203 protein-coding genes and 4 pseudogenes (1 of these 207 cut by a window edge) are annotated in these 230686 nt (G+C 69.4%); 81 read left to right on the forward strand and 126 right to left on the reverse strand.

The window, feature by feature from the left end; translation table 11 throughout:
* Positions 1–140: 140 nt before the first annotated feature.
* The 3 genes from ACH413_RS33555 to ACH413_RS33565 form a co-directional block, all read right to left on the reverse strand.
* Positions 141–497 carry a YciI family protein gene (locus tag ACH413_RS33555; protein WP_360044612.1) on the reverse strand — a complete coding sequence of 119 codons (357 nt, stop codon included), beginning with the start codon at positions 495–497 and terminating at the stop codon, positions 141–143.
* A gap of 109 nt (positions 498–606) precedes the next feature.
* The gene (locus ACH413_RS33560; protein WP_360044615.1) at positions 607–1563 is read right to left on the reverse strand and encodes an NmrA family NAD(P)-binding protein; all 957 of its coding nucleotides are present in this window, start codon (positions 1561–1563) and stop codon (positions 607–609) included.
* Between the two features lie 596 nt (positions 1564–2159).
* Positions 2160–2903: a class I SAM-dependent methyltransferase gene (locus ACH413_RS33565; RefSeq protein ID WP_360044618.1), complete on the reverse strand. Its 744-nt coding sequence runs from the start codon at positions 2901–2903 to the stop codon at positions 2160–2162.
* Between the two features lie 774 nt (positions 2904–3677).
* Between ACH413_RS33565 and ACH413_RS33570 the strand changes: the two genes are divergently transcribed.
* Entirely contained in the window at positions 3678–3896 is a 219-nt protein-coding gene (locus ACH413_RS33570) for a hypothetical protein (protein ID WP_396425399.1), read from the forward strand.
* A gap of 316 nt (positions 3897–4212) precedes the next feature.
* The gene (locus ACH413_RS33575) at positions 4213–4974 is read left to right on the forward strand and encodes an endonuclease/exonuclease/phosphatase family protein (protein WP_360044625.1); all 762 of its coding nucleotides are present in this window, start codon (positions 4213–4215) and stop codon (positions 4972–4974) included.
* Positions 4975–5388: 414 nt separating this feature from the next.
* Here ACH413_RS33575 and ACH413_RS33580 read toward each other — a convergent pair whose 3' ends face one another.
* Positions 5389–7002 carry a peptide chain release factor 3 gene (locus ACH413_RS33580; RefSeq protein ID WP_360044628.1) on the reverse strand — a complete coding sequence of 538 codons (1614 nt, stop codon included), beginning with the start codon at positions 7000–7002 and terminating at the stop codon, positions 5389–5391.
* 152 nt (positions 7003–7154) lie between these two features.
* Between ACH413_RS33580 and ACH413_RS33585 the strand changes: the two genes are divergently transcribed.
* Together ACH413_RS33585 and ACH413_RS33590 are read left to right on the forward strand one after the other, a co-directional pair.
* On the forward strand, positions 7155–7526 hold the full coding sequence (locus tag ACH413_RS33585) for a MerR family transcriptional regulator (protein WP_360045095.1): 372 nt from the start codon (positions 7155–7157) through the stop codon (positions 7524–7526).
* A 72-nt stretch (positions 7527–7598) separates the two neighbouring features.
* A complete protein-coding gene (locus ACH413_RS33590; RefSeq protein WP_360044631.1) occupies positions 7599–9275 on the forward strand; it encodes a ribonuclease J in 1677 nt (558 codons plus the stop codon).
* A gap of 207 nt (positions 9276–9482) precedes the next feature.
* On the opposite strand, the gene ACH413_RS33595 is transcribed toward ACH413_RS33590, so the two are convergent.
* Complete coding sequence (locus ACH413_RS33595; RefSeq protein ID WP_360044634.1) at positions 9483–10016, reverse strand: zinc ribbon domain-containing protein; 534 nt, start codon at positions 10014–10016, stop codon at positions 9483–9485.
* A 3-nt stretch (positions 10017–10019) separates the two neighbouring features.
* Complete coding sequence (locus ACH413_RS33600) at positions 10020–10427, reverse strand: recombinase family protein (protein WP_360044637.1); 408 nt, start codon at positions 10425–10427, stop codon at positions 10020–10022.
* 1096 nt (positions 10428–11523) lie between these two features.
* On the opposite strand from ACH413_RS33600, the gene ACH413_RS33605 reads away from it, so the two are divergent.
* Both ACH413_RS33605 and ACH413_RS33610 read left to right on the forward strand, forming a co-directional pair.
* A complete protein-coding gene (locus ACH413_RS33605) occupies positions 11524–12255 on the forward strand; it encodes a class I SAM-dependent methyltransferase (RefSeq protein ID WP_360044640.1) in 732 nt (243 codons plus the stop codon).
* Between the two features lie 45 nt (positions 12256–12300).
* Positions 12301–14373 (forward strand): PhoX family phosphatase, encoded by a 2073-nt coding sequence (locus ACH413_RS33610; protein WP_360044643.1) that lies wholly within the window; start codon positions 12301–12303, stop codon positions 14371–14373.
* Positions 14374–14415: 42 nt separating this feature from the next.
* Here the strand turns inward: ACH413_RS33610 and ACH413_RS33615 are convergent, their stop codons facing one another.
* From ACH413_RS33615 to ACH413_RS33645, 7 genes are all read right to left on the reverse strand, one after another.
* Positions 14416–14952: a GrpB family protein gene (locus ACH413_RS33615; RefSeq protein WP_360044646.1), complete on the reverse strand. Its 537-nt coding sequence runs from the start codon at positions 14950–14952 to the stop codon at positions 14416–14418.
* A gap of 71 nt (positions 14953–15023) precedes the next feature.
* Complete coding sequence (locus ACH413_RS33620) at positions 15024–15827, reverse strand: ABC transporter permease (RefSeq protein ID WP_360044649.1); 804 nt, start codon at positions 15825–15827, stop codon at positions 15024–15026.
* Between the two features lie 10 nt (positions 15828–15837).
* On the reverse strand, positions 15838–16605 hold the full coding sequence (locus tag ACH413_RS33625; protein WP_360044652.1) for an ABC transporter permease: 768 nt from the start codon (positions 16603–16605) through the stop codon (positions 15838–15840).
* Positions 16602–17552, reverse strand: coding sequence for an ABC transporter ATP-binding protein (locus ACH413_RS33630; protein WP_360044655.1), 951 nt, complete (start codon positions 17550–17552; stop codon positions 16602–16604). The genes ACH413_RS33625 and ACH413_RS33630 overlap by 4 nt, the downstream gene beginning before the upstream one ends.
* The gene (locus ACH413_RS33635; RefSeq protein WP_360044658.1) at positions 17549–18625 is read right to left on the reverse strand and encodes a hypothetical protein; all 1077 of its coding nucleotides are present in this window, start codon (positions 18623–18625) and stop codon (positions 17549–17551) included. Before ACH413_RS33635 ends, ACH413_RS33630 begins: the two co-directional genes overlap by 4 nt.
* On the reverse strand, positions 18622–19410 hold the full coding sequence (locus ACH413_RS33640) for a hypothetical protein (protein ID WP_360044660.1): 789 nt from the start codon (positions 19408–19410) through the stop codon (positions 18622–18624). Before ACH413_RS33640 ends, ACH413_RS33635 begins: the two co-directional genes overlap by 4 nt.
* Positions 19407–20597, reverse strand: a complete 1191-nt coding sequence (locus ACH413_RS33645; protein WP_360044663.1) for a pitrilysin family protein — start codon at positions 20595–20597, stop codon at positions 19407–19409. The genes ACH413_RS33640 and ACH413_RS33645 overlap by 4 nt, the downstream gene beginning before the upstream one ends.
* A 354-nt stretch (positions 20598–20951) precedes the next feature.
* Between ACH413_RS33645 and ACH413_RS33650 the strand changes: the two genes are divergently transcribed.
* Positions 20952–21407, forward strand: a complete 456-nt coding sequence (locus ACH413_RS33650; protein WP_360044666.1) for a nucleoside-diphosphate kinase — start codon at positions 20952–20954, stop codon at positions 21405–21407.
* A 13-nt stretch (positions 21408–21420) separates the two neighbouring features.
* On the opposite strand, the gene ACH413_RS33655 is transcribed toward ACH413_RS33650, so the two are convergent.
* Genes ACH413_RS33655 through ACH413_RS33690 form a run of 8 tightly spaced genes read right to left on the reverse strand, consistent with a single transcriptional unit; the run spans position 21421 to position 28450 of the window.
* On the reverse strand, positions 21421–22029 hold the full coding sequence (locus ACH413_RS33655; protein WP_360044669.1) for a 2OG-Fe(II) oxygenase: 609 nt from the start codon (positions 22027–22029) through the stop codon (positions 21421–21423).
* A complete protein-coding gene (locus ACH413_RS33660) occupies positions 22026–22520 on the reverse strand; it encodes a hypothetical protein (protein ID WP_360044672.1) in 495 nt (164 codons plus the stop codon). Before ACH413_RS33660 ends, ACH413_RS33655 begins: the two co-directional genes overlap by 4 nt.
* The gene (locus ACH413_RS33665; RefSeq protein WP_360044675.1) at positions 22517–23521 is read right to left on the reverse strand and encodes a GNAT family N-acetyltransferase; all 1005 of its coding nucleotides are present in this window, start codon (positions 23519–23521) and stop codon (positions 22517–22519) included. The genes ACH413_RS33660 and ACH413_RS33665 overlap by 4 nt, the downstream gene beginning before the upstream one ends.
* Positions 23518–24225: a tyrosine-protein phosphatase gene (locus ACH413_RS33670; protein ID WP_360044678.1), complete on the reverse strand. Its 708-nt coding sequence runs from the start codon at positions 24223–24225 to the stop codon at positions 23518–23520. Before ACH413_RS33670 ends, ACH413_RS33665 begins: the two co-directional genes overlap by 4 nt.
* A 5-nt stretch (positions 24226–24230) precedes the next feature.
* On the reverse strand, positions 24231–25382 hold the full coding sequence (locus ACH413_RS33675; RefSeq protein ID WP_360044681.1) for a hypothetical protein: 1152 nt from the start codon (positions 25380–25382) through the stop codon (positions 24231–24233).
* 11 nt (positions 25383–25393) lie between these two features.
* Positions 25394–26026, reverse strand: a complete 633-nt coding sequence (locus tag ACH413_RS33680; RefSeq protein WP_360044684.1) for a hypothetical protein — start codon at positions 26024–26026, stop codon at positions 25394–25396.
* Positions 26010–27122 carry an aminotransferase class I/II-fold pyridoxal phosphate-dependent enzyme gene (locus ACH413_RS33685; RefSeq protein WP_360044687.1) on the reverse strand — a complete coding sequence of 371 codons (1113 nt, stop codon included), beginning with the start codon at positions 27120–27122 and terminating at the stop codon, positions 26010–26012. Before ACH413_RS33685 ends, ACH413_RS33680 begins: the two co-directional genes overlap by 17 nt.
* The gene (locus ACH413_RS33690; protein WP_360044690.1) at positions 27119–28450 is read right to left on the reverse strand and encodes a radical SAM protein; all 1332 of its coding nucleotides are present in this window, start codon (positions 28448–28450) and stop codon (positions 27119–27121) included. Before ACH413_RS33690 ends, ACH413_RS33685 begins: the two co-directional genes overlap by 4 nt.
* Positions 28451–28755: 305 nt before the next feature.
* Between ACH413_RS33690 and truD the strand changes: the two genes are divergently transcribed.
* The 3 genes from truD to ACH413_RS33705 are packed head-to-tail and all read left to right on the forward strand — an operon-like array spanning position 28756 to position 31816.
* Entirely contained in the window at positions 28756–29781 is a 1026-nt protein-coding gene (gene truD, locus ACH413_RS33695; protein WP_360044693.1) for a tRNA pseudouridine(13) synthase TruD, read from the forward strand.
* Complete coding sequence (locus tag ACH413_RS33700) at positions 29781–31106, forward strand: hypothetical protein (protein WP_360044696.1); 1326 nt, start codon at positions 29781–29783, stop codon at positions 31104–31106. The genes truD and ACH413_RS33700 overlap by 1 nt, the downstream gene beginning before the upstream one ends.
* A 29-nt stretch (positions 31107–31135) precedes the next feature.
* Positions 31136–31816, forward strand: coding sequence for a 2OG-Fe(II) oxygenase (locus ACH413_RS33705; RefSeq protein WP_360044699.1), 681 nt, complete (start codon positions 31136–31138; stop codon positions 31814–31816).
* Here ACH413_RS33705 and ACH413_RS33710 read toward each other — a convergent pair.
* The 5 genes from ACH413_RS33710 to ACH413_RS33730 all read right to left on the reverse strand — a co-directional run bounded on the left by ACH413_RS33710 (position 31782) and on the right by ACH413_RS33730 (position 38673).
* Positions 31782–32363 carry a hypothetical protein gene (locus tag ACH413_RS33710; protein WP_360044702.1) on the reverse strand — a complete coding sequence of 194 codons (582 nt, stop codon included), beginning with the start codon at positions 32361–32363 and terminating at the stop codon, positions 31782–31784. The two genes, ACH413_RS33705 and ACH413_RS33710, sit on opposite strands and share 35 nt — an antisense overlap.
* On the reverse strand, positions 32351–33430 hold the full coding sequence (locus tag ACH413_RS33715) for a hypothetical protein (protein ID WP_360044705.1): 1080 nt from the start codon (positions 33428–33430) through the stop codon (positions 32351–32353). Before ACH413_RS33715 ends, ACH413_RS33710 begins: the two co-directional genes overlap by 13 nt.
* Positions 33427–34416 (reverse strand): hypothetical protein, encoded by a 990-nt coding sequence (locus tag ACH413_RS33720; protein WP_396425402.1) that lies wholly within the window; start codon positions 34414–34416, stop codon positions 33427–33429. The genes ACH413_RS33715 and ACH413_RS33720 overlap by 4 nt, the downstream gene beginning before the upstream one ends.
* Positions 34416–35201: a helix-turn-helix domain-containing protein gene (locus ACH413_RS33725; RefSeq protein ID WP_360044711.1), complete on the reverse strand. Its 786-nt coding sequence runs from the start codon at positions 35199–35201 to the stop codon at positions 34416–34418. The genes ACH413_RS33720 and ACH413_RS33725 overlap by 1 nt, the downstream gene beginning before the upstream one ends.
* Positions 35202–37929: 2728 nt before the next feature.
* The gene (locus ACH413_RS33730) at positions 37930–38673 is read right to left on the reverse strand and encodes an SGNH/GDSL hydrolase family protein (protein WP_360044714.1); all 744 of its coding nucleotides are present in this window, start codon (positions 38671–38673) and stop codon (positions 37930–37932) included.
* A gap of 113 nt (positions 38674–38786) precedes the next feature.
* On the opposite strand from ACH413_RS33730, the gene ACH413_RS33735 reads away from it, so the two are divergent.
* The 3 genes from ACH413_RS33735 to ACH413_RS33745 are packed head-to-tail and all read left to right on the forward strand — an operon-like array spanning position 38787 to position 41337.
* The gene (locus ACH413_RS33735; protein WP_360044717.1) at positions 38787–39461 is read left to right on the forward strand and encodes a response regulator transcription factor; all 675 of its coding nucleotides are present in this window, start codon (positions 38787–38789) and stop codon (positions 39459–39461) included.
* A gap of 2 nt (positions 39462–39463) precedes the next feature.
* Positions 39464–40861, forward strand: a complete 1398-nt coding sequence (locus ACH413_RS33740; protein WP_360044719.1) for a HAMP domain-containing sensor histidine kinase — start codon at positions 39464–39466, stop codon at positions 40859–40861.
* Positions 40858–41337, forward strand: coding sequence for a hypothetical protein (locus ACH413_RS33745; RefSeq protein ID WP_360044722.1), 480 nt, complete (start codon positions 40858–40860; stop codon positions 41335–41337). Before ACH413_RS33740 ends, ACH413_RS33745 begins: the two co-directional genes overlap by 4 nt.
* Here ACH413_RS33745 and ACH413_RS33750 read toward each other — a convergent pair.
* From ACH413_RS33750 to ACH413_RS33775, 6 genes are all read right to left on the reverse strand, one after another.
* On the reverse strand, positions 41321–42520 hold the full coding sequence (locus tag ACH413_RS33750; protein ID WP_360044725.1) for an acyltransferase: 1200 nt from the start codon (positions 42518–42520) through the stop codon (positions 41321–41323). The genes ACH413_RS33745 and ACH413_RS33750 overlap by 17 nt on opposite strands.
* A gap of 52 nt (positions 42521–42572) precedes the next feature.
* Positions 42573–42965, reverse strand: coding sequence for a helix-turn-helix domain-containing protein (locus tag ACH413_RS33755; RefSeq protein ID WP_360044728.1), 393 nt, complete (start codon positions 42963–42965; stop codon positions 42573–42575).
* Positions 42962–43807, reverse strand: coding sequence for an NmrA family NAD(P)-binding protein (locus tag ACH413_RS33760; RefSeq protein ID WP_360044731.1), 846 nt, complete (start codon positions 43805–43807; stop codon positions 42962–42964). The genes ACH413_RS33755 and ACH413_RS33760 overlap by 4 nt, the downstream gene beginning before the upstream one ends.
* Before the next feature lie 35 nt (positions 43808–43842).
* A complete protein-coding gene (locus ACH413_RS33765) occupies positions 43843–44304 on the reverse strand; it encodes a cupin domain-containing protein (protein WP_360044734.1) in 462 nt (153 codons plus the stop codon).
* 10 nt (positions 44305–44314) lie between these two features.
* Positions 44315–45205: an alpha/beta hydrolase gene (locus ACH413_RS33770; RefSeq protein ID WP_360044737.1), complete on the reverse strand. Its 891-nt coding sequence runs from the start codon at positions 45203–45205 to the stop codon at positions 44315–44317.
* 549 nt (positions 45206–45754) lie between these two features.
* Positions 45755–46093 carry a hypothetical protein gene (locus tag ACH413_RS33775; protein ID WP_360044740.1) on the reverse strand — a complete coding sequence of 113 codons (339 nt, stop codon included), beginning with the start codon at positions 46091–46093 and terminating at the stop codon, positions 45755–45757.
* A 100-nt stretch (positions 46094–46193) separates the two neighbouring features.
* Between ACH413_RS33775 and ACH413_RS33780 the strand changes: the two genes are divergently transcribed.
* The 4 genes from ACH413_RS33780 to ACH413_RS33795 all read left to right on the forward strand — a co-directional run bounded on the left by ACH413_RS33780 (position 46194) and on the right by ACH413_RS33795 (position 47846).
* Entirely contained in the window at positions 46194–46787 is a 594-nt protein-coding gene (locus tag ACH413_RS33780) for a helix-turn-helix domain-containing protein (protein ID WP_360044742.1), read from the forward strand.
* A 401-nt stretch (positions 46788–47188) separates the two neighbouring features.
* Entirely contained in the window at positions 47189–47377 is a 189-nt protein-coding gene (locus tag ACH413_RS33785) for a hypothetical protein (RefSeq protein WP_360044745.1), read from the forward strand.
* A complete protein-coding gene (locus ACH413_RS33790; protein WP_360044748.1) occupies positions 47378–47623 on the forward strand; it encodes a hypothetical protein in 246 nt (81 codons plus the stop codon).
* Positions 47624–47636: 13 nt separating this feature from the next.
* Positions 47637–47846 carry a GNAT family N-acetyltransferase gene (locus ACH413_RS33795; protein ID WP_360044751.1) on the forward strand — a complete coding sequence of 70 codons (210 nt, stop codon included), beginning with the start codon at positions 47637–47639 and terminating at the stop codon, positions 47844–47846.
* On the opposite strand, the gene ACH413_RS33800 is transcribed toward ACH413_RS33795, so the two are convergent.
* Together ACH413_RS33800 and ACH413_RS33805 are read right to left on the reverse strand one after the other, a co-directional pair.
* On the reverse strand, positions 47833–48045 hold the full coding sequence (locus tag ACH413_RS33800; RefSeq protein WP_360045098.1) for a TauD/TfdA family dioxygenase: 213 nt from the start codon (positions 48043–48045) through the stop codon (positions 47833–47835). The two genes, ACH413_RS33795 and ACH413_RS33800, sit on opposite strands and share 14 nt — an antisense overlap.
* Positions 48038–48400, reverse strand: a complete 363-nt coding sequence (locus tag ACH413_RS33805) for an AMP-binding protein (RefSeq protein WP_360045101.1) — start codon at positions 48398–48400, stop codon at positions 48038–48040. The genes ACH413_RS33800 and ACH413_RS33805 overlap by 8 nt, the downstream gene beginning before the upstream one ends.
* 162 nt (positions 48401–48562) lie before the next feature.
* Between ACH413_RS33805 and ACH413_RS33810 the strand changes: the two genes are divergently transcribed.
* Entirely contained in the window at positions 48563–48754 is a 192-nt protein-coding gene (locus ACH413_RS33810; protein ID WP_360044754.1) for a hypothetical protein, read from the forward strand.
* A 100-nt stretch (positions 48755–48854) separates the two neighbouring features.
* Here ACH413_RS33810 and ACH413_RS33815 read toward each other — a convergent pair whose 3' ends face one another.
* Positions 48855–49454 (reverse strand): hypothetical protein, encoded by a 600-nt coding sequence (locus tag ACH413_RS33815; protein WP_360044757.1) that lies wholly within the window; start codon positions 49452–49454, stop codon positions 48855–48857.
* Between the two features lie 123 nt (positions 49455–49577).
* Here ACH413_RS33815 and ACH413_RS33820 point away from each other — a divergent pair, with 123 nt between their 5' ends.
* Together ACH413_RS33820 and ACH413_RS33825 are read left to right on the forward strand one after the other, a co-directional pair.
* Positions 49578–52403 carry a BTAD domain-containing putative transcriptional regulator gene (locus tag ACH413_RS33820; RefSeq protein WP_360044759.1) on the forward strand — a complete coding sequence of 942 codons (2826 nt, stop codon included), beginning with the start codon at positions 49578–49580 and terminating at the stop codon, positions 52401–52403.
* A 750-nt stretch (positions 52404–53153) separates the two neighbouring features.
* Positions 53154–53486 (forward strand): 3-hydroxyacyl-CoA dehydrogenase family protein, encoded by a 333-nt coding sequence (locus ACH413_RS33825; RefSeq protein WP_360044761.1) that lies wholly within the window; start codon positions 53154–53156, stop codon positions 53484–53486.
* 404 nt (positions 53487–53890) lie between these two features.
* Here the strand turns inward: ACH413_RS33825 and ACH413_RS33830 are convergent, their stop codons facing one another.
* The 6 genes from ACH413_RS33830 to ACH413_RS33855 are packed head-to-tail and all read right to left on the reverse strand — an operon-like array spanning position 53891 to position 60040.
* Complete coding sequence (locus tag ACH413_RS33830) at positions 53891–55087, reverse strand: MFS transporter (RefSeq protein WP_360044764.1); 1197 nt, start codon at positions 55085–55087, stop codon at positions 53891–53893.
* 7 nt (positions 55088–55094) lie between these two features.
* Positions 55095–56045 (reverse strand): fumarylacetoacetate hydrolase family protein, encoded by a 951-nt coding sequence (locus tag ACH413_RS33835; RefSeq protein ID WP_360044767.1) that lies wholly within the window; start codon positions 56043–56045, stop codon positions 55095–55097.
* Positions 56045–56983, reverse strand: coding sequence for a VOC family protein (locus tag ACH413_RS33840; RefSeq protein ID WP_360044770.1), 939 nt, complete (start codon positions 56981–56983; stop codon positions 56045–56047). The genes ACH413_RS33835 and ACH413_RS33840 overlap by 1 nt, the downstream gene beginning before the upstream one ends.
* Positions 56983–57987, reverse strand: a complete 1005-nt coding sequence (locus tag ACH413_RS33845; protein WP_360044773.1) for an amidohydrolase family protein — start codon at positions 57985–57987, stop codon at positions 56983–56985. The genes ACH413_RS33840 and ACH413_RS33845 overlap by 1 nt, the downstream gene beginning before the upstream one ends.
* On the reverse strand, positions 57984–59099 hold the full coding sequence (locus ACH413_RS33850; protein ID WP_360044776.1) for an FAD-dependent monooxygenase: 1116 nt from the start codon (positions 59097–59099) through the stop codon (positions 57984–57986). The genes ACH413_RS33845 and ACH413_RS33850 overlap by 4 nt, the downstream gene beginning before the upstream one ends.
* The gene (locus ACH413_RS33855) at positions 59096–60040 is read right to left on the reverse strand and encodes a fumarylacetoacetate hydrolase family protein (RefSeq protein ID WP_360044779.1); all 945 of its coding nucleotides are present in this window, start codon (positions 60038–60040) and stop codon (positions 59096–59098) included. The genes ACH413_RS33850 and ACH413_RS33855 overlap by 4 nt, the downstream gene beginning before the upstream one ends.
* 111 nt (positions 60041–60151) lie before the next feature.
* Between ACH413_RS33855 and ACH413_RS33860 the strand changes: the two genes are divergently transcribed.
* Positions 60152–61069, forward strand: a complete 918-nt coding sequence (locus ACH413_RS33860; protein WP_360044782.1) for a LysR family transcriptional regulator — start codon at positions 60152–60154, stop codon at positions 61067–61069.
* Positions 61070–61071: 2 nt separating this feature from the next.
* On the opposite strand, the gene ACH413_RS33865 is transcribed toward ACH413_RS33860, so the two are convergent.
* A complete protein-coding gene (locus ACH413_RS33865) occupies positions 61072–63456 on the reverse strand; it encodes an alpha/beta fold hydrolase (protein WP_360044785.1) in 2385 nt (794 codons plus the stop codon).
* A 52-nt stretch (positions 63457–63508) separates the two neighbouring features.
* Here ACH413_RS33865 and ACH413_RS33870 point away from each other — a divergent pair, with 52 nt between their 5' ends.
* Both ACH413_RS33870 and ACH413_RS33875 read left to right on the forward strand, forming a co-directional pair.
* Entirely contained in the window at positions 63509–63766 is a 258-nt protein-coding gene (locus ACH413_RS33870) for a hypothetical protein (protein ID WP_360044788.1), read from the forward strand.
* A 166-nt stretch (positions 63767–63932) separates the two neighbouring features.
* Positions 63933–64880 carry a cyclase family protein gene (locus tag ACH413_RS33875; RefSeq protein WP_360044790.1) on the forward strand — a complete coding sequence of 316 codons (948 nt, stop codon included), beginning with the start codon at positions 63933–63935 and terminating at the stop codon, positions 64878–64880.
* 422 nt (positions 64881–65302) lie between these two features.
* Here the strand turns inward: ACH413_RS33875 and ACH413_RS33880 are convergent, their stop codons facing one another.
* Genes ACH413_RS33880 through ACH413_RS33895 form a run of 4 tightly spaced genes read right to left on the reverse strand, consistent with a single transcriptional unit; the run spans position 65303 to position 69698 of the window.
* Positions 65303–66670: an adenylosuccinate lyase family protein gene (locus tag ACH413_RS33880; RefSeq protein WP_360044793.1), complete on the reverse strand. Its 1368-nt coding sequence runs from the start codon at positions 66668–66670 to the stop codon at positions 65303–65305.
* Complete coding sequence (locus ACH413_RS33885) at positions 66667–68118, reverse strand: NAD-dependent succinate-semialdehyde dehydrogenase (protein ID WP_360044796.1); 1452 nt, start codon at positions 68116–68118, stop codon at positions 66667–66669. Before ACH413_RS33885 ends, ACH413_RS33880 begins: the two co-directional genes overlap by 4 nt.
* A 1-nt stretch (position 68119) precedes the next feature.
* Positions 68120–68821, reverse strand: coding sequence for a type 1 glutamine amidotransferase domain-containing protein (locus tag ACH413_RS33890; protein WP_360044799.1), 702 nt, complete (start codon positions 68819–68821; stop codon positions 68120–68122).
* Between the two features lie 25 nt (positions 68822–68846).
* The gene (locus ACH413_RS33895; RefSeq protein WP_360044802.1) at positions 68847–69698 is read right to left on the reverse strand and encodes an SDR family oxidoreductase; all 852 of its coding nucleotides are present in this window, start codon (positions 69696–69698) and stop codon (positions 68847–68849) included.
* A 127-nt stretch (positions 69699–69825) separates the two neighbouring features.
* Here ACH413_RS33895 and ACH413_RS33900 point away from each other — a divergent pair, with 127 nt between their 5' ends.
* Together ACH413_RS33900 and ACH413_RS33905 are read left to right on the forward strand one after the other, a co-directional pair.
* Positions 69826–70707: a helix-turn-helix transcriptional regulator gene (locus ACH413_RS33900; protein ID WP_360044805.1), complete on the forward strand. Its 882-nt coding sequence runs from the start codon at positions 69826–69828 to the stop codon at positions 70705–70707.
* Between the two features lie 307 nt (positions 70708–71014).
* The gene (locus ACH413_RS33905) at positions 71015–71365 is read left to right on the forward strand and encodes a hypothetical protein (protein ID WP_360044808.1); all 351 of its coding nucleotides are present in this window, start codon (positions 71015–71017) and stop codon (positions 71363–71365) included.
* Here the strand turns inward: ACH413_RS33905 and ACH413_RS33910 are convergent.
* The 11 genes and pseudogenes from ACH413_RS33910 to ACH413_RS33960 form a co-directional block, all read right to left on the reverse strand.
* Complete coding sequence (locus ACH413_RS33910) at positions 71337–71756, reverse strand: hypothetical protein (protein WP_396425405.1); 420 nt, start codon at positions 71754–71756, stop codon at positions 71337–71339. The genes ACH413_RS33905 and ACH413_RS33910 overlap by 29 nt on opposite strands.
* A 119-nt stretch (positions 71757–71875) precedes the next feature.
* Entirely contained in the window at positions 71876–73591 is a 1716-nt protein-coding gene (gene ctaD / locus ACH413_RS33915) for a cytochrome c oxidase subunit I (RefSeq protein WP_360044814.1), read from the reverse strand.
* Between the two features lie 100 nt (positions 73592–73691).
* Positions 73692–74438: a sigma 54 modulation/S30EA ribosomal C-terminal domain-containing protein gene (locus tag ACH413_RS33920; RefSeq protein ID WP_396425407.1), complete on the reverse strand. Its 747-nt coding sequence runs from the start codon at positions 74436–74438 to the stop codon at positions 73692–73694.
* A gap of 297 nt (positions 74439–74735) precedes the next feature.
* Positions 74736–74870, reverse strand: a complete 135-nt coding sequence (locus tag ACH413_RS33925) for a hypothetical protein (protein ID WP_360044820.1) — start codon at positions 74868–74870, stop codon at positions 74736–74738.
* Between the two features lie 233 nt (positions 74871–75103).
* Complete coding sequence (locus ACH413_RS33930) at positions 75104–76036, reverse strand: hypothetical protein (RefSeq protein WP_360044823.1); 933 nt, start codon at positions 76034–76036, stop codon at positions 75104–75106.
* A gap of 252 nt (positions 76037–76288) precedes the next feature.
* A complete protein-coding gene (locus ACH413_RS33935; protein ID WP_360044826.1) occupies positions 76289–76516 on the reverse strand; it encodes a hypothetical protein in 228 nt (75 codons plus the stop codon).
* A 160-nt stretch (positions 76517–76676) separates the two neighbouring features.
* A complete protein-coding gene (locus ACH413_RS33940) occupies positions 76677–76799 on the reverse strand; it encodes a hypothetical protein (RefSeq protein WP_360045115.1) in 123 nt (40 codons plus the stop codon).
* A 298-nt stretch (positions 76800–77097) separates the two neighbouring features.
* A pseudogene (locus tag ACH413_RS33945) lies at positions 77098–77241 on the reverse strand (transcriptional regulator); the annotation flags it as partial.
* A 352-nt stretch (positions 77242–77593) separates the two neighbouring features.
* On the reverse strand, positions 77594–79324 hold the full coding sequence (locus ACH413_RS33950; RefSeq protein ID WP_360044829.1) for a GAF domain-containing protein: 1731 nt from the start codon (positions 79322–79324) through the stop codon (positions 77594–77596).
* Positions 79325–79726: 402 nt separating this feature from the next.
* Positions 79727–79852 (reverse strand): annotated as a pseudogene (locus tag ACH413_RS33955) (AAA family ATPase); the annotation flags it as partial.
* A gap of 67 nt (positions 79853–79919) precedes the next feature.
* The gene (locus ACH413_RS33960; RefSeq protein ID WP_360044832.1) at positions 79920–80105 is read right to left on the reverse strand and encodes an ATP-binding protein; all 186 of its coding nucleotides are present in this window, start codon (positions 80103–80105) and stop codon (positions 79920–79922) included.
* A gap of 9 nt (positions 80106–80114) precedes the next feature.
* Between ACH413_RS33960 and ACH413_RS33965 the strand changes: the two genes are divergently transcribed.
* Positions 80115–80258, forward strand: a complete 144-nt coding sequence (locus ACH413_RS33965) for a hypothetical protein (RefSeq protein ID WP_360044835.1) — start codon at positions 80115–80117, stop codon at positions 80256–80258.
* A 200-nt stretch (positions 80259–80458) separates the two neighbouring features.
* Here ACH413_RS33965 and ACH413_RS33970 read toward each other — a convergent pair whose 3' ends face one another.
* The 3 genes from ACH413_RS33970 to ACH413_RS33980 are packed head-to-tail and all read right to left on the reverse strand — an operon-like array spanning position 80459 to position 85296.
* Entirely contained in the window at positions 80459–82894 is a 2436-nt protein-coding gene (locus ACH413_RS33970) for an NB-ARC domain-containing protein (RefSeq protein WP_360044838.1), read from the reverse strand.
* Positions 82895–82914: 20 nt separating this feature from the next.
* Positions 82915–83823 (reverse strand): hypothetical protein, encoded by a 909-nt coding sequence (locus ACH413_RS33975; RefSeq protein WP_360044840.1) that lies wholly within the window; start codon positions 83821–83823, stop codon positions 82915–82917.
* Positions 83824–83835: 12 nt separating this feature from the next.
* The gene (locus ACH413_RS33980) at positions 83836–85296 is read right to left on the reverse strand and encodes a M48 family metallopeptidase (RefSeq protein ID WP_360044843.1); all 1461 of its coding nucleotides are present in this window, start codon (positions 85294–85296) and stop codon (positions 83836–83838) included.
* Between the two features lie 517 nt (positions 85297–85813).
* Between ACH413_RS33980 and ACH413_RS33985 the strand changes: the two genes are divergently transcribed.
* Positions 85814–86731 (forward strand): alcohol dehydrogenase catalytic domain-containing protein, encoded by a 918-nt coding sequence (locus ACH413_RS33985; RefSeq protein ID WP_396425422.1) that lies wholly within the window; start codon positions 85814–85816, stop codon positions 86729–86731.
* 55 nt (positions 86732–86786) lie between these two features.
* On the opposite strand, the gene ACH413_RS33990 is transcribed toward ACH413_RS33985, so the two are convergent.
* The 4 genes from ACH413_RS33990 to ACH413_RS34005 form a co-directional block, all read right to left on the reverse strand.
* Positions 86787–87077, reverse strand: coding sequence for an STAS domain-containing protein (locus ACH413_RS33990; protein ID WP_360044849.1), 291 nt, complete (start codon positions 87075–87077; stop codon positions 86787–86789).
* Positions 87078–87183: 106 nt separating this feature from the next.
* Positions 87184–88224: a hypothetical protein gene (locus ACH413_RS33995; protein WP_360044852.1), complete on the reverse strand. Its 1041-nt coding sequence runs from the start codon at positions 88222–88224 to the stop codon at positions 87184–87186.
* A 64-nt stretch (positions 88225–88288) separates the two neighbouring features.
* Positions 88289–88831, reverse strand: coding sequence for an MEDS domain-containing protein (locus ACH413_RS34000; protein WP_360044855.1), 543 nt, complete (start codon positions 88829–88831; stop codon positions 88289–88291).
* Complete coding sequence (locus tag ACH413_RS34005) at positions 88828–90528, reverse strand: helix-turn-helix domain-containing protein (protein ID WP_360044858.1); 1701 nt, start codon at positions 90526–90528, stop codon at positions 88828–88830. Before ACH413_RS34005 ends, ACH413_RS34000 begins: the two co-directional genes overlap by 4 nt.
* A 179-nt stretch (positions 90529–90707) precedes the next feature.
* Here ACH413_RS34005 and ACH413_RS34010 point away from each other — a divergent pair, with 179 nt between their 5' ends.
* The 12 genes from ACH413_RS34010 to ACH413_RS34065 are packed head-to-tail and all read left to right on the forward strand — an operon-like array spanning position 90708 to position 101612.
* Positions 90708–91115, forward strand: a complete 408-nt coding sequence (locus ACH413_RS34010; protein WP_360044861.1) for an Hsp20/alpha crystallin family protein — start codon at positions 90708–90710, stop codon at positions 91113–91115.
* A 9-nt stretch (positions 91116–91124) separates the two neighbouring features.
* On the forward strand, positions 91125–91655 hold the full coding sequence (locus tag ACH413_RS34015) for a general stress protein (protein ID WP_360044864.1): 531 nt from the start codon (positions 91125–91127) through the stop codon (positions 91653–91655).
* Complete coding sequence (gene dnaK, locus ACH413_RS34020; RefSeq protein WP_360044867.1) at positions 91655–93532, forward strand: molecular chaperone DnaK; 1878 nt, start codon at positions 91655–91657, stop codon at positions 93530–93532. The genes ACH413_RS34015 and dnaK overlap by 1 nt, the downstream gene beginning before the upstream one ends.
* Positions 93533–93534: 2 nt before the next feature.
* Positions 93535–94026, forward strand: a complete 492-nt coding sequence (locus ACH413_RS34025; protein WP_360044870.1) for a nucleotide exchange factor GrpE — start codon at positions 93535–93537, stop codon at positions 94024–94026.
* A 6-nt stretch (positions 94027–94032) separates the two neighbouring features.
* The gene (locus ACH413_RS34030) at positions 94033–94914 is read left to right on the forward strand and encodes a DnaJ C-terminal domain-containing protein (protein WP_360044873.1); all 882 of its coding nucleotides are present in this window, start codon (positions 94033–94035) and stop codon (positions 94912–94914) included.
* Entirely contained in the window at positions 94914–95207 is a 294-nt protein-coding gene (locus tag ACH413_RS34035) for a chaperone modulator CbpM (protein ID WP_360044876.1), read from the forward strand. Before ACH413_RS34030 ends, ACH413_RS34035 begins: the two co-directional genes overlap by 1 nt.
* A gap of 7 nt (positions 95208–95214) precedes the next feature.
* A complete protein-coding gene (gene clpB, locus ACH413_RS34040) occupies positions 95215–97842 on the forward strand; it encodes an ATP-dependent chaperone ClpB (RefSeq protein ID WP_360044879.1) in 2628 nt (875 codons plus the stop codon).
* On the forward strand, positions 97839–98279 hold the full coding sequence (gene trxA, locus ACH413_RS34045; protein WP_360044882.1) for a thioredoxin: 441 nt from the start codon (positions 97839–97841) through the stop codon (positions 98277–98279). Before clpB ends, trxA begins: the two co-directional genes overlap by 4 nt.
* A complete protein-coding gene (locus ACH413_RS34050; protein WP_360044885.1) occupies positions 98276–98701 on the forward strand; it encodes a hypothetical protein in 426 nt (141 codons plus the stop codon). Before trxA ends, ACH413_RS34050 begins: the two co-directional genes overlap by 4 nt.
* A complete protein-coding gene (locus ACH413_RS34055) occupies positions 98698–98961 on the forward strand; it encodes a UBP-type zinc finger domain-containing protein (RefSeq protein ID WP_360044888.1) in 264 nt (87 codons plus the stop codon). The genes ACH413_RS34050 and ACH413_RS34055 overlap by 4 nt, the downstream gene beginning before the upstream one ends.
* Positions 98939–100618, forward strand: coding sequence for an FAD-dependent oxidoreductase (locus tag ACH413_RS34060; protein ID WP_360044891.1), 1680 nt, complete (start codon positions 98939–98941; stop codon positions 100616–100618). The genes ACH413_RS34055 and ACH413_RS34060 overlap by 23 nt, the downstream gene beginning before the upstream one ends.
* Positions 100619–100658: 40 nt before the next feature.
* The gene (locus ACH413_RS34065) at positions 100659–101612 is read left to right on the forward strand and encodes an AraC family transcriptional regulator (protein ID WP_360044893.1); all 954 of its coding nucleotides are present in this window, start codon (positions 100659–100661) and stop codon (positions 101610–101612) included.
* On the opposite strand, the gene ACH413_RS34070 is transcribed toward ACH413_RS34065, so the two are convergent.
* From ACH413_RS34070 to ACH413_RS34090, 5 genes are all read right to left on the reverse strand, one after another.
* Positions 101587–101880 (reverse strand): STAS domain-containing protein, encoded by a 294-nt coding sequence (locus ACH413_RS34070; RefSeq protein ID WP_360044896.1) that lies wholly within the window; start codon positions 101878–101880, stop codon positions 101587–101589. The two genes, ACH413_RS34065 and ACH413_RS34070, sit on opposite strands and share 26 nt — an antisense overlap.
* 46 nt (positions 101881–101926) lie before the next feature.
* Complete coding sequence (locus ACH413_RS34075; protein ID WP_396425423.1) at positions 101927–103054, reverse strand: glycosyltransferase; 1128 nt, start codon at positions 103052–103054, stop codon at positions 101927–101929.
* A 112-nt stretch (positions 103055–103166) separates the two neighbouring features.
* Positions 103167–104303, reverse strand: coding sequence for a glutathione-independent formaldehyde dehydrogenase (locus tag ACH413_RS34080; RefSeq protein WP_360044902.1), 1137 nt, complete (start codon positions 104301–104303; stop codon positions 103167–103169).
* Between the two features lie 22 nt (positions 104304–104325).
* Positions 104326–104586, reverse strand: coding sequence for an iron-sulfur cluster biosynthesis protein (locus ACH413_RS34085; protein ID WP_360044905.1), 261 nt, complete (start codon positions 104584–104586; stop codon positions 104326–104328).
* A gap of 25 nt (positions 104587–104611) precedes the next feature.
* Positions 104612–105463: a trypsin-like peptidase domain-containing protein gene (locus tag ACH413_RS34090; protein ID WP_360044908.1), complete on the reverse strand. Its 852-nt coding sequence runs from the start codon at positions 105461–105463 to the stop codon at positions 104612–104614.
* A 302-nt stretch (positions 105464–105765) separates the two neighbouring features.
* Between ACH413_RS34090 and ACH413_RS34095 the strand changes: the two genes are divergently transcribed.
* The 3 genes from ACH413_RS34095 to ACH413_RS34105 are packed head-to-tail and all read left to right on the forward strand — an operon-like array spanning position 105766 to position 109477.
* Positions 105766–107907, forward strand: coding sequence for a glycogen debranching N-terminal domain-containing protein (locus ACH413_RS34095; protein ID WP_360044911.1), 2142 nt, complete (start codon positions 105766–105768; stop codon positions 107905–107907).
* Complete coding sequence (locus ACH413_RS34100) at positions 107895–109049, forward strand: glycosyltransferase family 4 protein (protein WP_360044913.1); 1155 nt, start codon at positions 107895–107897, stop codon at positions 109047–109049. The genes ACH413_RS34095 and ACH413_RS34100 overlap by 13 nt, the downstream gene beginning before the upstream one ends.
* Complete coding sequence (locus ACH413_RS34105) at positions 109046–109477, forward strand: DUF1931 family protein (protein ID WP_360044916.1); 432 nt, start codon at positions 109046–109048, stop codon at positions 109475–109477. The genes ACH413_RS34100 and ACH413_RS34105 overlap by 4 nt, the downstream gene beginning before the upstream one ends.
* 27 nt (positions 109478–109504) lie before the next feature.
* Here the strand turns inward: ACH413_RS34105 and ACH413_RS34110 are convergent, their stop codons facing one another.
* The gene (locus ACH413_RS34110) at positions 109505–109900 is read right to left on the reverse strand and encodes a pyridoxamine 5'-phosphate oxidase family protein (RefSeq protein WP_360044919.1); all 396 of its coding nucleotides are present in this window, start codon (positions 109898–109900) and stop codon (positions 109505–109507) included.
* Between the two features lie 268 nt (positions 109901–110168).
* On the opposite strand from ACH413_RS34110, the gene ACH413_RS34115 reads away from it, so the two are divergent.
* The 3 genes from ACH413_RS34115 to ACH413_RS34125 are packed head-to-tail and all read left to right on the forward strand — an operon-like array spanning position 110169 to position 113236.
* Positions 110169–111299, forward strand: a complete 1131-nt coding sequence (locus tag ACH413_RS34115) for an acyltransferase family protein (protein ID WP_360044922.1) — start codon at positions 110169–110171, stop codon at positions 111297–111299.
* A gap of 36 nt (positions 111300–111335) precedes the next feature.
* Positions 111336–112610: a sensor histidine kinase gene (locus tag ACH413_RS34120; RefSeq protein WP_360044925.1), complete on the forward strand. Its 1275-nt coding sequence runs from the start codon at positions 111336–111338 to the stop codon at positions 112608–112610.
* Entirely contained in the window at positions 112607–113236 is a 630-nt protein-coding gene (locus tag ACH413_RS34125) for a response regulator transcription factor (protein ID WP_360044928.1), read from the forward strand. Before ACH413_RS34120 ends, ACH413_RS34125 begins: the two co-directional genes overlap by 4 nt.
* A gap of 470 nt (positions 113237–113706) precedes the next feature.
* Here ACH413_RS34125 and ACH413_RS34130 read toward each other — a convergent pair whose 3' ends face one another.
* Complete coding sequence (locus ACH413_RS34130; RefSeq protein WP_360044931.1) at positions 113707–114336, reverse strand: TetR/AcrR family transcriptional regulator; 630 nt, start codon at positions 114334–114336, stop codon at positions 113707–113709.
* 121 nt (positions 114337–114457) lie between these two features.
* On the opposite strand from ACH413_RS34130, the gene ACH413_RS34135 reads away from it, so the two are divergent.
* The 5 genes from ACH413_RS34135 to ACH413_RS34155 all read left to right on the forward strand — a co-directional run bounded on the left by ACH413_RS34135 (position 114458) and on the right by ACH413_RS34155 (position 120644).
* Positions 114458–115405, forward strand: a complete 948-nt coding sequence (locus tag ACH413_RS34135; protein WP_360044934.1) for an NADP-dependent oxidoreductase — start codon at positions 114458–114460, stop codon at positions 115403–115405.
* A 112-nt stretch (positions 115406–115517) separates the two neighbouring features.
* Positions 115518–116444: an NmrA family NAD(P)-binding protein gene (locus tag ACH413_RS34140; protein ID WP_360044937.1), complete on the forward strand. Its 927-nt coding sequence runs from the start codon at positions 115518–115520 to the stop codon at positions 116442–116444.
* Positions 116445–117230: 786 nt separating this feature from the next.
* Entirely contained in the window at positions 117231–118262 is a 1032-nt protein-coding gene (locus ACH413_RS34145) for a putative adhesin (protein WP_360044940.1), read from the forward strand.
* Between the two features lie 354 nt (positions 118263–118616).
* On the forward strand, positions 118617–120098 hold the full coding sequence (gene mycP, locus ACH413_RS34150) for a type VII secretion-associated serine protease mycosin (protein WP_360044943.1): 1482 nt from the start codon (positions 118617–118619) through the stop codon (positions 120096–120098).
* Between the two features lie 81 nt (positions 120099–120179).
* Positions 120180–120644 (forward strand): RDD family protein, encoded by a 465-nt coding sequence (locus ACH413_RS34155; RefSeq protein WP_360044946.1) that lies wholly within the window; start codon positions 120180–120182, stop codon positions 120642–120644.
* On the opposite strand, the gene ACH413_RS34160 is transcribed toward ACH413_RS34155, so the two are convergent.
* From ACH413_RS34160 to ACH413_RS34190, 7 genes are all read right to left on the reverse strand, one after another.
* Complete coding sequence (locus tag ACH413_RS34160; protein WP_360044949.1) at positions 120637–121281, reverse strand: response regulator transcription factor; 645 nt, start codon at positions 121279–121281, stop codon at positions 120637–120639. The two genes, ACH413_RS34155 and ACH413_RS34160, sit on opposite strands and share 8 nt — an antisense overlap.
* Entirely contained in the window at positions 121281–122456 is a 1176-nt protein-coding gene (locus ACH413_RS34165; protein WP_360044952.1) for a histidine kinase, read from the reverse strand. The genes ACH413_RS34160 and ACH413_RS34165 overlap by 1 nt, the downstream gene beginning before the upstream one ends.
* A 14-nt stretch (positions 122457–122470) precedes the next feature.
* A complete protein-coding gene (locus tag ACH413_RS34170; RefSeq protein ID WP_360044955.1) occupies positions 122471–122923 on the reverse strand; it encodes a hypothetical protein in 453 nt (150 codons plus the stop codon).
* A gap of 121 nt (positions 122924–123044) precedes the next feature.
* Positions 123045–123710 carry a GNAT family N-acetyltransferase gene (locus tag ACH413_RS34175; RefSeq protein ID WP_360044958.1) on the reverse strand — a complete coding sequence of 222 codons (666 nt, stop codon included), beginning with the start codon at positions 123708–123710 and terminating at the stop codon, positions 123045–123047.
* A 66-nt stretch (positions 123711–123776) separates the two neighbouring features.
* Complete coding sequence (gene trpB, locus ACH413_RS34180) at positions 123777–125018, reverse strand: tryptophan synthase subunit beta (RefSeq protein ID WP_360044961.1); 1242 nt, start codon at positions 125016–125018, stop codon at positions 123777–123779.
* A gap of 72 nt (positions 125019–125090) precedes the next feature.
* Positions 125091–125222 carry an AraC family transcriptional regulator gene (locus ACH413_RS34185; RefSeq protein WP_360045104.1) on the reverse strand — a complete coding sequence of 44 codons (132 nt, stop codon included), beginning with the start codon at positions 125220–125222 and terminating at the stop codon, positions 125091–125093.
* Positions 125201–125863 (reverse strand): AraC family ligand binding domain-containing protein, encoded by a 663-nt coding sequence (locus ACH413_RS34190; RefSeq protein ID WP_360044964.1) that lies wholly within the window; start codon positions 125861–125863, stop codon positions 125201–125203. The genes ACH413_RS34185 and ACH413_RS34190 overlap by 22 nt, the downstream gene beginning before the upstream one ends.
* Positions 125864–125906: 43 nt before the next feature.
* On the opposite strand from ACH413_RS34190, the gene ACH413_RS34195 reads away from it, so the two are divergent.
* Positions 125907–127232, forward strand: a complete 1326-nt coding sequence (locus ACH413_RS34195; protein WP_360044967.1) for a hypothetical protein — start codon at positions 125907–125909, stop codon at positions 127230–127232.
* 32 nt (positions 127233–127264) lie between these two features.
* On the opposite strand, the gene ACH413_RS34200 is transcribed toward ACH413_RS34195, so the two are convergent.
* The 8 genes and pseudogenes from ACH413_RS34200 to ACH413_RS34235 form a co-directional block, all read right to left on the reverse strand.
* Positions 127265–128572, reverse strand: a complete 1308-nt coding sequence (locus ACH413_RS34200) for a protein kinase (RefSeq protein WP_360044970.1) — start codon at positions 128570–128572, stop codon at positions 127265–127267.
* Between the two features lie 75 nt (positions 128573–128647).
* Positions 128648–129352 carry a cold-shock protein gene (locus ACH413_RS34205; protein ID WP_396425424.1) on the reverse strand — a complete coding sequence of 235 codons (705 nt, stop codon included), beginning with the start codon at positions 129350–129352 and terminating at the stop codon, positions 128648–128650.
* A 30-nt stretch (positions 129353–129382) separates the two neighbouring features.
* Positions 129383–129586: pseudogene (locus ACH413_RS34210) on the reverse strand (cold-shock protein); the annotation flags it as partial.
* Positions 129587–129808: 222 nt separating this feature from the next.
* A complete protein-coding gene (locus ACH413_RS34215; protein WP_360044972.1) occupies positions 129809–131050 on the reverse strand; it encodes a sigma-70 family RNA polymerase sigma factor in 1242 nt (413 codons plus the stop codon).
* Positions 131047–131403 (reverse strand): YciI family protein, encoded by a 357-nt coding sequence (locus ACH413_RS34220; RefSeq protein ID WP_360044975.1) that lies wholly within the window; start codon positions 131401–131403, stop codon positions 131047–131049. Before ACH413_RS34220 ends, ACH413_RS34215 begins: the two co-directional genes overlap by 4 nt.
* Positions 131404–131543: 140 nt before the next feature.
* Positions 131544–133301 (reverse strand): choline/carnitine O-acyltransferase, encoded by a 1758-nt coding sequence (locus tag ACH413_RS34225; RefSeq protein WP_396425410.1) that lies wholly within the window; start codon positions 133299–133301, stop codon positions 131544–131546.
* Between the two features lies 1 nt (position 133302).
* Positions 133303–134106 carry a class I SAM-dependent methyltransferase gene (locus ACH413_RS34230; RefSeq protein ID WP_360044980.1) on the reverse strand — a complete coding sequence of 268 codons (804 nt, stop codon included), beginning with the start codon at positions 134104–134106 and terminating at the stop codon, positions 133303–133305.
* Positions 134107–134115: 9 nt separating this feature from the next.
* On the reverse strand, positions 134116–134973 hold the full coding sequence (locus ACH413_RS34235; protein ID WP_360044983.1) for an arpA protein: 858 nt from the start codon (positions 134971–134973) through the stop codon (positions 134116–134118).
* A gap of 142 nt (positions 134974–135115) precedes the next feature.
* On the opposite strand from ACH413_RS34235, the gene ACH413_RS34240 reads away from it, so the two are divergent.
* The 3 genes from ACH413_RS34240 (at position 135116) to ACH413_RS34250 (ending at position 138473) form a co-directional block, all read left to right on the forward strand.
* Positions 135116–135241 (forward strand): hypothetical protein, encoded by a 126-nt coding sequence (locus ACH413_RS34240; RefSeq protein ID WP_360044986.1) that lies wholly within the window; start codon positions 135116–135118, stop codon positions 135239–135241.
* 86 nt (positions 135242–135327) lie between these two features.
* Positions 135328–138036: a GH92 family glycosyl hydrolase gene (locus tag ACH413_RS34245; protein ID WP_360044989.1), complete on the forward strand. Its 2709-nt coding sequence runs from the start codon at positions 135328–135330 to the stop codon at positions 138034–138036.
* Positions 138037–138137: 101 nt separating this feature from the next.
* Entirely contained in the window at positions 138138–138473 is a 336-nt protein-coding gene (locus ACH413_RS34250; protein ID WP_360044992.1) for a hypothetical protein, read from the forward strand.
* A 50-nt stretch (positions 138474–138523) separates the two neighbouring features.
* Here the strand turns inward: ACH413_RS34250 and ACH413_RS34255 are convergent, their stop codons facing one another.
* Positions 138524–138892: a hypothetical protein gene (locus ACH413_RS34255; protein ID WP_360044995.1), complete on the reverse strand. Its 369-nt coding sequence runs from the start codon at positions 138890–138892 to the stop codon at positions 138524–138526.
* Between the two features lie 3 nt (positions 138893–138895).
* On the opposite strand from ACH413_RS34255, the gene ACH413_RS34260 reads away from it, so the two are divergent.
* Both ACH413_RS34260 and ACH413_RS34265 read left to right on the forward strand, forming a co-directional pair.
* Positions 138896–144364, forward strand: a complete 5469-nt coding sequence (locus ACH413_RS34260; protein ID WP_360044998.1) for a hypothetical protein — start codon at positions 138896–138898, stop codon at positions 144362–144364.
* Between the two features lie 554 nt (positions 144365–144918).
* Entirely contained in the window at positions 144919–146559 is a 1641-nt protein-coding gene (locus ACH413_RS34265) for a CocE/NonD family hydrolase (protein WP_360045001.1), read from the forward strand.
* Between the two features lie 2 nt (positions 146560–146561).
* Here ACH413_RS34265 and ACH413_RS34270 read toward each other — a convergent pair whose 3' ends face one another.
* Positions 146562–146987, reverse strand: coding sequence for a hypothetical protein (locus ACH413_RS34270; RefSeq protein WP_360045004.1), 426 nt, complete (start codon positions 146985–146987; stop codon positions 146562–146564).
* 202 nt (positions 146988–147189) lie between these two features.
* On the opposite strand from ACH413_RS34270, the gene ACH413_RS34275 reads away from it, so the two are divergent.
* Complete coding sequence (locus tag ACH413_RS34275; protein ID WP_360045007.1) at positions 147190–147645, forward strand: hypothetical protein; 456 nt, start codon at positions 147190–147192, stop codon at positions 147643–147645.
* Positions 147646–147898: 253 nt separating this feature from the next.
* Here the strand turns inward: ACH413_RS34275 and ACH413_RS34280 are convergent.
* Positions 147899–148027, reverse strand: a pseudogene (locus ACH413_RS34280) (NAD(P)-binding domain-containing protein); the annotation flags it as partial.
* 894 nt (positions 148028–148921) lie between these two features.
* Here ACH413_RS34280 and ACH413_RS34285 point away from each other — a divergent pair.
* Complete coding sequence (locus ACH413_RS34285; RefSeq protein ID WP_360045010.1) at positions 148922–151771, forward strand: hypothetical protein; 2850 nt, start codon at positions 148922–148924, stop codon at positions 151769–151771.
* Here the strand turns inward: ACH413_RS34285 and ACH413_RS34290 are convergent.
* A complete protein-coding gene (locus tag ACH413_RS34290) occupies positions 151701–152063 on the reverse strand; it encodes a SulP family inorganic anion transporter (protein WP_360045110.1) in 363 nt (120 codons plus the stop codon). The genes ACH413_RS34285 and ACH413_RS34290 overlap by 71 nt on opposite strands.
* A gap of 9 nt (positions 152064–152072) precedes the next feature.
* On the opposite strand from ACH413_RS34290, the gene ACH413_RS34295 reads away from it, so the two are divergent.
* Together ACH413_RS34295 and ACH413_RS34300 are read left to right on the forward strand one after the other, a co-directional pair.
* Positions 152073–153059, forward strand: a complete 987-nt coding sequence (locus ACH413_RS34295; protein WP_360045013.1) for a hypothetical protein — start codon at positions 152073–152075, stop codon at positions 153057–153059.
* Between the two features lie 411 nt (positions 153060–153470).
* On the forward strand, positions 153471–154388 hold the full coding sequence (locus ACH413_RS34300; protein WP_360045016.1) for a hypothetical protein: 918 nt from the start codon (positions 153471–153473) through the stop codon (positions 154386–154388).
* A gap of 295 nt (positions 154389–154683) precedes the next feature.
* Here ACH413_RS34300 and ACH413_RS34305 read toward each other — a convergent pair whose 3' ends face one another.
* The 4 genes from ACH413_RS34305 to ACH413_RS34320 form a co-directional block, all read right to left on the reverse strand.
* Positions 154684–155289: a TetR/AcrR family transcriptional regulator gene (locus tag ACH413_RS34305; RefSeq protein WP_360045019.1), complete on the reverse strand. Its 606-nt coding sequence runs from the start codon at positions 155287–155289 to the stop codon at positions 154684–154686.
* A 9-nt stretch (positions 155290–155298) separates the two neighbouring features.
* Positions 155299–156042 (reverse strand): alpha/beta hydrolase, encoded by a 744-nt coding sequence (locus ACH413_RS34310; protein ID WP_360045022.1) that lies wholly within the window; start codon positions 156040–156042, stop codon positions 155299–155301.
* A 209-nt stretch (positions 156043–156251) separates the two neighbouring features.
* Positions 156252–156527, reverse strand: a complete 276-nt coding sequence (locus ACH413_RS34315; RefSeq protein WP_360045025.1) for an FAD-dependent monooxygenase — start codon at positions 156525–156527, stop codon at positions 156252–156254.
* A 17-nt stretch (positions 156528–156544) separates the two neighbouring features.
* Positions 156545–157621 carry a BtrH N-terminal domain-containing protein gene (locus ACH413_RS34320; RefSeq protein WP_360045028.1) on the reverse strand — a complete coding sequence of 359 codons (1077 nt, stop codon included), beginning with the start codon at positions 157619–157621 and terminating at the stop codon, positions 156545–156547.
* 456 nt (positions 157622–158077) lie between these two features.
* On the opposite strand from ACH413_RS34320, the gene ACH413_RS34325 reads away from it, so the two are divergent.
* Positions 158078–160681 carry a SpoIIE family protein phosphatase gene (locus ACH413_RS34325; protein WP_360045031.1) on the forward strand — a complete coding sequence of 868 codons (2604 nt, stop codon included), beginning with the start codon at positions 158078–158080 and terminating at the stop codon, positions 160679–160681.
* A gap of 1 nt (position 160682) precedes the next feature.
* Here the strand turns inward: ACH413_RS34325 and ACH413_RS34330 are convergent, their stop codons facing one another.
* The 13 genes from ACH413_RS34330 to ACH413_RS34390 form a co-directional block, all read right to left on the reverse strand.
* Positions 160683–161069 (reverse strand): ATP-binding protein, encoded by a 387-nt coding sequence (locus tag ACH413_RS34330; protein ID WP_360045034.1) that lies wholly within the window; start codon positions 161067–161069, stop codon positions 160683–160685.
* A complete protein-coding gene (locus ACH413_RS34335; RefSeq protein ID WP_360045037.1) occupies positions 161066–162634 on the reverse strand; it encodes a fused response regulator/phosphatase in 1569 nt (522 codons plus the stop codon). The genes ACH413_RS34330 and ACH413_RS34335 overlap by 4 nt, the downstream gene beginning before the upstream one ends.
* Positions 162631–164364 carry an ATP-binding protein gene (locus ACH413_RS34340; protein WP_360045039.1) on the reverse strand — a complete coding sequence of 578 codons (1734 nt, stop codon included), beginning with the start codon at positions 164362–164364 and terminating at the stop codon, positions 162631–162633. Before ACH413_RS34340 ends, ACH413_RS34335 begins: the two co-directional genes overlap by 4 nt.
* Positions 164361–165398, reverse strand: a complete 1038-nt coding sequence (locus tag ACH413_RS34345) for an ATP-binding SpoIIE family protein phosphatase (protein WP_360045042.1) — start codon at positions 165396–165398, stop codon at positions 164361–164363. The genes ACH413_RS34340 and ACH413_RS34345 overlap by 4 nt, the downstream gene beginning before the upstream one ends.
* Positions 165386–165799, reverse strand: coding sequence for an ATP-binding protein (locus ACH413_RS34350; RefSeq protein ID WP_360045045.1), 414 nt, complete (start codon positions 165797–165799; stop codon positions 165386–165388). The genes ACH413_RS34345 and ACH413_RS34350 overlap by 13 nt, the downstream gene beginning before the upstream one ends.
* The gene (locus ACH413_RS34355) at positions 165799–166203 is read right to left on the reverse strand and encodes an STAS domain-containing protein (RefSeq protein ID WP_360045048.1); all 405 of its coding nucleotides are present in this window, start codon (positions 166201–166203) and stop codon (positions 165799–165801) included. The genes ACH413_RS34350 and ACH413_RS34355 overlap by 1 nt, the downstream gene beginning before the upstream one ends.
* Positions 166203–167066 (reverse strand): STAS domain-containing protein, encoded by an 864-nt coding sequence (locus ACH413_RS34360; RefSeq protein WP_360045051.1) that lies wholly within the window; start codon positions 167064–167066, stop codon positions 166203–166205. The genes ACH413_RS34355 and ACH413_RS34360 overlap by 1 nt, the downstream gene beginning before the upstream one ends.
* Positions 167067–167245: 179 nt before the next feature.
* A complete protein-coding gene (locus ACH413_RS34365) occupies positions 167246–167647 on the reverse strand; it encodes an STAS domain-containing protein (protein ID WP_360045053.1) in 402 nt (133 codons plus the stop codon).
* A 434-nt stretch (positions 167648–168081) separates the two neighbouring features.
* Positions 168082–169185: a winged helix DNA-binding domain-containing protein gene (locus ACH413_RS34370; RefSeq protein WP_360045056.1), complete on the reverse strand. Its 1104-nt coding sequence runs from the start codon at positions 169183–169185 to the stop codon at positions 168082–168084.
* Positions 169186–169190: 5 nt separating this feature from the next.
* The gene (locus tag ACH413_RS34375; RefSeq protein WP_360045059.1) at positions 169191–170225 is read right to left on the reverse strand and encodes an aldo/keto reductase; all 1035 of its coding nucleotides are present in this window, start codon (positions 170223–170225) and stop codon (positions 169191–169193) included.
* Positions 170225–170644, reverse strand: coding sequence for a DUF1761 domain-containing protein (locus tag ACH413_RS34380; RefSeq protein ID WP_360045062.1), 420 nt, complete (start codon positions 170642–170644; stop codon positions 170225–170227). Before ACH413_RS34380 ends, ACH413_RS34375 begins: the two co-directional genes overlap by 1 nt.
* A 110-nt stretch (positions 170645–170754) precedes the next feature.
* A complete protein-coding gene (locus ACH413_RS34385; protein ID WP_360045065.1) occupies positions 170755–171396 on the reverse strand; it encodes a response regulator transcription factor in 642 nt (213 codons plus the stop codon).
* On the reverse strand, positions 171393–172550 hold the full coding sequence (locus tag ACH413_RS34390) for a histidine kinase (protein ID WP_360045068.1): 1158 nt from the start codon (positions 172548–172550) through the stop codon (positions 171393–171395). Before ACH413_RS34390 ends, ACH413_RS34385 begins: the two co-directional genes overlap by 4 nt.
* Before the next feature lie 164 nt (positions 172551–172714).
* Between ACH413_RS34390 and ACH413_RS34395 the strand changes: the two genes are divergently transcribed.
* The 3 genes from ACH413_RS34395 (at position 172715) to ACH413_RS34405 (ending at position 176010) form a co-directional block, all read left to right on the forward strand.
* Positions 172715–173161 (forward strand): hypothetical protein, encoded by a 447-nt coding sequence (locus tag ACH413_RS34395; RefSeq protein ID WP_360045071.1) that lies wholly within the window; start codon positions 172715–172717, stop codon positions 173159–173161.
* Positions 173146–174591, forward strand: a complete 1446-nt coding sequence (locus ACH413_RS34400) for an NAD(P)/FAD-dependent oxidoreductase (protein WP_360045074.1) — start codon at positions 173146–173148, stop codon at positions 174589–174591. Before ACH413_RS34395 ends, ACH413_RS34400 begins: the two co-directional genes overlap by 16 nt.
* Positions 174592–174681: 90 nt before the next feature.
* Positions 174682–176010 carry a TIGR01777 family oxidoreductase gene (locus ACH413_RS34405; protein WP_360045077.1) on the forward strand — a complete coding sequence of 443 codons (1329 nt, stop codon included), beginning with the start codon at positions 174682–174684 and terminating at the stop codon, positions 176008–176010.
* A 15-nt stretch (positions 176011–176025) separates the two neighbouring features.
* Here ACH413_RS34405 and ACH413_RS34410 read toward each other — a convergent pair whose 3' ends face one another.
* Complete coding sequence (locus tag ACH413_RS34410; protein ID WP_360045080.1) at positions 176026–177171, reverse strand: glycosyltransferase; 1146 nt, start codon at positions 177169–177171, stop codon at positions 176026–176028.
* 451 nt (positions 177172–177622) lie between these two features.
* On the opposite strand from ACH413_RS34410, the gene ACH413_RS34415 reads away from it, so the two are divergent.
* A complete protein-coding gene (locus ACH413_RS34415) occupies positions 177623–179146 on the forward strand; it encodes a glycosyltransferase family 4 protein (protein WP_360045083.1) in 1524 nt (507 codons plus the stop codon).
* Between the two features lie 26 nt (positions 179147–179172).
* On the opposite strand, the gene ACH413_RS34420 is transcribed toward ACH413_RS34415, so the two are convergent.
* A complete protein-coding gene (locus ACH413_RS34420) occupies positions 179173–179484 on the reverse strand; it encodes a DUF3099 domain-containing protein (RefSeq protein WP_360045086.1) in 312 nt (103 codons plus the stop codon).
* 156 nt (positions 179485–179640) lie between these two features.
* Between ACH413_RS34420 and ACH413_RS34425 the strand changes: the two genes are divergently transcribed.
* The 4 genes from ACH413_RS34425 (at position 179641) to ACH413_RS34440 (ending at position 183372) form a co-directional block, all read left to right on the forward strand.
* Complete coding sequence (locus ACH413_RS34425; RefSeq protein WP_360045089.1) at positions 179641–180183, forward strand: hypothetical protein; 543 nt, start codon at positions 179641–179643, stop codon at positions 180181–180183.
* Positions 180184–180295: 112 nt separating this feature from the next.
* Positions 180296–180871, forward strand: coding sequence for a sigma-70 family RNA polymerase sigma factor (locus tag ACH413_RS34430; RefSeq protein WP_360045112.1), 576 nt, complete (start codon positions 180296–180298; stop codon positions 180869–180871).
* Positions 180858–181547, forward strand: a complete 690-nt coding sequence (locus tag ACH413_RS34435) for an anti-sigma factor (protein ID WP_360045092.1) — start codon at positions 180858–180860, stop codon at positions 181545–181547. Before ACH413_RS34430 ends, ACH413_RS34435 begins: the two co-directional genes overlap by 14 nt.
* Before the next feature lie 166 nt (positions 181548–181713).
* The gene (locus ACH413_RS34440; RefSeq protein ID WP_396425417.1) at positions 181714–183372 is read left to right on the forward strand and encodes a cytochrome bc complex cytochrome b subunit; all 1659 of its coding nucleotides are present in this window, start codon (positions 181714–181716) and stop codon (positions 183370–183372) included.
* A 32-nt stretch (positions 183373–183404) separates the two neighbouring features.
* Here the strand turns inward: ACH413_RS34440 and ACH413_RS34445 are convergent, their stop codons facing one another.
* From ACH413_RS34445 to ACH413_RS34455, 3 genes are all read right to left on the reverse strand, one after another.
* The gene (locus ACH413_RS34445) at positions 183405–184049 is read right to left on the reverse strand and encodes a class F sortase (protein WP_360045699.1); all 645 of its coding nucleotides are present in this window, start codon (positions 184047–184049) and stop codon (positions 183405–183407) included.
* On the reverse strand, positions 184046–184858 hold the full coding sequence (locus ACH413_RS34450) for a DUF4397 domain-containing protein (protein ID WP_360045697.1): 813 nt from the start codon (positions 184856–184858) through the stop codon (positions 184046–184048). Before ACH413_RS34450 ends, ACH413_RS34445 begins: the two co-directional genes overlap by 4 nt.
* Before the next feature lie 125 nt (positions 184859–184983).
* On the reverse strand, positions 184984–186831 hold the full coding sequence (locus ACH413_RS34455) for a PASTA domain-containing protein (RefSeq protein WP_360045695.1): 1848 nt from the start codon (positions 186829–186831) through the stop codon (positions 184984–184986).
* A gap of 406 nt (positions 186832–187237) precedes the next feature.
* Here ACH413_RS34455 and ACH413_RS34460 point away from each other — a divergent pair, with 406 nt between their 5' ends.
* Complete coding sequence (locus ACH413_RS34460; protein WP_360045693.1) at positions 187238–189304, forward strand: EAL domain-containing protein; 2067 nt, start codon at positions 187238–187240, stop codon at positions 189302–189304.
* Between the two features lie 18 nt (positions 189305–189322).
* On the opposite strand, the gene ACH413_RS34465 is transcribed toward ACH413_RS34460, so the two are convergent.
* Entirely contained in the window at positions 189323–189883 is a 561-nt protein-coding gene (locus tag ACH413_RS34465) for an HSP18 transcriptional regulator (protein ID WP_360045691.1), read from the reverse strand.
* A 101-nt stretch (positions 189884–189984) separates the two neighbouring features.
* Here ACH413_RS34465 and ACH413_RS34470 point away from each other — a divergent pair, with 101 nt between their 5' ends.
* Positions 189985–190422 carry an Hsp20/alpha crystallin family protein gene (locus tag ACH413_RS34470; protein ID WP_360045689.1) on the forward strand — a complete coding sequence of 146 codons (438 nt, stop codon included), beginning with the start codon at positions 189985–189987 and terminating at the stop codon, positions 190420–190422.
* A 386-nt stretch (positions 190423–190808) separates the two neighbouring features.
* The gene (locus tag ACH413_RS34475) at positions 190809–191666 is read left to right on the forward strand and encodes an aldo/keto reductase (protein ID WP_360045688.1); all 858 of its coding nucleotides are present in this window, start codon (positions 190809–190811) and stop codon (positions 191664–191666) included.
* Positions 191667–191697: 31 nt separating this feature from the next.
* On the opposite strand, the gene ACH413_RS34480 is transcribed toward ACH413_RS34475, so the two are convergent.
* Positions 191698–193182: a family 43 glycosylhydrolase gene (locus ACH413_RS34480; protein ID WP_360045686.1), complete on the reverse strand. Its 1485-nt coding sequence runs from the start codon at positions 193180–193182 to the stop codon at positions 191698–191700.
* A gap of 142 nt (positions 193183–193324) precedes the next feature.
* On the reverse strand, positions 193325–193807 hold the full coding sequence (locus ACH413_RS34485; RefSeq protein WP_360045684.1) for a DUF6326 family protein: 483 nt from the start codon (positions 193805–193807) through the stop codon (positions 193325–193327).
* A gap of 162 nt (positions 193808–193969) precedes the next feature.
* Here ACH413_RS34485 and ACH413_RS34490 point away from each other — a divergent pair, with 162 nt between their 5' ends.
* Positions 193970–195112 (forward strand): sensor histidine kinase, encoded by a 1143-nt coding sequence (locus ACH413_RS34490; RefSeq protein ID WP_360045682.1) that lies wholly within the window; start codon positions 193970–193972, stop codon positions 195110–195112.
* Positions 195109–195765 carry a response regulator transcription factor gene (locus ACH413_RS34495; RefSeq protein WP_360045680.1) on the forward strand — a complete coding sequence of 219 codons (657 nt, stop codon included), beginning with the start codon at positions 195109–195111 and terminating at the stop codon, positions 195763–195765. The genes ACH413_RS34490 and ACH413_RS34495 overlap by 4 nt, the downstream gene beginning before the upstream one ends.
* 20 nt (positions 195766–195785) lie before the next feature.
* Here ACH413_RS34495 and ACH413_RS34500 read toward each other — a convergent pair whose 3' ends face one another.
* Positions 195786–196508, reverse strand: a complete 723-nt coding sequence (locus ACH413_RS34500) for a helix-turn-helix transcriptional regulator (protein ID WP_360045678.1) — start codon at positions 196506–196508, stop codon at positions 195786–195788.
* A 54-nt stretch (positions 196509–196562) separates the two neighbouring features.
* Between ACH413_RS34500 and ACH413_RS34505 the strand changes: the two genes are divergently transcribed.
* A complete protein-coding gene (locus ACH413_RS34505; protein WP_360045676.1) occupies positions 196563–197855 on the forward strand; it encodes an MFS transporter in 1293 nt (430 codons plus the stop codon).
* Here ACH413_RS34505 and ACH413_RS34510 read toward each other — a convergent pair.
* A complete protein-coding gene (locus ACH413_RS34510) occupies positions 197822–198232 on the reverse strand; it encodes a helix-turn-helix domain-containing protein (protein WP_360045674.1) in 411 nt (136 codons plus the stop codon). The genes ACH413_RS34505 and ACH413_RS34510 overlap by 34 nt on opposite strands.
* A 106-nt stretch (positions 198233–198338) precedes the next feature.
* On the opposite strand from ACH413_RS34510, the gene ACH413_RS34515 reads away from it, so the two are divergent.
* Together ACH413_RS34515 and ACH413_RS34520 are read left to right on the forward strand one after the other, a co-directional pair.
* Positions 198339–199172 carry an enoyl-CoA hydratase/isomerase family protein gene (locus ACH413_RS34515; RefSeq protein WP_360045672.1) on the forward strand — a complete coding sequence of 278 codons (834 nt, stop codon included), beginning with the start codon at positions 198339–198341 and terminating at the stop codon, positions 199170–199172.
* A 96-nt stretch (positions 199173–199268) separates the two neighbouring features.
* Positions 199269–199994 (forward strand): sugar isomerase domain-containing protein, encoded by a 726-nt coding sequence (locus ACH413_RS34520; RefSeq protein WP_360045670.1) that lies wholly within the window; start codon positions 199269–199271, stop codon positions 199992–199994.
* On the opposite strand, the gene ACH413_RS34525 is transcribed toward ACH413_RS34520, so the two are convergent.
* Positions 199960–200859 (reverse strand): DMT family transporter, encoded by a 900-nt coding sequence (locus tag ACH413_RS34525; protein WP_360045668.1) that lies wholly within the window; start codon positions 200857–200859, stop codon positions 199960–199962. The two genes, ACH413_RS34520 and ACH413_RS34525, sit on opposite strands and share 35 nt — an antisense overlap.
* 70 nt (positions 200860–200929) lie before the next feature.
* On the opposite strand from ACH413_RS34525, the gene ACH413_RS34530 reads away from it, so the two are divergent.
* Together ACH413_RS34530 and ACH413_RS34535 are read left to right on the forward strand one after the other, a co-directional pair.
* On the forward strand, positions 200930–201784 hold the full coding sequence (locus ACH413_RS34530) for a LysR family transcriptional regulator (protein WP_360045666.1): 855 nt from the start codon (positions 200930–200932) through the stop codon (positions 201782–201784).
* 96 nt (positions 201785–201880) lie between these two features.
* Positions 201881–202270, forward strand: coding sequence for an HPF/RaiA family ribosome-associated protein (locus ACH413_RS34535; RefSeq protein WP_360045664.1), 390 nt, complete (start codon positions 201881–201883; stop codon positions 202268–202270).
* A 136-nt stretch (positions 202271–202406) separates the two neighbouring features.
* Here the strand turns inward: ACH413_RS34535 and ACH413_RS34540 are convergent, their stop codons facing one another.
* Positions 202407–204338, reverse strand: coding sequence for a glycoside hydrolase family 44 protein (locus tag ACH413_RS34540; protein WP_360045662.1), 1932 nt, complete (start codon positions 204336–204338; stop codon positions 202407–202409).
* A gap of 125 nt (positions 204339–204463) precedes the next feature.
* On the reverse strand, positions 204464–204946 hold the full coding sequence (locus tag ACH413_RS34545; protein ID WP_360045660.1) for a nuclear transport factor 2 family protein: 483 nt from the start codon (positions 204944–204946) through the stop codon (positions 204464–204466).
* Between the two features lie 101 nt (positions 204947–205047).
* Between ACH413_RS34545 and ACH413_RS34550 the strand changes: the two genes are divergently transcribed.
* Entirely contained in the window at positions 205048–205710 is a 663-nt protein-coding gene (locus tag ACH413_RS34550; protein WP_360045658.1) for a TetR/AcrR family transcriptional regulator, read from the forward strand.
* A gap of 62 nt (positions 205711–205772) precedes the next feature.
* Here ACH413_RS34550 and ACH413_RS34555 read toward each other — a convergent pair whose 3' ends face one another.
* Positions 205773–206471 (reverse strand): glycoside hydrolase family 11 protein, encoded by a 699-nt coding sequence (locus ACH413_RS34555; RefSeq protein WP_396425421.1) that lies wholly within the window; start codon positions 206469–206471, stop codon positions 205773–205775.
* Between the two features lie 308 nt (positions 206472–206779).
* Here ACH413_RS34555 and ACH413_RS34560 point away from each other — a divergent pair, with 308 nt between their 5' ends.
* Positions 206780–207127, forward strand: coding sequence for a hypothetical protein (locus ACH413_RS34560; RefSeq protein WP_360045656.1), 348 nt, complete (start codon positions 206780–206782; stop codon positions 207125–207127).
* A 61-nt stretch (positions 207128–207188) separates the two neighbouring features.
* Here the strand turns inward: ACH413_RS34560 and ACH413_RS34565 are convergent, their stop codons facing one another.
* The 5 genes from ACH413_RS34565 to ACH413_RS34585 form a co-directional block, all read right to left on the reverse strand.
* On the reverse strand, positions 207189–207479 hold the full coding sequence (locus tag ACH413_RS34565) for a DUF4342 domain-containing protein (RefSeq protein WP_360045654.1): 291 nt from the start codon (positions 207477–207479) through the stop codon (positions 207189–207191).
* A gap of 112 nt (positions 207480–207591) precedes the next feature.
* On the reverse strand, positions 207592–207798 hold the full coding sequence (locus tag ACH413_RS34570; protein WP_360045652.1) for an MbtH family NRPS accessory protein: 207 nt from the start codon (positions 207796–207798) through the stop codon (positions 207592–207594).
* A gap of 4 nt (positions 207799–207802) precedes the next feature.
* The gene (locus ACH413_RS34575) at positions 207803–209053 is read right to left on the reverse strand and encodes an MFS transporter (RefSeq protein WP_360045650.1); all 1251 of its coding nucleotides are present in this window, start codon (positions 209051–209053) and stop codon (positions 207803–207805) included.
* Between the two features lie 3 nt (positions 209054–209056).
* Positions 209057–228484: a non-ribosomal peptide synthase/polyketide synthase gene (locus ACH413_RS34580; RefSeq protein WP_360045648.1), complete on the reverse strand. Its 19428-nt coding sequence runs from the start codon at positions 228482–228484 to the stop codon at positions 209057–209059.
* A protein-coding gene (locus ACH413_RS34585; protein ID WP_360045646.1) for a non-ribosomal peptide synthase/polyketide synthase crosses the window boundary here: on the reverse strand, positions 228481–230686 show its 3' end. The gene runs 16046 nt beyond the window's last position; 2206 of the gene's 18252 nt are visible here — the last part of the coding sequence; the start codon falls outside the window, past its right edge — the gene reads right to left on this strand; the stop codon is at positions 228481–228483. The genes ACH413_RS34580 and ACH413_RS34585 overlap by 4 nt, the downstream gene beginning before the upstream one ends.

Below are 230686 nucleotides of genomic sequence, written 5' to 3' on the forward strand. Positions count from 1 at the left end.
GGCCACACCTGAGGAGGGGTGGGGGCAACGCCGAAAAAGTGTGGGGGTTTGAACCCCCCCGGCCGGGGGCCCCCCCCCCGCGGCGGGGGGGGGGGGGGGCCCCCCCCCCCCCCCCCCCACGACCACGTCGTCCGCACCGCTCATCCGCGCTCGACCACGGGACGGATCTCCAGGCCGCTGTGCGCGTAGTTCAGCTCGGGCAACAGCTTCGCAAGCTCCAGCACCTCGTCCAGGTCGGCCGCCTCGACCAGGTAGTACCCGCCGAGCCCTTCCTTGGTCTCCAGGAACGGCCCGTCGGTGGTGTGGATCTGGCCGCGCGCGTCCGCGCGCAGCGAAGTGGCCGTCGGAGCCGTCTCGAGCTGCCGGCCGTCAAGGACGCGGGTACCGGCCTTCGCCGCGAACGCCGCGTGGCCGGCGTTGTGCGCCTCCCACTGCTCACCGGTCATCGAGTCCCACTGCTCGGCGTCGCCGTAGATGAGAATCATGTACTTCGCCACGTCGTCAACCCCTCGGGTACGGGCCCCCTCGGCGGGTGGGCCTCCTACCGTACGACGAAGAAGGCGAACGCCAGATCGACAACGGGGCTCTCCGGTGCGGTGACAAGTGTCAGGAACGAACCCGCTCCGCGGGTGCGGTCCAGCCGGTGAAGCGGATCCACTCGGCCAGGCTCCAGATGTCCGGCTCGACGGCCTTCGCCGCTGCGAGGTCCGACGGGTGCTCCGACGCCTCGGCGAACTGGCGGAACATAGCCTTGTCGAGGTCGCTCAGCGGCAGGGCCTCGTAGCGTGACGGCAGCCCGGCGCGCGCCGAACGCGGCGGCGATCTCGGGGCTCGTCGGCTCGTCGCCGACGACCTCGACGACACCGCCAGGCACTCCGCGACGCCGAGCAGAATCGCGGCGGCGACCCGGCCGATGTCCTTGATCGAGACCATCTTCAGAGCGATGTCGTCCGGCAGCGGCAGCCTCAGCACGATCGTGCCGTCCTCCATGCTCGGCGCCATCACGGTCACGAAGTTCTCCATGAAGGCAGCCGCGCGAACCATCGTGGCTTTCAGGCCGGACAGCTTCAGGTACTCCTCGATCCGGTGCTTCGAGTCGTGATGCGGCACGCCCGTTTCGCGATCCGCCCCGAAGACCGAGTTGAACACGACGTGCGGCACGCGCGCAGCGGCAGCCGCATCGACGAGGGCGGTGCCCACTCGGACCTCCTCCTCGGCCTCCCCGAGGCTGTTCACCTCCGGGGTCATGAAGTAGAACGCGTCGACCCCCTCCAGCGCGGCGGCCAGTGACGCCCGATCGCCGATCCGGACGGTCGCCAACTCGACGCCTCGAGCGGCCAGCGCCCGCGCTCGATCGGACTCAGGGGGTGCGGACGAGGGCCCGCACCCGCGCTCCTCGGCCCAGGAGCACGCCGCGCCTACTGGGCACAGATCATCGCCGCGTTCGAAGGCCGACGACTTGATCAGTGCGACGCCACCGACATCGAGATCCTGATGCGCCAAACTATGGAGACGCGCATTGTCAGGCGAACCGACCGCGGCGGCCACAGCACCGGCGAGCATCTCCTCGCCGCGATGCGCACCATCTTCACACACGCGATTCGCGACGAAATCCTTCCGGCGCAGAGCAACCCAGCCGCAGCCATACCGAAACCCAGCCGGCAACGCTCACTACGCAGAGCACTCACCAATCCGGAACTGACCGCGATCAACGACACTGTCGCCACGACAGGTAGCGACACTCCACTCGACACACTCATCCTGCGACTGCACACCGAGACCGCCTGCCGCCGCGGCGGAGCACTCGCGCTCCGCGAGGACGACGTCGATCCTCACTGGTGTCTGCTTCGCCTGCGGGAAAAGAACTACACAATCCGCTGGCAACCCGCCAGCCCCACCCTGATCACGGCCCTGCTCCGCCACCGCGATCAACGTGGTGACGGCAGACCCTCACCCGACCAACCGCTCCGCCATCGCGACGGAACACCGATCACCAGCCGCCGCTGGAACGGACTATGGCGCAGAGTCGGCGACCATCTGCCATGGGCAGCCGTGCAAGGCGTGTCCACCCACTGGCTCCGGCACACCACCCTCACCTGGGTGGAACGCCACTTCGGACACGCCATAGCCCGCGCCTACACCCGTGCGCCACGCCGTGGTCAGGCGGCCTCCAGGACGAAGAAGATGAAGCTCAGGAAGGCCCCGGAGGGGAACATCGCCATCTCGTCGGGAAAGAGTTCGTGGGCTTCCGGCGCCGGAGGCGGCTCGCTGATGACGGCGGTGCGGAAGCCTGCTGCGGTGAAGGCATCGGTCATCGCGTGCAGCGGCCGGTGCCAGTAGGTGAGCACGGCCTTCTGGCCGTTGAAGTCGTACCCGTCGGACCACTTGGTGGTCGCGAAGTAGTCAGTCTCGCGATGCACCATCTTGAGGAGGACGGGGTGGTTGACGACCACGATCAGCCGGCCACCGGGCTTCAGCACCCGCCGCAGCTCGGCCAGAGGTGCGGTCCAGTCCTCCAGGTAGTGCAGCACCAAAGCGGCGACGGCGTCGTCGAACGCGCCGTCGGGGTACGGCAGCGGGCCTGTTATGTCGGCGACCCGCAGGTCCGCGTCGTCGCCGAGCCGCTGCCGGGCCAGCTCCACCATCTTGGCGCTGCGGTCGAAGCCGCTCACGACGGCTCCCCGATCACGTAGCGCTGCGGACACAGGACCAGCACCGCAGCCGGCGTCGAGAATTCGTCGACCGGCCACGTCGCCGGCCAGGTCCACGATCGCGGGCCGGACGTAGTAGGCGTTGAGGAGGCTGGTCTCGTTCTCGGCCGTGTACGCCTCGGCGAAGCCGTCGTAGTCGTTCTCCACGGCCACATCGGCGATGACGGCGGAGCTCTCGGGAATGGCAGGCATGTTTCCCATACTGCCCAGTGATCAATCAGGGCGCCAGGAGATCATCTCCCTCGCCAATCGCCCGCTTGGGCAGCGCGCTCCCATCAGCCCAGGTCAACGCCGATTCGACTTGATACTCTGTGGATTGTCCAGGAGCCGTGTTGGTGTGCTGGAAACCTGCCGCGACAATGCCACGGTGCCGAACTTCGATCTTGTCCCCGGAGGCGCAGGCGAGGACAAAAGTCAGAGCCGCAGTCGGCGGCGGTAGAGGGCGATCAGGTGCTGCGCGGTCTCGCTGTCGGTGTGTTCAGCGCCTAGTACAACTCGACGTCCTTCGCCGCCGAAGACCGGCAGAGCAGGACCAGCCAGCCACCCAGCTGGTCAAAGACGAGGTACAGCAGTCGCAGCGCCACGCCCACGATCATGCCGACCGAACGACAGCGCCCGACCACCGCGGCTCAACGCATGTGTGCAGAGTTCTGGCACCCCACACCGAGGCCACGCCGCACGATCACCACTGCTCAGCCGGCGAGTGCAGGGTTCTGCCAGCTCACAGACGAAACCTCGAGCAGGTGGGTGAAGCAGTCGCGCGGCTGTCACGTGTCCCGGATGCACTCGCTCCCGCACACCCCTGTGGAACGCGGTTGACCACTTGGCCGCGACGGGCCACGCGAACGGGTCTACCCCAGCAGGCCGCGTAAAGGAGCACGTGGCGGGCGGCTGCCCTTTCCCAGCTGTAGCCGGCGGCGAGGGCCCGTCCTGTCGCCTGACGAGAACCGGGTCTGGAACACCTACGTGGAGGAAGTGGACGAGATCGTGGTCGTCCTCAACGGCGTCACCCTGGGCGGCACGAGGGGGCAGCTGCAGGAGGCGTTCGGCCCCCGTCCGATCGACCCGGACCCCGACGAGGAAACCGACCTGGGCGAGATCCTGCTGTGGGCGGCCGGCGTCATCTCGACCATCGTCCTCGTGGTCAAGGTGCTGGGCTTGCTCGGACGCCGCCGCGGGTCGTGACCGGATCCCGGGCCTCGCAACATCCACGGTGGCGTGAAGCGTATCGAGACGAGGTGCGACCGTTCGGACTGAACAGCTACTACACGCTTGAACTGCAAAGACGCATTTTCAGGCACGGAAGGCCAACACAACCCCACGCAACGCGGGCAGCAGGTGCGCGTCACTGTGAGAAAGACGTCCCTGCCGTCGGAGGTAGTTAGCCGTGCGAGTCTTGGTCTGCGTCATCCTGTTGGCAGCAAACCTGATGAACGCAGGGAATGCGGGGGCCTCCGAACGGCCGTTGATCGGACCCGCACGCGGCGATTCGTTGCACATCATGTCGTTCAACCTGAGATACGCCTCGCTCCACGAACCGAACTCGTGGACAACCAGACGGCCGATCATGGCCGAGCTGCTGCGGCGCGAGCAGCCGACCGTGATCGGCACGCAGGAGGGCCTTTTCGCTCAGCTCAAGGACATCGAGCGCGACCTGCCCGCGCAGTACGACTGGATCGGTGTCGGCAGGGCCGGGGGCAGCAGGGACGAGTTCACGGCCGTTTTCTTCGACAGCTCGCGGGTCGATCCCCTTGAGTTCGACCACTTCTGGCTGTCCGCGACGCCGACCGTGATGGGCTCGAAGTCGTGGGGGAACAAGGTGATCCGCATGGTCACGTGGGTGCGGTTCACCGATCGCGTGACAGGCAAGCAGTTCGTCGTCGTGAACACTCATTTCGACCACGAGTCGGAGACCTCCCGCCTGCGCAGCGCGGAGCTGGTGCGTGACCGGGTCGGTGCCATCGCGCCGGGACTGCCAGTTGTGCTCACCGGTGACTTCAACGCCGCACCCGCCGCGCCCACACACGACATCCTGACGAGCGGGACGGGCCTGACCGACTCCTGGCTCGCCACCGTGGAACGCCGTACCCCGCTTTACGCGACGTTCCACGGCTACCGGCCGCTCGTGCCGAACGGGTCGCGCATCGACTGGATTCTCATCCGAGGCGTCCGGGTGCTCCTGGCCGCGGCGATCAACACCTTCCAGCGAGGTGGCCGGCTCCCGTCCGACCACCTCCCGGTCCAGGCGTTGATCAGACTCTGACAGCGCCTCGTTTCTCAGCGGCGGACCCGCACGACGGTGAACCGTGCAGCTGATGCTTTGGCCCTGTTCAGGTGGCTTGTGTGATCACCAGGTGCCTATCTGCTCCAGGTCGTGCTGGCCTGAGTGGCGAATCTGGTCATGGCGATCCACGACGCGGCCGCTACGCCGGGAAGGTCATGGTGCGGTCAGTACGGCATTGTTCTTCTGTGAGCCCGTTGCGCCAGCTCGGGTCGTAGGCTGGCACCGCTTCCGGTTCCACCAGCACGTCCGTGAAGCGCTGGAGGTTGTCCGGTTCCGCCGACGGCACAATCTCGCAGACGCACCCGCGGACGGTCTCGTGGCTCAAACACAGAGCTGCAGTAGCGATCCGCTTCCTCCAGGTGCAGCGCAGACTTCTCCCCCAGCGAAGGACGGTCAGTCGTCGGTTCCTGCGACGAGGGACTCCAGTCGCACCTCGGGATGCAGGCGCCGCATGACGCCCAGCGCGGTGGAGTCGACGAACAGGGCGAGGTCCACGCCGTCGGTGCGGGTGAGCACCTCGGTGCGGTTGCCGTCCACCAGGGACCGTTGCTTGGGGTCGGCCAGGCGGCGCACGACGGTGTAGGGCAACGGTTCCAGCCGCACGGGCGACTTGAACTCCGCTTCGAGGCGATGTGCCGCGACCTCGAACTGCATGGGACCGACCGCGGCGAACACCGGTGCCCCGTCACCGCGACGCAACGAACGCAGGATCTGCACGACGCCTTCGGACTCCAATTGCTCGATGCCTCTGCGGAACTGCTTGGAGCGGCTGAGGTCCGCCGGTCGCGCGACGGCGAAGTGCGCCGGCGCGAAGCTGGGCAAACCAGGGAAACGCACCACGGGTTTGCCCGCGTGCAGGGTGTCGCCCACGCCCAGCGCGGTGGCGTTGACCAACCCGATCACATCACCGGGAAAGGCCGTGTCCAAGGTGGAGCGCTGTTGGCCGAAGACCTGTTGCACGTACTTGGTGGCGAACGGCTTGCCCGTGGCGGCGTTGGTCACGACCATGCCTCGCTCGAACACACCGGAGCACACACGCGCGAACGCGATCTGGTCGCGGTGCGCGCGATCCATGCCCGTCTGCACCTTGAACACGAACGCCGAGAACGGCGCGTCCAGCTTGCGCGGATCACCGGCGGCATCCGGCCGCGCGGTGGGGCGGGGCGCGATCTCGACGAGCAGGTCGAGCAGCTGCCGCACACCGAAGTTGAGCACCGCCGACCCGAAGAGCACCGGTGTCGCCGTGGCGGCGAGGAACCGCTCGAGCTCGAACTCACCGCCGGACGCGCCGAGCAGTTCCGCTTCCTCGCAGGCACGCGTCCAGCCCGCGCCCTCCTCGGCTTCGGCCTGACTCGGCAGCAGGTGCTCCTCGCCCGCGGCGGTGGCTCCGCCCGCGGTGCGCTGGTAGCGCACGAAGTGCCCGCTGCGGCGGTCGAGCACGCCGCGGAAGTGGCCGGCGTCGCCGACCGGCCAGGTCAGCGGCATCGCCTGCAGCCCGATCCGCTCGCCCAGCTCGTCGCACAGGTCCAGCGCGTCCCGGCCGGGACGGTCCCACTTGTTGATGAACGTGATCACGGGGATGCCGCGGTAGCGGCAGACGTCGAACAGCTTGAGGGTCTGCGGCTCCAGGCCTTTGGCCGCGTCGAGCAGCATGACCGCACAGTCCACCGCCGACAGCACCCGGTAGGTGTCCTCGGAGAAGTCGGCGTGGCCGGGAGTGTCCAGCAGGTTGATCACGCAGTCGCGGTAGGAGAACTGCAACGCGGCGGACGTGATGGAGATCCCGCGCGCCTTCTCCATCTCCATCCAGTCCGACACCACACCGCGCCGACCGGCCTTGCCGTGCACCGCGCCGGCCTCGGAGATCACCTTCGCGTGCAGGGCCAGCGCCTCAGTCATGGTCGACTTGCCCGCGTCCGGGTGGCTGATCACCGCAAAGGTGCGCCTGCGTTCCGCTTCCACGAGCACGGTTGCGGACGAGGCGGTCACCGGGGTGGCGGTGGTCATTCGCGATCCTTCGGGGTAGACGACATCTCGCCAAACTCTACCCTCACGTGACGGTAATCTGGACCTGCCCCCGGAGTCACGAGTGGGGGTACGAGCACCAGAATGGCTGGTGATCGTGACGCAGTTCGGGAAGGGATGTTGTGGGCGAGCACATGCAGATCGGCGAGGTGGCTGAGAGGACCGGTCTGTCGTTGCGCACGATCCGGTACTACGAGGAGGTCGACCTGGTGGTGCCGAGCGCGCGCAGCCAGGGCGGTTTCCGTCTCTACACCGAGCCTGACGTGCAACGCCTCGACGTGATCAAGCGGATGAAACCGCTCGGCTTCCACCTCGAGGAGATGCGCGAGCTGCTCGGCATCCTCGACGCACTGTCCACCGGAGACGATCCCGATCGCGACATGCACCTCGACCGCCTCTCTGGGTTCTGGACCGCCGCCGACGAACGCTGCCAGCAGCTGCGCGCGCAGCTGCGCATCGCCGAGGACTTCGCCACGACACTGCGGTCCCACCTGCCCTCGAACTGACGAACATCACGCCTGGCCCGCGTCGCCGATTTCCTCTCACAGATAACTCTCACGTAACGTGAGGGTGTGACCATGGCTCGAACGTCCACCCCTCCGCCCGCACTCGCCCCGGATGCCCTGCGGGTCATCGCCCTCGGCGGCCTCGGTGAGATCGGCCGGAACATGACCGTGTTCGAGCACGAGGGCAAGCTGCTCATCGTCGACTGCGGGGTCCTGTTCCCCGAGGAGCACCAGCCCGGCGTCGACGTGATCCTCCCGGACTGGAGTTGCATCCGGGACCGGCTGGCAGACGTGGTCGCCATCGTGCTGACCCACGGCCACGAGGACCACATCGGGGGCGTCCCGTACCTGCTGCGGGAACGACGGGACATCCCGGTCATCGGCTCCCGGCTCACGCTGAAGTTCCTGGCCGCCAAGCTGGCCGAGCACCGGATCAAGCCCGTCCTGGTCGAGGTCCGGGAAGGCGAACAGCTCACTCGAGGGCCGTTCGACCTGGAGTTCCTCGCCGTCAACCACTCCATCCCCGACGGTCTGGCCATCGCCATCCGCACCGACGCCGGTCTCGTGCTGCACACCGGCGACTTCAAGATGGACCAGTTCCCGCTCGACAAGCGGATCACCGACCTCCGCGGTTTCGCCCGCCTCGGCGAGGAGGGCGTCGACCTGTTCCTCGTCGACTCCACCAACGCCGACGTGCCCGGCTTCACCACCTCGGAACGCGATCTCGCGCCCGCGATCGACGAGGTGTTCCGCACCACGCCGCGCCGGGTGATCGTTTCCAGCTTCGCCAGCCACGTGCACCGCATCCAGCAGGTGCTCGACGCCGCGGCCGCGCACGGCCGCAAGGTCGCCTTCGTCGGCCGTTCCATGGTCCGCAACATGGGTCTGGCCGCCGAGCTGGAGTACCTGAAGGTGCCCGACGGGCTCGTCGTCGACATCAGGGACGCCAACCGGCTTCCCGCCCACCAGGTGACGCTGGTGTGCACCGGGTCGCAGGGAGAGCCGATGGCCGCTCTGTCCCGCATGGCGGCCGGCGAGCACGAGATCGTCATCGTCGAGGGCGACACCGTCCTGCTGGCCAGTTCTCTGATCCCCGGCAACGAGAACGCCATCTACCGCGTGATCAACGGCCTGACCGACCTCGGTGCCAACGTGGTGCACAAGGGCAACGCCAAGGTCCACGTCTCCGGGCACGCCAGCGCCGGTGAACTGGTCTACTGCTACAACCTCGTCCAACCCACCAGCGTCCTGCCCGTGCACGGCGAGGCGCGCCACCTGCGGGCCAACGCCGAGCTGGCCGTCAAGACCGGGGTCGACCGCGACCAGGTGCTCGTCGCCGCGAACGGCCACGTCATCGACCTGCACGAGGGCCGGGCCTCGGTCACCGGCCAGGTCGAGATCCACAACATCTACGTCGACGGCCAGACCGTCGGCGGCGTCACCGAGGACTCCCTGGCGCAGCGCCGCACGCTGGGCGAAGAAGGCATGATCACCGTAGTCGCCATCATCGACACCGACACCGGGCGGCTCGACGACACACCCGACTTCATCGCCCACGGCTTCGAACACGACGCCTCGACGTTCCTGCCGGTGATCCCCGCCATCGAGAAGGCCCTCGCGGGCGCGGCGAAGAGGAGCACCACCGACGTGACGGAGTTCGAACGTCTCATCGGCCAGCAGGTGCAAATGTGGGCACAACGCACATACCGCCGCCGACCGGTGGTCATCCCGGTCGTCATCGAAGCCTGAATCGCACGTGGTGATGACCATGAGCAACCCGCGCCGATTCGAAGCGACGAGCATCTTGCAGATGTCCTGGTCTGATTCCAGATCAGCGTGCGGTCCGGCAGTTCGCCGCGAAATTTCTTGACCCCGGTCGAAATAACTTGGCGACGAAAGATTGAATCGAGTTGACTGGCACTCCATGCGGGATTCACCAGAATCCCGTGGGGTAATTCATATTTCGGCGACTTTCATGTCATCACACCAATCCAAAGCGAGCGTCGACTGAACTGGGCGACGGGCAGTTTCCACAGCCTTGAGCGTTAGCGGTGCGGGTCGAATTTCAAGACGCTGGTCGCTGTGGTGAATCTGCAAGTGTTGCTCGCGGACTTGATCGACCAGGTCTTCGCCCACACCTACTTGCACAGCTCCCGCGGCCCGCCCGAGCAGGTGTGGCAGTGCCTCAAGAAGGTGGTCTTCTCGGACGTAGATGTTCCGCGGTTCGCCGTCGGACCGTCGCTTGACGCTGGTGAAGCCGTGCCGGCATCGATAGCCGGCTCGCCCATGAACCCAGTTCCCGTCCATCCGACTGCCACACAGCCCGCACACGACGAGCCCCGCCAGCAGGTAGCGCCGTACCTCGCCGTCCTTTGCAGGCTTCGCCACCCGCATCCCCTGAACGGCGACGAAGGTCTCGTCATCGACGAGTGTCTCGTGCGCGATCCGCTCGGAGATCTCCCACTCGCTGACCGGATTCCACCGCAGCACACCTCAACCGCGGCCGCCTGGACGCCATCGAGGCCCGTAACCCGTTGTGCTGCTTCGGTTCCACACCTGCCGGCCGGTGTAGCGCGGGTTCTCCAGGATCATCGCCACCGTCCGGACGATCCACCGCTCCCCCGACCTATGCGCATTCCGCTCCGGATCCGCGCCCGACGGGCACACCACGCCTTGCTCGTTGAGCTCGCGCGCCAACGACGCCACCGTCCGACCGCGAGCACGCTCGGTGAACATCCACCGCACCCACGGCGCCGTCACCGGATCCGGCGCCAACACCTGCACCCGCCGACCCCACCGCCCATGCACCGGATTCGGATGCCGACCACCATCAACAAGCCGATACCCATACGGCGGACGACCACCCAGAAACCGGCCCTGCACACGCGTCTGCGCACGCATCGCCGCCAACACCCGCTGCCGCGCCCTCGCCACCTCACGCTGCGCCTGCGCACCCCAACAACACCATCAACGCCTCATGCACAGCACTGCCCAGCTTCACCGGACCACCGGCCTCCGGCAGCCACACCGCAACGCCAAACGCGTTGAGCCCGGTCACGACCTCACGGAACTGACCTGAGGTGACGCTCATTGATTATGAGCAGCCGGTCTGTGAGCTCGCGTCTGACGGTGCCGACAACCCGACCGGATCCTTGTGCCGAACGTCAGCCGACCACTTCACCTGGTAGACGAGCCACTCCGCGGGTGCGCTCCCCTCCGGAGGGTTCCTCACCAGACCGTCCCTGCCACCGTCGGACTGCTGCAGCGCCAGCGGGACGAACCCTCGAACCAAGCAGTCAACAGCGCGCCGACCAACAACTGGAAGTCGTGGTCCCCCAGACGCTCGTACAGTTACTTGTGGCGGCTCTCTGCCAAATCGACTCCTTCAACGAGTCAGCAATCATCCCATCCAAGTGCCACGTATCGACGCAACACACGGACACCCTGACCATCGGCGGCTTAGGTCCCGCGAACGGTCAATCGCTCGATCGGGTCAGCCGGAAAACCTCGCATGCGAGGTAGAGCGCGGACTAGGCACCAGGGCCTGCAGGTCGAGCGCGTATCTCCCGCCGAGCCGCACGACGTTAATAAAGGCGCCGGGCAGCAGCTCACAAAGCGATCAGGTCGTGCGCGAGCTCGCGGCGTCACCCAGGGCTGCCGGTTCGACCGGATGGCCACGGTCTGCTTCCGTCCTCGGGCCGCATGACGCGCAACGGCGTGGTGGAGAAGGCGCGCCACTTCGCGACGCGGCGCTGGTGGCGCGGCTCCCGGAGTTCCGCAACCACGTCGGCAGCGCGTGCTGCCGACGTCAAGGCCGGTTCCGCCGCACGGAAATCCGTCGCCGTCCGCCGCGGTCCTCGCTTCCGCCGGTCTACAAAGACGGTGTCAGGAGAACACACCCACCTGTCGCCGTTCGTGCTGACGGGATCCGGCGCGCACAGCGGGCATCGACACCGCAGTCGTCATTCAACTTCAGCGATCACCGGGAGGCACGACAATGGTTCGCAATCGCGGGCTCGACAAGGGACAGCTGTACCTCGGTGATCTCCGCAGGCTCGTCTCCGGGGTGATCGAGCGCAGGGGCCGGGCGCGCGTGCTGGAGGCGGGGTGCGGGCACGGGGTCGCGATGCTCGACCTCGCGGAGGAGTTCGGCTCGGCGCTCGAGATCACGGGCTTCAACCTGACCGGCGTGGACGGCGACGAGGAACGGCTGCGCGCGCTCGCCTCCGGGCGGGGAGTGGACCACCTGCCGCGGATCGTGTACTGCGACGCGTCGAAGCCACTGCCGTTCGACGACGGGTCGTTCGACGTGGTCTACAGCATGGCCTCGCTGTACCTCTATGACGACAAGCTGGCGTTTCTCGCTGAGTGCAACAGGATCCTCGCGGAGGGCGGCGTGGCGAGGGTCAACCCGTCCCTGCACTTCCTCAACACCGAACTGCCGGAGCACCGGTACAACCACAGCTGGGAGATCTGGCAGGACGGCGAGCTCCTGCCTCTGCCCGACTACCTCGACGGAGTCGACGGCGTCGAGTTCCACGGACCACGGCACGGGGAAGGCGTCGACCGGTCGTACATCGAGCTGCGCAAGCGTGACTCGCTCGACTTCGGGGCGCGGCTGATCTCGTCGATCGACACGAACTTCCTCTGGCACGACTGGGGCGGGGTGCTCAGCATCTACTCCACCCAGCAGAGCTTCGTGCCCAGGTACAAGCGCGCCACCGGGTGATCGGGCCCGGTCTTCCCTTACGCCACGCGACTTCGGAGGTTTCGCATGTCCTCACCCATCGGCCGGGGCCGCCGGATGCTGCCCCTGGTCGCGGTCGGCCATCCGCTCGGACGGCAGGCAGTCACCTGCAAGTTCCGTTGCGGGGACGCCTGCTCGCACGAAGCGCCGAACACGTCGGACAACCCGTACTTCGGCGACGTCGTGCACCAGGTCGCGAGCCGCCGAGGCGTGCTGAAGGCCGGTGCGGTCGTCGCGGCCGCCGGAGCGTTCGCGTTCTCCGGCACGGCCGCCGCCGCACCGCGCGGAACCCGGCCCGGCGCGGACCCGGCCGGCCTGCGCTTCGAACCGGTGGGGCCCAACACCCTCGACGAGATCGTCGTGCCGCAGGGGTTCCGCCAGGACATCGTGATCCGGTGGGGCGACCCGGTGCTCGACGGCGCGCCGGAGTTCGACTTCGCCGCCCAGACGCCTCAGGCGCAGGCCATGCAGTTCGGCTACAACAACGACTACTGCGGCCTGGTCCCGGTGCCGGGCGCCTGGGACCGCTGGCTGATGGTGAGCAACCACGAGTACACGACCGAGCCCTCGATGTTCCTGGACTGGTCGGAGAAGAACGGCGCCACGAGACTCCAGGCGGAGATCGGCTGGGCCGCGCACGGGCTGTCGGTCGTGCAGGTCGAACTCGACCGCACCACAGGCGGACTCGTCGTGTCGCGGGACCGGAAGCGCTACAACCGCCGCATCACGCTCACCACGCCGTTCGAGGTGCGCGGACCGGCCGCGGGCTCGAAGTACCTGAGGACCAACGCCGACCCGTCGGGCAGGAGGGTGCTCGGCACGCAGAACAACTGCTCGGGCGGTATGACGCCGTGGGGCACGATCCTGTCCGGCGAGGAGGCCCTGCAGCTGTGCTTCGCGAACGCCGACCAGATCACCGACGAGACGACCAGGACTCGGCTCGCGCGCTACGGCTTCGCCCCCGGCCCCACGACCCGCAGGTGGGAGGACCACGACGACCGATTCGACCTCGGCAAGGAACCCAACGAGGCCAACAGGTTCGGCTGGATCGTCGAGATCGACCCGCTCGACCCGTCATCGACGCCGGTCAAGCACACCGGGCTCGGCCGCATCAAGCACGAGGGCGCGAACGTCATCGTCGCCAAGGACGGCCGGGTGGCCGCGTACATGGGTGACGACGAGCGTTTCGAGTACATCTACAAGTTCGTCACCGACGGGCACTACCTCCCCGGCGACTCGAAGCGGGCACGTGAGCACAACAAGCGGCTGCTCGACTCCGGCACCCTCTACGTCGGCAGGTTCACCGGCAACAGCCCCGCGGCCGAGATCGACGGCACGGGAAAGCTGCCGAGCGACGGCGAGTTCGACGGCACCGGCGAGTGGCTCCCCCTCGCACACAACGACAGGTCGTTCGTCCCTGGCTTCACGGCGGAGGAGGTCTACGTCTTCACCCGGCTGGCCGCCGACGCGGCGGGCGCCACGAAGATGGACCGCCCCGAGGACGTCGAGCCCTCCCTTCACAACCGCCGCGTGTACGCCGCGCTCGCCAACAACAACCGCCGGGGCGTGACTCCCGGCAAGGAAGGCGCCACGGAAGTGGCGCCACGGCACAACAACCGGCACGGCCACGTCCTGGAGATCGAGGAATGCCGATCCGACAACACCGCGACGACGTTCACCTGGCGGCTCATGCTGGTCTGCGGTGATCCGAACGCACCGGACACCTACTTCGCCGGGTACGACAAGTCGCAGGTCAGCCCGATCTCCTGCCCGGACAACGTCACGTTCGACTCACTCGGCAATCTGTGGATCACCAGTGACGGCAACGGCTTCCGGTCCAACGACGGGCTGTTCGCGGTGCCGGTCGAGGGCGAGCACCGCGGCCACGTGAAACAGTTCCTCACCGTGCCGGCGGGCGGGGAACCGTGCGGGCCGGTCGTCACCGACGACTTCGTCCTCGTGTCCGTCCAGCACCCCGGCGAGATCGACGGGTCGACGGCGGCCAACCCGTTCTCACACTGGCCGGACGGCGGCTCGTCGCAGCCTCGACCGGCCGTCGCCGTGGTGTGGCGCGAGGACCGCGGCCGGATCTGCGGCTGAGCGGACGACGAGGTGACAGGCCCGGCCACGCTGGCCGGGCCTTCACGCGTCACTGGGGCCGGGTTCCCAGCCGATCCGTTGCGCCCAGGCATCCGCACGGGCAACGAGCGTCCAGACGAACGGCTGTTTCTCCTCGGCGTACAGCTGCGGCGCGTCGGCGCACCGATCGGCGATTTCGCGTTTCACAGCCTCGTACTCACGCACGGACGCGTCGTCCTCGCGCAGGAAGTCCCGCATCAGCAACGGAAGCTGCTCGGAGAAGCTGCCGGCCCTGCGCACGTGCACGTGGACCCGCGGCGTGCCCTCCTGTTCGCGGAAGTAGCGCTTCGTCAGCTCAGGGTTGTCCGCACGGAACCGCAGTCCCAGCCGTTCCAGCGGATCTCGGTAGAGCGCGAGCGGGTGGAACGAGGCCACCGACACCTGCACGTCCAGGTAGGGCTTCGCGGCCAGGCCGGGCACGGCGGTGGAGCCGATGTGGTCGATGCGCACCGCCACCGGGCCGAGCGCTGTGCGCAACGCGCCACCCTGCCGGGTGAACCACTCCCGCCAGCCGGGGTCGTGGTCAACGATCTCGATCATCAGGTCACCCTGCCAGGACGTCGTCCCGCGACCGGTTCGGCGCGCGGGACGACATCGTGACCCGCCGGGGATCAGACCGTGAAGTCGAAGGAGTCGTTGCGTCGCGCACGCTCTTCGAGCACCGCGAACGCGACCAGCGCGGCGACGAGCCATCCCGCGCCGCACAGGACGCCGAGACCGGCCTGACCGAGCACCGTCGTGGCGGGAGCACCGGCGTCGACCGCGCGAACGGCCGCGAGCGTGTGCGTCAGCGGCAGCGCCTGGGCCACCGCGCGCACCCAGCCCGGCCAGTACCCGACCGGCACCACCACCCCGCAGATCGCCATCATCAGCAGGTACGCCGAGTTCGACACGATGTTGCGCGCCCCGGCGGCGGTCAGCACGAACGGCGACAGGAACAGTCCCACCGCATAGCTCGACACCGCCGTGAGCAGAACGAGCCCGGCCAGTGCCGGAACCTGCGCCACCGTCCAGTGCACACCGAAGAAGGGCGACAGCACGAACAACGACACCAGCGCGGTGAGCGACCCGCTGATCGGCCACTGGAGGCTGCGGCCCAAGAACACCCAGCCCATGCGCGCGGGCGCCGCGCTCAGCAACGGCAGAGTGCCCTCCGCGCGTTCCCATGAGCTCGACGCGACAACGCTCATGGTCTCGACGACGCAGACCATGAGCGCGTTGCCGATCACCAGGTAGCGGATCCTCGCCGGGTCGTCGAGCAGCACGCCGATGAAGGCGCAGAACGTCACCTGGGCGAGCATGCGGCCGAGCCAGCCGAACCCCCAGGTCCACCAGGTGTACGTGGCGCGGAAATCGGCCCAGGCGTTGGCCGCGCTGTACCGGACCACGCCGAGCGTGTGGGCGACAGAGGTCATCCGGGCCTCCTCAGGACCGAGCCAGCGTTCCGGTGAACCGGACCCTGCGCAGGATCCGGCCGATCATCACGACACCGACGGCGCACCCGGCCGCCCCCAGCCCGGCGATGGCGCCGAGCCGCGGCACCAGGTCGGTCACGGGCTGGGGCGCCAGCGCCGCGCGCAGCAGGTCGGCGCTCCACGACAGGAACACGAGCCGGCTGAGCGGTTGCAGCCACTCCGGCAGGTAGCTGACCGGCACGAGGACTCCGCCGAGGAGGTAGATGGGATACGTCAGCGTGTTCTGCAGCGTGCGCGCGGTCGGCACCAGGACGTGCAGACCCGCCATGGCACTCGCCGTGCCCGCCATCGCCAGTGCCGACACCAGCAGGCAGGACACCAGCGCCACCGGGTGTTCGATCACGATCACGGTGTCGAACAACAGCAACGCGACCACCCACGACTCGGCGAAGCTGACCAGGCTGATCATCGTGACCGCGGTGATCCTCGCGATCACGACCACGGCGAACGAGGCCGGCGTGGCGACCATCGCCTCCAGCGTTCCGCGCGAGCGTTCCCGTCTGATCAGGTCGCCCGCGGTCAGCAGCGCGAGCGACCACAGCGACATCAGCACCGGGGCCAGCACCGCGTACGGCGCGAGGTCGGAGCGGTCCGCGTGGTCGCTGATCGCGAGGAACACCACGGTGTAGAGCGGCGCGACGACGAGCACGTGCACGGTGTCCGGCGCCCGGCTCGCGAGCACGGCCTGGAACCGGGCGACACTCCAGAACAGTCTCATTTGGACACCAGCATCCCGCGGTCGCCGATCACGTGGAGGTAGACCTCCTCCAGGCTGGGCCGCACGGTGCGCACGCTCGTCACCCCGGCACCGACCAGGCAGGTCAGCACCTCCCGGGTGCCTTCGGCGGACGTGGTGTCGACCTCGACCCGCTCGGGGGCGAAGGAGCGGACCGAGGCCACGCCCGGCATGGGGCGGATGCGCGCGACCACGTCCGGCGGCACCCCGTCCGCCTCGATCCGTTCCACTGTGGACAGACTGGCGGCCAGGCGTTGTGGCGTGTCGGTCGCGAGCAGCGTGCCGTTGTCGATGAGCGTGACCTGGTCGCAGACCGCCTCGGCCTCCGCCATGTCGTGCGTCGTCAGCAGGATGGTCCTGCCCTCCGTCCGCAGTTCCCCGATCAGCACGCGGAAGTCGCGAGCCGCCACCGGATCCATGCCGGAGGTCGGCTCGTCGAGGATCAGCACGCCGGGATCGCTCACGAGGCCGCGGGCGAGGTGCAGGCGCTGCTTCATCCCGCGCGAGAAGTCGTCGACGCGATCGTTCGCCCGGTCGGTGAGACCGACGCGGTCGAGCAGTTCGTCCACCCGGCGGGCGAGCGCGCGGCCGTGCAACCCGTAGAGCGCGCCCCACAACCGGAGGTTCTGCTTCGGGTCGAGCCGCCCGTACAGGCCGCGGTCGCCGCCGAAGACGACGCCGATCAGCCGTTTGACGGCGAGCGTCTCCCGTGCCACGTCGTGGCCGAGCACGCGCACCTCACCGGCACTCGGCAGCAGCACGGTGGAGAGGATCTTGCACAGCGTGGTCTTCCCGGCCCCGTTGGGACCGAGCAGGCCACGCACCTCACCCGTGCCGATGGCCAGGTCGACCGAGCCGAGTGCGACGACCTCTCCGCCACGCCCCTCGAACACCCTGCGCAGCGCCTGAGTCTCGACGGCGACGTTCACCGCTCCTCCTCGTCCAGCGAGTCCAGTTCCCGCAACGCCGCCTCGTGGTCCTCCGGGGACACGACCTCGGTCGCCACCATCAGGAAGTCGCCCACGGGCGTGCGGAGCAGGTGCAGGCCGTTCGCGCGGTGCAGGTGGCTCACCGGCCAGTCCCGCCGCGCCTCACGCAGGGGCAGGCCGTACACCGGCAGTCCGGCCGCGAGCCGGGCTTCGACGACCGGGAGCACGTCGGGCGTCGCCGCGGACCGCCGCCGTTCCTCGGCCGCGGCGGGCTCGCGCAGCGCCTCGACGCCCTGGGCGAGCCCAGGCGAGTCGTGGACGGCGAGCGCGGCCGTCAACAGCTCCAGCAGTTCCGGGGCGCGCTGGTACTCGGCGGCGGTGGCCGCGATCTCGGCAGGCCCCGGCGGGTGGTGGTCGAACATCAACAGCGTGTCCAGAACGTCCCTGACGCCGAACTCGCGCTGGAACCGCTCCTCCGCCAGGCACACCAGTGCCGCCAGTGGGCCGTCGTCCGGCAACGTCGTCCTGGGCTTCACCCGGCGGTAGTCGCCGACGAGCGCGAGCGTGCTGATCTCGGCACGGAAGTCCCGGTCCAGCAGCGGGTCCTCCGACTCCCACGACAGGGCGAGCACCAGGTGCGCCCGGCCGTCGAGGCAGAGCACCGAGACGTCGGCCGACGTGATCTCGGCACGGTCGCACACCACGCGCGCGGCCTTCCACAGCGAGACTTCGTCCGGCACGAGCAGGTCGACGTCGTTGCCGGCGCGGACCAGACCGGGCGGATAGAAGCGGGCGATGGAGGATCCCTTGAGCATCCGCGCCGGCGTGACGGCGCTGATCGCCTCGTGCAGCGACGCGTACCGGGCGGCGCGGGAACGGGCACGACGCAGTTCGTCGGCGCTCCCGCTGCCGATCGGCGTCTCGCCGCGCGCGGCGACCGAGATCACGGTCTGCGGGAGCGGTGGCGCCGCGGAACGGGCCGCGCGCAACACGGCGCGATCGGACTCGTACTCGCCGACACCGAGCAGGTCGCGCATCAACCCCAGGTCGAGGCGGTCCACGAACGGTGTCATGACGACTCCCCCAGCGGTGCGTGCCAGAACCGGTGGGACGGCCTCCAGCCGAGCCTCGCCAGCGAGGCGAGGACGCGGTCGGCCTTGCCGGTCGAGACGTCGTGCACCACGTTGCCGTACAACGGCAGTCCCAGCGCCGTCGCGTGGTCGGCCGCCGCACGGCTCAGGGCGGTCGTGGCCTGACGGACGTCCACGACGGATTCGACGAGGCTGTCGACCAGCTCGACGAAGTCCTCGCCGGTCACCTCGTCCCGCGCCTCGCACAGCAGCGTCACGTGACCGGCGGGCACGTCCCCGTTCCAGACCAGCAGCGACACCCGATCCGGCTGGGACAGCAGGTTCTCGGCGACCGCGAGGGCGTCCGCGACGGGTTGACCGGTCTCCCGGCACGCCGCCTCGAAGGCCGTCACCAGCCAGTCGCGGATCAGCCCGTCGTGGCCGGCGTCAGCCCTCGTCACGTCGAGGGCACCGGCGGGGTGGGCGTCGACGTCCAGCCGGATGTAGGTGATCTGCCTGCGCCACGGCTCGGGCAGCACGACCTCGGGGGCCAGGCGCAGCAGCGCGGCCGTCGCGCCGGGGTGGCGGCGGGCGAGCTCGGAGGTGAAGGCCGCCAGGAGATCCGCGTCCTCGGTCAGTGCCTGCTCGGAGTGCTCGACCAGCACCTGCCTGCGGCCCGTCAGCGGGTCGGTGTAGGAATCGGCCACATAGGACAGTCCGCGGAAGTCGCCCAGCAGGCCGGACTCCCTGGCCCAGGCGAGGTAGCCGGAGACGACGGGGGCGCTCATGACGCCTCCGGGCGCACGCTGACGTGCAGACCGTCCGCCACCTGTGCGGCGGCGGCGCGGACGTCGTCCGTGGTGACCGCGGCCAGGCGCGCGAGCTCGTCCGGCACCGACCAGGCGACGGTGCCCGCGTACCCGCGCGCGCCGATGAGGTTCGCGTACTCCAGCGGCACCTCGGCGTCGCACACCAGACTCATCGTGGCCTGCCTGCGTGCCGCGTCGAGGTCGTCCGGCGACGGCCCCGCGCCCGCGAGGCCGTCGAGCAGCTCGTGCACGACCTCGAGGAGCCTGCCCGCGTTGCCGGGGTCGACGCCCGCGAGCAGGCGCCAGAGACCGGTGTCGCTGTAGCCGCGGTTCCAGGCCTGGAACGAGTACGCCAGCCCCTCCTCGCCGCGCAGCGCCCGGTAGAGCAGGGACGACGGGCTGGACCCCAGCAGCTTCGCGAGCACCGTGAAGGCGGGCTGGTCCGGATGACCCGCCGGAGGTGACGGCGCGCCCACGCAGACCCAGCACAGGCTTGCGCCGGCGGGCCAGACCGGAGGGGCCGTCTGACGGACGGGGACCGGTGCCGCACGGGCGGTCAGACGGGTGCCCGGCGGCTCGCCGGGTGCCCCGGTGAGCGGCTTGGGCACGCGTGGTCCCACGACGACGAGCGTCATCGGGGCGGAGAGGAAGGACTCCGCGTGTTCACGGCGCACGTCCTCAACGGTCACGGCGCCGAGCTCCGCGGGAACGCCGCCCACGGGGCGGCCGAGTTCGTGGCCCGCGAACAGCTCCGCGGCGAAGCCGTCCTGCACGGCGTCGGCAGGGTCGGCCGCACCGGTCGCGAGCTCCTGGAGGACGACGGCCCGTTCCGCGTCGAGGTGGCCGGCGCCGATGTCCGGGGTCAGCACGGCCGTCAGCAGCAGTTCGGCGATCTCGTCGGCGTCGTCGGCGTGCACCTGCGCGTAGAACTGCATGAGCTCCGGGCCGGTCAGGGCGTTGGCGTGGCCGCCGAGCCGTTCGACGTGCTCGCACAACGAGGGCACGCCGCCCGCCGGCACCGACATCAACAGGTGTTCGAGCAAATGGGCGACACCGCCGAGACCGGGCGGGTCGTTGCGGGCCCCGTAACCGACCGTCAGGCTCAGACTGGTGGTCTGAAGCCTTTCGTCGACCACGGCGACCACCGGCACGCGGGGAGCCTCCACCGGGCTCCGTCCGGATACAACCATGGAAATCCCGCCTTCGTCGGAAGTGTGCTCGATCGGCGGCGCCGCGGAAAGGGAGTTCCCTTTCCGCGGCGGCGCGGTCAATCAGTTACCGCAGTTCAGACCTTGCGGGGCTGGATCTTGTCCAGGCGGGGGCGGAGCAGGGAGGCGTGGTTGCGAGTCATCTCGATACCTCTTTCTCGTGAGTGACCTTCCCGCTCTCCGCGGGGTGGCCGGTTTTCGTACAGGACATTTCTATCAATCGGTTCCGCGATCTCCGAGAAAACCGGAGCGATATTCCGCACCTCGAAACCGGACTTGACACGGCGAGGTTTCCGGTTGATCAATGGGCGGATGTCCTATTCGGCTTTCTTCCGCGGGCCCGCAGGTCTCGCCGGCTCCGGCCACGCCCTGGTGAAGCCCGATGGCGTGCGCCGTGGGCTGTCGTGCACCGTGCACTCGCGACTGCTCGACGACGGTCTGGAGGTCCAGCGGGTCGGCACGCTCTGGCTGACCACGGACACCGCCGCGCGGTGGTACCCGGACAAGCTCGACGAAGCAGACGGCCCGCTCACCCTCGAGTACCTGGTGAGCGGGCCGATGCTGTTGCTCGCGGTGCTGGGCGAGGACGCGCTGCGCCGCACCGGCGCGGTCAAGCGCGCCATCCGGACGGAGTTCGCGACCGACGAACGCCACAACGTCATGCACTGCCCCGAAACGGTGGGGGAACGCGACCACGAGCGCGCGGTCTTCGTGACCGCCCTGGGACGACGAACGGGGTGGACGCCGTGGAAGGCGTCCACCCCGTGACTGTCGTGACGGATCAGTCGTGGTGAAAGACGACCTGTGCGGAGAGGCGTTCACCGCCTCCCGCGCGGCCACCCTTCGCCACCGCGTGCCACGAGTTCTCCCCGCGCACCAGGATCACGCTGCTGCCGAGCTCGGGCGCCACGCGCTCGCGCACGTCACCGACCGAGGAGGAGCCGAGCAGCAACAGGTCGCCGCCTCCGTCCGACGGCCAGTCCCGGTTGAAGTAGAACACCTGCGTGACGACCTTGTTCTGCTTGTCCACGTGGGGGTCGAGCCAGCTTTCCCGGTCGTAGCGCCACAGGTTGACCTCGATCCGCAGCCCTTCCAGCGACAGGCCGGTGAGCCGCTCGACGTTCTCCCGGTAGGCGGTCCCGACGACGTGGCCGAGGAACTCGTCCCACGGCTGCGGCAGGTCGCCGGCCGCGGCGGGATGCAGCCCGCGCACCCGCATCGTGTACGACTTCTCGCCCCCGGCGCGGCCCACTTTGGTGAAACCGTCCTCGGGGAAGGTCTTCAGCAGCAGCTCCGCCCACTCCGGCGCCAGCGTCTCCGTGACGTGGTACCAGGGGAACGGGTCCTCGCGCCGGGCGGCGGAGGTGAAACGGACCAGGTCGGCGGTCATGACACTCCTTCGATCACATCGGACGTGGACTGCGGCCCCCTGGCCGCCAGCAGTGCGGGAACGCGGTGGACGAACTCCTCCAGCTCCTCGGTGCCGATCGCCCGCCCGCAGTACTGCTCGCGAACGCGCGCGACGGCGGCTGCCGGTTCGGCGCCCAGCGCGATGTCGAGTGACGCGAGCACGCTCCCGGTCCGGCCGTGCCCGGCGAAGCACGCGACCTCGACGGTGGCACCGCCACGCAGAGCGAGCACCACGTCCGCGAGCCGCTCGACCAGGACGTCGACGTCGTCCGGTGCGCGCAGTTGTTCCCACGGCACGAACCAGCGGTTCCTCGCGTCGGCGTGGCCGTACCAGCGTTCGTCGAGGTACAGCCCCACGTCCGCGGGTTCGGCCGAGGCGGCGCCGCGGCGGCGTTCCTCGGAGTCGAGCGAGGTCGCCCAGACCACGAACGGCCCGACCCGGTACTCGGTCCTCCAGTGCCTGTCCTTCATCTCCTGCCGCTCCTCCCGGCGCCGGGAATCCAGTACCCCGCGCTGTGGTGTTCGGTGGGGCCGAACCCGGTCTTGAACCGCGTGACGGACGTGCCGGGATGGGTGTCGCCGAAGCTGAACCAGGCCCCGCCCTCCGCACAGGCTTGTTCGATCGCGAGGGACACCAGATAGGGAACGGCGCACGAGCGCGCGGCGATCTCCTTGTCCATCGCGCTCTGCCAGTAGGTGACGTGCGTGCCCTGGTGCAGCATCATCGTCACGGCCACCGGCTCTCCGCGCAGGCTCGCGACCCACAACCGGCACGCCGGGCCGAGGTGGCGGACGACCGCGGCGAACTTGCGCGGCGGGTTCCTGCGCCTCGCCTGCCACCTCGCCCTGACCAGCGGCACCCCGTCGCGCCGCGCCCAGCGGTCGACCGCCTGCCGGTAGAACCGCTCGAACAGCGGCAGGAACCGGCCGGTGTCGTCCACCTCGACGTCCAGTCCCGCGCGTTCCGCCCGGCGGACGTCGTTGCGCCGGGCCGAGGTGTAGCGGTGCTTCCACACGTGCCCGAAGCCGCCGGACAGGTCCAGGACCTGCGTCATGCGGGGGTTCGCGACGGCGGCCGGCGGCAGCACCGCGCGCCAGACCGCGTCGTCACGGGGGTCAGGGCGCAGGTAGGTGGACCGCACCGGCTGCGCCATCAGGTCGCGGACGACCGCGTCGGCCTTGTCCTCGCACAGTTCGCCGTAGGACAGCGCACCTCCGATCCCCCAGCCGAGCGGCCAGGACGACTGCTCCGCCATCGCAGCGGGACGCAGCCTCCCCCGCACCAGCGGCACGACCAGGCTGGTGCCGTCGTCCCACCGGTAGAGGCGGCTCACGTCCCTGCCTCGCCAGGCGCCGCAGACCGCGTCGCGCCACTGCGGGCTCTGCGACACCGGCGTTCCGGCGACATCGTGGTCCACAATGGACTGCCAGACGTCACGCGGCGCCGGACTCACGATCTCCGGCGCGGTCACGACAGCACCGCGCGAAGGCGTGCGACGTCCGCTGGCGCGGCACCCGCGGCGACCAGCGCGGCCTCCGCGCCGCCGTAGGTCCGCCGCACCCAGCTCAGCCACTCGATCGCGGTCTCGGGGCTGGTGCGCATCCTGCTCAGGTAGTCCTCACGGCTGTGCCCGCGCCGGATCCACTTGTCCTGGAAGCGGTCCACGTTCGCGGCGAGATCGGCGGCACCGGCCGCGTAGTCGGCCGCGATGTCCTCTTCGGACGCGTCCGCGAGCGCGAGCGCGAGCATCACCGCGACCCCGGTCCTGTCCTTGCCGAAGTGGCAGGTGAGCAGGAACGGCTCGGCCGCCACCTCCGCGAGCCCCGCGACCAGCGCGGCCCACCGGCCGGGCGCCGAGGACGTGAGGATCGCCCGCAGGTACTCGACACGGTCGCCGACACCGGGCCTGCGCGCGGAAACCGCCTCACGCGGATACCCGTCCAGCGGCAGGGAAAGCCACCTCACCCCGGCGCCGACCAACGCGAGCGGCGGGCCGTAGCGGTCGATCTCGGCGGGGGAACGCAGGTCGACCACCGTGCGCAAACCCAGCTCCGCCAACAGGTTCTCGGCATGGGCGGCGGTGAACGCCGTGCTGTCACCGGAGCGCAGCAGCCGTCCCCCCGGTGCTCCCCCGGCGGCGACGACGCGGAAGTTCACCCCGCCCACCTCCGTCACGCCGGTCACCTCGGGCCTCCCGGCAGACCGGCGGCACGGGTCACCTCGGCCCAGAACGCCGGGAAGTCGGCGTTCACGTCCGGCCCGTACCGCACCCGCACGACCGGCAGGCCGCGCAGTTCGGCCAGAACCCAGGCCCTGGTGTCGCGATGCGCCTTCGTGGGCGGAAGCAGGCCGAGGTAGTCGGTGAGGTCGCGCAGGGCGTCGTTGGTGATCTCGTGCTCGTCGCACCACCCGTCGCCGGTGGCGTCCTCGATCCGCCAGCCCTTCTGCCGGAAGTCCGCCGCCGGCAGGATCACGGCAGCCGGTTGGACCCCGGTCACCGCGTTGATCCCCGCGTACTGCACGAACTCGTCCATGTCCACGTGGATGCGCCGCCGGTCGCCGAGTGCCCACGACGTCACCTGGCCGGAGAGGGGGATCTCCGGCTGGCCCGGCCGGCGCAGTGGCGCGGCCGCGAACCTCGGACCGCTGGGATGCTCCGCGAGCACCGAGACGCTGATCGCGACCCTCTTCGGCCATCCAGAGGTGACCAGACCGCCCGCATCGCCGGTCCAGGTGGCCACGGTGTCGTCACTGACGAAGTCGTTGCCCGCCAAGGTGCTCGCGAGGAAGGAGAGGGTGGACTTCCCGCTGTTCTTGCGGCCCATCAGCAGCATGGCACGGCCGTCGACCGAGACCGACGAACCGTGGTGCATGGGCACCCCGGCACCGACGAGCTGCGCCCCGACCACGAAGCGCAGGAAGCGGACGACCGCCCGCAACGTCGGAGCGCCGAGCTCGCCGTCGATGGTCAGGTGGATGTCGCCGCTGCCCGGCCGGGTCGAGACCAGCATCGGTTCCGAGTCCGGCTCGCTGTCGCGGACCAGCACGGTGCGGTCCGGGTCCTTCTCCAGCACGACGAACCGGGGTCCGTCGCCGTGGATCCACATCTGGGGCAGCCTCGCCAGCGAGTCCCTGGCGGGCAGCCCCAGCCCCGGCTGCCGGGTGACGTGGACGCGCACCTGTGCGTCCAGCGACGTGTCGTGGACCGTCACGTTGGGGCTGAGGGCGCTCGTGGCCATCAGCTGGATCTCCGGCAGGTCGGTGTGGACGTCGATTCGTGCCGTCAGGCAGGACAACGCGAACACCGACCTCGTGGACGGCGGTGCGGACATGGTTCTTCCCCTCATCGTTTCGGTGGTCGCGCGACGCAGTCGCAGGGCACCAGGCCTGGTCCGGCCGTGGCGCCCGGCTGCGGCGACGCGCTGATCGCGGACGTCAGCTCGGCCAGCACCCGTTCGGCCCGCGCCGGGGTCCGGCACACCACCACCCGCCCGGCCGCCGCCCGCAGGACGGGCCGCATCGCGGCCAGGTCCTTCCGGCGGAACGCGAGCACCTTGCCCAGCAACGCCTTCAGGTCGCGCACGTACGGGTCGGCGGTGGCACGCAGGCGCCGCGGCAGGTACTCCTCCGCGCTTCCCCGCCGCAGGCGCACGCTGCGACGCAGCACGCGCCACGCGCACAGCAGCGGGTGGTAGTCGAGCAGCACCACCAGGTCCGCCCGCTCCAGCCGGAAGCCCGCCGTCGGCGCGTAGTTGCCGTCGATGATCCACTCGGGCTGTGCCGCGAGCCGCTGGACGAGTGCTCGCCACCGCGGCTCCGGCGTCCGGCGCCAGCCTGGCCACCAGTACAGGTCGTCGAGGTGGAAGAGCGGCGGGCCCGCGGCGGCGAGTCGGTGGCAGAAGGCCGACTTGCCGCTGCCGGGACTGCCCAGGACCGCGATGCGGCGGGGTACCGGGACGTCAGCGGGGATGGCCATCGTCGTCCACCTCGGCGAGGGTCGCCGCGACCAGACTCATGGTCGCGGCGTCGGTCATCGACACCCGCAGGCATCCGGTGAGACCGGGTAGCCCGTCCAGGGCGCGGATCCGGAAACCCCTGGCACGCAGGAACTCCGCAACCCGCGCCGGTGCGTCGGGCGAGCCCGTCGCCAGGGTGACGAAGTTGCCGCCGGGCCGTAGCGCGGTCCACGCCGGATGAGTGCGCAGGACGCGGGCGGCGAACTCGTCCCTGATCGCCGCCACGTCGCGCCAGACGCGGGCGAACTCGTGCGCCCGGTCCAGCAGTCCGCGCAGCAGTCCGATGGCGGGCCCGGACACGGGTCCGGCGGGGTGGAAGGCACCGAGCTGCGCCGCGATCGACTCGTGCGCGAACACGGCGGCGATGCGCGCCCCCGCCAGCGCGAAGGACTTCGAGTAGGACCGGACGACGACGAGCCGGCGGAACCTGCCCAGCAGATCGACGTGGGTCGTCGAGGTGTAGGCGCCGTAGCACTCGTCGACCACGAGGAGATGGCCGTGGGCCTCCGCCGCCTCGGCCAGTTCCACTATCTCGTGCCGGGACAACAGCAGACCGCTGGGGCTGGCCGGGTTGGTCACCGCGACGACGCGGGGTGGGCTCGACCGCATCGCCGCGAGCAACGGCGCGCAGTCCAGCGCGTGCGGCGGCCCGGTGAGCTGAGGAACGGCGGCCACCGGCACACCGCGCAACGTCGCGTAGTACCGCCACGCCTCGAACGACGGCTCCGGCAGGATCAGTCCGCCCGCCGCCACGGCGAACGCGTCCACCAGCAGGCCGATCGCGAGGTCCGATCCCGCGGTCAGCACGAGTGCCGGCTCGTCGACGCCGTGGTAGGCCGCGAGCGCCGCGAGCAGGTCCCGCTGCTGCGGGTAGCTCCGCACGAGCCCGGTCCGCAGGTCCCGCACCGCGTCGCGCACCAGGCCGTCAGCGACGGGATGCTGGAGCTCGCAGCTCTTCAGGTTGACCAGGCCCGGCGTGTCCGGTCGCGGCGGACGGCGCAGGCCGCGCGCTCCCGGCACGACGGGGAAGGACGTCGCGGCGAGCCGGCCGGTCATCGCTGTGCCACCTCCCGCTTGCGCGGAACGTTCTCGTGCACCGCGGTCAGCCGGTCCTCGCGGCCGAAGAGGAACGAGTACAGCTCGGCCCTCTCCGCGGGATCCCCGGCCGCGGCGATGAGCTGACGGTTGTACCGGCTGATCTCGAGCGGGGTCATCGCCGGGTGCAGGTCGTGGAACGGCGCGTACATCGTCGGACGCACGCGGGCGCCGACCTCACGGGCGACCTCCACCGTGCGGCGGATGCCTTCCGGTGTGGTGCCGGGCAACCCGACGATGACGAACGCGTTGAGCTCGATCCCCGCCGCCACGCACCACTCGGACAGCTCCCGGAAGCGTTCCTCCTCGGTGCGCTTGACGCGCGGCAGGCTGCCGTGACCGTCGGACTCCAGCGTCTCCAGGCCCACCGAGATGCGCACGCACCCGGACTCCCCCATCAACCTGACGAGGTCGGCGCTGAGGTGGCGGACGGTCGTGGCGCACTTCCACTTCGGCGAGACCGGGCCCGCGATGAACCGCCTGCACAGTTCCTCGGTCCACTTCCGGTCGAGCGTGAAGGTGGGCGCGTAGAACGCGACGTACTCGAACGGCGCGACGGCGAAGCTGCGGCCGATGTACTCGACGACCTGGTCCACGGACAGCCGGCGTTCACGAAGGCCGAAGATCTGCGGGACCTCGCAGAACGAGCAGCCGATCGGGCAGCCCCGTGCCGCGGTGACGACCAGTTCGCGCCGGAAGGGGATGCCGCAGAACTTGTGGTCGTCGCGCGCGTAGAGCCGGTCGTAGGCCTCGTAGGGGATCTCGCTGATGTCGGGCAGCGCCCAGTCGTCGGGCTGCAGCGCGTCCCCGGCGACCGTCGGCACCTGCCACTCTCCGCCGGTCCTGACCGCCGTGCCGGGCAGCGCCCCGGTGGGCCCGCCGGCGGCGACCGCGCGCACGAAGTGGGCGACGCCCGCCTCGTAGTCGCCGGACCGCACGATGGCATCCAGGTCGTAGTTGGCGAAGTAGCCCGGGTTCATGCTGCTCAACCTGCCGAAGGTGATCAGCTTCGCGGCGGGCGCCAGCTCGCGGGCGTACATCACGAAGCGGTCCAGCCCGTCGACGGCGTCGAAGTCGTTCATCACCGCGATCACGTCGTAGCGGCCCTGGTACAGCAGGTCGCCGACGGCCTTCCAGTTCATGTTGAGCACGCCCGCCTCGCACGTGTCGACGTGCTCGACCTCCGGCATCCGGCGCAGATAGCCGGCCACGCCGAACAACGGCGTGTGGTGGCCTGCGTTGAAATAGCTGGGCACGTGCGGCGGCCACACGACGAGAACCCTGAGCATGCCCACTCCTTCGCTCACTCCTACCGAGGTTTCGCCGTCATCGTCGGCCGTTGCGACGCGCCGATGGGCCGCGGTTTCTCACCACGGAAAGATTCGGCGCCCGGTTTCGCGGTGCGGAATGCGGCGCGACAGAGGCCGGCACGGGTCCGTACGGTCGAGGCGAACCCGGCGGAGTCCACTTCGGACGGAGTGAAGCGCGATGCCACCCATTCCTGACCGGCGTCCATCGGAGGCCCAGGAAGACCGCTGCGCAGTGATACCCCGGTCATGGACTTCGCCGGTTTCCCAGCCAGAAGGAGAACCCGATGCATTCCGCAGTGCTCAAGGCCGTGCCAGAGGACTTCGTCGTGAGCGAAGCCGCACTGCCCTCTCCCGGCTCCGGTGACGGGGGCAGGTACGAGTACCTCCGGCTGCGCAAGCGGGGGTTCACCACCTTCGAGGCGATCGAACGCGTGGCCGCCGGGTTCGGCGTGCCGCGATCGGCGATCTCCGCGGCGGGACTCAAGGACGAGGACGGAGTCACCGAGCAGACGATCTCCCTCGACGGCACCACGACCCCGCAGGCGCTCGCGGCGTTCAACGAGTCCACTCAGGACGGATCGCGGTGGGTCACGGTGTCCCCGGCCGGCCGCGGTGACCGCGCCGTCGAGATCGGCGAGCTGGTGGGCAACGTGTTCGCGCTGACCCTGCGCGACCTCGGCGAGGATCTCGCGACCCGGCTGCGCGACGAGCGCACGATCGACCTGTTCTTCGTGAACTACTTCGACACCCAGCGCTTCGGCGTCCCCGGCGGACCGAAGCAGACGCACCTGATCGGCGGCGCGCTGCTCGCGGGCGACCACGACACCGCGTTGGAGCTGGTCCGTGCGTCCGGCTCGGCGGAGGGCGAGAAGGCGCTGAGGCACGAGGGCGACGGTGAGTCGTTCTTCGCCGGACTCGACCAGCGGGTCGTGTCCTTCTACCTGTGCGCGCACTCCTCGTTCGCCTGGAACAGCCGTGTGGCGGAGTTGGTCGCCACGACCGCAGGTGACCAGGCCGTGCCGACGACCAAGGAAGGCATCGACTTCCTGCTCCCCACGAGCCCCGGCGCGGTCCTCGCGCTGGCCGGCGAGCAGCGGTCGGCCTGCTACGACAAGTACCGCTGGACCGGCGAAGCGATGCGGCACACGGTGTCCCGCCGCCGCACGGTCGTCCAGACGGAGGTGACGGTCACCTCGGCGGCGCGGGACGAGCTGTTCCCCCGCCGGTGGCGGGCCGGGCTGTCGTTCTTCCTGCCGTCCGGCTGTTACGCGACGAACGCGGTCGCCCAACTGCTCCTGCAGGTGACGTGATGCACTGGGACGTCACGGGGGACCTCCTAGGCGAGTGCGGGCCGATCCGGCTCGGTGGCTTCAAGCACCTGCTCGCCCCGGTGCTGGCGGCGGCGGCGATGTCCGACCGGCCGTGGTCGGTCACCAACGTGCCCGACATCAGGGACTCCCACATGCTCGCGGCGATGTTGCGCGACGCGGGCGCGGAGGTCGTCCTGGACACCACGACCCGGTCGATGACGGTCGACGCGCGATCGCTGACGCGGCACCGGATCGACTCCAGGTGGTCCACCCAGGTCCACGGCGGCACCTACCTGCTGCCCGCGCTGCTCGCGGCGACCGGGCGTGCCGAGTCGGGGGCGCACGGCGGCTGCCAGATCGGCGGCGGCAGCGGCAAGCGTCCGATCGCCCACCTGGCCGAGGTGATGAGCCGCTTCGGCGCGGTGTGCGAAGTGGACGGTGACGCGGTCACGGCGACCGCGCCCGCCAGTGGGCTGCGCGGCACCGAGATCGACCTGGCCGACTTCGCGGAGGTCGAGCCGGTCAGCGGCACGCTGACCGGGCCGCACTACTCCGGAGCGAGCAAGACGGCGCTGTTGCTGGCCGCCGCGGCCAGGGGCACGACGGTGCTGCGCAACCCGTACCCGAAGCCGGACACCGTCGAGCTGGCCAGGATTCTCGGCGCGCACGTCGAGCGGGACCTGATCGTCGTGGAGGGCGCGGGCGGCCCGATCGGCGCCGCCGCGGCGCATCTCCCGTCCGACCTCATGGAACTCGTCACGTTCGTCGCGATCGCCGTGGCGGCCCGCCGGGCCGTGCGACTGCGACTGGACCGGCCGGAGCTGGTGCGCGAAGGGCTGGCACCGGAACTGGGCCACCTCGCGGAGATGGGGGTTCCGCTGCGCTGGGACGGCGACCTGCTGGACGTCGAGGGCGCTCACGAGATCCGGCCCGCGCGGATCGTCGCCGCCTCACACCTCGCCTACAGCGACGCACAACCGCTGTTCGCCCTCATGCTCTCGCGTGCCACAGGACCGTCGGTGCTGACGGATGCCGTGTGGCACAACAGGTTCGGCTACGCCGACGGTCTCGGCAAGCTGGGCGCCGACCTGACCGTGCGTGGCCACGCGCTCGAGGTGCGCCCGAGCACGCTGCGCCCGAGTGGAGAGGACCTCCGCGCTGGTGACCTGCGCGCGGTCGCGACCGTCGTCCTCGGCGCGCTGGTCACCGGCGGGCGGCACCGCGTGCACGGTGTCGAGCACATCGGCCGCGGTTACGAAGGCCTGCCGGAGAAGCTGACGAGGCTGGGCGCGCACATCGAGACGTCCGAACGCATCGCCGCGTGACCACACATCCCGTTCGAGGAGGAGGGACCATGACCCACACCACCGGAACGCCCCTGATCGACTGGACCGCCGTGCGCGATGGCGTGCTCGCCGAAGAACCGTTCGGCTGGTGCCTGATCCGCGACACGTTCGACCCCGTCACGGCGGCGGCGATCGAGGAGCAGTTCCCGAGCGAGGGCTTCGTCGTGACCGAGCGGCCGAGCGGCACGCCCGGTGCGAAGGGCTACCGGACCCACAACCTGCCCCTGGTCACCGCGGGCAGGCTGGACGAACGGGCGGCGAGCCTGCTGACGCCGTTGTGGAGGGCGCTGCTGGACGACCTGCGGTCACCGGAGTACCGCGCCGCGGTGACCGCGCTGACCGGACGGGACGTGACCGGGTGCGAGCTCGAGATCCGGGCCGTCCGCTACCCGGCGGGAGCGTGGATCGACCCGCACACCGACCGGGCCGACAAGGTCGTCACGCAGACCTGGTACTTCAACAGCGACTGGTGCCAGGAGTACCGCGGCCAGCTCCTCGTCCTGGGTTCCGACGACGTGACGGACGTGCGGACCGAGGTGCTGCCCGGCGCGGGTGACTCGGTCGTGCTGTGCCCGTCGGAGAACTCGTGGCACGCGGTCGCCCCGGTGGCGGACCGCACTCCCGTCGACCGCAGGGTGCTGCTGCTGCACTTCGTCAGGCCTGGGAACGCGGAGCCGTCACCGCGGTGAGCACCAGCGCCACCACCCCGGCTTCCGGCAGCGGGGTGCCGAACCGGCAGAGAACGGCCACCGCGAGCAACGTGAGCGCCTGGGGACCGTGCTGAAGCAGGCGGCGGAGCAACACCGTTCTCATCTGAACGGCGCCGTCGGCGGCGATGACTCCGGACAGCGTCTCGTGCCGGTGCAGGAGAAACGCGGTCAGTCCGGGGTCGGCCACCTCCGGTTCGGTGGCCGCGCGGACGATCCTGCGCACGGCACGGGACGCGTCGGCCCCAGCCGGGGAGAGAGGTGGCTCTGGGCGGGAGCGAACGATCAGCAGCAACGGCAGGAAGGCGGGAACGAACACGACACCCACGAACCCCGCCGCCGCCAGCCGCAGCAACCGGTCCGCCACCAGCCCGCCCGGCGTCCGGCGCGGCGCGGTCGCCAGGCAGGCGACGCACAGGACGAAGAGCGTGAGGGCGAGCACGCCACCGCCCGACAACGCCCAGAACGCGGCGAGACCGGTGGCCGCTCCCGCCGTCAGCCTCAGCGCGTCCACGATCATCGCGGCCATTCGACCCGCACGTCCTCTCGTCGCCGCCATTCCTCCAGCACGGCCGCGAGAAGACCCACGGGCTCGGCGGCCAGCAGCACTCGTCGCGTCCCCAGCTCGATCCGCGCGCTGACCCTGGCGGCGAGCACGCGGTCCCAGACGCGTCGGCCGACATCGCATCCGCCGTGGAACTCCGCCGACAGCACCGTGTTCCACCCGTGGTCCAGTGCGGTGACCACGTCCTCAAGCCCGCACAGCTCGACGGTGATCGGCACGCGCCGCGCCACGTCGTCCGGCGCACAGGCCGGCAGCACGTTCTCCCCGACGGTGGCGAATCCGAGCCGGGGCTGGTCACGCGGAACGACGAGCGCCCGCGGATCCGAGGTGCGGGACTGGGACGCCAACGCCGCCACGTCACGGATCTGGCGACGGGCGGCTACGGCGAGGGCGACTCCGGACAGGTTCGAGGTCGCGACCGCGAACGCCGACCTGGCGGCCAGTACGGCTGCGAGGAGGTCCCACGCCGACGAACCCGCCGACACCACGAGCACGGCGCAGCCGGCGGTGAGCAGCACCACCGTTCCCCGCCGCCGTGCGTCGAAACGCGTTGCCGCCCACCAGCTCGCGGCGTCACGGGCCACCGGGATCGGCCAGGCCGCGACCACGCAGAGCACGAGCACGGCGACCGCAGCGACGGCTCCCGAGACCGTCAGCGTGACGAGCGCCAGCACCACCGCGCCCTCCGAGAACGCGACGGCCAGGACGGGCCAGGCGCTGCCGGGTTTCGGTTCCGAGCGGATGGCGACCCCGGCCGCCGCGTGCACGGCGTGCCGCAGCGGCCCGTCCGGCTCGATCCGCACTCCCCTGACCGCGATCCGCCGCATCTCGGTCAGCAGCCGCCGCCGGGCGGTGCGGTTGACGCTCCTGCCCAGCAGCCGCGCGCGAGTGTCGCGCCACTCCGCCAGGACGGGACCGCAGATCAGTGCCAGCACACAGCAAACCCAGGCCTGGTGAGCCGCGAACACGACCGCGGCCACCGGCGCGAGCGCCGCGGACAGCCCGGCCGCCACGACGGCGAACACCGTCATCTCGCCTCCCCCAGACGTGCAAGCGCGTCCGTGGCGGCGTGGGTGCGCGGGTCCCAGCGGAGCCGGAGCACCGGACGGGTGGCGGCGAGCAGAGCGAGCGCGTGCGCGGCCTCGTCCCGCTCGGCGGTCCAGCCCGCGTCCGCGGGCACCCGGTGCCGCAGCAGGAGAGCGGGAGCCTCCCGCGGTGAGACCCGCTCGACGACGGGCGGACCCGGTTCCCTGACCACGTGCACGAAGGTGTCGACCTCGGCCGCGTCGGCCGTGCCGACACCGATGAGGTCGCCGATCTCCCGCTGGGTGAGCACGACCTTGTCCGCGCGCACAGCGTCCGGCCGGACGAGCCGGGCGGTCCTGACCCTGCCGGTGGCGCCCAGTGCGGCCACGGTGCCCCACCCGAACCGGGGCGCGATCGCCGCTCCGACCGCGGTACCAGCCGGCAGCACCACGGTCCGGTCACCGGCGATCAGCTGTCCGCCGGACCTGGCGAACCACACCGCGAGGGTCGACTTGCCCGCGCCGCCGTCTCCGCAGAACACCGTTGTGCCGGAAGGGTTCGTCGCCGCGGCGGCGTGCAGTGTCACGCCGCCGGCGCGCACCAGCTCGTCGACGATCAGCGCGCGGAGGAGGATCTCGGGGAGTCGTGGCGTCCGCCGTCCTCCGGCCGTGACGACCGACCAGCGATCGTGGGCGTGCCGGACGAACGCGTGTGCGGGCAGGTCCCCGCTCTGTTCGGTGACCCAGGCACGGCCACCGTCGACATCGCGGTACCAGGTGTCCCGGATGCGCACCGGCCTGCGCTCGGAGGGCCGCGCGGCCAGGAAACCGAGCTGCTCGTCGTCACGGACCGACCGGACACCGGCGAATCGCCGGAGCAGGGACGATGAGAGCGTGCTCACGTGCAGATGCGCGTCGACCCACGCGAGCTCGGTCTCGTCCGGGCTGTCGAACCGGAAGCTCAACGGTCCCCACGCCGCCGTGACGGACATCAGCTCGCCCATTCGAGGTCGGCGGTCTCGCTGAGCGAGCGGCCGAGCGAACCGGCGGAGGCGAGGAGCACGGGGGCGACCCGGCCGACCTCGCACCCCGGTGCGGTACCGGCGACGGCGAGAGCGGCGACCGCGCCCGCGCCGGGGATCAGCACGGGACACGCGACGGCCAGCACCCGTCCGGGCTCCTGTCCGTGTTCGACGGCCGCGTAGCCCAGAGACCTGATCGTCCTGATGCGACGGATCCAATCGGCGTCGCGCTGCGCGGTCACGCCAGCCGTACTTGCCGAGTGGTCGAACGCAGAGACCGCGGACATCGCGGCGTGGGCAGCGATCCGTTCCCGGCTCCGCTCCTCCCCCGGCGCCGCATCGCCCGCGCCCTGCTCACCGAACCGGTCGAGTTGCACCACCCCTCTGCCCTCGCGGATGAACAGGTGGGCGGACCCACCGGTGAGCCCGCTCGTCCTGACCAGCAGCGGTACCGCGGCGTCGCGCAGCACGCGGTGCCGGACGACCCGGGAACCGAGCACCGAGCACCGGGCACCGAGCCGCAGGTCGCGGCCACTGCGCTCCAGCAGGCCCCACTGCACCAGTTCGGCGACCAGCCGGTGCGCCGTCGGTTTGGAAAGACCGGCGCGCTGGGAAAGCTCGGTCAGGGTGAGAGTGGCGTCCGCCGGACCGAAAACGCAGAGAATCGCGAGCGCCCGCGAGAGCATCGATCGCTTGGGGCCACCACTGTCGAATCGGCCCCCCACCACGGCAATGGACGCGTCCTGAGTGAACATCACGCCACCTCTCTTTTCACGGGAACATCCGACGTCGCGGTCACGACCCGAACGGGAAGCAGCCGGGCGAACGAACCCGCACATTCATGCAATTGCGCCAACGACCGAAGCCGGTGACCGGTTGCGAGACTCGATCGACCCGTTTTCCGTGGTCACCATCACCTTCAATCGTGTCCGCACCCGTTCCCTCTCCAGTACCTCCCCGATCCCGAAAGACGACCCGCATGATCACGCGGAAGCGTCGACTCAACCCTTTCCGCCCGAAAGGCCAGGACGACGACGCGAACTACCCCGAAAGGCGCATGCCAGCGCCCGCATTCGCACGCGGAGTACACGCATGCGCACCTCGCCGTCAATCGCCGACCAAAGGGCGGAAACGTGAATGTTCGCCTTTTGGTTTCACGAAAAGGCGATTGCCACCCCCCGAATTTCGTCGCTGGCCGAACATGCCGGGAATGGCCTGTTTAAACCTGCTGTGGCGGGAATGTCCGATGTGCTTGCTACACGAGGGGGTTCAAGTCCCCCTCGGACACAAAGGTAAGGCGGGATCACTTCTCGGCCGCTACGAGAACATCGTCGAACAAGCTTGTTTCTGCAGTTCACACCACCCGTCCCGGGACGGGTTCGCCGCGACCCGCACCGCCGACTCAGTGCATGAATCGCACCGGAGCAGAACCGACCCGCCACTCGTCCCATGGGACAGGTCACCAGGGCGCCGTGTCTCTCATACCGACTCGGCAATCGCAGCTCGGATGTCCGCTGTCAAGTAGCCGCGAACGCGCCGTGTGTTTTCTCCGTCATGGACGTTGTGCGTGCCGAAAATTACGTCCGCACAGGTCAAGCGGCATGCCGATACTCGTGGAGGACTCCACCGAGACGGTCGCGTCGGAGAACCGCAAGGCGTTCGATCCGGTCAGGTCCAAGGGGCTGGTGCCGGGCCCGCAAGGGTGCTGCGGCGGCGAGTGATCGGTGGGTTCGGTGCTCGTTGTAGTGCCGCTCGTACTCACGCAGCGCGTGTCGAAAGATGGGCCTCGTTCCAGATTTGAGCTCACGACCACTTAGCTCCAGGCTTGCCGACACCGCTCAACACGGCGCTCCAGCAGGTCGACGTGTGACGCGTCCCGTCCCATGACACAGACGCTCGAAGCCCCAGCCCTGAGGCCACGAGCACGAGAATGGGACGGGCTCTGTCGCCCCGTCCCACTCCGCGTCTCGCTGTCTGTGCAAGTAACTGCCGAGTTGTGGCCGTCCCATCACCTGTCCCAGCCGCCAACGCTCATGGCACAGCTGGGACAGGCGACGAGCACCCTCCGCCTGGATAAGGCGTGTGTTTAGCGAGCAAGGTCGTCCTCGGACACGAAAATGTGGCATGTGTGCCACGTCTACGTGGCAGGTGCTCAAGTACGCTTGAGCACCTGTTTTGTGTTTCGGCGCCACTTCCAGGTGGTGTCCGATGACCATTTCCTACATCCGCCCCATCGTTCCTGACAGAGCGCCAGGAAACACAAGGGGCGCACCTGGCCGTGTGGGGTGATCGAGCAGCGGACCCTTGCGGAGTTCCTCGACGCCGGCATCTACGACAAGCACGTGCGACTCATGCGAGGGCGCTACCGAGCCAGGCGGGAGCAGCTCGCCGAGACAGTGGCCGCCACCACGGACGTGCGAATGTCCGGCATCCCGACGGGCCTGCACGTACTGCTCGAGCTCTCCCCCGACGACGAGCGCGCCGCGGTCCACAAAGGAAGTGAGATCGGCCTGGCGCTTGAACGGCTCAAGACGTTCCGGCACCCGGAAGTCGAGCAGGCGCGAGGCGGACTCGTGATCGGGTACGCGAGTCCCTCCCGCCAGCGCGTGGACAACAGCACTCGACAAGTTGCGCGAAGCACTCACCACGTAGGACAGGCTCGCCGTCGTGATCGAGCAGTGTCGAAGGGTTCACGGAGGAAGAAGCCTGACCGATCGCACCAATCAGTCAGCGTAGCGGGAGAAACGCGTCCACCAGGTCAGTGCGCTCTGCAGCGGGCATCTTGAACCACCCGGAACACCTGTTCACGCACGGGTGGCTCATCTCGATGAGCTCGAACCCACCTGTTCCGTCAACGCCCGGCTGTGAGAGCAGGCGTGGTGCTGAGCTTGGCCTGCCATCTGGCCTGGTCGCCCGGGTCTCCGATCCGACAGGTGTCGCAGCCCGCCACCACCACGGTCGCCGCGGCCAAAGTCGGTCGGAGAGAACGTGTGACGACGGTGCTGGGTCGTGAACGAGCCCTGTCCGCCGTGCCGGCGGCACGGCAGACGCAGTGTTCGAGCCACTCCCCCGCCTCTGTTGTGATCGGAACGATCACGATCGGGGCGGACAGGATCCCGCTCGCACCGGCGAGCCTGTGCCGGACGGCAGGCCAGAACGCGCTGAGCAAGGGCAACAGGGCCGTTGGTGGGAGCGGAACCACGACGGCGTGCACGAGAGTATCTGAGCAGGCAAACCGTTCAGGGTGTTCACGATGTCCTTGTTCGGCAGTGGTTCTCACGGGTGGGCGGTGTCGAGCGCCGACCACACGGTGTCCGACCAGGTTGAAGCCGGCGCCTGTCGGTCGAGCAGATCTCCGCAGCTGCGTGCGGAGCCTGAACGACGCCGGACTCGGCGACGTCACCCGTTTCGCGGACCTGTGGAATCAGCCGGCGCAGTTCCAAGACGACCTGGCCCAAGCGAGGTCGCCCTCGTCGAGCCCGATCAGCAACCCTGGAAGTGCCTGTCGGCGGACCACCCGGTGTTGGCCCACGAACCGGGGTCAGCCGGGGTGAAGCCGCCCGGTTGCTTCGCGAGCTCGCCGAGCAGCCAGTTCGTGAAGCGCGCAGCCCCCTGCGGACAGGTGTGGATGCCGTCGGCGCTGCGGTCGGCCTTGCCGTCCCTGGTCTGCTGATAGGTGGTGCCCCACACAGAGCTCGCGTCCAGGACGGTGACGTTGTCCGGTGCGGTTTGTGCAACCGCGCGGGCGACGGCCGGTGTGCGGTCGAGGTCCGCCATGTGCGGCAGGTAGAAGTCGTCGGGCCGGATCGGCGGCGCGGTGACGAAGACGAGCTTCGAACCCGCGCGGGTCGTCACGTCGAGCAGGTTCTGGTAGCCGGTGCGCTGTTCCTGCTCGGTGCCCCAGTCGTAGGTGGTGAGCTGGTAGATCACCACATCGGCCTTCGCCGAGGTCACCTGGGCGGAGATCGCGGGCCAGTTCTCCTCCGCAGCCGGTCCGACGACGTTGCCGCCGCCTTCGGCCGCGATGGACTGGAAGCCGACACCGCCGGCCTTGAACGCGGCGCTCAGCGGCAACGCCTCACCCACCGCGATGGAGTCGCCCACGAAGAGGACCTTGGAGAGCTTCGGCCCGGCCGGAACCGTCGTCGCGTCCGTGCCGGCCGCGCAGGCCGTCGCGGTCAGGAGAAGAGAGGTCAGGCCGAGAACGGCGAGTCGTGACTTGGTCATGGGCTCTACCGTGCAGGCGCCGCGTCGCGGTGCCTCCGCCGCTGTGTCGCGGTTGTGTCGCAAGGCGTTGCTCGTCGCCTGCGGGCCGCGGCATGGTTGTCCATACTGGACGGGTGGCGTCGATTCTGCTCATCGAGGACGATCCGCTGGTGAGACGGGGCATGGAGCTCGCGTTGAACCGGCTGGGTCACGGCGTGCGGACCGCGTCCACCGGCGAGGAAGGGCTCCGGGAGTTCCGATCGTCGACACCGGACCTGGTGGTGCTCGACCTGATGTTGCCCGGCATCGACGGTTTCGAGGTGTGCAGGCAGATTCGGGCGGGCGGCGACGTCCCGGTCATCATGCTCACGGCGCGAGGTGACGACTTCGACGTCGTCGGCGGGCTGGCGGCGGGCGCGGACGACTACGTGGTGAAACCGGCCCAGCCCACTGTCCTCGACGCGCGGATCAGGGCGGTGCTGCGTCGTAACGCGGTCGCTTCCGGCGACGTGCGGGTGCACGACGAGCTGCGCATCGACACCACGGGGCTCACAGTGACAGTGAGCGGCAGGCCGGTGTCGTTGACGGCGACCGAGATGCGGTTCCTGTTGACCGTGTCGCGTGCGCCGGGGCGGGTGTTCAGCCGCGAGCAGTTGCTGCGGGAGGTGTGGGAGCACGACTACCTCGGGGACTCCCGGCTCGTCGACAACTGCGTCCAGCGGTTGCGCGCGAAGATCGAGACGGACCCCGCCGCGCCGCGCTACGTGCAGACCGTCCGCGGGTTCGGCTACCGGTTAGGGCCGGTGTGAGGGTGCGCTGGTGGCCGCGGGGACTGCGTTCCCGGCTGCTGGTCGCGTTCGTGCTGGTGACGGCGTTCGGTGCCGGAGCGGCGGCGTGGTCGAGCGCGGGCTCGGCGAGCGCCGCGCTCGTCACGTCGGCCGAGCAGCGGCTCACCGCGAGCATCACCGGTCAGATCACCGCGGTGGCGCCGGGCCTCACCTACCCGCCGGACCAGGAGGCGCTGGAACGGCTGCGCGCGGCGGTCGGCCCGAACACCGCAGTGACGTATCAGGTCCTGGCATCGGCGGACGGACCTGACCGGTTCACCCCGGAACTGCGCGCCGCCGTGCGAATTCAGAACCGGCTCGTCACACAGCGGATCACCGCGGAGGGGACGTCCTGGCTGCTCGTGGGCACACCGGTCGTGATCACAGCCCCGGACGGGACGCGCACGCCGTCGGGGATCGAGGTCTACACGGCGCGCGACCTCGCCTCCGTGGATCAGGAGATCGGCGGCATGACCAGGACCGCGGTGCTCACCGCCGCGCTGGCGTTGCCACTAGCGGTGGTGTTGGCCCTGCTGGCTGCCGGGAGCGTGCTGCGTCCGGTGCGGGAACTGCGCGATACCGCCCGCCGTCTCGCGTCGGGAGACATGGGAGCGCGCTCTCAGCCGCAGGGGGTGGACGAGCTCGCTGATCTCACCGTGACCGTCAACGAGATGGCGGAGTCCGTGCAGACGACGATGGCGACGATGCAGCGCATGCAGGCCGACGCACGCAGGTTCGCGGCCGACGTGTCGCACGAGCTGCGCACGCCGCTGAGCACCCTGACCGCGGTGGTGGAGGTGCTGGCGATGTCCGCGGACGGGATGGAGGCGGACGCCAGGGAGTCCGCCGAACTTGCGATCGTCGAGACGAAACGGCTGGTGCGGCTGGTCGAGGACCTGATGGAGGTGTCGCGGTTCGACGCCGGCACCGTCGAACCGCGCAGGGAGGACCTGGATGTCACCGCCGCGGTGCGGGACTGCTTGCGGGCGCGGCGCTGGCTCGGCCAGGTGGAGCTGGAAACCCCCGCCGAGCTCCCCGCACGCCTGGATCGGCGCAGGCTCGACGTCGTGGTGGCCAACCTGGTCGGCAACGCCCTGCGGCACGGTGCCCCGCCCGTGCGCGTCGAGGTGTCGGAGGTGAACGAGCAGGTGGTGATCGAGGTGACCGACCGCGGGCCGGGCCTGCCGGATGCTGTGCTGCCACACGTGTTCGACAGGTTCTACAAAGCCGATGCGGCGCGCACGCGCACGCCGGGCAGCGGGTTGGGGCTGGCGATCGCGTTGGAGAACGCACGGCTGCACGGCGGTGATATCAGCGTGGCCAACAGGTCTGGTGGCGGCGCGAGGTTCGTGGTGCGGCTGCCGAGAGAGGAGCGGGAGTGAGGCGGGTCTGGTTCGCGACGGTGCTGCTGCTCGTGGGATGCGGCGTGAGGCCGTCTGGTGTCGCCGATGGCGGCGAACCGCCGACCGGTGTCGCTCCCGGGGTGACGCTGTACCTGGTGAACGCGCGTGGCCAGGTCGAGCCACAGCTGCGTCAGACCTCCCGCCTCGGCTCGATCTCCGAAGCGCTCGGTCTGCTGCTCACCGGCCCCGGCGACTCGAATCTGCGCACGGAGATCGCCGCCACCCCGGTCACGCGGGTGGTCGTCACCACTACCCCGGACGTCATCCGCGTGCGGCTACCGCTGACCGCACAGGACGTGACACCGGTGGGCATCGACCAGATCGTGTGCACGGCGCTGGGTGTGCATGTGCAGAGCGGAGGTGCGCGCTCGATGAAGGTGCAGGTCGGTTTCACGCAGCTCGCACCGGAGTCCGAAGTGGAGCGAACCTGCCCCTTGATCACCCCAGGCGGCTGATGTCGATCGCGGGCGCCTGCGGAGAGGGCAGCACCACCCACAGCAGCGCCAGTCCGGCCATGACCACCACGAACACGACCAGTCCGCGACGTCCCGCGGCCCAGCCCGCACGAAACCGGATCGGATCCTCGACCAGGTACCTCGTCAACGCCGCGAGGATGATCGACACGCTGAAGGCGAGCGCGGTCCACGCCCAGCCGCTCGTCGCCGTCAGCACCACGAACACCGGCCAGTGCCAGAGGTAGAGGCAGTAGGAGATCTCCCCGAACCACCGCAACGGCCGCCACGACAACGCCCGAGTCACCAGGGCCTCGGGTGTACGCGCACCCAGGCCGATCAACAGCGCGGACACCAGCGAGTGCGCGAACAGGCCGCCGGTGTACAGCCACGACGAACCCGTGCCGTCCGCCAGGCCCCAGAGCACACCGATCGCGGCCACCAGTGCCACCAGCACTCCACCGGCCCAGCGTCCTACCGCCCTGCCCAGCGCCTCCCGCACCGGACGTGTGGCCACCACCGCGCCCAGCAACAGCGAGAACGCCCTCGTGTCCGTGCCCGTGTACACGCGGGTGGGATCGGCCGCGTCGAACAACGCGATCATCAACACCAGAGAAGCGAGCGAGACCAATGCCGCGGTCATCGCCACCTGACGACCAGGGTGTCGCGACCGCCGCGCGAGCGACAGGACGACGACCGGCCACAGCAGGTAGAACTGCTCTTCGACGGCGATGCTCCACAGGTGCTCGAACACTCGACCGCCGCCGAACCGGTCCCAGTAGCTCGCCGACTCTGCCAGCAGATGCCAGTTCTGCAGGTTGGCCTGCACCCACGGTCCGTCGTCGAGCGTCGTGCGCACGACGTCATCCGGTGCGACCGCCCACACCACGACGGCCACCACGACCAGAACCGTTGCCAGCGCTGGGAAGAGCCGGCGGATCCGCCGGCCCCAGAACGCGGTGAGCGACACGGTTCCCGTCGCCGTCACCTCGCGCAGCAGCAGGTCGGTGATCAGGTAGCCGGACAGCGCGAAGAACAGGTCCACGCCCAGGAATCCGCCGGGGAGCAGGTCCGCGTGGAACAGCAGGACACCGAGCACCGCGACGCCGCGCAGTCCATCCAATGAGGACACATGGGTGCCGCGCCAGGTCGCCGGTGCGGGCCTGGCGGGCTGAAGTCCGGTCATGACGCCGACTGTGCGGCATCGAGATCCACATCCGGTCGACGTCGTGTCGCAGTCACGTCGCAGGACGTTCGCGACAGAACCGCGACACGACCGGGGCGGGATCCCCACCTCGCACCGGCAAGGTCGGCGCCATGAAAACCGTTCGAACACCAGCGACCATCCACAGCATCGGGCCGAACCCGAACTTGCGCGGGGCCTGGTTCCTCAGAAGCAGGTGGAGATCACCGAGTTGCTGCTCCGAGATCGCAGGCGACCGGCCCGGACTTCGCGCGAAACAACGACTGTCCGGTCCGGCCGTGCGATAGTCGCGCAGCAGCTGGTGCGCGAAGGAGCGATCGATGCCGAACATGTCGGCGACGAACTGAGGGTCGTTGTTCTGTTCGTCGCCGAGTCGAACGATGCGCAGTCGGTCCTCGCGAGTGACCAGATGGCACGCATTGATCATCCGGACTTCCTGGACTCGCCGAGCTCGGCGATGAAGTCCGCCACCGAACGCGGTTCCCTGCCCAGGATGCTCCGCAGCACGATCGAGTTGCCGCCGTGGAAGCCGTGTTCGTCGTACTGGGCGAACATCGTGGCCAGTCCTTCCGGCCCACCCGCAGCTGCGTCCACAGAGGACGGAAGGTCGGCGGCGACGAGCTCGCGGCCGGCCGCCTTGGTCATGAGCCGGGCGATCTCCGACCGGTCGATCATGCCTCCCGCGGCCAGCTCGAACGTGCCGAAGGACAGCAGGTCGCTGACGAAGGCGATCGCCGCGACCTCCGCGACATCGCGATAGTCGACGTAGGTGAACAGCGAGTGCATCGACCACGGCAACACCACTTCACCGGATTCGAGTGCCTGCTGGTAGATGTCGGCCAGGGCCTGCACGTACATCGCGGGCTGCAGCACGGTGAAGTCGAGGTTCGAGGAGTACAGCGCGTGCTCGACGGGTCGGGTGGTGGCGTGGTTGGGCAGCTGCAGCGACGGGTGGTAGACGCCGTTGTAGACGATCTTCGACACCTCCGCCCGCTTCGCCGCCTCGACCATGTTCAGCCCCAGCTCGGTCTCGCGCGGGTGGAAGGCGGGCGTGATGACGAAGACGCCGTCGACTCCCTTGAGGGCGTTGTCCAGGCTGGCGGGATCGTCGAGGTCGGCCTGGACGGTCTCCTTGGCACCGTGGGCGATCGGGATGTCCGCCTTGGCGGGATCGTGGACCACCGCGCGCACTTCCAAGCCGCGCTCCACGAGCGCGGGCACCACCAGTCTCGCGTACTGCCCGGTGGCGCCGGTCGCAAGAATCTTCACTGCAGCTCCTTTGTGGACTTCTGGGCGTGGAACGGTCATCTGGGTGGACCGATGACCACGTTTCCGTAGCGTTCCGCGACCTCCGGGTTCGGCTTCACCTGGAAACCGTCGGGGCGGGGGTCTCTCGTGTCCCGCCCGGTCTCCCGGAACATGCCCTCGATACCCGCAGGAGTGTTGATGACCAGCAGATCGGCCTCGTCTGACGTGACGCGGTAGCTGTGAGCCACGTTGCGCGGCAGGAAGACCACGCCGCCCTCGTTGAGCTCGTACTCCTGGTCGTCGTGCCAGACGAGGGCTGTGCCCTTCACGAGCATGAAGATCTCGTCTTCGTACAGGTGTTTGTGGTACGGCGGAGCCTCGCCCTTCTGGACGTGGAAGCGACCCATCATCAACTGCCCGTTGGTGGCCTTGCCGTCCAGCAGCATCGTCAGCGTGCCGCCGTCCAGCCACTCGAGCACCTGCTGTTGTTCAGGCTGTGCCAGGTAAAGCATGCTCATTGCGTCTCCCTCAGACCCAGGCCTGGTTGATGAAGTCGGCCGCGCGATCGAGAGCGAGAGCACCCTCGTCGAGCATCGCGGCGAAGCCCTGGAAGACGTGGGGAACACCGGGGTAGACCTGCAGGGTGACCGCTACACCGTTCTCGGCCGCGCGGGCGGCGAGCCTGGTGGCGTCGTCCAGCAGGATCTCGTTGCCACCCACCTGGATGAGCAATGGCGGGAACCCGGTCAGGTCGGCGAACACCGGACTGGCCAGCGGCGAGCGCGCGTCTGCGCCCGCGATGTACTCGGCCGCGCGGATCTTCAGGCCCGCCCCGGTGAGAGCGGGGTCGACAGCCGCCTTCCCGGTCAGTGACTGTCCGCTGAAGGTGAGGTCGGTGAACGGTGAGAACACGGTCACCGAAGCAGGCAGGGGAAGCCCCGTGTCGCGAGCAGCGAGGATGGTCGCCACCGCGAGCCCACCGCCGGCGGACTCGCCGACCACACTGATGTCCTCTGAGGACTTGCCGCTCTCGATCAGCGCTCGGTAGACGGCGAGAGCGTCGTCGACGGCGGCGGGAAAGGGGTGCTCCGGCGCGAGGCGGTAGTCGACGGAGAGCGCGTGGTAGCCGGTGCGGCCGGCGACGTCGGCGGCGAGGCTGGCTCCGTCGGCGGCGGATCCGATGGTGTAAGCGCCGCCGTGCAGGTAGAACACGGTCTTGCCGGTTTCGGCACCGGGAGGGCGGATGTCGAGGACCGGTACGCCCGAGATCGTCGAACGCCCGACCGCTACGTCGTCGGGAAGCGGGTGCGTGGCCACCATGTCGGCGAAGACCTTGCGCTGCAACGCCAGATCGCCACCGATGTCGAACTCGCTGGAGCGCAGTACCGCGTCGAGCATCGTGCGTTGTTCCTCGGACATGTCGTTTCCTTTCGCGGCTTGTGGCCTGAGGGAATGAACGGTCGAGGAGGCATCGCGGCCAAGTCCTGTGTGGATGATGGCCCGAGGTACCACGGGCCAGCTGCCCAGCGCCGCGGACAGGTCGCCATGTCGTTCCTCGCTTCGACTTTCTTCTGATGTGAAAGGAGATCAGCTGCCGGGAAGCAGCAGCGTCTTGCCATGCAACCCGCCGTTGACGCTGAGCTCGTGCTTCGGCGGTCCGCGACAGCGGATACGTCGCGCAGACCTCCACGTTCAGCCTGCCCGCGTCGATGCCATCGACGATCCGCAGCAGCGCCTCCGCGTCAGGGTGCAGTCCCATGCCCTGCGCGGACACCACGAGCCTCATGGGGGTCGCGGGTGACGCGGTCGAGACCTGGTCCACCACCTCGTCGGCACCGTGTGCCTTGACCGAGTGGGTGCCGGGGGCGCTCGCCGTGGCCACGACGTACGCCGGCCTGGGAAGCGAACTGGACCGCGAACCCGCCGACCCCGCCACTCGCTCCGTTGATCAGCACGCGCTGCCCGAATTCAGGTCCGCGTGCTCGAACAGCGCCTGCCACGCGGTGAGCGCCACGGCCGGAACGGCCGCGCGCTCCAGGCCAGCGGAAGCGAGGCCGGGGCATTCACCAGCGCGTCGGCGGACGCCACCACGAACTCCGCCGCCGCGACGTCGATGCCCGGTGTGTGCGGCAGCGCGACCGGGAAGACCTCGCGCAGGTAGCCCGCCCGGATACCGGCGTCCACCGCGTTGAAGGACATGGCCGCGACCTCGACCAGCACCTGCCCTGCTGCGGGCACCGGCCGCTCGACGTCCTCGTAGCGCAGGACACTCGGATCGCCGAACTCGTGAAACCGCACTGCATTCATTCATTTGCTCCTAAATGGACCACTTCCATATCCGGACGATATCGTCCGGATATGGAAGTGTCAAAGGTGAGACGACGTACACCTGCGATGATGTGACGCCATGAGGGAGGAACAGCAGCAATCGGACGTACCCGCCAGGCGCCGGGAACCACGACGGGACGCGTTGGACAACCGCGATCGTGTGCTGGCGGCAGCCGCTGTCGCTGTGCGCCGGGAGGGCACCGCCGTCCCGATGGCGACCATCGCGGCGGACGCGGGAGTCGGCGTGGGCACCGTCTACCGCCACTACCCCTCGCGCGAGGCTCTCCTCAACGCACTGACCCACCGCTCATTGCGGCTCGTGGTCGCCGCCGCCGAGCGTGCCGCGTCCCACGACGGGCCGGGCATCGAGTGCGTCAGGTCGTTCCTGCACCAGAGCATCGAACACGGAACAGAACTCGTCCTGCCGATGCACGGCGGCCCCGCACTGCCGGACGAGGAAGCCCTCGCCCTGCGCGCGGACATCCGCCGCACGCTGACGTCCATTCTGAAGCGGGGTGAACGCGACGGCACGATCCGCTCAGACGCGACATCGGCCGACATCGTCATCTTCGGCGCCATGATCACCCAGCCCCTGCCCCACATCGCGAACTGGAAGACCACCGCACTCCGTCAGGTCGTCATCTACCTCGACGGCCTCAGCCCGAGGTCTTGACCCGTACCGTCTCTGCTCCTGTCCGCGGCAAAGCTCAGACAAGGGCGGGCCTGTTCAGCGATGCCGGCACCGCGTTGGTCGCCGTGCGCCTGGGCGCGGCCGGCAACTTCGGACTCGACTGGTGTTCCGGCGAGAGCGAGTTCACCGGGCAGACCTCCGAGCCTCGCCCGCACCGCCCACGCTGGCAAGGCGAAGGCCGCGGCAAAAGCCGAGCAGCTTGACTCTGTGAAGCAATACTCAGACTTCTGCGCCTCGCGGGGTGCCGACTATCAGGACTTTCCCCTGCAGGACGCGCAACGTTCCTCAAGGATCCGAACGGGTTCTGCCAAGCTCCGCAACGGCAGAACCATCGCCGACGAAACCAACCCGACCGCGTCCGGACAGAGCGGCATTCTTGCCGGGTGCTTCAACACATCGATCAGATCATCGGCTTCGAACACCGGTTCGCACGCGCCCAGGCGAGCCACGTGGTGGAGCTGCCGTGGGGATTCGTCCTTCTGCAGCGGGATTTCCCCTTGTCACACAAACACAACAGGATAGTCGTCACCGCGCCGGCGAGTGCGGAGGAAGTCATCAGAACCGCTGACTAGGTGCTCGGCGGCGCGGAACTGGCACACCGGTACGTGGCGGTCGACGACGACGCGCTGGGGATGTCGCTGGCGCCGGAGCTCACCGCCGCCGACTACCGTCACGACGTGGTCGCCACGATGGTCCACTCGGGCGACCCGGCCGAGGCGGTGTCACAACCGGTGTGCGCGGTTTCGCTGGAGATGGTTCGGCCAGCGTTGATCCGCGACTGGCGACGAGATCGCCGCACATGCCGAGCTGTACGTTGACCGCGGCGCTGCGGTGGCACAGTTCGAAAGCCTGGTGACGCATCCCGACTTCCGCGGCAGGGGACACGGCGCTGCACTCGTGTGCGCGGCACTCGTCCGGGCGAAGAAGGCTGGATGCGAGCTGTCCTTCCTGACCGCCGACACCCAGGACTGGCCGTACGGCTGGTACCAGCGGCTCGGGTACGCCGAGGCGTTCCGCAGCCATCACTTCAGCCGCCGGTGAGTCGGGTGGACGGCACACGTCGAGGCAGCCTGGGACTGCACCTCGCCGGGTAGGACCCGACGCCGCCCATCGCGACGAAGAGCTTCCGCTTGCCGGTGAAGGGGTTCCGCGCATGGGCGACCGCGACGTTGTCGACCGCGAGGACGTCTCCCCTGCGCCACGGGAACGCGGACTCGAGGCTCCGGTAGACGTCAAGGATCGGTCGGCCCGTACTCGTTGACCACCAGCGTGTCCGGAGCGTTCAGCGCCCATGGCCTCAGTGCCTCAGCGGTCAGTGCCTCGCCGCCGACGACGAGACGGCGGGTCGCCGTCGAGCCCGGATTCAGCAGCTGCGACAGCGCGACGAGGCGTGACGGGGTCAGCTTGACGAAGCTGAAGCCGTTGCCTGGCCACGCTTTCGCGAGCGGGGCGAGTGCCGTGGCGCTCTCCGGCAGCACCACCACTGCCCGTCCGGCGACCAGCGGGGTGAACAGGGGCGTGATGCTCATGTCGCACGTGACCGGCGAGCGCAGCGAGGCGCACCACCGGCTGGCGGACGAACCGGTGCTCGCGATGCCCGATCTGGCAACCGAATCGTTCGTGCTCTACAGCAGCCCGGACTCCGCGGTGAACGAGTCCGTCGTCCGCCGCTGCCGGCAGGCGGGCTTCCTGCCGCACCAGAGCACGACGCACCCGACACCGCCGCGCTGGTCGCGGCGGGCCTGGGCATCGCGCTCGTGCCCGCCTCCGCGAGGGCGATGCCGCTGGCCGGCGTCGTGTTCCGCGACGTGACCGGCGCCGGGTCCGTCGAACTCGCACTCGCCTGGCGGGAGCACCGGGAGTCGGCGCTGGTCACGTCGGTGCTCGACGTCCTCGACGTTCTCTTCACGACCGAGCGACCCCAGCCTGCGCGGAAAGCCGCACGATGAAGATCGACACCATCCCGCTGGACTTGATCGCCTCGCCGGCGTCTGAGGAACGTCGGGGTACACCCCTCCCTCGGTGCACCCCGACGTCGTCTGTGTCAGATCAGGTGACGTCGATGGACACGAACGCGTTCGTGGAGTTCTTGCACTGGTCGGCGGTGCCGTTGTCGTGGGCGTAGTACCCGTTGTCGCCGTAGTTGTCGTCCTCGTAGCCCAGGACCAGCTTGACCGGACCCCGGCCAGGCACCACGAGCGGCCGGCCAACCACGTCCAGCAGCCGGTCGAGATCGCCGGTCGCGCCGGGAATGGTGATCAGGCCGTGGTACTTGTTGTTGTCGGACGCCGGGTCGATGTACCGCTTCCAGGTCTTGCCGCTTCCGCCGGTCTGCACGCAACCGCCGCCGGTGACGAGGACGTGGTCGCCGGGCAGGAACGAGAAGTCGTAGGTGGTCTTCAGCTGTGTCACCACCGGCTCCTTGACCTCGCAGTGGATCGGCAGCGTCGTGCTGAAGCAGCTGTCACTCAGATGGGGATCCTTCGCCAGGGCGACGGGAACCCGGCCGACGTTGCGGTCGGCGGTGCTGTAGCTCTGGGTGTTCTCGCTCTGGGGCGCGGTGGCCGATGCCGTGCCCACCGCCGCGATCGCCATCGCGCCGGCCAGCAGCGGCATGGCGAGGCGTCTGAACGAGCTTTTCCTGATCACGATTGGTCCCCTCTCCTGAGCCGGTCGGCTCATCGCTGTCTCCGAGATTCGGGGACCGCTGCTTCACAACTGCGTCGTGATCGTGGAATTGCCTGCTCGGAAGCGCTATGCAGGAAGGGGGTGATGGCGGTGGAGCTGCGAGTCCTGGGTGATGTCGAGGCCTGGATCGAGGACCGGCGGGTCGATCTGGGGCACGCGAGGCAGCGGTGTGTGCTCGCGGTGCTCGTGGTGGAAGCCAACCGGGTTGTCACGGTGGATCAGCTTCTGGACCGTGTGTGGGCGGATCGGTTGCCGTACAACGCAAGGCGGGTGGCAAGCACCTACGTGTCGCGGCTCCGGCGCGCGCTGGCGAACGACGTCGCGATCGTGCGACGGGGTGGTGGATACGTCCTGGAGGTGGATCCGGACGTCGTGGACATGTACCGGTTCCGCCGGCTCGTGGAGCAGGCCCGCGGGCTGCCCGACCCCCAGGCGTTGGCGTTGCTCGAGGAGGCGGCGGGGCTGTGGCGGGGCGAGGCGTTCGAGGGGCTGGACACGTGGTGGATCGCCGCCGTCCGCGAAGGCCTGGCACAGCAGCGGTTCGCCGCCGACCTTGACCGCGTGGACCTGGCACTCGCGCAGGGCCGGCATCCGGCGTTGTGCGCCGAACTGGCAGAGCGAGCGGAAGCGCATCCGCTGGACGAACGGGTCGCCAGGCAGCTGATGCTCGCCTTGTACCGCAACGGCCGCCAGGCTGAGGCACTCCTGCAGTTCGACCGCGTCCGCGCACTCCTGGCCGCCGAAGTGGGTGCCGATCCCGGGCCCGAGCTGAGCGAACTGCACCGGCGAATCCTGACCACGGACCCCGCTCTGTCCCGAGGCGTCACACCGGACGTGCCGCAGCAGCTGCCGGCGCCCCCGGTGCTCACCGGCCGCGACACCGAACTGGCGCTGCTGGACGAAACGCTGGCGGGAACATCCAGCACGGTGCTGATCTCGGCGATCGGAGGGGCCGGCGGGATCGGCAAGACCTGGCTCGCGCTGGCGTGGGCGCACCGCCACCTGGACCGGTTCCCCGACGGGCAACTGTTCGTGGACCTGCACGGGTTCAGCCCCGCGGCGGAGCCGATGGCCCCGGCGCTGGCGGTGCGCGGGTTTCTCGACGCGCTGGGAGTCGACCCCGGCCGGATCCCGCCGGATCTGGACGCTCAGACGGCGTTGTACCGGAGCCTGGTCGCGGGCAGAAGGATGCTGATCGTGCTCGACAACGCCGCCACCGCCGAGCAGGTGATCCCGCTGCTGCCGGGCAGCCCGTCCTGCACCGTGGTGGTCACCGGCCGCACCAGGCTGGCCTCGCTGATCGACCGGCACGGTGCGCGCCACGTGACCCTGGACGTCCTCACCTGGCAGGAGGCTCGCGCCCTGCTGTCCGCACGTGTGGGCTCCGGCCGGGCCGCCGCCGAACCGGGCGTCGTCGACGAGCTGGCAGAGCTGTGCGGGGGCTACCCGCTGGCACTCTCGATCACCGCCCGCGACGCCGGCACCCGTCCCGGTCTCCCGCTGGCCGAGATCGCCGCCGAGCTGCGCGAACTGGGGCTGGAGATGCTCGACCACGACACCGATCCCGCCGCCAGCCTGCCTGCCGTGCTGTCCTGGTCGCTGCGCCACCTCACCGACGAACACCGCACCACGTTCGGCCTGGTGGGCATCGCCCCCGGCCCCGACATCACCCTGCCCGCCGCGGCCGCCCTCACCGGCCTGCCGCCGGCCCGCGCGCGCACGGCGCTGTCGGCGCTGGAGGAGGCGTCGCTGCTCGAGCGGCGGCAGGGCGGCCGGTACGCGATGCACGACCTGATCCGCGCCTACGCCGCCACCACCGCCCACACCCTGCCCGGCGACGTGCGGGAGGCAGCCCTGGTGCGGGTGATGGACTTCCACCTGCACACCGCCCACGCCGCCAACCGCCTCCTGGACCCCACTCGCCGGCTTCCGGAACCCGATCCGCCCGCGCCCGGCGTCCACCCGCTCCCGCTGCCCGACGCCATGGCCGCGACGGCCTGGCTGGAAGCCGAGCACGCCATCCTCCTGGCCACCCAGCGCGCTGCCGCCGCCCTCAGTCGCCACCGGGTCGTGTGGCACCTCGCCCTGACGCTGGACAGATTCCACTACCGGCGAGGGCATCTGCGCGACGCGCTCGCCACGTGGCGAGCCGCACTGGGCGCCGCCGCCCACTTGCCCGATCCCGCCGCTCTCAGCTGCGCCCACCGTCTCCTCGGCACCGCTTGTGCCACGCTGGGTCTGCGCCAGGAGGCCACTGCGCACCTGGATCAGGCTCTCTCACTGGCTTTGCGCCATCACGACATCGACGAACAGGCACACACCCAGCAGATGCTCGCGTACGCGTGGGGACTGCGGGGAGACGACCAGCGAGCCCTGAGCCACGCCAAGCAGGCCCTCCACCTCTTCCGCGACCTCGGCCAACCGGTGCAGGAAGCCACCGCGCTCAACCAGGTGGGCTGGTACGGCGCGCTTCTCGGCGACTTCGACACTGCTCGCGAGCACTGCCTGGCCGCCCTCGTGCTGCACAGGGACCACCACGACCCCGGTGGTGAGGCAGACACCCTGGACAGCCTCGGGCTGATCGCCCACCGCACCGGCGATCACCGGCAGGCGATCGGCCACTACGAGGAGGCCCTCACCCTGTTCCGCATCCTCGGCAACACCTATCTGATCGCGGACACCCTCGAGAACATCGGCCACCCCCGTGCCGCCCTCGGACACCACGACCAGGCCCGCAAGGCGTGGCAGGAGGCACTGGAGTTGTACCGGGAACTGAACCGCGACGACGACGCAGAGCGAGTGCGGCGGCAACTCGGAGAACTCGGTCCGGCCTCGATGTCGAACACCCCGTGGGACGCGGGCGAGACTACGAAGAACGCGCGTGCCGAAAACCGCATCAGTGCTGATTGAGCTGCGCAGCGATGCTCGCGGACACTCCACTCGGGACGGTGATGTCGATCTACTCCTCAGCCGCGATCATGGCGCAGGGCACGGATCTCGACGTCCATCACCGTCAGCCGTTGAACAGCTCATAGCAGTTCCGGGCGTAACCGTGCTCTGCGCGGCAACGAAGTAGAAGCATGGATGACATCGCGTCCTTCATGGCCCCGCCAGAGCGCTGCACTCGGCTCAGAGCCTCGGGGTCGAACACCTGCTGCGATCATGGTCGCCATCGGAAGGCGCGAACCCCACAACGATCGTGCACGAGATCGTCTCGACTGCCCGAGCCGTGCTGGATGACGACGTACCGCTCGGCCGAGCGGTCGAACTCCTGCGGCAACCCGACGTGACAGACGGACACAGACTGGCTGCCGTGTTGTACGCCTGCGCCGACCCGCAGGGTCCGGCCGGCTGGTTGGACCTGAAAGCGCGCTCGTACTCCCCCACCACGACCGCATCGAAGTCACGATCAGGATCTGCAGCGGCGGCCAGCAACGGCCAGCGTCGCGACACGCCCACGTCGAAAAACTCCGCGACGACAGGGCCAACGCCGTCGATCAGCTCATCCGACACCGCGCGCTGCCACGCGCGAGACGTCTGCACGCCCTGGAACTCACTCGTCGACAACCGGCCGTAGAACGCAAACGCAGGCCAGGCTACTCATACGGTGCCACTGGACAGCGACGTCCCGTCAACGCGGCAACCAGTTCGGCGGTGGTGATGACCACGGAGATCAACGGCTTCATCGCCAACCGCATCCTCAACGCCATCCGCGACGAAGCCGTCTTCCTGCTCGAAGGCGGGTACGCCTCCATCGCCGACATCGACCTGGCCTGCCGCACCGCCCTCGGCCATCCGCTCGGACCGTTCGAGCTGCAGGACATGACCGGCCTCGACATCGGCCACGCCACCAAGCTCGGCAGGTTCGAGGAGTCCGGCGACCAGCGCGAAGCCCCGTCCCGCAGCCTCACCGAGCGCGCGAAGGCCGGCCACCTCGGCCGCAAGACGGGACGGGGCTGGTACGGCTCCGACGCCGACGGCAACAAGATCTGAGTCAGAGCCGGCGCGGTAGCGCCGGTCGGTCCGGATGCGATCGCCGCCCGGTGAGCCACACCGCCAGGTCGGCAGCCGGAGCCGCGATCGTCCTCGTGGACCGGGCGGCTCCCAGGCGCCAGGAGCCGTCGGGCTCGCCGCAGTGATGGTGGCCAAAGTGATCGGCTGCGCAACGATCATCGCTCCCGACCTGCCCGATTCACAACTGGCACTCGCCGAAGAGGTAGGGCCCACACCGTCAACGCCGGCGGCTCGACCGTCGACAAGACCGTGAGAATCACCGGCGGCCGTGGAGCGGACTACATCTTCGACACGACGGCCATCCCGTCTGTGCTCGGCAACGCGGTGCAGGACCTCGTGATCAGCAGCGCGCTCGCCCTCGTCGGTGCCGCGGCACCGGACACCTACGCGAGCTGGACTGGCTCGGACCTGCGACCCCGGTGCCCGTTCAGGGCGATCCAGAGCGCGACGGCGACCGCCACGGACAGAACCCCGAGAACCGCGATCCCTCCTCGCAGACCTCCCGCCACGGCCGCGAAGGCAGCGATCACGAGGGGTGAGAGGAACTCGCCTACGAACAACGCCCCCGTCCACAGGCCGGTCCCCCGGCCACGGGCCGCGTAGTCAAGGCGGTCGACGGCCCACGTGAGCAGGGTCGGCAGGAGCACGCCGGTCGCGAAGCCGGTGATCACCGCGCCCAGGAGGATCACCGGCAGCGAACCGGAGGCGAAGACGACCACCAGGCCGGCACCCGCCAGTGCGAACTCGGCGGTGAGCAACGTTCGTCGGCCGAGCTGGACGAGCTTGCCGAACAGGGCCGCGCCGATCGCCGTCGCGATCGACATGACGGCGGTCGCCGCGCCGATCAACCCTGAGGAGGTGACGCCGATGCCGTTCAGGACGAACGAGAGCTGGACGATGAGGGCGTAGAACACCGCTCCGCCGACCACCGACACCAGGCAGGGCACGACAAGAGCCCGCCAAGGCAGGGAAACCCGCACCGAGTCCTTGGCGAACGAGCTGCCGTCGTCCGTCCACAACAGACGCGCGGCGGGGATGACGAGGATCAGGGACACCAGGTACATCCAGAAGGGAGCGCGCCACCCGCCGACGCCCAGCGCACCGCCGACGGCGATGAAGGCGGTCGCGGAGATGGTGGCGACGGTGGCCTGCAGGCCGAGGTAGCGGTTGCGGCGGTCGCCCGTCCAGTAGTCGCCGATGAGGGTGGTGGCGCTGGTCATGATCGCGGCTTCGCACACACCGACGACCACCCGGCTGGCGATGATCGACCCGAGGTCGTCTAGCCAGAGCGGCGCGGTGCCCGCGGCGGCGTAGACGACGAGCGCGACGAGCAAAATGCGGATGCGTCCGATCCTGTCGACGATCACACCTGCGAACGGGGCGGTCAGGCCGATCACCAGAGCCGGCACGGTGAGCACGAGCGGCACGAGGACACCGACACCGGGAACGTCGGCGAAGTGCGCGCTCATCTGGGGCAGCACCGGAGCGATCAGCACCGCGCCGAGGACCGAGAGCGAACTCGCGGCGAGCAGGACGAGCAGTTGCGGCAGACCTGCGGTGCGGGTCGGGGCGGCGGTCATGGGCACCTCACATCGTTGTGGGACCGGGTGAAGCGGGTCTGTGCCGGCCGCGTCGGCGCGCGGCCGGGATCAGGTGCGGGCCGACGCCCGCGACGACGGTGTTGGCGATCGTGCCGAGGCCGTCGACGGTCATGGTCACGACGTCTCCCGGAACCAGCGGCGGTAGTTCGCTGCCCCTCCCCCACAGTTCGGCGAGGCAGCCGCCGTTGCCGCAGGTTCCCGAGCCGAGGACGTCTCCTGGGCGCACCTCGGTGCCCCGGCTGGCGTAGGCGACCAGGTCCTCGAACGGCCAGCCCATGTTGGACAGCAGGTCGCGGCCGATCTCGGTGCCGTTGACCGAGACGGTCATGCCCAGCGACAGGAATCCGTCCGGATCACGGTGGGGCTCCAGTTCGTCGGCGGTGACGAGGACCGGGCCGAGCGTGGTGGCGAAGTCCTTGCCCTTGCAGGGACCCAGGCGGACCGCCATCTCGCGGAACTGCAGATCGCGGGCGGACCAGTCGTTGAGGATCGTGTAGCCGGCGATGTGGTGGCGGGCCTGCTCCGGGGCCAGGTCGGAGCCCGGTGTCCCGATCACGGCGGCCACCTCCAGTTCGAAGTCCAGACGGTGGCTGCCGGGCGGAACGGCCACGTCGTCGTGAGCGCCGATGAGGGCGTACGGATTGGTGAAGTAGAAGGTCGGTGCGGTGTACCAGGCCTCGTCGACCACACCGGCAATGCCTTCGACGTGCTCCTCGAACGCGACGAAGTCCCGCACCGTGGGCGCTTCGACGGGCGGCAGGAACCTGAGTCCGGACAACGAGATCGGGTCGTCGGCCGCCGCGCCCTCTTCGAGCAGCGTGCCGGACCTCAGGAGGTCCAGCACGCTCGTTCCAGCGGGCAGGCGCAGCAGGGTGTCCCCGTCGACGACGCCGCAGCGGACGTCGCCGCCGGGCTCCTCGACGGTCGCGAACCGCATCAGACCGGCGGGGCCTGGAAGAGGCCCCGGTCCGGGTCGTTGAACGACTTCGCGGCCACGAACTCGTCCATGCGGTTGGCGGTGCCCCACTGGTCGGACACCGCCGGGTCGCTGAAGTCGTGCAGACCGGGGTGCCAGGTGTCCTCGTCGAGACGGTCGAGCTCCGTGGTGTATTCGAGCGTGTTCCCCTGGGGGTCGAGGAAGTAGGAGAACGTGTTGTTGCCCGCCTTGTGCCTGCCTGGTCCCCAGATCTTCTCGACACCGGCGCGCAGCAGGCGGCCCGTGCCGCGCATGTACTCGTCGATGCCGCGCATCTCGAAGCTGGCGTGGTGCAGTGCGGGATGAGGGCCGCGGGCGACGGCGAAGCTGTGGTGCCAGTCGTTGCAGCGCAGGAACCACATCATGTTGCCCATGCGGGGGTGCATGAGGACGTCCGAGAGCGCGAAGCCGAGATGGCGTTCGTAGAAGGCGACCGTGCCCTCGGGGTCGGCTGAGTTGATCACGACGTGCGAGAGCCGGACGGGGACCGACTCGCCCTCCTCGACCTTGCGGTGGGCGCGCAGCGTGACGTCGGCGGAAACCTCGACGGTGCGGCCCTCGTTGTCGAAGAAGCGGAAGCCGTATCCCCCGCCGGGCGTGGCGACGACACCCGGTTCGGAGACGAGCTTGACGCCGTCGCGGGCCAGCGCCTGGGCCAGCGTGTCGACGTCGGCCGGGCTGGCCGCGCCGAAAGCGATGAGGTCGATGCGCTTGTCGGTCGCTTCCCGCAGCCGCACGACGTACTGCTCGGGTGAGCCTTCCGCGGCCAGGAACGACAGTCCCGTGTCGGTCGCGACCTCGATGAGCCCCCACTGTCCTGTGTAGAACGACTGCTGGAGAGCCAGGTCCGGCACCGCGAGATCCACGTGGCGCAGGTGGGTGATCAGCCGCTGGGCCATCACGAGTCCTTCCCGGGGCCGAGCCCCAGCTTCAGTGCGGTGCCACCGGCGATAGCGTCGCGGTCGCCCGCGGTCAGTCCGGCGGCGTCGAGGCGGGCGACCGGATCGGTGACGCCCATGTCGAACGGGTGGTCGGACCCGAGGAGCACCCGGTCAGCGCCGACGGCGGCCACCAGAGCCCGCAGCGCGTCCGGGGTGTGGACCAGCGAGTCGAACCAGAGCCTGCGCAGGTAGGACGACGGCGGGTCAGCGCAGCCGCGGGCCTCGGGTCTCACCTGCCAGGCGTGATCGGATCGGCCGAGGTAGGTCGGCAGGTAGCCACCACCGTGCGCCGCCACGACCTTCAGGCCGGGATGGCGGTCGAGGACGCCTCCGAAGATCAGATGGGAGAGCGCCACGGCGTTCTCCACCGGCTGCCCCACCGTGTTGGACAGGTAGAAGCGGTCCAGCCGTTGGTCGAGAGAGCATCCGAAGGGGTGCAGGAAGACCACCGCTCCGGTGTCGGACGCGCGCGCCCAGAACGGGTCCAGCCGCTCGTCGGACAGTTCGACGCCCGGCGCGAACGAGGAGATCTCCACGCCCTTGAGCCCGAGCCCGATCGCGTGGTCGAGCATGTCCGCGCACAGTTCGGGGTGCTGCAACGGAACGAGGCCGAGACCTCGAAGCCGTTGCGGTGCCGAAGTCACGAGGCCGGCGACGGCGTGGTTCGCGGCGCGGCACACCTGCGTCGCCAGGTCCCGATCCGCCCAGTAGTGGTAGTGGGACGGGGAGGGCGACACGACCTGCACGTCCACGCCCGCGGAGTCCATGTCCACGAGCCGCTGCTGGACGGAGGTCAGCGAGGGCAACGCGGACCGGACCATCGCGCCGGACACCGCGGAGGACTCCGGCCCGTTGCGAAGAGCATCCAGCGCGCGGTGTTCAGCCAGACCCGCGTGTCCGGCGACCAGTGCCTCGACCTCGGCGATCAGACAGTGGGCGTGCACGTCGACCACGGCCGTCATGGTGCCTCCGCAACGACAGCGGCGATCCTGCCCATCAGGCCGGCGGTGTCACCGCGCTCGCCGGCCAGCAGCCAGCGGCACAGTTGCACCGAGCCCTCCACGACCGCGCGGACGCGGGGCAGGCGCCGGGCGGAGAACTCGGCCCACAGGTCCTCGTCGACGGCGTCACGGGTCGTCAGCAGTTCAGCGAGCACGAGGGCGTCTTCCAGTGCCTGGGCTGCGCCTTGGGCGAGGGTGGGCGGGCAGCAGTGCACCGCGTCGCCGATCAGCACGACCCGGCCGCGATGCCAGGGCCCGTCCAGCAGGTGGTGCTCGAACCAGGTGTAGTTGACCCGCGAGGGATCGACGAGGTTCGCGCGGATGTCGTCCCAAGGCCCGTGGTAGTTCTCGGCCAGCGCCCGCATCGTGCTCAGACGTTCTTCCGGGCTCAGGCCGCTGCGGTCCTGGGCGTCCTCGACCAGGTAGGCGTAGAGGGTGTCCTCACCTGTCGGGCAGTATCCGGCGATGTAGGCCTCACCGCCGTAGGTGAGGTCGGTCTGGACCACCGACTCCGGTCGCTGCGCGAAGGCACGCCAGATGCCCATGCCGATCGGCTCGGTGGTGAGGTCGACCCCTATCGCCGCACGGGTCCACGACCGCACGCCGTCGGCACCGATCACCAGGTCGTAACGCGCACGACCACCGTCCGAAGTGGACAGTTCGGCGTCCTGGGTGAGCGCCGTCGCCGTCACGCCCGTCCGGATCTTCACCCCGAGCCCGGTAGCGCGGTCGGCGAGGAGCCTGGCGAGGTCGGGGCGGTACATGCCGACGGTGGCGGGCAGGTCACGTCCACCGGTGCGGGCGTCGGGGATCGTGGCCAGCACTGTACCGTCGGGAGCCCGCAGGCCGAGGGTGTCGAACCCGAAACCGAGGCGTCGCACGCCGTCCCACACGCCGAGCCGGTGCAGCACCCGTAATGCGTTGCCCTGCAACGTGATGCCGGATCCGAGCGCACCGATGTCGGACTTGGCGTCGATGAGGTCGACGGCCACCCCTTCTTCCGCCAGCAGGATCGCGGCGGCCAGCCCGGCGACGCCGCCTCCGATGATCCCGACCGACTCGACGGCGCTCACGGGTTCACCACGCGGGTGCGCTGAACTCCGAGGCCGGTGATCGACCCGGTCATGACGTCACCGGCGCGCAGGAACCGGCCGTGTGCCATGCCATTGCCCGCGGGGCTGCCGGTGAGCAGGAGGTCACCGGGCCGCAGCACGGCGGTCCTGGACGCGGCGGAGACCAGTGCGGCGACGTCGAAGATCATGTCCTTTGTGGACTCGTCCTGCATCACCTCTCCGTTGAGGTCCAGCCGCACCTGCGGGTGCTCGCTCAGGAACTCGGCCGGAACCATGTACGGCCCCAGCGGCGTGAAGCCTGGTGCGTTCTTGGCGCGGAACCAGTCGCTGCCGATCTCCGGCATGTCCCGCCGGAACACGAGATCGCGAGTCGTGAGGTCGTTGGCGATGGTGTACCCGGCGACGTGGTCCAAGGCGTCGTCGCGGCTCACCTGGAACGCGCTGCGGCCGATCACCACCGCCAGTTCCAGTTCCCAGTCGTGCCGGTCGGAGTACGCGGGCAGGACCACGTCGTCGTACGGCCCGGTGACCGACGAGGGCAGGCCGATGAAGATGTACGGCTCCCCGTCGGCGATGCGCCGGTCCATCATCACCGCCGCCTCGGCGCGCACTTCGTCCGCGGGCCTGTCCGGTGCGTGTTTCACCGCGAGGTCGATGACGTGGGTGCGGTAGTTCGCGCCCGCCTGCAGGATCTGGCCGGGGTTGAGCGGCGGCCGCAGGCTGGTGGGCTCCAGCGGGGTGTCCACCTGCCCCACCATGCCGCGCAGCTGCGGAAGCACCACCTCCCACTCCTGCAGCAGCGCGTGCACCGATGGCGCGATGTCGGACAGGTCCCGCCACCGGGGTGCGCCGTCGATGTCGGCGACGAGGGCGGGCACCTCCCGGACCTCGGCGGTACCACGCCCGGTCGAGATGGTGGCGATGGCGAAGGGGACGGCCACGTGAGGTCCTTCCGTCGACGGTGACGCCGACTACTGTCACGCGAGCAGCGGATATAAGGGAACCCGAATATCCTGATACCGGTTATCAGTGAGACGAATTACGGTGCTGACGTGAACCTGGCGAACCTGGACCTCAACCTGCTCGTCCCGCTCGACGTGCTACTGGCGGAACGGTCCGTCACGCGTGCGGCCGAGCGCCTGGGACTCTCCCAGCCCGCGCTGTCCGGCGCGCTCGCCCGGCTTCGGCGGCACTTCGACGATCCGCTGCTGACCCGGGCCGGCAACTCCTACGAGCTGACCCCGCTGGCCGTGCAGCTGCGCAGGCGAACAGGTCTCGCGCTCGCCGGGGTCGAGCGCGTGTTCGCCAGCGAACCGGACTTCAACCCCGCCACGTCGCGCAGGACGTTCACCGTCCTCGCCTCCGACTACCCGATGGCGGTCCTGGGACCACGGGTCACCGCGCTGATCGCGGAGCAGGCGCCATCCGTCACCCTGAGGCTGGAACACCACAGCCCGGCGGTGATCGAGGCCGGAGGCGAGGCGATGCGCGGGGTCGACGGAATCCTTCTCCCCCATGGCGTTCTCTTCGACCTGCCCTCGGTCAACCTGTTCACCGACTCGTGGGTCGTGATCGCCGACCGCGACTCCGACGCCATCGGCGACTCCCTGACGATGGCCGACGCGCAACGCCTGCCCTGGGTGTTCACCTACCACAGCGCTTCCGCGTTCACCGGCGCCGGCAGGCAGCTCCAGCTGATCGGCGCCGCGCCGCGCGTCCAGTGCGTCGTGGAGAGCTTCCTCGCGCTGCCGTACTACGTTCTCGGCACCGAGAAGCTCGCCTTGGTGCAGGCCCAACTCGCACGGCATCTCGCCAGGGACGAGAGGCTGCGCGTGCTGGACTGCCCATGGGACGTCGTACCGCTCGTGGAGGCGCTGTGGTGGCACCCGACGCACACCCACGACGCCGAACACGTCTGGTTGCGCACCCTCTTCGCCCAGGCCGGCGCCGAGCTGCCACCAGGCCGCTGAACTCAGTTCCGGAGGAAGTCCACGACCGCGGCGCGAAAATCCGGGTTGCTGCCCACGATGTTGTGGTCACCAGGCACGATTACCAGCCGTGCGTTCGGCAGAGCGTCAGCGAGCACCTCCGGCCGCACGGCCAGCGGGTCCTCGTCGCCCGCGATGACGAGCGACTCGGCGGTGATGCGGGCGAAGTCGACCCCGCCCGTGTGCAGAGCGCGTGCTTGCGCCGCCAGCGACAGGAAGTCGGCGCCCACCATCTCCGCGAACGCGCGCATGCCCGCCATCTCCGGCGGAAGCGCGCTCGGGTCGTCGGCGAGAAATGCCTCCGCGACCACGTCTCCATCCAGTTCGCGCGTGTCGACACCGCCGACCTCGACGACCCCGGCACCGACGCCTCCGACGACCAGCCGCCGCACCTTCGGTTCCTCGGCGGCGACGAGCAGCGAGATGATCGACCCCATCGAGTAGCCGACGAGGTCCACCGCGGGCACGTCGAGAAGGCCGATCACAGCACGCAGATCCCGGGCCATGCGCGGTTCGCCGTAGCGGCTGGGATCCGGGGACTTCTGCGACAGGCCGTGCCCGCGGGCGTCGACGCCGACGACGGTGCGCCCGGCGGCGGTCAGGGCCGCGACGGTGCCGCGGCTGGCCCACTCCACCATCGTGTCGACCGTGAATCCGTGCTGCAGAACGACGGGGACGGGGTGCGGCTCGACGTCAGGGTCAGGCTCCCAGCGGTGGTAGGCGATCTCGGTGCCGTCGTCGACGACGACTCTCGCGGTCCGGGGTGTCGGGGCGGCGGCCAAACCGGCTTCCACCAAGGATTTGACGTCGGTCAGGGGGTCGGTCATCGCAGGCCTTCCGAAGGTGAGTCCGTGACGGTGGGGATAGGCGGGCGCGGCGCTGTCGAACGGTACGTCCGGACGACGCGCCGCCAGTTCTTCGGCGTTACCGCAGATCTCGAACGGCAGGGCACCCGTTGCCGGCACACGGCCGAAAACCACGTCGAGCAGCGCGCTGTCGCTGACTCCGAACGACGCGGTCAGCGCGGAGAGCGGACCGGCGATCTCCCCGAGCAGCGCGGCGCGGTCCAGCATGACGTCGAGGACGACCGGCACGCGGCCGGCGAGTGTCGCGACGTGCTCCCGGACATCGTGGCTGAAGCTGAGGCTTCCGGCGTGGAAGAACCTCTCGAAGCCCTCGCTGCGGGGCTCGTAGGGTGCGTCGACGCGCAGCAACGCCACATCGGCGCGGACGGGGTCGTCCACGACATCGGCGTAGCCGGCCAGCACCTGCGAATCCACGCCCTCGGCGTACACCCGGCAACCTTCGCGCATCGGCAGCACGGCGTCTCGGTTCTCCACGACCACGACGGAACGGCGTTGCGCGTCGAGCCCGGCCGCCACGGCCCCCGAGTCTCCCTCCGCCCGCACCAGACTTCCCCGTTCGAAGAGGCCCAGACGGAACTTCTCCGCGAGGATCCTGCGCACCGAGGTGTCCAGGCGTTCCTCGGTGAGCCTGCCATCACAAACCAGGTCCACCACCAGTTCCGGCGCCACCTCTCCGCCGAGCTGGTCGCAGCCCGCGTTGAGGATCCGCATCACGCGCTCGTGCCTGTCCAGGTCCTCGACGCCCCAAGCACGGGCCCGCATCGGGGCTCCGAAGACCGTCCGATCCGTGACGAGCGCGAAATCGGTGCACACGAGTCCGCTGAATCCGAGGGTCTCGCGCAGCAGACCGGTGATGATCCGCCGGTTGAAGGCGAAGCCCACCTCGTCGACCGGCCCACCGTCCAGGCTCAGTCCGGTGGGCACGCCGTAGTAGGGCATGACCTGCACCGGGTACCGGGTGAGCACGTCGGCGAACGGTCTCAGGTGCAGGTCGAACGCACCACCGGGGTACACCTGCTCCTTGCCGTGGTCGAAGTGCGGGTCCTCGCCGTCCTTCTGCGGTCCCCCACCGGGAAAGTGCATGATCGTGGCCGCGACCGGCGGAACGTCCGCGTCCGCCGTGAACCCGTCGAGGAACGCCACGGCCAGAGTGGTGACGAGCTCCGGATCCGCGCCGAACGTCTCGACCGTCCGCGCCCAACGCGGTTCGGACGCGACGTCGAGGGTCGGTCCGAGCAGAACGCTGATTCCGGCGGCGGCGAGTTCGCGCCGGACGGTCGCCGCGTAGGCGCGGACCAGATCGGGGTCGCGGACCGCGCCCAGCCACAGCGGTTCGGGCCACTGGGAGAACCCCGTCGCGGCCGTTCCCGTGGCGGGATTGGAGACGAACCCGTGCCGAGGATCGGACGACAGGGTCACCGGGATGCCGAGACGGGTCCGCGCCGCAAGATCCTGCACGGCGTCGTGCCAGCGGGCCATGTCGGCAGGGGTGGCGGGCCCCATGACCGCGACGTGGGAGAGGCCCGCCGTGATCTGAGCGCTGGCCGCCGAGGCGGTGAACCCGGAGCACCCGGCGCACGAGTTCTTCGCCCGCCGCTACGAGCGGCTGATCCGCTACCTGGCCGGGCGGCTCGAGGCCGGGACCGCGCGCGGAACGCGAAGCGAGAGCATCCCCGCGACCGAGTTCGCGTCGATGGTGCTCGCCGCCATGGACGGCCTGCAGACGCAGTGGCTGCTCAGCCAGAACTTCCCCATGGCCGCGCGGTTCGCCACCATGCTGCGCGCCATGGGACTCGACCCCGGCAGCGACTGAACTGCGACTATCGGTCGCGCGGATGTCGATCATTAGCAGGTCGGCCTTCCCCGATACCCGCTGCTCGGCGAATCTGGGCGCGGTCGGCGTGGACCGGAGGTGATCTTCGGGACGTCACGGCCCGATCAGCACCGAACGCGTTGCCAGAGCAGGAAAGTGACCGCTCATGACCGATGCCGCCACCGCGATCGCCGCGGCCGCCCAGCGCTGTTCCAACGTCGGCCGATGGGGCCCTGATGACGTCCTGGGCACCCTCAACCACATCACGGAAACCGACCGCGTCGCCGCAGCCCGCCTCATCACCCGCGGCCGGGCCTTCTCCCTGTCGCTGCCGTACTCCGCGGACGGCCCCCAGCGGGGCTGGCGCCGCCGCACCAACCCGGTGCACACCATGCTCGACACCGGACTGGACGCGGAACACGGCAACCAGGGATTCCCCCACGGCATCGGCGGCGCCGACGACGTCATCGCGATGCCGCTGCAGTGCTCCACCCATTGGGACGGCCTCGGCCACATCTTCGACCACGGCCGAGCGTGGAACGGCCGCCGTGCAGGCGAAGTCGTCACCAGCGAAGGCGACGCGCTCACCGGGATCGAGACCGTTCGCGGCCTCATCACCGGCCGCGGAGTGCTCCTCGACGTCGGCCGCGTCGTGGGCGACGGCGAACTGCCGGACGGATTCGCCATCACCGAACAGCACCTCCTCGACACCGCCGACGCCCATGGCGTCGAGGTGAAGCGCGGTGACCTGCTGTGCGTGCGGACCGGGCGCCTCACGCGCACTCGCAGCGAGGGGTGGGGCGAGTACGCGGGAGGTCCGTCACCCGGGCTGTCCTTCAGCACGCTGGACTGGCTGCACCGCACCGAGATCGCGGGAGTCGCCACCGACACCTGGGGTTGCGAGGTGCGCCCCAACGAGTTCGACGACGCGTTCCAGCCCCTGCACCAGGTCGCGATCCCCCACATAGGACTCTTCCTCGGCGAGATGTGGGACCTGGACGAACTCGCCGGGGACTGTGCCGCCGACGGCGTCTACACCTTCTGGCTCACCGCCGCCCCGATCCCGGTCACCGGCGCCGTCGGAGCGCCGGTCAACCCCGTCGCCGTCAAGTGATCGTCGCTGTGGAGGCTTACTCGCACACCGCCCGAACGGCGCAGCGGCTGCCACGTGCGGGCCCACGCCGAGCACCAGGGCGCAGTGCCTGGCACGCGGCCCGCCCCAGACCAGAACGGTGATCACCGGTTGCACGGCGATCACCAACCAGCTCGCGACCGCGACGATCCGACAGAACCGCAGTGCGGGTTCGAGGAGGTTCAACACCGGACGCGGGAACCGTGGCCCCGTGTCAGGTCGTTCTTCCCAGCGGCCTGCTCGTGCGGCGGTGGGACGAGCCTTGTGGGGCCGGTGTTCGGGCGCTGTCCGTCGCACGTCCTGCGGACTCTCGACCACCACAGCCGGATGGGGTTCAGCGAGCTGCGTGAGCACGTACCTGCCGTCATGCCCGAGGTGCCGACCTGGTGGCTGTGCCGGCTCGGTCACGGGGATGCGGAGGAGCGGTTCTGACCGTCCACGACGGACCTGGTCATGGCCTGCGCGCTGCCGAGGTACGTGGCAGGGTCGCAGAGCTGGTCTACTCGTTGCGCGCCAAGACTTTCCACGACGACCGGGTGCCTCCGGAGCTCGGTGGCGAGGTCGCCGCCGGTGTCGATCACCCTGCTGCAGGCGGCGTAGACGAGCTCGTGGGCCTGCTGGCGGCCGAGGGTCGGCGCGAGCGCCATCATCACCGACTCCGCCATGATCAGACCGCCGGTGAGGCCGAGGTTCGCGCGCATCCGGTCCTCGTTCACCCTCAAGCCGGCGATCAGGTGCGTGGCCTGGGTCAGTGAGGACGAGAGCAGTAGGAACGCCTCGGGGATGACGGCCCACTCGACGTGCCACGGGCCGGTGGCGCGTTCGAAGTCCTGCACCATCGCGTCGAGCATAGCCGATGCCTTGTCCCGCAACAGCTTCGCCGCGGCCACCACCAGTTCACTGGAGATCGGGTTGCGCTTCTGCGGCATGGTGGAGCTCGCGCCTCTGCCCGGTGTGAAGGGCTCGGCCAGCTCCCCGAACTCGGTCGAGCAGAGCAGTGCCACGTCGGTTCCGATCTTGCCCACCGATCCGCCGATCGCGGCGAGGAGACCGACGATCTCGACCAGCCCGTCGCGAGCGACGTGCCAGGTGATCTCCGGATCGCGCAGGCCGATCTCCGCTGCCAGTTCCGCGCGCACCCGCAGACCCTGTGAGCCGAGCGAAGCCAGGGTGCCCGCGGCGCCGCCGAACTGGACCATCAGATCCCGTTCCTGCACGGCGGCGAGGCGCTCGGCGTGGCGGTCGAGCGCCGAGAGCCACACGGCCACGCGGTAGCCGAAGGTGATGGGCAGGGCGTGCTGCAGGTGCGTGCGTCCAGCGGTGACGGTCTCGATGTTCGCCTCCGCGAGGTCGCGCAGACGGGCACGGAGCCGGCCCAGCTGTGTTTCGACCAGGCTCAAAGCGTTGGCGCACTGCAGCATCAGCGCGGTGTCCATGACGTCCTGCGTGGTGGCTCCCCAGTGCAGGAACCCGCCCGCGTCACCGCACTGGCCAGCGAGCTGGGTGACGATCGGCAACACGGGATAGCCGACGTTCTCGGTGTCCACGCGGAGCCGTTCGTGGTCCAGCATCGCGGAATCGCACGATGCCGCGATCTTCCCGGCAGCCTCTCGCGGGATGACCCCGACCCGTGCCTGTGCCGTCGCCAGCGCTACCTCGGTGCGCACGACCGCATCCACAAAGGACTGGTCGTTGAACACCTCACGCATCGCCGGTGTGCCGAACATGTCGCGGAACAGGAACGAGTCGAACACCGTGCTGCTCGCAATCACACCCGCTCCCCCGCGTCGACGGCGACGTACTTCTGTTCCAGGTACTCGTCGATGCCCGTGGTGCCGCCTTCGCGGCCGACACCGGACTGCTTCATCCCGCCGAACGGGGCGCTGGGATCGGACACGTAGCCGCGGTTGAGGCCGATCATGCCGGTCTCGAGCTGCTCGACCATGCGCAGCGCACGGCCCAGGTCCCGCGTGTAGAGGTAGCTGACGAGGCCGAACTCGGTGTCGTTGGCCGCCCGCAACACCTCGGCCTCGGAGGTGAAGGTCTGGATCGCCGCGACCGGGCCGAAGATCTCCTCACGGCTGATCCGCGCACCCTCGGGAACGTCGGTGAGCACGGTCGGCGGGTAGAAGTAGCCCGGACCGTCCGGCACCTCTCCCCCTGCCCGCAGTCGTGCGCCGGAGCCGACGGTCTCGCTGACCAGATCGGCGACGCGGGACCGCTGGCGGTCGTCGATCATCGGGCCCATGTCGGTTCCGGGGTCCGTGCCCGCTCCCACCACGATCGACCCCATCCGTGCCACGAGCTTCTCGGTGAACTCCTCCGCGACGTCGGCGTGGACGTGGAAGCGGTTGGCCGCGATGCACGCCTCGCCCACGTTGCGGAGCTTGGCCGTCATCGCACCTTCCACGGCGGCATCGACGTCGGCGTCCTGGCAGACGATGAACGGCGCGTTGCCGCCCAGCTCCATCGAGGTGCGCAGGACGGTGCCGGCCGCCTGGGCCATCAGCAGCCGCCCCACCGGCGTGGATCCGGTGAACGACAGCTTGCGCAGGCGTCCGTCGCGCAACAGCGGTTCGGTGACCGCGGCCGCCCGCGTGGTCGGGATGATGTTGAGGACGCCGTCCGGAAGCCCGGCCTCCCTCAGCACCTCCGCGAGCGCCGCTGTCGTCAGCGGTGTCTGCGCGGCGGGCTTCACGACCATCGTGCAGCCCGCCGCGACGGCCGGGCCGATCTTGCGCGCGGGCATCGCCAGCGGGGCGTTCCAAGGCGTGATCAGCAGGCTGGGCCCGACCGGTTGACGGGTGACCAGCACACGGGCGGTCCCGTCCTCGCTGACCTTCCAGGTGCCGTCGATCCGGACGGCCTCCTCGCCGAACCAGCGCAGGTAGTGGGCCCCGTAGGTGACCTCGGCCCTCGACTCGGCCAGCGACTTGCCCATCTCCAGGGTGATGAGCCGCGCGAACTCGTCGATGCGCCCGATCAACAGGTCGTGGGCCCTGCGGAGGATCTCGCCACGGCCGCGCGGGGGCACTGCGGCCCAACGACGCTGCGCCGCGTCGGCGGCGGCGAGTGCGGCCAGGGCGTCAGCCGGCGTCGCGTCGGCCACCTCGCACAGCGCTTGGCCGGTGGCGGGGTTCTCGACCACGAAGGTCCCGCCACCCGCGGCCGGGCGCCACCGCCCGGCGACGAGCAGTTCCCTCTCGACTCGGTCGATCACGTCACTTCTCCCCGGTCAGGGCCGCGACGATCTCCTCGGCCATCGGGGCGCTCGACGCGGGGTTCTGGCCGGTGAAGAGATTGCGGTCCCGGACGGTGTAGGCCTGGTAGGCCGGTCCGCCGGAGTGCAGCGCGCCCTTGTTCCTCAACGCGCCGGCCAGCAGCCACGGAGCGTTCTCGGCGGTGCCGAACAGCTGCTCCTCCTCGTCGGTGAAGGCCGCCATCCTCCGGTCGGCGAACACCCAGGAGCCGTCCTCGCCGACCGCGGAGAGCAGCCCCGCGGGTCCGTGACAGACCGCGCCGATGATCTTCCCGGCCGCGTCCGCCTCCACGAGCAGCCTGCCCAGGTCGGCGTCCTGGTACAGGTCCACCACGGGGCCGTGGCCACCGGGCAGCACGACGGCGACGTAGTCGGCGATGTCGACCTCGTCGAGCTTGAGCAGCGGGCCGAACTCGCGCAGCGCGCGCTCGGCGTGCTGGACGTGGTGCGCGCAGTCCGGACCTGCGATCTCCGGGTCGGCGCTGTGCGCGTCGAGCGGCTGGAGCACGCCGCCGGGAGAGGCGAAGTCGACGGTGAAGCCCGCCTCGGTGAACTTCTCGTGCGGCGCGGCCAACTCCTCCGCCCAGTACCCCGTCGGGTAGGCGGAGCCGTCGGTGCGCTCCCAGACGTCGGCGGCGGACATGACGATCAGGATCTTGCTCATCTGCTGGTTCCTCCTCGGAGACGGGTCAGGCGGGGAAGTCGCTCGCGGACGCGGTCGCGGCGGCGGCGTCGAGGTTCGCCTGCAGCGCCTGGACCTTGGCCGTGGCGTAGGCGTGGGAGTCCGAGCCGAGGATCTGGCGCAACGGGCCCTCGCCGGACACGACGCGCTCGATCATCAGCCGGGCGCCCCTGACCGGGTCGCCGAGCTGGTTGCCCTGCAGCGCCAGGTGGTTCTCGACCATCTCGCGGATCGCCGGGTAGGCCGCGGTGACGTCGTCGGGCAACGCGAGCGAGTCCGTGGTGAGGAAGTCGGTGCGGAAGTAGCCGGGCTCGACGATGGTGACCTTCACGCCGAACTCGGCGACCTCACCCGCGAGCGCCTCGGTCAGGCCCTCCAGCGCGTACTTGCCGGCGCAGTAGAGCCCCCAGCCAGGAACCGAGGTGAGACCGAGCACCGAGGACACGTTGACGACGTGGCCGCCGCGCTGCTCGCGCAGGATCGGCAGGGCGGCGCGCAGCACGTTCCACACGCCGACGACCTGCACGTCGAGCATGTCGCGCACGTCGCGGTCGGTGGTCTCCTCCACCGCGGCGAGGTAGCCGTAGCCGGCGTTGTTGACGACGACGTCGAGGCCGCCGAAGCGCTCGGTCGTCTTCCGGACGGCCAGGGCGACAGCCTCTTCGTCGCGGAGGTCGACGGCGAGTGCAAGCAGCCGGGTGGTGTCGGCTTTCAACGCCTGGAGGAGGCGCTCTGTCGAGCGGGTCGTCGCGGCGACGTTGTCTCCTCGCTCGAGGAGCTGCTCGACGAGTTCGAGGCCGAGGCCGCGGGAAGTGCCGGTGACGAACCAGGTGGCGGGACGATCAGCGGGGAAGGTCATGGCTCAAGACTGGTGCAGTGAAAGGTCCTTTTGGGACGCATCTCGGGCCCTGCGCGACCTCGGACTCGCGAACCTAGGACTGAGAGGTCCACTCGCAAATCCGGATCCTCGACGACAATGGGATGTCATGACCGGTCTCAACCGTGAACTCGCCGACTTCCTGCGCCGTGCACGCGGCCAGGTCGACCCGTCCCGGGCGGGCCTGCCCTCGGACGGCAGGGTCCGCCGGGTGAAGGGTCTGCGCCGCGAAGAGGTCGCCCTGCTCGCCGGCGTGTCCACGGACTACTACGCCCGGCTCGAGCAGGGCAGGCGCATCACCCCCTCCCCCGCCGTCGTCGAGGCCATCGGCCGCGCCCTCGAACTCGACGAGGCGGGGCGCACCCACCTGCGGGACCTGATCGGCCTGCCCGGAAGCCCGGCACCCCGCCGGTCGCGCAGCGCGCAGCGCGTACGTCCCGGTCTCCACCAGCTCATCGACACGCTCGACGGAGAACCGGCGCTGGTGCTCGGCCGCCGCACCGACGTGCTCGCGGCCAACCGGATGGCGAAGGCCCTGTTCGCGGACTTCGACAAGATCCCGCCGAAGGAGCGCAACTACGCACGCTGGATCTTCCTCGACGAGGACGCGCGTTCGTTGTTCGTCGACTGGCACGACCAGGCCCGCGCCGCCGTGGAGAGCCTGCGGTTCGAGATCGGCAGGGACCCCGCCGACGCCGCCACGACCGCCCTCGTCGCCGAGCTCCGCGAACGCAGCCCCGACTTCGACCAGTGGTGGGAGCAGCACCGCGTGCACCAGCGCACCTACGGCTCCAAGCGGCTGCGCCACCCGCTGGTCGGCGACCTCACCGTCGAGTACGAGTCCTTGGTGCTGCCAGGCGATCCGGACACGATGCTGTACGTCTACACCACCGCGCCCGGCTCGCCGTCGAGGCAGGCCATGGACATCCTCGCCAGTTGGACGGCGTCCGGTTCCGGCACGCGGCTGAGCCGGTCCGAACCAGAGGCCTGAACCAGAGGCCTGTCCGACTGTTCGGTCTTGAGCCGGACGAGGATCCCGGCGATGGTGACCGCGGTGGGTGGTACTGGGCGCAGGTAGTCCCGGATCACGCACCAGACATTACGACTCGAGACGTAGTCCGCACGATCTGCGGAGGCCGACGAACCCAGCTGGGCCATCCTCCGAGCGGAGGATGGAGGGGTCCGCCGCGTCCGCGGTGATTCTCCGCCCGCGTGGTGGATCCGGCGCGCTCCCGCAGGCGACAGGCTTTCGCACATGGCCATCATCCAAGCGAACCGGGGGTCACATGAGTGCGGGAATGACCTCGTTGGCTGTGCTCAACGGCATCGTGTCCCTGGTGTCCACCGGCTTCGCGATCGTGGCGGCTGTCCGGCCGTCGTCCCTGAGCCACGAGACGACACCGACCACGGGCGAGCACTTCTACGCGTGGATGTACGCGGTCAGAGGAGTACCGCTGGGACTTCTCGTCTGCGTGGTGCCGTTCGCCGCATCCGGTCCGGTCAGCGCGCTGGTGCTGATCACCGCCGCGGTCGTCCAGGCCGGGGACGCCGCCATCGGCGCTCATCGGCGCGAGGCCCGCATGACCGTGGCGCCGGTCCTCGCCGGTGTCATCCACGTGATCACCGCCGTCGCGGTCGCGGCGCCTTAAGGGGTGCCGTGGAGAAGAAGTCGCGAGCGGCCCGCCGGGCCGCGGCAGCGGAGCGGATCCTGGGCGCGGCCCGGCGTGTCCTCGCCTGCGAACTGGGCGATCCGCCACCGGAGATCAAGGCTCTGCTGCGGTCGATGTTCACGAGTCCGGAGGCCGAGGAGGCGGTCAGGACTTCCTCGACGAGCGGATCTCCAACCTTGCCAGGACGCTTCCGGGTCCGGATGCGGAGTTCCGCGCGGCCCCTCGCGGTGAGCGGCCTGCCGAGGTGACCGGACGGGTCGATTCGTACGGCGCCCAGGCACATCACAGCCTCCTCCACGACGAGACCGCCGGTCACGTCGAGCAGAACAAGGATGAGGTACAGCAGTCGCAGAGCCACGCCCGCGCTCATGGTTGCAGGACGGCAGAACCTGATCACCTCAGGTCAGCGTGTGACTGCAGAGTTCTGGCACCCGCCGGGTCGGCGCTGCGCCTCGTCGGCCGCCAGTTCGCGCAGTTGCCGTGTGCCGTTCATGACGTCTTCGTCCCGTCGGGGAGTTCGTTGCCGGTGAAGCCCACGTGTGCTTCCCGGTTGATCCGCTCGATCATGTGCGGATAGTGCAGTTCGAACGCGGGACGGATCGAGCGGATCCTTGGCAACTCGGTGAAGTTGTGCCGCGGCGGAGGACACGATGTCGCCCACTCCAGCGAGTTGCCGAAGCCCCAGGGGTCGTCGACGGTGACGATCTCGCCGTAGCGGTAGCTCTTCAGGACGTTCCAGAGGAACGGCAGCGTCGAGGCACCCAGTACGTACGCGCCGATCGTCGACAACGTGTTCAGCCCGGTGAAGCCGTCCGTCTCCAGGTAGTCGGCGTACCTGCGCGGCATGCCCTGGTTGCCAAGCCAGTGCTGCACCAGGAACGTGGCGTGGAACCCGACGAACGTGAGCCAGAAGTGCAGCTTCGCCAGGCGTTCGTCCAGCATCCTGCCGGTGATCTTCGGGAACCAGAAGTAGATGCCGGCGAAGGTGGCGAACACGATCGTGCCGTAGAGCACGTAGTGGAAGTGCGCCACCACGAAGTAGGTGTCGGACACGTGGAAGTCCAGTGGCGGTGCGGCCAGCAGCACGCCGCTCAGCCCGCCGAACAGGAACGTGACCAGGAAGCCGACGGAGAACAGCATCGGTGACTCGAAGGTGAGCTGGCCCTTCCACATCGTGCCGATCCAGTTGAAGAACTTGATGCCCGTCGGCACCGCGACCAGGAACGTCAGCAGCGCGAAGAACGGCAGCAGCACGGCACCGGTGGCGTACATGTGGTGTGCCCACACCGCAACGGAAAGCGCGGCGATGGACAACGTGGCGTAGACGAGTCCTTTGTAGCCGAAGACCGGTTTGCGAGAGAACACCGGGATGATCTCGGAGATCACACCGAAGAACGGCAACGCGAGAATGTAGACCTCGGGGTGCCCGAAGAACCAGAACAGATGCTGCCACAGCACGACGCCGCCGTTGGCCGGGTCGAACACGTGCGCGCCCAGCAGCCGGTCGGCCAGCAGACCGAAGCCCGCCGCGGTGAGAATCGGGAAGACGACCAGCACCAGCACGCTCGTCACCAGGATGTTCCAGGTGAACACCGGCATCCGCCACATCGTCATGCCCGGCGCGCGCAGGCACACCACCGTGGTGATCATGTTGACCGCGCCCAGGATGGTGCCGAGACCACCCACCGCCACGCCGACGATCCACAGGTTGGCACCGACACCGGGTGAGCGGAGCGCGTCGGACAAAGGGACGTAGGCGAACCAGCCGAAGTCCGCCGCGCCGCCTGGCGCGACGAAGCCGCCGAGCATCAGGAGGCCACCGAAGAGGAACAGCCAGAACGACAACGCGTTCAGCCGCGGGAACGCGACGTCGGGTGAGCCGATCTGCAGGGGCAGCACGAAGTTCGCGAACCCGAAGACGCTCGGCGTGGCGTACAACAACAGCATCACCGTGCCGTGCATGGTGAACAGCTGGTTGTACTGCTCTGCGGACAGGAACTGCAACCCCGGCCGTGCCAGCTCCGTGCGGATCAGCATCGCCATGGCGCCGCCGATCATGAAGAAGGCGAACGTGGTGACGAGGTACATCACGCCGATCTTCTTGTGGTCGGTCGTGCGGAACAACTGCAGCAGAACCGAACCTTTGATCCGGTCGCGCGGGGGTTTCGGGTGCACCTCGACCGGTGCGGGAACCAGCGCGGTCACGTTCTCTCCTGTGTCATGGGAAGCACGCGGGCATCCTGACTCCGGCCAGGCAGGGTCCAGCAGGGACCAAAGTCCCATCGGGGCCGGGACTCACCCGCGTTCACCTGGCAGTTGGGGTGACAAGTCCGTAATGACCGTCGTAACGCCGGTACAACACCGAACCTCGGTCCGTGTCGGCGTTGCGGAAGAAGCGGAACGGCAACTCCGTGGCGTCCAGCCGTCCGACCGCCTCCTCCGGCGTGAGCAGCGGCACCTCGTGCACGTTGACCGTCAGCGGCACCGACACCGGACCGGAGGGCGGCGCCGTGCTCACCAGCCGGGCGAGGCGATAACCCGTCGGGCCGATGCGGTAGACCGCACTGTCCTCTCCGGTCTCGGCGTCGACGAACAGATGGATGTCGTAGTCCATCAGGTCCATCGTGAGCGCCGCCTGCTCCGGCATGCAGCGAGCGGGTGTGCAGTACTTGCGCCGGACTATCTCTCGCCGCCCACTCACCCCCACCACCGGCACGCTGGGTCGCGCATCCCGCCAGGCCGGCCGCCCCGCGAGGGTGGGCAGTCGCTGCGCCAGGCTCCGCCGCAGCAACTGTGCCGCCTCGTGGAAGAACGCACCCGCGACCTGCCCGCGCAGCAGCTGACCTCGTGTCTCGAGGTTGGCCTGCACCAACACCGACCACGGCAGCGCGGAACGGGCGCTGCGCGTCAGCTTGATCCGGACGACCGGTCTCTGGTCGGGCAGCCGGCGAAGCAGGGCGCCGATCTGGCTGCGGACGAAGTCGCGCGCGTCGTCCAGCACCTCACCGGCGGTCTGCATCGTGATCTGACCGTCAGACCTGCTCCGCCGCACTTCAGCCTCCAATGATCCCGCGGGTGTCGAAATTCCCGGCTGTGAAGCTAGGTGGCGGGCCGCCGTGGTGTCAGGGCACAAAGTCCCTTCCGGCACCGTGCCAAAAACCCTGGCGACCGAAGCGGAACGAACTACCGGGGACTTGTTCGTCCACAATGGACTTCATGCGCCGCGATGGGGGTTCAGGTCGAGCCGCACCCCGTCACCGTCGCGCTCGCCCTGCACAGCGTGACCGCGACCGGGTTCCCGCCCACTCCGCGAAGCCGCCGACGTTGACGCGGTTCGGGTTCACCGGTCTCATCGGCGACCGGCGCGGGTCGGACGCCACGCCCGGTTCCTGCGCCGACCGGCGTCGACCCACGCCCGCACGCGGTCCGCGCGGTCCGCCACGTCGGGAAGATCGGACATGGCCACGGCGAGCAAGTCCTTCATCTCAACCCTCCCGCGGCGACCTGGACACCCGCGAGCTAGGGCGCGGTCGTCGAGGCGCACGACGTGGTCCTCTGCGAGCGGTGTGCGTCACCGGGACCGTTGCAGACCTCACGCCCGTCACCCCCGCAGGGCAACCAGAATTCGATGCACCCCACCCGACGAGCAATGTCCTAAGTGGATCGTCTGGTCATCGTGCCGCCCGGCGCCACGACAAGATCAGCTGTGCGGCGGAACTAGCGCATGGTGTTGCGGAGGGCGTTGGTTGCTTTGGTCAGCGCGGCGCTCACCGTCGCCCAGTCGGCGTCCTGGCGCCAAGAGCTCATCAGTGTCACGGCATAGGTGTCGCCGAACTTGACCAACCCCGTGCTGTTGAGCACACGGCGGCCGCCTGAGCTGCCCCAGCCCTGCTTGATCGCCCACGTCGCGCCCGGCAGGCCGCTGGGAATGCCGAAGTGCTGGTCGAATCCGTCCGCTGCGGCGCGCGGCGCCTCGGCCATCGCCGACGTCAGCAGTTCACGGTCCTCAGCCACGAGGGCACCGGCGATGTGGCGGTAGACGGTCGAGATGTCCGAGGCCGACATCACCGTGCTCCCCCATTGGCCCGCGACCGCCGGCGGCCGCGTGTTGCGCAGGTTGAGCGCCTTGACCTGGCGAGTGACGATCGCCGACCCTCCGCCCTCCTGCCACAACCGGCTCGCCACGCCATCATCGCTACGAGTGAGCATCGCGATCACGTCGTTCTCCACAGCACCGGAGTTCGTGGAGGTTCTCTGCAACAAGTCCAGCACGATGAGCAGTTTCACCACCGAGGCAGCGGGTTGAGCGAGGTCGCTTTTCCAGGACACGGCCGTCGCACAGGTGTCCAGGTCGACGATCTCCATCGAAAGCACTGGCTCATGTCCGACGCTCAAAAGCGCCTGGCGCGCCTTCTCCAAGGCGGGCACCACATCCGCAACCGGCGTGAACTCGGTGCAGTCGGTGCGCCAGTCTTCCGACCCCGCCTGAAACGCCACGACGAGGACCGCGACCAGCGCGGTCACCAGTCCCGCCGAAACGGCCCACTTGATCCGGCCACGCCGCTTCGGCAGCTGCTTCGGCAGCCGCTGCGTGACCAGATTCAGGGTTACCTCTCGGGAGAGCCGACTCGCATCGTCCGAAATGACCATTGATCCTATCCAACCGAGCGAGAAGGAACTCTTCACAACGAGTTGCGCCATCTGTTGATCGACGCCACCGAGTGATTCCAGATACCCACCGCACGAATGAGATCCATGGTGCGCGTGGTGTCCGGAAATCAGTGGACGGGAGACGACGACGCCCTGCGCACGCCTCTGTGGCCAGTCGTGCGGGACGATCCGGCAGAGCACGAGTTGACGCCCAGGACTACTCAGCCCGCAGGCCGAGCACTCCGGGCACCGTTACCGGAAGCCGGATTCGGACACGACGAAGCGCTCTGCCGCACCGTCTCCGAGGCACCACTCAGCCGTTCGCGGACCATGGACCCGCGCCGGGGTGCGGGTCGAGCCGACGAGCCTTTCCCTCCACAGCGGACTCGTCGGCGGCAGCGTCGACCAGGATGTGATGCCGCGCAAAGACTTCTCGATGCCGCCGTCGAACCGAACTCGGCCGTCGTCGATCACGCGCATGCGGTCGTACACCTCGCACCGGTTCGCGAGCCAGCACATCGAGGTCGGTCACCAGCTCACCCAGGAGAAGCAGCCGGCCCGGCGGCGGCGCGATGGCCAGCCAGACGCGGGTGCCCGCGGCCACGGTGCTGATCTGCGCCTCGCAGTCCACACAGGCCTGTCACCCGAGCGCTTCCTTGACCCGGTCGATGAACCAGCGGTCGTTCATGGCCGCGGCGAGGCGCACCAGTTCGCACACCGCGAGGCTGCAACAGAACGGCTGGTCCTGCTCCAGGGGTGCCAACCCGGTTGTTCGGGATCACCAGGAACGTCCGGCCCAGCGCCCAGCTCGTACGGTGCCTCCTGCCCACACCTTCGGCGAGGACCGGAAGCTCGGACTCAGGATGCCCTCGCGTGTTCACGGCCACCTCCTTTCGCTGCCACCACAGCAAGGTAGCAACTTTCACCAGCCCAACATCGAATGTCGTGAGGTTCGCCTCGCAACGCAACCCAACGGCGGGATACGGCGTCTCAAGACGGTACGGCGACGGCCGGGCCCAGGCCCTCGATGCCCTGACACAGAAAGGGGAGCGCTCCTGACGATCGAAGCGACCGCGAGCCTCCTCGATGTCCCCCAGGTACCGCGTCGTCCAGGCGCACAGCGCGTCCACGGTCGGATGCACGACCCGTGACACGAGCTCTTTGTGCTCCAACAGCCGCAGGTTCTGAGTCAGCATCTTGTGACTGGTCAACGCGGAGGGTGAGTCGCTGGCCGCCGCGGCGTCGGGTGACGCGTCGGACACGATGGTCGTGTTCCCCGCTCCGCTGATGAGCACCATCGGCGAACTCGGGTCGTTCTCGCGCGGGAGTCCGCCCCCGCGACGGTTTCCGAGACCGGCGTGCCGGCCACCGTCATCCCGATGCAGTCGCCCGGCACGCCGCAGGCGCAGGACGTCCAGGCGAACGGCGAACCGCTCCCCTCCCCGCGGTAGGTGCTGAGGTGAACGCGTCCGGCTTGGTCCACCAGGTCCGGGCGCGTTCGGATGTTGCCGACCGAACAATCAGTCCATAGTGGATAGTCTGGTCGGCTGGCGTCCTCTACGGGTGAGTGCCAGGCGCTTGCTGGGGGATGCGGGCGGTCCAGGTGAGGTGTGTGTCACCGTCTGATGTGGTGGTGTGCCGCAGGTTGCCGGTGTTGCGGCGCGGCGCGGTGAGGGCATTGGCACCTGTGGGTGGTGGTCCGCAACCCCTGCCGTTGTCGATGTTCTCGACGGTGATCAAGTCGCCGACGATGCCGACGCGGAGTTCGGCGCGTGTGGTGCCTGCGTGACCGGAGGCGGTCGTGAGTGCCTCGCGGACAGCGGCGACCATGTCGTCGGCGAGTGTGCTGGGCAGGTGGCGGCCGAGTTGCCCGTGGAAGGTGGTCGTCACTGGAATGCCGAGCGCGGGGGTGTGGTCGTCGACAGCGGTGAGGATCCGGTCTTGCAGAGTCGGCACGTGGCCGGGTGTGCTGTCGACGTCGTAGACGGCGGCCCGGATGCGGCTGATCGTGTGGTCGAGGATGCCGATGTATCCGTTGACGCGGCTTTGGAACAGGGGTTGATGGTTGGTCGCGACGAGTCCTTGCAGGCCGAGGCTGACCGCGAAGAGTTTCTGGATCACGTGGTTGTTGATGGCGGTACCGATGCGGTCGTGGTCGGCGCTGATGCACTGGATCTGCTGATCGACGTGGACCCGGTCGAGTTCCAGCGCCAGGGCGGCGTGGCCGGCGAACCCGGCCAGGTGGTTCATGTCCGAGCCGGTGAACGACCGCCGTCCGGCCAGCCTGCACACTCTGAGGGTTCCCATGATCTGGTCACCTGCCATCAACGGCACCACGACGACAGACCCGATCTTCTCCGGCGGATCGCCGCGGTCCGCGCCTGAAGGAGCCGTGATCAGCACAGGAGTGCCGGACAGGGCGACCTGCTCGGCAGCGCTGGTGTCCATGTCCGCGAGCATCTGCTCGCTCAGGGCTCCGCTGGTGGCCTGTGTCTGCGCCTGCCCCGGCTCGGTGGCCAGCGCCAGGGTCGCGAAGTCGGCGGACGCGGTCTGCTGGGCCACCCGCAGGACCATGTCGAGGGGACGCTCATCCTGCCCTGCGAAGAGCTGCTGGGTCACCTGGGTCGAGGCGGTCAGCCACCGGTGGCGCTGTTCGGACTCCTCGTAGAGCCGGGCGTTGTCGATGGCCACCCCGGCGGTCGCCGCCAGCGCGACGGTGAGTTGTTCGTCCTCGGCGCTGAACTGCCCGTTCGCGCTGCCGGCGAGGTAGAGGTTGCCGAAGATGCGGTCGCGGATCCGGATCGGCACGCCCAGGAAGCTGTCCATGTCCGGGTGGTGCGGAGGGAACCCGGCGGCAGCCGGATGCGCGGCCAGGTCGGTCAGCCGTACTGGGACCGGGTGACTGGTGAGCAGGCCCAGGATCCCGCGGCCGTGCGGTAGCTCCCCGATTCGCTCGACCGTGGTCTCGTCCATGCCGACGTGGACGAACTCGTCGAGCAGACCGTGCTCGCCGATGACCCCGAGGGCCGCGTAGCGGGCCTCCACCAACTCCCGTGCCGTGGTCACGATGTGTTGCAGTACCGCTTGCAGGCTCAGGTCACTGGCCACGACCGCGTGTGCGTGCAGCAGGTGCCGCAATCGTCCCTGCGTGGCGAGCACGTCCTGCGCCCGCGCCGACACCTCGTCGAGTAGTTTCTCCAGCTCCAGGCGCGGTAGATCAGCAAAAGGCAACTGGAATCCATCTCGCGGTGGGCCGTCCGACTTGTCCTGAGTGAAGGCGTTCGACATCGCGTCCACGTCCCATCAATCCTGGCGCGCGTCAGCGGGGTCCAGGCCAACGTGACAACACCCTGTGGAGCCGGGAGACCTCCCGGCGCCCCTGAACCTACGCCGCACACACTTGAAGTGATACCGCAAGACGTGGTCCCCGGCGCATGATCGACGCGGTATCCGCGAACACGAGCTGGTCATGTCGGTTGCACGGCAGCGGGCTGCCTGTTGGGCACGGGCGACATGCATTGGCGCAGGTACGTGCCCGTGATCGCTCGGAACCGGTTGGCACGGTTGCCTGTGTCGCGCGCAGGCGTTCCCAGCTGGCCCGCCCGACCCAGAACAGCGTCCCGGTCTGGCACTGCCAGGTCACCGACGATGATCAGGACCGGGCTGGTGGACAGGCGTTCTTGTGTCCTGTCAGGTGCGGCGCTCGGCTCGTGCACGGGTCTGCGCGAGCCGGTAGGAGTCGGTGCCGGTCTCGATGATGCTGCCGCCGTAGGTGAGTCTGTCGACGATCGCGGCGCAGAGCCGCGGATCGGTGAAGGTCTTGGTCCAGCCGCTGAAGCTCTCGTTGGAGGCGACCGCGACCGAGTTCTTCCCTCGCGCTCGGTCAGCACCTGGAACAGCAGCTCGGCGCCGCGGCGGCTTTGAGGCGGCGCTCGGAGCGGCGGCGGGCCCGGTCGTCGCATTCGGCGATCAGCAGCTCGGCCAGGAACCCGCGGTAGGACATCTGCTCGCGGGCCACGGTGTCGGCTACCTCACCGAACTGGGACCGGATCGTGGGTAATCGCAACATGCGGCAGCCTTGATCGACCCCAAGCTCGAACAGCGGCGGCTGGCGTTGCACGGACTCGGCGAGCCGGCACGCACCCTGCGGGACGCACGAGCGGCACTTGACCTATGGATCTCCGAACTCGAACGAACCGACGGCGTCGAGCCGCTCCCCTGAACCGCCAGCCGCACGTCCCGGCGGCGTCGGCAGCTGCGGTGGCGGCTGGGTTGGTCGCCCGGCTGCCTCCAGCGCCGCTGCCTGCGAGGAGCCGAAACAGGACCCAGGAGGCCCTGACCTGCACATCACGAGGTCTTCGGCGCCTACCGTCGAACGCCGGCAGTGCTGACCGAGAAAGCATCGCTCACTCGTTCACGGGGTCAGCTCACTCCGGTGAGCTTGGCCCTGACCGCCGCTTCGTCCGGGTGCTCGTGCTCCGCGTACCGGGAGGCCGCCTTCTCCCACCACGCGCGTGCTTCCGCGAGGTCACCCATCTCGTGGTGGGCGTCGCCGAGCAGGTTCTCGGCGTAGGCGAGGTCGACCCACGTACCCATCTGACCGAACGACTCCAGCGCGCCCATCAGCTTTGGCACCGCCTCGGCGTGTCTGCCGAGCCCGATGTACGCGCGGGCAAGTTCGGACGCCATCAGTCCGCTGGTGTGCGGGTCCGGCACGCCGTCCAGAGCATCCCACTCGGCCGCTAGTTCCAGCACCTCCGCGGGCCTGTCCGCGAGGACGAGTGCGCCAGCGAGCTGGTGCAGGGCCAGCCGCATCCGGGGCGGCGTGCGGCACTCGTCGCCGCGCAGCAGATCGAGCGAATCCCGCGCCACCTCGACCGCCTCGTGCGTGCGGCCGAGATCCCCGAGCACCCACGCCACGCCCGCCCGAGCCCGCACCTGCCCGGCGACCGACCCGACCTCTTGCCAGATCAGGTCAGTGGCCTCGAACAGCTCCAGTGCCCTCTCCAACTCGCCGAGCCGTGCATGACCGACCGCGCGCAGGAAGGCCAACCTCGCCACCTGCACACGTTCGCCGAGCCGGTCCGCCGACTGGGTCGCACGCGCGAACAGGCCGATCCATTCCCGCCAGAGCCCGAATCGCTCGACCAGGTCGGTCATGAACCACACCAGCTGCCAGGTGTGCCGGTCGTGGCCCCGCTCGTCGGCCAGTACGACGACCGCGTGGAGCACCGTGCGTTCCGCCTGGAACCACGTCTCGGCTTCGTCCGGCCGCTCGAACGTCTCCGGGGTCGTGGCGGCCGACGGCACGGGAGGATCCGCGAGGACACCGAGGTGGTTCCAGTAGTGCTTGCGGTTGAGGCTTTCGAGCGTGTGGAGGTAGTGGTCGAGCATGCGTTCCACCGCCGCCGCGCGGGACGCTTGCGCTTCGTCGGCCTCCGCGCGGTCGGCGGCGTAGACGCGCAGCAGGTCGTGGCACGTGAACCGGCCGGGGGCGTGCTCGACCAGCAGGTTCGCCCTGACCAGTTCGCGCACGGCCTCCTCGGCGGGCTCACCGGCGAGGCTCGTGGCCGCCGGAATCGTGAGGTCCGGTCCCGGATGCACGCCGACGAGCCGGAACATCCGCGCCGCCTGCGGGCTGAGCTGCTGGTACGACCACTGGAACACGGTGCGGACGCTGGTCTCCGCGTCACCGGTGTCGAGCAGGTCGAGCCTGGTCCGTTCGTCGGCGAGTTCGGCGGCGAGCGCGGACAGCGGGAGGTTCGGGACCTCGGCCGCCCGTGCCGCCACGATCGCGAGCGCCAGCGGCAAGCCTCCGCACCAGGCCACCAGGTCATCGGCGGCGTCCACCCGGTCCTCGCCGAGCCTGCTGACCAGCAACGCGCGCGCCTCTGCGGTGCTGAGCACGTCGAGCGTGAGATCCCGCCGCGCCAGTCCGGTGAGCCGGTCGCGGCTCGTGATCAGCACGAACGACGGGCCGGTCAGCAGCGGGCGGACGTGCTCGGCGTCGCGAACGTTGTCGAGCACCACCAGCAGGCGCCGATCCGCTGTCAGCTCGCGGTAGAGCGCCGCCTGGTCGTCCAGAGCCGCCGGGATCCGCTCCGTCGCGACGCCGAGAACTTCGAGGAACCGGCTCAGCACGTCGCCGGGCGCCATCGGGTCGCGGTGCCGGTCGAACCCTCGCATGTTCACGTGCAGCTGGCCGTCCGGGAAGCGGTCGGCCACGCTGTGCGCCCACTGCACGGCGAGCGCGCTCTTGCCGACGCCCGCGGTGCCGGTGATCGCGGCGGTGACCGGCCCGGTCCCCTCCGTCAGAGAAGTCAGCTCGCGCAGGTGCCCGGCCCGCCCGACGAAGCGCGGCATGGCGGCGGGAAGCAGCCGGGGCGCGCGCCGCTTCGACCGGGCCAGAACCTCGGCGCACTCTTCCGCCAGGTGCCGGATCTCGTTGCGGTGCAACAATTCCGAGACGACGTTGGTCAGCAGCGGGCCGCGCCACAGCTTGACGGCGCCCATGAGGTCCTGTGCCCCGACGAGTTCACGGAACCGCAGCAGGTCGAGCTCTTCGGGCTCAACGCGTGCCTCGTACCCACCGGAGAGCGTCCGCACGCAGTCCGCCTCGCCCAACGCGACCCTCAGCAGCCGCACGACCTGGTGGAGCGATTGCTTGGCCCGAACAGGCGGCGCGCCGTTCCACACCAGCTCAGCCAGTTCGTCCACGGACACGAACTGGTTGGGACGCAACAACAATCCTGCCAGCAACACACGGCACCGACCGACAGGCACCGGCACTTCGGCGCCATCGAGCGTCACCTCCAGCGCGCCGAGGACCCGGTACCGCACGACCACTGCTGCCTCCAACGACCTGTGACCTCGCTCGATCAGATCTTGAGCGCGGCCTTCCGGCACGAGTTCGCGCGGTACTCCAGGAACGTGCCCTTCGGGTCCTCGAAGCGGCTCCACGGTGCGCCGTCCGCCCGGCTGCCGAGGGCCCGGAACTGATCGATCGCCTCGGCGAAGCGGTTGTGGTCGTACAGCGCGAGGACCAGGTGGCCGCGGTCGTCGTTCGAAAGCTCGTCCTCGGCGAGGAGCTGCTCCACCGCGTCGGTCACGAGCTCCGTGCGCCAGATCAGCGGATCGTCGTCCTCCAGCAGGAACGCCGCCCGCAGGACCAGCGCGGGGCCGGCGTTCGCCGCGAAGTCGAGCAGCACGTCGGACGACTGCCCTGCCCAGTACTCCAGGGCGTCCTCGTGAGCGGCCCGGTGCCGCGGCGCGCGGCTGAGGAGCTCGTGCCAGATCTCGGCGAAGCGTGCCTGGTCGAACGAGAGACCGCCGGCGACCTGGACCAGCGTCCACCACGGCGTCGGGTCCTGCGGGGCGAGCTCGGCCGCGTGTCGTGCCGCCCGTTCGGCCCGGCGCAGCACGCGGTGGAAACCGTCCACGTGGTCCTGCTCGTCGCTCTCGCCGCGGATCTCCTTCGCCACCAGCACCCACGCGGCTGCGTCGAGCACGGCCAGGTCCCGGTCCGGCTGCTCGTCGCGCCAGTTGTTCAACCACTCGTCCGTGCGCGCGCCTGCACGGGCCAGCGCCAGGGTCACACGGGCGCGGTCGTCCCAGTCGCCCCAGGTGGTCTTCATCGCGTCCGCGGCCTGCTGCCACCGACCGTGGGAGGCGGCCGTGATCGCGCGGGCCAGCACCGGGTCCTCCTCGGGGAAGAAGTCGCGGACGTACGCGTCCGGGACCAGGCCCCAGCGTTCCGGATCGCCATGTCTGGTCGGATCGAGCGCCACTGCGTCGTTCTCCTAACGGGTCGGGACCTGGTCGACGCGGAGTCCGGCGAGCGCCGCGCGCAGACCTTCCGTGGAGCCCCTGTCGTCGGTGGCCCGTTCGATCTCGGCGGTGAGATCGGGGCCGTGGAACGTCGTGGTGCCGAGCCAGTCGGACTCCCAGCGCGCCTGGTGCTGGTCGGCGAGGGTGAGTTCGACGAGCGCGGTCAGCTCCGTGATCAGCAGGCCGCGGGCGAACTCGCGCCGCACTCTCGGCCCCGACGTGCCACTGCCGGGCCGGACGTCGGTGCGGAGCAACGCGGACAGCCGGCCCTCGTCGAGCAGGTCGAGAACGGCGCCGAGCGAGCCGCCGCCGACCCGCACCAACCGCCGCGACCGGTCCACCCGCGTGGCGCGGACCGCGGTCTGCGACAACGTCGCCCAGTCGACCCGCTTCTTCACGCCGAGCTCCTCGACCAGGGGGCTGACCAGGGTCTTGTCCATCACCGCGCCGTTGTCCGCGAGCAGTGCACCGGCCGGCCGTTCGGGGCCCCTGCTCGGCACGGCCATCGCGGTGACGGCGGCGATCCGCTCCGGCAGCGGCGGGTGTGAGTCGTAGCGGCCGAGCACGCGCTCGGGCGGGTTCTGCCTGATCTCGTCGAGGTAGGCGCGCAGCTCCGGCGAGCGGCGCAGCCCCGCGAAGGCGTCGAAGATCGTCGTCGGCAGGAACCCCGCCTCCCAGGCCGGGCGGAAGTGCCTGTCGTGGAACAGGGTCCAGGCGGCTTCGACCACCGGGAGCTCCCGCAGAGCGGTCGCCGCGGCCTCGGTCCCGGCGATCCGGGTGGCCGTCGCGTCAGCGGCGAGCTCCTGCTGACGCGACAGGGACGCGGTGACCGCGAAGTAGAGCTTCGCGTAGTACGCGAACATCACGGCGACCACGGCGTGGTACCAGGAGCGGTTGTTCAGCTTGGTGAGCATGCGGACCAACGCGACCCGTCCGGCAACCACCACACCCGTCAACCTCGTGTCGTGGTTGCCGTAGTGGCCGAGCTCGTGTGCGAGGACGAAGCTCAGCTGCCGCTCGGTCAGGCACGCGAGAAGCGGTGCCCCCACATACATCCGGCGGGTGGTCGCGACGAGGCCGAGCAGTCTGGTGCGCTGCGACACCGCGGCGTTAGCCTCCGGCACGATGTAGAGGCGGTCCGGCGGACGCGTGCCGACCCCGTCGGCGAGCCTGCGGACCAGTGCCCACAGCTCGGGCTCGTCCTTCTCGCCGACCAGCTCGCCGCGCTCCTCGTCGTCCGAGGTTCCCGCGATCGTGAACAGACCGCTGAGCAGCGCGAACGCCAGCATTCCGCCGATGACGACGGACCAGATGAAGCCGATCGGCCGGTCGTTGACGAAGAACAGCACGTTGACGAGCACGATTCCGGCGATCAGCGCCAGCCCGAGGACGTACACCCCCACGAGCAGCGCGACCGCGACGACAGCACGCATCACTTCCCCCCAGCACCGCATCCCTGCGGTGGGAGAATTGTGCACGATCGACGGTCCTACCGGGCGGCGTGCCCGCGAAACTCGCGCGTCATCGCATCGGCTCCGGCTGGTCATGGCGGTGCGGGTAGGCGGCACGGTCACCTTGTCCCGTGAAGGGACCACGTGCGCGGCCGTACCGAACCACCGACCCAGCCGTAGCGGCCGGGCACGTTTCACGGGTCGATCTTCGCGACGTCGACGCTGACGGTCTTGCCGATCTACGTTGAGGCGTTCGATCTGGTCGGGTTCGAGAGGCTGGGGCCGGACCCTCAAGGGCGTCACGCCAGCGAGTGATCGGTGGGTGTGGTGCTCGTCGTAGCGTCGCTCGCACTCACAGCGCACATAGGCCGATCTGATTCCAGGGCATCCTGCGATCCAACAGTTCGCCACGAAAGGGCTTGACCCCAATCGACAGAACTCAGGGACGAAAGATCGAATCGCGTCGACTGGCCAGGAGATCCTGAACAGCCGCGATGCGATCGTCCGGATCACCTCCACCGCGATCTGCGGCTCTGACCTGCACTTGGTCGACGAGTACGTGCCCACGGTGCAGGACGGGGACGTCCTGGGGCACGAGTTCACGGGCGAGGTGGTCGAGGTCGGCGCGGGCGTGGATCCTGGCCGGCTGCGCGTCGGGACCGGGTCGTCGTGCCGTTCACGATCGCCTGTGGGGCGTGTGCCGCCGGGTTGTACTCGTGTCGTGGGAACTCCAACCCGAACGCCGGGATCGCGGAGAAGATGTTCGGGCACCGGTCGCGGGGATCTTCGGCTACTCGCACCTGACCGGGGTTTCGCGGGCGGACGGGCGCAGTACGCGCGCGTGCCGTTCGCCGACGTCGGGCCGTTGAAGATCGAGTCGGACCTGACCGACGGGCAGGTGCTGTTCCTCTCCGACATCCAGCCCAGCGACGTGGTGGCGGTCTGGGGTGCCGGTCCGGTGGGCCAGTTCGCCATGGAAAGCGCCACGGTTCTCGGCGCCGCGAAGGTCATCGCCATCGACAAGGAGCCCTACCGGCTGCGGATGGCGGAGCAGGCGGGCCACACACCGGTGAACTTCGAGGAGGTCGACGTGCGGTCCGAGTCCGACCGTCCTCACGTGCTGCGCCAGGCCATCATGTCGTGCCGCAGCGGCGGTGTGGTCTCGGTGATCGGCGTGTACGGCGGACTGATCGACAAGTTCCCGGCCGGTGCGTGGATGAACCGGTCGCTGACCCTGCGGACAGGGCAGTGCCACGTGCGGCGTTACATGGTGCCGTTGCTGGAGCGCATCGAGCGCGGGGAGATCGATCCCACCCGGATCATCACCCACACCCTCCCGCTGGAGGAGGCGGAACGCGGCTTCGAGATGTTCAAGAACAAGCAGGACGACTGCGAGAAGGTCGTCCTCAAGCCCTGAGACACCAGACGGGTCCGGCCACCGAGGCGAGCAGGCACGGTGGCCGGACCCGGCGTCACTCGCGCAGCATGTCCAGCACCGCCAGTGACCGCTTGACCGCCGTGGTCCCGCTGACCAGGCAGAGTTTCGACCCCATCCGGTTCGCGTGTCGCTCAGCCCGCACGAGCGCCCTCATGCCCGCGGTGCCGAGGAACGTGACCTCGCTCAGGTCGACGACGATCGTTCCCTGTGTCAGATCCAGATGCGGTTCGATCGCGTGGACCAGCAGGTCCACAGTGGACGCATCGATCTCCCCGCTCAGATGGATCACTCGGACTCTGGTCGCACTCGCAACGGGAACCGCCATTGCTCACCTCCGGCAGATCTTCGAGGTGAGGACGGTGCCGCACCGCACGCGTGCGACGCTTCGGTCCACGAGGCGGAAATCCCGTGCAGGCCATGGACCTGCCGGGTCACGCCCGGAGCTTCTCGCGGCGCTCCTGCTGGCGGTAGCCGTACGCGGCGTTGCGCACCGCCTCGTCGCTCTCCAGCCGCGCACCGAGCGCACCGGCCACGGTCGCGACCGACGCGGCGAGCCACGCCATGCCGAGGTAGTCGCGCACGGCCGGCGGATGGCCGATCTCCTGTGCCAGCACGGAAGGTTCGAGCACGAGCACGGCCGACGCGAGCACCACCACGAACAACGCCAGGTAGAGCGTGGAGATCCCCAGCACCAGGGTGACCACTGTGGTCAGGTTGTACAGCCGCGCCCGTTCTCTCCCGATCGCGTCGGACGGGCGCTCCCACAGCTCGTGGGTGACGATCAGCCACACCACCATCGCCGCGATCGACAGCAGCGTCGCCGCCACCAGCCTGACCACGCTCGAGTGGGTGCCGAGCATCCACATGGTCGAGCTGATCAACGTGTACGCGCCCGTGCCCAGCGCCGCTACGAGCACGCTGGACAGGCCCATCGCGAGCCGCCACGGCCGGTTCGCCCTGACCATGCCCGTGAAGAGCCGCAGCCGGCCGCGCAGGCCCGGGGCCACGAACCGCACGCCGATGTCGTCACTGGGCGAGTCGACCCGGTGGGCCAGCCGTTCCATCGGGACCTGACGATCCCGCAGCTCGGCCACGAGGGCGCTGACCACGTCACCAGTCTTGCGGCGCAGACCCCAGCCACCCAGCGCCGGAAGCGATGCCACGGCCAGCCCGTCATCGGCGCTCGCGTCGGCCACCACCGGGTCGGTGCCGTCCCTGCGCGGCAGGTCCGTCAGGCACACCCACAGGTCGCAACGCTCCTCAACGACCTGATCTCGCACCGCTTGCACGACGTGCCGCACGGTGCCGTGCTCGTCGGCGGCAAACTGGTCGCGCACAGGCACCACGCGCCAGTTCACGTCAGCGTCCACGTCCCGGCTCAGCCGCCGCGGCAGTTCCTCGGCGAGGTCTTCCACGATGTCGGTGGCCAGCCCGGGATCAGCGAGCAGGCCGAGCACTACGGTTTCCTGCATGCACCGCCGAGTACCCCGTGAGAGCCCGGATAGTCGGGAAACCGCCCGGAACCGGACCGCGGGGCTACTGGTGGTACGGGTTGTCGAGGAGCACGCCGGTCATCCAGATCTGCGGATGGGCCTTCACCATCGGGACGATCACGTCACCGTCGAACACGTCGAGGTCGTAGAAGCACAACGCGTACACCGGGCGCCTGTTCGCCCACAGGCCCGCGTTCATCTCGTACCGGAAGAGCGCGTCGAGCTGTTCCGGACTGCGCGGCGACCTCCCCGCCCAGCGCATGTCCCCCGCGACCCGGCACGGTGTTCCCTCCCGCTGCGTCCACTCGTCCAGCTCGGCCAGGATCGCGTCGCCGTCGAACACGCCGTCGCGCTGGTAGCGAGCTTCCGGCTCCTGCACCCGAAGTCGCGGATGCGGACCTCCGAGTCGCTGTGCCACGTCGTCCGGCTCGCCGGCGACGCCGATGTACTGGCACGCCTCGCCGCGGCGAAGCCCGTCGGACAGGAACGGGATCAGCAGCTCGTCCCGTTCCGCACGGCCGTGGTGGAACACGCACAGGTGTGAGTGCACCTCGAGCGTCCCGCCGTCGAACACCGCGCTCGTCACCGGCCCTCCAGCGGTCGCCCCTGCAGTACCTGCCACGCACGGGTCGCGACGTGCACGTTCAGGCGGGTCTCCACGTCCCCTAGGTCGAACCCGGTGATCTCCTTCATCCTGCCCAGCCGGTACCGCAACGTGCTGCGGTGGATCATCAGCTCGGTCGCGGTCCGGTCGTAGTTGCCGCCGCACTCCAGGAACTGCGAGAGCGTGCGGACCATGTCCGCGTCCCGCTTGGTGTCGTAGTCGATCAGGCCGCCCAGCCATTCCCACACGAACGACGTGATCTCCGCACGACTCTCGCCCGTGTCGAGGATCCGGTAGAGACCGAGCTGCTCGAACGACGCCACACCGCTGGGATTGCGCGACGACTGCCGGATACGCAACGCGCGCGACGCCTCCTTGAACGACTGCGGCAGTCCGTCCGGCGCGGCGCAGGCGCCACCGATGGCGACCACCCCGGTGCCGTCGCCCAGCTCCTGCCCCATTGACCGGAACAGCGCCTCACAGTCCGGATCGCCGCGCACGATCACAACGCCGACGCCGGAACGCCGTGAACACAACGCCTTCCACTCGAGCGTGGTGATCGCACGGGACAACGCGTGCGACAGCGCTCCATCGGTTTGGCTGCCGCGCCACTGCACCATCACCACGTGGTGTGTACCGCGCAAGTCGTGGCCCAGTGCGCCGGCGCGGGCGTAGGCGCTGTCGTTGTCGGTGCCGGTCACCAGGTCGTCCACGAGTTCGCGGTGCAGCCGCAGTTCGACCTCGGCCAGGCTGCGCTGGTGGGCGAGCTCCGACGCGAGCACGACCGTGCCGTACTCCAGCGTGAAGATCTCGTACTGCCGCGAGGTTCTCGCCGGATCGATCAGGGCGACCACGCCCAGCACCTCGTGGTGCGGCTTGACGAGCGAGATCATCCGGTCCCGTTCTCGCAGCGGGGAGGTCAGGCGGGCGGCGCGGCGCAGCAGGTCCTCCCTGTGCCGCGCGGGCAGTTTCGGATAGGGGTCGGGACGGCCTGACCCAGCCCACGCGCGCAGGTTGCCGAACTGGTCCTCGATGGCCACGGGCAGCGCGGTGAGCTCGCTGAGCGCGTCCGCGATTCCCTGTTCGCCAGAGCCGCAGGCGCTCACCCGAGTCAGCACGTCGTGCACTCGTTGTTGTTGCCGCAACTTCTTCACCGTCGCGGTCAGCCGCGCGTTCACCTCGGACCGCTCATCGTTGGACCGGCGCATCTCGTCGGCGTACTCGTCCTCCTTGCGGTGCAGGGTCGCGTTCGCCAGCGCGGCGGTGGTCTGCTGGCCGAGCACCTTGAGCAGGAACAGCTCGTCGACCGTCGGTTCCGACCGCGCCACCACGACCAGGCAGCCGACCAGACCGTTCACCCCTCTCAACGGGAACGCCCAGCGCCACGTGCCGTCGGCGAGCACCACGCCGGTACCACGATCGTCTAGTTCGGACACGAACAGATCGGGTTCCTGGTCGGCAGGCTGTTCCAGGGGTTGCCGCTCGAGGACGCCGTTGGTCATGAGGTAGGAGGCCGCGACCGTGCACGGCCCGAGTGACGGCACCGAAGTCGACGCGAGGGCAAGGATCTTCTCGGCATCCCTGCCGCTGAACATCTTCATCGACAGGACGAACAGGCCGTAGAGAGTGGACAGTTGGGCGCGAGCCCAACCGTCCACCTCTCCGGCTCCGGCAGCCATGCCTCCCCCGCGCAGTCGCTCGTCTGCGGCCAGCCTAGTGCCGTTGCCGTAGTGCTGCCGGGTCTAGTGCGCAGGACGGGTTTCGCCCTCACAGGGCGACGCGCCACACGGATGCCCTTCGCCAGGGTGGAACCGATGCACGTCCCCGGAACACCAGATCCAGAAGGGCATGAGCCCAGATGACATTGATGCGTTTCGACCCGTTCCGTGAACTCGACCGGCTCTCCGAGCAGGCGGTCCGCACGCCACGTGCACTGCCGATGGAGGCGTTCCGCCGCGGCGACCGATGCATCGTGGCACTCGACCTGCCAGGTGTGGACAGGAAAGACGTCGACGTGACCGTGGAACGCAACGTGGTCATGGTCAAGGCCAGGCGCGACCCGTTGCGGCACGAGAACGACGAAGTGCTGATCGACGAACGGCCGCACGGGGAGTTCAGCCGTCAGTTCTTTCTCGGCGACATGCTCTCCGCCGGTGACCTGACCGCCGAGTTCGACCGCGGCGTCCTCGTGCTGACGATCCCGATCGCCGAGTCGAGCAAGCCTCGCAAGATCGAGGTTTCCGAGCAGACGACCATCGACGCCTGAGGGGTAGCCATGACCACTCGTCACAACGGCGCGCACACCAGCGTTGACACAAGCGGTGCTCTCGCCCAGAGCGCGTCGCAGCGGCGCAAGATCGCGTCGTTCACCAACTACCGCGACGCCGAGCGCGCCGTCGACTACCTGTCAGACAACAAGTTCCCGGTCGGCCGGACCGCGATCATCGGCGGCGACGTCCGCGTGGTCGAGCAGGTCGTCGGCCGGATGAACTGGGGCCGCGCGCTGCTGAACGGTGCCACCTCCGGCGCGGTTCCCGGCCTGTTCTTCGGCTGGATCTTCGGACTGTTCGACCTCATCAACCCGCTCGTCGCCGCGTTCACGCTCGCCCTGTACGGCCTGGTGTTCGGCGCGCTCATCGGCGCTGTCATGGGCGCGGCCTTCTACGCGCTGCAGCGCGGCAGGCGCGACTTCAGCTCCGTGACCATGATGGTGCCGAGCCGGTACGACCTCGTCGTGGACGAGGAAGTGGCGGACGAGGCACAGCGGCTGCTCTCCAGCTTGACCCCCGCCGGGGGTGCTTCGTAGTGGCCACGGCAGTGGGGATCGACCTGGGCACGACGAACTCCGCGATCGCGGTCGTGGAGGGCGGCCAACCGGTAGTGATCGCGAACGCCGAGGGGGCCAGGACCACGCCGTCCGTCGTGGCGTTCACCGAGAGCGGCGAACGGCTGGTGGGCCAGCTGGCGAAGCGCCAGTCCGTGCTGAACCCCCAAGGCACGATCTACTCGGCCAAGCGCTTCATCGGCCGGCGCTTCGACGAGATCGACGAGGAGGCGAAGACGGTCACGTTCGACGTCGTCGCCGGACCGAACGACGCGGTGCGCTTCAAGGTGCGCGACAAGCTCTACGCGCCCGAGGAGATCAGCGCACAGGTGCTGCGCAAACTGGTCGACGACGCGAGCAGCTACCTCGGCGAGAAGGTGCGCGAGGCGGTGATCACCGTGCCCGCGTACTTCAACGACTCGCAGCGCCAGGCGACCAAGGACGCCGGCAGGATCGCGGGTCTCGAGGTCCTGCGGATCGTGAACGAGCCGACGGCGGCCGCGCTGGCGTACGGCCTGGACAGGAAGGGACACGAGACGGTGCTCGTGTTCGACCTGGGCGGCGGCACGTTCGACGTGTCCCTGCTGGACGTCGGCGACGGCGTGGTCGAGGTGCGCTCCACCTCCGGTGACACCCACCTCGGCGGCGACGACTTCGACCGCAGGCTCGTCGACCACCTGGCGGACAAGTTCAAGAACGACACCGGAATCGACCTGCGCAACGACGCCCAGGCGCTGCAACGGCTCTACGAGGCGGCGGAGAAGGCCAAGGTCGAGCTCAGCTCGGTCGCCCAGACCCAGGTGAGCCTGCCGTTCGTCACCGCCGACTCCACAGGTCCCAAGCACCTGACCGAGACCGTGACGCGGTCGACGTTCGAGCAGATCACGGCCGACCTGGTGGAGCGCTGCCTCGCCCCGGTCGAGCAGGCCATGGCCGACGGCAAGGTGTCCGCGAACGACATCGACGAGGTAGTCCTCGTCGGCGGGTCGACCAGGATCCCCGCCGTGCAGAAGCTCGTCCGCCGGCTGACCGGCGGCAAGGACCCGAACATGAGCGTCAACCCGGACGAGGTCGTGGCACTCGGTGCCGCGGTCCAGGCCGGAGTGCTCAAGGGCGAGGTCAAGGACGTCCTGCTGCTCGACGTGACTCCCCTGTCGCTGGGCGTCGAGACCCGCGGCGGCGTGATGACCAGGATCATCGAGCGGAACACGACGATCCCGGCCCGCCGCTCCGAGGTGTTCTCCACCGCCGAGGACAACCAGCCCGCCGTGGACGTCGTGGTGCTGCAGGGCGAACGGGAACGCGCGGCCGACAACCGCGTGCTGGGCCGGTTCCAGCTCACCGGGATCAGGCCCGCGCCACGCGGCGAACCGCAGGTCGAGGTCATCTTCGACATCGACGCCAACGGCATCCTCAACGTGACCGCCCGCGACAAGGACACGGGCGCGGAGCAGGGCATCACCATCAGCGAGAGCTCGAACCTGGACACGTCCGACATCGAGCGGATGGTGACCGACGCCGAGGCGAACCAGGCGGAGGACCGGAGGCTGCGCGAGGCCGTGGACGCCCGCAACACGCTCGACTCGATCGCCTACCAGGTCGAGAAGACCCTGTCCGATCTCGGCGACAACGCGCCCGCGCACGAGAAGGCCCGCGCCGAGATGCTGGTCTCCGAGACGCGCGAGGCGTTGCAGAACGAGGCGCCTGTGGAGCGCGTGCGGGAACTGACCGACGAGCTCACCCAGGTGCTGAACGGCCTGATGGCGGCACGCTCGTCCGCGCCACCGCCGTCTTCCGGCCCGAGCTCGGCCACCGCCTCGGACGACGACGTCATCGACGCCGACTTCGACCGGGTCTGACGATGACCACCCAGGGGAACGCCGCGGACTCCGCGGCTGGTTCCGGGGCCGACGCCGCCCCTCCGCAGGTGTCGGCCCCGGAACGGGACGTCGCCGATCTGGAGGACCGCTGGCTGCGTGCCATGGCGGAACTGGAGAACGTGCGCAAGCGGCACGACCGGGAGCTCAACCGCGAACGCACCGCCGAACGCGGCCGGGTGGCGTCGGCCTGGCTACCGGTGCTCGACAACCTGGAGCTCGCGCTCGGGCACGCCTCCGACGACGCATTCGCCGAAGGCGTGCGGGCGACCCTCGACCAGGCCGTCGAGGCGCTCGCCCGGCTCGGCTATCCACGCCACGACGCCACCGGCGTGCCGTTCGACCCGGCCGTGCATGAGGTCGTGACGGTGATGGACGACCCGGACGCGCCGCCGAACACGGTCGTGCGCGTGCTGCGGCCGGGCTACGGCGACCTGCGTCCCGCCGCGGTCGCGGTGTCGCGCTCGCGGGAGTGAGCCGGCGTGGCCACGGACTTCTACGACGTGCTCGGCGTGCCGCGCGGCGCGGGCGACGACGAGATCGGGCGGGCGTACCGCAAGCTCGCGCGGCAGTACCACCCGGACGTCAACCACGACCCCGGTGCCGAGGACCGCTTCAAGGAGGTCAGCGAGGCCTCCGAGGTCCTCTCGGATCCGGCGCAGCGCAAGCGGTACGACCGGTTCGGCGAGGACTTCCGCCGCGTCCCGGAGGACTACGGCGAACGCGCTCCTCGGGGACGCACGGTATACACGAGCGGACCGGACCGCGGCGGTTTCGAGGACTTCGACTTCGAGGACCTGTTCGGCGGGGTCTTCCGCCGCGGTGGACGCGGCGGTCCGGTTCCCGGCGCCGACCAGGAGGCCGAGCTGACGCTCTCGGTCGAGGACGCCTACCGGGGTGGACAGCGCAGGCTCACGATCGGCGGCCGCGACCTGGACGTCACGATCCCACCCGGTGTGGTGGACGGCCAGCGCATCCGGCTGTCCGGCCAGGGCGGGCAGGGTTCCGGCGGCGGCACGTCCGGGGACCTGTTCCTGGTGGTCCGGATCGCGCCGCACCCCCGGTACCGGCTGGAAGGCCGCGACGTCGTCGTGGACCTGCCGGTCGCGCCGTGGGAGGCGGCCCTCGGCGCCACCGTGCCGATCACGACACCGGGCGGCGAGGCGAAGGTCCGCGTCGTGGCCGGCTCGTCGAGCGGACGACGGCTGCGGCTGCGCGGTGAAGGCATGCCGAACCCGCGCGGCAAAGCCGGTGACCTCTACGCGGTCGTCAAGGTCATGGTCCCGAAAAAGCTCGGCAGGCGGGAACGGGAGCTCTTCGAGGAACTCGCCGCGGTCTCCGACTTCGACCCGAGAGGCTCGTGATGTACGTCCTGACGAAACCGGCCAGGCTGAGCGCCGAACGCGTGTCCGTCCACACAGGACTCCACCCGGACCTGGTGCGCCGGTTCGCCGCGCTCGGGCTGATCGAGTGCGCGGTGGACGACGGCGGACGCCTGTGGTTCCCACCGGACACCGCCGCCCGCATCGCGCGGATCCAGCGGCTGCGCGGCGGGCTCTCGCTCAACTACAACGCGATCGGGCTCGTGCTGGACCTGCTCGACCGGATCCGAGTCCTCGAAGCCCAAGTGCGCGGGAGTGAAACATCATGGAGGTGAACCGGCTGTGGACCTGAACCGGCTGACGCAGAAGTCGCAGGAGGCGCTGCAATCCGCGCAGGAGGTCGCCCAGCGGCTCGGGCACACCGAGACCGACGGCGAACACCTCCTGATGGCACTGGTCGAGCAGCCCGACGGCCTGGTGTCGCGTCTGCTCACCCAGGCGGACGTGAACGTGCAGGCGCTGACGGAGGACGTGCGGACAGCGCTCTCCCGCCGCCCGAAGGTGACCGGACCGGGTGTCCAACCCGGACAGGTCAGCGTCACCCGCCGGCTGATGGGCGTTCTCGACGCCGCGGAACGGGAAGCCAAGCGGCTCAAGGACGAGTACGTCAGCGTCGAGCACCTGCTGCTCGCACTGGCCGAGGAGGGCGAGAGCACGAAAGCCGGCCAGATCCTGGCGCGGTACGGCATCACCCGAGACCGGTTCCTGGAGGGTCTGGCCCGGATCCGCGGCAACCAGCGCGTGCGCAGTGCCACGCCGGAGGGGACCTACGAGGCCCTGGAGAAGTACGGCCGCGACCTCGTGAACGACGCCCGGACCGGCGACTTCGACCCGGTGATCGGCCGGGACGCGGAGATCCGCCGGGTGGTCCAGATCCTCTCCCGCAAGACGAAGAACAACCCGGTGCTGATCGGCGAGCCCGGCGTCGGCAAGACCGCGATCGTCGAAGGGCTCGCCCAGCGGATCGTGCGCGGCGACGTTCCGGAAGGCCTGCGGGACAAGACGGTCTTCTCCCTCGACATGAGCTCCCTCGTGGCCGGCGCCAAGTACCGCGGCGAGTTCGAGGAACGGCTCAAGGCCGTGCTCGCCGAGGTCAAGGCCGCCGACGGACGGATCCTGCTGTTCGTCGACGAGCTGCACACCGTCGTGGGCGCGGGCGCCGCCGAGGGATCGATGGACGCCGGCAACATGCTCAAACCGATGCTCGCGCGCGGTGAGCTGCACATGATCGGTGCCACCACGCTCGACGAGTACCGCAAGCACATCGAGACCGACGCCGCGCTGGAACGGCGGTTTCAGACCGTCGTCGTGGCCGAGCCGTCGCCGGAGGACGCGATCTCGATCCTGCGCGGCCTGCGAGAACGCCTCGAGGTCTTCCACGGCGTCAAGATCCAGGACGCCGCGCTCGTGTCCGCCGTGGTGCTGTCCCGGCGCTACATCACCGACAGGTTCCTGCCGGACAAGGCGATCGACCTGGTGGACGAGGCGTGCGCACGGCTGCGCACCGAGATCGACTCGATGCCGGCCGAGCTGGACGAGACGTCGCGGCGCGTGACCCGGCTGGAGATCGAGGAAGCCGCGCTGGCCAAGGAGACCGACCAGGCCAGCGAACAACGACTGGCCGCGCTGCGCAAGGAGCTCGCCGACCTGCGCGCCGAGCTCGACGCCATGACCGCGCAGTGGGAGGCGGAGCGGCAGGCCATCCGGCGCGTGCAGGACCTGCGCGGCGAGCTGGAACGCGTGCGCCGCGAAGCCGAGGAGGCCGAACGCGCCTACGACCTGAACCGGGCCGCGGAACTGCGCTACGGCACGCTCACCGAACTGGCGACCCAGCTCGCGGCCGAGGAGGACCGGCTCGCCGGCAAACAGGGCTCGCACCGGCTGCTCAAGGAAGTGGTGACCGAGGACGAGATCGCCGAGATCGTCGCGGCGTGGACCGGCATCCCGGTGTCGAGGCTCCAGGAGGGCGAGCGGGAGAAGTTGCTGAAGCTGGACGAGATCCTGCACGAGCGGGTGATCGGCCAGGAGGACGCGGTGCGGCTGGTCGCCGACGCGATCATCCGTGCGCGGGCGGGGGTGAAGGACCCGCGCAAGCCGATCGGGTCGTTCATCTTCCTGGGCCCCACCGGGGTCGGCAAGACCGAGCTGGCGAAGACGCTGGCGGCGGCGCTGTTCGACAGCGAGGACAACATGGTGCGCCTCGACATGAGCGAGTACCAGGAGAAGCACACGGTCTCGCGGCTCGTCGGCGCGCCTCCCGGCTACGTCGGCTACGACGAGGGCGGCCAGCTCACGGAAGCGGTGCGGCGCAAGCCCTACTCCGTCGTGCTGCTCGACGAGATGGAGAAGGCGCACCCGGACGTGTTCAACACGTTCCTGCAGGTGCTCGACGACGGCCGGATCACCGACGCGCAGGGCCGCACGGTCGACTTCCGCAACACCGTCATCATCATGACGTCCAACATCGGCTCGGAGCACCTGCTGGACGGCGTCACCGGAGACGGGGAGATCAAACCGGACGCGCGCGGGGCCGTGCTGGCGTCACTGCGCGACCACTTCCGGCCCGAGTTCCTCAACCGCGTCGACGACATCGTCCTGTTCACGCCACTGCGGCTGGAACAGATCGAACGCATCGTGGACCTGCAGTTCGCCGAGCTGCGCGCCCGCCTCGCCGAACGCCGGATCGACGTCGAGCTCACCGAACCGGCCCGCGAGTTCATCGCACTGCGCGGCTTCGACCCCGTCTACGGAGCACGGCCGCTGCGCCGCTACATCGCGCACGAGGTCGAGACGCGCGTCGCACGCGCACTGATCGCGGGTGACCTGGCGGAGAACACGACGATCCGGGTGGACGTGGTGGACGACGAGCTGTCCGTCGTCACGTCCGGTGAGAGCAGGGCGGTCGCATGAGGACGACGGACATCGCCTGCCCGAACTGCGGCAAGACCAATCGCATACCCGTTGTCGCGCAGGGCAAGCCGAAGTGCGGCAACTGCGGCCGGCCGCTGCCGTGGATCGTCGACGCGCTCGACGACGACTTCGCCGAGGTGGCCGAGCAGGCGGAGGTTCCCGTCCTGGTCGACATGTGGGCGACGTGGTGCGGGCCGTGCAGGATGGTCAGCCCCGTGCTCGACCAGCTCGCACACGAACGGGCCGGCGACATCAAGCTCGTGCGGGTCGACGTCGACCGCGCACCCCGTCTGTCAGAACGGTTCGACGTGCGTTCGATACCCACGCTGATGATCCTGCGCGCCGGTGAGGTGATCGCCCGGCAACCCGGCGCGGTGCCCGCGCCCCAGCTGCGCGCCTGGCTCGACAAGGCTCTCGTCCAGGAGGTGAAGACATGATCAGCCGATACCTGCTGCGCCAACTTCCCGTGCGCGTCACCACCGGTGCGTACGTGCTCAACTCGGGACTCGGCAAGTTGCACGCCGACCAGGAGACCGCGGAGTCCCTGCAGGGCTTCGCGGCGACCACGTACCCGGTGCTGGGCAAGCTCGACGCCCAGCGGTTCACGACGCTGCTCGCGGCCGGGGAGATCATGACCGGCGTGGCGCTGCTGGTGCCTCTGGTGCCCGCGGTCGTCGCCGGTGCCGCGCTCACCGGGTTCGCCGGCGCGTTGCTCGGGCTGTACCTGAAGACGCCCGGGATGCGGAAGGAAGGCAGTCTGCGGCCGACCGAACAGGGCATCTCGCTGGCGAAGGACGTGTGGTTGCTGGGGGTCGGCCTGTCGCTGGTGCTCGACGACGTGACTCGGGAGGACCGATGACCACGATCGTGGACGAACACCTCGCACTCGTGCGCGAGGTCGTGCCCCAGACCCCGCAGGGCTGCCGGGAGTGCCTTCTCTCCGGCACCCCGTGGGTCCACCTGCGACTGTGCCTCACCTGTGGACACGTCGGCTGCTGCGACTCCTCGCCGATGAAGCACGCGCACAGGCACGCTTTCGGCGTCGGCCATCCGATCGTGCGTTCTTATGAACCCGGCGAGAACTGGCGGTGGTGTTATGTCCACCAGGCTTTCGTCTGAGCAGCGTTCGTCCGGGCCGCAGGAGACACCGGACGAGCACGGCGCCTTCCCCCGCCTCGACGGCGACCAGATCGACCAGATCGCGCTGCACGGCACCAGGCGCCCGACACGAGAAGGGGAAGTGCTGTACGCCGAAGGTGACCGCGACCACGACTTCTTCGTGATCGTCCGCGGTGTCGTGCAGGTGCTGGAGCACGGCGAGGTCGTGCGGACCCATGGACCGGGCCGGTTCCTCGGCGAACTCGGGCTGCTGGAAGGGCAACCGTCGTTCATGACGGCCGTCGTCGCACGGCCCGGCGAGGTCGTCCAGCTGTCCGCGGCCGAGCTGAACGAGCTGGTGCGCAACGACCCCGTGCTGGGAGGCCTCGTCCTGCGCGCGTACCTGATGCGCCGGGCGGTGCTGATCGGCAGGGGTAGCGGCCTGCAGATCATCGGCTCGTGCTTCTCGCCGGACACCAAGCGGCTGCTGGAGTTCGCCGCGCGCAACCGGATCCCGCACCGGCTGGTCGACACCGACAACGACCGCGACGCCGAGGAACTGCTGCGCCGTTTCGGCGTGACCATCCACGAGATCCCCGTGGTCGTGGTGCCCGGCGGCGGGACGCTTCGCAACCCGGGCAACCGGGAACTGGCCCAGGCGCTCGGTCTGCACGCGTCGTCCCCGCCTGGCGACCTCACCGACCTGCTCGTGGTCGGAGCGGGCCCCGGTGGCCTCGCGGCCGTCGTGTACGGCGCCGCGGACGGGCTCGGCGTGGTGGCCGTCGACTCAGTCGCCGCCGGCGGCCAGGCCGGGACGACGTCGCGGATCGAGAACTACCTGGGTTTCCCGGCCGGCATCTCCGGGCCGGAGCTGGCCGAACGCGCGGTCCTGCAGGCCGGGAAGTTCGGCGTGCCCGTAAACGTGTCCGCAGAGGCGGTCTCGTTCTCCGCGCACGACGGCCACTACGTGGTGGGCTTCGACGACTCGTCCCAGGTCAGGACGCGATCGCTGGTGATCGCGACGGGCGCGCGCTACCGCAGGCTCGACCTGCCCCGGCTCGCCGACTTCGAGTCGACCGACGTGTACTACGCCGCCACGATCCACGAGGCACGCGAGTGCCAGGCGAACCCGGTCGCGATCGTGGGCGGGGGCAACTCGGCCGGCCAGGCGGCCGTGTTCCTCGCTGACCGGGTCCCCCAGGTCCACTTGGTGGTACGCGGCGGCGATCTGAACAAGGACATGTCCCGTTACCTGGTCGACCGCGTAACGAGCCATCCCCGGATCGAGGTGCTGCTGCACCACGAGGTCGTGGAGCTGCTGGGTGGCGACAAGCTCGACGGCGTCGTCGTGGAGGACAACCGCAACCACGACCGGCGCGCCCTGCCGGTGCGGGCGCTGTTCGTGTTCATAGGCGCGAAGCCGTGCACGACCTGGCTCTCGTCGTTGATCGCGCTGGACGACGACGGCTTCGTCCTCACCGGTGAACACGTCGCCACCGACGACTCCTGGTGGCACAAGGGCAGAAGGCCGTTCCCCCTGGAGACGAACCGGCCGGGCGTGTTCGCGATCGGCGACGTGCGCAGCGGTTCGATCAAACGGGTCGGCTCCGCGGTCGGCGAGGGCGCGATGGTGGTCCGGCTCGTCCACGACCACCTCTCGTTCGGAGCAAGCCGATGAGGCAGACGGGCGCAAGCACCCGTTTGGCATGCTGTGACGCGTGGAGAGACTACTCAACCATCCGGTGAGCCGCGCGACCCGGATCGATGAGGCGGAGGACTCGGTCACCCGTGTGTTCCTGCCGCACCAGATCGCTCCCGCGGGCAGGGAGACGCCGCTCGACATGCGGTTGAACGCGGTCCGGCTCGGTTCCCTCACTGCCGGATACCTCGTGTACGGCCAAGAGGTCGACATGCGCACGACGAACGCGTTCGCGTACCACTTCAACATGCCGGTGCAGGGCCGTGCGCGGTCGTCGTTCGGGCGCGTGTCGGTGGACGCCGGTCCCGCCGAGACGGTCGCGTATCTGCCGGACGAACCGGCGTCGATCACGTGGAGCGCCGACTGCGCGCAGCTGTGCCTCATGGTCGAACGGGTGACGCTGGAACAACGGCTCGCGGCCATGCTCGGGCGTCCGGTGAGCCGGATCGCGTTCGCGCCCGCGCCGCAGCAGGGCGTGCTGGACCTGCTCGCCCCGTTCCTGCGGGAGTTCGAGGGGCCGGCACTGCTGCGCCGCCACCCCCTCGCGGCGAGCACGCTGGAGCAACTCGTGCTGGACGGCCTGCTGCTCACCCTGCGGCACGATCACCGCGCGGAGTTGGAGAGAGCACACCACATCCCGCGCGGTCCGGTGCGCGAGGCCGTGGAACTGCTGGAGGAACGGCCGCACGAGGCGTGGACCACCACCAGCCTGGCCGCGGCGGTCGCGATCTCAGCGCGGGCGCTGCAGGCCGGGTTCAGACTCCACACCGGGGTGTCGCCGACGACGTACCTGCGCGACGTGCGGCTGGGTCGTGTCCACCGCGACCTCACAGCGGCGGCGCCGGGCATGACCGTCACCGACGCCGCCGCTTCCTGGGGGTTCGTCCACCTGGGACGGTTCGCGGGAACGTACCGCCGCCGGTTCGGGGAGTCCCCGTCCGAGACGCTCAGAAGAAGCCGCAGACACCAGTGAACCCCAGCAGGCCGCTCCCGCCCGTGACGAACACGTCGACGTCGCGGGAGCCCGCCAGCCGGGTGACCCGCACGAGGGCGGCGACCCCGCACGCGTCGACGTCAGGCACCGCGCGCAGATCGACCACCATCAGCACCAGGGGCCTGTCCAGTCCGATGAGGCCGGTCAGCACGGCGTCCTCGAACCGCCGGGCCGAGCGCCCGTCGAGGACGCCGCGCACCTCGGCGATCACCACGCCGGGCCCGCCTGCGCAGAACTCAAGATCCACATGCTCAGTCAACTGCGTCGGCCGGCCCGGCACCATCCGCCTGACGTCACACCTTCGTCCGCTTTCCGCGCACGCCCGCCCGTTCGTAAGCCCGCAGCGTGTCGGTTGCGATCCGGTCCCACGAGTACCGCGCGCACGCCCGATCGCGACCCGCGGCACCGAGCTCCTGGCGGCGGACGCCATCAGCGAGCAGCCCGCACAACGCCTTCGCCAGCAGGCGCGGTCTCCCAGGCGGAACGTGCAGACCCGTCACCCCGTCGACCACCGAGTCCGCCAACGCGCCCACCGCGGTCGCCACGACGGGAACGCCACACGCCATCGCCTCGAGCGAGACGTGACCGACCGGTTCACACCGCGGCGCGCACACCACGACGTCCGCGGAACGCAGCAATGCAACCGTCCGCTCCCGTGACACGCCTCCGGTGAACACGACCCGGTCCGCCACCCCGGCGTCCGCGGCGAGCGCCCGCAACCGCCGCACTCCGGGGTCCCGCCCGATCCGCCGTTTCCCCGGTCCGCCGATGATCAGCAACTCGGCGTCCTCCACGTGGGACAGCACCACGACCAGGTCCGCCAGCCCGCTCTGCGGCGCGACCGCCACGATGCGACTCCGCGCTCCGCGTTGTGCCGTTCGTCCCCACGGTGTGAACGTCTGCACGTCCACACCGGTCGGAACGACGGAGATCCGGCTCCGGCCGACACCCGTGCGATTGAGCGCGAGCACCTCGTTGGACGACATCGCGGCGACCCGCGTGACCTCGCGCCCGACGATTCGTTCCGCCAGCGACCGCCTGACCGAACCGCCGAGTCCGTAGTACGTCTGCACCACGGGAATCCCTTGGTGCTCGGCCAGCACGCTGGCCAGTCCCGATGTCCATCCGTGCGCGTGCACGACGTCGGGCGGGGCGTCGCGCCACTCGCGTCCGAGAAGTTCGGCGAGCCGGCCGAGCTGGGAGATCATCTCGTTCTCGTCGATCGGCACCACAGGCCCGGCTGACAGGCGCACGACGTCGTAACCGAGCTCCGTGCGCTCGCGATCCGGCGAAAGTGCGCTCTCCAGGCGGGTGTAGGCCGTGACAGCGTGGCCGCGGCAGGCGAGTGCCGCCGACAGCCCCGCCACGTGCGCACGCTGTCCGGTACTGGGCTCTTCCGCCGACACCATCGCGATCCGCATCCCGTCGTGCTCCACGTGTGCCTCCTCGCGTCGAATCCGGGAGGCAAATCTTCGACGGACCGGTCGCGGCAGCGCTTGGGCAGACGAGGACGAACTCAGCGGCCGTTTCCAGTCATGGGTGCAGCACGACCTTGGTGAAGCCGTCGACCCGCTTGTCGAACTTCTCGTACGCCATCGGCGCCTCGTCGAGTGAAAGTTCGTGCGACACCACAAAACTCGGCTTCGCCCGGCCCGCGACGATCAGGTCGCGCAACCGCGCGTTGTAGCGCTTCACGTCGCACTGGCCCGTGCCCATGCGCAGCCCCTTTTCGAACATGCGCCCGATCGACACGAGCAGCATGCCCTGTTTCGACTGCTCGTCCGGCGCGCCGGGATCGGCGGGCACGTAAAGACCGGGTACGCCGAGCATGCCGGTCGCACGCACCGTCTCGATCAACGAGTTCAGCACGACGGCCGGTTCCTCCTTGGTGCCGCTGTCCGAGTGCGCCTGGTACCCGACGGCGTCGACGCCCTTGTCCACACCGCCGAGATCCCCGCACTGCTCGACGATCTGCTGCGCGGCGTTGCCCCGGCTGAAGTCGATCGGCACGGCGCCGATCTCCTCGGCCTTGCGCAACCGTTCCGGGACGCGGTCGACGACGAACACCTTCGCCGCACCCCGCAACAGCGCGGAGTACGCGGCCATCAGGCCGACCGGCCCGGCGCCGAACACCGCGACCGACTCGCCGAGAGTGACCTCGGCGAGCTCACAGCCGTGGTAGCCGGTCGGGAAGATGTCGGCCAGCAACACGAAGTCGAGCTCGTGGTCGGTTCCCGGCGGCAGTTTCAGGCAGTTGAAGTCCGCGTACGGCACGCGGAGCTTCTCGGCCTGCCCACCGGAGTACGGGCCCATGGACACGTATCCGTAAGCTCCGCCGGCAAACCCGGGATTCACCGTCAGGCAGAACCCCGTGTAGCCGCGCACGCAGTTCACGCAGAACCCGCATGCGACGTTGAACGGCATCACCACCCGATCGCCTTGCTTGATCGTCGTGACACCGTCACCGGCCTGCTCGACCACACCCATGTTCTCGTGCCCGAACACGATTCCGGGCTCGGCGGCGGTCCGCCCCTCGTACATGTGCAGGTCCGATCCGCAAATCGCGGTCGAGGTGATGCGGACGATCACGTCGTTGGGATGCTCGAGCTTCGGCTCCGGCACCTCCTCGACAGCTACCTCGTACGGCTTCTTGTACACGACAGCTTTCATGATCCCTGCCTTCTTGGGGTGCTCATCGGCGTGACACCCCGAAGACCGGGGTGCCGTCGGTGTCCGTGCGGGCGTCGAGAACCTTGTCGTCCAGGTAGTCCGCGGATTCCGGCGTGACGAAGACGCGTTCGCCCGAACGAGCCGTGACCACCTCGTCGCCTTCCTCGGGCCCGGCGGCGCGCGTGACGTGCAGGTCACCGTTGGCGAAGTCGAGCCGTAGTCCCGCGGACCGCCCCTCCCCCTCCATCAGGTCCCTGATCACAGCAGCGGCAACAGACGTCATCTCCAGCACAGCAACCTCCGAACGCTCATCGGCTGCCCAGGGCAACCGTCAACTGGGTCAGCTCGTCCCCGCGTCGCACCGAGACGGGGATCCGTTCCCCGACGCGGGAGGACCGCAGCACGGCCTGGACGTCCTGGACGCCGCCGACCTGCTGGTCCTTCATCTCCACGACCACGTCCCCTGCGCGCAGCCCACCGGCCTCGGCCGGCCCCGCGGGCTCGACCTCCAGCACCAGGGCACCGCGTTCGGTGGTGATCCCGAACCGCGAGCGGATCTCCGGCGTCAGGTCCCCCAAGGACGCCCCGAGGTACGGGTGTTCGACCTTTCCGGCGGACAACAACTTCTCCGCCACGTCCAGGGTCACGCCGGACGGAATCGCGAACCCCAGGGACACCGCGCCCTGCGAGGGCGGGATGTAGGACTCGTTGATGCCGATGACACGTCCGGCCGAGTCGAGCAGCGCGCCGCCGGAGTTGCCGGGTGAGATCGGCGCGTCGGTCTGGATGAGCTCGACCTGCGGACCGCCGGTCAACGTCCGGTGCAGACCGGACACGATTCCCGCCGTCACCGTGAACTCCAGCCCGAGCGGACTCCCGATCGCGAGCACGGTGTCCCCCGGCCTGGGCAGCTCGGCGCGGAACTCGGCGACAGGCAGGTTCTTCCGTTCGGTGCGGACCACCGCGAGATCCGACAACGGATCCGTGGCGAGCACCTCGCCGCCGGACTCCTGCCCGTCGGCGTACCGGATGCGCACCTGCCGGTTGGTCTTCACCACGTGCTCGTTGGTCACCACGACGTCGGAGCGCAGCACGACGCCACTGCCCACACCATCCTCGACCCGGACGGTCACCGCGGACGGCGCGGTGCGCGTGACCACGTCAGCGTAGGAACCGGCAACGGCACCGGTACCGGCAGGCGGCGGAGACCGGCTATCGGTGCACGCGACCAAACCCAGCAACAACAACAAAAACGCCATCACTCTTGGGAACATGCCGCCCGGCTACCCGTCGAAACCCGGCTCACACGGTCCCCGCCGAGACCTGACTCCGCAGGCCCAACGCAAGCGGGAAAGTTCGTCCTCACAGGAGAAAGCGCGCTCCGCCGAACCCTTGCCAGCCTGCTGGTGGTACTCACGAGAGGCGGCAGGACGATGACGCTCGATCTCCACGCCGGAACGAGATGACCGGGGGCTGGTCTTTCGACGGCCACCCCGCCGCGCTCTCCGCCGGCACGGTCACCCTGGTCAACGGCACGTCGTTCTGCGTGTGCGGGCACGACGGCGACATCCACGCCGAAGGGGCCCAGGGCACGTTCTTCCTGGACACCCGGATCGTGTCCGGCTGGCGGCTGAGGATCGACGGCGCACCGGCCGAGCCGATCACAGCGGTGCCGGCGGAACCGTTCCGCACGACGTTCCTCGGGCGGGCGCTGCTCGGCCGTCACGGCGAGAGCTCCCTGCTGGTGGAACGCACCCGGTACATCGGCGCGGGCATGCGCGAAGACGTCGTGCTGCGCAACTACGGACCACAGGACGTGTCGGTCACGCTGACCGTGCACGTGCACGCCGACTTCGCGGACCTGTTCGAGGTCAAGGAGGATCGCGTGCGTGCCGACCACCGTCGGCACGGCGCGGAGGCCCGCGACGACGGTCTCACGCTCAGCCGCGGCGGCCGGGGCGTGTGGGTGAGCGCTGATCACGCCGAGTACGACCTGGACCGGCTGACCTTCCACGCGGTGGTGCCCGCGAGGGGTGAGTGGTCGACCCGCGTCACCGCGCGGCCGGTGGTGGACGGCGAGCTGACGCCCGCGATGTTCCCGCTGGACCAGCCGGTCGAGCAGTCGGCGCCCATGACGCGAGCGCGTCAGTGGCACGAAACGGGGCCGGTGCTCCGGGTGTTCGGCGCACCGGCGCTGATGCGCACGCTCCAGCAGAGCAGGGAGGACCTAGGCGCGCTGCGCATCTTCGACCCGGAACGGCCACAGGACACCGTGATCGCGGCCGGTGCACCGTGGTTCATGACCTTGTTCGGGCGCGACTCGATCCTGTCGTCCCTGATGGCGCTGACCATCGACCCGACGCTGGCGCTCGGCACCGCGCAGACGCTCGCGCGCCACCAGGGCACGACCGTGGAACCGAACAGCGAGGAGGAACCCGGCAGGATCCTGCACGAGATCCGGTTCGGTGCGGACTCCTCCCTTGCGCTCGGCGGACGCAACGTCTACTACGGCACCGCGGATGCCACACCGTTGTTCGTGATGCTGCTCGGCGAACTGAGCAGATGGGGCATCGGCGACGACCGGATGGCCGCACTTCTGCCGCACGCCGACCGCGCGCTCGAATGGATCGATCGCTACGGCGACCGCGACGGTGACGGGTTCGTCGAATACCACCGCGCCACCGAGCGCGGCCTGGTGAACCAGGGCTGGAAGGACTCGTGGGACGGCGTGAACTTCGCCGACGGCACGATCGCGCGCAGCCCGATCGCGTTGTGCGAGGTGCAGGGCTACGTGTACGCCGCGTTCCTCGCGCGGGCGGGTCTCGCACGGGTCGCCGGAGACGATTCGGAGTACTGGGAGGATCGGGCCAAGACGCTGAAGGAGAGGTTCAACGAGGCGTTCTGGCTGCCCGAACTCGACCGTTACGCCGTCGCGCTCGACCACGCCAAGCGACCGGTCGACTCGGTCGCCTCCAACATCGGGCACTGCCTGTGGACCGGCATCGTCGACGAGGACAAGGCCGGCCGGATCGCGGAGTCGTTGATGTCGAAGGAGATGTTCACCGGATGGGGTGTGCGCACCCTGTCGTCCGACATGGGCGCGTACAACCCGATGAGCTACCACAACGGATCGGTGTGGCCACACGACTCGACCATCGTCGCGGCAGGACTGATGCGGTACGGGTTCGTCGAGCACGCCCAACGACTCGCGAGCGCGCTGTACGACGCGGCGGAAGCGTTCGGCGGCCGGCTGCCCGAACTGCTGTGCGGCTTCGACTGCACCGAGTTCTCCCGGCCGGTCCCCTATCCGACGTCGTGCTCGCCACAGGCATGGGCTTCGGCAGCGCCCGTGCACCTGCTGCGGGTGTTGCTGCGCCTGGAACCCGACGTGCCGGACAGCAAGGTGTTCCTCGCACCGGCGTTGCCGGAGCACTTCCTGCCGATCGCGGTGGACAACGTGCCGCTGGCCAGCGCGCGGGTGACTGTCGAGGTCGACTCGGAGGTTCGAGTTGCTGGTCTGCCAACGGAAATAGTGCTCTCGAATGAGGTGCCGGATGGTTTCATCGCAAGCGCTGGGGAAACTCGTCCAGAATGGACGAACTGAAAGTCGCGATGGTGGCTCCTCCGTGGTACGAAGTCCCACCGAAGGCCTACGGTGGGATCGAATCCGTGTGCGCGGACCTCGCCGACCAACTGCCAAGACAGGCCGTGCACGTGACGTTGATCGGGGTCGGACGCAACGGCACCGACGCGAAGTTCATATCGCTTTGCGAAGTGCCACAAGAGAACCGCATCGGCCTGAGCATGCCGGAGGTCGGACACGCTGCCGCGATGCCGGACGTGCTCGCCGGTCTCGACGTCGACCTGGTTCACGACCACTCGCTCGCCGGCCCTCTGCTGGCCCGCGGCCGCGCGTTGCCCACTGTGGTCACCGCGCACGGTCCGGTGACCGGTGAGATGGGACGGTACTACCGGGCGCTGGGCCGCAGCGTGCACCTCGTAGCACTGTCCGAAGCGCAACGCGCACACGCACCGGACCTCAACTGGGTGGCCACTGTGCACAACGCCGTGCGCGTGGCGGAGTTCCCGTTCCGGCAGACCAAAGAGGACTTCGCGTTGTTCCTCGGCCGCTCCTCACCCGAGAAGGGCATCCCGGAGGCGATCAGGGTGGCCAGGGCGGCGGGTGTGCGCCTGCTGATCGCGGCGAAATGCCGTGAGCCGGACGAGATCCGCTACTTCGACGAAGTGGTGAAGCCGTTGCTGGGCGACGGCGACGGCGTCGACTGGCTCGGTGAGGCGGACCGCGAGCACAAGCTCACGTTGCTCGCGGCGGCCAGGTGCCTGCTGTTCCCGATCCAGTGGGAGGAGCCGTTCGGCCTGGTGATGGCGGAAGCACTGGCGTGCGGGACGCCGGTGGTCGCTCTGCGCCGCGGTTCCGTGCCCGAAGTGGTGACACACGGCGAGACAGGCTGGGTGTGCGACGACCTGGACGAGCTGGCCGGTGCACTGACCCGGGTCGGCTCGCTCAGTCCCGCGCGGTGCCGGGCGGACGCCGAGGAACGCTTCGACGTCCCGCTGATGGCGCGACGCTACGAGGCGGCGTACCGATCGGTCGTCGAACGAGCTACCTGTACCCGCAGGGTGAAACCGACGACCGATTCTCGTCCCGCGAGCACGTCGAACGGGCAGCGCGCGGCCGCGATGCTCGAAGGACCCCAGATGAGGAGCCAACCGTGCCGGTCATGAACGTAGCCAGGTTCGAGCACTTCTTCCGCACCGCGGCAGGCCTCGACGTCGACAAGGACGACCTCAAGCGCTACAACGACTTCATCGACCAGCAGCTGCGGGACATGTACCTGATGGCCGGCGTCACGGCGAAGACGAACGCACGCGACGTGGTGCAGGCCTACGACTTCCCGATCACCAAGGGCCTGCAGGAACGCGTTCGCGAGTTCGACAAGACCTTCGCCGAGCTCGAGGACGTCCTGGACGCGATGGTGCCACGGCCACCGGACATCACCCTGTCGGACGAAGCCGAGGCCTACGCGCCCCGCATCGCGGGCGGGATCAGCATCGGACTGGCCCGCACCTTCAAGATCATCGAACCCGCCCTGGTCAACCCGCAGACCAAGCACTGGGAGTCGGCCTTCCGCCTGTTCGACCTTCTCCTGTGACCATCTTCGACGCCACCGAAGGACGGGTCAGGTGCGAAGATCCAGCCGGCTGCCACGCAGATGTGTCGGTGCGACACAAGCGTAGACAGCGTTCCCCTCGTGGCTGGGCAACCCAGCTGCTTCAGCTCCGCCACGACGTTGCTGGGAGACCACCTGCGCCCTGCCGTACGCGGTCACCGAGCGTCCCGTCTGTGCACCCTCGACGAAGTCATCGGCCTGGAACGCGACGAAATCGACCCCCGCCGGCAACAACTTGGCTGCGGTGACGTGGTCGAGACTGACCATGACCACCTTGTTGCGCACGACGAACCGCACGAGCTGAGCCACCGGCAAGCCAGCCGAGCTGTACAACAACCGTCCCAGGTTGACGCGCTCCAGCAGGTCCCAGCACTCACCGTTGGTGAGTTCGCACGCAATTGTCACCGCACATCACGCTTTCACTCGTCCGATTCACCGGGACGTTCTGCCCAAGATCCACAAGTGCAGTGAACCATCGTTGCCCGACCCGCACTATCCGCCTTGCGACTCGTGGTTGTCCGTTCCCGGAGCAACGGTGTCGGCTGTGGACGATTCAAGGCCCTCGCACTTCGTCCATCCTCCGATCGAAGGATGGACGGGGTCCACCGCGTTCGCGGTGATCCACGCCCGCGCGGACGATCCGGCGCCTTCTCCCGCTGGGCAGGCTTTCGGCATGGCATCACCCGACGTCGTCCGCACTTCCCGCACGACACGCATCTCCTACATCGACAACCTCCGGGTCTTCCTGACGCTCCTGGTGGTCGCGCATCACTGCGCGGCGCCCTACAGCAGCCTCAACGTCTGGCCCAACCGGCAAGAGCCCGCCACGGCGTCCGCGGCGCTGCCGCTGGACCTGCTGCTCGTGGTCAACCAGACGTTCTTCATGGGCTTCTTCTTCCTGCTGTCCGGGTACTTCGCCCCCGGCACGGCGGACAGGAGGGGACCGCGCGCGTTCGCGGCCGAGCGGGTGAAACGACTCGGGATCCCCTTCCTCGCCTTCATCCTGCTGCTGCGACCGTTCTTCTTCCTCCCGACCTATCTCGGCCTGCCGTCCCCGACGAGACCGTCCTTTGTGGTCTATTACCTCACCACCTGGGAGGTCGGGCCCGCGTGGTTCCTCGAGATCCTGCTGATCTTCTCGCTGGCGTACGCGGTCGTACGGCACCTGCGCGGGAACTCGGAGCCGGTGCGGCCGAAGCCGTTGCGGCGACTGGATCTGCTCGGCTTCACGCTCGTCCTCGGCCTGGTCACCTACGGGTGGCGCATCTTCGTCCCCCTCGGGACCTACGAGCCCGTGCTCGGGCTGCCCAGCCCCGCGTACATGCCGCAGTACGTCCTGCTCTTCGCCGCCGGCGTCCTGGCGTACCGCCACCGGTGGCTCGAGACCCTTCCTCGGCGATCGGGCCGGTTCGGCGTGCTCCTCGTGGTGGGGTCGTTCGTGCCGATGGCTCTGGGCGGTTACCGCGGCTTCGTCTCACCCGACGACCTGGCCGGTCACGACGTCGCCTACCTTGCTCTCGCGGTGTGGGAGTCGCTGTTCGCGGTCGGCGTCGTCCTGGTCCTGCTCCGCGTGTTCCAGCGCTTCGTCGCCGGTGCGTCGCGGTTCCGTGGCTATCTCGCCGACAACGCCTTCGCCGTTTACCTTCTGCACGCGCCGGTCATCGTCGGAACCGTGGAGCTGCTTCGACCGCTCGACGCCGCACCCGTCGTGAAGTTCCTGCTGGCGCTGGTGATCGCCGCGACCGCGAGTTGGGGGATCTCGGGCGCTTTGCGCCGTGTACCCGCCGTGCGGGCAGTGGTCTAGCGCGGCTTTGCCATGGGGCGTGCGACCATTGCCGGGGTGAGCGTCGAGGCCGAGTTGCGCGAGGAGTTCGACCGCTGGGAGCGCAAGGAGTCCGCGGTCTTGAACGTGCTCCCGTACCCGCTGCTGGCGGTGAGCGTCGTGTTCACCCTGTTGCAACCGCTGTGGGACGCACCGGTGCACTTCCCTGCCGTGCTCGGGTTTTCGACCGTGCTCACCGCGTGGGTGGCGTGGTTCCACACGGCCCACCCCGAGTGGCACGACCACAACCGGCTGATGGGCCTGTACTACGCGGGTCTCATGGCGATCACCGCCTGCCTGGTGCTGCTCACGCCCTGGTTCGGCTTCTTCGCCTTCATCGGCTACGTGCACGCCTTCCAGTACCTGAAGGGCCGATGGCGGTACGTCGGCGTGACCGTCACGTCCGCGGTCTCGGCGATCTCGTACGTGGGAGGGGCGGACAGCATCACCGCCGAGGAGTGGTGGAAGTGGCCCGCCGTCAGCGCGGTCACCGCGGTGATCGCCACAGCGGCCTTCTACGCCGACGTGATGTCCGACCACCGCAACCACCGGCAGAAACGGGCGCTGGCCGAACTGCACCGGGCCAACACCGAGCTCGAGACCGCGCTGACGGAGAACGCGGCCCTGCACGTCCAGTTGCTGATGCAGGCCCGCGAGGCCGGCGTGCTCGACGAACGGCAGCGGATGGCACGGGAGATCCACGACACCCTCGCCCAGGGCCTGGCCGGCATCCTGACCCAGCTCCAGGCCGCGGAACAGGCGGACGAACCGGCGGTGTCAGACCGGCACGTGACGAACGCGATGACCCTGGCCAGGGAGAGCCTGACCGAGGCCCGCCGGACCGTGCACGCCGTGGGGCCGTCCGCGCTGGCGTCCGCCCGCCTGCCGGACGCGATCGGCGACGTGGCGAGACGCTGGTCCGAGGTGAACCGGGTCGAGGCGGTGCTGACCACGACCGGCGACGCCCGGCCGATGCACACCGACGTCGAGGTGGCGCTGCTGCGCACCGCGCAGGAGGCTCTCGCCAACGTCGCGAAGCACGCAAGAGCCGGTCGGGTCGCCCTGACCCTGTCGTACATGGAGGACCTGGTGACGCTCGACGTCCTGGACGACGGGATCGGATTCCGGCCCGACGCCCAGCGCTCCGCCTCTGCCGACGGCGGCTTCGGGCTCGACGGCATGCGGCAGCGGGTGCACCGCCTCGCGGGACGGCTCGACGTCGAGTCCGAACCGGACGGAGGCACCGCGATCACGGTGACGCTGCCCGCGATCCCCGCCGGGGGTGAGGCGTGATCACGCTGCTGATCGTCGACGACCACCCGGTGGTGCGGGACGGCCTGCGGGGCATGTTCGGCGCCGATCCTCGCTTCGCGGTGGTCGGCGAAGCCGCTGACGGCGCGGAAGCGGTCGCGGCCGGCGTTCGCCTGCACCCTGACGTCATCCTCATGGACCTGCGGATGCCCGGAACCGACGGGGTCGCCGCCATCCGGGAACTGGCGAAGCGCGGGGTGCCGTCCCGTGTCCTGGTGCTCACCACCTACGACACCGACAGCCACGTGCTGCCGGCGATCGAAGCGGGCGCCACCGGCTACCTGCTCAAGGAGGCGCCGCGGGAGGAACTCGTCCGCGCGGTGGAGGCAGCGGCACGAGGACAGGCGGTCCTCTCCCCCACCGTCGCGACCCGGCTCCTCGGCCAAGTGCGCAAACCGGCTCCGGCACCGCTGTCGCAACGCGAATTGGAGGTGCTCGAACTGATCGCCCAGGGGGCGACCAACCGCGAGGCGGGCAAGCGGCTCTTCATCAGCGAGACGACGGTCAAGACGCACCTGCTGCACGTGTACGCGAAGCTGGGCGTCAACGACCGGGCCGCCGCCGTCGCCGCCGCGTTCTCCCGCGGCTACCTGACACCGCAGGACTGACAGCCGCGCCCACACCTCGCCACGTCGGCGTGCCGCGTGGTCGAGAAGGGGCTCGGTGGCCGCGCGGGCACACTGGCCATAGCCGCGTTCGTTCGCGTACATGGCGCGACTGACGGCGCCGTCGACGATGACAAGGTGCTCGGCGAGCGGTTCAGGGTCATCGATGCCCAGCTCGGCCACGAGACTGGTCACCAGGGTGAGCGTGAGGATCTTCTGCCAGCGGGCCTGAGAATTCACCCGGCCGGCGGGTCGGGGTACTCAGGCGCGGCCTGGATCACGAGCTGTGGTGTGCCAATCGGCCCAGTGACCTGACCTGCACATGAGGCACGGCCAGTTCCTCGCCGTCAACCACGCACCGAACAGCGCGCCGCCGGTAGGCCCCCAAGATCGCATTGACCGCGAGCGATCACGTTACTCACAAGGGAATCCGGACACCGCCCCTGGGCACGGGCACGGCGTGGTGTCAGCGGTTATCGGAGCAAGGGCATGAGGACGCCGTCGACGATCTGTGCGATGTCGTCGTCATTGATCGGGCGGTCGTGGACGGCGCCCCAGTGAACTAGAAGGGCGATGGCGGCGGAGACCGCGATCGGGTGTCCGTCCTGCGGGTGGTCACGGCGGTGTGGCAGGTCGCCGCGCTGTACGGCGTGGTCCAGCACGCCTGCGAGGGCCTGGTGCAGGGACTCGACGTAACGCACTCGGATGAGGCTGCACAGCTCAGGCTCTTGGCGAGCCGTGTCCAGCAGGGCCGAGACCAGGTCGACCCGGGAGTTGTCCTGGCTGCCCGTGGCGCTGGCCAGGGTGGCGAAGAACTCGTCACGGACGCGGCCGTTGCCGATGGTGACCGGCACGACGTCGTCGGTGAGTCCCGCGTGACTGAGGGCCTCCGCGGCGAGTTCCGCGCGCGACGGCCAGCGTCGATACACGGTCGCCTTGCCCACCCCCGCTCGCGCCGCGGCCTTGTCCATGGTCAAGGCCGGGTAACCGCCCTCGGCCAGCAACTCCGTCGCCGCGCGCAGGATCTGGGCGTCCCGGGCGGGGTCGCGAGGCGGCCCGGAGACGCCGGGAGGCCGCCGCAGCTGCGTGCCGGGTGGGGGCATGGGGCTCTCCTCGCGAACTGGGACCGGTTTGTTCTTAGTGTAGCCGCGCTGCTAACGTCGTTGGAACCCGGAACATCTCCGTATCGGGTTGGGTGCACGATGGCGATGGTGAGGTGGCGCTGTGAAGGCCGTGGGTTTCACCGAGTTCGGCGGCCGCGAGGTCATGCGGGTGCTGGAGTTGCCCGAACCGCAGGCGGGACCAGGGCAGGTGCGGATCAAGGTCGCCGCCGCCGCTGTCCACCCGGCCGACGTCAACATCCGCACCGGGCTCTCCGCCGAGTACAGCCCGGAGACGAACCCGCCGTCGGAGGTGTACGTCGTGGGGTGGGAGGTGGCCGGGACGATCGACGAGGTCGGACACGGCGCACGTCCGGAGTTGGCCCTCGGTGCTGAGGTGATCGCGGTCACGGAGCCGAAGCTGGACCGGGGCGGACAGGCGCAGTACGTGGTCGTACCGGCGGAACAGGTGGTCCTCGCGCCGAAGGGGGTCGACCTGACGGCTGCCTCGACCTTGTTGATGGCCGCGCTGACCGCGCAGATGGGCCTGGACGCGCTGGCCTTGGCCCCAGGGGCGACGGTGGCGGTGACCGGTGCCGCCGGTGGGATCGGTGGTTACGCCGTGCAGTTGGCCAAGGCGGCCGGGCTGACGGTCATCGCCGATGCGGCGGACAAGGACAGTGACCTCGTCACGAGCCTGGGCGCCGATCACGTGCTCCCGCGTGGCGACGGATTCGTCGACGGGGTCCGCCGGCTGCGCCCCGACGGGACGGACGGCGTCATCGACGGCGGGTCGGTGGGCGCGGCGATGGCCGCAGCGGTGCGCGACGGTGGCGGCATCGCGACCTTCAAAGGGTTCACCGGCGACACCGACCGCGGTGTGAGCTGGTTCCCCGTCTTCGTCTTCGACCGCATCCGGGACACAGCGGCTCTGACGCGGCTGCGCGACCAGGCCGAGTCCGGTGTCCTCACGCTCCGCGTCGCGGGGACCTACCCGCTGGAACAGGTCACCGAAGCGCACCGGCTCATCGAGGAGGGTGGCGTGCGCGGGCGGTCCGTACTGGTGTTCTGAGGCCCCCAGCGCCCCGGCCACGTCAGTCCTGGCCGGCGTGACGATGCCGCGCGGAGTTCGACAGTCCCATGCCCGGATCTCAGAAACCCGATCAAACGAAAGCAGGCTTGCCATGACAACCGATCACAACGCCAAGGTGCTGGTCACCGGGGCAACCGGAATGCAGGGCGGCGCCGTCGCCCACGCGCTCCTGCGCGCAGGACACCCCGTCACCGCGTTCGTGCGCAACCCCTCCTCGGCCGCCGCCCAGGCCTTGGCCGGACAGGGTGCCGCCCTGGCTACCGGGGACCTGGAGGACATCGCCTCCCTGCAGGCGGCCGGTGTCGGACACGACGCGGTCTTCTCGGTGCAGCTGGCCGGTGTCGACCCGGCCGATCCAGGCGCCGAGGTCCGCCAGGCCGGCAACATCGTCACCGCGGCCCAAGGCGCCGGCATCACTCACATCGTGCACACGTCGGTGTCGGCGACAGGATGGCGCGCCCAGCACCCACAAGTGGAAGTAACGGACCCGGTGATGAAGGAGTACTGGAACCAGAAGGAGGAGGCCGAGGAAGTGATCCGGCGCTCAGGGTTGCCGCACTGGACCATCTTCAAGCCCGCCTGGTACATGGAGAACTTCCTCTCGCCCCGGCGGGAGTACATGTTGCCCGAGCTGCCGCAAGGCAAGCTGGTCACCGCTATGAGCCCGCAGACGGTGCTGGCGCTCATCTGCGCCGACGACTTCGGTGCCGCTGTCGCCTCCGCCGTCGCCGAGCCCGACAGGTTCCACGAAGCCGAAGTGGAGCTCGCCAGCGATGCGCTGACGTACCCGGAGATGGCCGAAGTCCTCTCCCAGATCACCGGCCGCGAGTTCAAGACCGACTTCATCTCCCTGGAGGAGCGAACGCAGCGCTACGGCGCATCCGCGGCGTTCGGCGACGTCTTCAACGACCGTGTCGGCTACCCCGCGCGCCCCCACCACGCCGCCGGCTACAGCCTGACCACGACGACCTTCACGCAGTGGGCAGCGCGGCAGGACTGGCGCACCGTGATCGCCTGAACGCAACTGAACTCGCGCAGCCCTCCAGCCGGCAGCTGGTCATCACCTGACTGAACTCGCCGCGCGCGGGCCGCGCCAACCCCGGCGGCCCCGCGTCGGTGCGGGGCCTCGAGCGCCGCCGACCGGGAGCGCTGTGCGCGCCGAAAACTACGTTCATGCAGCTCAAGCCGCATGGCCATACTCGTGGATGACTCCGCCAAGCCGGTCTTGCCGATCTGACAAGCGCAGCGACCCACGGACCACGATCAGTCTCGATCCCGATCAAACACCTGCTCCGGGCCGGTGCTCGCAGGAGATCTGGACGCCAACACGTCGACCGTGTCGGGGAAGCAAGCGCCCGCTCAGTTCCCCCACTTCCGATTCGTCGAGGTCGCAGGCGCGGGGCACACCCACGTCCACCCCCGAAGGCGCGAAGCTGGTCATGGAATTCATCGCAGCCAACCGGTGAACTTCAACGGACTGGTCGGCGAATCGCTCACGGAGTCCTCGTGGCGGTTTGGGGACTTTCTGCCGACGAGCACGCCGATCGGAAAGACTGCCGCTGAGCTCACGCGGAACGTGCACGACCTGTGGCACGACGAATGCACCCACTCAGTGACTGCGTCGTAAAGCTTCTGACGACGCCGGTGGCCGGGAACTGCTGACCACCGGAGAGAGCATGGTCCACAGTGGACGTCATAGGCGGCACCATCGGGATTTCCGTTGCTCCGCTCGGGTCCATCCGGTTACACGAACCGCGAAGGCAACAAATGATCTCGTAGGGAGATCATTCGAGGGAGGACCGCGATGGTGGGCGTTGTGATCGGGCACGGCTCGCACGAGGGCAAGGAGCGGGTAACGGTGCCGGCCGGGCTGACCTTGCACTTCTTTGCCGACGAGGACACCAGGCTCGCGACGGTGAACGTGCTGGAACTGATCAGGAAGGACCACCACCGCACCCCGATGCACGTCGTGAACGCGGGAACGCCGGTGCCCAACTACAAGTACGAGCCCTACAAGGCGCACGAGCTGCGGGCGATCGCCGAGCTCTACGAGTACGACGCGCCCGCGCTCATCGCCGGGTCGAAGGAGACGCCGGGCACCCTCAAGCTGTGCACGGACCCCGGCGGCTGTCCCGAAACGGGCCCGCACACCTGCGACGGCCTGTTCGGCCGCGCCGCCCGGGAGCAGTGGAAGCTGCTGCTGATCGCGTCCTGCCGCGTCGACACGACGAGGGAGCCGGAGCCCGAGCCGACGCTCGACATCATGACGAAGGACGGCCGGCGGGACCGGCGGGTGCACGACGAACTGGTCGCCTGGGTGCAGAAGTTCGTCGGCACGAGCACGGCCCGGCAGGACGAGATCTGGAACGCGTTGCCCGCGAACGAACGGCTGCGGCTCGCGGCCTCCGACGACGAGGTCTGGGAGTGGGACGAGTGCCGGGCCGCACGCGCCACACCCGGCGCGCTCGCCGGCGCGTCCGACCTGGTCAAGGTGCGGCTGATGCGCGACTACCCGGAGCATCGAGCTGCGGTCCGCGCGGGACTGCGTCCGGAGGGGGACGACGCGACGAAGATCGCCGAGTTCCTGCCCAAGCCGTTCAACGACAGGGCCGACACCTGGGCGGCACTGGAGGTGGAGGACCAGGCCCGCTGGATGCTCAGCGACGGCGTCGTGCACTGGGCCGCCGGGTACAACGCCTTCCAGATGTTCCTCATCGGCATGCCGGACGAGCTGTTGCTGGGGCTGCTGCGCAGGCTCGAACCGCCGTCGCTGGCGGTCGCGACGTCCACCGTCGCACTGAGCGAGCACCTCGCCGAGAACTCCTTGCGAGTCTGAGCACTCCGCGATGAGTTTCCCGCCGGATGCCGTCGTACAGGTTCAGCGAGCTGACCGCGGCGGTACTTCGCAGGTGAGACAACGACTTCACGCATGAACGCGCGGCGCTTACCTTCCAGCGTCCCATATCCGCACTGACGTGCGATTCTCAGCACGCTTTCTCTGACGAGATGCGACGCGAGGTCGTATGCCCGCCATGACGGCGCGGCGCGTAGCCGCCTCGCTCCGCCGAACCGCCTACCTGAAGCCGGTTTCAGGTTGGGGCGCCCCGATTTTTGCGGCTGCAGGCTTTCCGTGGTGGACTTCGGTCATCACCGATCGGGGGGTCGGTGGGTGAGGACCGGGGGGTCACAGGTGAAGGTCGTTACCACGGGGTTCCGCCATGCCACGGCGACGGCGATCACCGCGTTGTTGTTGCTGACGGGAGCGGTTCCAGCGGCTTCCGCGCCACCGCCGTCATCAGGAGACCAGCCGAACTCGGTGCCGCAGGCGCTACCGCCCGGGACCCCGCCGCCGCGGGACACGGGCGGGCCGGACGTGCCGTACACACCCACCGGCAAGGGCTGCGTCGAGTCCGACACCAAGAACGAACTGATCGAGTACATGCCGTGGGGCCAGGTCCACCTGAACCTCCAGCAGGCACACCGGTTCGCGACCGGCAAGGGCGTCAAGATCGCGATCATCGACACCGGTGTCGACCCGCGCAACCCCCGCTTCGGCAACCGGGTCGTGCCCAGCGGTGAGTACGTCAGCGGGAACAGGAACGGCGCGGACGACTGCGACGGCCACGGCACCGAGGTGGCCGGCGTCGCCGCGGCGGCCAGGACCGAGGGCGACTTCGTCGGCGCCGCACCGGAAGCGACGATCCTGGCGATCCGCCAGACCAGCGACCGCTTCGAGTTCAAGGGTGACGCCACCAGGGCCAAGCGGACGTCCGCGGGCAAGGTCTCGACGCTGGCACAGGCCGTCGTGCGCGCCGCGGACCAGGGCGCCGGGGTCGTCAACATCTCCCTGACGAACTGTGGCGCCCCCAAGGACTTGAGCGCGGACGACCAAGCACTGCAGGCCGCGATCCGGTACGCGGTCGACGTCAAGAACACCGTGATCGTGACGGCGGCCGGCAACCTCGACAGCAAGGCCGGCTGTCCGCTGCAGAACAACAACCTGGACCCGGCGATCGTCAACTCGGTCTCGTCGCCCGCGTGGTTCGCCGACGACGTGCTGTCGGTGGCGTCGATGGCGCGCTCCGGTGAGGTGTCGGGCTTCAGCGTCTGGGGCCCGTGGGTCAGCATCGCCGCACCCGGTGAGGAGATCATCTCCGTCGACCCCAAGGGCACCGGCCTGACCAACGCGAACGTGAAAGCCGACGGCGTGGGGAAGATCCAGGGGACGAGTTTCGCCGCCCCGTACGTCGCGGGTATCACCGCGCTGGTGCGCGAGCGGTTCCCGGACCTCAAGGCGCGCCAGGTGATGGACCGGCTCAAGGCCACCGCGCTGCACCCCGGCAACACGTCCGGCAGGGACCACCGGATCGGCTTCGGCATGGTGAACCCGGTGGCCGCCCTGACCGCGGTGCTGCCCTCCGAGTCCCCGGGTTTCTCCAGTCCGCCGCCCAGGGACCTGGTCACGACCGTCACCGCGCCGCCGGACCGCGACTGGCCGCCGATCATCGCGGCCCTGAGCGGCATCAGCATCGGTTTTGGGCTGCTGATGCTGACGTTGCTCGTTCTCAACTCGATCAACCGCAGACGTCGTGCCGAACTCGGAGGACAAGCCGGCCCACGCCGAACCTCGGCCACCCCGAAGACCCGCGGGATGCCACCTTCGCCGACGTGAGTTCGTGCGGGGTCAGCTCTCGCGTCCTGCGGCGTCGGGCGACAATGGACAACCCGACCGGTGCACCGACAAGATGTGCCGGTGGCCCTCGATGCCGAAGCACGGTCGATCGTCCTCCGCCGGTATTCGCAGCACGTCATCGAGTTCGCACTGCTGGTCGTCGCGGCCGTGCTGGGTCTCGTCCCCGGTGTCCTGCTGTCGCTGGGACTCGTCAAGCTCGGCATGCCCGCTGAGCACTTCCCCTACATCGCGGTGAGCTCCATCGCGGTCGTGTCGTTTCTCGGGGTGCTGTGGATCGAGATCTGGTACCCGTACCGGCACGGCGGGTCGACGCCGGCGATGCGGTGGCTGGGCATCCGGATCACGACGCTGCGCGGCGGTGAGCCGTCGTTGCGGGACTACTTCGTGCGGTGGCTGTTGATGGTGGTGGACGGGCTCTTCATGGGCCTGGTCGGCGCGGTGCTGATCGCTGTGACGCCACGCCACCAGCGCCTCGGGGACATGGTCGCGGGGACCGTGGTGGTGCGGCGGCCGGCAGTCACCTGAGCAGGCCGGTGCGCCACGCCCAGATCGCGGTCTCGGTGCGGTTGCGCGCGCCGATCTTCTCCTGGACGTGCGCGAGGTGCGACTTCACCGTCGACAGCGAGATGTGCAGGCGGTCGGCGATCTCGGCGTTGGTCGCACCGCGGCCCACCGCCAGCACCACGTCCAGCTCGCGACCGGTCAGCGGGGTGTGCGGCCGGTCGGTGCCGGCGCCGGCGGTGAAGTGCTGGAGCAGCCGGACCGTGACGGCGGGCGAGACCATCGCCTCGCCCCTGACCGCGGCGTGCACCGCCTCCACCAGCAGCCTCGGCCGGGCGTCCTTGACCAGGAACCCGCACGCTCCGGCGAGCAGCGCCGCGTAGACGTTCTCGTCCACGTCGTAGGTGGTGACCACGAGCACCCGCAACGGGTCCTCGACCCCTGGGCCCGCGAGCAACTCGGTGGCCCGCAGGCCGTCGAGCTTCGGCATCCGGATGTCCATCAACGTCACGTCCGGGCGCAGCTGCCGCGCCAGGCGCACCGCCGACTCCCCGTCCTCGGCCTCGCTGATCACCGTGATGCCCGGCTCGGCGTCCAGGATCAGCCGGAAGCCGGTGCGGACCAGGGTCTGGTCATCCGCGATCAGCACGCGGATCGTCATCAGATCCCCCTCGGCGGCGCGCCGGACTCGCGCGGCAGTCTCGCCGTGACCCGCCAGCCGTTCTCACCGTGCGGGCCCGCGGTCACCGTTCCGCCCAACGCGGCCATCCGTTCCGTCATGCCGATGATGCCGTGCCCGCCTTCCGCCGGTTCGCCGCCCGGTACGCCGTCGTTGTCGATCTCCACCACGAGCTCGTCCTCGTCGGACCTGGCCGTGACGCGCACGTCCACGGCCCTTGCGTGCCGGCGCGCGTTGGTCAGCGCTTCCAGCAGAACCCGGTGCAGCGCAACGGACACCTGCGCCGGGAGCAGCAGGCCGTCGAGGTCGCCGGCCACTCGCACGGACGCGTGCTCCCCCACCGCGGCTCGCACCACGTCGCCGAGCACGAGGCTCGGGGACGGCAGTGGTTCGTCGCTGCGCAGCACGCCGACGAGGCCGCGGGTCGCCGTCAACGCCTCGGCCGCCGCCTGTTCGATCTCGTCGTAGACGTCGAGCGGGTTCTGGTGCGGTGCCGCCGGGTTCTCGGCGAGTGCCTGCGCCGCACGGGTCCGCACGACGATCCCGGTGACGTGGTGGGTCACCAGGTCGTGCAGGTCGCGGGCGAGCTGGAGGCGGTCCTCGGTGCGGATCCGCTCCAGCTCGCGGCGGTGCCGGGCGTCGGCGTCGCGGAGGATCAGGCCCAGCGCGACCGCCGCGCCCCACGCCAGCGCGGCGGCCACGGGGAACAGCGCGGCCGGGAAGCCGAGTCCGTACCGGGCGATCGGCGCGAGCACGACGGCGGTGCAGGCGGCGACGGCGAGCACGGCCGCCCGGACGGGAGGCAGCCTGCGGCATCCCGCTCCCGCCAGCAGCAGCACGGCCAGCACCTCCGTCACCGGTGGCTGCTCGGGAACCCGAGCGATGAGACCACCCGCGGCCGTGCCGAGCAGGGAGAGCGCAATGGCCGCGCCGCCGAGCAGCTCGATCCGGTGTGGGAACCTGCGGCGCAACACCGCGAGGACCGCCGTCGCCTCCCCCGCGTACGGCACCACCATGGTGAGCAACGGCCCGAGCACTCCCCGCGGCGTGTCCCCGCCGGTCGCCAGCACCGCGTCCACCACGACCGCCACCACCAGGACGGTGACCTCCGCGACGAACACGCCGCGCCGTGCCGGAGCTCCCCCTGCGGCGATCATGCGGGCATTCTCCGCTATCGCGTGTGCTTCACGGCGTCGAAGTACTCGTTGGACGCGGGCAGGTAGCTCGCCACGACCGCGAGCGCGGCCACGAGCGCCCCTCCGTACGCGGGCAGCGTCGGCGATCCCTGCCCCACGAACAGGCTGCCCACCTGCACCACCGTGAACACGGTCAGCACGATCCGCGCCCAGTTGCGCCCGGCGCGGACCTTGAACGCGAGCCACAGCTGCACCAGTGCGATCACCAGTGCGACGCCCGCGAACGTCACCTGGGTGATGGTGGCCGCGCTCTGCAGCTGTTCCTCGGTCATCTGCGTACCCGAGGCCCTCAGCGCGTCGACCAGGTCGTCGTGCGTGCCCGCCAGGACACCGATGGACGTCACCGCGAAGACGCACGACACCAGGAACCCGGCGAAGGCGGCGTTCACGGTCCGCGGTGGAGTGGTCCTACCCGTTGCAGCAGTCATGATCACGACCGTAGGACCGGTGAGGAGAGGCTGGGACAGCCCGAGACGCCATTTCGTACTTTCGGCCGAGAGCCGGGTTGCGGCAGCTCGCGGGGGTGGCGAGGATGCCGCCCGGTTCGGATCACGGGACAGCGGGTGTCACGCGCTCCAGCATGTTCTCGAGGTGGTCTTCCGATGCGGCGTGCGCGTAATAGCCGCGGTAGAGGTCGGTGAGCACGCTCGCCACGCCATCAGGGGTGAGCATGGACTCGTCGCGGATTCCTCGCCACAGCAGGGTCATCGGCACCAGTCCGCCGGGATTCGCTTGGTCGGGCATGAAGTAGTCGTGCAGCGACGGCACCGGCCGCGCGCCCCACCGTTCGTAGAAGGCCACTCGCCGCGCCAGAAGTGGATCACGTCCTGGCGTGCGAAGCGGATCCTCCACCTCGAGCACGATCCCGTTCACCGCCCGCTCCGCCTGGAGGTCGGTCGCGATCGCGGAGAGCATCGCGGCACCTGTTCCGGTACCGCGCGTTGAAGGCGACACGGCGAGATATTCGAGGTAGGCCGCGCCGGACGACGGCAGGCGCAGCGCCGTGGCGAACCCGACCAGGTGCCCGTCGGCGGAGTGGGCCGTCCACAGCCACGTGCTGTCGCGACGGGAGACCGTGTCGTGCGCACTGCGTTCGCCGGGCGGGAACGCCTCCTCCCACAGCAGCCTGATCTGCCGGTAGTCGGCCTCGGGCACGCTTCGCCAGTCGCGGCGCTGGATCGACGGCGGGGTGGATTCGTCACCACGGTTGTTCATGGTGTGGCAGGTCTCCTCGCGGGCCGGAGAATGACACGGCGGGCGCCGTGGTGTCCGAACAGAACATCACGCCGGAGACGGATGATCACGCTGCCTGAGCGTGTCGTGCCTGGCCAGCACGAAGTCGACGTCCTTGTCGCCGCGCCCCGACAGGTTGACCAGCACGCGCTCGGACGGCGGCCTGGTCGCCGCCAGCCGGATCGCGGACGCGAGAGCGTGCGAGCTCTCCAGTGCCGGAATGATGCCTTCCGTCCGTGCGACACGCAGAAACGTGGCGACCGCTTCGTCGTCGGAGACGGTGTCGACGGACAGCCGGCCGGACTGGGCCAGCATGGCCATCTCGGGACCGACACCGGGATAGGCGAGGCCTGAGGCGATCGACGTCACCGCGGCGGGCACGCCGTGCTGCTGAAGGACGACGGACCGGGCCCCGTGCAGCGTTCCCGGGCTGCCGAAGGTCAGCGTGGCCGCGTGCTGACCGAGACGGGCGCTCTTGCCGAGGGGTTCGACCGCGTGCAGGGCGACCTCGGGGTGGTCCAGGAAACCGGAGTACAGCCCGAGGGCGTTGGACCCGCCGGCGACGCAGGCGACGACGTGGTCGGGCAGTGCTCCCCCGGTGATCGCGAGGAACTGCGCGCGGGCCTCCTGCCCGACGACCGACTGGAAGTCTCGGACGATCATCGGGAACGGGTGCGGCCCGATGGCCGAACCGATCGCGTAGAGAGCGTGGGCGTGCTGCTCGGTGTAGGCCTGCAACGCCGAGTCGCTGGCCTCCTTCAGCGTCGACTGGCCGGACGCGACCGGAACCACCCGCGCGCCCAGCAGGCGCATGAGGCTCACGTTCGCGTTCACCTTGTCGAAGTCGATCGCTCCGATGTGGACCTCGCAGTCGAGCCCGAACCGGGCGGCGGCGCTGGCGAGTGCGACGCCGTGCTGGCCTGCGCCCGTCTCGGCGATCAGCGTGCGCTTGCCCATCTTCCTGGCCAGGAGCGCGAAGCCGACACAGTGGTTGATCTTGTGTGCGCCGGTGTGGTTGAGGTCCTCGCGTTTGACGTAGATCTGGGCGCCGCCCAGCTGGTTCGAGAGGTTCTCCAGGTGGTGCACCGGCGTCGGTCTGCCCTGAAGTCCTCTTCGGACGGTGTCCAGCTCGTGGCGGAAGTCCGGTGACGACCGCAGTCGCGCGTACGTGGTGGCGAGTTCCTCCAACGCGGGCCCCAGGTGTGCGGGCCAGTGGTTGCCACCGAATTCTCCGTAGTAGCCCGCGGCGTCGGGATGACGGCCGGCGTGGGCGCTTGTGTCGTGCGGCATCGTGACCACCTTTCGGACGACCCGACGGTAGGCACGACGGACGCCGAAATCTTGAACAGGATGTGCGCCGTCTCAGCGGCCCACGCCACGGGAGAGCGCCCCCGGCGGCACGCCGAACACCTTCTTGAACTCGCGGGTGAGGTGGGGCTGGTCGGAGAAGCGCACCATCTGCGCGACGTCGTTCAACTCGAACCCGGCGCAGATGAGCTCCCGGGCGCGGGCGACGCGGACCTGGCGGACGTAGGTCTGCGGGGAATGCCGATCGCCTTCCTGAACGAGCGCGTGAGGTGGCTCGGGTTGACTCCGATCTCGCGCGCGAGGTCGTCCGTGCGGGTCGACCGCAGGCCGTCCCGCCGGACGAGGTCGCACACCGTTCGCGCGATCGACGCCGAGGTGGCCCCTGGGGACTCGACCGAGAAATCGCATTCCCGCAGCACCTGCCGGAGGGACTCCTCAATCCACGCGTTGTCGGCAACCGCCAGCGCGTCGGCCAGTTGCAGGGTCGACCTGCTTCGCGTCATCACCTCGGTGCGGATGGTCCGGATCTCGTCCGGCCGGATCGCGGCGGTGCAGCTGTCGAGGAACGCCTCCGACGGGTAGAGGACGTCGTACCGCGCGAGACCGCCCGCGCTGCCCGCGTGCACCTCGAACGGGTTGAAGAAGAACACGTCGCCGGAGCGGACGGTCCTGTTCCAGCGGCTGGACCAGATGTGCGCGGTTCCGCTCGTGACGACCACGACCGAGTACGTGCCGTGCAGGTGCGGGTCGAAGTCCGCCGCCGTCGCCCGCGCGCGGAGGAGGTCCGCGTGCTGGAGCGCGAACGTCATCGAGTCGACTCGTGTCACGACGACGAGTCTTCCCCACCGGCCCGCCGCTAGCCTCACGCTGGTGATCGATGCGTGGCAGGAGTTCCGCCGAGAGGTGTTCGGAGATCCGTACCTGGTGTGGCACGAAGGCGCCGACATCGACGCTCTGACAGCCGAGCACGAGCGACGGCCGCAGCGCGCGGAACGGATGGTCCGCGCGGGCGTCGCCGAGCACGACCACGTCGCCGTCGAGTCGCTGGGCGGCCTGGCTCGCCTCGGTCGTGCGCCGTCGGACTCGGTCGCTCTGCTGCGGTCCGCTCTCCCGTCGGCTCACGGTGTCTTCCGCGTGCGCACCGCACAGGTGCTGGGTGAGATGACCGGCTCTGACGAGTACGTGTCCGAGGTCGCGGCCGTGCTCGAAGGTTTCGGGCACTGGGGTGACCGGATCGACGCGGCCCTGGCACTGCGGCGGCTGCCCATCACCCCGCGCTCGCTGGCGGCGTTGCACCGCGGGATGCTCGACGAGGAGTCGCTGGTGCGCCACCACAGCGCCAACGGCCTGCTGGGCCTGGCCGGCAGGAAGGCCGACATCGCGAACCTCAGCGGGTTCGCGCGGGTCACCGGCGAGGATCCGGCGCAGTGGCGTGCCGTGGCCGACGACCTGCTCGGCGCCTTCGCCGTCCGGACCTCGGGGATCTGTGGTGACCGCGAGAGTTTCGCCGTGGAACTGGGTCCCGCCGACTACTCCGCGCCGCACCACAGGGCCGCGCGGGTGTACCTGTCCGGCACTCGGCTGCCCGGACCAGACCGGCTGCACGTGCCGGCGCTGCGCAACATCGGCGTGTACACCACGTATCCCGATCGGCCGGCCGACTACCAGAACCTGCGTGCCGCGTTGGAACACCTGGGCTACGCCGATCTGCCCGCGTCGGTCGCGCTCGAGCAAGACGAGACCGCGGGCACGTTGGACGCCGTGGCCGCGGCGCTCGACTTCGACGCCGACGTGTCGCGGTGGCGCGCGACGGATCTGCTCATCGGAGACAGGGCACGCCTCGCGATGGAGATCGGGCCGGTCGATCCGGATGCCCCACGACTGCGGACCTGCACGCTGTGGCTGGACGGCGCCATCGTCACACCGTTCGACAACACGGCGTACGTGCCGCAGTTCGCGCACTCGCTGCGAACGGACGCCGCCCGCTACCGGGCGGGGCGGTCGCCGGACTTCGCGTACTGGGGTCCCACCACCAACGACCTGGACGCGGAGCTGCACCCGGACGGCACGCTCCGGTACCGGCTGCGCTCGCGGATCGACGGAGTCGGCGACCGCGAAGGAGCGGTCCGGCTGCACGTCGACGAGATCATCGCCGTGCTGGAGGACACCGCCGACGTGCTGACGGCATCGACGTGAAAGATCAGTCGAGCATCCGGTGAGCCAGCACTTCAGTTGGCGGTGGAGCAGGTCACGGCCGGGCGAGCGGGTTCGGGACCAGCGGCGACGAACCCGAACGAGGTGGTTCCCCCGGCAGCGAGCACGGCGTTGTGGCCGGCATTGGTGACGGTCACCGCGGTCGCGTTCTGGGTCAAGGTGCCGTTCCACAGGTTGCCGATGGTGTGGCCCGCAGCCGGTTGCCACGTGATGGTCCAGCCGGTGAGGCCGCCTGCGCTGGTGTTGCCCACGATCACCTCGACCTGGTAGCCGCCCGGCCACGAGTTGGTCACCTCGTAACGGGCAACGCAGGCGGTCGTGACCGTGGTCGTCACCGTGGTGGAGTTGGTCTGGGCGCTGCTGCTGGGCCGATCGCCCTGCACGACGGTGCCGATCACGACACCGGCGGCGACCAGGACGGCCGCTCCGGCGACCATCGCGATCACCCGGCGTGGCAGGTGGCGGCGGACGAGCAGCGTCCGCGTCCCGCTCGTCGGGGGCGCGGCGGGCAGCGGCAGTCCCTCCGCGACCGCCGCGAGCAGCTTGTGGGCCTCGGCCATCGTCGGGCGTTGGGCCGCGTCACGATGCAGGAGGCGCAGGAGCACCTCGCCGAGCGGGCCACCTGACCGTGGCGGCTCGAACTCTCCCCGAACCGCGCGTTGCAGGAGCGCGTAGGGGTTGTCGTCCACACCGAACGGCGGTGTGCCCTCCAGTGCCGCGTAGAGGGTCGCGCCGAGGGAGAACACGTCCGAGGCGAACGTCGCCGCCTCGCCCGCCGCCACCTCCGGCGCCAGGAAGGCCGGCGTGCCGATGATCAAGCGGGCGTCGGTCACCGTGCCCTCGCCGACCGCGCGGGCGATGCCGAAGTCGGTGATCTTCGCGATGCCGTCCTCGGCCAGCAGGACGTTGAACGTCGAGACGTCCCGGTGCACGATGCCCTCTGCGTGCGCCGCCGCCAGCGCGGCGGCGACCTGCCTGCCCACGGCCGCGACCACGCCCGGCGGCAACGCACCCCGTTCGGCGATCAGCGCCGCGAGGCTGTGGGAGGGCAGGTACTCCAGCACCAGACAGGGCTTGCCGTCGTGCTCTACGACCTCGTAAACGCTGATCGCGTGCGGGTGCCGCAGCCGACCGGCGACCCTGCCCTCGCGCAGCATCTGCGCCACCGCGTCCGGGGACCGCCGGTCCGTGTTGAGCAGCTTGACCGCGACCACGCGGTCGAGTTGCTCGTCGCGCGCCTGCCAGACCACCCCCATGGATCCTTGCCCGATCGACGACACCAGCCGGTACCGCCCGGCGATGACCTCACCCTCTTCTGGCACATGCCGACGCTACTTGGCTGAGCCGACCATCGGCCACCTTCGGCTTCGCGCGGGCTGCAGCAGGGTCCCGGACGGTCAGGCGCGCTCGACGGCGTCGGCCTGCGGGCCCCGGTCGCTCTGCCGGATGCGGAAACGCACCCGCTCGCCGGCCACCAGGGGCTCGCCGGAGACCACCGAGACGTGCACGAACAGGTCGGGCCCGCCTGCGTCGGGAGTGATGAAGCCGAAGCCGCGGTCGCCGTCGTAGCGGGCCACTGTGCCATCGCCGCCGCGAGCTGCGGGCCGGGCGGCCGGACGGGCCTGGCTGGGGGCCGCGGCGGCCTCCACCGGCTCGCCGGTGGCCACGAACCGCACGTCGCGCGCCTGACGACCCTGGTCCGCGGTGACCGTGGTGAACGAGACCCGGTCACCCTCTTCCGGCAGGTACCGGTCGTCGACCAGGGCGCGCACGTGCAGGAAGACGTCGCCCTCCCCGTCGTCGGCGGCCGCGAAGCCGAACGACTTCTCCTCGTCGAACCACAGGACGGAGCCGTCGGCACCGTCGCCGGCCGCGACCAGAGGGGCTCGGCGGACCCCGGCGTCGAAGCTCAGCGGTACCAGGTGCTGGGCCTGCGGCCCCTTCTCCCCGGCGATGACGACGAAGGCCACCCGCTGCCCGGCCGCGAGGACGCCCCCGGTGACGATGGCGGAGGAGTGCACGAACACCTCCGCACCCCCGCCGTCCGGCGCGGCGAACCCGTAGCCCTTGGCCGGCTCGTACCAGGAGACGGTGGCGAGCACGCCCAGGGCCGCGTCGGGCGCGACGTCTCCGGTGACGGTGACGTGCAGCGCCTGCGGACCGCGGGGTCCCTCGCCGGGCTCGAACTCCACCGTCTGGCCCTCGCGCAGCGCACGGGCCGCACCCTCGCCCTGCACCTGCGAGACGTGCACGAAGATGTCGTCGCTGCCGTCGTCGGGGGCGAGGAAGCCGAAGCCGCGCTCTAGGTCGTACCAGCGGACGGTTCCCTGCTGCACTGTGCACTCCTGGTCTAGCGGGTGGTCGGAGGGCCAGTGTCCCAGGCGCCGTGTGCACGTCCTTATCCCGACCCGCGGCAGGTCCGCCGTGAGTACATCGCCGAGTTCGCGCGCCGTCACCAGCCGTTGCCCGAGCATGCGGACGTGCTCATTGCGTTTCTCGCCGATCTGGTGCTCGAACACGTGGCATCACGGTCCGCCGTTCGACGGGCTTCGGCCCTGTCACAGATTGCGCGCGACCTCGGTCAGCCGTTCGGTGAGATGGACACGTTCGACCTCGTTGTCGGTGAGCGTCAGCGCCTCCTGGTACGCCGTCACCGCCTTCGGCCAGTCCTCCAGCCGGCGCAGGAGGTCGGCGCGAGCGGCGCTGAGATAGTGGTACGTGGCCAGGGCTGGATCGGCCAGCAGCGGTGCCAGCGCGTCGAGTCCGGCCTGAGGCCCGTCGCGCATGCCGATGGCGACAGCGCGATTGAGGTCGACCACCGGGGACGGCCAAAGTCGGCGCAGGAGGTCGTAGAGACCGACCACCTCTTCCCAGTCGGTGTCGGTCCAGTTCGGAGCTTCCGCGTGCAGGGCGGCGATCGCGGCCTGCAGGGCGTAACGGGTCGGTGGGCACCGGAGCAGGGCTTCGGTCAGCAAGGCCTGCCCCTCGGCGATGAGTTGGCGGTCCCAGCGTGTGCGGTCCTGTTCGGACAGCAGCAGCAAGCGGCCGTCGTCGGCCACTCTGGTGTCCTGGCGGGCCTCGTTGAGCACCAGCAGGGCCAGCAGGGCGGTGATCTCGGCGTTCATCGGCATGAGCAGGTGCAGCAGGCGCGCGAGCCTGATGGCGCTGTCGGTCAGGTCGCGGCGGATCAGGCCGGCGCCGAACGGGGCGGTGTGGCCGGTCGTGAAGATGAGGTGGACGACCTCCAGGACCGCACCGACCCGTTCCCCCAGCTGGTCCGGGCCCGGCACGCGGTACGGGATGCGGGCGGCGGCGATCTTCTTCTTGGCCCTGGTGATGCGGGCCGCCATGGTGGCGGGCGGCACGAGGAACGCCCTGGCGACCTCAGGGGTGGACAGGCCGCACACCAGGCGCAACGTCAGCACCACCTGGGCGTCCGTCGACAGTGCGGGATGGGTGCACGTGAAGATGAGCCGGAGCCGGTCGTCGTTCAGGACGTCCTCGGGCCCTTGCGTCGTCGAGTCGGTGACCAGCAGGGGCATGCTGCGGCGAAAAACCGAGTCGCGGCGCAGTGCGTCCAGGGCTCGGTTGCGGGCGGTGGTGGTCAGCCAGGCACCTGGCCGCTCCGGGATGCCCGCCGCTTCCCACGTCTGCAGGGCTTGGGTGTAGGCGTCCTGGGTGTACTCCTCGGCCCGGTCGAGGTCTCTGGTCAGCTTGGCGGTCGCGCTGAGCACCACCGCCCAGTCGCGGCGGTAGGCCTCGGCCACCGCCGCGACGACGTCGTCTCTGGTGTCGCTCACCCGCGCTCGACCACTGGACGGATCTCCAGGCCGCTGTGCGTGTAGTTGAGTTCCGGCAGAAGCCGGGCCAGTTCGAGCACCTCGTCCAGGTCGGACGCTTCGAGGAGGTAGTAGCCGCCGATTCCCTCCTTGGTCTCGAGGAACGGGCCGTCGGTGGTGTGGACCTCGCCGTGTACGTCCGCGCGCAGGGAGGTGGCCATGGGGGTGTTCTCGAGCTGTCGGCCGTCGAGAACTCGGGCGCCGGCCTTGGCCGCGAACGCCGCATGGCCTTCGTTGTGCGCGTGCCACTGCTCTGCGGTCATAGCGTCCCACTGTGCGGCGTTGCCGTAGATGAGGATCATGTACTTCGCCATGTCTTCGACCCCTCGGGTACGGGCCGCCCTCGGCGGGCGGCCTCCACCCTACGACGGATGAGGGGGACGCCAGATCGACAGCGGGCGAGATTCAGTTCATCACGCCCGAGAGCGGCCCGTCGACGACCCGAGCGGGAAGGTCAGTCCTCGGTGGCGAGCAGGTCCTGCAACTCGGTGATGGCCTCACCGAGGTAGGTCGCGAACCTGTGCATCTCCTCGGCGACCGGCCGGGGCGTGCTCAGGTAGAGGTTGAAGCGGTCCGGCAACAGCACGTACGCGACGCCGATGCACTTGGCGCTGGTCGAGCCGAAACCGAAGTACTGGATGTGCTCCGACGGTGCCGAGCTGGTGCTCAGGTAGTCGTCGCGCATGATCGTCCAGCCCGGCGTGTCGTACAGCGGCAACGGTTCCGTGCCGCCGCGCCGCTTGTGGATCAGTTGCAGCTCCCACAGGTGCTGCTCGGGCGCCGACCCCACCTGGCACTCCTTGGCGCGTCGTACGTGCGCGTCCGCCGCTGCCCGGAACGCCGCGCGACGGTCGGCCCGCGAGGACGACGGATCCTCCACAGTGGACACGAACGCGACCACTTCCGGCGTCACCACGCGCATCGCCTCGGTCCGGCCGTTCTGGAACTGCCGGGTGCCGATCGACTCGTACGTCGCACCCTGCAAGCCCTTCGACCGCTGGTGCGCGAGCTGGTACGCCATCTGCACGAACGCGTCCGGCGAGATCTTCAGCTCCTTCGCGCGCTGCTTGCCGAAGTCCTCGAACGACAGCGTCACGGTCGCCGTGTCCGCGCCGTACTGGGCGAACGACGCCGCGGCCGCCACCGCGTCCTCGCGCAGCTCCTCGGAGAGGACGAACTCGACCGGCTCGGTCGCGGGCAGCCCTTGCGGGCGAGCGCCGGACACCCGGAGGTGTTCCTCGGTCGGCACGCTCAGCATCGCGTCGGTGAACGCGAGGATGGTGGTGCCGTCCAGCTCGCAGTGCTCGACGTTGATGCCTGCCCGGCCGTCCGCGAAGACGATGAACGTCACCGCCTTGTCGAACCACCGGTTCGCGCTGTCGCCGTGCAGCAGCTGGTCGCACGCGGCCAGCGTGTCGGCGGGTGCGAAGTCCTCCAGCGCCACGCAGAACAACGCCGTCTCGATCGTCTCCAGCGCGGCGGCGTTGTCCGCCAGCAGCGCCTCGCGGCTGTGCGCCCACGCCGCCCGCGCCTTGGTGGTCAGCGGCCCGGCCGAGAACTCCGCCCGGTCCGCCTTCATGATCGTCTGCAGGCCGCCGGCCAGGTCGCCGAGGTCGTGCGGCACGCCGTCCGGCCCGAACACGTCCATCTTGAAGGCGTTGCCGCGGAAGAAGACCACGACGTGCCGCGCGTCCGACGGGAACGTCGTGCGCGCGGTGTCCTGCTGCACGTGCGGGATCCGGGTGGCGGAGAACAGGAACTTGTTCTGCACCATGGACTGCGGTTCGCCGCGCAGCACGACCGGCGGGATCGCCTCGGCGTCGAGCCGCACCTTGTAGGCGACGGCGGCGGAGATCAACGCCGCGGCCCGCTGCTCCTGCGTCTCCTCGACGTCGCGGAAGAGGAAGAAGAAGTTGGCGTTCAACGCGATCCGGTCGCGGCGGCCGAGGTAGCGGGTCGGCCAGAAGAGGTCGAGCCAGCTGCGGACGCCCTCGGTGCCGTCGAACTCCTCCAGCGCGGCGTGCAGTGACCGGGCCGTGCTGTCCGGTGCGAGGAACTGCTCGACGGCGGCCTCGGTGGTCGCCAGTTCGGCGTCGGTCAGCAGCGGGGTGCACCACTCGAGGAACCGCGCGCAGGTCTCCTCCAGCGTCGGCAGGGGCACCCTCGGAAGCTGGTCCTCGTAGCTGAACGTCTTGCCGTCGCTCACAATCACCTCAGGTGCGTTCGATAGGTCGTTTGGACAGGTAGAGCTGAGCGTAGAACCAGCCGCCGTCCTCCAGGCCGCTCGGGTCCACGCCCACGTCGGTCAGCGTGTCGAGCACCCGCGACTGCTCCTCGGCCGAGATGAACCGCCGCTGCCGGAACAGCCCGTCCGCCCGCACGGTCTCGTAACCGAGCTGAGCGAGACTCGCCTCGATCTCGTCGAACGGGAACATCCGCAGCACGAAGTGGGCCATCCAGTGCGCCCCGCCGGCCTGCACCACGCGCGCCAGCGTGGGCGCGCCGACGTAACCGAGGCTGCCGGTCGAGATCACCAGGTCGACGTCCGCCAGCTTGCGCCGCTGCTCCGGGGTGGGCTCGGCGCGTTCGAGGTCGGCGAGCACGGCGTCGTCGAGGAACCCGGCGGCGGTCGCGTAGCTCAACGCCGGCGAGGAGATGTCCAGGCCGACGAACCGCGCCGGGATCGCCTTCCCGCGTTCGCGCACGAGCTCCTGGTCGTCGGCCAGCACCTCGGCGGACGACCGTGCGTCCAGGTCGTAGCGGTCGTACAGGTCTTCCATCGTCAGGTCACACCGCAGCAGCGCCGCGTTGATGCCGTACGAGCTGCCGATGTCGAGCACTGTCGGGGTGTCGATCCCCGTCGTGGCCCGGTACTCCTCGACCAACGCCGTGAAATGCGGCTTGGCCAGCTGCGGGATCTGGTACTCGAGCCCCCGCAACGACGAGAAGTACGAGCGCGGGTCGGGCTGGGTGTAGATGTGGTCGAGCTCGACTTTGCCGGTCGCGTCGAATCGCACGTGTCTCCCTCAGGCCAGTCGCTCGTCCACTCGCACGCCGTCGCCCTCTGCCGCCAGGTGTTCGGGCAGGACCCTGCCGAACAGCTGCCGCGTCCGCGCCACCGTTCCGACGACACCGGGCCGCAGGCTGTAGGCGAAGATCGCCGTGTGCCGCTGCCGGTCGCCCCGGACCGTGCTGACCTGGTGCAGCGAGTAGCGGCCCTTGAACAGCTGGAGGTCGCCGACGCGCAGCGCGAGTCGTTGCACGAGCTGGTCGTCGCCGGCGAGCACCGCGCGGACGTCGTCGAGGTTCTCCTCGTCCGCCGACCGGATGTTCGGGCAGTACTGGAACTCACCGCCGCCCTCGGGTGCCTGGGTCAGCATGCTGACGGTGAACTCGTTGGTGTCGAAGTGCCACGGGTGCGCGCGGCCGGGCGGGATCACGTTCAGCACCAGGCCGGACAGCGGGTCGGCCAGCTCGTGCAGTTCCGGCAGTTCGAAGCACGCGGCGACGAACCGCTGGAACACCTCGCTGGTGTAGAGCTGGTGGATGATCGCGTCGCGCGGGACGACGTCGCGGGCGACGAACGCGTTGCCGCGCTCCATCGTCGTGCGGCCGGGGTGCTCTGGCGGCAGCGGGGTGTCGACGTCGATGTTGTAGGCGTTGACGGTCTCGACGTCGTAGTAGGCGCGCGGGGCGATCTCGGCGCCCTCCCGCCTCAGGTCCTCGTGCAGCGCGGGTCTGATGAAGTCGGACAGGACGCTGCACCCGACGGTGTGCAGGTCGCGGTGGGTGCGTTCGACGACCTCCCGCCACGCCGCGCCGTCCGGTTCGGTCAGCGGATAGTCCGCGGTGTTCACGACCTGTTCGAGGAGTCCCGCTTCCATCCGGTCAGTGTCACGGCGGCGATCACGGTCGCCAAGACCCTTGTGAGATTGTCCGTGCCAGGCATTCGGCGGTACCGGATCACCACCGCGGCGGCCGAACGGCTCCCTGTCCGCAGGCCCTGCCGCTAGTAGCGTCCCGGACATGAGACGACTGCTCACCGTCGCGTTGTCGTTCTTCCCCGTGGACCCGCCTCCGTGCGGGCTCGGACAACGTTGGCTCGACGAGGGTCGGCCGCGAGTGGCGTCGTCGTTCTTCCCCGCCTGCTAGGGGATCCCCCAGTTTCGCGTGGCACGGACCTCGTGCCCGCTCGGGCGATGACAACGTTGTCCAGCCCGTGTCAGAGAGGAAGGTCCATGTTCGGCTCCCTGCACCGACGTGCCAGACGCTCACTCCCCCTGATGGTTGCCGGTCTGCTCATCGCGGGCCTCTTCACCGCCACCCCCGCCCTCGCCGCCCCGATCCCGCTGACCCAGCACGTGAACCCGTTCATCGGCACCGACAACTCCAACTCGCCCAACCCCGTCCCCGGCGGCGCGGGCGGCAGCACCTACCCCGGCGCCGTCGTGCCGTTCGGCATGGTGCAGCTCAGCCCGGACACCCCGACCGCCTCGCCGTCCGGTTACCGCTACAGCGACACCAAGATCGAGGAGTTCAGCCTCACCCACTTCAACGGCGCGGGCTGCGCCAACAACGAGGACCTCGGCATCCTCCCGATCACCACCGGCTTCCCCACCTCCCCCGGCACGAACTGGACCACCTACGCGGGCAACTACACGAAGGCGAACGAGTCGGCCGCGCCCGGCTACTACAAGAACCGCCTCGACAACTACGACACCGGCGTCGAACTGACCGCCACCAAGCGCACCGGGTTCATGAAGCTCACCTACCCGGCGACCACCACCGCACGGGTGCTGGTCAACAGCAGCCGCAGCGCGACCGGCAACCGCTCGGGGTCGATCGCGATCAACGGCAGCCAGCTCACCGGCACGTTCACCGGCGGCGGCTTCTGCGGCGCGTCCAAGACCTACCAGCTCTTCTACGCCATCCAGTTCGACCGCGCGCCAACGGGTTTCGGCACGTGGCTGGGCGGGACGGTGAACGCAGGGTCCGCGAGCACCAGCGGCGTGAACTCCGGCGGCTACGTCACGTTCGACACGTCGTCGAACCCCGTGGTGCAGCTGAAGATCGGCGTCTCGTTCGTCAGCGTGGCGGGCGCGCAGGCCAACCTGGCGGCCGAGAACTCCGGGTTCGACTTCGCCGGCGTTCGAACCGCTGCCGACGGCGCGTGGAACGACGTGCTGAACAAGGCGCAGGTGTCGGGAGGTTCGGCGGCGGACCTCCAGAAGTTCTACACGGCGCTGTACCACGTGTTCCAGAACCCGAACATCGCAAGCGACGTCAACGGCCAGTACCGCGGCTTCGACCAGGCCGTCCGCACGGCGTCGCACACCGTCTACCAGAACTACTCGGGCTGGGACATCTACCGCTCGTGGGCGTCGCTGATCGCGTTGCTCGCACCCGCGGAAGCCAGTGACATAGCCAAGTCGATGGTGCTGGACGGGCAACAGGGCGGGTTGCTGCCGAAGTGGTCGCACAACAGCAACGAGCACTTCGTGATGAGCGGCGACCCCGGTCCGATCGTCGTGTCGAGCCTCTACGCGTTCGGCGTGCGCGGCTTCGACACCGCCGCCGCGCTGGCGTTGATGGACAAGAGTTCCAACGGCGGCACCACCCAGGGCCAGCCGACGCGCGGCCGTCAGGCGGGCTACCTCAGCCGGCACTACGTCACCGAGGACCCGTCGGACTCGCTGGAGTACTCGGCGTCCGACTTCGCCGTCGCCCAGTTCGCGCGGGCCGTCGGTGACACGGCGAAGTACAACACCTACATGACGCGCGCCCAGTGGTGGCAGAACGTCTACAACCCCGAGTCGGGCTACGTGCAGAAGCGCAACGCCGACGGCTCGTGGGCCTGGCCGGTCACACCGGCGAGCCCGTCCGGCTACACCGAGGGCAACGCGTCGCAGTACACGTGGATGGTGCCCTACAACTTCGGCAGCCTGATCAACCTGATGGGCGGCCCGCGCACCGCGATCCAGCGTCTGGACCACCACTTCACGCAGCTCAACGGCGGCCTGAGCCTGCCGTACTTCTACATCGGCAACGAACCCGAGCACGGCGTGCCGTGGGCGTACAACTACGCGGCCTACCCGCAGGGGACGAGCGCGGCGGTGCGGCGCGTGATGACCGAGTCGTTCACGACGGCGGCCGGTGGCCTGCCCGGCAACGACGACCTGGGCGCCACCTCCGCGTGGTACGTCTGGGCGGCGCTCGGCATGTACCCGTCCACTCCGGGTTCGGACGTGCTCGCGCTGCACGGTCCGCTGTTCCCGTCCGTGACGATCACCAGGCCGAGCGGTGTCCTGCAGATCAACGCCTCCGGTGCCGGTGCGCAGTACGTGCAGTCGTTCAACCGCAACGGGGTTGCGTCCTCCCGGTCCTGGCTGCGGTACGGCGACATCTCGGGCGACGCGACGCTGAACTACGCGATGGGCTCGTCGCCCAGCTCGTGGGGAACCGCCGCCACGGACGTGCCGCCCTCGTACAACGACGGCTTCACTCCCCCGCCGGCGGCTCCTGCCCTTGGTGCCAATCTGGCTTTGGGCAAGCCCGCCACGGCGTCCGCGGCCTGCAACTCGGCCGAGGAGGCGACGAAGGCGTTCGACGGCAGCCTGTCCGGCAAGTGGTGCTCGCTCGCGTCCGGCACGAAGTTCCTGCAGGTCGACCTGGGGTCGACGCAGAACGTCGGGTCGTTCGTGCTGAAGCACGCGGGGCTCGGCGGTGAGACCACCGGGTTCAACACGGGTGCGTACAACATCCAGACGTCTGTCGACGGAAACACCTGGACGAACGCCGTGACCGTGTCCTCGGTGCGGGCGAGCCGGTCGTACCACCCGATCACGCAACGGCAGGCGCGGTACGTGAAGCTCAACGTGACCACGCCGACGAACAACGGCAACACGGCCGCGCGGATCTACGAGTTCGAGGTCTACGCCGGCTCGTAGCAGATCTCGGTCCACGGATCGAGCTCGTCGGAACCGTAGATCTCCCAACAGGTTCCCGTGGTCACGAGGCCTCGGGCGGCGCACCAGGACAGCACGTCCCGGTGCGCCGCACCGAGCTCGCCGTACGGTCCGATGTGGACCGTCGCGGCGATCCGCGCGGTCGCGGCGACGACCGCTCCCGGAGAAAGGTCAAGTCCAACTGGGTGTTCTCGGCGCAGGTGCCGAACAGGTCCGCGGCTGTTTTGGATTGGCCCTCCAGCTCGGCGACAACATCCGCCTCGGCCACCGGTAATGGCATCGGTCGGTGGCTTGCCACCGCAGCCATCAGTTCGACGTTCGTCAACGCGGTCGGCATCGGCTCCTCAGGTCAGAGCATGGTCTGCCCGGTGTCACCCAGTTGGCGAGTCGAGGCGAGAGGCGGCGATCAAGCGGATTGATCACCAACCCGGCCGCCAGAATCGCAACTACATAGTGAACCCTTGAACCGTCACTGAGGCCCTGGCTCGTTCGGGATCAGCATCCCGGCCGCGTCCATCACCTTCATCGCCACCAACGCAGGGTTGTCGCGATAGGTCTTGCTCGAAGCAACCCGGCGCGCGGTAGCGACGATGTCCTGCAGGCCGAAGACCCGGATCGGACCTGCACCGACGATCTGCGTTGCGGCCCACTCACGGATGCGGCGTTCGTGCTCAGCCGTCTTGCCACCGGCGAACTTGCCGACGTAGAGCCGAAGTTCGATCTCGTCGATCGGGTACCCGTAGCGCTGGCTCGCCCCGTCGATGACCGCGTCCCGCACCACCGGATCGTTGATCAGCGCGTACAGCGAGTTGAAGCGCTTGGTCTGGGGGCTGCCCATCACGTGATCGGCTACGACGCCGCGCGAACCGAAGAACGACTTCACAGTGGCGAGAACCAGCCTGTCCCGGCGTGCTCCGACCAGGTCGACCTCGAAACCGTGAGTCTGGAACTCGACGTGCGAGGTCTTGGCAGTCTGGCGGACAACCGGAAACTTGATCGCCTCGGACACCACGAGGCGGCCGTCCTCGGTGTCCGCTTCCATGGTCAAGGCGACGAACGACTCAAAGGCTTCCACGGCGTCACCTTCCGATGGTCACTTGAGTCTGGTGGAGATACCTTCGCGCACGAACAGGCTCTCGGAGTTGCCGACGAGAGCGTGAATCGATCAGATTTCGACCAGTCTGCCATCCTGCAGCCGATAGAGGCCGTGCTCGTGGACGGCGGCCAGCAGGTAGGACGTCACGAGCATCGTGGACTGCGCGCCGGTGAAGTCGGCCTTCGTCATCTTCCACTCTGTTCAGAAGATTCCGAACACAACGTACTCGGTTCGCGATGTGACGCGGCCGCGGTGATCGTCGATGATCCCCGTATGAGGGAGGAGCCCGGCGAGGCGCGCAACTACGTCAGCGTGGGCGTGAACATCGGTGACATCAACCTCTACACCGGAACGCCCGTTCACACGAACTACCGCAGCCAGGTGGCCCGCATCGCGCCCGAACAGCTGCAAGGCCGCGAACGCGAGCTCGCGGAGCTGCGCGCCTTCTGCCAATCGCCGCAGACCCGTGGTCAGTACTGGTGGTGGCGCGCGGAGGCCTGGTCCGGCAAGTCGGCACTGATGTCGTGGTTCGTCCTGCACCCGCCAGAGCGCGTCCGGATCATCTCCTTCTTCGTCACGGCGCGCTGGGCCAGCCAGAACAACCGCCTGGCGTTCATCGCCAACGTCCTCGAGCAGCTTCTCGCGATGTTGGGCGAAACCGCTCCCGCCCTGCTCAACGAGTACACGCAGGAGGCCCACCTGCTGCACCTGATCCCCAAGGCCGCGGCGGCCTGCGCGGACCGAGGCGAGGAGTTCGTCCTCCTGGTAGACGGCCTGGACGAGGACCGGGGCGTCACCACTGGCCCAGACGCCCACAGCATCGCCCAACTGTTGCCCGCGCACCCGCCCGCCGGCATGCGGGTGATCATCGCGGGCCGTCCCAACCCGCCGACCCCCAGCGACGTCCCCGACGACCACCCGCTCAAGAACCCGGCCACCGCACGCGAGCTGGTTCCGTGGGCGCACGCCCAGGCGGTCCGGGCCGACATGGAGCGCGAGCTGAAGGCACTGCTGGCCGACCCGCGAGCAGGCCAGAACCTCCTGGGACTCGTGGTGGCGGCCGGCGGTGGCCTGACCGCAGCCGACCTCGCGGAGCTGCTCCCCGGCTGGTCCGCCTACGAGGTGAACGACCACCTGTGTTCGGTGGCCGGCCGCAGTTTCACCGCCCGCGCCAGCCTCTACGAACCGGACCGTCCGGAGCGCTACGTCCTCGGCCACGAGGAGCTCCAGCTCAAGTCCCGCGAGATGCTCGGCAGCGCGCGTCTTGACACCTACCGCGCCCGCCTGCACGAGTGGGCCGACGACCACCGCGCACGGCAATGGCCTGTCGACACCCCCGAGTACCTGCTCAGCGGCTACGGCAACATGCTCGCCGGCGAACGCGACCTGCCCCGTCTGGCCGGCCTCGCCGCCGACCCGGCCCGCCACGAGCGCCTGCTGAGCGTGTCCGGCGGTGACGTCACGGCGCTGGCCGAGATCGCCGCCGCCCAGAACCTGGTCCTCGCGCAGGAGGACCCGGACCTGCCCCTGCTGGCCAGGCTGGTGTTCCACCGCGACCGCCTGAACAACCGCAACACCACCATCCCCGTCGCCGCGCCCGGCCTCTGGTACGCGCTGGGCCGGGCCGAACAGGCCTGGATGCTCGCGTGTTCCATCCCGGACTCCGAGAAGCGCGGCGACGCGTTGCGGCGCATGGTGGAGGCAGCGCTCAGTGCGGGCGATTTGACCAGAGCCGTCGAACTGACGGCCGCCATCCCAAGCGACGCACATCGTTCCGCCGCTGTCCGGGCACTGGTCGACAACGCGACCTCACCAACGCGAACAGCCGCCGTGCTGGAGGCGTTCGCGACGCACACCATCCGGTCATTCGAGGACGACGACGGCTGGGACGCCTCCGCCCGTTCGATCGCGGTCAAGGCGCTGGCCTTCGGACTGGACGTCGAGCTCCGCCAGGCGGTTTCTGTGCTGGCCGCCCCGCTGCCAGTCCCAATGTTCCTGTTCATCGCGGCGAAGGAACTCTTCGACCGCGCCGGGACGCGCTGTGGCGTGGACGTTCTCACCGAAGCCGCGAAGTCCGTCCGGCAGAGGTATGTCGGCGCCAAAGTCGCAGGATGGCTCATGTCGATCGCCGTGGCGGCTGCGGCACTCGGTCAAACCGCGATGGCGATGGACCTGTTCGACGAAGCGATGACGCACGCATACGATGAGGAAGCCGATTTCGCGGCCGCCGCGGTCGCGGGCACCTCGGCAGCGCGATCGCGCTCGCAGCCCCCGTTTCAATGGACGAACCCGCCGTTGACGTTCGTCGCGGCGCATGGTGATGTGGGTGCCCTGGTCGAGCGAGCGGCGGACGCCGCTGAGCGGAATCCACTGGTGGACCGGCGATTTGCGGCCCTGACAAAGATCGCGAAGGCAGCGATGGACGCCGGGGAGACCGGGCTCGCGGTCGAGGTTGCCTGCCGCATCGGTGAGCCCTTCACGGTCGTGCGGGTGTTGGCGAATCTTCCCGGCGTTCCTGGGAACGCGTTCGCCGCGCCGCTGGCTGGCCTTCGCACGATGCGGGAGCCTGTGCTGCAGGTCGACGCCCTTCTGCGCGCCGCGGCCGCGATGACCGAGGTGGGTGATCTCGACCAGGCTGGAGAGGTCGTCGATCTGGCCGTGACCATCGCACGCGGATTGGAGTCACCCAAGCTGCCGTTGGTCCAGGCAGCGGTGCTCACGCACGCGATCCGTGGCGAACAGGCCGGGTTGCGCGTCCTCGAACTCCTGCCGGACGAGGAGGACTCGACCCTGGCCCACCTCCTCCTGACGTTGTGCGCGAGTTGGCACGCCATGATCGCCGACGATGTCGACGCGGCGATGAAATACGTCCGTCAGGCTGTCGACATCGTCGGAGCAGAACGGCGGGACCTGCGAGAGGGCCTCGTGGGGGAGATCGTGTCCGCGATGACCGCGGGCTCCCCTGAACCGGACGACCATGTCGAGCCCGTCGGTTTCCAGCGGGCAATGATGAACGCCGGTAATGGCATGCTGGATGTGATGACGGCGGCTCCGGACGAGCTCGTCCACACAGTAGTGAAAGCGATCCAACTCGTCCCCCACCCCGGACACCGAATCCAGATGCTGTCGACACTGGGACACGCTCTGGCGGACCGCGGGCACGTCGACCTCGGCAGGGAGGTCGTCCGCTCCGCTCTAGCCGTGGCGCAGTCGCTTGACACCTCCCCTACGTGGCGGGACGACGTGCTGCAAGAGGTCATGTCGGCGGCTGTGGTCCAGCGCGACGCCTCGCTGGCCGAAGCAGTCGCACGCGCGTTTTTCAAGACACACAGGCAGAATGCCGCACTTGTGGCGACCGCGTCTGTGTCGTTGGCGACACGGGACATGGATCGCGTGACACGCATCGTCGCGGAGATCGCCGCCTTCACGGACCCCAGACTCGACGTCGAGTTGGAGGAACTGCTCGATACGGTGTTCCGGGATGTGCGGATCGGGTCGATGCCCGTCTCGGAAGCCGGCTTCGCCCGCGTCGCGAGCCCGGACGAACCACCGTGGTTTGCATCCTCGGTGGACCAAGCTGCCCAGCTTGTGGCGACCTGTGAGGGCGCCGCATTGTTCATTGCAGACTCCGGCGCACGTGGCCGGCTGTTGGTCCTGCTCGCAGGTGCTGCGCGTGAAGTCGGCGATATCGCGTGGGCCGCACGGCTGCTCACACAGGCGGAAGAAACCGCCCGGACATCGCTGGACGCGGACAACACAAGTGCCGAGATCATCGCCGCTGTCCGCGCGGGAGCCAAGGGGTTGGCGGAGCAAGCGTTGGCGGCCGTGCGGAGGGTGAACGAGCCTCGGAAGCGCGTGGACGCCTTGGCTGAACTGGCGTGCGCGGATTCCGGCGACGCTCGCGCGGCCTCGCTGCTCGACCTGGCGACCGCTGAGGCACTGCAGATGCCGGACCAGGAACGCGACCCGGCCCTCAATCTCGTCGTCACGGCGGCGATTCAGTGCGGTGCCCTCGCCGAAGCCGAGTCGGCGGCGATGTTCCTGCCCTTCGTCTCCAGCCGGGCACCGGCTCTGATGTCCGTCGGCGCGGCACTCATGCGGGCGGGGAACGGCGCGCGCGGGAGTGTACTGATCAAGCGCTCGCGGAAGCTCGTCGAAGACAAGCATCGGGAGAACTTGTCTTCTGAGCTCGCGGTTTCAGTAGCACAGGCATTGCGGGCGGCCGTTGGCGACGTGCACGACGTCGGCGAGCAAGGTGGAACAGCAGAGTTGCTTGATCTGATCGTGCGACTGGCGGCGGACACACCTTTGCCGGTGCGCTCCGACGAGGTCCGGATGAAGGCGGTGGAGGCGGCCATCCACGTCGGCGATCTGGATCGAGCAGAGGTCCTCGCCGGATACATGAGGACGGAACTGCAGCAGAGCCAAGCGCGACGGCTCATCTGCCACGGGGCGGCGCTGGCAGGGGAGATCGACCGAGCGGAGGAGAACGCCCTGCGGATCGCGTCGCCTGCGGAGTGCGATCGCGCCTTGCGGCTGCTGGTCGAGGTGTTGGTCGACCGGGGCGAGCTGAACCGGGCGGAGAGCGTTGCCCGTTCCGTGATGGCGCCGGGGCAGCGCGTCCTGGCTCTCCACGCCGTCGCGAATGCCGTCGCGGGTGACGCGAACAGGGCCGCCGCCCTGCTGGACCTCGCCGACGCCACCCTGGCGGACGTCGTGGACCTGCTGGCCAGCGACGTCGGGTGCGGTGCGGTGGTGGCCGCGTTCGCCGCGGGCGATCGCGATCGCGCGTTGGGCTACCTCCAGCACGTGCGCGAAGCTCTCGCTGAAGTTTCGCATCGACGACGGCCTTCCGCGTCGTTGGAGATCCTGACAACTCTGGTGGCCGGCATCGGTGCCGATGAGCACCCGGAGGTCGTCGATCTGGTACGGGAGATCGCTACGTCGCCGAAGGAACTGCGGGTGGTCGCGGAGGAGTGGGGAACGGTTCCGTGGCTGGAGAGAACGGTCCTCGACCTCGAAGACTCCGAGGACAAGTACGAGATTCTACTGGTGCTGGCTCGCCGGGCGAGCCCGGCGCACGCTCGGCGGTTGATGGCCCGGGCGATGGTGGTCGTTCCGTGGCGCCTGTCGCTTCCCGAGCTGAGCGAGAGGTTCCCCGAGGCCGCGGCGATCGTGGTCGGTGAGGCGGAGGCTTCGATCGTCACGGGTTGAGGAGCCGCCCAACCAGGCGAGGGACGCCAGAAACCACGAAGGCGCCGACGTCCTGGTGGCTGTCTGGTTCGCCGCGTGCTGACCGAGCATGCGCGCACAACGTCGCAGCCGCGGCGACTAAGTGCGCGAGAGCCGCCTGGCACAAGACCTCTCTCACCGGCATTCGGGCTTCGGACCGCCAAGTCCGGAAGGGAGCAGGCGGCCTTGCCAACGCTGTTGCCGCTCGCACCTGCTTCGCACGACTCCAGCTCGCCAGTACACCTCGAAGACCACATCCGGGCCTGTCACCCTGCTTGGTCACCAAGAGGCGGCGGCGTTGCCGATCCCCCAGCTCGCCCATTGCGTTTCGGATCGGTTCTGCCGTGCCTGGCCGAGTCGGCGAACTCCGCGTACCCGGCGCCGGACTTCGTCAGAAGAGTCCAGACCGAACGCGACCTCATGGCGTCTATGGCGAAGAAACCTGCGGTCGATCGACGACTACCTGGCCGCTGTTGTGAAGGACTGACGCGCGTCCTCCCAGACGTCCGCCCCCGGTCTTGATAGGAAAGATCACCGTGGGCACACGACCTCGGTTCGACCTCGCGGGCAAAACGGCCGGTCTGCTCGCGCAGCGGCTGCTGAAGCTCCCTCCGGCCATCTCGCGCAACGTCACCGTGGAACGGGATCTGCGGATCCCCACCCACGACGGCCAGACCCTGATGGCGAACCACTGGGCACCGGACGACAGCAGTTCGCACAACGCGCCGACGGCCGTCGTGCGCACGCCGTACGGGCGTAGCGGGCCGTTGGACTGGTTGTACGGGCGCGCGCTCGCGGAACGTGGTCTGCACGTGCTGACCGTCAGCTGCCGCGGCACGTTCGGCTCGGACGGCGACTTCCGCGCGATGCGGCACGAACGCGAGGACGGCCTGTCCGTGCTGCGGTGGCTCGCCGACCAGCCGTGGGGCAACGACGCGCTGCTGACCGGCAGCAGCTACCTCGGCTACACCCAGTGGGCCATCGCGGCCGAGGCGCCACCGCAGGTCAAGGCGATGGTGCCGCACGTGACGTCGGCCCGGCTGGCGCTGGCGTTCCTGCGGCCCGAGCGCACCGAACTGGAGACGCTGCTCGGCTGGTCCGTGAGCACGGCGACCCAGGAACGTCCGGGAGGCATCTGGCGCGCGCTGCTCGGCATCGGCCGCAAGCGCGTCGAGAACGCCATGAACACGCTCCCGCTGGTCGACGCGGACACCGCCGCGCTGGGCCACCAGTGGCCGTTCTACCAGGAATGCCTGCACTACGACCAGAACGACCCGTACTGGAAGAACGAGGACCACTCCCCCACCGTCGGCGAGGTGACGGTCCCCGTCAGCTCGATCGCGGGCTGGTACGACATCTTCCTCGCCGACCAGCTCCGCGACTTCCAGGTGCTCAGGGCCGCCGGCCGTGACGCGCACCTGACGGTCGGGCCGTGGTGGCACGCGCACACCGGCGGGATGGCCGCAGTGCTCAACGACACCGTCGGCTGGGCCGCCGCCCACGCCCGCGGGACCGAACCGCCGCGCAAGCCACCGGTGCGTCTTTTCGTGATGGGCGTGGACGAATGGCGTGACTTCGACCAGTGGCCGCCCGCCGGCTACACCCCGCAGCGCTGGCATCTCGCGCCCGGCGAACTCAGGCCCGTACCGGTCGCGTCCGCGGCGCCGACGTCGTTCACCTACGACCCGGCCGATCCGACGCCGTCACTGGGCGGGCCGAAACTGGAGAGCCGGGGCGCAGGGCCGGTGGACAACCGGAAACTGGAGGCCCGCGCCGACGTGCTGGTCTTCACCTCCGAGGTCCTGGACGCCGACGTGGAGGTGATCGGCGAGGTCACCGCCGAGGTGTGGCTGCGCGCGGACCGCCCGTCCTGCGACCTGTTCGTGCGTCTGTGCGATGTGGACGGACGCGGCAAGTCCCTCAACATCTGCGACGACCTGGTGAAGGTGCGGCCCGACGGGATCACGAAGGTGACGGTCGACCTGTCGCCGACCGCGCACGTGTTCCGGCGCGGCCACCGGATCCGCGTGCAGGTGTCGGCAGGGGCGCATCCGCGGTTCGCCCGCAACCTCGGCGACGGCGGCCCGCCGCAGACCGCGACACAGCCGCTGGCGACGAAGGTGGAGATCTTCCACGACGCCGAGCGGCCGTCCGCGATCCTGTTGCCGCGCAAGTAGGGTCAGAGTGCCTCCGGCAGCCCGAAAGCCCGGGACAACGCAGTGCCGAACGTCGCGGTCTCGGCGACCAGGCCGTCCTCGACGCGCAGCACGGTGAGCGCGACCGACCGGTGCCGGTCGCCGGGCAGGATGCAGGAGGCCGCCATCGGCTGGAGGTTGGTGGCGGCCGGCCGCACCTCGAACCGAACGCAGATCGGGCACCCACTCCTCGATGATCGGCCGGCCAGAGGCCTGCTCGGCCTCGTGACCGCCCGCGCCGGGCGGCTGGTCAGCGCGTTGTCGTCCGCGCGTTCGAGGGCGGCCGTGTACCGCCGCAGGACCTCACGTTCCTCGCCGCGCCCGCAGTTCGGCCTCCTGTGGGGACGCCCACCCGTCGTGCGCTGGTTGAGCGGCCCAGCCTTCAATCCGGAGCGACGCGTAGTGATCACCGTGAGCCTCGCTCACCAATGCCAGCCGATCTTTCATCGCGAGCAGCCACCTGGACCAGGCACCCCGACGTCCTTGCCATCCGCGCTCCGGCACCTCGCGGCGCGCCTCGTGCCGGTTCATACTGGATGCTTCCGGGCTGGCTCAACGAGGCTGGTGGATCGCATGCGGTTTCCGGGACGTCGCCCGCGGCGAAGCGCGGCCGTGACAGGCGCGAAGGATTCCGCTGCCGCGCGTCTGGTTGCGCTGCGGTCGCTGCTGGAGGTGGCCACCCATGCGGTCGCACTCCAGCCCGCCGCCGAGCAGATCATCGACGCCTGCGCGCAGCCTGGCGACGTCCCGGCGCAGGTAGCCCGGCAGGGCGGCCGCGTCGCGTCCGACTACTGCCGGATGCACGGGTGGGCCATGGACCTCATCGGCGACGCCGACCGCGCGTCACTGGAGTTCCGGGTGACCCAGCTGCTGCACTACCACGCCCAGATGATCGACACGTGCCTCAAGCTCGCCTTCCCGAAGTTCCGCAGCCCCAGACTCGAACAACGGCGGCTGGCGTTGCGCGGACTCGGCGAGCCGGCACGCACTCTGCGGGACGCACGGGCGGCGCTTGACCTTTGGATCTCCGACCTCGAACGGCCCGACGGCATCGAGCCGCCACCCTGAACCGCCAGTCGCACGTCCCGGCAGCTGAGTTGTCCTGAAGCCTCAATACGGCACGGCGATGGCGACCGCGTCGTCCGCGATCTTGGTCCTGGTGCCGTCGACCTCGGAGAACAGCTGCTGGGTGAAGCTGTCGGGGGTCGGACGGACGAGGACCGCGCGGAAACCCGGGGCGACCTCGCGGCCGTCGCCGGCGTCGTCTCGGAAGGACGGTGATCAGCACCTGCGCGTCCGCCGCGGCCGCCTCCGCGGAGGGGTCCCAGCGAGCCCCGCCGGCGATCACCGCCTCGGCCACTTCGTGCCGGACGTCGGTCACCAGCACGTCGAACCCCGCCGCGGCCAGGTTGCGGCTGATGGGCAGGCCCGTCCTGCCCGCTCCGGCCAGCGCGACCCGCGCGCCGGGCTGAAGTGGCCGCGGAGAACCGGTTCATCCCGTCCACATCGGACAGAGATGTGTCGATCCTCCGCACCCGCCCGATCACGCCCTCCGGCCCGGACGCGGTTCCGGAGATCTGGTTGTCGCCGGGAAGGGTCCGCGTCACGTCCTCGGTCAGGATGCCACGCGGCGACGCCCGGTCCTGACCGCCCAGCGCCTTCGTGAAGGTCGCGGTGAGTCAGGCAAAGCCGTCCTCGGTCGACAGTCGACAAAGGACGATCGAGTGACCCGATGACAGGTACTTGCACATCGCAACAGACCTCGGGCGCGTCTCACGCGATCCCGCAAGCGATCAGCCGGCGATCTGCGGCTCGTGGAAGAGCTTGGTGTGGGAGCGCTCAGGCGTGTCGTGAGGCGTTCCGAACCGCGTCTCGGCGTGATCGACATCTGGGTGGCTGAAGAGCCCGTGCACCGGCGCGGGTCGTTCACCACGGTCGCCATCGGTGCCCGAGTTCGTGACGACGTGACGCGAGAAGGGCTGGATGTGCAAGTCTCTGACTCTTTCCTGGTGGGCTGGGTGCCGCGGCGGGTGACGCCGGCGCCGAAGGTACGCGACTGCCGCGTCCTCGCCCCTCGGCGCCGAACTCCCTGGGGGTGACGCGCACCCGGATGCCCCGCCTGGGCCTGCCTCAACCCCTGTTGCCGGAGTGATCTGCTCCGGCAACTCGTGGTCGGCGTCGCGCGGCCGCCCAGAACGCGATCTTCTCGATCAACTCCGGATCGACCGGCCATCGCAGCTGTTCGCGCGTGCTGTGCTTTAGTGGCTCGGACGTGGCAGGTTCGCCGACCTACGACCGAGGCGCGCAGCTGTCCGTCGACAGGCTGTGAGGGAGACGATCGACAGTGCCGCGGAGTGAACGCGAACTGGTCCGTGACGGCTCGGCGCTCGTGGAGTTCGCCGCCGACTTGCGACTGCTGCGCACAAAAGCGGCAACCCCGTCCTATCGGGACATGGGCAGCGTCGTCCACTACTCGGCGACCACCCTCTCGGAGGCGGCACGCGGACGGAAGCTGCCCAGCCTGGCGGTGACGCTGGCATTCGTCCGGGCCTGCGACGGCGACGAGGCTGAATGGGAACAGCGCTGGCACGCTCTCGCGGCCGAGCTCAACGAGAACTCAGCCATGACGTCCACCGCCGAGGAGCTCAGCGGCGCGCCATACGTGGGATTGCGGGCGTTCGGCCCGGACGACAAGCACTTGTTCTTCGGACGTGAGCGTCTCGTCGCCGAGGTCGTCGGCAAACAGCAGCGGTTGGTGCTGCTGTTCGGCGCGTCCGGATCGGGCAAGTCGTCAGTGCTGCGCGCGGGCGTGGTGCCCGCCCTCACCGCCGCGGGGAAAACACTGCTGCTGTTCACCCCGGGTACACATCCGATCGAACGGTGCTCGATCCTGCTCGCCTCGAAACTCGGCGTGACCGCAGGGGCGGTGCTGGACGAGTGGCGCGACGACCGAGCCCTCCACCGACTCGTGTCCCAGATGTCAGGGGACGGCGAGACGGTCATCGTCGTCGACCAGTTCGAGGAGGTCTTCACGCTCTGCGACAACGATGTCGAGCGCGCCAGGTTCATCGCCGCGCTGGCCGTCGCGGCGAACACGCAGGGCAGCCGATGCCGGGTACTGCTCGGCGTGCGGTCGGACTTCTTCGCGCACTGCTCGGCACATCCGGCGCTGGTCGACGCCATGCCGGACGGGCAGGTCGTCGCCGGGCCGATGAACGCGGAGGAGTTGCGCCAGGCCATCGTGGCGCCCGCGGGCAGGATGAACTGCACGGTGGACAACTCCCTGGTGGCGGACCTGCTCACGCAGGCGCACGGCAGGCCAGGAGTCCTGCCTCTGTTGTCGCACGTGTTGTTGCAGGTGTGGGCCCGCCGCAGCGGCAACCGCCTCTCGGTCGCCGGATTTCAGCAGGCAGGCGGGCTCGACGGTGCGTTGAGCCGCACCGCCGAAGAGGTGTTCGCCGGCCTGGGCGAGACGCGGCAGCAACTGGCCAGGACGTTGTTCGGCAGGCTGGTCGCGCTCGGCGAGGGCACCGAGGACACGAAACGACGGCTCGACACCTCCGAGGTCGGCGATGCCCCCGACCTCGCCGCCGTGCTCGAAGCGTTCACCCGCGCGCGACTGCTCGCCAAGGACAAGGACGGAGTCGAGATCGCGCACGAGGCGCTGATCCGGGCCTGGCCACGGCTGCACGGCTGGTTGCACGACGACCGCGAAAGCATCCACCTGCACCGCCGGCTCACCGACGCCACGGACGCGTGGGAGTCGCTGGGAGAGGACAGCGGCGCGCTGTACCGGGGTGCGCGGCTCGCGCTCACGCTCGACTGGGCAGGCGAGCACGAGTCCGCGTTGTCACCACGGGAGCGGCGCTTCCTCGACGCCAGCCGGTCCGCCGAGATCACCACCAGCCGTCGGCTCCGCAGACTCGTCGCGCTGCTCAGCGTCGTGTCCCTGGTCGCCGTCACCGCCACGATCGTCGCCGGGATCGCACAGCGAACGGCCACCGAACAACGCAACGCCATCCGGGCGCAGATCGTGGCGGACGAAGCGGCTGCGCTGCATCCGGCCAACCCTCAGCTGGCCGTGCAGCTCGCGCTGGCCGCCCACCGCACAGCCCCCTCCACCCACACCCGTGACGGGTTGATCAGCACCCTGCCGCTGGCTGTGGTCCAGCAGAGCAGCGTGGTGATGTCGGTGGCGTTGAGCCCGGACGGCCAGACCTTGGCAACGGGCAGCGACGACCACGTCGTGCGGCTGTGGAACATCAACGATCCGCGAAAGCCGAAGGAAGTCGTCACGCTGACCGGCCACACCGAACCGGTCTACACAGTGGCGTTCAGCCCCGACGGACGCACATTGGCGTCGGCGGGCTTCGACCACGTCGTGCGGTTGTGGGACCTCACCGACCCTCGAAACCCAGCGCAGCTCACCCCGCTGATCGGCCACGCGGTGAACATCCACGCGGTGGCGTTCAGCCCGGACGGCCGCACGCTGGTTTCGGTCGGCTGGGATCGCACGGTGCGGCTGTGGAACGTCACCGACCCACGCCGAGCCACCGAGACCGCCGTGATCGACGGCTTCCGCGACGTGCTCCACGACGCCGTGTTCAGCCCCGACGGCCGAACACTGGCCGTGGTGGGCGACGAGCCGGGAATCTGGTTGTACGACGTGACCGACGCTCAGCGGCCCGCGCTACTCGTCAACATCCCCGGCCACGACAACGGGGTGTACGAGGTGGTGTTCAGCCCGGACGGCCAGGTCCTTGCGACGGTCGGCGAAGACCGCGCCGCACGACTGTGGAACGTCTCGGATCCCCACCAGCTGACCTCGCTGGCGGTGCTCAACGGCCACGAAGACAGCGTCTACACGGTGGCGTTCAGCCCGGACGGACACACCCTCGCCACTGCGGGCGATGACCGCACCACGCGCCTGTGGGACGTGACCGACCCGCGCCACGTGACGGGGCCGGCCACCGTGTCCGGAAGCCTCGACGCGGTGGAAGCGGTGGTCTTCGGCGCCGACGGCCGCACGTTGATCACCGGCGACTGGAACGCCCAGCTGCGGCTGATGGACACCGACCTCGAACGAACCGTCGCCCACGCCTGCGACACCGTCCACACCGTGATCACCGAAGCCGAGTGGAACCGCTACTTCCCCGGCCTGCGCTACCAGCCACCATGCCCAGGCCGACCCTGACGTCGTCGGCCGAAACCGCTGCCGTGCGAGGAACCCCGAGCCACCAGCGCGCTGCGGCGAACACCGGCGTGATGACGTTCGCGATGCCCTGGCCGAAGGGTTCACGGTCCGGGTCGTGGCGCTGGTTCACGCTCATGCCGTCAGCAACCGTCGCGGACAGCAGGCTCTCCAGGACGGCGAGCGCGGCCGCGGTGCCTGCCGCGACTTCACTCCTGTGGCTGTTCCAGCCATCGACGGCAAGACCGCTCAGCGCTTTCGTTCGGGCTGTAACGATCAGTCTCGGCGGTGTGATGAACTGGCCATGTCTGACAGCACCAAGGGCTACGGCGGCTGTGCGCTCGCCTTGTTCGCGTCCTGCGTCGGGATGTCGCTGATCTCGTTCCTGATGACGGTCCTGCTGGCACCGGCGATGGCGGCGCGCACCCTGATCACCGGCTCGCTGGACGTTTTACCCCAGTGGCTGGTGTTCGCGGCGTTGTCACTGCCCATGGCCACGGGGCTGGTTCGGCTCGTGCTGAGCAAGAACGGCCGGTTGCGCACCGAACCGCGGGCTACCCGGTGGGCGTGGACGTTCAACCTGGGTGCGGCGCTGCTCGGCGTTCTGAACGTTCTCGCGTTCGTGATGTCCACCGCTACCGGGCAGATCGGTGCCGACCTGCCCGTCGCCTTCACGGCCGGGGTGTTCGGCGGCGCGGTGCTGCTGGCGATCTGGGTGTGGGACCGGCGGCCGCGCCCGGACCCCATCACCGTCGAGGAGATCAGGCACACCGTCGCCGAGGTCGACCGCACGCTGTACGAGGTTCGCGCCGCCAATGAACGGGTGCACCAGCAGGTCCTGCAGGTGCAGGCGCGCCTCGCGGAGCTCCGCGCGTGGTCACCCCCGCCGCAGGCGACGAACCGCGTGTCGTCCCCGGAGGCCGGGTGGACCAGGCCGGTCCGGTCCGATGTGGAGTTTCACCGGCTGCGGCTTTGCCACTTCGAGTCGTTCCTCTGCGCCGACACCGTGTACGCCGTCTATTCGTCGGCCCAGGTCTCGTTGAAGACGGTGTCCCACATGGAACAGCGGGCTTTGCGAGGCCGCGCCGAGGCAAGAGGGCTTGCGGGACGCCTGACGTGGGGACGGGACCAGCTGCGGGCGGAGGTGGCGACCGGACTCGGCAGGGTTCAGTTCCTGAACGCCAACACGCACGAGTTCAAGCACGAGATCCGCGACACCTGCGGCGCACCGGGACAGCACTGGTTCGCCCAGCTGGAAGCCCGCAACGCCGAGCGACGTGCGATCGGCTGACCCACTCACACATCCTGCTCAGGGAATGGCATGAACGCGCTGTTCAGGGACACTGGACCGGGTCTTGGCACGACCGCAGACCGGTCGGTCGCAACAGTGTTCGCGACGTTGCGGACGTCCAGGCCCTCGGTTCACGCTCGTACAGGCGTGGCGGTGCTTCATCAAGTCGCAATGCCACCTCAGCACCGCACCCGGGCTTGCCAAGAGCCGGAGCCGACGCAGCCCTGCGCGGACCACGGGCGCAAGCAAAGCCGCGATCATGCCCGATGAGCGCCACCCACCAATGCCAGTTGTCCTGAACCCGATTGTGGCCAATGGGTTCATTCGAACGGACTGACTCCACAACGGTCCGGCGCGTGTAAGAATCCCGGCACTGGGGATGGCTCGACATGGGGGACTCACATGCGTCGCATGACCGTGGTTTGCGCTGCGCTTCTTTCGTTGCTGGCACCGGCGGTGCCGGCGCACGCTCAGGCCCCGTGCGCCTGGACACCGGCGGAGCTGCCGCTGCCGGCGGGGATCACCGGTGGTGCGGCGTTGTTCGCCGGGCCGAACGGCTACCTGGCGGGGCAGGCGCCCTCCGGTGCCCTGCTGCTGTGGCAGAACGGGACGTCCATCGCGGTGAACGCACCGGTCACCACCCAGCTCTGGCTCGCTGGGGTCAACGGCAGCGGAGAACTGGTCGGGTACGACGGGCGCACCCGCTCGCCGTTCGTGTACCGGAACGGAACGTTCCAGGCGCTGCCCATGCCCGCGGGGAGCACGACGTCCGCTGACGGCATCAACGAGGCGGGCGACATCGTCGGCACCGTCTCCGGTGGGCAGCCGCCCTACCGCGCGGTGGTGTGGCCGCGCGGCAACCCCGGCACCTACCAGTTCGTGGCGGACGACGTGGCCATCGGCATCGACGACGCGGGGCGCGTGGTGACGGAGAAGGGGTACGTGGTGACCCTGGCCGGGGTGCGCTCCGACCTGGAGAGCTCCCCGGACGTGAACATCCAGATGTCCCAGGGCAGCCAGGCGCTCGGCAGGAAGTTCGGCGACGACACCGGCTTGTGGCGCTGGGACGTCGCGACCGGTGCCGGCCTGCAACGGTACGAGGTGAAGGATGCGTCGGCCATCGGTGCGAACGTCGCGGGCCAGGTGGCTTCCTGGGGCGCCTACGGCAACGGTGAACGGCGGACCGTGAAGGTCTGGCGCGGCACCGAGTTCTTCGGCGAGCTCGCCGTCGGCGAACGCGTTCGCGCGGTGGCGGAGAACAACGACCTCGCCGGGCAGCGCAAGTCCACTGACGGCCGCTGGGTTCCCGTGACCTGGACCTGCGTCTGACGGACCAGACGCAGTTCGCCCGGAGCTGCCCGCGCCCTCGGTGCGGAACCGACAGCCCTGTCACCAGGAGGCGGAGAACACGAGGCTCAGTTCAGGCGTTGGATGGCCCCCACGCGGAATTCGATGTGGTGATCACAGGTAGCGGCGCGGCGGGACTCACCGCCGCGGCGCGCGTGTGGGGTCGTGCGTGCTGAAAACCGCCGCACGGATGAAGCTGACGGCCGCATCAGCGACCTCGACGCGGCCTTGGAGCACCACTACCAGGATCAGCCGGGCACCGGATTCCGCGCGAAGGTCAGCTCCCGGCGCCTGCCGGGACCCTACGCAGGCCGTTGACCAGCAGTCGCACGAGGTGCCGCACGTCGTAGCAAGTGCCCTTGTGCACCGACACGCCCGCGCAGATGCTGCCGACACCGCGCATCAGCTCGTAGGGGTCCTGGCCAGGAGCGATCTCGCCGGCTTCCGCGGCCGACTCCAGCAATCGCGTGCACACCGGCACGAGATGCTCGAGGAAGTAGTCGTGCAGCGGGTCGTAGCACGACTCGCCGGACTGCAGCACGGACGCGAGCCCCTGCTTGGTGATGACGAAGTCGACGAACTGGTCGATCCACTTCGCCAACGCCCGGTGGGGGCTCGGTTCGGCGGCGAGCAGGGCGGGGCCCGTCTCGGAGAGCGACTGCACCTGCGACCGGTAGACGGCCACGATCAGGTCGGCCCGCGTCGGGTAGTGGCGGTAGATGGTCGCGGTTCCCACTCCGGCTCGGGTGGCGATCTCGCGGATCGGCGCGTCGACGCCGGAGGTGACGAACACCGCGGCCGCGGCTTCGAGCACGTTCCCGGCGTTGCGCCTCGCGTCGGCGCGCCGCGGCGGTGGGCCCGCAACGCCAGGAACGTCGCTCATGACCGCATCCTATCGACCGGCACCGACCGGGGAGGACAGCCGTGAGGCAGCCAGGTCACCGATGTCGAGCAGCATCTCGGCCAGTTCCTCGGGCACGGTGATCATGCAGTCGTGTCCCGTCGCCAGCTCACGCACGTCGGCGGCTTCCCCGTTCGGCTGCACGGGGTGCACAGGACGGAACTCGATGTCCTCCGGTTTCACCGTGCAGTGGATGTGCGTGCGGGGAATCGCGTCCAGAGCCGGGTTGTCCATGGCGACCGGCTCTTCCAGGCACCGCGTGGACTGGTCGGAGACCATCGTGGTGAGCCAGGCGATGTCAGCGGGATCGGTGATGCCGAACAACCCGAACGGCGCGGGCGGCGGAGGCATCCGCCAGTCGTCACCGATCATGCCCCGGATACCGGGCATGACGTCGATCGCGCTCTCGCCGTCGACCGGCACCATGGCGTCGAGGTAGACCAACCGCGCGATCCGTTCGGGAACCTCGTTGGCCACCGCGGAGATCACCATGCCCGCATAGCTGTGCCCCACCAGCACGACGTCGCGGAGGTCCTCTTCGACCAGCAGCCGCACGACGTCGGCCGTGTGCGTGCCGAGCCCCGTGTCCGGGCTCAGCAGGTGCCGGGTCTCGCCGTAGCCGGTGAGCGTCGGGGTGAACACCTGCCTGCCGCTCGCTCCCAGCCGCGGCACGACCCGTGCCCAGCTCTGACCGCTGTGCCATGCACCGTGCACCAGCACGTAAGTCACCGGCATGTTCTCTCCCCGAATCAAGTGGGACGCTGTCCCGTTTAGAATATGGGACAGCGTCCCACTTAGTCCAGTGGTCCGTGGCGGCCTGCGCATCAGCGCATCGAACGTCGTGAAGACGTGCGTGTACGACTCCTGAACCCGGTTGTGCGCTGTTCCCACCGTCTCCCGTTGCAGGCCGGGAGACGGTGGGGCGTGACTGCCATCGGTACGGGCTACTCGGGCAGGGGGTTCTGGGCCATCCGCTGTTCACCGATCCGGGCTGCTTCCGTGACCACGGAGAAGCCGTACGCGGTCAGCTCGTCGCGCTCGTAGCACGCCAGCGCCTCGGCCAGGGCGAGCCGGCCGTCCGCCACTGCTTTCAGCGCGCGGCCAAGCACAGTGGCGTCGCGCATCGCTACGTTCGCCCCGCGCCCGAGGGTCGGGGTCATCGCGTGGATCGCATCGCCGAGGAGAGTGACGTTGACGGGCGCGTCGAGCGTCCCGGGCACGCTGGTGCACGTCTCGATCAGTCCACGGCTGTCTTCAGCCGGGCGATCGCATCGGTCTCCGCCTCGTACAGCTCAGCGAGCTGCCTGCCCATTTCCGCGAACTCCGTCGACTCCCCCACCGCGTGCCACATCTCGGCGATCTCCCGCCACCGCGGCGCCAGCCCGGAATGCCCTGCCTGGTCGAGGAAATCGGCGAACAACGGCCGCAGGTTCCCGCCCGTGACCCCGTACCGGCCGTCCACTCCCTCCCGCACGCTCTGCAACGCGAGATCGAGCCCCTGCTCGTCGGCGAACACCTTCGGCCACGCCTTGGCGGCCTTGGTGTCGGTCATCATCCGAGACCACTTTCGCCACGCCGGCAACGAGAACGAGTCCGACTTCAGCGACAGGTGCTCCACGACGTCCCGCAGGCCCTCACGGACAGCCGCTTCGACGTCGATGGTGCGATCGGAGCCGGTGATCACGAGCGCCTGGTTCTTCCAGCTGCCCACACGGGCCACGGCCCGGTCCAGGTCCGCACGCGCGACGGTCAGCGGCGCCAGGTTGCGGTCGTCCAGGTAGACCCTGTCGCCAGAACCGCCGTACACCACGACCGGGTGACCGCCGTGGCCGTCGAGCCCTTCCGGCAGGTCCCAGTACCCGATCTGGTACCGGTCGGGCCACACCATCACGGCGTCTCCGGCGTCGAGCCGGCCGGTCAGCCACGCCTGCGCGGCCTTGGGCGCGGACCGGTGCCACTCGGCCTCGATCCCCAGGCGCGCAAGGACCTTCTCAGTCCGGCGGGTGACGTACTGCCACGAGTTGCTGAAGCCGAGGGTCACGTGACAGCTGTTGTCGTGCTTGAACTCCCACAGGATGTAGCCCGCACCGATCCCGCCGCCGATGCCGAACAACAGCGCCTCCGTCAGCCCGGAGATCCCCCTCGCGGCGAGCATGGTGTTCAGGCCTGCCGCGTCGGGGTCCGTGCCTCCGCGCAACACCCATCCGCCGTCCGGCGACGCACCGGTCAGGTGTGCCAGCGCGGTGGTGTACCGCTCACCGGTCTTGGCCATGCGTGCGCGAACTTGAGCCTTGAGCTGCTTGCGTGACGTCATCACCGAACTCCTCGGCCGTCGCCACTGGCACCCGAACCCCACGCGTCCAGATGCCGCGACAGCCTTGGTCGAGGCATGACGAGGTCAGCGTTCCGAGGCGCACAGGTCCCCTTTGCCTCCGCGACAGCCGAGTGGCGTGAGCACTCGGTCAGGAGGTTCGGCGCGGAACTCGCCGGCCGTCATCCTAACCGCAGACCGCCGACTGACACGCGATCGTCCTCCGCCGTTCAAGAAGCTGCTTTCGGAGTTGCCGACCTGACTTCGGTCAACACTGAAGCAATAGTGAAGAGATACCTCAAGGCCGCACCCCGACCGACCTCGTTCGAGCGCGGTGTCGTCGATCCAGCAGAGAACGGTGCAGGTGAGGCGGCTCCAGTAGAGTCGGGTTTTCGCCGAGGTGTGCTTGAGCAGCCAGGCCACTCTTCGCGGGTTCGCGGCGTTGTGGAGGCAGCTGGAATGAGTGACCCGGGGCAGGACTTCGCCTCCCTCGTCGACGAGTTGCCGGTCGTCGTCTGGCAGGGCGAGTCCGGTTCTCGCGCCGTCACCTACCTGTGCCGTTCCGTCGAACAGCTGCTCGGTCATCCGCTGGAACACTGGCTCGCTGACACCGGTTTCTGGGGCCGCATAACGCATCCCGACGACAGGGAGAAGTCCGCACGCCTGCGCTGGGATTCCGACGGGGACTACGAGTCGGTGTATCGCGTCTTCACGGCGTCCGGCGAACTCATGTGGCTGTTGGAGAAGGCGAGTGTGCGCGGCACGCTCCGTAGCGGCGTGTTGATCGACGTGACCGCGCAACGCGCGGCCGAGCAGCGCAGGCAGTTCCTGGATCTGCTGGACCGCGAGTCGCAACTGCTGGACGACGCGGAAGACCTCATGGCGCTGGCCACCAGGATGCTCGGCGAGCACCTGAGTGTGGACCGTTGTGCGTATGCCCGGACGGAGGAGGACGAGAACCACTTCGTCATGAGCGGCGACCACGCCACCGGGCTGCCGCCGTTGCCGGGCAGGTTCGCCATGCGCGCGTTCGGCAACGGCGCGCTGGCGGCGATGCGGGCGGGTGAGCCCTGGGTGGTGGTCGATTCGCTCGACGATCCTCGCCTGGACGCCGAGGACCTCGCCGCGTACCGGGTGACGGGCATTCGGGCGGTGATCTGCCTGCCGTTGTTGCGGGGCGGGCGTTTCGTGGCGGCCATGGCGGTGCATCAGGCGTCCGTGCGGCGGTGGACGCGCGACGAGGTCGACCTGGTGTCGGTGGTGGTGAACCGGTGCTGGGAGTCGCTGCAGCGGGCACACGCCGACCGGGCGTTGCGCGACAGCGAGGAGCGGCACCGGCGGCTCGTGGAACGCGCCACCGACGCGATCTGGTTGCTGGACCACGACCTCAGGTTCGTGTCGGTGAACCCCGCGACGGGGGACCTGCTCGGCTACCAGCCCGACCAGTTGCTCGGCACGCCGCTGTCGGATCTCGCCGACCTGCCCGCCGACCTGTCCACGTCGCACGTGGTGAACCTGCGTCGCGCGGACGGCACGGAGGTCGCGCTGGAGCTCAGCGTTCAGCACACCCCCACGGGCCTGCAGGCGATCGGCCGGGACGTGACCGAGCGCGAACTGACGTTGCGACGTGAGCACGCGATCGCGGCCGCGTTGCAGGAAAGCCTGCTGCCGCGCGAACTTCCGGTGTTGCCGAGGCTCGCGAGCGCCGCCCGCTACCTGCCGGCGACGGAGCACTCGCAGATCGGCGGCGACTGGTACGAGGTGGTGCCGCTCGGAGCCACCCGCGTCGGGCTGTCGGTGGGGGACGTCGTCGGCAAGGGACCCGCCGCGGCCGCGGTCATGGGGCAACTGCGCAGCGCGCTCACCGGATACCTGCTCGACGGGCACTCCCCCGCCGAGTCCCTGCGGCGCCTCGACACGTTCACGACTCGGGTGAACGGCGCGGTCGGCAGCACCTGCGCGTGCCTCGTCTTCGACTGGGGCACGGGCGAACTCTGCTGGGCCGCGGCAGGGCACCCGCCGCCCGTCGTGGTCGATCAGGCGGAAGCACGGCTGCTCCTCGACGAGATCGGCCCGGTGCTGGGCGCCGGCGGGCCGACGAGGCCGCGCGAGCACGCCGCGCTGTTGCCGCCGGGTGCGTCGGTCGTGCTCTACACCGACGGCCTCGTGGAGCGACGTGGCGAGGTTCTGGACGACGGGCTGGGCAGGCTGGTCGACGTCGTGACCGGAGCGTCCTCTCTCGGGCCGGCGGCGTTGGCGCAGCACGTCATCGAGGCGCTCCTGAAAGACGGCCAGTCCGACGACGTCGCGCTCGTGGTGGCACGACATCTGCCGGCACCGTTCGTCCGGCACCTGCCTGCGTCCTCGCACGAGCTGTCAGCGCTGCGGCGAGCGGCGACGGCGTGGACGGAACTGGTGGGCATCGGCGAGGACGCGACCTACGACGTGGAACTCGCGCTGGGCGAAGCGGCGACCAACGTGGTCGACCACGCCTATCCGGCCGGCGGCGGGGAGTTCGACGTCTCGCTCGAATGGACCGGCAGCGGTGTGCGGGTGACGGTGGCCGACCGCGGCCACTGGCGACCGGAGCCGCAGGACAAGGGCTACCGGGGCCGCGGCCTGACCATGATCCGCGCGCTCAGCGACGAGGTCGACCTGGTCGCCGGCGACGACGGGACGATCATCCGCTTCCACGTGCCCGCGACACCGGGTGTGCGGACGGCGCCATCCGCGCCGCGCTCCACCCGGCCGCCGGTGGTGACCGGGCTGACGGACGGTGCGGACGAACCGGTCCAGCTGCTCCTGCTGACCGGCGATCTCGACACGACCACAGTGGACGAACTGCGGGATCCGTTGCTGACGCGGATCGACACGCCGGGCGGCCGCCCGGTCGAGATCGACCTCACCGGACTGCAGTACCTCAGCAGTTCGGGCATCGCGTTGCTGCTGCAGGCATCCGCACTCGCGAAGGAACGCGGCCGGCTGCTCTCCGTGGCGGCACAGCGGAACAGCGCTCCAGCCCGGATCCTCGAACTGTCCGGAATGGACCACACGGTTCGATGACCTAACCGACGCAACTCACCAGGGCGAACACCGTCTTGCCGCCTCGCCGGGGCCGGATTCCCCATTCCAGCGAGATGTTGTCAACGACCACGATCCCCCGGCCCCGATGCTCTCCCAAGCGCGAGCGGCCGCGCACCGGTTCCCCGGTCGACTCGTCGTCGACCTCGATCGTGACCACGCACGGCACCCGGCCGCGCAGAACGCGCAACCGTCCCGCGCCCGGAGTGTGGTCCAGCACGTTGCTCACGAGTTCGGTCACCACGAGCAGAACGTCGTAGAGGTGGTCCTCGCCGAGATCGACCAGCGCGGCGGTGAGAGCGCGGCGGATCGACGACATGGTGAGGCCCGGCTGAACCGGCAGCTCCAGCACGGCGTCGGGGGCCGTCATGCGAGCCGGCGCAGCAGGAGCAGGGCGATGTCGTCCTGCTTGCCCTGACCGAGCTGGGCGATCAGCCGGTCGGCGAGCTCGTCCATGTCGTCCGCGTACGACACGGCCGCCCGCAGCTTCTCCATCCCCTCGTCCAGATCGACGCCGTTGCGTTCGACGAGGCCGTCGGTGGTCAGCAGGACGGTGGTGCCACGCGGCAGCGGCAATTCGGTCGCCTCCGGCCGGTCCATGCCGAGGCCGAGCAGCGGGCCCTTGACCGTGGTGTAGCGAGTGCCCTGGTCGTCAGCGACCAGCGGCGGAACGTGACCGGCGTTCGCCACCGCCATCGTGCCCGCCTCCAGATCGACGAGCAGCAGACACATGGTCGTGAGGCCGCCCGTCGGGTGGAACCGCTCGAGCATGGTGTCGACCCTGCGCAGGATCTCGGCGAGCGAATGACCTTCCAGGGCGTACGCGCGGAACGTGTGCCGCACCTCGGCCATCACCGTCGCGGCCTCGATCGAGTGGCCGCACACGTCGCCGATGGCGATCAGCATGCGGCCGTCGAGTTCGATCACGTCGTAGAAGTCGCCACCGATCTCGGCGTTGCTGGACGCGGGCTCGTAGCGAGCGGTCATCGGCAGCGCGGGGTGGTGCGGCAGCGTGCGCGGCAGGAGGCTGCGCTGCAACGTCAACGCCAGCGAGTGCTCCTCCGCGAAGGTGTGCAGTCCTTCGGCGGCCAGCGCGGTCGCCTGGGCGAGCTGCCGCAGCAGGTTGCGGTCGTCCGAGGTCCCGACGGCCTGGGGGTCGACCGCGATGCAGATCGGCGACCTGCGCGGCTTGGTGCGCGCCAGTGCCACGACCGCGGGTGCTTCCGGTGGCCACGGCAGGGCGTCGACATCGGCCACCATGACACCGACGCCGGGGTTGAGCGCGGACGTCCAGGCTTCGACACCGGCGATGTCCGAGTGCGGCTGTGCGGGCGACCGGCGGTCCGCGGCGGTGGCCACGCGGACGTCGCCGGACGGCGTGGTGAGCACGGCGGTCGCCTCGGTGTCCAGCACGTCGGCCGCGCCGATCGCGGCGGCTTCCGCCAGCGCGTCGAACGTCGTGGCCGCGTTGATCGTGAAGGTGGCCGCCGTCAACCGGGTCAGCCGGTCGGCGAGGTGTTCGGCGAGTGCACGGGCGCGGTGGTAGCGCAGCGCCGCCTCGACGTTGGCCAGCAGCTCGCCGGGGTCGACGGGTTCGGTGAGGTAGGCGTCCGCACCTCGGGTGAGACCGGTGACCTTGTCCTCCGGCTCGATGTAGGTCGCCGACAGCATCACGACCGGGATCGAACTCGTCCTGGGATCGGCCTTGATCCGCTCGGTGACGTCGTACCCGCTCATGTCGGGCAGGTGCACGTCGAGCAGCACGAGATCGAACAACTGCGCGTCCAGTGCGGCGAACGCCGCCGCGGCCGTCGTCGCCTCGACGACCGTGTGGCCGCTGCGGCGCAACCAGCTGCTGGCGATGAACCTGCTCGCGTCCAGGTCGTCGACCACGAGGACCCTGGCCGGTCCGCCACTCATGGCTGTCGGGTTCATCGGCTGTCCGTTCTGCGCGCGGTGAGCTGGGCGTCCCTGACCGCTCGGCTCACCGAGTCCGCCGAGATCCGGGACTCGTGCAGCATCACGGCGCTCAGGCTGTTGACCGTGCGGGCGAGGCCGCCGGGGTCGTCGCCGCACACGATCACGACCGGCACGTCGCTCAGATCAGGATCGAGACGCAGGACCGACAGGACCGCGCTGCCACTCATCAGCGGCGTGCTCGCCTGTACGAGCACCAGGTCGGGCCTCTCGGACTTGGCCAGACTCAGCGCCGCGCGGCCGTCCTCGGCCTCGAGGATCTCGTTCGCCAGGTCGCCCAACGCCTCGCGCAGCCGGCGCCTGCCCTCGTCGTCGCCGTCGGCGATCAACGCGCGCTTGACCGGCGCGGGCCGAGCGGACTCGTCCTTGGCGCTGGGCAGGGTCAGCACGACCTCGGTTCCGACGTCCGGTGTGCTGCTCAGCGTCAGCGTGCCGCCGAGGATCTCAGCGAGCTTGCGCGCGTACGACAGGCCGAGGCCGGTGCCGTTCGCGCCCACCTGCAGCGCGTTCGGCACCTGGTAGAACTCCTCGAACACCCTGCTCTGCTCACCCTGCGGGATGCCGATGCCGGTGTCGGTGACCACGAACCGGATCTCGTCGGGGCCGTCGCCCTGGTGGACGGTGAAGCGGACCTCGCCGCGCTGGGTGAACTTGACGGCGTTCGACAGCACGTTGCGCAGGATCCGGACCAGCATGGTCTCGTCGGTGACCAGCGACGGCAGGTCCCCGACGGGGTCGACGACCAGGCTCACGTCACCGGAGCGCAGCGTCGGCCGCACCGACGAGCGCAGCTGCGTGATCACGTAGTCGAGCGCGACGGGCGCGAGCCTCGGACGGAGGCTGCCCGACTCGGCCTTGGCCGTGTCGAGGAGCTCGTTGACCAGGGCGAGCAACGTCGCCGCGGACTCGTTGATCAGGTCGACGTGGTGGCGCTGGTCGTCGGTCATGGGGTCGCCGCCGGGGGCGCCCAGCAGCCGGGTCAGGCCGACCACCGAGTTGATCGGGGCGCGCAGCTCGTGGCTGATGTTGGACCAGAACCGGATGCGTGCGGCGGCCGCGTCGCGCAGCTCGGCGGACTTGGCGTCGAGTTCGGCGTACAGGGCCACCACGCCCTGGTTGGTCTGCTCCAGCTCGTCGGACAGTTCCTGGTAGAGCGCGACCACGCCGTGGTTGGTCTCCTCCAGCTCGGCGTTGAGCCTCTCCAGCTCCTTGCTCTTGTGTTCCAGGTTCTCCAGCGTTTCGAGCAGTTCCTGGTTCTGCGCGCGCAACTCGTCCAGCGCGTTTCCGCCGACGTTGTCCTGAAGCTCGCGCAGCAGCTCCTCGTCGACCGTCGTGGCGTCGGAGGGCATGTTCTTCGTGAGCGTCGCACCCGTGGCGGTGATGAGCACCTCGTTCATCAACCTGCGCGCGGTGTCCCAGCCTGGGCCCGAATCCGTCGACACGGAGCCGGGCCAGGACAGTTCGACGAGCAAGGCGGGTGCTCTGCCGCGCCGCAGCCGAAACACCGCGGTCGTGGTCACGCCCTGCCGGACCAGCTCCCGGCCGACGTCGCTCAGCGCGGTCGCCATCCGGACCTGGTTCTGCCCGTCCAGGCCGACCGCGGTGGCGACCTGCCGCCCGCGCTGGCGCAGCAGGAAGACGTCCGGCTCGCCGCCGATCACCAGCCTCAGCAGCTCGGTCGCGGTCATGCGGGTCTGGCCACGAGCACGCAGGCGTCGTCGTTGCGCACCCCCGCCTCCCGCAGCAGGGTCGCCGCGATCAGCACGGGCGGATCGACGACCAGGTCGCCGGCCTGGTCCACGCCCCACCGCTCGGTGAGGCCATCGGAGTGCATCGCCACCACGGCCCTCTCCGGCAGCACGTAGTCGAACGCGCGGATCGTGCGTGCCTGATGCCCGGCCACACCGGGCACCGAGATCATGCCCTGCTTGCGACCGTCCGCCAGCACCGCCGCGGCGATGTTGCCGAGCCCGCAGTACCGCACCTTCCTGGTGACGAGGTCGATGTCGGCGACCGCCACCGCACCACCGCGGGTACCCCGCAGGGCAGCGTGCAGGCGCGCGACCACCGCCTCCGGCTGACCGGCCGGTTCGTCGCGGAAGATCCGCACCGCGAGTTCGGACGCGGCGGCCGCCAGTGGTCCGTGGCCGGACCCGTCGCACATCATCAGCACCAACCTGTCCGAGCTGCGGCACACGGCGTACGCGTCGCCGCAGACGTCCTCTCCGCCGATCGGCCTGGTGAGTCCGGCAGCGGGTTCCGCCGACCACTCCGGTTCACGATCCGCCGCCAGCAGGAACCGCGCCACCAGAGCGGTCCCCCGCCCCAGCTGCGAGGTCATCGAGCAGGTGGTCGCCAGCCGGGCGACCGCACCGAGTCCGACGCCGAGCGTGCCCGTCGTGGACTGCCCGTCCTGCTGCGCGAGCGTCAGGTCCCCGATTCCCGGTCCGCGGTCCAGCGCGACGATCTCGATCGCGGCATCCCGTTCGCCCCGGATGGTCCGGATCAGGACGACACCCTGCTGAGCGTGCTTGTAGAGGTTCGTCCCGACCTCGGTGACCGCGAGGCCCACCTCGGCCGTCCGCGTCGCGTCGAACCCCAGCCGCTCGGCGAGCGAGGTCGCCGCGCGCCGTGCCCTGCCGACCTGGGCGGTCTCCTCGACGGTCACCCAGACCTCGTCCCGCACGAGGGGAAGGCAGGTCGTGCCGGTCACCTCTTCCACTTGACCACTGTCACGATCGTGCCGCGGCCGACCTCGGTGTCGAGGTCGAACTGGTCGACCAGCCGGCGGGCACCGCTCAGCCCGAGGCCGAGCCCCTTCCCACTGCTCCAGCCATCGGCGAGCGCGAGGGTGAGGTCCGGAATGCCGGGACCTTCGTCGCGGAACGACGCGCGCACACCCGTGCGGCGACCGTCGTCGACCTCCTCGACCAGGGCCGCGCCTCCGCCGCCGTACACGAGCGTGTTGCGGGCGAGTTCGCTCGCCGCCGTGACGAGTTTCGTCTGGTCGACCAGGGAGAGCTTCGCCCGTTGCGCGTACACCCGCACGAGCTGGCGGACGCGGACGACGTCGTCGTCCGCGCTGATGGTGACCTCTTCCGGCCCCTCGGGCCGGGGCGGCATCAGACGTCCTGCGCGAACTCGTCGGGATGCGCGAGCGCACCCCTGCGCTGATGGCCGAGCTGGCGGAGGATCTTCATCCCGCGCTCCAGGTCGAGTGCCGTGCGCACCCCGCCGAGCGTGAGACCCAGTTCCACGAGGGTGATCGCGACGGCCGGGCGCATGCCGACGACCACCGTGTCCGCGTCGAACAACCTGGAGATGGACGCGATCGTGGCGAACATCCGCCCGATGAACGAGTCGACGATCTCCACCGCCGAGATGTCGATGATCACACCGTGCGCGCCGGTAGCGCTGATCTTCTCGGCCAGGTCCTCCTGCAGCGCCAGCACGCTCTGGTCCTGCAGGTCGATCTGGATGGAGACGAGCAGCAGGCCGCCGATCTTCAGAATCGGGACGCGTTCCATCAGCCGACCTCGCCACGCACCGCATCAGCACCGGCGCGGCCCTTCGCGTCCCGCAACGTGTGCCGCAGAGCGTCGGCGAGCGATGCCTTCGTGACGATGTCACCGAACTCGATGCCCAGCGCGACGATCGTCTGCGCGATCTGCGGCCGAATGCCGGACACGATGCACTCCGCACCCATCAGCCGCGCCGCCACGACCGTCTTGAGCAGGTGCTGCGCGACCTGGGTGTCCACCGCGAACACACCGGTGATGTCGATGATCGCGTGCTCGGAACCGGTGTCCACCAGTGCCTGCAACAGCTTCTCCATCACCACCTGCGTGCGGGCGGAGTCCAGCGTGCCCACCAGCGGCACCGCCAGCACGCCCTCCCAGATCTTCACCACGGGCGTGGTCAGTTCGAGCAACTGCTCGGACTGCTCCTTGATGATCTCCTCGCGAGCCCGCGCGTAGGACTCGAACGTCCACAGCCCCAAAGCGTCCAGCAGCCCCGAGAACGAGAGGACCTGCCGGAACACCTTCGGGTCGTCGTCGTTCTGGGTGAGGTCGAAAACCTCGCGCTTGAGCGAGAACACGCTCGACGCGGTCTCCGACGGCGTGAAGCCGACCCGCACCCTGGAGCGCGAGTACTCGTCCAGCCACGACCGGATGTCACCGAACTCCGGCCCGGAGATGTCCCTGCCGTCAAGGCCGATCAGCGGCAGCAACGCCTCGAAGAGCTCCCGGAAGTCACGCTCCAGCTCGACCTTCGTGGACCGTCCGCGCAGCTGGGCCGCCGCGGAGTCGACCCACCTGTCGATCAACGAGTCGGCATTGGCCCGCACCAGCTCAGTCAAGCGCTGGCCGTGCCCTGCGTCTGCAGTCACTCAAGCCTCCTCAGGCTGTCGCGTGTCCCGCGAACACTAGTCGCGCGCTCCTGGAGAACCGCGAAGTGGGAGGCGCCGACGTTCCGGCCGGTCCGTCGAAGTCGTCGTGGAGGACGCGTCAACGGCAAGGTCCGTTCGGGCCGTCGTCGGCTGCACGGCCGCCAAGAGGCCGTGACTCGTCAGTGCCGTGACTGAGGTGGCACCACGGGAGGCAACGCCCGAACGGCAGCGAGAGCGCTCGGCAGGTCAGGACGCAGCAGGAACAACACGTCCGTGCCGGTCAGCTCAAGGGGCCTTCGCACCGCGTGACCTGCGACGATCGCGAACGGAACGCCCCGGGAGCGCGCGACCCGCTGAACGGCCACCAGCATGTTGATGCCGGACGACCCGAAGAAGGTCACCGCCTGCAGGTCGACGACCAGTCCGGCAGGGCCGCCGTTCACGATGTCGAGGGTCTCGGCCAGCGGAGACCCCTCCATCATCATGTCGACCTCGCCGACAAGGGTGACGACCACGATTCCGTCGTTGTCCGCTGGATCGGCGGTCAGCACGTCCAATGCCCCGCCGGACTGCTGAACCACGTGAACACCTCCATCGGCCACCGCGAGAAGCGCCAACACCGCCGTTGCCGGTGTCCCGAAAACCTTCTCCACGCTATGCCCCTGCGCCGGTGAGGCACAACCGCTGGCACGTTGCAGATCTCACACAACGCGTCGCTTTGCCGCCAGGAGACCAGCCGTGCCGAAGTGCGCGGCAAGACCGTTGTTCTGCGAGACCGGACATCTGGAGAAAGCACGCGAGCTTCCGCCTCCGACCATCCTCTTAGGACTAGTCGACCACGACCTCCCTGACTGTCAGCCTGCTCGCCGAACGGCTTCGCCGCGTCTCGTCGGCGACGGCGATGGCGACCAAACGTTGCTGCACGATCGCGTGGCCTCGATGCCGCCCATCCGCGGCATCCGCAGGTCCATGAGCACGACGCCCAGCCGCCGCACGACCTCGCCTCGGTTTTCCGTCACCGCGGCGAATCCTCCACGCGCACGCCGGGTTCGTCGCCGGTCGTGAGGAAGGACGCGACCGCGACGCCTTCCTCCTCGACGGCGTCGCGCTCGGCCCGCGTGAACGGGCGCAGCGGCCGGACCACCGCCGTGAGGCCGTCCTGCGCCCACGTGGCGGCGACCCGCCCGTCGACCAGGACGGTCCGCTCGCCCTGGACCGACAGCAACCGGTGCTCGAAGTCGATGATCCGGCCGCGGTCGTCGTAGCCGAGGATCGCGTTGTCGAACGCCGGCAGGAACCGCACCGGCGCCGGGGTGTCCTCGTCGGGACGGGGCGCGTCGGGCAGGTCCAGCAGTTCACGGCCGCGTTCGTCGCGAAAGGACACCAGCTCGTCGCGCACCGCCGCCACCGCCGCCGGCAGTCCCGCCAGGCCGCACCACGCGCGCAGGTCGGCGGTCGCGGCCGGTCCGAACGCGGCCAGGTAGCGCCGCACCAGGGCCCGGCCGACCGGGTCGGAGCCGTCCGCCGCGGGCGGGTCGACGTCGCGGCGCAGCCACGACGACAGCAGGCTGTTGCGCACCCCCGCCGTCGTCCGCCACAGACCGCGCGGGGGCAGCTGGGCCATGGGCACCAGTGCCGCGATCACCGCTTCGCCGAGCGGTCGTGCCCCGGCGGACGGCCAGCGGACGGCGAGTGCACCGCCGATCTCGGCCATGGTGCGCGGCTCTCCGTCGGCCATGACCTCCCTGCCCGCCGCCGCGAGCTCGTCGAGGTCGATCCCGCCGAGCTCGCGCCGGTACACGCCCAGCACGCGTTGCCGCAGCATCGCGTCGTGCCGCGTCCGCCAGGCGAGCGCGTCGTCCGCGGTGACCAGGTGAACGGTCCGCCGCATCAGGTGGGTGCGCACCACGCGACGGTCGAGCAGCAGTCGTGACACCACATCCGGGTCGAACGCCCGCAGTCGCGACCACAGCCCGACAAAGGGCTCCTGCGGCGACTGCGCCTGCAGACCACCCAGGTGGGCCACGGCGTCCGCCACCAGCACGGGCGACCGGTCGAGCAGCAGCTGGCGAGCCAGCGCGGCCCGGTTGAGGGCGCGCCGGCTCAGCACGGTGGACATGGCGGTCAGGCCGCGGCGCGGTCGCCGGACGGGCGCCGCCGCAGGACGGGGTTCGACAGGGCCGCCGGCACGTGGGAGACGTCCAGCGCGCCGAGGTCGGTGCCGGGCGGCACGATCTCGTCGATCCGGTCGAGCACGTCGTCGTCCAGCACGGTGTCCGCGCCGGCGATCAGGTCGTCGAGGTGCGCCATGGTGCGCGGCCCGATGATCGCCGACGTGACACCGGGGTGCGCGACCGCGAAGGCCATCGCCATGTGCGTCAACGACATCCCCGCCTTCTCGGCCACCGGGATCAGCCGCTCCACCGCGTCGAGCTTGGTCTCGTCGGTCATGTGGCGCGGCACCCAGTGCATGCGGGCGGCGTGCGCGTCCGACGGGCGGCCCTTGCGGTGCCGGCCGGTGAGCAGGCCCATCGCGAGCGGGCTCCAGACCAGCGTGCCCATTCCGTACCTCTCGCACACGGGCAGGACCTCGCGTTCGATGCCCCGGTTGAGGATCGAGTAGGGCGGCTGCTCGGTGCGGAACCGCTCGTACCCGCGCCGTTCGGACGCCCAGTGCGCCTCGACGATCTCGGAGGCGGGCAAGCTGGAACAGCCGATGCTGCGCACCTTGCCGGACCTGACCAGATCGGTCAGCGCGGACAGCGTCTCCTCGACATCCGTGCGCGGGTCCGGGTGGTGCACCTGGTAGAGGTCGATGTAGTCGGTCCGCAGGCGCCGCAACGAGTTCTCCACCTCGGCGATGATCCAGCGCCGCGAGCTGCCGGACCTGTTGTGGCCCTCGCCCATCACGCCGTTGACCTTCGTCGCGAGCACCACGTCGTCGCGGCGGCCGCGCAGGGCCTTGCCGACGATCTCCTCGGTCTCGCCGTAGGAGTACACGTCCGCCGTGTCGACGAAGTTGATCCCGGCGTCGAGCGCGCGGTGGACGATCCGCACGCAGTCGTCCTGGTCGGGGTTGCCCACCTGGCCGAACATCATGGTGCCCAGGCAGTACGCGCTGACCTCGATCCCGGTCCGTCCGAGAACGCGCGTCTTCATCAGAACGCCACCACGATCAGCGCGGTCACGACGATGCCGACCAGGTGGTACGCGCCGGAGATCAGGCTGTAGAACAGCGGCCGCGGCATGTTCGGGTTGATCGCGATGATGACGGTGTTGGCGACCAGGTAGCCGACTCCGACGACCAGGGCGAACACGATGGCGTCACCGACGGCGTCGATGTTCAGCGCCGCCATCAGCGCCGCCGTGGTGGTGACTACGAACAACGTCGCGACAGCCGGTCCGCCGAAGAACAACGCCGGCTGCGCCGGCTTCGGGGTGCTCTCCCTGCCGAGCGCCGCGGCGTACGGCTTGGCGAACAGGACCGCGAACCAGACACCGCCGATCACGGAGTACGCGACCACGGCGAGCAGCACGGCGATCCAGTTGGTCGAGCCCAACGCGCTGAGAACAGTCATGTCCGTCTTTTCCTTTGCTGGCAACGGCCCAGTGCCGTCTGCGCGTCGTACTCTCGCGCTCGAAGAGGACACGGAACGTCCGCTACTCCACAGAGGACAAGTGGCCTGGGTCACAGCAGCCCGGCTGAGTGGGCGAGGACCGCGAGTCGGACTCGGTTGTCCGCACCCGTCTTCGTCATCAGTGCGGCGACATGTGTCTTCACCGTCGTCACGCCCACGTGCAGCCGCTGGGCGATGTCGTGGTTGCCGAGTCCCTCGGCCAGGAGCACGAGCACGTCGAGCTCGCGCGGCGTCAGACCGCGCAGGGCGTTCGGCGGCTCCGGTCCGGTTTCCTCCCGGATCACCCTGCTCACCAGGCGTCGCAGCACGCCGGGGCTGAACGGTTGCTCGCCCGCGTCCGCCCGCCGGATCGCCGCCAGCAGTTCGTCCGGGGTGGAGTCCTTCACGAGGAACCCTTGTGCGCCGGCTGCCAGCGCGGGGTACAGGTGATCGTCGTCGTCGAAGGTGGTGAGCGCGACGACGCGCGTTCCGGGGTTGTCGGTGAGGATCTTGCGGGTCGCCGCGATGCCGTCGACGACGGGCATGCGCAGGTCCATCAGGACCACGTCGGGCCGGCACCGCGCCGCTTCCCGCACGGCCTCGGCGCCGTCGGCCGCCTCGCCGACGATCTGCACGTCCGGCGCGCTCTCGCAGAGCATGCGCAGACCGGCGCGCACGAGTTGCTGGTCGTCTGCGATGAGGATGCGGATCATGCCGGCTGCTCCTGGCGGGGCACGCGGGCGCGCACGGACCAGCCCCGTTCGGTCGGGCCCGCGCGGAAGGATCCTCCGAGCCGCTCGACCCGCTCGGCCATCCCGGTGATGCCGTGCCCGCCGGGCGCAGGACGAGGTGGCGCTCCCCCGCCGTCACTGATCTCGACGTCGACGCAGCCGGCCGACTCCCGGACGCTGAGCAGCACTGCCGCGCCCGGTTCGGCGTGCCGCATCACGTTGGTGAGCGACTCCTGGACGATCCGCAGCACCACGAGACGACGTGACGCGTCCAGGTGTTCGGCGGTGTCGCTGAAGTCGGTGCGCACCTCGAAGCCCGCGCGTTCACACCGCTCGGCGGCCTGGTGCACCGCCGTGGCGAGGCAGGCGGGACTCGCGCCGACCGAGGAGGGAACCGCGGGGTCGCGGAGTTCGGCCACCAGCTCCCTCAGGTCCCGCAACGCGGCCGAGCCGGTGGCGTGCACGTCGTCGAGCACTTCCCGGAGCTGTTCGGCGCCGGTCGCGGCGTGACGTGCCACGGCCGAGCGCAGCACCATCGAGGACACGTGGTGGGCAACGAGGTCGTGCAACTCCCGCGCGACGGCGATCCGGTCGGCTTCCCGCGCTGCCGAGACCTCCGCGTCCCGCACCCGCAGGATCAGCGCCTTCTCCTCACGTTGCCGCGCCGCGAGCTCCCTCATCGACCTCAGGTGCCGTCCAGCGAGGACGGGAACGACGATGACCAACGCCAGTCTCAACGCCACGACCACCGGCCGGTCGTCCTGCTGTGCCGCGAGGTAGATCGTGTCGGCCACGAGGGCTCCCCCGCAGCCGACGAGCAGTTGCGGACGCCAGGACCGTTGCATCGCCAGCTCGCCCAGCGAGAACGCCGCGCAGACCTGCGCCGGGCCGAGACCGGGAGCGTTCACCAGGAACGCGGTCAGCACCAGCAGGCTCTGCGCCAGTGAGACCGGGAGCGGCCACCGCCGGCCCGCGACGAAGAGCAGCGAGGACGCCACGGGCACGATCCACGCCGACGGACTGGTGTCCGGCGCGGGCACGGCGAGCCACAGCGTCGAGGCGACCACCATGGCCAGCGGCGCGAACCTGGGCCCCCATCGCACCGCCACCGGCCACGCGCGGTTCCAGGAAGTCACGACGACGATGGTAGGTCGATCACGAACCGGCCACCTCCTACCGCGGTAGGAGGTGGCTCGTCCTCCAGGCCGCGGAGACGGACCCGGCGCAGGATGTGCTGGTGCCAGGCCGCGGTGACGATGAGTCGCGTTGACACGACCGCACCCAACCCCGGAGCCGCGGAATGATCTGGAACAAAGCCCCCTCCAAGACGATCCTCGTCATCAGGCTGCTGATGGCGGCGATCTTCGTCATGTACGGGTGCGTCAAGCTGTTCGGCGGCCAGTACTACTACGGCGACTGGGACGACCTCTCGAAGTCCACGGTGGACGGCACTTCACTGGTGTGGCTCTTCTACGGGTACTCACCCTTCTACGGCCGGATCACCGGCCTTTTCGAGCTGGTTCCCGCCGTCATGCTGTTGTTCCGCCGCACCACGTTCGTGGGGGCGGGTGCGCTGTTCGTGATCGGGCTCAACATCACGCTGATGGACTTCGCGTTCGACTACCCCTCGGTCAAGTACATGGCCGCGCTCTACACCGTCCTCTGTGGATTTCTGGTCCTCCAGGACCGAGACAAGGCGCGTGACGTCTTCGCCGACCCGCAGGCAGTGCAGTGCCGAACGCGGTAGTGGTCGGATCGGGCCCCAACGGGCTGGCGGCAGCCGTCCGGCTGGCCCAGCACGGCGTCGCGGTGACGGTCCTCGAAGCCGCCGACCGGCTCGGCGGTGGCGCGCGAACGACCGAGAAGCTCGTCGAAGGAATGCTGCACGACGAGTGCTCGGCGGTGCATCCGACCGCCGTGCTCTCACCGCATCTGCGGGAGCTGCCGTTGGACCGGTACGGGTTGCGATGGCGGCATCCCGAGGTGATGCTCGCCCACCCTCTGGACGACGGTACGTGCGCGGTGCTGCGCGGTTCGGCAGAGGAGACCGCGGCGGGTCTCCCGGCGGGCGACGGTGAGCGGTGGCTGCAGGTCTTCGGCCCTCTGGCCGCGCATGTCGAGACCACCGCGGGTGACCTGTTGGGGCCTCTGACGCGGTGGCCGTCGCATCCGCTGCGGCTGGCTCAGTTCGGACTGCGCGCGGTGCCGCCCGCCGCGCTGATGCGGAAGCTGTGGCGTTCACCGGCCACGCAGAGCCTGTTCCTCGGCGCCGCCGCTCACGTGATGCACGACCTGCGCGCGCCGATGACCTCCTCCGTCGCCGCGATGCTGATCGCGGCGGGACACCGGTTCGGATGGCCGGTCGCGGAAGGCGGCTCCCAGGCGATCACGGACGCGTTGACCGGGCTGCTGCACGACCTCGGCGGCAGGACGGAGACGGGCAGACCAGTCGAGTCCACTTCGGACCTTCCGGAGGCGGACGTCGTACTGCTCGACACCGCTCCCGCCTCGGCTGCGCGCATCTTCGAGGGCAGGCTGCCGAAGCGGGTGCACCGGGCGTACCACCGCTGGCGCTACGGGCCGGCGGCGTTCAAGGTCGACTTCGCCGTGCGCGGCGGCGTGCCGTGGCGCGACGCGAACTGTGCCGCGGCCGGCACCGTGCACCTCGGCGGGGATCCGGACGAGATGCTCCGCACCACCCGTGACGTACACCAGGGCAGAATGCCGGCCACGCCGTTCGTACTCGTCGGACAGCAGTACCTCGCCGATCCGAGCCGATCCGCGAGCGACGTTCATCCCGTGTGGGCGTACGCGCACGTCCCGCAGGGTCACGCCGGCGACGCCACCGCCGCGATCATCGACCAGATCGAGCGCTTCGCCCCCGGTTTCGCGGACAGGGTCGTGGCCTGCTCCGCCAAGGATCCGGGCGAGCTGGAACGGGGCAACCCGAACTACGTCGGCGGCAACATCCTCACCGGGGCCAACGACCCGTTCCAACTGGTGTTCCGCCCGCGCCTGACCCTCCACCCCTATGACACCGGACTGCCCGGCGTGTACCTGTGCTCTGCCGCCACACCACCTGGGGCGGGAGTGCACGGCATGAGCGGATACCACGCCGCCAACCGCGCCCTCCGCCACCTGGAGCGCGCCAACGGTCGTCACGCGGCCGCGACGTGACCAGCACATGGCCGACCTCCCACAACGACAGGAAGATTCAGGGTGCCCGCTCATCAAGCGAACGCCCAGTGGCGCACTTAGCGTTGAACCATGTCCCTGACCTACGCCAGCGTCGTCGACGCACCACTGGACGAGGTGTTCGCCTGGCACGAGCGGCCGGGGGCGATCCACCGCCTCACACCGCCCTGGCAGCCGGTGGGCGTGGTGCGCGAGGCCGGCTCGCTCGACGGTGGCCGTGCGGTGCTGGGATTCCCGCTGGGATTGCGCTGGGGTGCTCGGCACACCGAGTACGACCCGCCCCATCGGTTCGTCGACGAACTCGACTCCGCGCCGCTGAGCTGGGCATTGCGGTGGCGGCACAGCCACGAGTTCGAGGCCGAGGGCGAGCGGACCCGGATGACGGACCGGGTGGACACGCCGGTGCCCGGTGCCGTGCTGCGGTCGATGTTCGCCTACCGGCACCGTCAACTCGCCGCCGACCTCGCCGCGCAGGCTGCCGCGCGGGAGGCCGGTGACCGGCCGATGACCGTGGCGATCACCGGAGCCAGTGGCTTCGTGGGTACCGCGCTCTGGTCGTTCCTCAGCACAGCGGGCCATCGAGTGGTCAAGTTGGTGCGGCACTCCCCCGCACACCCGGACGAGCGGCGCTGGGACCCCGACCGTCCCGCCCCTGATCTTCTGGCCGGCGTGGACGCCGTGGTGCACCTCGCGGGTGCCTCGATCGCGGGCAGGTTCACCGAGGCGCACCGGCGGGCGATCCGCTCCTCCAGGATCGGACCGACCCGCGCGCTCGCCGACCTCGCCGCGGCCACCGGTGTGGCGGTGTTCGTCAGCGCGTCCGCGATCGGCTTCTACGGCAACGACCGCGGCGACGAGGAGCTCACCGAGGACAGCGAACGCGGCGAGGGCTTCCTGGCGGACGTCGTCGCCGACTGGGAAGCCGCCACCGAACCCGCCGCGAAGGCTGGGGTTCGCGTGGTGATGGTGCGCACCGGGCTCGTCCAGTCCCCCGCCGGCGGCACGCTGCGGATCTTCCACCCGCTGTTCGCCGCCGGGCTGGGCGGACGACTCGGCGACGGGCGGATGTGGCAGTCGTGGATCGGCATGGACGACCTGGTCGACGTCTACCACCGCGCGCTCTACGACACCTCGCTCACCGGGCCGGTCAACGCCGTCGCCCCGGAGGCCGTGCGCAACAGCACCTACACCGCCACGCTGGCGAAGGTGCTGCACCGGCCCGCGCTGCTGCCGGTCCCGGCTTTCGGGCCACGCCTCCTGCTCGGGGAGCAGGGCGCGCGGGAACTGGCCGAGGCGAGCCAGCTGGTCCGGCCAGCCGCGCTCACCAAGGCAGGGCACGCGTTCCGGCATCCCGAACTCGAGCAGGCGCTCCGCCATCTCCTGGGACGCGTGCCGGGGTGAGCGGGCACCGTGCTCTCACCTGTGCCGCAGTACTTCCAACAGCCGTGCGGCGCCCACGTCTGGTCCTGCGGCGCGCACAGCGTCGCGCAGGTCCGCGAACGGTTCGGGCTTCTCCAGCAACGATCCCAACGCCTCCGCCACGTCCTCAGGTGTGGCCCTGTTGGGATCGAGACACACGCCCGCGCGTGTCCTCTCAGCGTCGTGAGCGATGCAGAACTGGTCACTGGAGAACGGCAGCACCAGCGCGGGAACCCCCGCTTGCAGGCATTCGGTGAAGGAGTTGTTGCCGCCGTGGTGAACCATCGCGGCGACGTGCGGCAGCAACGCGCGCTGAGGCACGACGGACTCCACCACGACACGTGAATCACTTTGCAGGTCAGCGAGTTCGGCTACACGGCCTCCCGCAGCGACCACAATGGTCAAATCGGGAATCTTCAAAGCGCCGCGAACGACCGTGCGCAGCACGTCGTCGCGCGCGGACAGGAACGTGCCGAGCGCGACGAGAAGAACTCGCCGGCCTCGCACGCGATCGAGCCAGACGTCTTCGAGCGGTTCGGGTGTCGTGCAGTGGCCGAGGAAGATCTGCTGCTGGTTCGTCGGCAACGGCGGCAACCACGGCAGTTCCGGGTAGTTCACCACCGCGGCGTGGGAGGAGGTCAACGCGAACGCGCGGGACGGCACTGGCCGCCTCGGCGCGAACTCCTTCAGAAATCCGGCGAACGCGGCAGTGAGAGCGCGGTCGGTGTGGCGCACCTCCACGGCCAGTTCGGCGAGATCTTCCGTCGACGGCCGCACAGCGGTCGGCCACACCTGCGGCAGCCCGAAGAACTGGTCGTAACGCGACACGAGGTAAGTCGGATGACCGGTGACGTAGGACACGAAAGGCAGATCGAGCGCGTGCAAGGCAAGACCGGTGGCGTAGTCGATCTGGTCGACGACGTACCAGTCAGGCCGCAGGCGGTCGTGCAACGCGCTGAGATCGTGCATCACCTGCTCCGGGGCAGCGAGCAGTTCTGTTCTGCGTCGCCGTGTCTGCGTGAGCAGTGCCGCCGCCGCACCTGCCCTGGTGGCTTCGAGGAAGTCGGTCAGGCCGCGTGCCGAACGCGCGTCCTGCGCGGTCCGTTCGGCAATGCCGCTGTTCGAGTCACGAGTGGTTCTCATTGCCACGAAGGGGATATCGGGAGCGAGGTCGGCGAACTCGGACCCGCAGGCGAACGTCACCGCCTGAGCACCCACCGTGCTCAACGCTGTCGCGAACACGGACATGGGCTGGGCGTGCGAACGAAACGGTGGGCTGACGACGACGAAACGCGGCACCGGGCTCCTCCTTGCTGACATCACTGGAAGTTGTTCGATCCGAAGGCACCCTCTGGTTCGAACACCAGAGGTGCGGACACATCCAGAAGTACAGCGAGCACTGGAATCCCGGCAGGCCGAGAACGCCCCTGGGGCGCAGAGCCCTCACAGTCTGACCAACTCCCTGGTGCGCGATCCGCGTGCGACCACCTTCTCCCTGATCTGCGAACACATTCCGGCGACAGTGCGAACGCACGGCGAGAACGCCACGACAGCCGAGCTGCGCCGAGCGATCTTGTCCACTGAGGACAGAGACGTGCGCGCATGGCTGATGGACGCGGCCTGGCTGCACCACCTCACGCCACTCGCCCCCGACGAGGCGCGTGAACTCGTCGCGGGGCCGACGCTGTGGAGATACCTCGACGCGTTAGGCGTGCCCGTCGACGCAGATCCTCGCTCCCCCTATCAAAAACTAATGCTCGACCTCCTGCACGACGACATCTCGCTTCCGGTCGTACCACCCACGACAGGACCCACGATCGCCCAAGCGATGCTCATCGGCGGAACCGCGAGACCGGGCGAGGGTGCGAGCGGCGGGCTCACCGTCTTCCTCTCCTCCCTGGCCGAGGCGTTGGTCACGCGCGACGACATCGGACGTGTGGTCACCGTCGTGCTCGCCCCGGAACCGACCACCGTCACCGTCCAAGGGAACGGCCCGCTCGACCACTGGACGGTGCGCGTGCCGGTCGACTCGCCGGTCGCGCTGGCCCAGCCGGACATGGCCCGTCACCGAGCGGAGATCACGTGGTGGCTCACCAGGCTTCTACCGCGCTGCGGTTTGTCTCCAGACGTCGTGCACGTCCGCTATTCCGATGACGGCTCTCTCGCCGTAGCCGATGCCGCACGACTGCTCGGCGCGAAGCTCGTGTTCACCGTCACGCCGGATCCTCACCGCCACCTGGCCGAGCGCTATCCAGAGGACACCGAAGACCTCACCGCCATGCGATTCGACCTGCACCGCGTGCACACCGCCGATCGCCTCGTCGAACGCGCCGACCAGGTGATCACGATCGGCGGCAAGCAGGACGAGGTGCTGACGCACTTCCCGCAGTTGACCCCGTCGGCCCTGGGAGCGCTCGAGGAAGGCATCGCACCGTCGCCCTCACCGACCGGGCGATCACTGGTGCCGGAGTTGTTCGCGCCCTCCGCACTGCCCCGCCTCGACGTCTCCGCCGAGCGCCTGCCCGTCCTGCTCAACGTGGGCAGGTTGCACCCGATGAAGCAGCAACCGCTGCTGGTGCGCGCCTGGCTGGAGGCGGGTCTGCACCACTCGACCGCGCTGGTGATCATCGGTGGCTCCTCCACCGACCGGACACCGGACGAGCAGAAGGTGCTCGACGAGGTGCTGGGGCTGGCCCGCTCCGAGCCCTCGGCACGGGGACGGCTCGCCGTCCTGCCTGCCTGGTCGAACCACGACGTGCGGCTGCTCCAGCACGAACTGGCGGCCGCCGCGCCGTCCTCAGGCGCGCCGCACGTCTACGCCTGCGCCAGCGCGAAGGAGGAGTTCGGCATCGCGGTGCTCGAAGCGATGGAGGCAGGGCTGCTCGCGATCGGCCCGCTTCGCGGCGGTCTGAGCTGCTACATCGACCACGGGCACAACGGTTTCCTCGTCGACACGTCAGCCGCGCGGTCGCTGGGCGAAGGACTGGCGCAGGTCCTGCGTCTCGGCTCCGCCACCGCACCGATCGCAGCCGCTGGGCAGAAGACCGTGCGCGAGCGGTTCCACATCGACGCCGTCGCCGAGCCGTTCGCCGTGCTCTACCGCGAGTTGTCAGGCTGACCTGGACCGCACGAAGACCTCGTCCGTCACCGCGACTCCTCACCCTGATCGCCGGCCGTGAGCTCAGGCCGCGACCGGCGCAATCGCTGCGGTGTCTCCGCCTTGCGCGGCGGACGGTCGTTGGCGATGAGGACCGCCATCCACGGCAGAGGGACGGAAAGCAGGATGAAGATCAGCGCGAGCCACCAGATCTGCGCGAACAGCACGGCCAGCACGATGCACGGGATGCGCAGGCTCATCATCAGGGCGTACCGGCGCCGTCGGGCCGCGAGCTGGTCCTGGTAGGACGGGGCGGCAGAGGTGATCAGTACGGGGTTTTCGTTTCGGTGCGAGTTCACAACGAGCCTCCGTTCTCCTGGTTGGTTCGCAGCGGAGGCGGATCGGGTTCGTGTCTGCTCGATCACGCCGGAATTTCTCCGGCAGGTGCATCCGCCGGGGTGGTGCCGGTCGTACCCATCCAGACCAGTTCCGCACGACCGATGAGGAGTGCTTCCATGCGCAACCGCATGATCGCCGCCGCAATCGCCTTCGGCATTGCCCTCGGTGGTGGCGCGATGGTGGCCGCACCGGCCACCGCCGCCCCTGTGTCCGCGACGGCCTCGAACGGCAAGACGTGGGGCAACTTCTTCAAGGGGCGCACCGATCTGACCCTCGACCCGGCCGCCTCGGCGGCACTGACCTCGTTGGGGGTCAAGGTGAAGCCCGTCTTCGCGGGCAGGACGGGATCGGCGATCAGCTTCGCGATCGTCGGCGACCCGGCCGACGGCACGATCGAGCACATCGGTGGTCTTCTGCTGCAGGCGGGTCACACGCGCCTGTACCTGACCAACTACACGATCGACCTCAACCGCGGGGTGCTGTCCGGACTGGTCAACTTCCAGCAGCGCGCCGACCTCTTCACCATCGGCGCCGCCACGCCGCAAGGTGTCACCCTGGCCCTCACAGCCGGTGCCGCGACGGTGCTGAACACCACGTTCGGTGTCACCGCGTTCACCCCTGGGCTGGTCATCGGCTACGGCAACCCGGTGCTGCGCTGAGGCTTCCTCCGTCCGGGCCCGCGCACCGCGTCGTGGGCGGGCCCGGCCCGCCCGTTGAGCGAACCCCGCCCGCGAGCCCTAGATTCAGTCAGGTGGTGCGACCTTGCCCGCGGTGGTCACCGTGATGACCGGTGCCGGCGACACCGTTGACGAGACGACCAAGTCCTTCGTCGCCGGCGACGAAGGTGCGTTGCGTGCTGTCTACGAGCGCTACGCCGCTGCTGTCCTTCGGGTGGCGGTGGCGAGCCTTCCGTCGCGTGCGGACGCCGAGGACGTCGTGCAGGTGACGTTCGTGACGGCGTGGCGCAGCAGGGAGAGCTTCGATCCCGCCAAGGGCAGCCTGCTCGTCTGGCTGCTCACCATCGCCCGCCGCAGAGCGATCGACGTGCTGCGCTCGCGCACACGCGACGAGAACGTCGTCAAGGTTCTGCACAGCACCGGCGGCGGCACGGCATCGGACGAACCGGTGAGGCCGGACCGCGTGGTCGACAGGATGGTGATGCTCGAGGCGATCGGGGAACTGCCACCCCAGCAACAACGCGTTCTCCTGCTCGCCTTCTACGATGACCTCACGCACGAGCAGATCGCCGCGGCGACGGGGACTCCACTGGGCACCGTGAAGAGCCACCTGCGCCGCGGCATGGCCAGGCTCAGGCAGCGATGGGAGGTGGACGGTGGCGCACGCTGACCCCGACCTGCTCACGTTGATGGCCCTGGGCGAGACGGTCACAGACGAGTCCACTGTGGAACACGTGCGGTTCTGCGCGGTGTGCCGCACCGAGCTCGCCTCGCTGCGCGAGGTCGTGGAGATCGGGCGCGAGACCCGCTCGGAACGGGATCTGCCCATGCCGTCCGAAGACGTCTGGCTCGGCATCGCCGCGGAGACAGGTCAGAAGAACTCTCCAGCCTCGGTCGTACCGTTGGGCCGCGCACGCGGATGGCGCCCGCTGCTGGCCGTCGCCGCCGTGGCCGCGCTCGCCGGGTCGGCGGGCACGATCATCGTCGACCGCGTCACCACGCCCGATTCGGTGATCGTCGACCAGGTGCTGGTCCAGGCCGAACTGACCAGACTCCCGGCCGCCCCCGCCACGGCGAACGGCACGGCGCGCGTGGTGCGCACAGCCGACCACACGGTGCTGCGGGTCTCCGTCGACGGAATGCCCGCACCTGAAGGGCTTTACCAGGTGTGGCTCTTCGACGGTGTGACCACCATGATCCCGCTCGGTGTTCTCAGGAGCGGACAGGTCGACCTGCCAGTGCCACCGGGTGTGGACCTGGCCACCTACCGCGTGGTGGACGTCTCGACGCAACGGCTGGGTCAGCAGGAGCACGGAACGAGCGTGCTGCAAGGAAACCTGGGCTGAGAACCGTCACGGCCGGGCCGTGACGGTTCTCAGCCCGCGACACTGGTTCGATCCATCGTTGGGCGATCGACCTCGTGCTCGCTTACCGTCAGATGCGGAACGAAGTTTTGGTTGCCCGCAGCGTCTTCGTCGAGGCTGTGGGTCCGGCGTTCTGGGAGCGTAAGTCATGAGTGCCATCACCACGCCGACGAAGCCGGCCAACGCGGCCGCGCGCGTCGCAGGGGCGGCGGCCAACGCTGCCGACGAGCGGTACCACGCGGCCTCTGGCCTGCGCAAACAGCTGAACAAGGTGTTCCCGACGCACTGGTCGTTCCTGCTCGGTGAGATCGCCCTGTACAGCTTCATCGTGTTGTTGTTGTCGGGTACGTATCTGGCGTTGTTCTTCGATCCGTCGATGACCGAGGTCACCTACAACGGCACGTTCGAGAACCTGCGCGGGATCGAGATGTCGCGGGCGTTCGCGTCCACGCTCGACATCTCGTTCGAGACGCGTGGCGGCCTGTTCGTGCGTCAGGTGCACCACTGGGCGGCGTTGCTGTTCATGGCGGCGATCGTGGTGCACATGTTCCGGATCTTCTTCACCGGCGCGTTCCGCAAGCCGCGTGAGATCAACTGGGTCATCGGCATCGTGTTGTTCATGCTCGGCGCGATCGAGGGGTTCCTGGGGTACTCGCTGCCCGACGACCTGCTCTCGGGCACGGGCCTGCGGGTGATGGCGGCGCTGCTGATCTCGTTCCCCGTGGTCGGCACCTGGATCAACTGGTTGATGTTCGGCGGGGAGTTCCCGGGCACGGACATCATCCCGATGCTCTACACCGCGCACATCCTGATCATCCCGGCGATCATCCTGGGTCTGATCGCGGCGCACCTGGCGCTGGTGTGGTATCAGAAGCACACGCAGTTCCCGGGTGTGGGCCGCAAGGAGACCAACGTCGTCGGTGTCCGGATCATGCCGGTGTTCGCGGCGAAGGGCGGTGGCTTCTTCGCCATCGTCGTGGGTGTCATCGCGATCATGGGTGGGGTGTTCCAGATCAACCCGATCTGGAACTTCGGCCCGTACAACCCCGCGCAGATCTCCGCCGGTTCGCAGCCTGACTGGTACATGGGCTGGACCGACGGTCTGGTCCGCATCTGGCCGGCGTGGGAGTTCTACCTGGGCAACTACACGATCCCGGCCGCGTTCCTGCCGTTCATCCTGGGTTTGCCGCTGCTGACCGGTATCGCGGCGGTGTATCCGTGGATCGAGCGCAAGATGACCAAGGACTACGCGCACCACAACCTGCTGCAGCGCCCGCGTGACGTTCCGGTCCGCACGGCGCTGGGCTGGATGGCGATCACGTACTTCATGGTGTTGCTGCTCATGGGCGGTAACGACATCTTCGCCTACCAGTTCGACATCTCGTTGAACCTGACGACGTGGATGGGCCGCATCGGCATGCTGGTGCTGCCTCCGATCGCGTACTTCATCGCGTACCGGATCTGCATCGGTCTGCAGCGCGGTGACCGGGAGGTGCTCGAGCACGGTGTCGAGACCGGCATCATCAAGCGTCTGCCGCACGGTGAGTTCATCGAGATCCACCAGCCGCTGGGCCCGGTGGACGACCACGGTCATCCGATCCCGCTCGCCTATCAGGGCGCGTCGGTGCCGAAGAAGATGAACAAGCTCGGCTCGGCCGGTCACCCGGTCGCCGGCAGCACGTGGTCGCCGGACCCGGTCGAGGAGACCGTAGCCCTGCAGAACGCGAAGCACACCAACCTGCTCGACACCGGTTCTGAGGACGAGGCCGGCGAGCTCGCGGGCAAGCCGTCCGACCCGAAGGCCTGATCCGACCCAACGCACACCCGCCTCTGGTCTTCTCAGACCGGCGCCGCGGTGACGATGACGTTGTCCACATAGGAGCGCACATCGTCGTCGAGCGTGCCGCCGCAGGTGAACAGCGTGAGGCGCACCGATCCCCCGGTGGAGAAGTACGGTGTCAGGTCGAGGGTTTTCTTCGGCACCTGTTCCTTTGCCACCACGCGGAAAACACGAGTCGAGCCGTCTTCGCCGGTGACGGAGATCGGGTCGCCGCCGGTCAGATCTCGCAGCCGGTAGAAGGCACCTGGACCGGATTCGGCGTCGTCGACGTGTCCTCCGATCACCACTGATCCGGCTGTCTCGCCAAGACCCGGGCCGAAGCGGTACCACCCGACCTCGTCGACGCTGGGAGGCACGAAGAACTCGCCCTTGTCGTCCACGCCGGTGGGGACCACCTGGGCGCGGAGTCCGATCGCGGGGATGGACAGCCGCACCGGTCTCACCGGGACGCGCACGGCGGGCAGTCCTTGTTGTACCGCAACCGGTGGAACGGGTCCGGCTGTGGACGGCGGGGCCGGGCTCGTAGTCGCGAGATCGCGGACGACGTTCTCGCCGAAGTTCTCCGCACCCGAGCCTGCGGACCAGAAGATCAGCGCGGCGACGACAACGACAGTGGCGGCCGCGAGCCCGGCCCACCACTTCACCGTGAGCCGTACGTCACGACACGACGAGTGGCGAAGACGAGACCGGCTAACGAGAGACCTGCGAGAACGAGCAACGGCACGAGGCCCGCGCCGTTGTCCACCGGACCGCGACCGGCGGGCATCCCCGTCGGTGCTCCGCCCAGGCCGGAAAGGGTTTGCACGGCCAGTCCCAGCGTCTTGCCTTCAGCTGATCCGATGGCGTGGACGATGGTCGACGTGCCGGCTTTCAGATCGATGTCCTGGGGACCGATCGCGACGGTCGTGGTCCCCGCCAGCACGACATCGGCGTTGACCGTACCGGCCGGAAGATCTGCCTTCACCTCATTGGGGTTGGTCAGTGCGGTGAAGACCGGTTTGCCGCCCGCACGCACGTCCACCGCGGGGGCCGCAGCGATGTGGCGCACCACCAGACGCGCCTGACCGGCGGCGATCATCGCCGTGTCGTTGGCGAACGCGGTGAGCACAGGTTTTCCGGCCGTGTCGAGGTGCGCCGCGACGGAGAGGTTCTTGCCCGCGGGCACGGCGAGGGCCTTGTTCTGCAGGATGGCGCTGCCGATGGGCTCGCCCGGTTTGGTCAGCGCCACGTCGTAGGTGCCTGCGGCGAGCTCGAGCGGGCCTGCGACCGCCGCGGGCTGGAAGTTCTCGACCGTCTTCTTGCCGTTGACGTACACGTCGACGGGCTGGCCGGGGATTCCGTGCACGACGGAGACCTGCGAGGCCTGCTGGGCGATGGCGGGCGAGGTCCCGCCGACTGCGGCCGCTGCCAGGACCACGGCAACGGAGGCGATGCGGATCAGTCGAGTGCTCAAGGTCGTTCCCCTCGTCGAGGACGGATGTCACCACGAGGTACGACCGCAGTGCGGCCGGTGGATGCGCCTTCCCGGATCGAAAGCAGGTCGGAGGTCGTGCTCCCGGTCGCGAAGGTCGCCCAGGATCACGCGCCGGCGACGGTGATCATGGCTCCGGGCGGGACGCGCTGGCCCGGTTCGACGGACTGGGCGGCACAGGCCACGTCTTCGCCGTTCGGCGATGCCACCGTGACCTGAAGTCCGAGGGCTTGCAGTTCCGCTCGGGCGTCTTTGACCGCTTTACCGCGCAGCTCGGGCATGGTGATCGCATTCGACAGCACGAGTGACACGGAGGTTTGCTCCGGACCCAGCACCGTGCCCGGCGGTGGATCCGTTCTGATGACGCGGCCCGTGTCGACCGTTGCGGAGAACTCCGCCGGCCCCTCGACGCCTTGGAGTCCGTTGCGCTGCAGTTCGGCGATCGCTTCGTCCTTGGTCAAGCCCGTCACGTTCGGCAGAGGCTTCTTCGGTGCCGGACCCTTGCTCAGCACCAGCGTCACCGGGGTGCCGATCTGCAGCGGTGTACCTGGCCGCGGATCCAGTCCGATCACCTTGCCGGGCGCCACGGTGTCGCTGAAGCTGTTCTTGGCCTCGTCCATGACCCCCTTGAGGCCGGCGCCGTCGATCTCCTTGATCGCCGACTCGACGTCGAGGCCGGTGTTGATGAACGGCACCACCGGGCGGCCTCGTGACACGTAGACCGTGATCGAGGACCCCTTCGCCAGCTCGGTGCCGTTGCCGGGTTCGGTGCGCAGCACGTTGCCGTTGGGCACGTCGTCACTGGGTACGCGGACGACCTGAGCACTGAGCGAGGCGTCTCGCACCTGTGCCATCGCGTTCGTCTCGCTCTGACCGCCGATCTGCGGCACCACCGTCCGGGCTTCCGTGCCCAGCCACCACCACGACGCGCCGGCGACCAGTGCCGCCACGACCGCAGCGCCGGCCCAGAGCACGACGCGACGTTGCCGACGCCGCCGCTTCTCCTCGGCGAGGTCCTTCTTCGGCCTGGATGCCCTAACAGGCTTGCGCACCGGCCGGGTTCGCTCGGCCGACGACGGGGTCTCACTGGTGGTCACGGCCACCGGGCGCATCACGATCGTGCGGTCTTGCTCGAGCGGCGTGCCGGGAACGGGGACCGGCTGGGGCTGCAGGCCCAGTGCGACCCCGACGCGTTCCAGCTCCGCCAGGAACACCGTGGCGTCCGCCGGCCGCAACGCGGGATCCGGCCGGGTCGCTCGGCGCACCAGGTTGTCCAGTGCGAGCGGTACGCCGGCAATGGACGGAACCGCGTTCACGGCGGTGGCGCCGAGGCGAGGGGCCGCACCCGTGAGCATTTCGTACAGCAGGATTCCCACCGAGTACACGTCGCCGCGCGCATCACGCACGCCGCTGTTCATCCTCTCCGGGGAGGAGTACACCGCAGAGCCATCGGCGGCTGCCCTGGAGCGCACCATGCCGAAGCCGGCGACCTGCACCTTGCCGCCGCTGCCGATGAGCACGTTCTCCGGCTTGACGTCACCGTGCACCAAGCCGGCGTGACGGGCGGCGCTCAGCGCGGACAGCACAGGGCCGACCACGCTCAACGCGACGGCGGGTGCCAGCTTCCCGCGTTCTGCCAGCAGAGCGCGGAGACTGCCGCCGTCGATCAGGTCCATGACCAGGAAGACCTGATCACCGTCGACGCACTGGTCGTGCACGGCCACCACGGCCGGGTGGCGCAGTCGCGCCGCGGCACGCGCTTCCCGCTCGAACTCGGCGACGAACGCGGGGTCCGACAACAGCGCGGAGTCCAGGACCTCCACGGCGATCGCTCGTTCCAGACGGACGTCGACGCCCCGGTACACGGTGGAGATGGCGCGACGCAGGAACACCGCGTCCAACCGATAGCGCCGCTCGAGCAGGACACCGGTCATATCGGAGCTGGACTTCGGCACAAGCGCAGATGATAGCGACGAAGAATCTTCGACGTATTGCCAACTCGACCAAGGGGCTCCTGCGGAACTTGACCATTCGCCGCGAATCGGATCGGCTGAAGTGGTTGCGGCACAACGCGTCCAGCCAAATGAGACAGTTGAACGCGCACGTACAAGTGGACTGAAAGTACTTCTCTGATTGCCGTAAGTGATCAGACGATCGAATCGTCGACGGCGGTTGTCCGAGGACGCCCGAACGGCGGTTGAGTTCTATCCCCCGCGTACCAAGATGTCCTGATCGGCAGCAGCACGCTTCCGGTTCAGGACGGGACGCGATTGGGGCGAGTTGATCTGGGACTCCCGCGAACAAGCCGGCGGGCACGTGGCTGAACCTCCGTACGGCCGCGTTTTGCGGAACGTCAAGGTGTTGACCAACGTTTTCGCTTGGCTGGGCGGCATCGGCCTCGCAACGCAGTTGGTGCTCGCGGAGACCGCTCTGGCCGCCAGGGCGACGCTGATCTTGCTGCTCCTGGTCGTGTTGTGCTCCTGGAAGTGGTCCGGTGGCGACCGGTGGTTCGTCGCCGCCGCGGAAGCAGTGGTGCTCGCCGGGTCGGTGCTCGTTCTTCCCGTGCCTCAGCCCGCCGTCGCGTTCCTGTTCGGGGTCGTGACCAGGAGAGTGCTCAGCGGCGGGAGCAGCAGGGCTCTCGTCAAGGCCATCCCTGCCCCGGTCGGCTATGTCGCCGGCCAGGTCACGTCGATTCTTTCCGCGGTCCGCACGGAGAACGTCGATCTCGACGGACTGATGGCGAGCCTCCTGCCACTCCTCGGCCTCGTCATCGGCTCTGCCGCCCTGCACGCCACCTTGAGCGCGGCCCGGCACGAGCGGGACGCGCGTCAAGCCGTCCACGCGGTCATCGATGCCAGCCCGGTCGGCATTTTTCTCGTCGACGACACAGGCACCTCGATACTGCGCAACGCCAGAGCACAGGCGATGTTCGCCCAGCAGAACGGCACCCGTGAAGTGCGGTGCCGCCATCAGATCAACCTGGTGCGGTGCGAGGAGTGCGGTCGAGCCGCGGGCCCTGTCGAACTGAACGTCGACGGCGACGTGTTCGAGGTGCACACCGCGACGGTGCCGCAGGAGTCGAGACCGGAACTCACGCTGGTGGTCGCCGTGGACGTCAGCGAGCGTCGCCGCCAGGAGGACGCGCTTCGGATTCGCGCCGAGCAGGACGACCTGACCGGGCTGGCCAGCCGCCCGCACTTCCTGCACCTCCTCGAGACCGCGCTGAGCACCGGAGAGCCGGTCGGCTTGCTCGTCATCGATCTCGACCAGTTCAAGGAGGTCAACGATGCTGACGGACACGACGCCGGAGATGAGTACCTGAGGGAGTTCGCCCGGCGGACAGCCCGAGCGATCCCGCACGAGGTGACCGCGGCGAGGCTCGGAGGCGACGAATTCGCCGTGCTGGCAACGCGATCCGGGATGGTCGAGTCCGCTCGACTGGCCGATCGAATACTGGCGGCGCTCATGACGGGACCGGAACGGGACATCCGCGCGAGCATCGGCGTCGCGGTCTCCGCGCCCGGAACCACCGCGGCGGAGTTGCTTCGGGACGCCGATGCCGCGATGTACATCGCCAAGAAGGAAGGCGGTGCACGGGCGAAGGTGTTCCAGGACGAGATCGGCGCGCGTGTGCAGGCCCGGCAGCGCGACAAGGCGGACTTGCGCGCCGCCGTGCACGGCGACCAGATGGTGGTGCACTACCAGCCGATCATCGACCTCACGACCTCGCGCGTCACCGGGGCCGAAGCGCTGGTTCGCTGGCAGCGACCCGATCGAGGCCTGCTGAGGCCGGACGAGTTCATCGGGCTCGCCGAGGAGACGGGCCTGATCATTCCGCTCGGTGATCGAGTGCTCGAAGCGGCCTGTGCCCAAGGAACGCGGTGGTCGACCGAAGGCCGAGCGCTCGGCATCACGGTGAACGTCTCCACGAGGCAGCTCTCGTCGTCGGCTTTCGTGACGTCGTTGCGCGGCGTTCTGCGGTCCACCAGCCTGCCACCGGAGAAGTTGACCCTGGAGGTGACGGAGTCCGTGTGGGCGGACGAGGCCGCGATGCAGGGACTCATGGCGGTTCGCGACAGCGGGGTCCAGGTGGCCCTGGACGACTTCGGCACGGGCTATTCGTCGCTGAGCTACCTGCAGCGCTATCCGTTCGACCTGGTGAAGATAGACAGGTCGTTCGTCGGCGCACTCGACGAGACGGGCCGCACAGCGAGTGTCGTGCGCTGCGTTCTCGATCTGGCCGACGTGCTCGGTGCCCGCACGGTCGCCGAAGGCGTCGAGACCCAGGACCAGGCGGAGTGGCTGCGCCGCGAGGGATGCGACTACGCCCAGGGCTACCTGTTCGGCAAGCCCGAACATCCAGACGACTGGGATCACCAGCCCGCAGTTCAAGGCGCGCAGACAGATGAGCTGACGACAGGTTCGTGACGCCGGCTGTTGCCCGAGTCAGTCGAGTCCTGCCCGGCGATCCTGGGTGTCGCGGCGCACCTGGTCGGTCTGCACGCCGATCGCGGCGATCTGGTCAGCCAGACCTGGGTGCGTCGCCCGGAGTTGGTCGTGTGCGTTCGCCAGCGGGCTGAGCAGCTCCGCGGCGTCGTTCCCGGACAGCGCTTCGAGAACCGCCGGGTCGACCTCACCGACATGTCCGGCGAGGCTGCGCAACGAGGCCGCGTTGTCGCGGGCCCACGACGACACCGCGCGATCACCCGCACGCCGGTCACGTTCGGCCCGCACGCGGTCATCGCCGGTGGATCCGTCCAGATCGGACGGTCGCAGGCGCAGATAGCGGCGTTCCGCGGCCTGACGGCTGGCCACGCCGAGCGCGGGCGCCAGATCCGCCCAGCTGGTGCCGAGCGCGCGGGCGGCCGCGATCAGCTGAGGTTCCCAGCCGGCGAGCTCGGCTCGCAGCTCACGCAGCAGGACCAGTGCCGCCAGCACCTGGGTCTCGCTGAGTTCTTCGTCTGGGCTCGCGGCGGCGCGCACCGCCTCGTAGTCGCCGATCGGCATGTTGTCATCCTTTCGACGACATCCTACTTGTCATCGTTCCGACGACATGTTACAACAGATGTGCGCGTTGACAGCAGAAGACAACATCGAGGAGGTGCCGGATGTTGATGCGCACTGACCCGTTCCGGGAGCTGGACCGCTTGGCGCAGCAGGTGTTCACCGGGCCGGGCACGTGGTCACGGCCCACGGCGATGCCGATGGACGCCTACCGCTCTGGCGACGAGTTCGTGGTGGCGTTCGACCTGCCGGGCGTGTCCGCGGACGCCATCGAGCTGGACGTCGAACGCAACGTGCTGACCGTGAAGGCGGAACGGCGGCCGACGATCACCGGTGACAACGTCGAGATGCAGGTCGCGGAACGACCGCTGGGCGTGTTCTCCCGCCAGCTGTTCCTGGGCGACACCCTCGACACCGAACGCATCCAGGCCGCCTACGACGCGGGTGTGCTGACCCTGCGCATCCCGGTGCTGGAAAAGGCGAAGCCGCGCAAGATCGCCATCACGAACACCGAACAGGACGTCAAGCAGATCAACGCCTGACCGGGAGCGGTCGTGGTCGCGCGAACGCTCGACGAGGAGTTCGTCGCGTTGCTGTGCGAGGACGACGATCTGGTGTGCGCGGAGTTCGACGCGATCATCGCAGCGAACTGGGGGAAGCCACCGCTTCCCCCAGCACCGCGCCCGCCTGTCCCCTCGACGCCGTACCGGGGCGCGTTCCGGCCTCGGTGGCGGAACCACGTCCCGATCGGACGATCGGCACGGCAGCGTTCCCCTCCACCCCAGTGGCCTCGCACTGCCAGATCGCGGTGCGGGGCCACTGCGCGTCGAACCGCTGCACGGCACAGCAGTCCGCCGGAACAGGTTCGCCGGCTCGGTCAGCGGGCACACCACGAGCAGCAGCGCATCCGCCGACGAAAGACGTGACCATGTCCCCGCAGAACCGCCTGACCACCCTGAACAACGGCGTGCAGATGCCGATCCTCGGCTTCGGCGTCTACCAGGTCGCCGCCGAGCAGACCGAGCAGGTCGTCACCGACGCCCTCGCCGCCGGCTACCGCTCCATCGACACCGCCGCCGGCTACGGCAACGAGGAAGCCGTCGGCCGCGCGATCAAGAACAGCGGCATCCCCCGCGACGAGCTGTTCATCACCACCAAGCTGTGGGTCCAGGACCCCGGCGAGGACAACGCCCAGCGCGCGTTCGACGTCTCGCTGCAGCGCCTCGGGCTGGACTACCTGGACCTGTACCTGATCCACCAGCCCTTCGGCGACTACTACAGCTCCTGGCGGGCCATGCAGCGGCTGCACGGCGCAGGCCTGATCAAGGCCATCGGCGTCTCGAACTTCCACCCCGACCGGCTCGTCGACCTCATCGAGCACAACGAGATCACCCCCGCGGTGAACCAGATCGAGACGCACCCGTTCTTCCAGCGCGAGGCCGACCAGCAGATCATGGCCGATCGGGGCGTGCAGATCGAGTCGTGGGGACCGTTCGCCGAGGGGCGCAACGACCTGTTCACCAACCCGGTTCTGACCGAGATCGGCCGAACGCACGGCAAGTCCGTCGCCCAGGTCGTGCTGCGCTGGCTCATCCAGCGCGGCGTCGTCGTCATCCCCAAGTCCGTGCGGCCCGAGCGCATGGCCGAGAACCTCGCCGTGTTCGACTTCGAACTCACCGATCAGGACATGACCCACATCGCCGCGCTGGACACCGGCACGTCGATGTTCTTCGACCACCGCGATCCGGCGATGGTCAGCCGGCTCGGCACCGCCCGCGTCGACTGAGCGCCGCGATAGGTTCGCGGCGCTCCACCCGTCACCGGTGCGCGACCGCGAAGTCGTCGAAGCCCGCAGCCGTGTTGAAGACGCGCACACCGTTGGCACCACTGGAGAAGCTGGTGTCGGTCACGGAGATCTTCGGCGTGGCCATGTCGCCGACGTACACCTTGATGGCCGAGCCGATCGCCTCCACCCGCAGGTGGTGCCGGGTGTTCGGCCGCACGGTCACGGCGGCTGACGCGAGCTGCGTCCAGTTGTTGTCGGCCTTGCCGAGCACGACCCGTCCGCTGCCGGTGATCCCGGCGTAGTAGCCGCGGTAGGCGTCCGTCCCGGTGGTCGCCTGCGTCACGCGGAACACGACCCCGCTGTCGCCGGCGGCGGACTTCGGGGTGATGTCGGCGTCCTGCACGAAGTCCGTGAAGTTCGTGTCCAGCAACGACTTCCCGCCGAACGAGGTCCCGGTCTCGTACCGGCCCCCGGTCGCCGACCAGGTGCCGCCGTGCGTGGTCCAGCCGACGGCGTTGTTGTCGTCGAAGTTGTCCTTCACCCGCATGGTCACCGGCTGGATGGTGCCGTCGGCGTTGAAGGTCATCCGGTCATAGGCGACCTGACGGTCGTTGGCGCCCGAGCGGCTCAGCGGGCGCCGGTGGTAGACGATGTACCAGATGTCCGTGCCGGGCACGTTGATCACCGAGTTGTGGCCGGAACCCCTTGCCACGGCGGCGTCCTGGCTCAGCACGCGGCTGATCTTGGTGAACGGTCCGGTGGGAGAGTCGGAGATCGCGTACGACACCGCGTAGTTCGGTCCGGTCCAGCCGTCCTCGGACCACATGAAGTAGTACTTGCCGTTCCGCTTGAACATCTGCGAACCCTCGGTGAAGTTCGCCGGGGTGATCTCCTTGTACGTGCTGCCGTCGGCGAGCCGGCCGAGGCTGGTCATGTCCGCGTTGAGCTTGACCACGTTGGCGTGTCCCCAGCCGCCGTAGTACATGTACGCCTGACCGTCGGTGTCGATGAACACGTCCTGGTCGATGGGCTGCGCGCCGTTGACGAACTGGCTGATCAACGGTTTGCCGATCGCGTCCCGGTACGGGCCCTCCGGACGGTCGGCGACCGCGACGCCGATGCCGCCCAGTTCGGAGTTGCTCTGGATGTCGTTCGCGCCGAAGTACAGGTAGTACTTGCCGTTGCGCTGCACGGGAGCGGGCGCCCAGACGGCACGGCGTGCCCAGGAGACGTTCGCGGTGGTGAGGACGTTGGGGTGCTTGGTCCAGTTCACGAGGTCGGTCGAGGAGAACGCGTCGAGGTACGTCTGCTCGTCGTAGGGTCGCGACGACGTGGGAAAGACCCAGTACTTGTTGTCGTAGACCGCGACGTCCGGGTCGGCGTACCACCCGTCCACGACCGGGTTGCCGGCCTCCGCCGTCGAGAAGTCGGGCACAGCCGCCGCGGACGAGGCCACAGCGGGCACGCTGCCGAGCAGTGAGAGGGCCAAGGCCGCTAAGACGATCTTTGACGTCACGTCTCGTCCAATCCGCAGGGTTACAACGTTGTAAAACTGTGTGCATCGATCCAATCACTCTCCGTGCGCGGCTGTCCAGATCTGGAGGAGGAGGCCGGAACCCGCCCCGCCTTGACGGGCGGGTTCCTGGCTTCCTAGCCGTTCACGCCTGCTGCCGGGCGCGAACGGTTTCCCTGTCGGCGCCGGTCGCCGACGGTGCGGTGGTGGGCCAGGTCCAGGCGTACCGCAGGACGAGGGCGAGAAGGACCAACTCCAGTGCGATGCCCAGGCCGTAGAAGAACGTCCAGGTCTCGCCCACCACGTTGAACGCCGCGTAGGGGATCTGCACCGAGGCCACGACGAGGTTCGTGACGCGGTTCGCCCTGGCGGGCAACGTCATCGACAGCACGATCATGAGGATCGGGATCGCCATGAGCGCGAGGAAGGTGGTCAGCAACGTCTGGCTGACGTCGAACTCCCAGACGACGCCGACCTCGATGTCATCGATGACGCCGGGCTTGAAGAAGGCGATGATGTCCACGTAGGCGTACAGGAACATCACGCTCGTCCACGCCGCGGCGAGCTTGGCTCTCACCGGGATCCGCGGGTCTTCCAGCACGGGCTTGGTGGTTTGACGTGTTCTCATCGCAGGCTCCGTTGTCGTGGTGAGGACCGGTAGGCCCACGATCGCCGAGCCCGGCAACAGGCACATCGGCGTCCAGGCCGGGTCCGCACTGGCCGTTGGGAGAAGCGGCGTCTCGTTCTTTCGGTTGGTCCCCGGCGCCTCGGCGGTACCTAGGCTGGACGTGTGACCGCCAACGCCCTGAGCTCGCTGTTGACCGAGCCCCGCGCCCTGGGCGCTCCGGCACGGGTGTCGCGCGACTGGGTGCTGGTCGGGGCGTTGATGGTGACGGCGCTGCTCGAAGGAGTCCTCCGCGCCGACGTCGCCTGGCGGCCGTTGGCGACGGTGGTGGCGGTCGGTCTCGCGCCGGTGCTGCTGTGGCGGCGCACCCACCCGTTGGTCTGTGTCGTGGTGGCCTTCGGCACCGCGACGGCGTTGGGGCTGGCGAGCCTGCTGGGCGGGGCCCCGAGCGTGGGCCTCGACACGATGGTCTACCTCCTGGTGCTCGTCTACGCGCTGGTCCGCTGGGGCTCAGGGCGCGAGATCGAGATCGGGCTGGCAGTGGTGGCGGTGGCTGCCGGAATCGGTACGGTCGCCGACTACACCGGACCGGTCGACGTCTTCGGCGGGTTCGCCGTCCTGACGGCGTCGGCGGCGGCCGGAGCGGCGTTGCGCTACCGCGCCGAGAGCTGGCGCCGGGCGTTGGACCAGAGCCGCAGCCGGGAGCGGGTCGGCCTCGCGCGCGAGCTGCACGACATCGTCGCCCACCACATTTCGGCGATCGCCGTGCAGGCGCAGGCAGGCCGGGCGATGGCCGGGCAGCGTCCTGAAGCGGCGCTCGAGGCGCTGGCGGCCATCGAGGGGGAAGCGTCGCGGACGCTCGTGGAGATGCGGGCGATGGTCCGGGTGCTGCGCGACGGAGCGCCCGCGGAGTACGCGCCCCAGTCCGGCGTCGCCGACCTGGTGTCCCTCGCTCGCCGCGCCCCGGTCCCGGTGGTCGACGTGGAGTTGCCGGAGGACCTGGACGAACTTCCGCCCCAGGTCGACGCGGCGGTCTACCGGCTGGCACAGGAGGCGCTGACCAACGCCCTGCGGCACGCCCGCAACGCCTCGCGTGTGGAGATCCGGGTGGCGGAGGGCGCGGGAAGGCTGCGCCTCCGCGTGACCGACGACGGACAGGTCGACCCGGCACGGCCGGTGAACCGCGGCTTCGGGCTGCTGGGGATGACCGAGCGCGTGCAGCTGCTCGGCGGCACGCTGCGTGCCGGGCCGGCGCCCGAGCGCGGGTGGACGGTCGACGCCGAACTGCCGACGAAGACAGGCCGATGACGGTGCGCGTGCTGGTGGCCGACGACCAGGATCTGGTGCGTACCGGCCTGTCGATGATCCTCGCCGCGCAGCCCGGCATCGAGGTCGTCGGCCAGGCCGCCGACGGGCACGCCGCCGTCGAACTGGCGCAGCGGCTCCGCCCCGACGTGTGCCTGGTCGACATCCAGATGCCAGGGCTCGACGGAATCGAGGTGACCAAGCGCCTTGCGGGGCGCGGCGTCCCGGACCCGATCGCGGTAGTGGTGATCACGACGTTCGACCTCGACGAGTACGTCCAGGGTGCGCTTCGGGCCGGCGCCCGAGGCTTTCTGCTCAAGGACGCCGGACCGGCGCTGCTCGTCCAGGCCGTCCACGCCGCCGCCAGCGGCGATGCCCTGATCGCACCGAACATCACCCGGCGGCTGCTGGCCACCCTCTCCGCCAGGGAACCGCCGAGCCGGCAGCCTCAACCGATCGAGCCGCTCACCGAACGCGAGGAGGAGGTGCTGACGCTGGTCGCCCGTGGCCGCACGAACGCCGAGATCGCCGCCGAGCTGTTCATCGGTTTGACGACCGCCAAGAGCCACGTCGCCAGCCTGCTGACCAAGATCGGCGCCCGGAACAGGGTCGAGATCGCGATGTGGGCGTACGACACCGGCCGGGTGGCGGGCTGAACCGGACCGGCATGGCCGGGTCACCCGACCGCAGCGCGGTACGCCCCCGGCGTCTGGCCCATCACGCGGGCGAACGTGTCGACGAACGCACTGGTCGTGGCCCAGCCGCAGCGGTGTGCTGTCTCGGTGACCGTGGCGCCGCCGTTGAGCTCGACCATGGCCTGGAACACCCGGACGTTGGTGCGCCACTGGGGATAGGTGGTGCCGAACTCGGCGCGGAACAGCCGGGCGAGGTGCCGGTCGCTGGTACCGGTGCGAGCGGCGAGCCACCCGATCGTGCGTGGCCTGCTCAGATCGCTGGTGACCAGCGCGCACGCGTCCGCGAGGCGTTGATCGACAGCGGTCGGCAGCTCCAGCGGCGCGAGGTCTGCTCGGCGGACGCGGTCGCGGATCACAGCGCGCAGGCGGTGCACCTCGCGGTCGGGCAGGCCGTCCTCGGTGCAGGCCATCAGGAGCTCGCGCAGCAGGCTCGACACGGCGATCACCGTCGGGCGGTCGCCGGGGAACAGCACTTCCCCTGACGGGAATCGCAGCAGGTGCACCAACGTGTGCCCGTAGACGCGGTGTTCGTGCCAGGTCTGCGCGGGCGTCCAGACCGCGTGCTGAGCACTGGCGACCCACGTGCCGTGCTCGGTGGTCGTGGCGAAGATGCCGCTGCTGACGTAGAGGAGCTGATGGTCGCCGTCGTGCCGATGCCGCTCGATCACGGTGCCGGCCGCGACCTCATGGCGGTATTGCGACATGACACGGCAGTTTATCGGAAGTTTTCCAGCCGCCAGTGGATCACCGTGGACGGCATGGGAAGGTTCCTCGCCGACACCCGGCCGCTCGCGATCCCCGCCTACCGGCGCGTCTTCCTCGGGCAGGGCACCGCTGTCGTCGGCATGATGATCACCGCCGTCACCGTTCCGGTGCAGCTCTACGACCTGACGCGGTCGTCGCTCGTCGTCGGGCTCAGCGGCCTGGTCGGCCTGCTGCCGGTCGTCGTGTTCGGCCTGTACGGAGGCGCGATCGCCGACGCGGTCGACCGGCGCAAGCTGGCACTGGTCGCGTCCTCGGTGTCGTGGGTCATCACGCTCGCGTTGCTGACGCAGAGCCTGGCGGACGTCCGCTCGCCGGTGCTGATCCTCGGACTGGTCGCCGTGCAGTCGGGCAGCTTCGCGGTGTCGGCGTCCGCGCGCGGAGCGATCCTGCCGCTGCTCGTGCCGGCCGATCTCGTGCCGGCCGCCAACGCGTTGAGCTACACCGCGTCCACTCTGGGCCAGGTGCTCGGGCCGCTTCTGGCCGGTCTCCTCGTGCAGCTGCCCAACGGGTTCAGCTACGCCTACGCCGCCGACGCCGTGTTGTTCACCGCTTCCCTTCACGCCGCCGCACGCCTGCCGTCGTTCGGCGTGGCCGACGCGCTGGGGAAACCCGGCCTTCGCTCCATTGTGGAGGGTCTGAGGTTCCTGGGCGGCAACCCGGTGCTGATGACGTCGTTCGCGGTCGACATCGCCGCGATGGTGCTGGCGACGCCGGAAGCCCTGTTCCCCCAGGCCGCCGCGACCCGGTTCGACGGCGGAGTGGGCCCGCTGTACTCGGCGATCGCGATCGGGTCGATCCTGGCCGGCCTGGTGAGCGGCTGGATCGGCGGTGTGCGCAGGCAGGGTGTCGCGCTCACGGTCGCCGTCGTCATCTGGTCGGCCGCGATCGCCGTCGCGGGGTTCGCGCACAGCCTCTGGGCGGTCGTGGGCCTGCTGGTCGTCGCAGGCGCAGCGGACTTCGTCAGCGCCGTCTACCGGCAGGCGATCCTGCAGACCTATGTGCCGGACCGCCTGCGCGGGCGCTTGCAGGGAGTGTTCACCGTGGTCGTGAACGGAGGCCCGCGCCTGGGCGACCTGCGCGCCGGGTTCATGGCGGCAGCCACCACCTTCACCCTCGCGTGGTCCGGCGCCGCGGTGCTCTGCATCGCGGTCGTGCTCGTCGCCGCCGTGTGCGTGCGCCCGTTCTGGCGTTACGACGCCCAAGCCGTGCACGCACCTGCCGTCGTGGGTGACCCCTCCCCTGACGTGCTCAGTCAGCCTGCTCGGCGGCCCGCGCCTTCGTCGTAGGCCTGCTGGGCTCCCTGGATCTGAGCGCTGTGCTCGACGGTCCAGGCGTAGAGGTGGCCGAACGGCTCGCGCAGGGACTCGCCCAAGGGCGTCAGCGAGTACTCGACACCGACCGGTGAGGTCGGAAGCACGGTGCGACGGATCATCCCGTTCCGTTCCAGGCGCCGCAGCGAATGGGTGAGCACCCGCTGGGTGACCCCTTCCAACCGGCGCATCAGCTCGTTGAACCGCGTCGGCCGCTCCAGCACCGCCATGATCATCATGGACCACTTGTCCGCGATCTGGTCGAGGATCGGCCTGCTGGGACAGTCCGAGCGGAACACGACCTGGCCGCCGGTGACGTTCGCGGCCTCGCCGAGCAGGTAGGTACCCCTCATGATCTCTGGTTCCCCCGAAGTGCGTTCTTGATCTTTACCACCGCGCTGAGCAGGGTAGGTATGCATCGCAAACTTACAGGCCGATCAGCAACTCAGGGGATCCGTGATGACCGAACAGCCCTACTCGACCCTGCGGGTGAGCACCGATCGAGGGGTCGCCCGCGTCGTGCTGCACAACCCGCCGGTGAACGTCCTCGGCACGACGATGATGCGGGAGCTGCGCAGCCTGCTCGACGGGTTCCGCGACGACCCGTCGGTCCGGGTCATCGTCTTCGCCAGCGCCGACCCGGAGTTCTTCCTCGCCCACGTCGACATGCTGGTCCTGGAGGACGCGGACGGCCTCGACGAGCTCGCCAAGGCCGCTCCGGCGGGTGTCAACGTGTTCCAGGCCGTCGGCGAGCTGCTGCGCCACCAGCCCCAGGTGACGATCGTCGAGCTCGCGGGCAAGGCCCGCGGCGGTGGCGCGGAGTTCGTCGCGGCCGCGGACATGGCCTTCGCCGCGGCCGAGACCGCCGGGCTCGGCCAGATCGAGGCGCTCATGGGGATCGTTCCCGGTGGCGGCGGCACGCAGTACCTGCGCGAACGAGTCGGGCGCAACCGCGCCCTGGAGATCGTCCTGGCCGCCGACCTGTTCGACGCCGAGACCGCCGCCGCCTACGGCTGGATCAACCGCGCCGTCCCCGCCGCCGAGCTGCGTGGTTTCGTCGACCGGATCGCCCGCAACATCGCCGCGCTACCCGAAGGGGTCATCGCCGCGGTGAAGCGCGCCCTGCCCGCCGACGACCTCACCGCCGGATACCAGCGCGAGCACGACGCCTGGGCGTCCCAGGTCGAATCGCCCGCCGTGCGGAAGCTGATGGACGCGGCGTTGCCGAACGGGGTCCAGACACGCGAAGGCGAACGCGACCTCGAAGCGCTGATGCGCACCATCACCGGCTGACCCCCACGACAGTCCTCTGCGATCCGGACCGACGAGGTACATTTGGTCTAGACCATGCGCGATCAGCGACCTGCCGTCTGAGCACGAGGAGCACCTGTGGACTTTCTCAGCGACTTCGGCGCCGCGGTGCGCGAGCACCTCCGCCTGCTCGAGGAGCGCAACAACGCCGTCCTCGACGAGGTGGCCGGCCGCCTTCTCGACGTCGTCCGCACCGACCGACTCGTGCACACCGCAGCCACGGGACACGGCCTGGCCGCAGTCCTGGAGAGCTTCTACCGCGCCGGCGGGCTGGCCTGCGTGCGTCCGTTGTTCCACCCCGGACTGCTGCCCCTGCAGAACGCGAAGGCCAGCACCCAACTGGAACGCGTCCCCGGCCTGGCCGCGACGCTGACGGCGCAGGCCCAGGTCCAGCCGGGCGACGTCGCGGTCATCTTCTCGAACTCCGGCATCAACGCCGTCCCCGTCGAACTCGCCCAGGAACTCAAGCAGCGCGGAGCCTACGTCGTCGCGGTCGTCTCCAAGCCCCACATGGACAACGCCCCCGCACGATCCTTCGCCAAACTGGGCGACCTGGCCGATGTCGTGCTGGACACCGACATTCCGCCCGGCGACGCCGTGTTCCCCACCGCCAGCGGAGCCACCGCCGGCCTCTCCACCCTCTGCTTCATCTACCTGTGGAACCTCCTGCTGGTCCGCCTGACCACACTGGCCGACGCCGCCAACGTCCCCGTCCCCCTCTGGCAGAGCTCCAACCTCCCCGACGGCGACAGCGCCAACGAGAAGCACCTCAGCCGCTACCGGACACAGGTGCCGATGCTCTAGCAGCGCGGCGCCGGGCGAGCAGGATTCCGCCGATCACCAGCACCCCGCCCGCGAACGTGTTCCACCCCACCGGCTCGGCCAGCAGCACGACGCCCAACGCGGTCGACCACAACGGCGTCACGTAGGTGACCGTGGCCGCGACGGTGGGACCTGCTTCACGGATCAGGTCCAGGTTGAGCACGTAGGCGTACCCCGTCCCCAAGGCGCCCAGCAGCACCAACGCGAGCATGACGTGCACTCCCGGCCACACCGGCGGTCCGGAGAGGACCGGGGCGAACAGTCCCAGTTGGACGGTGGCGCAGGTGATCTGCACGGCGGACAACGCGCTCGCCCGGTGCGGCCCGCCGGAGAAGAACCGCCGCGTGTAGGCGAACCCCGCGCCGTAACACGTGGTGGCGGCCAGGCAGGCGAGCCCGCCCGCGAGCAGGTCACCGTCCAGGCCGCGCCACACCCCGAGCAGCACCAGCACGCCGGAAAAGCCGAGCAGCAGCCCTGCGAGCCGTGTCCGGGTCACCCGCTCCCCCGGCACGATCAGCAGCGCGAACGCCAGCGTCGTCAACGGCGTCGTCGCGTTCAACACGCCCGCCAGCACCGAGTCCACTTTGGACTCGCCGAACGCGAGCAACGTGAACGGCACCGAGTTGAGCAGCACCGCGACCACCGCCGCGTGTCCCCACGTGCGCGGGTCGCGCGGCACGGTCGCGCCTTGCGCGGCGCAGATCACCCACAGCGCCAACGCACCGAACAGACAGCGAGCCAGCGCGACCTGCACCGGCGGCACACTCGCGTCCACGGCCACCTTGATCAACGCAAAGCTGCTGCCCCAGATCGCGGACAGCAGCACGAACTTCCCAGTCGCTCCCACCGCGCGAGCATCGCCCGGCGAGGCATCATGAGTCCAACAAGTACGAGTTGGTCGAGCATGAGAGGCGCTCATGGCCCTGAACTTCGCCCAGCTGCGCTCGTTCCTCGCCGTCGTCGACGAGGGCGGCTTCGGCGCCGCCGCGGACACCCTCGGCCTCACCCAGTCCGCGGTCTCGCACGCGGTAGCCGCGCTCGAACGCACGCTCGGCCACCCCGTGCTGTCCCGCCGTGGACGCGCTGTGCCGACCCCGTTCGGCGAGGAGGTCCTGGCGCACGCCCGTGCCGCGGTGGCCGCGTCCGCGGCGATCACCGACCTGGCCGAGCGCAAGCGTGGCGGCGTGCGTGGCACGGTCCGGCTCGGCGCGCCGCCGAGCGTGTGCCAGGGCCTGCTGCCCGACCTGCTCGCTCGGTGGCGGGTGGAGTTGCCGCACGTGCGGGTCCGGGTGTTCGAGGGCGAGGACGACGAGGTCGCCGAGTGGCTGGCGGGCGGCACGGTCGATATCGCCGTCCTGGTCGACCCGCCGGCCGGTGCGGGCTCGCTGGTCGGCGAGGACGCCTTCCACGCCCTGCTGCGCGCCGACCACCCACTGGCGACGCTCCCGCACGTCGACGTGACCGACCTGGCCGACGACCCGTTCCTGCTGTCCTGTGGCGGCTGCGAGCACTACGTGCGGCAGGCGCACGCCGACCACCCGTTCACCCCGCGGCACCGGGTGCGCGAACTGGGCACGCTGCTCGCCATGGTCCGCGCCGGTGTCGGCGTGTCGATGGTGCCCGGCCTGGTGGCGTCGATGCTGCCGCCCGACCTGGTGCTGGTGCCGTTGCGCGAGCGGCTGGCACGCCGGCTCGTCCTCAGCGGACCCGCCGACCGCGGGTGGCATCCAGCCGTCACCGCACTGGTCGACTCGACCCGTGTCCCGTCGTGACAGCCGTCAGGAGCTCGCCGGTGTCGCGGCCGCGTTTGAGCCGGCCGCTCCGGTGGTATCGATCAGGATCATTCCGTCCCGTTCTGGAGGGTGCTCATGCAGGTCCAGGTCAACACCGACCACAACATCCACGGTGGCGAACGACTGGCCGCCTTTGTGACCACAGACCTGGAGAACAGCCTGTCCCGGTTCAGCGGATGGTTGACCCGGGTGGAGGTGCACCTCAGCGAGGACGGGGGCGGCAAGCCCGAGGACAAGAAGTGCGTCATCGAGGCGCGGCCTGGTGGCAAGCAGCCGGTCGCGGTCACCCACCACGCGACCACCGTGGACGACGCGTACGCCGGGGCGGCGCACAAGCTGGGAAGGGTGCTGGATTCCCGCTACACCCGTGCCCACGACCACAAGGGCAGTGACAGCATCCGTCACATGCCCGCTCCGGAAGACCCTGAGCTGGTCGGCGTGATCGAGGACGAGCCTCGGACCTGACAAGGCGGCACGGCGCTGCAGGCCCCATCGCCACTCGCCGAGCGGCACTCCACCGAACCGGTGGAGTGCTGCTCGGCGAGTGGCTTTTGCATGCTGCGGAACGGCTGCGGTGTCGCCGACATTGGTCGATCACGCCTCAGGCCGGGGTGCAGTGCAACGTCGGCGCGGCCGCTCTGCCCGTGGCCTGGAACCCGAACGTGGTGCTGCCGCCCGCGCCTATGGAGCCGTTCCACCCTGCGTCCGCGGCGACCACGCTGGCGCCGTCCTGCTTCAGGGTGGTGCTCCACGAGTTCGTGACCTGCTGGCCGCCCGGCCACGTCCAGCTGACCCGCCACCCGGCCATCGCCGTGTGGCGCTCGTTGGTGACGGTCACCGTCGCGACGTGTCCGGTGCTCCAGTCGCCGTTGACGTGCAGGCTCGCCGAACACCCCGCGGGCGGCAGCACCAGCAGCGTGATGGAGTTCGCCGGATACGTCGCGTCGACACGACCGTCGTTCACCGGGAGATCGACGCCGCGCACGATCGCGCTCAGGTTCGCCGGGCCGTAGGTGAACCGTTGTGCCGCAACGGTTCCGTCGAACCCGGCCGTCGACAGCGGTGACGTCAGGTCCTCGCCGGTCTTGTTGACGACCATGACGGTCAGCGCGTCGTCGGACGAGCGCTGTGCCGCGTACACCGCTAGCCGGCCCTGGTCGGCGGAGGTCGCCGAGACGCTGACGTCGCCGAACCGGCTGCCCGCGCCGTCGTAGTTGCGGTACATCCGGAACGCGTACGCGCCCGGATCGGTCGGCTTGGGCTCGCCCCACATCGTGGCGAGGTCGAGGCCTTCGCGGCCGAAGATGCCGAGGACGTCGGCCTGTGTCAGCGCTCCGTTGATGTCGTCGAGCGCGCCCCAGTTGTACTCGGTGATCGCGGTCTTGGTGCCGGGGTTGTACTGGTCGATCCACGACTTCATGGTGCGGATGAACTGCAGCGGCGGCGCGTTGACCCCGCCGGGGCCGATCCAGGACTCCTCGACGTAGGTGGGGTCCCACAACGACCTCGTGGACCGCAGCCGCAGCGCGTTGGACTCGGGGTCCTTGCCGCCGCCGATCTGCGGGTAGAAGTGCTGGTCGAAGTAGTCGAGGAAACGCTTACCTCCGTGGGCATCGCTGTAGTCCTTCATGTTCTTCAGGTACCACTGCGAGAGGTTCAGCCCGCCGTGCGCGGCCGAGTCGGCGCCGGGCCCGCAACCGTCCACACCGGACGCGACCCACTCGCAGTACCCCCAGCCGGACGGGCCGAGGACCGCGGCGCCGGGGTCGGCGGCCTTGATCGCCGCGGCGGTCGCCGTGCCCTTGCTTCCCAGTTCGTCGTACGAGACCAGCTCGGGGTGCACGTCGCGATGCGTGTGGGCCCACAGCACCGGCTCGTTGTCGAGCTCGTAGATCGGCACGCCGCCTTGCGCCGCCGTGCCGAACCTGCTCACCAGGTGCGACACCATCTCGCCGGCGAACGCCGCGTCGGCCCTGACCGAGGTGTCCGCGGGCACGCCGGCGAGGTTCGTCCCGTTGAGCAGACCGTTGCCGCAGTTGGGGTCCCACTCGTCGAAGCCGTCCTGCTGCGGGTACCTGGTCGCCGGGAAACCGCACGCGAACGGGTGCGACGAGGGCGAGTCCTTGGCCACCCAGCCGACCATCGGCACGGTGACGACCGGTTTGATGCCGCGGTCGAGGTTGGACCCGACCATCCACTCGAGGGTGTGCTGCTCGTCGGCGACGATGTTCTCGAAGTACCAGTCGCTGCCGGTGTTGTACGTGTGGTTCTTGAAGTTGTAGCGGCTGGACGCGTTGCCGCCCCAGCGCGCCACCGACTGGCCGATCTCGGCGTTGAACGCCGGGTCGCCGCCGTTCAGGCCGTAGACGCCGGGACTGATCGCGTGCCGGGCGGCGGACACGTCCACCGACAGCTCGGGCCCGGCGGCCGCCGCCGTGGCGCTCGTGGCCGCCTGGACCGTGAACGTCGCGGCCACGAGCAACGCCGCCGAGCCAGTGGCCGTGATCGAACGCGCTTTCCCCCATTGCCGCATCCACAGGACGGTCGCCGGAAACGCACAAAGCGTCAAGCACGAACAGGTCGAATCGACGGCGTTCGAGTCGAAGACCGAATTCGGATGAATGTGTTCACCCGATCATCGGCATTTCCGCCGCGGAGTCACCTGGACGCGGCAGCGGTCCACGGCTCTCCCCTGTCGCGCTTCATCGGCGGGACCTTGAAGTTCGCGTAGGAGTACTTGCCGGTGATCGAGCCGTCCGCGTCGAAGTGGAAGACGTCCATTCCCTGCCAGACCATGCGCGGGCCGTGCCGCAGGAGCCCGAGCAACCGCAGCAGCGGGTAGACGCCGCGGCCGTGCTGCCCGGAGACGTCGATCCGGCACGCCCAGCGGATCGCCGCGCGTCGTCCGGACTCGTCGACGAGCTTGTCGTGCACGTCGAAGCGCATCGCGCCGTACCTGCCGGCGAACTGGGGCGCGAACTCCGCGCGAATCGCGGCTTTGCCCCGGTGCTTCGCGCCGTCGCCCGGCTCGTACTCGGCGTCGTCGGCGAAGAAGGCCATGACGCGGTCGAGGTCGTTGACGTTGAAGGCGTCGACGAACTCGTCGACCGTCGCGGACAGGGAGCGCTGCTGCTGGGTCATGAGTCGTGGCCTCCGGCCGCGCAGGGGTGTGGTGCTGACCAGGCAGACGATAAAGGAACACCGTACTTTTAACAAAACCTCCTGGTAGAGTGCCTTTCACCATGGAAGCGTCGTTCCGGCGGGCACGGCGCCCGGACCAGAAGGAGCAGCGGCGGGAGACGATCCTCGCGGCCGCCCGCGACCTCGCCACGGCCAAGGGCGTGGCCCAGGTCAGCCTGGGTGACATCGCGGCCGCCGTCGGCCTGGTGAAGTCCAACGTCCTGCGCTACTTCGGCACCCGCGAAGAGATCTATCTGCAGCTCACCATGCGCGACGGCACGGACTGGGCCGACGCGGTGCGAGACCGGCTCGGGGACGCCTCCGGCATCGACCACATGGCCTCCGCGCTGGCGGACTCCTTCGCCGAGCGACCCCTGTACTGCGACCTCATCGGTCACGCCGAGACCATGCTGGAGCACAACGTCTCGCTCGAGGTGCTGCACACGTACAAGCTCTGGGCCATCGACATGTACGCGCGGGTCGGCGAGCAGATCATGGCCGTGTGCCCGGAGCTGACCGGCCGAGACGGCTCGTCCGTGGTGTTCGCCGCGGGCGCGTTCGTCGGCAGGTTGTATCCCCTGTCCCAGCCGCCACCGGCGCTGGCCGAGCTCTACGCCCGCGAGCCCGGGATCGCGGCGGTGTTCCCGCCGTTCCGTCCGACGCTGCAGCGCTTCGTCGCGGCGACCGCAGCCGGCCTGCCCGCGGTCCGAGGCGACTCGCCCTGACCGAGCGCTGTCCTGAGAGGACCCGAGCCCTCCCAGGACAGCGCGTGATCAGGAGCAGGCGCTCACCTCACCGTGATGTTGGAGTTGCCGCTGCTCTGGTATCCCTCGGTCGCGAGGATCATGTAGTAGCTGAAGTTGCCGAGCCGCATGTTGGCGCGGCTCCACGCGTCGAAGTGGTTGCCGGTGGTGATGGATCCACCGGTCCGCCTTTGCTGCCGGACGCTCCAGAACTGCGGGAACGTCTTGTTGTTGCCTTCGACGGAAGGCGCGTTGTACCGCATCGTCTGGTAGATGTCGTACGTGCCGCCGTCGGTGGTGACCGTGCCCTTGTAGGTGCCGGTGGGCCGGTAGTTGCCCCAGTTGTCGACGATGTAGTACTCGACCAGCGGGTTCGACGTCCACCCGTACAGGGTCAGATAGGCGTTGCCGGACGGGTTGAAGCTTCCGGAATAGTTCACCGTCCGCCGCGAACCGTTGCTCCAGCCCTTGCCGCCGACGAAGTTGCCGACATTGCTCCACGAGGTGCTGTAGTTGCCGCCGGAGCCGAAGTCCATGCAGACCCGGCCGCCGCCGTCGGTCCAGAAGGAGAAGTAGTAACCGCCGTTGTTGCCCGTCTGGCTCGAGCACGTCGCGGCGGCACCGACATCAGCACCGGCCACAACAGGCGTCAGCGCCATGACCAGCGCGGTGCAGGCGCCGCTGACGAGCAGTGCGACACGGCCGCGTTTGCGGCTCGACGGTCGGAAATTGCTTTTAGCCATATGCGGTACTCCTCGTCATCGAGGTTGGCACGGCGGCCAGGCAGCACGAAGCGACTCGTGCGAGTGAATGGTGATCGCGATGACGGCCGCCGTCGATTCGGACACTAGCAGTGCCGGGCCGACTCCGTAAGGTTGCCGAGAAGTTTCGAAACGTTGTCGCGAACCCGCACCGGTTATAGCAGGCTGCTTTTATGTCCATCAAACAAGTCGAATCAATCGAATTGTTCGACGGCACGTTTTGGATCGAGCTGAAGATTTAGTCGTCGAACGTCAGCGGGGTGACGACGACCCCGGCTATGGTTGCCCGCGTGGGCGTCTCTCTCTACTACACAGCTCGCCGCGCGGCGCCGCTGACCAACGCTGAGATCACGGCGGTCGGCCAGGTCGTCGGCACCTACAACGCGAGCGCGCCGTTCTCCTTGGAAGAAGAGGGTCTGCACCTCTACGACCGGCTGGAGCCGGGAACGGTGCTCGACGGGTCGACCAAGCTGCCCGCCGCGGATGAGCGGGCGGTCCCGTCGCTGGTGCACTGGCTGTCCGCGGTCACCGCGCTGCGCAGCGCGGTGACCGACGCGGACTGGACCTTCACCCTCGACGACTACGAGATCGAGTGGGACGACCACTCCGGCTACCACCTGCCCGGCCTCGCAGACTGATCCGCGAAGGCCGGTTCGGTGGTCGTCCCGCGCCGCTGGACGACGCGATGCCCGCCAGGACCTAGACCTGTTCTGGCTCGACCGTCGTCGCGGGCTCCTCACCAGGCTCGCGGCGGTCCTCGATCTTGATCCCGCACTTGCCGACCAGCGCGAGACCCGCGCCGATGGTCGTGGCCACCGGAGCTGCGAACGCCGCGACCAGTCCAAGGGCCACCGGGACCTCCAGCAGCACGTCGTTCCTGCTGTCCCGCACCACCACGCGGCGGTTGATGCCCTCGTCGACCAGCCCGCGCACGGCGTCGACCACCGAGTCGACGGCCGCGCGGGCGGAGTCGGGCCTGGGTTCGCTCATGTCTCTCCTCCAACTGCGGACATACCGGTACGACGCCAGCCTGCCCGAGGCCGGGCACCTGCCATCAGGGTTCCGCATGACTTACTCCCTCAGGAGTAGTCGTGCTGCGGTATCAGTCCTGCTGACCGGCCGCCATCCGCTCGCGGAGGCTGCGCGGGCGCATGTCCGTCCACACCTCGTCCACATAGGACATGCAGTGGTCCTTGGTCCCTTCGGTGCCGGTGCTGCGCCATCCGGCGGGGACGTCCTGGTCCACAGGCCAGAGCGAGTACTGCTCTTCGTCGTTGATCAGGACCTGGTACTTGATGTCCTCGTCCACTTGTTCATCGTCCTTTCGTCGTTTCGGATTCCGGTGCGTCCGCGGCGAGGGTCTCCTCGCGCGGGAACGAGCGCATGGTGGGACTCAGGGTCGTGATGACCGCGATCACCGCGATTGCGGCGGCGATCAGCAGGACCGCGTAGGTGCCGGCCACCGCCTGCACGAGCAGGCCGCCGAACGCGGGACCGGCCGCGGCGGACACGCCGGAGATCATCCCCATCACCCCGCTCAGCCGGCCGCGCAGGCGATCGGGGGTGAGCAGGAGCTGGTAGGTGTTGATCGTCGTGTTCGCGGTCGGCGGCAGCAGGGCCATCGCGAAGAACAACGCCCCCATCAGCAGGCCGTTGTCGATGAACACCGCCACCGGGGTGAGCACCGCCAGCGCCCAGAACACCACGATGATCGACGCGTACGGGCTCATCGCCCGGTGCAGGTACGGCGCGAGCAGAGCGCCGCAGATGCCACCCACGCCGAGCATCGCCGCCATGACGCCGATCTCGCCCGAGGAGACACCCCGGCCGGAGACCAGCACGATGATGACGATGTAGTAGGCGCTGAACAGGAAGTTGAGGCTCACCGCGCACAGCACCGTGACCCGCACGTGCCGTTGCCGCCAGACCCAGCGCAGGCCCTCGGCCATCTCCTTGCCCAGATGGCTGTCCGGCCGCTGCTCGACTTCGGAGCGAGGCACGCGCACGAACAGCAACGCCACGAACGAGATCGTGTGCGTGAGCACGTTGAACGCGAACGGCACCAGCCTTCCGACCGCGAAGAGGAAACCGCCCAGCGCCGTGCCCGACAGCTGCCCCACCGCGCCGCGGGCGGAGTTCATCGCCAGTGCCGTCGCCAGCTGCTCCTGCGGCACGATCTTCACCAGCGCGGCGCTTTCGGCCGGCCCGAACAGGCCGTTGCACACGCCCATCAACGCCGCCACCACCACGATGTGCGCCACGCCCAGCACGTCCAGCCAGAGCGCCAGAACCAGGCTGGCGACGGCCAGTGCCTGCGTCGCCTCGGCCGCGAGCATGATCTTCTTGCGGTTCCAGCGATCCACCAGGGCGCCGCCGGGGAGTCCCACCACGACCTGGGCCGCCGCCTCGACGCCCAGCACCAGCCCGGTCGTCGCCGGCGACCCGGTGAGGGCGAGCACCAGCAGCGGGAAGGCGATCATCGACGCGCTGAACCCCGACGCCGACAGCGCCTGGCTGATCCACAGCAGCCGGTAGTCGCGGTTGCGGGACAACGGAACGGTCATGGCTCAGCCCTTCCCGCAGTCGCGCGCGATGCTCCGCAGAGCTTCGGCGAAGTCGCCGGCCACCGACTCCACGGTCGCGAGGTCGTGCAGATCCGGTTGGTAGAACCAGGAGAACACCAGCTCGCCGCTCTGGACCGCGCCCACCACCTCGAGCACGTGCGAGCTGCTCTCCGCGGGATCGTGGTCCTGCCCCAATGACGAGTGCGACGCCACGTAGAGACCGCTGCCGGTGTTCTTGGCGGTGCTGTCCCACTGCCCGAGGTAGTTGAAGGCGATCTGCGGCCCCTTCCCGTCGCCGGACAGCCGCTCGCGTGCCTCGGGTGAGCCGAGGTGACGCAGCGCCGAGTAGCCGAACCCGTTGCCCGGCACGGCTCGCAGCTGCCGCCGGACCGACTTGACCACCTCCCGCCACCGCGGTTCGTCCTCCTGCGGCACGGTCAGGGCGATCGGGAAGATCGTGGTGAACCAGCCGACGGTCCGGGTCAGGTCGACCCCGTCGAGGACGTCCTCACGGCCGTGCCCCTCGAGGTCGATCGAGACGACCTCGTGCCCGGTCCAGCGGGACAACGCCCAGGCGAGCGCGCTGAGCAGGACCTCGTTGATCCGGGTGCGGTACGCGGTGGGTGCCGCGTGCAGCAACGCGTCCGTGGCCTCGGCGTCCAGCGTGATCGTCACGATCTCGGCCGGGGTCGCGGACTTCTCGGGCGCCCGGTCCACCGGCAGGTCGTGCACGTCCAGCGCAGCGGCCCAGTGTCCGAGCTCGTGATCGAGTCCACCCGCCGCCACGTGCTCGCCGAGACGCTTGGCCCAGTCCACGAACGACGTCGTCCTCTCGCCGAGGTCGGCCTGCTGGTAGGCAAGTTCGAGGTCGTCCAGCAGGATCCGCCAGGACACCCCGTCGACCACGACGTGGTGCGCGGCCAGGAAGAGGAACGGACGCTCTCCCCCGGTGAACAGAACGGCCTTCAGCAGCGGGCCGGTCCGCAGGTCGAAGCCGGCGTGGACCGCGTCGGCCACCTCCTCCATCGCGGCCATCTGATCGTCCACACCGGACAGGTCGTGGCGTTGCAGCAGCTCGACCGGCTCAGGGGCGGCGTTGTGTTGCCGCCACTGACCATCGACCTGCTCGAAGCGCATCCGGAGGGCGTCGTGGTGGGACCACAGCGTGTCCAGGGCCGCTTGCAACGCCTTCTCGTCCAGGTCGGCGGTCAGCTCCAGCAGCATCGACTGGTTGAAGTGGTGCGGATTGACGGTGTGGCTCTCGAAGAACCAGTGCTGGATCGGCGTCAGCGGTGCCGGGCCGAAGACCGGTTCCGCCTGCCCTCGTGTGGCCGACGGGTCGACCTCGCCGAGTTCGGCGGCGAGCACGTCGATGCTCTGGCGCAGGAAGAGGTCCTTGGACGTCAGCCCCAGGCCTGCCTTCCTGGCCCGCGACACCACCTGCATGCTGAGGATGGAGTCGCCGCCCAGGTCGAAGAAGTTGTCCCGCACGCCGACGCGTTCCAGCCCGAGCACGTCGGCCCAGATCTCGGCGAGCGCACGCTCGGCCTGGGTGCTCGGCTCGACGTAGGAGACCCCTGGGTCGGGAGCCGCGGTGACCGGGGCCAGCCTGCGCCGGTCGACCTTTCCGCTTGCGTTGAGCGGCAAGGAGTCCAGCGCCATGAAGGCGACGGGCACCATGTGGTCGGGCAGCGTCCGGCTGAGAAACTCGCGCAGGTCCGCCGTTCCGGGTGCCGTCGAACCCGCCACCACGTAGGCGACCAGGCGTTCGTCCTGCACGGCCGCGACGGCCTCGCTCACCTCCGGGTGCCGCAACAGTGCCGACTCGACTTCGCCCAGCTCGATCCGGAACCCGCGGACCTGCACCTGGTCGTCCGTCCGCCCGATGAACTCCAGCTCGCCGGACCCGGTCCACCGGACGACATCGCCCGTGCGGTAGAGGCGCGACCCGGCCGGGCCGAACGGGTTGGCCACGAACCTGTCCGCGGTCAGCCCTGGACGGTTGAGGTACCCGCGGGCCAGGCCCAGGCCGGCGACGTAAAGCTCGCCGGGAACGCCGATCGGCACGGGCTGAAGGGCACTGTCCACAACGTACACACGGGTGTTGGGGATCGGCTTTCCGATGGGCGGGGTCTCCGCGCCGGTCAGCGGTGCGCTCCAGGTCGTCGACACCGTGAACTCCGTCGGCCCGTAGCCGTTGAACATCCGCAGGCCCGGCGTCCAGCGAGCCGCCAGATCAGCGCTGCACACGTCGCCACCGACGATGAGCGTGCGGAAGTCCGGCAGTGACGTCTTCGGCACCGTGGCCAGTGCGGCGGGAGGGATCTCGGCGACGGTCACCGCCCGATGGGCCAGAAGTTCGGCCAGCTCCTCCCCCAGCAACGGGCCGGGAGGCGGTGCGACCAGGGCTGCCCCGGCGGGCAACGACATGCACAGCTCCAGCACCGAGACGTCGAAGCTCGGAGACGCGTACTCCAGGACGCGATCGGCCGAGGTGACGCCGAAGTGCTCGATCGCGGCCGCCGAGAGACTGGCCAGGCCGGTGTGCGGCACGACGACGCCCTTGGGTCGCCCGGTCGATCCGGACGTGTAGATCACGTACGCCGGGTGTTCCGGCAGCAGCGGACAGGTCCGGTCGGCGTCGGTGAGATCGCCGCTGTCCACTTCGGACAGCAGGCCGGGCTCGTCGAGCTCCAGCACTCCTTCTCCGCCGGTCAGGTTCGTGTCCATGTCTCGGAGGGTGAGGATCAGGGCGGGACGGGCGTCGTCGAGCATGAACGCGATCCGGTCCGCCGGATGGGCCGCGTCGACGGGCAGGAACGCCGCTCCTGCCTTCAGCACCGCGAGCTGGGCCACGATGATGTCCACCGAGCGCGGCAGGACGAGCGCGACGATCTGCTCAGGACCTGCTCCCCTGCCGGCCAGCACCCTGGCCAGCCGGTTCGCTCGCGCGTTGAGCTCGGCGAAGCTCACCACCTCGTCCTCGCCGAGCAGCGCCGGAGCGTCCGGAGCACGCCGCACCTGAGCCTCGAACAACTCCGGCAGCAGGCCGGCGGGAACGTCGCGATCCGTGTCGTTCCAGTCGACCAACAGCCGCCGGCGTTCTGCCTCGGACAGCAGGGTCAAGCGGGACACCGCTCGTTGCGGATCGTCCGCGATGTCCGCGAGCAGCACCTGCAACTGGTCGCCGAACCGCTCGATCGTGGTGGGGTCGAACAGGTCGGTGTTGTAGTTCAGCGCGACCCGCAGCCGGCCGTCGAGCTCCTGGAACTCGACGGTGACGTCGAAGTTGGCCGTTGTCAGCGGCAGCTCCACGTCCTCTGCCACCAGGCCGGGCAGCAGCGGCGCCTCCTGCGGAGCGTTCTGCAGCACCACCATGACCTGGAACAGCGGGGTGCGGGCGGTGTCGCGGTCGGGTTGGACGCTGTCCACGACCCGCTCGAACGGAAGGTCCTGACGGTCGAACGCGTCCCGGACGGTGTCGTGCACCTCGCCGAGGAAGTCGGTGAAGGCGAGGTCGCCACGCACGCGGGACCGCAACGCCAGCGTGTTCACGAAGAACCCGACGAGTCCGGTCAACTCAGCGCGCTCACGACCGGAGGCCACCGTTCCCACAGTCACGTCGTCCTGCCCTGCCAACCGTCCGAAGAGGACTTGACAGGCAGCGACCAGCGTCGTGAACAGGGTGGTCTCCCGCTGACGGCTCAACTCAGCGAGCCGCGCGGTCACCACCTCGGGAACGACGGTCTCCGCCACCGCTCCGTTGGTCGAGCGCACGGCGGGCCGGGGGCGGTCCGCGGGCAAGTCCAGCGGTGGGACGTCGGCGAGTTGGTTGCGCCAATACGACACCTGCTCGTCCAGGGCGCTCTCTGACAGCAGACCGCGTTGCCAGGCGGCGAAGTCCGCGTACTGCACGGGAAGCGGCGGCAGATCCGCCTGCTCGCCGCGCAGGGCGGCGCCGTACAGCACGCTCAACTCACTGGCGATCACTCCGTTCGACCAGCCGTCGGTGATGATGTGGTGCAGGGCCAGGGTCAGCACGTGCTCGTCGTCCGCCAGCCTGATCAGGCCTGGCCGCAGCAACGGACCGCGGCGCAGGTCGAACGGGCGGCGGCCCTCCTCGGCCAGCACGGCCATCAGGTCCGCGTCCTGAGGCAGATCCGTCACCGGCACCTGAACCTCGAACGGTTCCTGCACCACCTGGACGCCGCTTCCGAACGTCGTGCGGAGAGATTCGTGCCTGGCGACCAGTGCCGTGAACGCCGTGGACAGCGCTCCGACGTCCAACTGACCCACCAGCCGCACGGCGGTGAACGTGACGTACTCGGTGCCGCCCGGTTCGAAGTCGTCGAGGAACCAGAGCCGTTGCTGGGCGAACGACTGCTCGACGGTGCCGTGCCGGGGCAACACCGGAATCTGCCCGGCGCTCTCCGCACCGATCGCGGCGGCCAGACCGGCGACCGTCGGGTTGCTGAACACCATCCTCGGCGACACGCTCGTCCCGCACTCGGCCAGCAGCCCGGACACCAGCCGGATGCTCATGATCGAGTCGCCGCCGAGCTCGAAGAAGTTGTCGTCGACACCGACGCGCTCCACACCGAGCAGGCGTGCCCAGAGGTCCGCGACGGTCCGTTCGAGGCGGGTACGCGGTGCCACATAACGTGCGGTGGTCGCCGCGCCCGGTGCCGGAAGGGCCCGGCGGTCGACCTTTCCGTTGCGGCTCAACGGCAACTCGTCCAACGCCATGATCACGGCCGGCACCATGTACTCCGGCAACGTTGCCACGGCGTGTTCGCGCACGTCCGAGGGCTCGACGGTCGCCGGTACGACGTAGGCGACCAGCCTGCCGCCGTCGAGAACGGCCACGGCCTGGCTGACGGCGGGGTGAGCGGCCAGCGCGGCCTCGACCTCGCCCAGTTCGACCCGGAACCCGCGCAGCTTCACCTGGTCGTCGGACCGTCCGAGGAAGGCGAGCTCACCGTCAGCGGTCCGCCGGACGACGTCTCCGGTCCGGTACATGCGCTCGCCCGGCGCGCCGAACGGGTCGGCCACGAACCGTTCCGCCGTCAGCCCAGGCCGGTTCAGGTAGCCGCGAGACAGCCCCGAACCCGCGATGCACAGTTCACCCGGCACGCCGAGAGGCACCGGTCGTAGATCATGGTCGAGCACGTAACCGCGCATGTCGTCCAACGGCCGCCCGATCGGTACCGGGTCGGCCACCAGCTCGTGCATCCGGTGGGCGGTCGCGAAGGTGGTGGTCTCGGTCGGGCCGTAGCCGTCGACGACCACCAGACCGGGGCAGGCCGCCAGGACCCGGCGCACTGCGGCCGCCGGGACCACGTCGCCGCCCGTCCACACCTCGCGGACACCGGCCAGGCAACCGGGTGCGTCCTGGGCCACCAACCGGAACAGGCCCGCGGTCAGCCACAGCCCGGTCACCTGATGTTCAGTGATCGCCCGGTGCAACGACTCCACGGTCAGGTCCGGAGTGTCCGCCAGCACCACCTGGCCGCCGTTGAGCAACGGCACCCACAGTTCGTAGGTCGACGCGTCGAACGCCAGCGGTGAATGGGCCAGCACCCGTTCATGGGCGCCACCGCGGAACCGGCCGTCGGAGGCCAGGCCCACCACGTCCCGGTGACGAACCGCGACACCCTTGGGCATTCCGGTCGACCCCGACGTGTACATGACGTAAGCCAGGTTGTCCTGATCGATGCGCGGCTCCGGGCCCGTTGCCGACTCCTCGGCACCGACGAGCACAATCTGTCCGCTGTGGACCCGATCAGCTGCGGCCTGCCAGGCGGTATCGGTGATCAGCACCGACACTCCGGCCTCCGCCAGCATCGAACGCGTTCGCTGCTGTGGCGCGCGAACGTCGAGCGGAACGTAGGCCCCACCGGCCTTCAGCACCGCCAGTTCGGCGACGCAGTGTGCGACCGAGGGCTCCAGCAGCAGTCCTACGCGGTCCTCCGGCCGGACGCCGAGCTCCACCAGTCGATTGGCCAGGTGGTTCGAACGGGCGTCCAGCTCCGCGTACGACAGGGTGCCGGCCGCCGGTGCGTCCGGCGTGCGGACCACCTGGGCGGCGAACAGTTCGGGAACTGTCGCCGCGGGCAGGTCACGGCGAGTCCCCTGGCTTGCTTCGAGGACGCGGCCGCGCTCGTCGTCGGACATCCACGGCAACGTGGCCACCGGAACGTCCGGGTCGCTCGCGATGCCTTCGAGAACCAAACGCAGACGTTCGACCATCGCGCGGACCGTGGAGGCGTCGAACAGCGCCGGATCGTAGGCGAGGTCCAGAGCGAGGCTCTCACCGAGCGAGGCGCGCAGACACAGCGGGAAGCTGGTCGCGTCCGACGAGTTGACCTCCAGCACCTGGGGCGCCCCGGCGGTCGCGGGTTCGCTGACCGGGTAGTTCTCGAACACCACCATGCTGTCGAACAGGTTCTGCCCGGCGGGCACGTCGCTCCAGGGCCGCAGCTCTCCGAGAGACACGAAGTCGAAGCTCCGCGACTCGCTCTGCGCGGCCTGCACCTCCCGCAGCCATCCGGCCACCGTCCATCCACTGTGGACCTGGATGCGGGTCGGCGCGGTGTTGATGAACATCCCGAGCATCGACTCGACACCGGGAAGCTCGGCCGGGCGGCCGGACACCGTGGTGCCGAACACCACGTCCTGCTCGCCGCTGTAGCGCGACAGCAGCAGCGCCCACGCACCCTGGATGATCGTGTTGAGGGTGAGCGCGGTGCTCCGGGCGACCTCCTGGAGTCCGGACGCCGGAAGTTCGACGCGGACCGACTCAGCCGACTGCGTCCGGTGCGCCTGAAGCGGGCGACGATCACAGGGCAACGGAGTCGGAGCCTCGAAGCCGGAAAGCGTCCGCCGCCAGTACTCCTCCGCCTGCCGCGGATCCTGCTCGGACAGCCAGGTCAGGTAGTCCCGGAACGGGCGGCGGGCCACGAGCTGGGGCTCGCTTCCTCCCGCCACGGCCGCGTACTGCTCGCAGACCTCGGCGAACACCTGGGCGGCGCTCCACCCGTCGAGCACGACGTGGTGCGAGGTCCACACCATCAGCACCTCGTCGCCGGACAGCGCGATGATCGCCACCCGGGACAGCGGTGCCGTGGCCAGGTCGAACCTGTCGGCACGATCGCGTTCCAGCAGCTCGCGCAGCGCGGCTTCGCGGTCGGCCTCGGACCGGTCCCGCCAGTCGTGGTGAGTGACGGGCAGCACCACGTCACGTTCGACGACCTGCACCGGTTCCTCCACGCCGGCCCACACGAGCCTGCTGCGCAGCGCCGGGGTCCGGTTCGTGATCTGTTGCCACGCCTCGCCCAGCCCGCTCGGGTCCGTCACACCGGACAGCCGAAGGCGGATCTGCTCGAAGTAGGCGGCCGAGTCGGTGTCCACCAGGCTGTGGAACAGCATTCCGGCCTGCAACGGGGTCAGCGGGTAGATGTCCTCGACCGAACCGGTGACCAGGTCGTCCACCTGTGCCTGGTCGAGCCGGACGAACGGGAAGTCCGACGGGGTCCGGCCTCCTGCTCCCGGTGTGCCGCAGTGCTCGACGATGTCCAGCAGGTACGCGATCAGCTGTTCTGCCAGGCCCTGCACGGTTTCCTCGTCGTGCACGGCGGTGGAGTACGTCCAGCCCAGCTCCAGCTCGCCGTCCTCGACGACGCCGGTCACCTCCAGCAGGTAGGCGCGCTGCCGGTCAGCGGCCACGTCCTGGCCGATGCCGGTGCCCCACGAGCGGTAGAACCCGTCCGAGTCCGCGGTGGCGTTCCACTGGCCGTGGTAGTTGAAGCCGATCTCGGCCGGCTGACCGGTCTTCAGCGCGCCGTAGCTCAGTCCCTTGTGGGGGATCGCGCGCAGCTGTTCCTTGGTGGACTTGAGTGCGTCGCCCCAGCCCGTGTTGGGCACCGTGAGCGAGACGGGGAACTCCGCGGTGAACCAGCCGACGGTGCGTGACAGGTCGATCCCGTCGAGGATCTCCTCGCGGCCGTGACCTTCCATCGCCACCAGGACCTGCTCATGGCCGGTCCACCGCGACAACACCCGGCCCAGCGCCGCCATCAGCACGTCGTTGACCTGGGTGCGGTACACGTCGGGAACCTTGCGCAGCAAGGCATCGGTGTTCTCCGGGTCGAGCCGCATCGAGATCGTGCGACTGGACCCGGCCGTGTTCGCACCGGTGCGGTCCACCGGCAGCCCTGGTGACGCCACGGCGTTGTCCCAGTACGCCAGGTCTTCGTCGAAGCCACCAGCAACGACGTGCTCGGCCAGCCGCCGTGCCCACAGGTGATAGGAGGTCGTCTTGGCACCGAGGTCGATCGGCTGATCCGCCCGCACCTGGTGGTAGGCGGTCTCGAGGTCACCGAGCAGGATCCGCCACGACACTCCGTCGATGACGAGGTGGTGGACGGCGAGGAAGAGCCGCGGTGCCCGGTCGCTGAAGGTGAACAACACCGCCGCGACCAGCGATCCGTTCTCCAGATCGAGGCCCGACTGGGCCCTGAGAGCGAGGTCCTGAACGTCCTCTTCGGACAGATCGTGGCGCTTCACGAGCACGATGCGCTCAGCCGGTGCGAACTCCTGCTGCCACTGGCCGTCGACCTGGGTGAACCTGGCGCGCAGCGCGTCGTGGTGGGCCACGACCGCGTCCAACGCCCTGGACAACGCCTCGTCGTCGAGGTCAGGGGGCAACTCGGCGAGCGTCGACATCGTGAAGTGACGCGGATCGTCGTGCTCGGTCTCCAGCAACCAGCGCTGGATCGGGGTGAGCGGCGCCGGGCCGAGGATCAGATCGGGGTCAGCCGGCTCAGCCACGCCCGTCCCCACGACGACCGCGAGTTCGGCGACGGTCTGGTGGCGGAAGATGTCCTTCGAGGTCAGCCGCAATCCCGCCTGCCGGGCGCGGGAGACGACCTGGATGCTCAGGATCGAGTCACCGCCCAGCGCGAAGAAGTTGTCCTCCACGCCCAGCCGCTCGACGCCGAGCACGGCGGCCCAGACTTCGGCCAGCCGGCGCTCGGTCTCCGTGCGCGGGGCAGTCCCGCTCGGACCTTCCTGCCGGCGGGCCGGTGCGGGCAGGGCGTTGCGGTCGACCTTGCCGCTCGTGGTCATGGGCAGCCGGTCGAGCACGACGAACGCGGACGGCACCATGTAGTCGGGCAGGGTCTGCTTCAGCCAGGCGCGCAACTCCAGCGCCTCGGGCGTCCGTTGAGCGGGCACGAGGTAGGCGACCAGTCTGCGGTGCCCCTCGTCCTCCCTGGCGACGACAACGGCCTCGGCGACCTCGGCGTGCCCGCGCAGTGCCGCCTCGACCTCACCGGGTTCGATGCGGAAGCCCCGGATCTTGACCTGCTCGTCGACGCGTCCCAGGTACTCCAGGAGCCCGCCGGCCGTCCAGCGCACCCGGTCGCCGGTGCCGTAGAGCCGGCTGCCGGGCGGCCCGAACGGGTTGGCCGTGAACCTCGCCGCGGTCAGTCCCGGCCTGTTCAGGTAGCCACGGGCAAGGCGGCCGCCAGCCAGGTGGAGCTGACCGGGGACGCCGATCGGCACCGGACGCAGCAGTTCGTCGAGCACGTACGCCCGCACGTTGTGGCCCGGTCGGCCGATCACCGGGCGGTCTGCGGCGTCGAGCCGCGTCCACACGACGTCGACCGTGGTCTCGGTCGGCCCGTAGTGGTTGTACGCGACCGTCCCCTCGATCGCGGACAGCTCACGCCACAACGCCTGGTCGACCGCGTCGCCGCCGAGCATGAGGACCGACGGCTGATGGCGTCCGCCGGCGAACAGCCCGGCCAGAACCAGTTGCTGGACATGGGAAGGCGTCGAGTCGACCAGGTCGATCCGCCTGCTGACGACGTAGTCCGCCAACGCCTCGGGGTCGAGACGCAGGACGTCGTCGATCAGGTGCAGTTCGTGACCGTCGGCCATCATGAGCAGGCCGTCCCACGACGCGTCGAACGAGAACGCGGACGTCAACGCGACCCGCATCCGCTCGTTCCCCTGGGCGGCACCGAACTCGGTCCGGTGGTCGTGGCTCAGCTCGGCCAACGCACGGTGGTCGACGACCACGCCTTTCGGCACCCCGGTCGAACCAGAGGTGTAGATGCAGTACGCGGCGCCATCAGCCTCGATGTCCAGATTCACGGCGGAGCCGTCGAGTGCCGGAATCGAGTCGACGACCACCACCGGCTGGGCGTCGCGCAGCACGAAGTCGATCCGGTCGGGTGGCAGCTCAGGGTCCAGCGGCAGGTAGACCGCGCCGGACTTGAGCACGGCGAGGATCGCCACGACCACGTCCGCGGACCGGGGCAGGGACACGGCCACGAACCGTTCGGGAGCGGCACCGTTGTCGATCAGGTAGCGGGCCAGCCGGTTCGCGCGGGCGTTCAGCTCGGCGAAGGTCAGTTCCTGGTCCTGGAAGACCACCGCGGTCGCGTCCGGGGTCTTCGCCACCTGTTGCTCGAACAACTCGGGCCAGGTCGCCGGAGGCACAACGACATCGGTGTCGTTCCACGACACCACGAGTTGCTCCTGCTCGGTGCCGGTCAGCAGGTCGAGCCGCGCCACGGGCCGGTCGGGGTCGGCCACGACCGCGGCGAACAGGACGCCGAGGTGCCCGATCATCCGGTCGATCGTGGCGGCGTCGAAAAGGTCGGTGTTGTAGTCGACGAGTCCGCGCAGGCCGTCGTCGTGTTCCTCGAACTCGAACCCGAGATCGAAGGTGGCCTTGGTGATCGGCAGGGCGAACTCGCTGACGGCAAGGCCGTCCAGTCCGGGCAGCCGGTTGCCCGCGTTCTGCAACGTCACCATCACCTGGAACAGCGGGGACCGGCTGGTGTCGCGGTCCGGCTGGAGTTCGTCCACCACCCGTTCGAAGGGCAGGTCCTGGTGGGCGAAGGCGTCGAGCACGGTCTCCCGCACGTCCGCCAGGAGCTCCCGGAACCCACGCCGGCCGTCGATCTCCGACCGCAGCACGAGGGTGTTGACGAAGATTCCGACCAGCCGCTCCACCTCCGGCTGCTCACGGCCGGAGCTGACCGTGCCGACGGCGATGTCGTTCTGACCGGACAGGCGTTGCAGCAACAGCTGGCACCCGGCCACGAGCGTCATGAACAGCGTCGTGTCCTTCTGGCTTCCCAACTCCCTGAGCGCGGCAGTGACGTCCGCGGGCACGGTGAACTCCCGCGAGGCGCCGTTGGTGGTCTGCACCGGGGGCCGGGGGCGGTCGGTCAGCAGCTCCAGCGGGGCGAGCCCGTCGAGCTGATCGCGCCAGTACTCGACCTGTTCCTTCATCGAGTCGTCGGCCAGACGTTCCCGCTGCCACGCGGCGAAGTCCGCGTACTGGATCGGCAACGCGGGCAGTTCTACTGACCCGTTGTAGAGCGCGCTCAGCTCTTCGGACAGCACACCCATCGACCAGCCGTCGGTGATGATGTGGTGCAGGGAGAGCACGAGAACGTGTTCGTCCGCGGCCAATCGCGCCAGCAGGACTCGCAGCAGCGGGCCGTGTTCCAGATCGAACGGCCGGGTCAGTTCGTGGAGTTCGACGTCCTGGGTCTCGACCACGGACACAGCGATCTCGTACGGCGGGTGCACGACCTGCCGCGGCCTTCCGTCGACCGACTCGAAAGTGGTCCGCAACGACTCGTGCCTGGCGATCAACGAGTTCAGCGCGCGGCCGAGCGCGTCCACGTCCAGCGAACCGTTCAGCCGGATCGCGAAGACAGTGACGTACTCGGCGCTGTTCGGGTCGAACTCGTTGAGGAACCACAACCTCTGCTGCGCGAACGACAACGGGAGGTCCTGGTCGCGCGGCACGGCCGGGATCGCCGGCACGACCGGGCCGCTGCTCGCGGGCAGGTCTGCGGCGAGCAAAGCGGGCGTGGGCGAGGAGAACAGGACGCGCGGCGACACGTCGGCACCGAAGGCCGCGCGCAGCCGGGACGCGACCCGGATGCTCAGGATCGAGTCGCCGCCCAGTTCGAAGAAGTTGTCGTCCGCGCCCACCCGCTCGACGCCCATGACCTCGGCCCAGATGGCGGTGACGGTCCGTTCGGCGTCCGTCCGAGGCTCCCGGTACCCGCTGCTCGCCACCGCGCCCGCGTCCAGCGCCAGCAGCGCCTGCCGGTCGAGTTTCCCGTTGCGGGTCAACGGGACCTCGGCAAGCGGCACGAAGGCCGACGGCACCATGTAGTCGGGCAGGGTGCGCATCAGTGCGACACGGAGGTCCGCTGTGCTCGGCATCTCTCCGTCGGGCACAACGTAAGTGACCAGCCTGGCGTCGCGCGCCACCACGACGGCCGAGGTGATCTCGGGCAGTGCGAGCAGGGCGGCCTCGACCTCACCGAGCTCGATGCGGAACCCGCGGATCTTCACCTGCCGGTCGGCGCGGCCGACGTACTCCAGCTCGCCTTCCCCGTTCCACCGGGCGAGGTCACCGGTGCGGTACATCCGGGTGCCGGCCGCACCGAACGGGTCGGCGACGAACCGGTCCGAGGTGAGGCCGGGGCGGTTCAGGTAGCCACGCGCGAGGCCCGCCCCCGCCACGTACATCTCGCCGGCGACCCCGACCGGGACCGGACGCAGGCGGGCGTCCAGCACGTACACCCTCAGGTCGGGCAGGCCCACACCGATCGTTCCGGCCGAGTCCTTCGTGAGCACGGAGCAGGTGACGTGCACGGTGGTCTCGGTAATGCCGTACATGTTGACCAGTACCGGCCCGGAGTGCCGCTCCCCCAGCCGCCGCACGTCGAGTGCTTCACCACCGAAGATCACGTACCGCAGCGCGTCGAGTTCCGGCGCGCCCATCAGCTCGTAGTACGCCGAAGGGGTCTGGTTGAGCACGGTCACGTGCTCGTCGGCCAGCAGCCGCAGGAACTCCCGCGGTGATCGGGACACGGCCTGGGGAACGACGACCAGCCGTCCGCCGTGGAGCAGCGGACCCCAGATCTCCCAGACCGAGAAGTCGAACGCGTAGGAGTGGAACAACGTCCACACGTCGTGCTCGTCGAAGGACAACCATTCGCGAGTGGCCTCGAACAGGCGCGTGACGTTGCTGTGCGGGACGACCACTCCCTTGGGCACACCGGTCGAGCCGGACGTGTAGATCACGTACGCCGCGTTCTCCGGGGACAGCAGCGGGCTTGGAGCGGTGTCCGGACAGCCGTCGCTGTCACCGATGTCCTCCAGCACCACAACGGGCCGGACGTCGTCGAGCATCGCGTCGATCCGCTCCTGCGGAAGGCCCGGATCCACCGGCAGGTACGCGGCACCCGTCTTGAGCACGGCGAGGATCGCCACGATCATCTCGGCCGAGCGCGGCAGGACCAAGGCGACGAACCGCTCCGGTCCGGCGCCCAGTTCGATCAGTCGGTGAGCCAAGCGGTTGGCCCGTACGTTCAGTTCCGCGTACGAAAGGCTCTCGCCCTCGCACGTGACCGCGATCGAGTCAGGAGTCCTGGCCGCCTGCGCCTCGAACAGCTCCGGCAACGTGCCAGTAGGCAGATCGTGGGCAGAACCGTTCCACTCCACCAGGACCTGGTGCTGCTCGGACTCGGTCAGCATCGGCGTCTCCGACACAGCGCGGGCCGGGTCGGTGATGAACGCCGTCAGCAACACACCCAGGTGCGTCGCCATCCGTTCGACGGTGTCCGCGTCGAACAACCTCGGGTCGTAGGAGAGTGCGACGTGCAGTCGTTCGTCGAGGTGAGCGCGCACGCTGAGCGGGAAGCTGGTCGTGTCCACCGCCTGCACCCCGGTCACCCGGATGCCCCCGGTGGAGGATTCGTCGAACGGGTAGTTCTCGAAGACGACAGAGCTGTCGAACAGGGAGTTCCCTGCTGCAAGGTCGCTCCAGGTCCGCAGTTCGGCCAGCGACACCGCCTCGAACCTCCTGGACTCGGCCTGCTGCACCTGCAGATCACGCAGCCAGTCCACCAACTGCTGGGTCTCGTCGACCCGCGCACGGGTCGGCACCGTGTTGATGAACATGCCGATCATCGACTCGACCCCGGCGAGCTCAGCCGGACGCCCGGACACGGTGGTGCCGAAGACGACGTCCTGCTCGCCGCTGTAGCGGGACAGCAGCAACGCCCACGCGCCCTGGACGACCGTGTTCACGGTCAGGCCGTTCTGCTTGCTCACCTCTCGCAGCTGCGCGGACTCCTCCTCCGACAACGCGATGTGCGCCGACTCGGAGGACTCGGTCCGGTGGGCCTCCAGGGGTTTCCGGTCGAACGGCAGCGCGGTGGCCGACTCGAACCCGGACAGCACTCCCCGCCAGTACTCCTCGGCCGCGGACCGGTCCTGCCGGTGCAGCCACTGCAGGTAGTCGCGGAACGGGCGCCGGGCAGGCAGGTCCGGCTGCCGGTCCCCCACGATCGCCGCGTACTGCTCGCACACCTCGGCGAAGACCTGTCCGAGGCTCCAGCCGTCCAGCAGGACGTGGTGGAAGGTCCAGACGAGCAGAACCTCGTCGTCCGGCAACGCGGCGATGCTCACGCGCATCAGCGGGGCCGCGGTGAGGTCCTTCGCGGCAGCGCGATCCTCCGCCGCCACCCGCGAAGCCTCGTGGTCCACATCGGACAGCTCGCGCCAGTCGTGGTACGAGATCGGGACCACGACCTGGCTGTGCACCAGGAGAAGCGGCTCGGCCACGCCTTCCCAGGCCACGGAACTCCGCAGCACCGGCGTGCGGTCCACGACTCGTTGCCAGGCCGCGCCGAGCGCCTCGGGATCGGCGACGCCGGCCAACGTCAGGCGGGCCTGGTCGAAGTAGGCGCCGGACTCGGCGTCCACCAGGCTGTGGAACACCATCCCGGCCTGCAACGGCGTCAGCGGATGGACGTCCTCCACCGTCTTCCCGTTGCCCACCAGGCGGTCCACCGCAGCCTGATCGAGCGTCGCCAGCGGGAAGTCGGACGGCGTGCGCCCACCCGCGTCCGGCAGGGAGCAGTGGTCGATGATCTCCAGCAGTGCCTGACGCATCTCCTGGGCCAGGCGCGTCACCGTGGCGTCGTCGTGCACCTGGTCGGAGTACAGCCAGCTCAGCGCCAGTTCCCCGTCCTCCACCGCACCTGAGATGTCCAGCAGGTGGGCACGGGTCTGCTCGGGGGCCAGGTCCTGGCCGACGTTGGCGCATCTGGCCTGGTACAGCGAGTTCTCGTCCGGCGCGAGGTCCCATTGGCCGTGGTAGTTGAAGCTGATCTGCGGCGACGGGTCGCCACCCAGAACAGTTGGGCGCAGATGACGCAGGGCACCGTAGCTGAGTCCCCGTCGCGGCACGGCACGCAGCTGTTCCTTCACCGACTGGAGAATCTCGCCCCAGTGGCTGTCAGTGGGAGCGGTGAGCGCGAACGGGAACATGGTCGTGAACCAGCCGACCGTGCGGGAGAGGTCGACGCCGTCGAGGATCTCCTCACGGCCGTGCCCCTCCATCGCGACCAGCGTGCTGTCTCGACCCGTCCAGCTCGACAGAACCCTGCCGAGCGCGCTGAGCAGGACGTCGTTGATCTGCGTGCGATAGGCCCGGGGAACCTTGTGCAGCAACGCGTCCGTGTGTTCCGCGTCCAGCCGGACCGTGACGGTACGGGTCGAACCGACGGTGTTGTGTCCGGAACGATCCACCGGCAGATCGGTCCCGCCTGACACCGCCGTCCAGCGGGCGAGGTCGTCGTCGAACGCACCGGACTCGACGTGCTCCGTCAGGCGTTGTGCCCAGCGGGCGAACGAGGTGCCGACCGGCTCCAGTTCGAGCTGGCGGTAGGCCGTTTCGAGGTCACCGAGCAGGATGCGCCAGGACACTCCGTCGATCACCAGGTGGTGCGCGGTCAGGAAGAGCCGCGGTCGCCGCTCGGACCCGAGATCGAACAGCAGGGCCTGGATCACCGGGCCGGTCTGCGGACTCAGGCCGGTCTGGGCGATCAGCGCCTCGGTCTCGATCGCGGCCCGTTGCGCTTCCGAGTCCAGTGTGGACAGATCGTGCCGACGCAGCACCTCGGCCGGCTCGGACGGCGCGATCTCCACGCGCCACTCACCGTCGATCTGCTCGAACCGCGTGCGCAGCGCGTCATGCTGCGCCACAACGGCGTCAACGGCCTCTCGCAACGCCTTCTCGTCGACGTCGGCGGGCAGTTCCACCAGCATGGACATCGTGAAGTGCTCGCGCGCCACCGGCACGGTCTCGAAGAACCAGCGTTGGATCGGCGTCAGCGGTACCGGACCGGTGAGCTGGTGATCGTCGATCGCCGGCTCCGTCACCGTCTCGACGCGGGCGGCGAGGTCGGCGACGGTCTGGTGCAGGAAGAGGTCCCGCGAGCTCAGCCGCAGCCCGGCGCGCCGGGCCCTGGACACGACCTGGATGCTGAGGATCGAGTCGCCACCGAGTTCGAAGAAGTTGTCCTGGACGCCGACCCGCTGCGCGCCGACGACCTCCGCCCATATCTCGGCCAGCGTGGTCTCCACCGCGTTGCGCGGCGCCACGTACTGCGCCCCCGCCTCCGTTTCGGGAGAAGGCAACGCCTTTCGGGCCACCTTGCCGTTGGCGTCGAGCGGCAGTTCGTCCAGCACCACGAACGCCGACGGCACCATGTAGTCGGGCAGGCTCTGCTTCAGCCACGGCCGCAGGTCACCGACTGTCGTCCCCGCAGGAGTCACGTAGGCGACCAGGCGCTTGCGCCCGTTGTCGTCCCGCGCGACCACCACCGCCTCGGCGACCTCGGGGTGCCGCGTCAGCGTGTTCTCGATCTCGCCAGGCTCGATCCGGAACCCGCGGATCTTCACCTGGTCGTCGGCCCGGCCCCGGTACTCCAGCACGCCGTCGGCCGTCCACCGCACGACGTCGCCGGTGCGGTACATCCGCGTACCCGGTTCACCGAAGGGATCGGCCAGGAACCGGTCCGCGGTCAGCCCCGGCCGGCTCAGGTAGCCGCGGGCCAGTCCGGCACCCGCGACGAACAGCTCACCCGCGACTCCGACCGGCACGGGTGCCAGCGCGTGGTCGAGGACGTAGGCACGCATGTTGTCCAACGGCCGCCCGATCGGCACCGCGTCCGGCACCTGACCGGCATCGGACAACTGGTGCGTGGTCGCGAACGCCGTCGCCTCGGTCGGTCCGTAGACGTCCGTGACCGTGAGACCGGGACAAGCAGTCAGGATTCGGCGCACGGCGGACGCGGACACCACGTCGCCGCCGGTCCAGACCTCGCGGACTCCGGCGAGGCAGTCCGGTGCTTCCTGGGCCACGGCGTGGAACAACCCGGCCGTGAGGAACACGGCGGTCAGACCGTGCTCGGCGACCATCTGCCGCAGCACGTCCGCGTCCACGTCGCCGGGTGGTGCGACCACGAGCCTGCCGCCGTTGAGCAGCGGCACCCACAGCTCGTAGGTCGAGGCGTCGAACGCGCACGGCGAGTGCAGCGGTACGCGTTCGTGGCCATCGTCGAAGCGGCGATCGGCGGCCAGCGCGACCACGTCACGGTTCCGGATGCCCACGCCCTTCGGCGCACCTGTCGAGCCCGAGGTGTACATGACGTACGCCAGGTTGTCGGGGTCGATCGCGACGTCAGGATCGGTGTCCGGCCCGTGCTCGCCATCAACCAGGATCACGTGACTGGAGTGGATCTCCCTGGCCGTGGTCTCCCAGGCGAGGTCGGTGACCAGGACCGGCGCACCGGTCTCCAGCAGGAGCGACCGCAGCCGGTCGGCTGGTGCTCGCACGTCCAGTGGCAGATACGCCCCGCCTGCCTTGACGATCGCCAGCTCGGCCACGACGACGTCGGCCGAGCGGTCCATCAGCAGGCCGACCGCGTGCTCAGGCCGGACACCGAGCTGAATCAGGCGGTGTGCCAGCCGATTGGCTCGCGCGTTCAGCTCCGCGTAGGTCAACGACAGCCCGTCCGCGATCAGGGCGACGGCGTCGGGGTTCTGCCGAACCCGTTCGGCGAACAAGCCGGCGATCGTCCCGTCTGGACAGTCGTGGTCGGTGTCGTTCCACTCCACCAGCACCCGGTCCCGCTCGGCACCGGACATCAACGGCAGCCGCGACACCGGCCGTTCCGGATCGTCGGAGATGGCCTCGGCCAGTCGCACCAGGTGTCCGGCCAGTCGGTCGATCGTGGTGGCGTCGAACAGGTCCGTGCTGTAGTCGATCGAGCCGCGCAGCACCCCGGCCAACTCCTGGAACTCCACGGTGAGGTCGAAGTTCGTCGTGCGCTTGGTCAGGGCGACCGGGCCGACTTCGAGGCCGGTGAACCGCGGGGACTCGCCCTGGGCGCCGTGCAGCAGGACCATGACGTCGAACAACGGGTTGTGGCTGGGATCGCGTTCGATCCTCAGCACCTCGACCAGCTTCTCGAACGGCGCCTCGTCGTGCGCGAAGGCGTCCAGCACGGTGTCCTTCACCGCATCCAGGAAGTCCGTGAACCGCGCCGAGTCGTCCACAGTGGAGCGCAGGACGACGGTGTTCACGAAGAACCCGACCATCCGCTCCACCTCGGGCCGGCCCCTGCCGGAGACCACCGTGCCGAGCGCGACGTCCTGCTGACCGCTGTACTTGGCGAACAACACCTGGCAGGCCGCGATCAGGACGGTGAACAGGGTCGTGCCGTGCGCGCGGGCCAGTGCGGCCAGACCGGCGGCGGCCTCGGCGCCGATCTCGAACTCGTGGGTCGCACCTGCGGACGTTCGTACAGCGGGCCTCGGCCGGTCGGTCGGCAACTCCAGCGGAACGACGTCGGCCAGTTTCCCGGTCCAGTAGTCCAGGTGCTGGTCCATCACGGCACCGGCCAGCCGAGCGCGCTGCCAGACCGCGAAGTCGGCGTACTGCAGGGAGACCGCAGGCAGCTCGGCATTCCCGTAGAGCTTGCTCAACTCGTCGACGATGATGCCCATCGACGCGCCGTCGGTGACGACGTGGTGCGCGGTGAGCAGCAGCACGTGTTCATCGGTGTCGACCCGGACGAGCAGGGCACGCCACAGCGGTCCCTGCTGCAGGTCGAACGCCTGGGAGTACTCCTCGAACAGCGCCCGGTCCAGCTCGTCCGGCCGCAGCTCCACGACCGGCAGCGGGAGGCCGGCCGGGGAATGGACGATCTGCACGGCATCACCGTGCACGTCGTCGATCGTGGTCCGCAGGGACTCGTGCCGCGCCACCAACTCGTCCAGCGCGGACTGCAGCGCTGCGACGTCCAGCTCACCCACCAGCCGCAGCGCCACCGCGCTGTTGTACTCGGAGTCCCCCGGCTTGAACTCGTTGAGGAACCACAGCCGCTGCTGGGCGAACGACAGCGGGAGCACGCCGTCACGCTCGGCCCGAGGGATCACGTCGGTCCGCTCGGCGCCTCCCGCCAACCGGCGCTTCAACAGCTCCCGCATCTCGGGCGGCAACGCGTCGATTCGGCTCTGCTTGGATCCGGTCATCGCTGTTCCCCCGCTGTTCCGTGCCCGGATTCCCCGACGAGCCGTTCCAGCTCGAGCAGGACCTGTTCCTCGACCACCTCGGCCAGTGCCGAGACCGTTCTCGCGACCAGCACGTCGCGGGGTGTCAGCGAGATGTCGAACGCCTCCTTGGCCTTGGCCGCGATGCCGAGGCTGCTCAGCGACTCGCCGCCGAGCGCGAAGAAGTCGTCGTGGACCCCGACCCGTGGCACACCCAGTGCCTCCGCCCAGATCCCGGCCAGGATGCGTTCGGTGTCCGTCTCCGGTTCGGCGTACTCCGTCGACTGCACGACGCTGGAGGGTTCGGGCAGCGCCTGCCGGTCCAGTTTCCCGTTGGGGCTCAACGGCAACCGGTCCAGCACGACGAACGCCGACGGGACCATGTACTCCGGCAACGACTCGGCCGTCGTGGCCCTGAGCTCGCCGGCGAGAGTCTCGTTCGACGTCGCCACATAAGCCACCAGCCGTTTGTCACGCGCCACCACGACGACGTCGTCGACCTCGCCGTGCCGGCGCAGGACCGTCTCGATCTCGCCGGGCTCGATCCGGAACCCGCGGATCTTCACCTGGTGATCGGCTCGGCCGACGAAGCTCAGCTCGCCCGACGAGTTCCACCGCACCAGGTCCCCGGTCCGGTACATCCGGGATCCGCCCGGGCCGAACGGGCACGCCACGAACCGTTCCGCCGTCAGGCCCGCACGGTTCAGATATCCCCGAGCAAGCCCCTCGCCGGACACGTACAGCTCACCCACCACGCCCACCGGAACCGGGCGGAACGCAGGGTCCAGAACGTAGACCTGGGTGTTCCAGATCGGACGGCCGATCGAGGGCACACCGCCCGGCGTCAACGGATCACTCCACGTCGACACCACCGTGGACTCCGTCGGGCCGTACGAGTTGATCATCCTGCGGCCCGGCGCCCACCGCGTCACCAACTCCGCCGAGCACGCGTCTCCGCCCACCGTCAGCACACGCAGCCCCGGCAACTCCGCACCCTCCGGAACAGTCGACAGCGCCACCGGCGGAATCAGCGCGTGCGTGACGCCCTGGGACTCGATGACATCGGCCAACGCCTCACCGAGCAACGGACCTGGCGGCGGCACCACCAACGCCGCGCCGACCGGCAACGACATGCACAGCTCCAGCACCGACGCGTCGAAGCTCGGCGACGAGAACTGCAACACCCGATCACCGGCACGAACCTCGTAGTGCTCAGCCTCGGCCGCCGAGAAGCTCGCGAGCCCGGCATGCGACACCACAACGCCCTTCGGCGTCCCCGTCGATCCGGACGTGTAGATCACGTAGGCGGAACTGCCCGGCGACACGGCCGGCCGTTCCACCTCGGCCGATCCGTCCACAACGGACTGATCGAGCACCAGCACGTCGCCGGGCAACGTCTCGGCGAGATCAGCCGTGGTCACCACCAGCACTGGACGGGAATCCGCCAGCATGAACGCGATCCGCTCAGCTGGATAAGCAGGGTCGACCGGCAGATAGGCACCGCCGGCCTTCGCCACGGCCAGCTGCGCCACCACGATGTCCACCGACCGAGGCAGAACCAGCGCCACGATCTCCTCGGGCCCAACACCGCGCCCGATCAACACGTGCGCCAGCCGATTCGCCCGCGCGTCCAGCTCGGCGAAACTCAGCGCCGAGTCCCCGAACACCACAGCGGGCGCCTCGGGAGTCCGCGCCACCTGGCCCTCGAACAGCTCAGCCAACGTCAGTCCAGGCACGTCCCGCGCGGTGTCGTTCCACTCCACCAGGACCTGATCCCGCTCGCGCTCCGTCAGCACGTCGATCTGTCCCAATAGGATGGACGGATCGGCGGCGACGAGCTCGAGCACTCGGGTCAGGTGCCCGGCGATCCGCTCGACGCTCGCCCCGTCGAAGAGCTGGGGGTCGTAGCCGAACTCGACCGACAACCGCTCCCCTGGTGAAACGACCACGCTCAACGGGTAGTTCGTCGTCTCCACCGCCGACAACGCGCGCAGCCGCAGCCCGCGCACCGCCGCTGCCTCGTCGTTGATCGGGTAGTTCTCGAACACCAGGATGCTGTCGAACAGGTCCGCCCCGCTCGGCAGTCCGCTCCAGCCCTGCAACTTCCCTAGCGACACGAAGTCGAACCGCCGGGACTCCGCCTGCGCGGCCTGCAACTCCCGCAGCCAGTCCGCGAGGGCGGCG

It is taken from the genome of Lentzea sp. NPDC020367 (genome assembly GCF_044387305.1).
In the GTDB taxonomy this organism is placed as follows: domain Bacteria; phylum Actinomycetota; class Actinomycetes; order Mycobacteriales; family Pseudonocardiaceae; genus Lentzea.

Excerpts from the sequence above, each read along its gene's own strand:
- ACH413_RS33580 (WP_360044628.1), bottom strand. The coding sequence starts at position 7,002 with ATGACCACCGCCACCCCGGTGACCGCCTCGTCCGCAACCGTGCTCGTG.
- ACH413_RS34535 (WP_360045664.1), top strand. The coding sequence starts at position 201,881 with ATGCAGGTCCAGGTCAACACCGACCACAACATCCACGGTGGCGAACGA.
- ACH413_RS34095 (WP_360044911.1), top strand. The coding sequence starts at position 105,766 with ATGACCGGGGGCTGGTCTTTCGACGGCCACCCCGCCGCGCTCTCCGCC.
- ACH413_RS34080 (WP_360044902.1), bottom strand. The coding sequence starts at position 104,303 with ATGAAAGCTGTCGTGTACAAGAAGCCGTACGAGGTAGCTGTCGAGGAG.
- ACH413_RS34035 (WP_360044876.1), top strand. The coding sequence starts at position 94,914 with ATGTACGTCCTGACGAAACCGGCCAGGCTGAGCGCCGAACGCGTGTCC.
- ACH413_RS33605 (WP_360044640.1), top strand. The coding sequence starts at position 11,524 with ATGGTTCGCAATCGCGGGCTCGACAAGGGACAGCTGTACCTCGGTGAT.
- ACH413_RS33950 (WP_360044829.1), bottom strand. The coding sequence starts at position 79,324 with ATGTCGAACGCCTTCACTCAGGACAAGTCGGACGGCCCACCGCGAGAT.
- ACH413_RS33700 (WP_360044696.1), top strand. The coding sequence starts at position 29,781 with ATGCACTGGGACGTCACGGGGGACCTCCTAGGCGAGTGCGGGCCGATC.
- ACH413_RS34165 (WP_360044952.1), bottom strand. The coding sequence starts at position 122,456 with ATGATCGCCGCAGGGGGAGCTCCGGCACGGCGCGGCGTGTTCGTCGCG.
- ACH413_RS34500 (WP_360045678.1), bottom strand. The coding sequence starts at position 196,508 with ATGTCGCAATACCGCCATGAGGTCGCGGCCGGCACCGTGATCGAGCGG.
- ACH413_RS33750 (WP_360044725.1), bottom strand. The coding sequence starts at position 42,520 with ATGACCGGACTTCAGCCCGCCAGGCCCGCACCGGCGACCTGGCGCGGC.
- ACH413_RS33590 (WP_360044631.1), top strand. The coding sequence starts at position 7,599 with ATGGCTCGAACGTCCACCCCTCCGCCCGCACTCGCCCCGGATGCCCTG.
- ACH413_RS34300 (WP_360045016.1), top strand. The coding sequence starts at position 153,471 with ATGACCGTGGTTTGCGCTGCGCTTCTTTCGTTGCTGGCACCGGCGGTG.
- ACH413_RS34545 (WP_360045660.1), bottom strand. The coding sequence starts at position 204,946 with ATGACCCAGCAGCAGCGCTCCCTGTCCGCGACGGTCGACGAGTTCGTC.
- ACH413_RS34050 (WP_360044885.1), top strand. The coding sequence starts at position 98,276 with ATGATCAGCCGATACCTGCTGCGCCAACTTCCCGTGCGCGTCACCACC.
- ACH413_RS34055 (WP_360044888.1), top strand. The coding sequence starts at position 98,698 with ATGACCACGATCGTGGACGAACACCTCGCACTCGTGCGCGAGGTCGTG.
- ACH413_RS33780 (WP_360044742.1), top strand. The coding sequence starts at position 46,194 with ATGAGGGAGGAACAGCAGCAATCGGACGTACCCGCCAGGCGCCGGGAA.
- ACH413_RS33830 (WP_360044764.1), bottom strand. The coding sequence starts at position 55,087 with ATGACCGCCGCCCCGACCCGCACCGCAGGTCTGCCGCAACTGCTCGTC.
- ACH413_RS33650 (WP_360044666.1), top strand. The coding sequence starts at position 20,952 with ATGTCCTATTCGGCTTTCTTCCGCGGGCCCGCAGGTCTCGCCGGCTCC.
- truD (WP_360044693.1), top strand. The coding sequence starts at position 28,756 with ATGCATTCCGCAGTGCTCAAGGCCGTGCCAGAGGACTTCGTCGTGAGC.
- ACH413_RS34175 (WP_360044958.1), bottom strand. The coding sequence starts at position 123,710 with ATGAACAACCGTGGTGACGAATCCACCCCGCCGTCGATCCAGCGCCGC.
- ACH413_RS34025 (WP_360044870.1), top strand. The coding sequence starts at position 93,535 with ATGACCACCCAGGGGAACGCCGCGGACTCCGCGGCTGGTTCCGGGGCC.
- ACH413_RS33925 (WP_360044820.1), bottom strand. The coding sequence starts at position 74,870 with ATGAAGGACTTGCTCGCCGTGGCCATGTCCGATCTTCCCGACGTGGCG.
- ACH413_RS33875 (WP_360044790.1), top strand. The coding sequence starts at position 63,933 with ATGACCGATGCCGCCACCGCGATCGCCGCGGCCGCCCAGCGCTGTTCC.
- ACH413_RS34550 (WP_360045658.1), top strand. The coding sequence starts at position 205,048 with ATGGAAGCGTCGTTCCGGCGGGCACGGCGCCCGGACCAGAAGGAGCAG.
- ACH413_RS34060 (WP_360044891.1), top strand. The coding sequence starts at position 98,939 with ATGTCCACCAGGCTTTCGTCTGAGCAGCGTTCGTCCGGGCCGCAGGAG.
- ACH413_RS33960 (WP_360044832.1), bottom strand. The coding sequence starts at position 80,105 with ATGTTGCGATTACCCACGATCCGGTCCCAGTTCGGTGAGGTAGCCGAC.
- ACH413_RS33705 (WP_360044699.1), top strand. The coding sequence starts at position 31,136 with ATGACCCACACCACCGGAACGCCCCTGATCGACTGGACCGCCGTGCGC.
- ACH413_RS34130 (WP_360044931.1), bottom strand. The coding sequence starts at position 114,336 with ATGCCCCCACCCGGCACGCAGCTGCGGCGGCCTCCCGGCGTCTCCGGG.
- ACH413_RS33730 (WP_360044714.1), bottom strand. The coding sequence starts at position 38,673 with ATGACCAAGTCACGACTCGCCGTTCTCGGCCTGACCTCTCTTCTCCTG.
- ACH413_RS34245 (WP_360044989.1), top strand. The coding sequence starts at position 135,328 with ATGTTCGGCTCCCTGCACCGACGTGCCAGACGCTCACTCCCCCTGATG.
- ACH413_RS34555 (WP_396425421.1), bottom strand. The coding sequence starts at position 206,471 with ATGGCTAAAAGCAATTTCCGACCGTCGAGCCGCAAACGCGGCCGTGTC.
- ACH413_RS33900 (WP_360044805.1), top strand. The coding sequence starts at position 69,826 with ATGACCGGTCTCAACCGTGAACTCGCCGACTTCCTGCGCCGTGCACGC.
- ACH413_RS34505 (WP_360045676.1), top strand. The coding sequence starts at position 196,563 with ATGGGAAGGTTCCTCGCCGACACCCGGCCGCTCGCGATCCCCGCCTAC.
- ACH413_RS33710 (WP_360044702.1), bottom strand. The coding sequence starts at position 32,363 with ATGGCCGCGATGATCGTGGACGCGCTGAGGCTGACGGCGGGAGCGGCC.
- ACH413_RS34475 (WP_360045688.1), top strand. The coding sequence starts at position 190,809 with ATGTCCCCGCAGAACCGCCTGACCACCCTGAACAACGGCGTGCAGATG.
- ACH413_RS34410 (WP_360045080.1), bottom strand. The coding sequence starts at position 177,171 with ATGAGAACCACTCGTGACTCGAACAGCGGCATTGCCGAACGGACCGCG.
- ACH413_RS33640 (WP_360044660.1), bottom strand. The coding sequence starts at position 19,410 with ATGAGCGCCCCCGTCGTCTCCGGCTACCTCGCCTGGGCCAGGGAGTCC.
- ACH413_RS33635 (WP_360044658.1), bottom strand. The coding sequence starts at position 18,625 with ATGACACCGTTCGTGGACCGCCTCGACCTGGGGTTGATGCGCGACCTG.
- ACH413_RS34305 (WP_360045019.1), bottom strand. The coding sequence starts at position 155,289 with ATGAGCGACGTTCCTGGCGTTGCGGGCCCACCGCCGCGGCGCGCCGAC.
- ACH413_RS34380 (WP_360045062.1), bottom strand. The coding sequence starts at position 170,644 with ATGACTGTTCTCAGCGCGTTGGGCTCGACCAACTGGATCGCCGTGCTG.
- ACH413_RS33820 (WP_360044759.1), top strand. The coding sequence starts at position 49,578 with ATGGCGGTGGAGCTGCGAGTCCTGGGTGATGTCGAGGCCTGGATCGAG.
- ACH413_RS33625 (WP_360044652.1), bottom strand. The coding sequence starts at position 16,605 with ATGAGACTGTTCTGGAGTGTCGCCCGGTTCCAGGCCGTGCTCGCGAGC.
- ACH413_RS33715 (WP_360044705.1), bottom strand. The coding sequence starts at position 33,430 with ATGACGGTGTTCGCCGTCGTGGCGGCCGGGCTGTCCGCGGCGCTCGCG.
- ACH413_RS34580 (WP_360045648.1), bottom strand. The coding sequence starts at position 228,484 with ATGACCGGATCCAAGCAGAGCCGAATCGACGCGTTGCCGCCCGAGATG.
- ACH413_RS34375 (WP_360045059.1), bottom strand. The coding sequence starts at position 170,225 with ATGAAGACGCGCGTTCTCGGACGGACCGGGATCGAGGTCAGCGCGTAC.
- ACH413_RS34010 (WP_360044861.1), top strand. The coding sequence starts at position 90,708 with ATGACATTGATGCGTTTCGACCCGTTCCGTGAACTCGACCGGCTCTCC.
- ACH413_RS34340 (WP_360045039.1), bottom strand. The coding sequence starts at position 164,364 with ATGACCGCGACCGAGCTGCTGAGGCTGGTGATCGGCGGCGAGCCGGAC.
- ACH413_RS33990 (WP_360044849.1), bottom strand. The coding sequence starts at position 87,077 with ATGGCGGTTCCCGTTGCGAGTGCGACCAGAGTCCGAGTGATCCATCTG.
- ACH413_RS34355 (WP_360045048.1), bottom strand. The coding sequence starts at position 166,203 with ATGGAACGCGTCCCGATTCTGAAGATCGGCGGCCTGCTGCTCGTCTCC.
- ACH413_RS34350 (WP_360045045.1), bottom strand. The coding sequence starts at position 165,799 with ATGCCGCCCCGGCCCGAGGGGCCGGAAGAGGTCACCATCAGCGCGGAC.
- ACH413_RS33615 (WP_360044646.1), bottom strand. The coding sequence starts at position 14,952 with ATGATCGAGATCGTTGACCACGACCCCGGCTGGCGGGAGTGGTTCACC.
- ACH413_RS33765 (WP_360044734.1), bottom strand. The coding sequence starts at position 44,304 with ATGAGCATGCTTTACCTGGCACAGCCTGAACAACAGCAGGTGCTCGAG.
- ACH413_RS33840 (WP_360044770.1), bottom strand. The coding sequence starts at position 56,983 with ATGGCCCAGCGGCTGATCACCCACCTGCGCCACGTGGATCTCGCGGTG.
- ACH413_RS33725 (WP_360044711.1), bottom strand. The coding sequence starts at position 35,201 with ATGTTCACTCAGGACGCGTCCATTGCCGTGGTGGGGGGCCGATTCGAC.
- trxA (WP_360044882.1), top strand. The coding sequence starts at position 97,839 with ATGAGGACGACGGACATCGCCTGCCCGAACTGCGGCAAGACCAATCGC.
- ACH413_RS34510 (WP_360045674.1), bottom strand. The coding sequence starts at position 198,232 with ATGAGGGGTACCTACCTGCTCGGCGAGGCCGCGAACGTCACCGGCGGC.
- ACH413_RS34330 (WP_360045034.1), bottom strand. The coding sequence starts at position 161,069 with ATGACGGCCCCCGACGCCGTGCTGGAGCTGCCGGTTCAGCCGGGCCTC.
- ACH413_RS34385 (WP_360045065.1), bottom strand. The coding sequence starts at position 171,396 with ATGATCCGCATCCTCATCGCAGACGACCAGCAACTCGTGCGCGCCGGT.
- ACH413_RS34170 (WP_360044955.1), bottom strand. The coding sequence starts at position 122,923 with ATGACTGCTGCAACGGGTAGGACCACTCCACCGCGGACCGTGAACGCC.
- ACH413_RS34465 (WP_360045691.1), bottom strand. The coding sequence starts at position 189,883 with ATGCCGATCGGCGACTACGAGGCGGTGCGCGCCGCCGCGAGCCCAGAC.
- ACH413_RS34105 (WP_360044916.1), top strand. The coding sequence starts at position 109,046 with ATGAACGTAGCCAGGTTCGAGCACTTCTTCCGCACCGCGGCAGGCCTC.
- ACH413_RS34075 (WP_396425423.1), bottom strand. The coding sequence starts at position 103,054 with ATGCGGATCGCGATGGTGTCGGCGGAAGAGCCCAGTACCGGACAGCGT.
- ACH413_RS34160 (WP_360044949.1), bottom strand. The coding sequence starts at position 121,281 with ATGACGATCCGCGTGCTGATCGCGGATGACCAGACCCTGGTCCGCACC.
- ACH413_RS33565 (WP_360044618.1), bottom strand. The coding sequence starts at position 2,903 with ATGCCTGCCATTCCCGAGAGCTCCGCCGTCATCGCCGATGTGGCCGTG.
- ACH413_RS33770 (WP_360044737.1), bottom strand. The coding sequence starts at position 45,205 with ATGTCCGAGGAACAACGCACGATGCTCGACGCGGTACTGCGCTCCAGC.
- ACH413_RS34485 (WP_360045684.1), bottom strand. The coding sequence starts at position 193,807 with ATGAGAACACGTCAAACCACCAAGCCCGTGCTGGAAGACCCGCGGATC.
- trpB (WP_360044961.1), bottom strand. The coding sequence starts at position 125,018 with ATGCCGCACGACACAAGCGCCCACGCCGGCCGTCATCCCGACGCCGCG.
- ACH413_RS33575 (WP_360044625.1), top strand. The coding sequence starts at position 4,213 with ATGTCGTTCAACCTGAGATACGCCTCGCTCCACGAACCGAACTCGTGG.
- ACH413_RS34540 (WP_360045662.1), bottom strand. The coding sequence starts at position 204,338 with ATGCGGCAATGGGGGAAAGCGCGTTCGATCACGGCCACTGGCTCGGCG.
- ACH413_RS33905 (WP_360044808.1), top strand. The coding sequence starts at position 71,015 with ATGACCTCGTTGGCTGTGCTCAACGGCATCGTGTCCCTGGTGTCCACC.
- ACH413_RS33680 (WP_360044684.1), bottom strand. The coding sequence starts at position 26,026 with ATGGCCATCCCCGCTGACGTCCCGGTACCCCGCCGCATCGCGGTCCTG.
- ACH413_RS34005 (WP_360044858.1), bottom strand. The coding sequence starts at position 90,528 with ATGGCTGCCGGAGCCGGAGAGGTGGACGGTTGGGCTCGCGCCCAACTG.
- ACH413_RS34495 (WP_360045680.1), top strand. The coding sequence starts at position 195,109 with ATGACGGTGCGCGTGCTGGTGGCCGACGACCAGGATCTGGTGCGTACC.
- ACH413_RS34100 (WP_360044913.1), top strand. The coding sequence starts at position 107,895 with ATGGACGAACTGAAAGTCGCGATGGTGGCTCCTCCGTGGTACGAAGTC.
- ACH413_RS34470 (WP_360045689.1), top strand. The coding sequence starts at position 189,985 with ATGTTGATGCGCACTGACCCGTTCCGGGAGCTGGACCGCTTGGCGCAG.
- ACH413_RS33755 (WP_360044728.1), bottom strand. The coding sequence starts at position 42,965 with ATGATCAATGCGTGCCATCTGGTCACTCGCGAGGACCGACTGCGCATC.
- ACH413_RS33720 (WP_396425402.1), bottom strand. The coding sequence starts at position 34,416 with ATGTCCGTCACGGCGGCGTGGGGACCGTTGAGCTTCCGGTTCGACAGC.
- ACH413_RS33825 (WP_360044761.1), top strand. The coding sequence starts at position 53,154 with ATGACCACGGAGATCAACGGCTTCATCGCCAACCGCATCCTCAACGCC.
- ACH413_RS34530 (WP_360045666.1), top strand. The coding sequence starts at position 200,930 with ATGGCCCTGAACTTCGCCCAGCTGCGCTCGTTCCTCGCCGTCGTCGAC.
- ACH413_RS33675 (WP_360044681.1), bottom strand. The coding sequence starts at position 25,382 with ATGTCCGCACCGCCGTCCACGAGGTCGGTGTTCGCGTTGTCCTGCCTG.
- ACH413_RS34140 (WP_360044937.1), top strand. The coding sequence starts at position 115,518 with ATGACAACCGATCACAACGCCAAGGTGCTGGTCACCGGGGCAACCGGA.
- ACH413_RS33585 (WP_360045095.1), top strand. The coding sequence starts at position 7,155 with ATGCAGATCGGCGAGGTGGCTGAGAGGACCGGTCTGTCGTTGCGCACG.
- ACH413_RS34575 (WP_360045650.1), bottom strand. The coding sequence starts at position 209,053 with ATGACCGTTCCGTTGTCCCGCAACCGCGACTACCGGCTGCTGTGGATC.
- ACH413_RS33655 (WP_360044669.1), bottom strand. The coding sequence starts at position 22,029 with ATGACCGCCGACCTGGTCCGTTTCACCTCCGCCGCCCGGCGCGAGGAC.
- ACH413_RS33935 (WP_360044826.1), bottom strand. The coding sequence starts at position 76,516 with ATGCGCGTGATCGACGACGGCCGAGTTCGGTTCGACGGCGGCATCGAG.
- ACH413_RS33610 (WP_360044643.1), top strand. The coding sequence starts at position 12,301 with ATGTCCTCACCCATCGGCCGGGGCCGCCGGATGCTGCCCCTGGTCGCG.
- ACH413_RS33690 (WP_360044690.1), bottom strand. The coding sequence starts at position 28,450 with ATGCTCAGGGTTCTCGTCGTGTGGCCGCCGCACGTGCCCAGCTATTTC.
- ACH413_RS34370 (WP_360045056.1), bottom strand. The coding sequence starts at position 169,185 with ATGTCCACCGTGCTGAGCCGGCGCGCCCTCAACCGGGCCGCGCTGGCT.
- ACH413_RS33930 (WP_360044823.1), bottom strand. The coding sequence starts at position 76,036 with ATGGTCATTTCGGACGATGCGAGTCGGCTCTCCCGAGAGGTAACCCTG.
- ACH413_RS33600 (WP_360044637.1), bottom strand. The coding sequence starts at position 10,427 with ATGCGTGCGCAGACGCGTGTGCAGGGCCGGTTTCTGGGTGGTCGTCCG.
- ACH413_RS33995 (WP_360044852.1), bottom strand. The coding sequence starts at position 88,224 with ATGCAGGAAACCGTAGTGCTCGGCCTGCTCGCTGATCCCGGGCTGGCC.
- ACH413_RS33660 (WP_360044672.1), bottom strand. The coding sequence starts at position 22,520 with ATGAAGGACAGGCACTGGAGGACCGAGTACCGGGTCGGGCCGTTCGTG.
- ACH413_RS34310 (WP_360045022.1), bottom strand. The coding sequence starts at position 156,042 with ATGCCGGTGACTTACGTGCTGGTGCACGGTGCATGGCACAGCGGTCAG.
- ACH413_RS34405 (WP_360045077.1), top strand. The coding sequence starts at position 174,682 with ATGTCCCTGACCTACGCCAGCGTCGTCGACGCACCACTGGACGAGGTG.
- ACH413_RS34220 (WP_360044975.1), bottom strand. The coding sequence starts at position 131,403 with ATGGCGAAGTACATGATCCTCATCTACGGCAACGCCGCACAGTGGGAC.
- ACH413_RS34145 (WP_360044940.1), top strand. The coding sequence starts at position 117,231 with ATGGTGGGCGTTGTGATCGGGCACGGCTCGCACGAGGGCAAGGAGCGG.
- ACH413_RS34515 (WP_360045672.1), top strand. The coding sequence starts at position 198,339 with ATGACCGAACAGCCCTACTCGACCCTGCGGGTGAGCACCGATCGAGGG.
- ACH413_RS33835 (WP_360044767.1), bottom strand. The coding sequence starts at position 56,045 with ATGCGGTTCGCGACCGTCGAGGAGCCCGGCGGCGACGTCCGCTGCGGC.
- ACH413_RS34320 (WP_360045028.1), bottom strand. The coding sequence starts at position 157,621 with ATGACGTCACGCAAGCAGCTCAAGGCTCAAGTTCGCGCACGCATGGCC.
- ACH413_RS34440 (WP_396425417.1), top strand. The coding sequence starts at position 181,714 with ATGAGTGCCATCACCACGCCGACGAAGCCGGCCAACGCGGCCGCGCGC.
- ACH413_RS33685 (WP_360044687.1), bottom strand. The coding sequence starts at position 27,122 with ATGACCGGCCGGCTCGCCGCGACGTCCTTCCCCGTCGTGCCGGGAGCG.
- ACH413_RS33560 (WP_360044615.1), bottom strand. The coding sequence starts at position 1,563 with ATGCTCGCCGGTGCTGTGGCCGCCGCGGTCGGTTCGCCTGACAATGCG.
- ACH413_RS34085 (WP_360044905.1), bottom strand. The coding sequence starts at position 104,586 with ATGACGTCTGTTGCCGCTGCTGTGATCAGGGACCTGATGGAGGGGGAG.
- ACH413_RS34115 (WP_360044922.1), top strand. The coding sequence starts at position 110,169 with ATGGCATCACCCGACGTCGTCCGCACTTCCCGCACGACACGCATCTCC.
- ACH413_RS33910 (WP_396425405.1), bottom strand. The coding sequence starts at position 71,756 with ATGAGCGCGGGCGTGGCTCTGCGACTGCTGTACCTCATCCTTGTTCTG.
- ACH413_RS34235 (WP_360044983.1), bottom strand. The coding sequence starts at position 134,973 with ATGGAAGCGGGACTCCTCGAACAGGTCGTGAACACCGCGGACTATCCG.
- ACH413_RS34325 (WP_360045031.1), top strand. The coding sequence starts at position 158,078 with ATGAGTGACCCGGGGCAGGACTTCGCCTCCCTCGTCGACGAGTTGCCG.
- ACH413_RS33890 (WP_360044799.1), bottom strand. The coding sequence starts at position 68,821 with ATGAGCAAGATCCTGATCGTCATGTCCGCCGCCGACGTCTGGGAGCGC.
- ACH413_RS34395 (WP_360045071.1), top strand. The coding sequence starts at position 172,715 with ATGATCTGGAACAAAGCCCCCTCCAAGACGATCCTCGTCATCAGGCTG.
- ACH413_RS34565 (WP_360045654.1), bottom strand. The coding sequence starts at position 207,479 with ATGAGCGAACCCAGGCCCGACTCCGCCCGCGCGGCCGTCGACTCGGTG.
- ACH413_RS33620 (WP_360044649.1), bottom strand. The coding sequence starts at position 15,827 with ATGACCTCTGTCGCCCACACGCTCGGCGTGGTCCGGTACAGCGCGGCC.
- ACH413_RS33865 (WP_360044785.1), bottom strand. The coding sequence starts at position 63,456 with ATGGGGCCCGCCACCCCTGCCGACATGGCCCGCTGGCACGACGCCGTG.
- ACH413_RS34425 (WP_360045089.1), top strand. The coding sequence starts at position 179,641 with ATGCGCAACCGCATGATCGCCGCCGCAATCGCCTTCGGCATTGCCCTC.
- ACH413_RS34295 (WP_360045013.1), top strand. The coding sequence starts at position 152,073 with ATGTCTGACAGCACCAAGGGCTACGGCGGCTGTGCGCTCGCCTTGTTC.
- ACH413_RS33895 (WP_360044802.1), bottom strand. The coding sequence starts at position 69,698 with ATGACCTTCCCCGCTGATCGTCCCGCCACCTGGTTCGTCACCGGCACT.
- ACH413_RS34240 (WP_360044986.1), top strand. The coding sequence starts at position 135,116 with ATGAGACGACTGCTCACCGTCGCGTTGTCGTTCTTCCCCGTGGACCCG.
- ACH413_RS33775 (WP_360044740.1), bottom strand. The coding sequence starts at position 46,093 with ATGAATGCAGTGCGGTTTCACGAGTTCGGCGATCCGAGTGTCCTGCGC.
- ACH413_RS34015 (WP_360044864.1), top strand. The coding sequence starts at position 91,125 with ATGACCACTCGTCACAACGGCGCGCACACCAGCGTTGACACAAGCGGT.
- ACH413_RS33980 (WP_360044843.1), bottom strand. The coding sequence starts at position 85,296 with ATGCGTGCTGTCGTCGCGGTCGCGCTGCTCGTGGGGGTGTACGTCCTC.
- ACH413_RS33845 (WP_360044773.1), bottom strand. The coding sequence starts at position 57,987 with ATGACGGCCGTGGTCGACGTGCACGCCCACTGTCTGATCGCCGAGGTC.
- ACH413_RS34335 (WP_360045037.1), bottom strand. The coding sequence starts at position 162,634 with ATGAACCCGACAGCCATGAGTGGCGGACCGGCCAGGGTCCTCGTGGTC.
- ACH413_RS34255 (WP_360044995.1), bottom strand. The coding sequence starts at position 138,892 with ATGGGCAGCCCCCAGACCAAGCGCTTCAACTCGCTGTACGCGCTGATC.